General features: G+C 60.6%; 231 protein-coding genes, 3 tRNA genes and 2 pseudogenes (2 of these 236 only partly in view). 81 read left to right on the top strand and 155 right to left on the bottom strand.

Features of this window, described 5'->3' with window-relative positions; all coding sequences use genetic code 11:
* On the bottom strand, positions 1–691 hold the 5' portion of the coding sequence (locus tag ABID12_RS06020) for a glutathione S-transferase N-terminal domain-containing protein (protein ID WP_354433487.1). 8 nt of this gene lie to the left of the window's left edge; 691 of the gene's 699 nt are visible here — the first part of the coding sequence; the start codon lies at positions 689–691; its stop codon lies beyond the left edge, outside the window.
* 129 nt (positions 692–820) lie between these two features.
* Between ABID12_RS06020 and ABID12_RS06015 the strand changes: the two genes are divergently transcribed.
* Positions 821–2317: an AMP nucleosidase gene (locus ABID12_RS06015; RefSeq protein ID WP_319517156.1), complete on the top strand. Its 1497-nt coding sequence runs from the start codon at positions 821–823 to the stop codon at positions 2315–2317.
* A 5-nt stretch (positions 2318–2322) separates the two neighbouring features.
* Here the strand turns inward: ABID12_RS06015 and ABID12_RS06010 are convergent, their stop codons facing one another.
* Positions 2323–3228, bottom strand: a complete 906-nt coding sequence (locus ABID12_RS06010; RefSeq protein WP_354433486.1) for a diacylglycerol/lipid kinase family protein — start codon at positions 3226–3228, stop codon at positions 2323–2325.
* Between the two features lie 76 nt (positions 3229–3304).
* Positions 3305–3691 (bottom strand): winged helix-turn-helix transcriptional regulator, encoded by a 387-nt coding sequence (locus ABID12_RS06005; RefSeq protein ID WP_354433485.1) that lies wholly within the window; start codon positions 3689–3691, stop codon positions 3305–3307.
* A gap of 110 nt (positions 3692–3801) precedes the next feature.
* Between ABID12_RS06005 and ABID12_RS06000 the strand changes: the two genes are divergently transcribed.
* The gene (locus ABID12_RS06000; RefSeq protein WP_354433484.1) at positions 3802–4815 is read left to right on the top strand and encodes a zinc-binding alcohol dehydrogenase family protein; all 1014 of its coding nucleotides are present in this window, start codon (positions 3802–3804) and stop codon (positions 4813–4815) included.
* Positions 4816–4852: 37 nt separating this feature from the next.
* On the opposite strand, the gene ABID12_RS05995 is transcribed toward ABID12_RS06000, so the two are convergent.
* Positions 4853–6511 carry an electron transfer flavoprotein-ubiquinone oxidoreductase gene (locus ABID12_RS05995; protein ID WP_354433483.1) on the bottom strand — a complete coding sequence of 553 codons (1659 nt, stop codon included), beginning with the start codon at positions 6509–6511 and terminating at the stop codon, positions 4853–4855.
* A gap of 269 nt (positions 6512–6780) precedes the next feature.
* Between ABID12_RS05995 and ABID12_RS05990 the strand changes: the two genes are divergently transcribed.
* From ABID12_RS05990 to ABID12_RS05980, 3 genes are all read left to right on the top strand, one after another.
* Positions 6781–7569: an SDR family oxidoreductase gene (locus ABID12_RS05990; RefSeq protein ID WP_106304970.1), complete on the top strand. Its 789-nt coding sequence runs from the start codon at positions 6781–6783 to the stop codon at positions 7567–7569.
* 50 nt (positions 7570–7619) lie between these two features.
* A complete protein-coding gene (locus ABID12_RS05985) occupies positions 7620–8471 on the top strand; it encodes a uracil-DNA glycosylase (protein WP_354433482.1) in 852 nt (283 codons plus the stop codon).
* A gap of 236 nt (positions 8472–8707) precedes the next feature.
* Positions 8708–8866, top strand: coding sequence for a hypothetical protein (locus tag ABID12_RS05980; protein ID WP_181190713.1), 159 nt, complete (start codon positions 8708–8710; stop codon positions 8864–8866).
* 122 nt (positions 8867–8988) lie between these two features.
* Here ABID12_RS05980 and ABID12_RS05975 read toward each other — a convergent pair whose 3' ends face one another.
* Positions 8989–10269, bottom strand: coding sequence for a PAS domain-containing protein (locus tag ABID12_RS05975; protein ID WP_354433481.1), 1281 nt, complete (start codon positions 10267–10269; stop codon positions 8989–8991).
* Between the two features lie 219 nt (positions 10270–10488).
* Positions 10489–11337: a hypothetical protein gene (locus ABID12_RS05970; RefSeq protein WP_354433480.1), complete on the bottom strand. Its 849-nt coding sequence runs from the start codon at positions 11335–11337 to the stop codon at positions 10489–10491.
* Between the two features lie 221 nt (positions 11338–11558).
* On the opposite strand from ABID12_RS05970, the gene ABID12_RS05965 reads away from it, so the two are divergent.
* A complete protein-coding gene (locus tag ABID12_RS05965) occupies positions 11559–12824 on the top strand; it encodes an MFS transporter (RefSeq protein WP_354433479.1) in 1266 nt (421 codons plus the stop codon).
* Positions 12825–13097: 273 nt separating this feature from the next.
* On the opposite strand, the gene ABID12_RS05960 is transcribed toward ABID12_RS05965, so the two are convergent.
* Positions 13098–14045: a DMT family transporter gene (locus ABID12_RS05960; protein WP_354433478.1), complete on the bottom strand. Its 948-nt coding sequence runs from the start codon at positions 14043–14045 to the stop codon at positions 13098–13100.
* Between the two features lie 189 nt (positions 14046–14234).
* On the opposite strand from ABID12_RS05960, the gene pepN reads away from it, so the two are divergent.
* Together pepN and ABID12_RS05950 are read left to right on the top strand one after the other, a co-directional pair.
* Positions 14235–16883 (top strand): aminopeptidase N, encoded by a 2649-nt coding sequence (gene pepN / locus ABID12_RS05955; RefSeq protein WP_354433477.1) that lies wholly within the window; start codon positions 14235–14237, stop codon positions 16881–16883.
* Between the two features lie 227 nt (positions 16884–17110).
* Positions 17111–18976 (top strand): hypothetical protein, encoded by a 1866-nt coding sequence (locus ABID12_RS05950; protein ID WP_354433476.1) that lies wholly within the window; start codon positions 17111–17113, stop codon positions 18974–18976.
* 15 nt (positions 18977–18991) lie between these two features.
* Here the strand turns inward: ABID12_RS05950 and ABID12_RS05945 are convergent, their stop codons facing one another.
* From ABID12_RS05945 to ABID12_RS05790, 32 genes and pseudogenes are all read right to left on the bottom strand, one after another.
* A complete protein-coding gene (locus tag ABID12_RS05945) occupies positions 18992–21967 on the bottom strand; it encodes a bifunctional [glutamine synthetase] adenylyltransferase/[glutamine synthetase]-adenylyl-L-tyrosine phosphorylase (protein ID WP_354433475.1) in 2976 nt (991 codons plus the stop codon).
* A 104-nt stretch (positions 21968–22071) separates the two neighbouring features.
* Positions 22072–23496, bottom strand: coding sequence for a sensor histidine kinase (locus tag ABID12_RS05940; RefSeq protein ID WP_354433474.1), 1425 nt, complete (start codon positions 23494–23496; stop codon positions 22072–22074).
* Between the two features lie 14 nt (positions 23497–23510).
* Complete coding sequence (locus tag ABID12_RS05935) at positions 23511–24200, bottom strand: response regulator transcription factor (protein ID WP_106304993.1); 690 nt, start codon at positions 24198–24200, stop codon at positions 23511–23513.
* Between the two features lie 134 nt (positions 24201–24334).
* Positions 24335–25870, bottom strand: coding sequence for a Do family serine endopeptidase (locus tag ABID12_RS05930; RefSeq protein WP_354433473.1), 1536 nt, complete (start codon positions 25868–25870; stop codon positions 24335–24337).
* 108 nt (positions 25871–25978) lie between these two features.
* Positions 25979–26443, bottom strand: coding sequence for a cytochrome c-type biogenesis protein (locus tag ABID12_RS05925; RefSeq protein ID WP_354433472.1), 465 nt, complete (start codon positions 26441–26443; stop codon positions 25979–25981).
* A complete protein-coding gene (locus ABID12_RS05920; RefSeq protein ID WP_354433471.1) occupies positions 26440–28428 on the bottom strand; it encodes a heme lyase CcmF/NrfE family subunit in 1989 nt (662 codons plus the stop codon). The genes ABID12_RS05925 and ABID12_RS05920 overlap by 4 nt, the downstream gene beginning before the upstream one ends.
* Entirely contained in the window at positions 28425–28874 is a 450-nt protein-coding gene (gene ccmE / locus ABID12_RS05915; RefSeq protein WP_106305005.1) for a cytochrome c maturation protein CcmE, read from the bottom strand. Before ccmE ends, ABID12_RS05920 begins: the two co-directional genes overlap by 4 nt.
* The gene (ccmI, locus tag ABID12_RS05910; RefSeq protein WP_354433470.1) at positions 28871–30007 is read right to left on the bottom strand and encodes a c-type cytochrome biogenesis protein CcmI; all 1137 of its coding nucleotides are present in this window, start codon (positions 30005–30007) and stop codon (positions 28871–28873) included. The genes ccmE and ccmI overlap by 4 nt, the downstream gene beginning before the upstream one ends.
* A 104-nt stretch (positions 30008–30111) precedes the next feature.
* Entirely contained in the window at positions 30112–30582 is a 471-nt protein-coding gene (locus tag ABID12_RS05905; protein WP_354433469.1) for an RT0821/Lpp0805 family surface protein, read from the bottom strand.
* A 108-nt stretch (positions 30583–30690) separates the two neighbouring features.
* Complete coding sequence (locus tag ABID12_RS05900) at positions 30691–32070, bottom strand: sensor histidine kinase (RefSeq protein WP_354433468.1); 1380 nt, start codon at positions 32068–32070, stop codon at positions 30691–30693.
* Positions 32067–32729 carry a response regulator transcription factor gene (locus ABID12_RS05895; RefSeq protein ID WP_106305253.1) on the bottom strand — a complete coding sequence of 221 codons (663 nt, stop codon included), beginning with the start codon at positions 32727–32729 and terminating at the stop codon, positions 32067–32069. The genes ABID12_RS05900 and ABID12_RS05895 overlap by 4 nt, the downstream gene beginning before the upstream one ends.
* Positions 32730–32791: 62 nt before the next feature.
* Entirely contained in the window at positions 32792–33064 is a 273-nt protein-coding gene (locus tag ABID12_RS05890) for a hypothetical protein (protein WP_227023625.1), read from the bottom strand.
* A gap of 116 nt (positions 33065–33180) precedes the next feature.
* Complete coding sequence (locus tag ABID12_RS05885; protein ID WP_106305020.1) at positions 33181–33390, bottom strand: hypothetical protein; 210 nt, start codon at positions 33388–33390, stop codon at positions 33181–33183.
* Positions 33391–33406: 16 nt separating this feature from the next.
* Positions 33407–37264: pseudogene (locus tag ABID12_RS05880) on the bottom strand (baseplate multidomain protein megatron).
* 97 nt (positions 37265–37361) lie between these two features.
* Positions 37362–37820: an NlpC/P60 family protein gene (locus tag ABID12_RS05875; RefSeq protein ID WP_354433467.1), complete on the bottom strand. Its 459-nt coding sequence runs from the start codon at positions 37818–37820 to the stop codon at positions 37362–37364.
* A complete protein-coding gene (locus tag ABID12_RS05870) occupies positions 37817–38707 on the bottom strand; it encodes a phage/gene transfer agent baseplate hub protein (protein WP_354433466.1) in 891 nt (296 codons plus the stop codon). Before ABID12_RS05870 ends, ABID12_RS05875 begins: the two co-directional genes overlap by 4 nt.
* Positions 38704–39345 carry a phage distal tail protein, Rcc01695 family gene (locus ABID12_RS05865; RefSeq protein WP_354433465.1) on the bottom strand — a complete coding sequence of 214 codons (642 nt, stop codon included), beginning with the start codon at positions 39343–39345 and terminating at the stop codon, positions 38704–38706. The genes ABID12_RS05870 and ABID12_RS05865 overlap by 4 nt, the downstream gene beginning before the upstream one ends.
* A 9-nt stretch (positions 39346–39354) precedes the next feature.
* Positions 39355–39936: a phage tail tape measure protein gene (locus ABID12_RS05860; protein ID WP_354433464.1), complete on the bottom strand. Its 582-nt coding sequence runs from the start codon at positions 39934–39936 to the stop codon at positions 39355–39357.
* Positions 39926–40114 (bottom strand): annotated as a pseudogene (locus tag ABID12_RS05855) (rcc01693 family protein); the annotation flags it as partial. The gene ABID12_RS05860 and the pseudogene ABID12_RS05855, both read right to left, overlap by 11 nt.
* Before the next feature lie 47 nt (positions 40115–40161).
* A complete protein-coding gene (locus tag ABID12_RS05850) occupies positions 40162–40542 on the bottom strand; it encodes a gene transfer agent family protein (RefSeq protein ID WP_354433463.1) in 381 nt (126 codons plus the stop codon).
* Positions 40539–40949 carry a phage major tail protein, TP901-1 family gene (locus ABID12_RS05845; RefSeq protein WP_354433462.1) on the bottom strand — a complete coding sequence of 137 codons (411 nt, stop codon included), beginning with the start codon at positions 40947–40949 and terminating at the stop codon, positions 40539–40541. The genes ABID12_RS05850 and ABID12_RS05845 overlap by 4 nt, the downstream gene beginning before the upstream one ends.
* 35 nt (positions 40950–40984) lie before the next feature.
* Positions 40985–41392: a DUF3168 domain-containing protein gene (locus tag ABID12_RS05840; RefSeq protein ID WP_354433461.1), complete on the bottom strand. Its 408-nt coding sequence runs from the start codon at positions 41390–41392 to the stop codon at positions 40985–40987.
* Positions 41389–41718, bottom strand: a complete 330-nt coding sequence (locus ABID12_RS05835; RefSeq protein WP_354433460.1) for a phage head closure protein — start codon at positions 41716–41718, stop codon at positions 41389–41391. Before ABID12_RS05835 ends, ABID12_RS05840 begins: the two co-directional genes overlap by 4 nt.
* Positions 41718–42284, bottom strand: a complete 567-nt coding sequence (locus tag ABID12_RS05830) for a head-tail connector protein (protein ID WP_354433459.1) — start codon at positions 42282–42284, stop codon at positions 41718–41720. The genes ABID12_RS05835 and ABID12_RS05830 overlap by 1 nt, the downstream gene beginning before the upstream one ends.
* Before the next feature lie 293 nt (positions 42285–42577).
* Positions 42578–43813 (bottom strand): phage major capsid protein, encoded by a 1236-nt coding sequence (locus ABID12_RS05825; protein ID WP_354433603.1) that lies wholly within the window; start codon positions 43811–43813, stop codon positions 42578–42580.
* 37 nt (positions 43814–43850) lie between these two features.
* A complete protein-coding gene (locus ABID12_RS05820) occupies positions 43851–44534 on the bottom strand; it encodes an HK97 family phage prohead protease (protein ID WP_106305056.1) in 684 nt (227 codons plus the stop codon).
* 35 nt (positions 44535–44569) lie between these two features.
* The gene (locus ABID12_RS05815; protein WP_106305061.1) at positions 44570–45727 is read right to left on the bottom strand and encodes a phage portal protein; all 1158 of its coding nucleotides are present in this window, start codon (positions 45725–45727) and stop codon (positions 44570–44572) included.
* Between the two features lie 80 nt (positions 45728–45807).
* Entirely contained in the window at positions 45808–46125 is a 318-nt protein-coding gene (locus tag ABID12_RS05810) for a Dabb family protein (protein WP_106305064.1), read from the bottom strand.
* Between the two features lie 84 nt (positions 46126–46209).
* A complete protein-coding gene (locus ABID12_RS05805) occupies positions 46210–47541 on the bottom strand; it encodes a DNA-packaging protein (protein ID WP_354433458.1) in 1332 nt (443 codons plus the stop codon).
* A complete protein-coding gene (locus ABID12_RS05800) occupies positions 47447–47947 on the bottom strand; it encodes a hypothetical protein (protein ID WP_354433457.1) in 501 nt (166 codons plus the stop codon). Before ABID12_RS05800 ends, ABID12_RS05805 begins: the two co-directional genes overlap by 95 nt.
* 198 nt (positions 47948–48145) lie before the next feature.
* Positions 48146–48490, bottom strand: coding sequence for a carboxymuconolactone decarboxylase family protein (locus ABID12_RS05795; protein WP_354433456.1), 345 nt, complete (start codon positions 48488–48490; stop codon positions 48146–48148).
* A gap of 109 nt (positions 48491–48599) precedes the next feature.
* Positions 48600–49079: a YcgN family cysteine cluster protein gene (locus ABID12_RS05790; protein WP_354433455.1), complete on the bottom strand. Its 480-nt coding sequence runs from the start codon at positions 49077–49079 to the stop codon at positions 48600–48602.
* Positions 49080–49314: 235 nt separating this feature from the next.
* On the opposite strand from ABID12_RS05790, the gene ABID12_RS05785 reads away from it, so the two are divergent.
* From ABID12_RS05785 to ABID12_RS05760, 6 genes are all read left to right on the top strand, one after another.
* Entirely contained in the window at positions 49315–50661 is a 1347-nt protein-coding gene (locus tag ABID12_RS05785) for a substrate-binding protein (protein ID WP_354433454.1), read from the top strand.
* Positions 50662–50739: 78 nt separating this feature from the next.
* On the top strand, positions 50740–51756 hold the full coding sequence (locus ABID12_RS05780) for a branched-chain amino acid ABC transporter permease (RefSeq protein ID WP_354433453.1): 1017 nt from the start codon (positions 50740–50742) through the stop codon (positions 51754–51756).
* A 4-nt stretch (positions 51757–51760) separates the two neighbouring features.
* A complete protein-coding gene (locus ABID12_RS05775) occupies positions 51761–52906 on the top strand; it encodes a branched-chain amino acid ABC transporter permease (protein WP_319517192.1) in 1146 nt (381 codons plus the stop codon).
* A gap of 4 nt (positions 52907–52910) precedes the next feature.
* Positions 52911–53678 (top strand): ABC transporter ATP-binding protein, encoded by a 768-nt coding sequence (locus tag ABID12_RS05770; RefSeq protein WP_354433452.1) that lies wholly within the window; start codon positions 52911–52913, stop codon positions 53676–53678.
* Between the two features lie 8 nt (positions 53679–53686).
* A complete protein-coding gene (locus ABID12_RS05765) occupies positions 53687–54445 on the top strand; it encodes an ABC transporter ATP-binding protein (protein WP_354433602.1) in 759 nt (252 codons plus the stop codon).
* A gap of 223 nt (positions 54446–54668) precedes the next feature.
* The gene (locus tag ABID12_RS05760; RefSeq protein ID WP_354433451.1) at positions 54669–55601 is read left to right on the top strand and encodes a hypothetical protein; all 933 of its coding nucleotides are present in this window, start codon (positions 54669–54671) and stop codon (positions 55599–55601) included.
* Between the two features lie 3 nt (positions 55602–55604).
* Here ABID12_RS05760 and ABID12_RS05755 read toward each other — a convergent pair whose 3' ends face one another.
* Positions 55605–55958, bottom strand: a complete 354-nt coding sequence (locus ABID12_RS05755) for a DUF1491 family protein (protein WP_354433450.1) — start codon at positions 55956–55958, stop codon at positions 55605–55607.
* A gap of 41 nt (positions 55959–55999) precedes the next feature.
* Entirely contained in the window at positions 56000–56917 is a 918-nt protein-coding gene (locus ABID12_RS05750; RefSeq protein ID WP_354433449.1) for a peptidoglycan-binding domain-containing protein, read from the bottom strand.
* Between the two features lie 392 nt (positions 56918–57309).
* Here ABID12_RS05750 and ABID12_RS05745 point away from each other — a divergent pair, with 392 nt between their 5' ends.
* Both ABID12_RS05745 and ABID12_RS05740 read left to right on the top strand, forming a co-directional pair.
* Positions 57310–57849 carry a DUF5330 domain-containing protein gene (locus ABID12_RS05745; protein ID WP_354433448.1) on the top strand — a complete coding sequence of 180 codons (540 nt, stop codon included), beginning with the start codon at positions 57310–57312 and terminating at the stop codon, positions 57847–57849.
* A 91-nt stretch (positions 57850–57940) separates the two neighbouring features.
* Positions 57941–58363, top strand: coding sequence for a SufE family protein (locus ABID12_RS05740; protein ID WP_354433447.1), 423 nt, complete (start codon positions 57941–57943; stop codon positions 58361–58363).
* Between the two features lie 3 nt (positions 58364–58366).
* On the opposite strand, the gene ABID12_RS05735 is transcribed toward ABID12_RS05740, so the two are convergent.
* From ABID12_RS05735 to ABID12_RS05690, 10 genes are all read right to left on the bottom strand, one after another.
* Entirely contained in the window at positions 58367–58855 is a 489-nt protein-coding gene (locus ABID12_RS05735; RefSeq protein ID WP_354433446.1) for a DUF6456 domain-containing protein, read from the bottom strand.
* A gap of 31 nt (positions 58856–58886) precedes the next feature.
* Positions 58887–59318: a helix-turn-helix domain-containing protein gene (locus ABID12_RS05730; protein ID WP_354433445.1), complete on the bottom strand. Its 432-nt coding sequence runs from the start codon at positions 59316–59318 to the stop codon at positions 58887–58889.
* A gap of 332 nt (positions 59319–59650) precedes the next feature.
* Positions 59651–60073, bottom strand: a complete 423-nt coding sequence (locus ABID12_RS05725) for a Ros/MucR family transcriptional regulator (RefSeq protein WP_106305261.1) — start codon at positions 60071–60073, stop codon at positions 59651–59653.
* Positions 60074–60458: 385 nt separating this feature from the next.
* On the bottom strand, positions 60459–60797 hold the full coding sequence (gene mnhG / locus ABID12_RS05720; protein WP_106305112.1) for a monovalent cation/H(+) antiporter subunit G: 339 nt from the start codon (positions 60795–60797) through the stop codon (positions 60459–60461).
* A gap of 6 nt (positions 60798–60803) precedes the next feature.
* Positions 60804–61193 carry a cation:proton antiporter gene (locus ABID12_RS05715; RefSeq protein ID WP_354433444.1) on the bottom strand — a complete coding sequence of 130 codons (390 nt, stop codon included), beginning with the start codon at positions 61191–61193 and terminating at the stop codon, positions 60804–60806.
* On the bottom strand, positions 61193–61666 hold the full coding sequence (locus ABID12_RS05710) for a Na+/H+ antiporter subunit E (protein ID WP_354433443.1): 474 nt from the start codon (positions 61664–61666) through the stop codon (positions 61193–61195). Before ABID12_RS05710 ends, ABID12_RS05715 begins: the two co-directional genes overlap by 1 nt.
* The gene (locus ABID12_RS05705; protein ID WP_354433442.1) at positions 61667–63223 is read right to left on the bottom strand and encodes a Na+/H+ antiporter subunit D; all 1557 of its coding nucleotides are present in this window, start codon (positions 63221–63223) and stop codon (positions 61667–61669) included.
* Positions 63224–63246: 23 nt separating this feature from the next.
* A complete protein-coding gene (locus tag ABID12_RS05700; protein ID WP_106305124.1) occupies positions 63247–63624 on the bottom strand; it encodes a Na+/H+ antiporter subunit C in 378 nt (125 codons plus the stop codon).
* Positions 63624–64043 carry a Na(+)/H(+) antiporter subunit B gene (locus ABID12_RS05695; RefSeq protein ID WP_354433441.1) on the bottom strand — a complete coding sequence of 140 codons (420 nt, stop codon included), beginning with the start codon at positions 64041–64043 and terminating at the stop codon, positions 63624–63626. Before ABID12_RS05695 ends, ABID12_RS05700 begins: the two co-directional genes overlap by 1 nt.
* Complete coding sequence (locus ABID12_RS05690) at positions 64040–66400, bottom strand: putative monovalent cation/H+ antiporter subunit A (protein ID WP_354433440.1); 2361 nt, start codon at positions 66398–66400, stop codon at positions 64040–64042. The genes ABID12_RS05695 and ABID12_RS05690 overlap by 4 nt, the downstream gene beginning before the upstream one ends.
* Before the next feature lie 257 nt (positions 66401–66657).
* Between ABID12_RS05690 and msrB the strand changes: the two genes are divergently transcribed.
* Complete coding sequence (gene msrB / locus ABID12_RS05685) at positions 66658–67071, top strand: peptide-methionine (R)-S-oxide reductase MsrB (protein WP_106305132.1); 414 nt, start codon at positions 66658–66660, stop codon at positions 67069–67071.
* A 452-nt stretch (positions 67072–67523) separates the two neighbouring features.
* Here the strand turns inward: msrB and ABID12_RS05680 are convergent, their stop codons facing one another.
* Positions 67524–68795, bottom strand: coding sequence for a hypothetical protein (locus ABID12_RS05680; RefSeq protein WP_354433439.1), 1272 nt, complete (start codon positions 68793–68795; stop codon positions 67524–67526).
* A gap of 10 nt (positions 68796–68805) precedes the next feature.
* Positions 68806–69177, bottom strand: a complete 372-nt coding sequence (locus ABID12_RS05675; RefSeq protein WP_106305138.1) for a response regulator — start codon at positions 69175–69177, stop codon at positions 68806–68808.
* Between the two features lie 121 nt (positions 69178–69298).
* On the opposite strand from ABID12_RS05675, the gene ABID12_RS05670 reads away from it, so the two are divergent.
* From ABID12_RS05670 to ABID12_RS05660, 3 genes are all read left to right on the top strand, one after another.
* Positions 69299–69598 carry a DUF3572 domain-containing protein gene (locus ABID12_RS05670; RefSeq protein WP_106305141.1) on the top strand — a complete coding sequence of 100 codons (300 nt, stop codon included), beginning with the start codon at positions 69299–69301 and terminating at the stop codon, positions 69596–69598.
* Positions 69595–70248: a hypothetical protein gene (locus ABID12_RS05665; protein ID WP_354433438.1), complete on the top strand. Its 654-nt coding sequence runs from the start codon at positions 69595–69597 to the stop codon at positions 70246–70248. Before ABID12_RS05670 ends, ABID12_RS05665 begins: the two co-directional genes overlap by 4 nt.
* Positions 70249–70332: 84 nt before the next feature.
* Complete coding sequence (locus ABID12_RS05660; RefSeq protein ID WP_354433437.1) at positions 70333–71643, top strand: DNA polymerase IV; 1311 nt, start codon at positions 70333–70335, stop codon at positions 71641–71643.
* Between the two features lie 5 nt (positions 71644–71648).
* Here the strand turns inward: ABID12_RS05660 and ABID12_RS05655 are convergent, their stop codons facing one another.
* The 5 genes from ABID12_RS05655 to ABID12_RS05635 all read right to left on the bottom strand — a co-directional run bounded on the left by ABID12_RS05655 (position 71649) and on the right by ABID12_RS05635 (position 75875).
* A complete protein-coding gene (locus ABID12_RS05655; protein ID WP_354433436.1) occupies positions 71649–72449 on the bottom strand; it encodes a M23 family metallopeptidase in 801 nt (266 codons plus the stop codon).
* Between the two features lie 396 nt (positions 72450–72845).
* Entirely contained in the window at positions 72846–74327 is a 1482-nt protein-coding gene (gene gatA, locus ABID12_RS05650) for an Asp-tRNA(Asn)/Glu-tRNA(Gln) amidotransferase subunit GatA (protein ID WP_319517208.1), read from the bottom strand.
* A gap of 20 nt (positions 74328–74347) precedes the next feature.
* Entirely contained in the window at positions 74348–74806 is a 459-nt protein-coding gene (locus tag ABID12_RS05645; RefSeq protein ID WP_106305153.1) for a GNAT family N-acetyltransferase, read from the bottom strand.
* Between the two features lie 3 nt (positions 74807–74809).
* Entirely contained in the window at positions 74810–75097 is a 288-nt protein-coding gene (gene gatC / locus ABID12_RS05640) for an Asp-tRNA(Asn)/Glu-tRNA(Gln) amidotransferase subunit GatC (RefSeq protein WP_319517209.1), read from the bottom strand.
* A 73-nt stretch (positions 75098–75170) separates the two neighbouring features.
* Entirely contained in the window at positions 75171–75875 is a 705-nt protein-coding gene (locus tag ABID12_RS05635) for a metal-dependent hydrolase (RefSeq protein WP_354433435.1), read from the bottom strand.
* A gap of 106 nt (positions 75876–75981) precedes the next feature.
* Between ABID12_RS05635 and ruvX the strand changes: the two genes are divergently transcribed.
* Positions 75982–76455, top strand: a complete 474-nt coding sequence (gene ruvX, locus ABID12_RS05630) for a Holliday junction resolvase RuvX (protein WP_354433434.1) — start codon at positions 75982–75984, stop codon at positions 76453–76455.
* 2 nt (positions 76456–76457) lie between these two features.
* Here the strand turns inward: ruvX and ABID12_RS05625 are convergent, their stop codons facing one another.
* Complete coding sequence (locus tag ABID12_RS05625; RefSeq protein ID WP_354433433.1) at positions 76458–76631, bottom strand: hypothetical protein; 174 nt, start codon at positions 76629–76631, stop codon at positions 76458–76460.
* Positions 76632–76740: 109 nt separating this feature from the next.
* Between ABID12_RS05625 and ABID12_RS05620 the strand changes: the two genes are divergently transcribed.
* Together ABID12_RS05620 and ABID12_RS05615 are read left to right on the top strand one after the other, a co-directional pair.
* The gene (locus ABID12_RS05620; protein WP_354433432.1) at positions 76741–77664 is read left to right on the top strand and encodes an AEC family transporter; all 924 of its coding nucleotides are present in this window, start codon (positions 76741–76743) and stop codon (positions 77662–77664) included.
* A gap of 269 nt (positions 77665–77933) precedes the next feature.
* Positions 77934–78305 carry a HEPN domain-containing protein gene (locus ABID12_RS05615; RefSeq protein WP_354433431.1) on the top strand — a complete coding sequence of 124 codons (372 nt, stop codon included), beginning with the start codon at positions 77934–77936 and terminating at the stop codon, positions 78303–78305.
* Positions 78306–78455: 150 nt separating this feature from the next.
* On the opposite strand, the gene tuf (ABID12_RS05610) is transcribed toward ABID12_RS05615, so the two are convergent.
* On the bottom strand, positions 78456–79631 hold the full coding sequence (gene tuf, locus ABID12_RS05610) for an elongation factor Tu (RefSeq protein ID WP_319517214.1): 1176 nt from the start codon (positions 79629–79631) through the stop codon (positions 78456–78458).
* Between the two features lie 29 nt (positions 79632–79660).
* Between tuf (ABID12_RS05610) and ABID12_RS05605 the strand changes: the two genes are divergently transcribed.
* Positions 79661–79879 (top strand): hypothetical protein, encoded by a 219-nt coding sequence (locus ABID12_RS05605; RefSeq protein WP_354433430.1) that lies wholly within the window; start codon positions 79661–79663, stop codon positions 79877–79879.
* Between the two features lie 12 nt (positions 79880–79891).
* On the opposite strand, the gene ABID12_RS05600 is transcribed toward ABID12_RS05605, so the two are convergent.
* The 3 genes from ABID12_RS05600 to ABID12_RS05590 all read right to left on the bottom strand — a co-directional run bounded on the left by ABID12_RS05600 (position 79892) and on the right by ABID12_RS05590 (position 81434).
* Entirely contained in the window at positions 79892–81052 is a 1161-nt protein-coding gene (locus ABID12_RS05600; protein ID WP_354433429.1) for a diguanylate cyclase, read from the bottom strand.
* A gap of 205 nt (positions 81053–81257) precedes the next feature.
* Positions 81258–81331 (bottom strand) — tRNA-Gly (locus ABID12_RS05595).
* A gap of 18 nt (positions 81332–81349) precedes the next feature.
* Positions 81350–81434: transfer RNA gene (locus ABID12_RS05590), tRNA-Tyr, on the bottom strand.
* A gap of 228 nt (positions 81435–81662) precedes the next feature.
* Between ABID12_RS05590 and ABID12_RS05585 the strand changes: the two genes are divergently transcribed.
* From ABID12_RS05585 to ABID12_RS05575, 3 genes are all read left to right on the top strand, one after another.
* A complete protein-coding gene (locus tag ABID12_RS05585; RefSeq protein ID WP_354433428.1) occupies positions 81663–82544 on the top strand; it encodes a TrmH family RNA methyltransferase in 882 nt (293 codons plus the stop codon).
* A gap of 74 nt (positions 82545–82618) precedes the next feature.
* Entirely contained in the window at positions 82619–83380 is a 762-nt protein-coding gene (locus ABID12_RS05580) for an HAD-IIB family hydrolase (RefSeq protein WP_354433427.1), read from the top strand.
* Between the two features lie 82 nt (positions 83381–83462).
* Complete coding sequence (locus ABID12_RS05575) at positions 83463–84683, top strand: glycosyltransferase family protein (protein ID WP_319517219.1); 1221 nt, start codon at positions 83463–83465, stop codon at positions 84681–84683.
* Positions 84684–84896: 213 nt separating this feature from the next.
* Here ABID12_RS05575 and ABID12_RS05570 read toward each other — a convergent pair.
* Positions 84897–84973, bottom strand: a tRNA-Arg gene (locus tag ABID12_RS05570).
* A 262-nt stretch (positions 84974–85235) separates the two neighbouring features.
* Positions 85236–86699 carry a sensor histidine kinase gene (locus tag ABID12_RS05565; RefSeq protein ID WP_354433426.1) on the bottom strand — a complete coding sequence of 488 codons (1464 nt, stop codon included), beginning with the start codon at positions 86697–86699 and terminating at the stop codon, positions 85236–85238.
* A 286-nt stretch (positions 86700–86985) separates the two neighbouring features.
* Here ABID12_RS05565 and rpmH point away from each other — a divergent pair, with 286 nt between their 5' ends.
* From rpmH to yihA, 4 genes are all read left to right on the top strand, one after another.
* Positions 86986–87126, top strand: a complete 141-nt coding sequence (rpmH, locus tag ABID12_RS05560; protein WP_106311648.1) for a 50S ribosomal protein L34 — start codon at positions 86986–86988, stop codon at positions 87124–87126.
* Between the two features lie 15 nt (positions 87127–87141).
* Positions 87142–87537 carry a ribonuclease P protein component gene (gene rnpA / locus ABID12_RS05555; protein ID WP_106311653.1) on the top strand — a complete coding sequence of 132 codons (396 nt, stop codon included), beginning with the start codon at positions 87142–87144 and terminating at the stop codon, positions 87535–87537.
* A gap of 1 nt (position 87538) precedes the next feature.
* Positions 87539–89344, top strand: coding sequence for a membrane protein insertase YidC (gene yidC, locus ABID12_RS05550; protein WP_354433425.1), 1806 nt, complete (start codon positions 87539–87541; stop codon positions 89342–89344).
* A gap of 338 nt (positions 89345–89682) precedes the next feature.
* A complete protein-coding gene (gene yihA, locus ABID12_RS05545) occupies positions 89683–90333 on the top strand; it encodes a ribosome biogenesis GTP-binding protein YihA/YsxC (RefSeq protein WP_354433424.1) in 651 nt (216 codons plus the stop codon).
* 105 nt (positions 90334–90438) lie between these two features.
* On the opposite strand, the gene ABID12_RS05540 is transcribed toward yihA, so the two are convergent.
* From ABID12_RS05540 to ABID12_RS05530, 3 genes are all read right to left on the bottom strand, one after another.
* Positions 90439–90996, bottom strand: a complete 558-nt coding sequence (locus tag ABID12_RS05540) for a fasciclin domain-containing protein (RefSeq protein ID WP_106311662.1) — start codon at positions 90994–90996, stop codon at positions 90439–90441.
* A gap of 132 nt (positions 90997–91128) precedes the next feature.
* Positions 91129–91842 (bottom strand): anti-sigma factor, encoded by a 714-nt coding sequence (locus tag ABID12_RS05535; protein WP_354433423.1) that lies wholly within the window; start codon positions 91840–91842, stop codon positions 91129–91131.
* Positions 91839–92378, bottom strand: a complete 540-nt coding sequence (locus ABID12_RS05530) for a sigma-70 family RNA polymerase sigma factor (protein WP_354433422.1) — start codon at positions 92376–92378, stop codon at positions 91839–91841. Before ABID12_RS05530 ends, ABID12_RS05535 begins: the two co-directional genes overlap by 4 nt.
* A 153-nt stretch (positions 92379–92531) precedes the next feature.
* Between ABID12_RS05530 and argB the strand changes: the two genes are divergently transcribed.
* The gene (argB, locus tag ABID12_RS05525) at positions 92532–93419 is read left to right on the top strand and encodes an acetylglutamate kinase (RefSeq protein WP_354433421.1); all 888 of its coding nucleotides are present in this window, start codon (positions 92532–92534) and stop codon (positions 93417–93419) included.
* 43 nt (positions 93420–93462) lie between these two features.
* Here argB and ABID12_RS05520 read toward each other — a convergent pair whose 3' ends face one another.
* The 3 genes from ABID12_RS05520 to ABID12_RS05510 all read right to left on the bottom strand — a co-directional run bounded on the left by ABID12_RS05520 (position 93463) and on the right by ABID12_RS05510 (position 97619).
* Positions 93463–94965: an MFS transporter gene (locus ABID12_RS05520; protein ID WP_354433420.1), complete on the bottom strand. Its 1503-nt coding sequence runs from the start codon at positions 94963–94965 to the stop codon at positions 93463–93465.
* Between the two features lie 78 nt (positions 94966–95043).
* Complete coding sequence (locus ABID12_RS05515) at positions 95044–96531, bottom strand: MFS transporter (RefSeq protein WP_354433419.1); 1488 nt, start codon at positions 96529–96531, stop codon at positions 95044–95046.
* Between the two features lie 173 nt (positions 96532–96704).
* Positions 96705–97619, bottom strand: coding sequence for an EamA family transporter (locus tag ABID12_RS05510; RefSeq protein WP_354433418.1), 915 nt, complete (start codon positions 97617–97619; stop codon positions 96705–96707).
* A gap of 261 nt (positions 97620–97880) precedes the next feature.
* Here ABID12_RS05510 and ABID12_RS05505 point away from each other — a divergent pair, with 261 nt between their 5' ends.
* The 6 genes from ABID12_RS05505 to ABID12_RS05480 all read left to right on the top strand — a co-directional run bounded on the left by ABID12_RS05505 (position 97881) and on the right by ABID12_RS05480 (position 102788).
* The gene (locus ABID12_RS05505; protein ID WP_354433417.1) at positions 97881–98618 is read left to right on the top strand and encodes a pyrimidine 5'-nucleotidase; all 738 of its coding nucleotides are present in this window, start codon (positions 97881–97883) and stop codon (positions 98616–98618) included.
* A gap of 90 nt (positions 98619–98708) precedes the next feature.
* On the top strand, positions 98709–99335 hold the full coding sequence (locus ABID12_RS05500) for an EF-hand domain-containing protein (RefSeq protein ID WP_354433416.1): 627 nt from the start codon (positions 98709–98711) through the stop codon (positions 99333–99335).
* Positions 99336–99544: 209 nt separating this feature from the next.
* Positions 99545–100396 carry a 2,3,4,5-tetrahydropyridine-2,6-dicarboxylate N-succinyltransferase gene (gene dapD, locus ABID12_RS05495; RefSeq protein WP_106311685.1) on the top strand — a complete coding sequence of 284 codons (852 nt, stop codon included), beginning with the start codon at positions 99545–99547 and terminating at the stop codon, positions 100394–100396.
* Between the two features lie 87 nt (positions 100397–100483).
* On the top strand, positions 100484–101680 hold the full coding sequence (gene dapE, locus ABID12_RS05490) for a succinyl-diaminopimelate desuccinylase (RefSeq protein ID WP_354433415.1): 1197 nt from the start codon (positions 100484–100486) through the stop codon (positions 101678–101680).
* A complete protein-coding gene (locus ABID12_RS05485; protein WP_354433414.1) occupies positions 101664–102248 on the top strand; it encodes a hypothetical protein in 585 nt (194 codons plus the stop codon). Before dapE ends, ABID12_RS05485 begins: the two co-directional genes overlap by 17 nt.
* A 72-nt stretch (positions 102249–102320) precedes the next feature.
* Entirely contained in the window at positions 102321–102788 is a 468-nt protein-coding gene (locus tag ABID12_RS05480) for a hypothetical protein (RefSeq protein WP_354433413.1), read from the top strand.
* A 50-nt stretch (positions 102789–102838) separates the two neighbouring features.
* On the opposite strand, the gene arsC is transcribed toward ABID12_RS05480, so the two are convergent.
* From arsC to def, 4 genes are all read right to left on the bottom strand, one after another.
* Entirely contained in the window at positions 102839–103258 is a 420-nt protein-coding gene (gene arsC / locus ABID12_RS05475; protein WP_354433412.1) for an arsenate reductase (glutaredoxin), read from the bottom strand.
* A gap of 81 nt (positions 103259–103339) precedes the next feature.
* Entirely contained in the window at positions 103340–104086 is a 747-nt protein-coding gene (gene truA / locus ABID12_RS05470) for a tRNA pseudouridine(38-40) synthase TruA (RefSeq protein WP_354433411.1), read from the bottom strand.
* Entirely contained in the window at positions 104086–105024 is a 939-nt protein-coding gene (gene fmt, locus ABID12_RS05465; RefSeq protein WP_354433410.1) for a methionyl-tRNA formyltransferase, read from the bottom strand. The genes truA and fmt overlap by 1 nt, the downstream gene beginning before the upstream one ends.
* 53 nt (positions 105025–105077) lie before the next feature.
* Positions 105078–105626 carry a peptide deformylase gene (gene def, locus ABID12_RS05460; RefSeq protein ID WP_354433409.1) on the bottom strand — a complete coding sequence of 183 codons (549 nt, stop codon included), beginning with the start codon at positions 105624–105626 and terminating at the stop codon, positions 105078–105080.
* Positions 105627–105784: 158 nt separating this feature from the next.
* On the opposite strand from def, the gene ABID12_RS05455 reads away from it, so the two are divergent.
* Together ABID12_RS05455 and ABID12_RS05450 are read left to right on the top strand one after the other, a co-directional pair.
* Positions 105785–106984, top strand: coding sequence for a DNA recombination protein RmuC (locus ABID12_RS05455; protein ID WP_354433408.1), 1200 nt, complete (start codon positions 105785–105787; stop codon positions 106982–106984).
* 97 nt (positions 106985–107081) lie between these two features.
* Complete coding sequence (locus tag ABID12_RS05450) at positions 107082–107981, top strand: ribokinase (RefSeq protein WP_354433407.1); 900 nt, start codon at positions 107082–107084, stop codon at positions 107979–107981.
* Between the two features lie 18 nt (positions 107982–107999).
* Here ABID12_RS05450 and ABID12_RS05445 read toward each other — a convergent pair whose 3' ends face one another.
* A complete protein-coding gene (locus tag ABID12_RS05445; protein ID WP_354433601.1) occupies positions 108000–108944 on the bottom strand; it encodes a nucleoside hydrolase in 945 nt (314 codons plus the stop codon).
* A 128-nt stretch (positions 108945–109072) separates the two neighbouring features.
* On the opposite strand from ABID12_RS05445, the gene ABID12_RS05440 reads away from it, so the two are divergent.
* Both ABID12_RS05440 and ABID12_RS05435 read left to right on the top strand, forming a co-directional pair.
* Entirely contained in the window at positions 109073–109477 is a 405-nt protein-coding gene (locus tag ABID12_RS05440) for an Hsp20 family protein (RefSeq protein ID WP_354433406.1), read from the top strand.
* A 90-nt stretch (positions 109478–109567) separates the two neighbouring features.
* On the top strand, positions 109568–109825 hold the full coding sequence (locus ABID12_RS05435; protein ID WP_106311713.1) for a BQ00720 family protein: 258 nt from the start codon (positions 109568–109570) through the stop codon (positions 109823–109825).
* Between the two features lie 21 nt (positions 109826–109846).
* Here the strand turns inward: ABID12_RS05435 and trmB are convergent, their stop codons facing one another.
* The 25 genes from trmB to sppA all read right to left on the bottom strand — a co-directional run bounded on the left by trmB (position 109847) and on the right by sppA (position 136461).
* Entirely contained in the window at positions 109847–110545 is a 699-nt protein-coding gene (gene trmB, locus ABID12_RS05430; RefSeq protein ID WP_354433405.1) for a tRNA (guanine(46)-N(7))-methyltransferase TrmB, read from the bottom strand.
* Positions 110546–110554: 9 nt separating this feature from the next.
* A complete protein-coding gene (gene metK, locus ABID12_RS05425) occupies positions 110555–111793 on the bottom strand; it encodes a methionine adenosyltransferase (protein WP_319517304.1) in 1239 nt (412 codons plus the stop codon).
* Between the two features lie 184 nt (positions 111794–111977).
* Positions 111978–112391, bottom strand: a complete 414-nt coding sequence (locus ABID12_RS05420) for a helix-turn-helix domain-containing protein (RefSeq protein ID WP_319517305.1) — start codon at positions 112389–112391, stop codon at positions 111978–111980.
* Positions 112392–112600: 209 nt separating this feature from the next.
* Positions 112601–114136 carry an apolipoprotein N-acyltransferase gene (lnt, locus tag ABID12_RS05415; protein WP_354433404.1) on the bottom strand — a complete coding sequence of 512 codons (1536 nt, stop codon included), beginning with the start codon at positions 114134–114136 and terminating at the stop codon, positions 112601–112603.
* 20 nt (positions 114137–114156) lie between these two features.
* Complete coding sequence (locus tag ABID12_RS05410) at positions 114157–115371, bottom strand: hemolysin family protein (RefSeq protein ID WP_106311758.1); 1215 nt, start codon at positions 115369–115371, stop codon at positions 114157–114159.
* A 13-nt stretch (positions 115372–115384) separates the two neighbouring features.
* Positions 115385–115891 carry an rRNA maturation RNase YbeY gene (ybeY, locus tag ABID12_RS05405; protein WP_354433403.1) on the bottom strand — a complete coding sequence of 169 codons (507 nt, stop codon included), beginning with the start codon at positions 115889–115891 and terminating at the stop codon, positions 115385–115387.
* A 2-nt stretch (positions 115892–115893) separates the two neighbouring features.
* Positions 115894–116925, bottom strand: coding sequence for a PhoH family protein (locus tag ABID12_RS05400; protein WP_106311764.1), 1032 nt, complete (start codon positions 116923–116925; stop codon positions 115894–115896).
* A gap of 248 nt (positions 116926–117173) precedes the next feature.
* Entirely contained in the window at positions 117174–118562 is a 1389-nt protein-coding gene (miaB, locus tag ABID12_RS05395) for a tRNA (N6-isopentenyl adenosine(37)-C2)-methylthiotransferase MiaB (RefSeq protein WP_354433402.1), read from the bottom strand.
* Positions 118563–118635: 73 nt separating this feature from the next.
* On the bottom strand, positions 118636–119421 hold the full coding sequence (gene olsA, locus ABID12_RS05390; protein WP_354433401.1) for a lyso-ornithine lipid O-acyltransferase: 786 nt from the start codon (positions 119419–119421) through the stop codon (positions 118636–118638).
* A gap of 40 nt (positions 119422–119461) precedes the next feature.
* Positions 119462–119890, bottom strand: coding sequence for a Fur family transcriptional regulator (locus tag ABID12_RS05385; protein ID WP_106311773.1), 429 nt, complete (start codon positions 119888–119890; stop codon positions 119462–119464).
* 56 nt (positions 119891–119946) lie between these two features.
* Positions 119947–120438 carry a GNAT family N-acetyltransferase gene (locus ABID12_RS05380; protein WP_319517310.1) on the bottom strand — a complete coding sequence of 164 codons (492 nt, stop codon included), beginning with the start codon at positions 120436–120438 and terminating at the stop codon, positions 119947–119949.
* A gap of 14 nt (positions 120439–120452) precedes the next feature.
* Entirely contained in the window at positions 120453–121106 is a 654-nt protein-coding gene (gene tsaB, locus ABID12_RS05375; protein ID WP_354433400.1) for a tRNA (adenosine(37)-N6)-threonylcarbamoyltransferase complex dimerization subunit type 1 TsaB, read from the bottom strand.
* Positions 121107–121150: 44 nt separating this feature from the next.
* A complete protein-coding gene (locus ABID12_RS05370; RefSeq protein ID WP_106311782.1) occupies positions 121151–121714 on the bottom strand; it encodes a NifU family protein in 564 nt (187 codons plus the stop codon).
* A 74-nt stretch (positions 121715–121788) separates the two neighbouring features.
* A complete protein-coding gene (locus ABID12_RS05365) occupies positions 121789–122280 on the bottom strand; it encodes a universal stress protein (RefSeq protein WP_106311840.1) in 492 nt (163 codons plus the stop codon).
* Between the two features lie 147 nt (positions 122281–122427).
* The gene (gene trpS, locus ABID12_RS05360; RefSeq protein ID WP_354433399.1) at positions 122428–123489 is read right to left on the bottom strand and encodes a tryptophan--tRNA ligase; all 1062 of its coding nucleotides are present in this window, start codon (positions 123487–123489) and stop codon (positions 122428–122430) included.
* A gap of 97 nt (positions 123490–123586) precedes the next feature.
* On the bottom strand, positions 123587–125155 hold the full coding sequence (gene murJ, locus ABID12_RS05355) for a murein biosynthesis integral membrane protein MurJ (protein WP_354433398.1): 1569 nt from the start codon (positions 125153–125155) through the stop codon (positions 123587–123589).
* On the bottom strand, positions 125152–128034 hold the full coding sequence (locus ABID12_RS05350; protein WP_354433397.1) for a [protein-PII] uridylyltransferase: 2883 nt from the start codon (positions 128032–128034) through the stop codon (positions 125152–125154). The genes murJ and ABID12_RS05350 overlap by 4 nt, the downstream gene beginning before the upstream one ends.
* A gap of 53 nt (positions 128035–128087) precedes the next feature.
* The gene (gene mutS / locus ABID12_RS05345) at positions 128088–130841 is read right to left on the bottom strand and encodes a DNA mismatch repair protein MutS (RefSeq protein ID WP_354433396.1); all 2754 of its coding nucleotides are present in this window, start codon (positions 130839–130841) and stop codon (positions 128088–128090) included.
* A gap of 198 nt (positions 130842–131039) precedes the next feature.
* The gene (gene olsB, locus ABID12_RS05340) at positions 131040–131915 is read right to left on the bottom strand and encodes a l-ornithine N(alpha)-acyltransferase (RefSeq protein ID WP_354433600.1); all 876 of its coding nucleotides are present in this window, start codon (positions 131913–131915) and stop codon (positions 131040–131042) included.
* A gap of 315 nt (positions 131916–132230) precedes the next feature.
* Positions 132231–132719: a signal peptidase II gene (gene lspA, locus ABID12_RS05335; protein WP_354433395.1), complete on the bottom strand. Its 489-nt coding sequence runs from the start codon at positions 132717–132719 to the stop codon at positions 132231–132233.
* The gene (locus ABID12_RS05330; protein ID WP_354433394.1) at positions 132716–133585 is read right to left on the bottom strand and encodes a TrmH family RNA methyltransferase; all 870 of its coding nucleotides are present in this window, start codon (positions 133583–133585) and stop codon (positions 132716–132718) included. The genes lspA and ABID12_RS05330 overlap by 4 nt, the downstream gene beginning before the upstream one ends.
* Positions 133582–134706, bottom strand: coding sequence for a class I SAM-dependent methyltransferase (locus tag ABID12_RS05325; RefSeq protein WP_354433393.1), 1125 nt, complete (start codon positions 134704–134706; stop codon positions 133582–133584). Before ABID12_RS05325 ends, ABID12_RS05330 begins: the two co-directional genes overlap by 4 nt.
* An 83-nt stretch (positions 134707–134789) precedes the next feature.
* On the bottom strand, positions 134790–135137 hold the full coding sequence (locus ABID12_RS05320; protein WP_106311803.1) for a LapA family protein: 348 nt from the start codon (positions 135135–135137) through the stop codon (positions 134790–134792).
* A gap of 48 nt (positions 135138–135185) precedes the next feature.
* Positions 135186–135482, bottom strand: coding sequence for an integration host factor subunit beta (locus tag ABID12_RS05315; RefSeq protein ID WP_106311807.1), 297 nt, complete (start codon positions 135480–135482; stop codon positions 135186–135188).
* A gap of 25 nt (positions 135483–135507) precedes the next feature.
* Positions 135508–136461, bottom strand: a complete 954-nt coding sequence (gene sppA, locus ABID12_RS05310; RefSeq protein WP_354433392.1) for a signal peptide peptidase SppA — start codon at positions 136459–136461, stop codon at positions 135508–135510.
* A 235-nt stretch (positions 136462–136696) separates the two neighbouring features.
* Here sppA and ABID12_RS05305 point away from each other — a divergent pair, with 235 nt between their 5' ends.
* The 6 genes from ABID12_RS05305 to ptsN all read left to right on the top strand — a co-directional run bounded on the left by ABID12_RS05305 (position 136697) and on the right by ptsN (position 141912).
* Complete coding sequence (locus ABID12_RS05305; protein ID WP_354433391.1) at positions 136697–137371, top strand: LPS export ABC transporter periplasmic protein LptC; 675 nt, start codon at positions 136697–136699, stop codon at positions 137369–137371.
* An 8-nt stretch (positions 137372–137379) separates the two neighbouring features.
* Positions 137380–137943, top strand: coding sequence for an LptA/OstA family protein (locus tag ABID12_RS05300; protein ID WP_181190869.1), 564 nt, complete (start codon positions 137380–137382; stop codon positions 137941–137943).
* Positions 137944–137949: 6 nt separating this feature from the next.
* Positions 137950–138777, top strand: a complete 828-nt coding sequence (lptB, locus tag ABID12_RS05295; protein WP_319517321.1) for an LPS export ABC transporter ATP-binding protein — start codon at positions 137950–137952, stop codon at positions 138775–138777.
* A 142-nt stretch (positions 138778–138919) separates the two neighbouring features.
* Complete coding sequence (gene rpoN / locus ABID12_RS05290) at positions 138920–140455, top strand: RNA polymerase factor sigma-54 (protein WP_354433390.1); 1536 nt, start codon at positions 138920–138922, stop codon at positions 140453–140455.
* 354 nt (positions 140456–140809) lie between these two features.
* Complete coding sequence (hpf, locus tag ABID12_RS05285) at positions 140810–141385, top strand: ribosome hibernation-promoting factor, HPF/YfiA family (protein ID WP_106311823.1); 576 nt, start codon at positions 140810–140812, stop codon at positions 141383–141385.
* A gap of 62 nt (positions 141386–141447) precedes the next feature.
* Positions 141448–141912 (top strand): PTS IIA-like nitrogen regulatory protein PtsN, encoded by a 465-nt coding sequence (ptsN, locus tag ABID12_RS05280; protein ID WP_106311826.1) that lies wholly within the window; start codon positions 141448–141450, stop codon positions 141910–141912.
* A gap of 85 nt (positions 141913–141997) precedes the next feature.
* Here ptsN and grpE read toward each other — a convergent pair whose 3' ends face one another.
* Together grpE and hrcA are read right to left on the bottom strand one after the other, a co-directional pair.
* The gene (gene grpE / locus ABID12_RS05275) at positions 141998–142627 is read right to left on the bottom strand and encodes a nucleotide exchange factor GrpE (RefSeq protein WP_354433389.1); all 630 of its coding nucleotides are present in this window, start codon (positions 142625–142627) and stop codon (positions 141998–142000) included.
* 103 nt (positions 142628–142730) lie between these two features.
* Entirely contained in the window at positions 142731–143819 is a 1089-nt protein-coding gene (gene hrcA / locus ABID12_RS05270; RefSeq protein WP_106312918.1) for a heat-inducible transcriptional repressor HrcA, read from the bottom strand.
* A 158-nt stretch (positions 143820–143977) separates the two neighbouring features.
* Between hrcA and rph the strand changes: the two genes are divergently transcribed.
* The 5 genes from rph to ABID12_RS05245 all read left to right on the top strand — a co-directional run bounded on the left by rph (position 143978) and on the right by ABID12_RS05245 (position 147408).
* On the top strand, positions 143978–144700 hold the full coding sequence (rph, locus tag ABID12_RS05265) for a ribonuclease PH (protein WP_319517324.1): 723 nt from the start codon (positions 143978–143980) through the stop codon (positions 144698–144700).
* 10 nt (positions 144701–144710) lie between these two features.
* On the top strand, positions 144711–145118 hold the full coding sequence (locus ABID12_RS05260) for a VOC family protein (RefSeq protein WP_354433388.1): 408 nt from the start codon (positions 144711–144713) through the stop codon (positions 145116–145118).
* A gap of 6 nt (positions 145119–145124) precedes the next feature.
* Positions 145125–145769, top strand: coding sequence for an RdgB/HAM1 family non-canonical purine NTP pyrophosphatase (gene rdgB, locus ABID12_RS05255; RefSeq protein WP_354433387.1), 645 nt, complete (start codon positions 145125–145127; stop codon positions 145767–145769).
* Positions 145770–145786: 17 nt separating this feature from the next.
* Positions 145787–146953: a radical SAM family heme chaperone HemW gene (hemW, locus tag ABID12_RS05250; protein WP_354433386.1), complete on the top strand. Its 1167-nt coding sequence runs from the start codon at positions 145787–145789 to the stop codon at positions 146951–146953.
* A gap of 107 nt (positions 146954–147060) precedes the next feature.
* Positions 147061–147408, top strand: a complete 348-nt coding sequence (locus ABID12_RS05245) for a hypothetical protein (protein WP_354433385.1) — start codon at positions 147061–147063, stop codon at positions 147406–147408.
* 12 nt (positions 147409–147420) lie between these two features.
* Here the strand turns inward: ABID12_RS05245 and mnmA are convergent, their stop codons facing one another.
* The 3 genes from mnmA to wrbA form a co-directional block, all read right to left on the bottom strand.
* The gene (gene mnmA, locus ABID12_RS05240) at positions 147421–148614 is read right to left on the bottom strand and encodes a tRNA 2-thiouridine(34) synthase MnmA (protein ID WP_354433384.1); all 1194 of its coding nucleotides are present in this window, start codon (positions 148612–148614) and stop codon (positions 147421–147423) included.
* Positions 148615–148724: 110 nt separating this feature from the next.
* Positions 148725–149591: an N-acetylmuramoyl-L-alanine amidase gene (locus ABID12_RS05235; RefSeq protein WP_354433383.1), complete on the bottom strand. Its 867-nt coding sequence runs from the start codon at positions 149589–149591 to the stop codon at positions 148725–148727.
* 141 nt (positions 149592–149732) lie between these two features.
* Positions 149733–150332 carry an NAD(P)H:quinone oxidoreductase gene (gene wrbA / locus ABID12_RS05230; protein WP_106312935.1) on the bottom strand — a complete coding sequence of 200 codons (600 nt, stop codon included), beginning with the start codon at positions 150330–150332 and terminating at the stop codon, positions 149733–149735.
* Positions 150333–150538: 206 nt separating this feature from the next.
* Here wrbA and ABID12_RS05225 point away from each other — a divergent pair, with 206 nt between their 5' ends.
* The 3 genes from ABID12_RS05225 to gpt all read left to right on the top strand — a co-directional run bounded on the left by ABID12_RS05225 (position 150539) and on the right by gpt (position 153013).
* Positions 150539–151297: a competence/damage-inducible protein A gene (locus ABID12_RS05225; RefSeq protein WP_354433382.1), complete on the top strand. Its 759-nt coding sequence runs from the start codon at positions 150539–150541 to the stop codon at positions 151295–151297.
* Between the two features lie 150 nt (positions 151298–151447).
* Positions 151448–152290: a universal stress protein gene (locus tag ABID12_RS05220; RefSeq protein ID WP_106312938.1), complete on the top strand. Its 843-nt coding sequence runs from the start codon at positions 151448–151450 to the stop codon at positions 152288–152290.
* 225 nt (positions 152291–152515) lie between these two features.
* Positions 152516–153013, top strand: coding sequence for a xanthine phosphoribosyltransferase (gpt, locus tag ABID12_RS05215; RefSeq protein WP_354433381.1), 498 nt, complete (start codon positions 152516–152518; stop codon positions 153011–153013).
* Positions 153014–153098: 85 nt separating this feature from the next.
* Here gpt and ABID12_RS05210 read toward each other — a convergent pair whose 3' ends face one another.
* The 4 genes from ABID12_RS05210 to ABID12_RS05195 form a co-directional block, all read right to left on the bottom strand.
* Positions 153099–153305 carry a hypothetical protein gene (locus ABID12_RS05210; protein ID WP_106312944.1) on the bottom strand — a complete coding sequence of 69 codons (207 nt, stop codon included), beginning with the start codon at positions 153303–153305 and terminating at the stop codon, positions 153099–153101.
* A 76-nt stretch (positions 153306–153381) separates the two neighbouring features.
* Positions 153382–154695 carry a replication-associated recombination protein A gene (locus ABID12_RS05205; RefSeq protein ID WP_354433380.1) on the bottom strand — a complete coding sequence of 438 codons (1314 nt, stop codon included), beginning with the start codon at positions 154693–154695 and terminating at the stop codon, positions 153382–153384.
* On the bottom strand, positions 154692–156098 hold the full coding sequence (locus ABID12_RS05200) for a Do family serine endopeptidase (RefSeq protein WP_354433379.1): 1407 nt from the start codon (positions 156096–156098) through the stop codon (positions 154692–154694). The genes ABID12_RS05205 and ABID12_RS05200 overlap by 4 nt, the downstream gene beginning before the upstream one ends.
* A gap of 192 nt (positions 156099–156290) precedes the next feature.
* Complete coding sequence (locus ABID12_RS05195; RefSeq protein WP_354433378.1) at positions 156291–157808, bottom strand: sulfatase; 1518 nt, start codon at positions 157806–157808, stop codon at positions 156291–156293.
* 185 nt (positions 157809–157993) lie between these two features.
* Between ABID12_RS05195 and ABID12_RS05190 the strand changes: the two genes are divergently transcribed.
* Entirely contained in the window at positions 157994–158368 is a 375-nt protein-coding gene (locus ABID12_RS05190) for a lysozyme inhibitor LprI family protein (RefSeq protein WP_354433377.1), read from the top strand.
* A 23-nt stretch (positions 158369–158391) separates the two neighbouring features.
* Entirely contained in the window at positions 158392–158760 is a 369-nt protein-coding gene (locus ABID12_RS05185; RefSeq protein WP_354433376.1) for a lysozyme inhibitor LprI family protein, read from the top strand.
* 265 nt (positions 158761–159025) lie between these two features.
* Here ABID12_RS05185 and ABID12_RS05180 read toward each other — a convergent pair whose 3' ends face one another.
* Entirely contained in the window at positions 159026–159844 is an 819-nt protein-coding gene (locus ABID12_RS05180; RefSeq protein WP_354433375.1) for an alpha/beta fold hydrolase, read from the bottom strand.
* An 83-nt stretch (positions 159845–159927) separates the two neighbouring features.
* On the opposite strand from ABID12_RS05180, the gene ABID12_RS05175 reads away from it, so the two are divergent.
* The gene (locus tag ABID12_RS05175; RefSeq protein WP_354433374.1) at positions 159928–160284 is read left to right on the top strand and encodes a MerR family transcriptional regulator; all 357 of its coding nucleotides are present in this window, start codon (positions 159928–159930) and stop codon (positions 160282–160284) included.
* A 332-nt stretch (positions 160285–160616) separates the two neighbouring features.
* Here the strand turns inward: ABID12_RS05175 and ilvD are convergent, their stop codons facing one another.
* Positions 160617–162452, bottom strand: coding sequence for a dihydroxy-acid dehydratase (gene ilvD, locus ABID12_RS05170; RefSeq protein WP_354433373.1), 1836 nt, complete (start codon positions 162450–162452; stop codon positions 160617–160619).
* Positions 162453–162765: 313 nt separating this feature from the next.
* Here ilvD and msrP point away from each other — a divergent pair, with 313 nt between their 5' ends.
* Together msrP and msrQ are read left to right on the top strand one after the other, a co-directional pair.
* Entirely contained in the window at positions 162766–163743 is a 978-nt protein-coding gene (gene msrP, locus ABID12_RS05165) for a protein-methionine-sulfoxide reductase catalytic subunit MsrP (protein WP_354433372.1), read from the top strand.
* 8 nt (positions 163744–163751) lie between these two features.
* Positions 163752–164405, top strand: coding sequence for a protein-methionine-sulfoxide reductase heme-binding subunit MsrQ (gene msrQ, locus ABID12_RS05160; protein ID WP_354433371.1), 654 nt, complete (start codon positions 163752–163754; stop codon positions 164403–164405).
* A gap of 69 nt (positions 164406–164474) precedes the next feature.
* Here msrQ and ABID12_RS05155 read toward each other — a convergent pair whose 3' ends face one another.
* Positions 164475–165047, bottom strand: a complete 573-nt coding sequence (locus tag ABID12_RS05155) for a DoxX family protein (RefSeq protein WP_354433370.1) — start codon at positions 165045–165047, stop codon at positions 164475–164477.
* A gap of 607 nt (positions 165048–165654) precedes the next feature.
* Between ABID12_RS05155 and ABID12_RS05150 the strand changes: the two genes are divergently transcribed.
* Positions 165655–166470, top strand: coding sequence for a DUF817 domain-containing protein (locus ABID12_RS05150; RefSeq protein ID WP_354433599.1), 816 nt, complete (start codon positions 165655–165657; stop codon positions 166468–166470).
* Between the two features lie 380 nt (positions 166471–166850).
* On the opposite strand, the gene rplQ is transcribed toward ABID12_RS05150, so the two are convergent.
* The 33 genes from rplQ to ABID12_RS04985 form a co-directional block, all read right to left on the bottom strand.
* Positions 166851–167279, bottom strand: a complete 429-nt coding sequence (gene rplQ / locus ABID12_RS05145; protein WP_354433369.1) for a 50S ribosomal protein L17 — start codon at positions 167277–167279, stop codon at positions 166851–166853.
* A gap of 45 nt (positions 167280–167324) precedes the next feature.
* A complete protein-coding gene (locus ABID12_RS05140) occupies positions 167325–168335 on the bottom strand; it encodes a DNA-directed RNA polymerase subunit alpha (RefSeq protein WP_106313080.1) in 1011 nt (336 codons plus the stop codon).
* A gap of 97 nt (positions 168336–168432) precedes the next feature.
* The gene (gene rpsK, locus ABID12_RS05135) at positions 168433–168822 is read right to left on the bottom strand and encodes a 30S ribosomal protein S11 (protein WP_106313077.1); all 390 of its coding nucleotides are present in this window, start codon (positions 168820–168822) and stop codon (positions 168433–168435) included.
* A gap of 142 nt (positions 168823–168964) precedes the next feature.
* Positions 168965–169333 (bottom strand): 30S ribosomal protein S13, encoded by a 369-nt coding sequence (gene rpsM / locus ABID12_RS05130; protein ID WP_106313074.1) that lies wholly within the window; start codon positions 169331–169333, stop codon positions 168965–168967.
* 308 nt (positions 169334–169641) lie between these two features.
* A complete protein-coding gene (locus tag ABID12_RS05125; RefSeq protein ID WP_354433368.1) occupies positions 169642–170292 on the bottom strand; it encodes an adenylate kinase in 651 nt (216 codons plus the stop codon).
* The gene (gene secY, locus ABID12_RS05120) at positions 170289–171626 is read right to left on the bottom strand and encodes a preprotein translocase subunit SecY (RefSeq protein ID WP_106313068.1); all 1338 of its coding nucleotides are present in this window, start codon (positions 171624–171626) and stop codon (positions 170289–170291) included. Before secY ends, ABID12_RS05125 begins: the two co-directional genes overlap by 4 nt.
* 222 nt (positions 171627–171848) lie before the next feature.
* Positions 171849–172325 carry a 50S ribosomal protein L15 gene (gene rplO, locus ABID12_RS05115; protein ID WP_106313065.1) on the bottom strand — a complete coding sequence of 159 codons (477 nt, stop codon included), beginning with the start codon at positions 172323–172325 and terminating at the stop codon, positions 171849–171851.
* Positions 172326–172339: 14 nt separating this feature from the next.
* Complete coding sequence (gene rpmD / locus ABID12_RS05110) at positions 172340–172540, bottom strand: 50S ribosomal protein L30 (RefSeq protein ID WP_106313062.1); 201 nt, start codon at positions 172538–172540, stop codon at positions 172340–172342.
* Positions 172541–172552: 12 nt separating this feature from the next.
* Positions 172553–173122: a 30S ribosomal protein S5 gene (rpsE, locus tag ABID12_RS05105; RefSeq protein WP_106313059.1), complete on the bottom strand. Its 570-nt coding sequence runs from the start codon at positions 173120–173122 to the stop codon at positions 172553–172555.
* Between the two features lie 171 nt (positions 173123–173293).
* Complete coding sequence (gene rplR, locus ABID12_RS05100) at positions 173294–173656, bottom strand: 50S ribosomal protein L18 (RefSeq protein WP_106313056.1); 363 nt, start codon at positions 173654–173656, stop codon at positions 173294–173296.
* Between the two features lie 12 nt (positions 173657–173668).
* Entirely contained in the window at positions 173669–174202 is a 534-nt protein-coding gene (gene rplF, locus ABID12_RS05095; protein WP_319517348.1) for a 50S ribosomal protein L6, read from the bottom strand.
* A gap of 43 nt (positions 174203–174245) precedes the next feature.
* Positions 174246–174644 (bottom strand): 30S ribosomal protein S8, encoded by a 399-nt coding sequence (rpsH, locus tag ABID12_RS05090; protein WP_354433367.1) that lies wholly within the window; start codon positions 174642–174644, stop codon positions 174246–174248.
* Between the two features lie 11 nt (positions 174645–174655).
* Positions 174656–174961 (bottom strand): 30S ribosomal protein S14, encoded by a 306-nt coding sequence (rpsN, locus tag ABID12_RS05085; RefSeq protein WP_024708096.1) that lies wholly within the window; start codon positions 174959–174961, stop codon positions 174656–174658.
* A 32-nt stretch (positions 174962–174993) separates the two neighbouring features.
* A complete protein-coding gene (rplE, locus tag ABID12_RS05080) occupies positions 174994–175551 on the bottom strand; it encodes a 50S ribosomal protein L5 (protein ID WP_354433366.1) in 558 nt (185 codons plus the stop codon).
* Positions 175544–175855, bottom strand: coding sequence for a 50S ribosomal protein L24 (gene rplX / locus ABID12_RS05075; RefSeq protein WP_106313044.1), 312 nt, complete (start codon positions 175853–175855; stop codon positions 175544–175546). The genes rplE and rplX overlap by 8 nt, the downstream gene beginning before the upstream one ends.
* Positions 175856–175868: 13 nt before the next feature.
* Entirely contained in the window at positions 175869–176237 is a 369-nt protein-coding gene (rplN, locus tag ABID12_RS05070) for a 50S ribosomal protein L14 (RefSeq protein WP_106313041.1), read from the bottom strand.
* Between the two features lie 366 nt (positions 176238–176603).
* Entirely contained in the window at positions 176604–176840 is a 237-nt protein-coding gene (rpsQ, locus tag ABID12_RS05065) for a 30S ribosomal protein S17 (protein WP_106313038.1), read from the bottom strand.
* Between the two features lie 21 nt (positions 176841–176861).
* Positions 176862–177062, bottom strand: a complete 201-nt coding sequence (gene rpmC, locus ABID12_RS05060; protein WP_024708101.1) for a 50S ribosomal protein L29 — start codon at positions 177060–177062, stop codon at positions 176862–176864.
* Positions 177063–177074: 12 nt separating this feature from the next.
* Positions 177075–177488 (bottom strand): 50S ribosomal protein L16, encoded by a 414-nt coding sequence (gene rplP / locus ABID12_RS05055; RefSeq protein WP_106313035.1) that lies wholly within the window; start codon positions 177486–177488, stop codon positions 177075–177077.
* Between the two features lie 36 nt (positions 177489–177524).
* A complete protein-coding gene (rpsC, locus tag ABID12_RS05050; RefSeq protein ID WP_319517349.1) occupies positions 177525–178238 on the bottom strand; it encodes a 30S ribosomal protein S3 in 714 nt (237 codons plus the stop codon).
* Positions 178238–178621, bottom strand: coding sequence for a 50S ribosomal protein L22 (gene rplV, locus ABID12_RS05045; RefSeq protein ID WP_106313030.1), 384 nt, complete (start codon positions 178619–178621; stop codon positions 178238–178240). Before rplV ends, rpsC begins: the two co-directional genes overlap by 1 nt.
* Positions 178622–178623: 2 nt before the next feature.
* Positions 178624–178902, bottom strand: a complete 279-nt coding sequence (gene rpsS / locus ABID12_RS05040) for a 30S ribosomal protein S19 (RefSeq protein WP_024708105.1) — start codon at positions 178900–178902, stop codon at positions 178624–178626.
* A 15-nt stretch (positions 178903–178917) separates the two neighbouring features.
* Positions 178918–179754 (bottom strand): 50S ribosomal protein L2, encoded by an 837-nt coding sequence (gene rplB, locus ABID12_RS05035; protein ID WP_319517350.1) that lies wholly within the window; start codon positions 179752–179754, stop codon positions 178918–178920.
* 41 nt (positions 179755–179795) lie between these two features.
* On the bottom strand, positions 179796–180089 hold the full coding sequence (locus ABID12_RS05030) for a 50S ribosomal protein L23 (RefSeq protein WP_106313024.1): 294 nt from the start codon (positions 180087–180089) through the stop codon (positions 179796–179798).
* Positions 180086–180706: a 50S ribosomal protein L4 gene (rplD, locus tag ABID12_RS05025; protein ID WP_106313021.1), complete on the bottom strand. Its 621-nt coding sequence runs from the start codon at positions 180704–180706 to the stop codon at positions 180086–180088. Before rplD ends, ABID12_RS05030 begins: the two co-directional genes overlap by 4 nt.
* A complete protein-coding gene (gene rplC, locus ABID12_RS05020) occupies positions 180706–181401 on the bottom strand; it encodes a 50S ribosomal protein L3 (protein WP_106313018.1) in 696 nt (231 codons plus the stop codon). The genes rplD and rplC overlap by 1 nt, the downstream gene beginning before the upstream one ends.
* A gap of 129 nt (positions 181402–181530) precedes the next feature.
* A complete protein-coding gene (gene rpsJ / locus ABID12_RS05015) occupies positions 181531–181839 on the bottom strand; it encodes a 30S ribosomal protein S10 (protein WP_018065614.1) in 309 nt (102 codons plus the stop codon).
* Between the two features lie 149 nt (positions 181840–181988).
* A complete protein-coding gene (gene tuf / locus ABID12_RS05010) occupies positions 181989–183164 on the bottom strand; it encodes an elongation factor Tu (RefSeq protein WP_354433365.1) in 1176 nt (391 codons plus the stop codon).
* 69 nt (positions 183165–183233) lie between these two features.
* A complete protein-coding gene (fusA, locus tag ABID12_RS05005; RefSeq protein WP_354433364.1) occupies positions 183234–185333 on the bottom strand; it encodes an elongation factor G in 2100 nt (699 codons plus the stop codon).
* Positions 185334–185360: 27 nt separating this feature from the next.
* A complete protein-coding gene (gene rpsG, locus ABID12_RS05000; protein WP_106310313.1) occupies positions 185361–185831 on the bottom strand; it encodes a 30S ribosomal protein S7 in 471 nt (156 codons plus the stop codon).
* Between the two features lie 74 nt (positions 185832–185905).
* Entirely contained in the window at positions 185906–186277 is a 372-nt protein-coding gene (gene rpsL / locus ABID12_RS04995; RefSeq protein WP_018065617.1) for a 30S ribosomal protein S12, read from the bottom strand.
* A 399-nt stretch (positions 186278–186676) separates the two neighbouring features.
* A complete protein-coding gene (locus tag ABID12_RS04990) occupies positions 186677–188302 on the bottom strand; it encodes an ABC-F family ATP-binding cassette domain-containing protein (RefSeq protein ID WP_354433363.1) in 1626 nt (541 codons plus the stop codon).
* Between the two features lie 159 nt (positions 188303–188461).
* On the bottom strand, positions 188462–189124 hold the full coding sequence (locus ABID12_RS04985; RefSeq protein ID WP_354433362.1) for a glycoside hydrolase domain-containing protein: 663 nt from the start codon (positions 189122–189124) through the stop codon (positions 188462–188464).
* Positions 189125–189326: 202 nt separating this feature from the next.
* Here ABID12_RS04985 and ABID12_RS04980 point away from each other — a divergent pair, with 202 nt between their 5' ends.
* The 12 genes from ABID12_RS04980 to ABID12_RS04925 all read left to right on the top strand — a co-directional run bounded on the left by ABID12_RS04980 (position 189327) and on the right by ABID12_RS04925 (position 209565).
* Positions 189327–189617 (top strand): transcriptional regulator, encoded by a 291-nt coding sequence (locus ABID12_RS04980; RefSeq protein ID WP_354433361.1) that lies wholly within the window; start codon positions 189327–189329, stop codon positions 189615–189617.
* Positions 189618–189815: 198 nt separating this feature from the next.
* Positions 189816–193145, top strand: a complete 3330-nt coding sequence (locus tag ABID12_RS04975) for a transglutaminase family protein (protein WP_354433360.1) — start codon at positions 189816–189818, stop codon at positions 193143–193145.
* A gap of 164 nt (positions 193146–193309) precedes the next feature.
* Complete coding sequence (locus ABID12_RS04970; RefSeq protein ID WP_354433598.1) at positions 193310–195706, top strand: circularly permuted type 2 ATP-grasp protein; 2397 nt, start codon at positions 193310–193312, stop codon at positions 195704–195706.
* 6 nt (positions 195707–195712) lie between these two features.
* A complete protein-coding gene (locus tag ABID12_RS04965; RefSeq protein ID WP_354433597.1) occupies positions 195713–196609 on the top strand; it encodes a transglutaminase family protein in 897 nt (298 codons plus the stop codon).
* Positions 196610–196945: 336 nt separating this feature from the next.
* A complete protein-coding gene (locus tag ABID12_RS04960) occupies positions 196946–199408 on the top strand; it encodes a glycogen/starch/alpha-glucan phosphorylase (RefSeq protein ID WP_354433359.1) in 2463 nt (820 codons plus the stop codon).
* Positions 199405–201618 carry a 1,4-alpha-glucan branching protein GlgB gene (gene glgB, locus ABID12_RS04955; protein ID WP_354433358.1) on the top strand — a complete coding sequence of 738 codons (2214 nt, stop codon included), beginning with the start codon at positions 199405–199407 and terminating at the stop codon, positions 201616–201618. Before ABID12_RS04960 ends, glgB begins: the two co-directional genes overlap by 4 nt.
* Before the next feature lie 13 nt (positions 201619–201631).
* On the top strand, positions 201632–202894 hold the full coding sequence (gene glgC / locus ABID12_RS04950; protein ID WP_106310289.1) for a glucose-1-phosphate adenylyltransferase: 1263 nt from the start codon (positions 201632–201634) through the stop codon (positions 202892–202894).
* A 3-nt stretch (positions 202895–202897) separates the two neighbouring features.
* The gene (gene glgA / locus ABID12_RS04945; RefSeq protein WP_354433357.1) at positions 202898–204349 is read left to right on the top strand and encodes a glycogen synthase GlgA; all 1452 of its coding nucleotides are present in this window, start codon (positions 202898–202900) and stop codon (positions 204347–204349) included.
* A complete protein-coding gene (locus tag ABID12_RS04940; RefSeq protein ID WP_354433356.1) occupies positions 204346–205974 on the top strand; it encodes an alpha-D-glucose phosphate-specific phosphoglucomutase in 1629 nt (542 codons plus the stop codon). The genes glgA and ABID12_RS04940 overlap by 4 nt, the downstream gene beginning before the upstream one ends.
* A gap of 8 nt (positions 205975–205982) precedes the next feature.
* The gene (glgX, locus tag ABID12_RS04935; RefSeq protein ID WP_354433355.1) at positions 205983–207959 is read left to right on the top strand and encodes a glycogen debranching protein GlgX; all 1977 of its coding nucleotides are present in this window, start codon (positions 205983–205985) and stop codon (positions 207957–207959) included.
* Between the two features lie 48 nt (positions 207960–208007).
* A complete protein-coding gene (locus ABID12_RS04930; RefSeq protein ID WP_354433354.1) occupies positions 208008–208496 on the top strand; it encodes a MaoC family dehydratase in 489 nt (162 codons plus the stop codon).
* A 4-nt stretch (positions 208497–208500) separates the two neighbouring features.
* The gene (locus ABID12_RS04925; RefSeq protein ID WP_354433353.1) at positions 208501–209565 is read left to right on the top strand and encodes a DUF2332 domain-containing protein; all 1065 of its coding nucleotides are present in this window, start codon (positions 208501–208503) and stop codon (positions 209563–209565) included.
* Here ABID12_RS04925 and ABID12_RS04920 read toward each other — a convergent pair.
* Genes ABID12_RS04920 through ABID12_RS04900 form a run of 5 tightly spaced genes read right to left on the bottom strand, consistent with a single transcriptional unit; the run spans position 209559 to position 215466 of the window.
* A complete protein-coding gene (locus ABID12_RS04920; RefSeq protein ID WP_354433352.1) occupies positions 209559–210113 on the bottom strand; it encodes a sarcosine oxidase subunit gamma in 555 nt (184 codons plus the stop codon). The genes ABID12_RS04925 and ABID12_RS04920 overlap by 7 nt on opposite strands.
* Positions 210106–213063: a sarcosine oxidase subunit alpha gene (locus tag ABID12_RS04915; protein ID WP_354433351.1), complete on the bottom strand. Its 2958-nt coding sequence runs from the start codon at positions 213061–213063 to the stop codon at positions 210106–210108. Before ABID12_RS04915 ends, ABID12_RS04920 begins: the two co-directional genes overlap by 8 nt.
* Entirely contained in the window at positions 213060–213362 is a 303-nt protein-coding gene (locus tag ABID12_RS04910; protein ID WP_106310266.1) for a sarcosine oxidase subunit delta, read from the bottom strand. The genes ABID12_RS04915 and ABID12_RS04910 overlap by 4 nt, the downstream gene beginning before the upstream one ends.
* Positions 213363–213365: 3 nt before the next feature.
* A complete protein-coding gene (locus ABID12_RS04905; protein ID WP_354433350.1) occupies positions 213366–214202 on the bottom strand; it encodes an alpha/beta fold hydrolase in 837 nt (278 codons plus the stop codon).
* Positions 214203–214212: 10 nt separating this feature from the next.
* On the bottom strand, positions 214213–215466 hold the full coding sequence (locus ABID12_RS04900; protein WP_319517365.1) for a sarcosine oxidase subunit beta family protein: 1254 nt from the start codon (positions 215464–215466) through the stop codon (positions 214213–214215).
* A gap of 364 nt (positions 215467–215830) precedes the next feature.
* Between ABID12_RS04900 and rpsU the strand changes: the two genes are divergently transcribed.
* Both rpsU and ABID12_RS04890 read left to right on the top strand, forming a co-directional pair.
* Positions 215831–216043, top strand: a complete 213-nt coding sequence (gene rpsU, locus ABID12_RS04895; RefSeq protein WP_024710130.1) for a 30S ribosomal protein S21 — start codon at positions 215831–215833, stop codon at positions 216041–216043.
* A 145-nt stretch (positions 216044–216188) separates the two neighbouring features.
* Positions 216189–217049, top strand: a complete 861-nt coding sequence (locus tag ABID12_RS04890) for a tetratricopeptide repeat protein (RefSeq protein ID WP_106310258.1) — start codon at positions 216189–216191, stop codon at positions 217047–217049.
* A 9-nt stretch (positions 217050–217058) separates the two neighbouring features.
* On the opposite strand, the gene tolA is transcribed toward ABID12_RS04890, so the two are convergent.
* Both tolA and ABID12_RS04880 read right to left on the bottom strand, forming a co-directional pair.
* Positions 217059–218531, bottom strand: a complete 1473-nt coding sequence (gene tolA, locus ABID12_RS04885; protein ID WP_354433349.1) for a cell envelope integrity protein TolA — start codon at positions 218529–218531, stop codon at positions 217059–217061.
* A 91-nt stretch (positions 218532–218622) separates the two neighbouring features.
* The gene (locus tag ABID12_RS04880) at positions 218623–219096 is read right to left on the bottom strand and encodes a hypothetical protein (RefSeq protein WP_319517367.1); all 474 of its coding nucleotides are present in this window, start codon (positions 219094–219096) and stop codon (positions 218623–218625) included.
* Positions 219097–219288: 192 nt separating this feature from the next.
* On the opposite strand from ABID12_RS04880, the gene hemP reads away from it, so the two are divergent.
* From hemP to ABID12_RS04855, 5 genes are read left to right on the top strand one after another with little or no spacing between them, the layout of a single operon-like run.
* Positions 219289–219462: a hemin uptake protein HemP gene (gene hemP / locus ABID12_RS04875; RefSeq protein WP_106310249.1), complete on the top strand. Its 174-nt coding sequence runs from the start codon at positions 219289–219291 to the stop codon at positions 219460–219462.
* A 14-nt stretch (positions 219463–219476) separates the two neighbouring features.
* Positions 219477–220541, top strand: a complete 1065-nt coding sequence (locus ABID12_RS04870; RefSeq protein WP_354433348.1) for a hemin-degrading factor — start codon at positions 219477–219479, stop codon at positions 220539–220541.
* Between the two features lie 8 nt (positions 220542–220549).
* On the top strand, positions 220550–221431 hold the full coding sequence (locus ABID12_RS04865; RefSeq protein ID WP_354433347.1) for a heme/hemin ABC transporter substrate-binding protein: 882 nt from the start codon (positions 220550–220552) through the stop codon (positions 221429–221431).
* A gap of 7 nt (positions 221432–221438) precedes the next feature.
* Positions 221439–222539 carry a FecCD family ABC transporter permease gene (locus ABID12_RS04860; protein ID WP_354433346.1) on the top strand — a complete coding sequence of 367 codons (1101 nt, stop codon included), beginning with the start codon at positions 221439–221441 and terminating at the stop codon, positions 222537–222539.
* Between the two features lie 10 nt (positions 222540–222549).
* Positions 222550–223338: a heme ABC transporter ATP-binding protein gene (locus ABID12_RS04855; protein ID WP_354433596.1), complete on the top strand. Its 789-nt coding sequence runs from the start codon at positions 222550–222552 to the stop codon at positions 223336–223338.
* A 30-nt stretch (positions 223339–223368) separates the two neighbouring features.
* Here the strand turns inward: ABID12_RS04855 and rsmD are convergent, their stop codons facing one another.
* Positions 223369–223926, bottom strand: a complete 558-nt coding sequence (rsmD, locus tag ABID12_RS04850) for a 16S rRNA (guanine(966)-N(2))-methyltransferase RsmD (protein WP_354433345.1) — start codon at positions 223924–223926, stop codon at positions 223369–223371.
* Positions 223907–224488, bottom strand: the 3' end of a protein-coding gene (locus ABID12_RS04845) for a pseudouridine synthase (protein ID WP_354433344.1). Its footprint extends 903 nt past the window's final position; 582 of the gene's 1485 nt are visible here — the last part of the coding sequence; its start codon lies off the right edge, out of view; the stop codon is at positions 223907–223909. The genes rsmD and ABID12_RS04845 overlap by 20 nt, the downstream gene beginning before the upstream one ends.

The following is a 224488-nucleotide window of genomic DNA, read 5'->3' as shown; positions in this document are numbered from 1 at the left end:
CCTTCTGGCCGAAAAGCACCGACTGGGCATCCTTGTCGGAGGCAAGGTTCATCTTCTCGCGCTCCTCCTGACCGACGGCAAGCCCGGCCTTGACCGCGGGGCGGGCCGTAACCGCCTCGAACCAGCGCTTCAGGTTCGGGAAATCGTCGAGGTTCTGCCCCTGCGCTTCGTATGACTTGACCCAGCCGACCGATGCCATGTCGGCGATCGAATAATCGCCGCCGAGATAGTCGACTTCGCCAAGCCGCTTGTCCATCACGCCGTAGAGCCGGTTGACTTCGTTGGTGTAGCGGTCGATGCCGTAGGCGATCTTTTCGGGTGCGTAATTGCGGAAGTGATGGGCCTGGCCCGCCATCGGCCCGAGACCGCCGACCTGCCAGAACAGCCATTCCTCCACGGCGATGCGCGCGCGCTCGGTCTCGGGGTAGAATTTTTTGAATTTGCGACCGAGATATTGAAGGATCGCGCCGGATTCGAACACCGAGACCGGTTCGCCGCCGGGGCCTTCGGGATCGATGATCGCCGGCATCCGGTTGTTGGGTGAAATCTTCAGAAACTCCGGCTTGAACTGGTCGCCCTTGCCGATATTCACATAATTGACGTTATAGGGAACGCCCGCCTCTTCCAGATAAATCGTGATCTTGTAGCCGTTGGGGGTCGGCCAGTAAAAAAGTTCGATCGGTGCGGTCATGAAAATTCATCCTCTTCGTGTCGCAAAACACTGTTGTGTTCGATATAGATCGAATCTCAGCGCAAAAAAGGCAGGCGCGAACCTGCCGTGCTGCGGTTTTGACCGTAACCTGTCTCAACGAGGGTCGCCATGCACGATAACGAATCTTTGACCGCAAACATCATTGCCCCCGACCCGGCGGAACCGCAGAGCTTCACCGATCCGAGCGCGGCCGTGAAAGCGCTTCAGGTGCTCTACAAGCGCAATACCCGCTTTATCATCGACGCCTTCATCGAACTTGCCGGCGGCGCGCCGATCAGGGGGCGTTACCGCGCCTGCTATCCGCAGGTCAGGATAGAGACCGGCAGTTACGGGTTGACCGATTCGCGCCTCTCCTTCGGCCATGTGGCAACGCCGGGCACATATGCCACGACCATCAGCCATCCGGTGTTGTTCGAGGATTATCTGATCGAACAGCTCGGCCTGCTGATCAAGAATCACGGCGTTCCGGTGGTGGTCGAAGAATCCGAGACCCCCATTCCGCTGCATTTCGCCTTCGGTGAAAACACCCATGTCGAGGCCGATCTGGCCGCCCTTGCCGATGTGCCGCTGCGCGACATCTTCGACACGCCCGACCTCAACACCACTGACGACCAGATTGCCAATGGCGAATACGAGCCGGAGCCGGGCAAGCCGCAGCCGCTGGCGCCGTTTACCGCCCAGCGCATCGATTATTCGCTGGCGCGCCTCAGCCATTATACGGCAACAAGCTCGGCGCATTTCCAGAACTTCGTGCTGTTTACCAACTACCAGTTCTATATCGATGAGTTCTGCGCCTATGCCCGCGAGGTCATGGCCAAGGGCGGCGAAGGCTACAGCGCGTTCGTGGAGCCGGGCAACAATATCACGCTTCCCGGCGAGGTGGAGCCGGAAGGCGGGCATACCGGCGTGCGCATGCCGCAAATGCCGGCCTACCACCTCAAGCGCGCCGACAATTCCGGCATCTCCATGGTCAATATCGGCGTCGGCCCTTCCAACGCCAAGACGATTACCGACCACATTGCCGTTCTGCGTCCTCATGCCTGGCTGATGCTCGGTCACTGCGCCGGCCTGCGCAACAGCCAGAAGCTCGGCGATTATGTGCTCGCCCATGCCTATGTGCGCGAGGATCATGTTCTCGACAATGACCTGCCGGTATGGGTCCCGATCCCGGCACTGGCGGAAGTGCAGCAGGCGCTCGAATCGGCCGTTGCCGAGGTGACCGGCCTTGAGGGTTACGAGTTGAAGCGGGTGATGCGCACCGGCACCGTGGCCACCATCGACAACCGCAACTGGGAGCTTTCCCACCAGAGCGGGCCGGTCAAGCGCCTGTCGCAGTCGCGGGCCATCGGGCTGGATATGGAATCGGCGACAATTGCCGCCAACGGCTTCCGCTTCCGGGTGCCCTACGGAACGCTGCTCTGCGTTTCCGACCGGCCGCTTCACGGCGAACTGAAGCTACCCGGCATGGCGACGGCCTTTTACACCACGCAGGTGCGCCAGCATCTCAGCATCGGCATCAAGGCAGTGCAGAAACTGGCCGCCATGCCCCCGGAAAGGCTGCATTCACGCAAGCTCAGAAGCTTTTACGAGACGGCCTTCCAGTAAGGCCGCTACTCCAGCCGGCTGTCGGCGGGGACAATCACGGGCAGCGAACGCGGGTGCTGCTCGAGAACGGCATGGCGCACTTCGTCGATGGGATCGCCATCGAAGGACTGGGCGATGTCCGCGGTGTGGAAATCCAGCGTCAGCTTTTCCGTCTCGATCACGCGAACGTTTTCATTGTTCTCGATCTGCCCGCCGAGATAGTCGAGCGCAAAGCCCAGAACCGAGTCGAATTCTCCGGCCTTCAGCAGATAAAGCACGAGCTTGCCGCCCTGCGGCCGGTCGGTGAACAGCGCCGGACTGCCATGGATCCGGTTGTTGGCAACGCCGACAAGCGCAAAAGCCCCCTCGCCGCTTGCTTCGGCGCATTCATAGCTGACGCTGATTTCCGGAATGGCGCGCAGCGTATCGATCCAGGCGCGCGTCGAGGCCGAAATCTTCCCGAGCCGTGAATCATATTCGAGCTTTTCGCGATTTCTGATCATGGTGGCGTGAAGGCCGGAGGAAAACTGGTGGATGAACGGCCGGCCGTTCATCGTCGGCACATCCACATGCGCCGGCTTGCCGCTGGCCAGCGCTCTCAGCGCGTCACCGATATCGACCGGCAGGCCGAGGCTGCGGGCAAACAGGTTCATGGTTCCCGCCGGCACCACGCCCAAAAGCTTGTCCGTGCCATACATGCAGCCGGCGGCAAGCGAGATCGACCCATCGCCTCCGCCGACGATGAGGCCGTCAAATCCCGCCGTATCGACGGTCTGCCGGATGGTTGCCGCGATCTCGCTGCCGCGCACGACCGCGCAGTCGAAATCATGCCCGGCATCGCGAAAGATGTTGGAGGCAAGACCCGAAAATGCGTCCATATCGGTCGTTTTGAATGTCCCGCCGTCGCGGTTGAAAATGCCTTTCAGGCGCATGCCTCGTCCTCAACAGATTGTCTGCAACAATGCTTCAGACAGGTAAGACGTTCCCCGCGACACGGAAAGTATTTCCCTAAAAATTATGCTCTTCAAGAGGCTCGACCGAGGTTTCGATCCTGTTGTCCCGGCAAACAACATGATCAAGCCCCCAGCTGTGCAAGGCCCGCACGACCGGCTCGAGCGTCTTTCCCAGTTCGGTCAGGTCATAATCGACATGCGGCGGCACGACGGGATAAACGGTGCGCGAAATCAGGCCGGAATCCTCCAGCTCGCGAAGCTGTTTGGTGAGCATGCGCGGCGTGACGTTGGGCATCAGACGCCGCATTTCATTGAAGCGTCGCGTGCCGCCCATGAGGTGAAACAGGATCACGCCTTTCCACTTGCCGTCGAGAAATCCAAGCGCGGCCTCGACCGGGCAGCCGGGAAAATTATCGGTCATTTTCTTTCGAGGCAGGGACATCGGGACAGTATCCTTTTTGATACTATATACATAATTTGTGCATTCTTGCAGAGGATGGATATTTATACAAATAGAGCGCATCGCCTTCAATCCGCAGAAAGGAAATGACGATGCGTGCAATAGGCTATGAATATCCCCTGCCGATCAGCGATCCGCAGGCGTTGATCGAAACCGATGTCGCTGATCCCGTTGCCGGCGATCATGATCTGATCGTTGAAATCAAGGCCATCTCCGTCAATCCGGTCGACGTGAAAATCCGTGCATCACGTCCCGCGCCTGAAGGCGGCCCTGCCGTCATCGGCTGGGATGCAGCGGGCATCGTGCGCGAAACCGGCAGGAAGGTCACGCTGTTCAACCCCGGCGACCGCGTCTTCTACGCCGGCGCCATCGACAGGCCCGGAACCAATGCACAATTTCATGCCGTCGACGAACGCATCGTCGGAAAGATGCCCGAGACCCTGTCTTTTGCCGAAGCCGCGGCCCTGCCGCTCACCGCGATAACAGCCTATGAGGCGCAGTTCGACCGTTTGCAGGTGGCAAATCCCGTCGCCGGAGCAGCAAACGCCATCCTCATTATCGGCGGCGCAGGCGGTGTCGCATCCATTGCGATCCAGCTCGCGCGGCAACTGACCGATCTTCAGGTGATCGCCACGGCATCACGCCCGGAGACGGAAGACTGGGTTCGCAGGATGGGCGCGCATCACGTCATCAACCATCGCAATCCTCTGTCCGAGGAAATCGCCGCACTGGGCACGGGCGCACCGGGTTTCGTGTTTTCGACCAATGGCAGCGATCACCATGCCGGAGAAATCGCAAAGCTGATTGCGCCACAGGGTCGGCTTGCGCTGATCGACGACCCGGCACAGTTCGATATCATGCCGTTCAAGCTCAAGGCCGTTTCGGCTCACTGGGAAACGATGTTCACCCGCTCCCTGTACGGGACGCCGGACATGATCGAACAGCACAGGCTGCTGAACGCGGTCGCAGATCTGGTCGATGACGGAAAGATCACCACGACCCTGAGCGAAAATCTGGGGCGAATGACGGCGGAGACGATGAAGAACGCCCACGCCCGGATAGAAAGCGGCAGCACGATCGGAAAGATCGTTCTCGATGGTTTCTGAGTGAAAAGCCGGCGGGCGCGATGCCCGCCGGGCCTCATCACATGTTCGGGTAAACCGGCCCTTCGCCACCCTGCGGCGGCACCCAGTTGATATTCTGGTTCGGGTCCTTGATGTCGCAGGTCTTGCAGTGGACGCAGTTCTGGGCGTTGATCACGAATTTCTCCGTGCCGTCCTCCTCGACCCATTCGTAAACACCGGCGGGACAGTAGCGGCCGGACGGGCCGGCATAGATCTCGTATTCGGACGATTTCTGCAGCGCCATGTCCTTGACCTTGAGGTGGACCGGCTGGTCTTCCTCGTGATTGGTGTTGGACAGGAACACGGAGGACAGACGGTCGAAGGTCAGGACACCGTCGGGCTTGGGATAATCGATCGGCTTGTGGTCGGCGGCCGGTTCCAGCGAAGCGGCATCGGTCTTGCCGTGTCTCAGCGTGCCGAAGAAGGAAAAGCCGAACAGCGTATTGGTCCACATATCGAGGCCGCCGAACGCAATACCGGCCAGAGTGCCGAGCTTCGACCACAGCGGTTTGACATTGCGGACCTTCCTGAGGTCGCGGCCGATGGCGCCGTTGCGCCATTCCGCTTCGATTTCGGCAATCTCGTCGTGCGCGCGGCCGGCGGCAAGCGCATCGGCCACCTTCTCTGCGGCCAGCATGCCGGAGAACACGGCGTTGTGCGACCCCTTGATGCGCGGAACATTGACGAGACCGGCCGAACAGCCGAGCAGCGCCCCACCGGGAAAGCAGAGTTTCGGGACGGACTGATAGCCGCCTTCCGAAATCGCCCGCGCGCCGTAAGAAACGCGCTTGGCGCCCTCAAAGGTCGGTGCGATTGCCGGATGGGTCTTGAAGCGCTGGAATTCCTCGAAGGGCGAAAGATAGGGGTTCCTGTAGTTCAGATGCAGCACGAAGCCGACCGCGACCTGATTGTCCTCCAGATGGTAGAGGAAGGAACCGCCGCCGGTTTTACCATCCAGCGGCCAGCCGAAGGAATGCTGGACGAGGCCCGGCTTGTGCTGCTCGGGACTGACTTCCCAGAGTTCCTTGAGGCCGATACCGAATTTCTGCGGCTCACGGCCCTCATCGAGACCGAATTTGGCGATCAGCTGCTTGGCGAGCGAACCGCGCACGCCCTCGCCGATCAGCACATATTTGCCGAGAAGCGCCATGCCGCGGGTATAATTGGGCCCGGGCGTGCCGTCGCGTTCGACCCCCATGTCGCCGGTGGCAACACCGATGACCGCGCCGGCATCATCGTAGAGCACCTCGGCGGCGGCAAAGCCGGGATAGATCTCGACACCCAGCGCCTCGGCCTTTTCGGCCAGCCAGCGACAGACATTGCCGAGCGAGACGACATAATTGCCGTGGTTGTTCATCAGCGGCGGCATGACGAAATTCGGCAGCGTGATCGAACCGGAAGCACCGAGAAGCAGGAAGCGGTCGCGTTTCACCTTGGTCTTGAAGGGGTGACCCTCTTCCTCCCGCCAGCCGGGCAGGAGAGCATCGATGCCGGACGGATCAACGACCGCACCGGAGAGAATATGGGCGCCAACCTCGGCCCCCTTCTCCAGGACGACGACACTCAAATCCTCGTTGAGCTGTTTCAGTCGAATAGCGGCGGCGAGGCCGGAGGGACCGGCACCGACAATCACCACATCGAATTCCATGCTTTCGCGTTCCGGCAGTTCTTCAGCCATGTTATTCCTTCCATTGCCGCATCGGCGTGATTTCGTCGGGTCCTACAACTCCACCTGTTATTCCTAGAGAGGTTGCGGTGAAATTAAAAGCGCCCCGACAGGGTCACGCAATAGGCGGGCCAGACCGAGTTTCCACAGGCAGTGCATGCGGCACGCCCGCGCAAGCGTCCGATAATGATTGATTGACGACATGGCTGGCGTCTATGGTGAAAGCCAAATTCTGCTGTTCATTTTTTTGAAATCGGCCGATTCAGGCCAAGGAGTTTTTCATGGATTTTGGTATTGCCGGCAAGAAAGCGATCGTGCTCGCCTCATCGCGCGGCCTCGGCGCAGGCATCGCCGAAGCGCTGGCAAAGGAAGGCGCGCATGTGCTTCTTTGCGGTCGCACCGAAGACCGGCTGGCCGCAAACTGCAAGGTGATCAACGACACGACACCCGGGAAAGCCGATTACACCATCGCCGATCTTGCCGCGGAGGACTTCGTTGAAAAACTGATCTCTGCTGCCGATGAAAAGCTTGGCGGCGTCGACATCCTGGTCAACAATTCCGGCGGCCCGACGCCCGGAACGGTCGCCGAAATGAGCCCTGAAAGACTCAATCGCTTTTTCCAGTCGATGGTCGCCCCGATCATCACGCTCACCAATGCGCTTGTGCCGAAGATGCAGGAAAAGGGTTGGGGCCGGATTGTAACCGTTGCCTCCGGCGGCGTGGTCGAGCCGATCCCGAACCTTGCGCTTTCCAACACGCTGCGCTCGGCGCTGGTGGGCTGGAACAAGACGCTTTCGAGTGAAGTGGCCGCCGACGGCATTACCGCAAACCTGCTTCTGCCCGGCCGCATTCACACCGACCGTATCGAGGAACTCGACCATGCCAATGCCGAACGCAGCGGAAAAAGCCTGACCGATGTGCGTCAGGCCTCGCTGGCGACGATCCCCGCCGGCCGGCTTGGGCGCGTGGAGGAATTCGCAAGCGTTGCCGCCTTCCTGTGCTCGCGGCAGGCAAGCTATCTGACGGGAAGCCTGATCCGCTGCGATGGCGGCGCAACCCACGCCATCTGATATCAACCTATTGCCGGGCGGCCGGGTGGTCGCCCCATGGAACCCATGAAATGATGTCCGCACGGGAACTGACAGCACACGAGGCAGCCGCCCTTCTGCATTTTTATGCCGATGCCGGGGTGGATGTGCTTGTCGAGGACGCGCCCGTCGACCTGACGGTGCGTACCGAAACCCGTGCGGCCGCCTCTCAATCCCCTCAGCCCCGACCGGCCGAGCCGCGGCAAAAGACGCCGGCGGCAGCATCCGCGGCCCCGCAGGCTGCGCCTGCACCGCGTCCGCCCGTCGGCACAACGACCATACCGGACGACAAGGCGGTTTCCGATGCGCAGTTTGCAGCTGAAAGCGCCCGGTCGCTTGGTGAACTCAAGACCGTGCTGGAAGGGTTTTCGGGGTGCAATCTCAAGCATAATGCCCGCTCGACGATCACGCTGGAGGCAATGCCGGACACCGGCATTCTGGCCGTATGCGGGTTTCCCACCGGTGACGATGACCGCAACGGTGCTCCGCTTGCCGGACGGGCCGGCGGCCTGTTCGAGCGGATGCTTGCCGCAATCGGCCTGACGCGGGAGACCGTTGCCGTTACCACTGCCCTGCCCTGGCGCACGCCCGGAGACCGCAGCCCGACCCATTCGGAAATGGATATCTGCCGGCCGTTTCTTGAACGCCAGATCGCGCTTGCCGAGCCGCGCATCCTTCTGGTTCTCGGCAATTTTGCCTGCCGGATGATGATCGACAGCAACAAAACGGTGTTCGACCTGCGCGGCAAATGGCATACGCGCGAGATCAACGGACACGCCGTCGAGGTTCTGGTGACCTTTTCCCCGACCGAGCTTCTCGCCGCCCCCGCCAACAAGAAACCGGCATGGCAGGACCTGCTCTCCTTCAAGGCGCGCCTCGGTTAGAGCTGCTCGCGTAATCGCCCGAAAGACCGGGCCGCATTGCCCGCCCCTGCGCGACAAACGCTGTTTGCCTGAGCGTAATTTACGCATCGTTTACGCCGGCATGCGCCAGGTGCATGGCTGCCCTACGGCAGGCCCCATTGCTGGGAACCGGCATTTCGGGGATAAAGGGTCATGTCTTGGGAGGATCCACAGGAACCAAGGCAATGAGACACTTACAGGATATGGACGCAACCCTTATGCAGAATACGCGCCTCTCTCTCGAACTCGGACGCTCGACCAATGGCTACCACGGTCAGCGGGGCATCGACCGCGCGATCGCCAAGGGCTTTGCCAAGGTCATCGGACATCACGATGCCAGCACGCGCCGTCCGGCAATGCGGGCGCTCGGCGCCTGATTTAAGCAGGCGGGAATGACGGCACAGCAGTAATGTTGTGCGTTAAATCTCGCCTGGATATTGCTGTTTTTGATCGGAAAGTCGGGATTTCTCCCGGCTTTTTCTGTTTTTACCGCTTGCTCTCAGTCATCCCAGCAAACTTCGGCTGTCGTTCCGCTTTCGACAGCAGTCCTGATCGTGAATTTCAGGCCGAGCTTTGAAGCCGCCTCCTGCGCACGCACGAGACATGTGTGCGAAATGCCCATGGTCAGTTCCGGCTGTTTGAAAACGGCCTCGAGTTCGCTCTCGCTCATTCCTCTGCCGATATCGGTAAACAACGCCCTGAAGCCGTTTTGCGAGGCCGGCTCGAGCCTGACCTCCGCATCACAATAGGGCGGAGACACGGCAACCAGCCGTTCGACCAGATCCGAAAACAGCGCCGTCAGCATTTCCTCGTCGACCGGCACCATCCTTTCGCCGTCGTCAATGGCGGTTGTCAGCGTGATGCTTTCGGCCACCGCTTCGTCGCGATGACGCTGCAGCGCCGTGCGAAGACACTTGCCGGGCGCAATCAACGGAACACCCGACTGTCGCTCCTGCCTGTCGCGCTCGCTCTCGAACTCGGCATAGATATCACGCCGCAACACCGCAGATGCCGGCGCCCCGGACGATTGCGCAGCCATTTCATCGCCATGCGCGTTAGCGCTGTCAGCCTCCTGCGGCTGGCGTTGCCCGGCAGTTTCCGAATTGCTTATCCGGTCGGCGTGCAAAGAGGCAGCATCGCCATGCGCATCCGCCTCTGCATGGGCGGAAGGCTTTGGCGAAACCGGATGTTCTGAAACAGGTTGCAGTCGCGCCGTTGCCGGGCGGGCGCGCGCGACAGACCAGGGCATAAGGCGTTGGGCAGGTTCCGCCCGGCCGGATCTGCCGGAGATACTGTTTGCCGTTTCTTCCGGCTGCGCGGCCACGGCGGGCGGGGCAGCGACCGGAGGCGAAGGCGCAAATTCCGTCTCATTGACCTTCGGCATCGCAGCCCCCCGGCGCGGCACGTCCCCCGTCCCGGCAGCAGGGGTGATGACGACGCAAACAGAATCGCGATGGCGCATGCGGGCAAGCGAAAGATTTGAACCGCCGCCCGGCCGGCCGGAAAAGAACGCCGAAACCTCTTCGAGGCGACTGCCCGGCTCGTCGGACAGCACCCGCACCATTGCCTTTTCGAGCTTGCTGCGGTCCTCCCCGGAAAACCAGGATACCAGCCTCGATCCGCAGAGATCGGCCTCGGCCGTTCCCAGAAGCGCCAGGGCAGCCTTGTTGGCAACCTCGATAACCCCTTCGGGATCGACCAGCAAAATGCATTCGGGTGCCCGATCAAGCGTCTGCACCACCGGTCTGTTGTCGGCCGTTCGTGGCAGTTCGGAATTCATCAATCGCATCCGTTTGTCTAGTCGGGCGCTTCACGCGCCGAAACCGGGTCAGCCAGGATCAACATATCGCGGCAACCGCTGAACATACGCAAAGATACCATGAGATCATGAGAGCCCCATGAGATAAATCGCATATTGGTCAATATTTTTGTCAAATGTAGGAACAAACGCACGCTGGCGGCATATTATGGAGGAGATCCGGCAAGCAATGACTAGCGCTCAACCTCTCCCCGCAGCGACGACATGCTCAAAGGCCGCATCCAGATGCTGCGCCTTGACGGCCTGCCAACGGCAATATTCATCGATGAAAGTATGATCGACCCACATCCCGGTTTCAAACGGCTTGCCTGTCCAGCCGATTGCACCGACCTCGAGGACCTTGCGCAATATGCGCTGCAGATGCGTACGTGAAATCAGGATACGTCCAGCCATCTCGCGTGCGTTGATTGCGGGGATCAGATAGCGGCCGTCACTGCACGCCTGACGCCCTGCCATGCTTACGATACTGTCCATCACCAATCCGCCCGAAATCGACTTCTGCAACAGCGCGACACGCGGCGGCGGCTCACGCCATGCCGCATCGTAAAGACAGCTCCAGGCAAGGCGGGACTGGATGGCAGGGATAGTTTCAGGCCGGGCAGCGAACGCGGACACCCGATCTGCGCCGTCAACCGCATCGAGCACCGAGAAATTTGCGCCCAGCCACTGCCCGATTGCACCGCAAACGATTTCCGAGGGCGCGAAATAACGCGGGCGCAGGCTTTTATGGGCCGGATCAGGCTGAAGAAAACCGTATTTGACGGATTCGTCGACATGATTTCGGATTGTGTTGGGGCTTGCGACCCTGAAGGGCTTCAGCACATCGATCAGGTTGTTGACGGTCAGATCGCCGTTTTCGCCCCAGTAGAGGGCAAGCGCCGATTGCGAAATCAGCCAGCGCCGGTGCGAAGCGAAATTGGCCCCCAGGCGCGGGTTTGCCTGATAGACACCATCCAGCCTGTCGCCATAGAGCGAAAGTGAAGCCAGAAATGAGGGATGGGTCGCGATCGTGTGTGCTGAAAGCGGCATTGTTCGGGTATGATGTCGGCGCTTATTGACCGGAAACAATATCGAATCCGGCTTTATTAGGGCCGGACCCTACTTGATCCGGTTTGGAAAATACAGATGCAAAAATCCCGTGCGAACGGTTGCAGGGGCGGCGTCAAAACTTTATAGGCGGAAAATTCGCCGCGCTGGTCGTGCTTCCGGCGGAAACCAGAGACGTTCCCGAACCGCAGCGAGCGAAAACCATGTTTGCCAGTCTTGTCTCTATCGCGTCCCTGATGCTCTCGACCGTCCTGATGATGATCGGTTACGGGCTGATGAATTACCTGATTCCGGTGCGCTCGGTCGCCGAAGGCTGGACTCCGTTTCTGATTTCAGTCATCGCCACCGGCTATACGGTCGGCTTTACGCTGTCGTGCATCATTTCGCCGAAACTGGTGCTGCGCGTCGGTCACGTCCGCGTGTTCAGCGCCTTGATCACCCTGCTGACAGCCTCGATCCTGATCAGCTCTCTCGTTGTCGACTGGCGGGCCTGGGTCGTCTTCAGGGCCATTTCCGGGTTTGCCGTGGCCGGCTGCTATCTGGTGATCGAAAGCTGGCTGAATGAGCGGGTGACCAACGAGACGCGCGGCTCGGTGTTTTCGATCTATATGATGATGACGCTGGCCGGTTCGATCGGCGGACAGTATCTGGTCCCGCTTGGCGACCCGCTGAACACCTCGCTGTTTATCGTCTGCGGCATTGTCTTTGCCATCGCCATTCTGCCGACCGCGCTGTCCACGGCACAGTCCCCCGCCCCGATCGCACAGGTCCAGCTCGGTCTCAGAAAGCTTTATCTGCGTTCTCCCGTCGCTTTCGTCGGCGCCATCCTGGCCGGCATACTGTCAGGCACGTGGTCCAGTCTCGGTGGCGTTTACACCACACAAAGCGGCTTTACGACCGGTCAGGGCGCCACGCTGCTCGCCTTTGTGCTGGCTGGTGGCGCGCTCGGGCAGATCCCGATCGGGCGCATTTCCGACCTGACCGACCGGCGCTATGTGATGATCGCCTGCGGCGCCATCGGCGTTATTGCGGCTATCGCGATGTTCTTCATGTCGCCGTCAACCCCGAAGCTGCTTTACGGCTCGGCCTTCATCGTCGGCTCCATGCTCTATCCCATCTACGCGCTCAATGTCGCATACGCCAACGACCGTGCAGACCCGAGCGAATACATCACCATCTCCAGTTCCCTGATGGTGCTCTACGGTTTCGGCACTGTCGCCGGCCCGCTGATCGGTGGTGGCGCGATGGAAGTGGCAGGCCCGCGCGGGCTGATGATCTATCTTGCGATCGGCTTTGCGTTTTACGCATCCTATGCCGGCTGGCGCGTCATGCGCGGTAATCCGTCGGTTTCGCCGGACGATCGTGCCGACTTCCATGCGATTGCCGTTCCCATGCGCGGTACCGACCCGGCCGGCAGCATCGCCGTTGACTACGAGGCGGAATACGACCCGGCCTCGCAGAACGAATAATACCAAGAGTCAATGATTAGGACCCATATGATGCGCGCTGGAATGGTCGTCCGAGTAGGAAAATACCGCAGAGCGATGCCGTAGCATCGCGCGAGGATTTTGACGCCCTCGGTGGCCATTCCAGCCGCACCCTACGGGCCGGGCGCTTTTGAAAGCCTGCGGCGTTGAAAATCCTCGCCGTAGCTATGGCTACGACTGCGGTTTTCGCCTAGCCGGCTTTCAAAATCGCTCCGGTCAGATGGGTCCTAATCATTGACTCTTGGTATGAGCATTTCAGTTCGGCGTCTGCGATGGTGAAACGCGCCGGATTTTCCGGCGTTCAAGGCCCAGCCTGTGCTCGCGAAAGATAATGAATATGCCGGCGCCGACGACAAAGACCGAGCCGGTCAGCGTATTCATCGTGGGAATTTCACCGAAGATGAAGAACGAAATTGCGATACCGAAAATGATCGAGCTGTAGTCGAAAGGCGCAATCGTGGACGCATCGGCAAAACGATATGATTCGGTCATCATGATCTGCCCCACGCCGCCGAAAAGGCCGGAGAGAATGAGCAGAACCATCGGCCAGACCGCAAGCGACGACCAGCCGAAGGGCAGCGTCGCCAGAGAAAGCAGAGCGGCGAAGCTGGAGAAATAGAGCACGATCGTCGGCCCTTTCTCGGTGATCAGCAGACGACGAACCTGGATCATCGCCAGCGCACCGAGGGTCGCACCGGCAAGCACAAGTGCTACGGCAAGCGCTTCCGTCGACCCCATCCCGCCTTCACGAAACAGGGTCAGCTTGGGCCAGGAGATGATCATGACGCCGAAAAGCCCGATGCCGACCGCCGACCAGCGATAGATACGCACCGCCTCTCCCAACAGCAGGGCGGCGAAAACAACGGACAATAGCGGCATCGCATAGCCCAGCGCGATCACCTCCGGCAGGGGCAGATGCATCAACCCGTAAAACCCCATCCCCATGGAGGTGATTCCAATCAGCGACCGCAGGAAATGTCCGACGGGACGCTGCGTCTTGTAGGCGCCCTTCAGTTCATGCCGCCAGGACAGGTAGACAATGATGGGTGCGATGCCGAAAAACGAACGGAAAAAGGTAACCTGACCCGGCGCAATCCCCTCTCCCGCAAGCTTGATACAGGTCTGCATGCAGAGAAAGGCAAGGATCGAGCACAGTTTGAGAACAATACCCCGCAAGGGGTTGGCATTGGCTTCGAAGGGCATGGAAGAATACGGTCTGACGTTTGGTTTGACGGCAAATGTGGCCGCAAGGGTGCCCCCTCCTTACGCCAATTGCCGCTTCGATGTACAGATTTCATGAAAATTCGGCGAAGCATTTGCAATTCTGCGGCTTCGGCGCTTTGTTGTGCAACAAACGGCACAGCCGCACAGAATTTTATAAAGAGGAAGCCCATGCGTACGGACACGAACCGGACCGTTTACCTGAAGGACTATCAGCCGACCGATTTCATCATCGAGTCGATCGATCTTGTTTTCGATCTCGGCGAGACGCTGACAACTGTGGGAAGCGAGATCCGCATGCACCGGCGGCCCGGGGCAGACCCGGCAGCGCCACTGGTCTTTGCCGGCGATGGCCTGGCCCTTTCCGGCCTTGCGCTCGACGGCAAGCCACTCCTGCCCGAACGCTATGACTGCGACGCCAGCACGCTGACGATCCGCGACCTTCCCGAAGACGGCTCGTTCACGCTGACGATCAAAACGCGGATCAACCCGTCCGCCAACAGTGAACTTCTGGGGCTCTACCGCACCAGCGGCATCTACTCGACCCAGTGCGAGGCCGAAGGCTTTCGCCGCATCACCTATTTTTATGACCGGCCCGATGTGCTTGCGGTCTATACCGTCACCATCATCGCCGACAAACAGTCCTGCCCGCTGCTGCTGTCCAACGGCAACCTCGTGGAGGAACAGGACCTCGGCGATGGCCGACACATGGCGAAATGGCACGACCCCTTCAAGAAGCCGTCCTATCTTTTCGCACTGGTCGCCGGCGATCTGACGATGATCGAGGACAGTTTCACGACCATGTCGGGCCGCCATGTTGCACTCAGGATCTATGTCGAGCACGGCAAGGCGGCGCGTGCGGGCTATGCCATGGATTCGCTCAAACGCGCCATGAAATGGGACGAGGAGCGCTTCGGACGGGAATATGATCTCGATATCTTCATGATCGTCGCCGTCTCCGACTTCAATATGGGCGCGATGGAGAACAAGGGCCTCAACATCTTTAACGACCGGCTGATCCTCGCCGATCCCGAAACGGCCACAGATGACGACTATGCGCGGATCGAAGCTGTGGTGGCGCATGAGTATTTTCACAACTGGACCGGCAACCGCATCACCTGCCGCGACTGGTTCCAGCTGAGCCTCAAGGAAGGGCTCACGGTTTATCGCGAACACGAGTTCTCCGCCGACCAGCGTTCGCGCCCGGTCGTGCGTGTCGATGAGGTCAAGTTCCTGCGCGCCCACCAGTTTCCCGAGGATGGCGGCCCGCTCGCCCATCCCGTGCGCCCGACGCAATATCTGGAAATCGACAATTTCTACACGACCACGGTCTATGAGAAGGGGTCCGAGGTTTCCCGGATGATCGCCACGCTTCTGGGGCCGGACGGGTTCCGCAAGGGGCTCGATCTGTTTTTCGAGCGCCATGACGGCGGCGCGGTCACGATCGAGGACTATCTGAAGTGCTTCGAGGATGCGACCGGCCACGACCTGACCCATTTTGCGCTCTGGTATCACCAGGCGGGCACACCGGTGATTTCGGTCGCAAGCTTCTATGACGAACGCAAGCAGCAGCTGAAACTGACGCTGAGCCAGACCACACCGCCGACACCGGACGAAAAGATCAAGAAACCACTGCATATTCCGCTGCGGGTCGGGCTGATCGGCCCGAACGGCGCCGACATGGCACCGACAGCGATTACCGGCGGGGAATCCCGCAAGGATGTGCTGGAACTGACAAAGGACGAACAGACCTTCGTATTCGAAGGGATCGGCGCGCGGCCCGCCGTCTCGGTCAACCGCGATTTTTCCGCGCCGGTAAAGATCCGTTTTGACCAGTCGCGCGAAGACCGTCTGCGTATTGCGGGCGCCGAACGCGATCTGGTGGCGCGCTGGGATACGGTCAATGCGCTGGCACTTGAAGTGCTGGTCAAGGCTGCGGAAGACGTCAAGGCCGGCAGGCCGGTCACGACCGATCCGGCGCTGAGCGACCTACTGGTGGCCACGGCGGAAGACACAGCACTTGAACCCGCCTTCCGGGCGCTGGCGCTGACGCTTCCCGGCGAACTCGATATCGGCCGGGAAATCGGAGCGGATATCGATCCGGATGCAATCCATCTGGCCCGCAATACGGTGATCGAAGCCATTGCCGAGGCGGGCGCCGACAGCTTTGCACAGCTGACCGGAGACATGGCCAATGGCGGCGCGTTCAGCCCTGATGCACAGAGCGCCGGACGCCGGGCGCTGCGCAATGCGGCACTCGTTCTGGCCGCCGCGGCTGAAAAGTCCCCTCGCCGCGCAAGCCAGGCCTATGAGAGCGCGGACAACATGACCGACATGCTGGCGGCGATGCGGGTGCTCGCCCACCAGTTTGCCGGTTCCGCCGAGGCGGAGAATGCCCTTGCCGATTTCAGGCGTCGCTTTGCGGGTGAACCGCTGGTGCTCGACAAATGGTTTTCCACGCTGGCGACTGTGCCCGGTGAAAACACGCTGGAACGGGTAACCAAGCTGATGGGCGATGAGGCTTTCGATGAAGGCAATCCCAACCGCGTGCGCGCACTGATCGGCGCATTCGCCTCGTCGAACCCGACCGGTTTCAATCGCCCTGACGGCGCGGGTTATGCGTTTTTCGCCGATTTCATTCTGACGTCCGACAAGCGCAACGCCACGCTCACGGCACGCCTTATGACGGCAATGCGTTCCTTTGAGGCGCTTGAACCGTCAAGGCGTGCACTTGCCCGCGAACAGATCGAACGCATTGCCGCGCATGACGATCTGTCTCGCAACCTGCGCGATATTGTCGATCGGATGTTGAAAAGCTGATTTGGCACTTGCCAAAAAGCGCAATCGGAGTCCTCGTTTCGGCCGCATGATGCCCCCACAGGTTGTCCAGACCTGGCATCAAGCGGCCGTCAACTCACAAAAAAACCTTATTTGATATATGGTTAACAAAAGCTTCCCTCTGGGTGCTGGACAAGCCGAATCACCTTTGATTCACTAGGGTAGATTCGCAAGGCGGTTTCGCGGATCACACGAGGGAACTTGAGCAAATGAAACGATCAGATCTGTGGGACGAGCCCGCAGTGAACGGGCGCTTGCGCGCCGGATTCACAGCGCGACAGGCCTCTTCAAACCAGGAACAATCGGGATTCCCGGCCCTTGGCGTGCTGGCGGCAGCCAACCGTCCGGCCATCGAACAGGCCCTCAAGAAGGCTATTCCCTTTCTGATCATCGCCTTTCTCATCTGTGTCGCCGCAGCGCGCGGTTTCTCGCTGATGGCAAGCCATGCCCGGATGGAAGATGCGGTGCGCCAGGCCACCGAACTGACCTCGGCCATGGCTCTGGCCGCGCTGGAAGATCAACCGGCACTGTTTGAACCGGTAAATGCCGCGGATGCCAATGACAGGTTGCAGGCGTTGACGGCGCTCACCACGGCCGCTCCGGATACCGACCTTCTGATGATCGACACGACGGGAACCGTGCTTGCCGCAACCGCAGCGCGTGCAGATCTTCTCGGACGCTCGCTCGCCTCGGTGTTTCCGGAACTGACATCGGCGCGGCATCCCCGCACCGCCGGACAGGTGGTTGAAACCCGGATCGACGGCGCGCCCTATCAGGTTTCCATGCATCTGGTCGGCAGCGGCGGCGGCATGGTGGTCGCCCTTCACGCCATGGAGCGCATGAATGCCTTCTGGCGTGCAGAGGTCAATCTCAATGTCACCCTGTTTGCGGCGATGGCACTTCTGCTGCTCGTCGTGGTCTATGCCTATTACACCCAGATCAGCCGTGCGGAAGCGACAACCGACCTCATGTCGACCGAACGCAGGGCCCATGATGTGATGCTGGCCAATGGCGAGGCGGGGCTGTGGTCGTTCACGCCGGCGAACCGCCGGGCGGTCCTCGACGGTTCGGCAAGTGCGGCGCTCGGTCTCGGCTCGAAAGCACGCGAACTTTCCTACCGCGATCTGCTCGGCCTCGTCCATCCGGACGACCGCTGCGGACTGTCCAGGAAACTTCACCCCTGCGATGACGGATTGATCGAAGCCGATCTCCGTATTCGGCAGAATGACGGTCACTACGTCCTGTTTGCAATCCGGGCCCATGCGGCAAAGAAAGCCGGCACGGTCACCGTATCGGGCGCTGCAATTCGTGTTGCCTCCGACCGGCATCGTGCGCTCGAGGCGGCAACCCGCCGCGCCGGCATGCTGGAAACGGCCTTCGATGCACTTCCCCAGCCGCTTGCACTGTGGCGCAAGGATGGAAGCCTCGATCTTGCAAACCATGCCTTCAAGGCGGCCTATGACCTTGATGGCGCCAATGCTCCGATCCGGCGCGACCTGCTCGACACCGAGGAGCACGACCGGCCCGTCGTCGTAAGGCGCGCCCACGGTGACAATATCGATGCAACCGAAATCAGGACGGCTCGTGGGGAATGGATGCAGCTTGCGGAACGCTGCTTCGCAAACGGATCGTCGCTGACGGTCGGCACTGACATTACCCGCTTCAAGGAAGAACAGGGCCGCCTTCAGGCGGAGCAGGAACGTCTGCGGGAAAAGGTCAGCGCCATGGCCAGCGCCCGCCGCAAGCTTGAACTGCGATGCGCCTCGCTGGAACGCGCGCAGGAAAGACAGGCCGACACCCCCGCCCTGACCACCGGAACCGAAACGGCAGCCACTCCGTGCGTTTCAGCAGAAATCCGCACATCGCTCACCGCGGTCCTCGGTTTTTCGGAACTGATGATTGCCGAAACGGAAAAGACCCGTTCACCGGACGGCAAGCTTTGCGAATATGCCCGCCACATTCACGACGGCGGCAAGGCGCTCCACGCATTGGTCGAGCGCCTCGAAAATAACGGCACGGAAAGTGTATCGGACAGCAGCCAGGACGGCCCGGTCGTGCGGCGCATCGTCGCCTGAGCATCTGCCAAACCGTTAACCAGCGGCCTCATCATCCTCGGCGGCCGGCAGCAATTTTGCGAAGATCGCCCGCACCTCGCCGGCCCGGTCGGCGATCAGCACTTCAAGTGCACTCATATCCGGGCAGTCGGCCAGCTTGCAGAGACGCTCGAGAAGACCGGAGGGCGCCGTGTCCGGCTCGAACCCCTCATTCAGGCATGTGCGGGTAAGCTGGGCGATATCGGTATAAAGGGCCAGTGCCCTGCGGACCGTTTCCAGATCACCGTCTTCCATGATTTCCGGGCCGAAGCGCGCCAGCACGTCATCCGTGGTCATCACCTCGCAGCCACCGATCTCGCCGCGCGGCACATGGCAGGCCAGATGGCAGTACTGTGCAATGAATTCGATATCGATCAGACCGCCCGGAATGAGTTTCAGATCCCACTGGCTTCTGGCCGGCTTGTCGCGTTCGATGCGCGCGCGCATATCGGCGATAGCGCCGGCAAGCGTGTTGCGGTCGCGCGGCATTCCCAGAACGGCATCGATCACGCTGCCGGTATCCGCCATCAGTGACGGGTCGCCGCACAGCGGATGGGCGCGTGAAAGCGCCATATGCTCCCAGGTCCAGGCCTCGTTCATCTGGTATTTTTCAAAAGCCGCCAGCCTCGTTGCAAGCGGCCCGGCCTTGCCGGAAGGCCGCAACCGCATGTCCACTTCATAAAGCACGCCTTCGGCCGTCGGCGCGCTGAGAGCCGCCACCAGGCGCTGTGTCACGCGCGCGAAATAGCGCGGCACATCAAGTTGCTTCGGCCCCGAGGACATGGAAAGCGGATCGTCGCAATCGTAAAGCACAATCACGTCCACATCCGATCCCGCCGTCAGTTCCGAGCTGCCGAGCTTGCCCATGGCCAGCACGCAGGTGCGCTGCCCCTCGACCGTGCCATGCGTCTCTTCCATCTGGGCGAGCACGCCCTGCAACGCCTCGTCGATGACAAGCGTCGCCAGCATGGTCAGCGCACGACCGGCGGCAAAGCCACTGATCGATCCGGTCACCAGCCGGATGCCGATCAGGAAACGCTGCTCGGCTGCAAATATCCTCAACCGGTCGAGCCGCTCCTCATAGATATCCGCTCCGGTCATGAAGGCTTCAAGCCGTTCAACCAGATATTCGCGTGTCGGGATTTCCGTCATCAGCGCCGGATCGAGCATGCCGTCGACGATATGGGCGCGTCGGGCAACGATTTCGGCAAGCCGGGGCGCGGCCGACATGATCTCGACAAACAGCAACAGAAGGTTCGGATTGTTCTTCAGCAGTGAAAACAGCTGGACGCCGGCCGGTAGACCGGACAGGAACCGATCGAACCGCAACAGCGCCTCATCGCCCCTGCGGCTTGTGCCGAAGGCTTTCAGAAGCTCGGGCATGATCTCGGTGAGTCGCTGGCGCGCATTGCCCGTCTGCGTGGCCCGGTAGCGGCCGTAATGCCATGTGCGGATGACACGGGAAATATCCTCCGGCCGTTCGAAACCGAGGTTCCTCAGGGTTTCCAGCGTGCCAGGATCGTCATCCTCACCGGTAAACACAAGATTGCCGGCCTCGCCGGAAAGCGTTGTCTCCCGCTCGAACAGCCGGGCATAGCGCCGCTCAACGGTTTTGAGGGCATCGAGAAGCGCTTCGGAAAAGGCATCGGTCGTTTCAAACCCGCTCATGCGGGCGATCCGCAGCAGACCGTCGTCATCTTCAGGCAGCACATGGCTTTGCTCGTCACGCACCATCTGGATGCGGTGTTCGACATTGCGCAGGAACCAGTAGGCCGTGGTCAGTTCATCGGTCGTCGCCTTGTCGATCCAGCGTGCTTCGCGCAGGGCTTCCAAGGCATCGACCGTCCTGCGGCATCTCAATTCGGGCATGCGCCCGCCGGCGATCAATTGCTGGGTCTGGACGAAAAACTCGATCTCGCGAATGCCACCGCGCCCGAGTTTGACGTTATGCCCATGAACGGCGACGAGACCAAACCCCTTGTGCGCATGAATCTGCCGTTTGATGGAGTGGATATCGGCAATCGCCGCATAGTCGAGATATTTGCGGAAAATGAATGGAATCATCTCGCCCAGAAAGGTCTCGCCGGCGGCAAGGTCGCCGGCAATCGGCCGCGCCTTGATATAGGCGGCACGTTCCCAGTTCTGGCCACGGCTTTCATAATAGAGAAGCGCAGCCTCCACAGGGATCGCCAGGGCCGTGGAACCGGGATCCGGCCGCAGCCGCATATCCGTACGGAACACATAGCCATCGCCGGTGCGCTCCTGCAGAATGCGGATGAGGCGACGCATCAGGCGGGGCAAAAGCGAGCGCGGGTCATCCCCTTCACTGAATATCCCGGCGTCAGGATCAAAAAAGACGACAATGTCGATATCGGAAGAGTAATTCAGCTCGCAAGCGCCCAGTTTCCCCATGCCCAGAACGACGATGCCTGATTGCGCGGAGGGGGCATCCGGATCCTTCAGCGTCAGCTTGTTTTCCCCGGCGGCTGAAACCAGCAGGTGGTCGACTGTCGCGGCGACGGCCGCGCTTGCAAAGTCACTCAGAAAGGCCGTCGTTTCTTCCGGCGAGATCATTCCGGCCAGATCGGCAAGCGCCGTCAAGAACGCAATGCGCCGCTTTGCAGTCCTGAGCCGCACCATGATGTCGCTGTCGCCGGTCTTTCCCTCCGGATCACGCCACGCGTCGCGCGCCTGTTGCGTGATGCGTTCAAGCTGTGGAATGAACGGCTCGTCGATGTGCTCAAGCAGTTCCGGATGCGCGCGAAAACTGTCAAACAGGAAGGGCGAAAGCGAAAAGGCGGTTGCGAGAAAAGCCGTCAGCCGGTCCTCCCCGTCAGCGAGAAATGCCGGGAGGTCATGCTTTTCCGCCGCAGCCGACAGCTCGCTGCGGGCAGCCATGAACAATTCGTCATTCAGCGGAAATACAGGCTTTCCTGAAAACTCACGCAGTGTCTTGTGTGCCCGTTCGCTCATGTTTTCCTCCGCCATGCTGTCTTGTCAGCTCTAGAGCCCTGAAAGGCTCTAACATCGTGTGCGGCAGGCTTAAAGCAAAAGAGCAACAGAAATGCCCGGCGGGCTCAACCGGAACCGTGTTGCGCCTCAATGAGCGGAAAGCTCAGCATGGCTGCAAGACCGGCATAGCCGTCGACCATATCCCTGGCCTCCCTGAGCGAGAAGACGCCGCCATGCAAGGCCGCAACCGCGTCAACGAGGGAAAGCCCGAGACCGGTTCCGGGTTTGGAGCGGCTTTCATCAAGCCGGAAGAAACGCTGTTTGACATCGTCCATACGCGAGGGCGGAATACCGGGTCCGTTATCGGCGACGGTGAACACAGCCCGGTCACCCTCACGCTTCAGCGACAGATGTATCGACTGACCGCTGCCCTCGGAATATTTGATGGCATTGTCGAGAAGATTGAAGATTGCCTGGCCGATCAGCTCACGATTGCCGCTGACCGACAGTTCCGGTTCGATGGCGCAATCAAGTGCGAGGCCGGCCTCCTCGGCAACAGGGCCGTAAAGCTCGGCACTGTCTTCGACAATCGCAGACAGGCTGACGGGAGACATTTCGGCAGCAACCGCCCCCGCCTCGACGCGGGAGATCATCAGCAGCGCATTGAAGGTGCGGATCAACTGGTCCGATTCGGCGATGATGCCCTCAAGCGCCGTACGACGTTCCTCGGGGTTTTCCGTTGCGGCGGCATCGGCGGCCTTGTTGCGCAGACGCGTCAGCGGTGTCTTGAGATCGTGGGCGATATTGTCGGAGACCTGACGCAGCCCCTCGTTCAACCGTACGATCCGGTCGAGCATCAGGTTGAGGGCATTCGACAACCGGTCGAATTCATCGCCGGAACCGGCAACGGGAAGGCGCTGGGAGAGATCGCCGGCCATGATCTTGCTGCTGGCGCTCGACATGCGATCCATGCGCTTGAGCGCATTGCGGCCGATTGCAAACCAGATCACCAGCGCGCCGACCCCCATGATGATCAGGGCCAGCAACAGGGCCTGCCGAATGATGATGTGAAGCCGCTCGGGATCGCCCAGATCACGTCCGATCAACAGCCGGATGCCGTTGTCGAGTTCGATGACATAGCCTGCGGCGAGGTTTTCATGGGCTCCGCTGTTGTTCTCGGCAAACCCCTCATAGCGGAAGGGCTGATCGATCCAGCCAAGCCTGCTCAGGACACCGGGCTGGAGCGAGGCGACATTGCTTGCCAGTATCTCGCCCTGCGGGCTGGCAATCACATAAAGATTGGCACCGGGCTGACGCGCGCGTCGCTCGATAATATTGAAAACCCGCCGAATGCCGCCTTTTTCGTAGGAAAGATCGAACTGGGAAACTTCATGTTGAAGCGATTCCCGCGTCTGGCGCAAGACGAGGTCTTCGGAGACGGCCGTGACATAGAAGACCATGACCGCGGCGCAGAGCCCGAACAGCAGGATATAGACGGCCGAGAGCCGGACTGCGGTCGATTTGAACAGAAGACGCAAACGCTCTTTCATCACGCCCAACAGTGCTACGCGTCGTATTTGATCATATAGCCGGAACCACGGATCGTCTTGAGCAGGGGCTTGTCGAAGTCCTTCTCGATCTTGGATCGCAGCCGCGACACGTGCACATCGATCACATTGGTCTGCGGATCGAAGTGATAGTCCCAGACGTTTTCCAGAAGCATCGTCCGGGTGACGACCTGCCCGGCATTCTTCATCAGATATTCGAGCAGCCGGTATTCGCGTGGCTGCAGCGTGATTTCGCGCCCGGCCCGGCGAACCTCGTGCGAAAGGCGGTCGAGTTCCAGATCGCCGACACGGTAGACGACCTCCTGCTCCGGCGCGCCCTTGCGCCGACCAAGCACTTCCACCCGCGCCAGAAGCTCGGAAAACGCATAGGGCTTGGGCAGATAATCATCACCGCCTGCCCGAAGACCGGTGACCCGGTCGTCGACCTGGCCCAGCGCCGACAAGATGAGAACGGGGGTGTGAACGCCGCGCGCCCGCAGCGCGGAAATGACCGACAGTCCGTCGCGCCGCGGCAGCATGCGGTCGACAACCAGCACGTCATACTCGTTTTCGCTCGCCATGAACAAACCGCTCTCGCCATCGCCCGCATGTTCGCAGGTGATGCCGGCCTCACGAAAGGCCTTGGTCAGGTAGGCAGCTGCCTCAAGATCGTCTTCAATAACCAGTACGCGCATGGCGGCGACCATATCGCCATTGTCATCCGCGTTACAAGCTGCCTCATGGGTTTCATCAAAAGACATCACAGCAACTCCACAAGGGGCTGAACAAAAAGGGCGCACAGGCTTTCCCGTGCGCCCTTCGTTCATTTCGTCAGAGCCGGTCAGCCGGCATCCTCGTTGTCACTGCCGGTCGGCAATGCGGTGAACATGCTGCCGTTTTCGGTTTCTACCTGGAACAGGGCCTGCTTGCGCCCATTGCTCGCGGCATCCTCGACCTGCTTGAGAATATCGCCGGCCGAAGCAACTTCCTTGTTGTTGACGCTCAGGATATTCTGTCCTTCGCTCAGCCCCTTGGCCGCAGCATCGGAATTCGGGTCAACGGCGGTAACCGTCACGCCCTTGCCGTCATCTGCCGGCCGGACCTCAAAGCCCATCTGGGTCATCAGCGAGCTTTCGGCAGGACCGCTCTGTCCTTCGGATGCGGCGAGCTGGTCTTCGGTTGGGAACTCACCGAGTTTGACGTCGATCATCTGGGAACTGCCATCCCGCCAGACGGAAAGCTCGACATCGTCACCCGGTTCCATCATGCCGATCATCCGCGAGAGCGAGCGGGCATCCTCAATGACATCACCGTTAACGGCGGTAATCACATCGCCCTGCTTCAGACCGGCTTTCGCGCCGGGGCTGTCGGAGGTCGGTTCGGAAATCAGCGCTCCTTCCGGCTTGGCGAGACCAATCGATTCGGCAATATCCTCCGTGACAGGCTGGATGCGCACACCGAGCCAGCCGCGTTCGACGGTGCCGTCGTCGATCAGATCGTTGACAACATCCTGCGCCAGATGCGCCGGGATGGCGAAGGCAATGCCGACATTGCCGCCCGACGGCGAGAAGATGGCGGTGTTGATACCGACAACCTCACCGTTGAGATCAAAGGTCGGACCGCCGGAATTGCCATGATTGACCGCTGCGTCAACCTGAATGTAGTCGTCATAGGGGCCGGAGGCGATATCGCGTCCAAGCGCAGAGACAATGCCCGAGGTGACCGTGCCGCCAAGGCCGAATGGATTGCCGACGGCAACCACCCAGTCACCGACCCGCAGGTTGGAATCATCGGCGAAATTCACATAGGTGAAGTCACGGTCGGCATCGACCTTGAGCACGGCGAGGTCGGTGCGGGGGTCGGTTCCGACGAGCTTGGCATCGTATTCGGTTCCGTCATCCATCAGTACCGAAAAGGCATCGCCTTCGCGGACAACATGGTTGTTGGTGACGAGGTAGCCATCCTCGGACACGAAGAAGCCCGACCCCTGGGCCACCGGACGCGGACCGCCATTGCGCGGCTGCGGCGGCTTTTGTGGCTCGATGGGCGCGCCGAAATCACGGAAGAAACGCTTGAGGGGGTGGTCGTCGGGAAGATTGTCGAAGCCGCGACCGCCGAAACCAAAGCCGAAACCATCATTCTGGGCGACCGGCTGAACATCGCTTTCAACGACAACGGAAACAACGGCGGGCGATACCGCTTCAACCACATCGGCAAAGCCCGGTACCTTCGGCGCATCGACATGAACCGCGTCGGCGTACGCTTCGGGAACTGTAAGGGGCGCACCCGCCGAAAACAGAACGGCGGCAACACCGGCAACCGCCGATGCTTTCAAAATCGGCTTGAACTTGTTGTGTCCGGAAGTCTGGTCGAACATCTGGTCTACCTTTTCCTTTAGTGACTGTTTTGAAGCTGTCTTCAAATCGGATAAAGGCACTATAAAGGTTACGACCTTACAGAAATCTGTCCACAAAATGACGGATTGTTAATTCTCGTCGCCATCAGCCAGCAGACGGTTCAGGCGGGCCTCTTCGTCCTTTGAAAGCGGGCGATCCGGCGCACGGCGGCTTGCCGAAAGCCGCCACAAAACCAGCCCTCCGAACACGATCAGAACACCCGGCGCGCCCCATAATAGCCACGTCTTGGGCGAAAGGCGCGGCTTCAGCAGCACGAATTCGCCATAGCGGGAAACGACATAATCGAGCACTTCTTCGTCGCTGTCGCCATCAACAAGACGGGCCCTCACGAGCAGCCTGAGGTCACGCGCCAGATCTGCATTCGAATCATCGATCGACTGGTTCTGACACACCATGCAGCGCAGTTGCGCGGAAATCGCACGCGCGCGGGCTTCCAGCGCCGGGTCGTCAAGCACCTCGTCGGGGGTCACCGCCCGGGCGGTTGCCAGCGGCAACAGCAGCAAAAGCGCGATCACAAAAACGCGGAACCTCATCCTGCCGCCCCTGCCTCAACTGCGCGGCGCTTGCGGCTGCGTTCCGGCGCTCCGACGCGAAGCCGGCGGTCCGTGAGCGAGACCACGCCGCCAAGCGCCATGGCGACACCGCCGAGCCAGATACACAGGATGAACGGTTTCCACCACACTCGCACCACCCAGGCGCCATCGGCACGCTCGTCGCCAAGCGAGACATAAAGCTGGCTGAGGCCAAATGTGGATATCCCGGCCTCCGTCGTCGGCATGTTGTTGGAAAGATAAACCCGTTTGGCCGAATAGCTGTTCCTGACCACACGGCCTTCGCGTGAGATCGTGAACATGCCCCGTTCATCGAGATAGTTCGGCCCTCTGACCGGCGTCGTGCCGTCGAAGGTCACCGTATAGCCACCGGCATCAACGGTGGTCCCGGGTGTCATTTCCAGAACCGCTTCGGTTTCATACAAAGACACGGCAACAATGCCCAGCACCGTCACGCCGAGGCCGAAATGGGCAAGCGCCGTACCGAAAGCGGAACGCGGCAGACCGACAAGCCTTGGCCAGACGCGCGACAGCGGCATCCGGCCGAACCCGGAGCGATAACAGAGATCGCTCACGGCGCCGAATATCAGGAAGAAGGCGATCGCCACGCCAAAGAGAGAAAGCACAGGCCCGCCGGAATGGAAATAGATGAAGCCGGCAGCCAGCACGAGCGCAAGAATGCCGGCAACCAGCAGGCGCTCGCTAGCAGCCTTCAGGTCACCCCGTTTCCAGGAAAGCATCGGACCAAAGGGAACAGCAAGCAGAAGCGGGATCATCAGGAACCCGAAAGTCATGTTGAAGAAGGGCGGACCGACGGAAATCTTGTCACCGGTCAGCGTTTCCAGCAGAAGCGGATAGAGGGTGCCGGTCAGAACCGTTCCCGCAGCAACCGTCAGGATCAGGTTGTTGAAGACCAGCGCGCCCTCCCGCGAGATCGGCGAAAACAGGCCGCCCGAGCGCAACAGCGGCGCCCGCCAGGCAAACAGCGCCAGCGACCCGCCGACGAAAAACGCCAGGATGGCGAGAATGAAAATCCCGCGCGTGGGGTCGGTCGCAAAGGCATGCACAGAGGTCAGAACGCCGGACCGGACCAGAAAGGTGCCGAGCAGAGACAGCGAAAATGTCAAGATCGACAGCAGCACCGTCCAGATCTTCAACGCTTCACGTTTCTCCATCACCAGTGCGGAATGCAGAAGGGCCGTGCCGGCAAGCCACGGCATGAACGAGGCGTTTTCAACCGGGTCCCAGAACCACCAGCCGCCCCAGCCAAGTTCGTAATAGGCCCAGTAGGAGCCCATCGCGATACCGGCTGTCAGAAACAGCCATGCCAGCAACGCCCACGGTCGCACCCAAAGCGCCCAAGCCGCGTCGATCCGCCCGCTGACAAGGGCAGCGACCGCAAAGGAAAAACAGACCGAAAAGCCGACATAGCCGAGATAGAGCAGAGGCGGGTGGATCGCGAGACCGAAATCCTGAAGAACCGGGTTGAGATCCTGACCCTCACCGGGCACCGGAAACAACCGCATGAACGGGTTCGACGTCGTGATAATGAACAGCAGAAAGGCCATCGCGATCAGCGCCTGGATCGAAAGCACATTGGCCCGAAGGTCATCGGGGAGGTTCCGGCTGAAGGCCGCTACGAGCGCGCTGAACAGTGTCAGGATCAGAAGCCAGAGCATCATCGATCCCTCGTGGTTCCCCCAGACACCGGAAAACTTGTAGACCAGCGGCATCAGCGAATGGGAGTTCTCCCAGACATTGCGGACCGAAAAATCGGAAACAAGATGGCTGCGGATCAGCACGCCGAAGGAGAGCGCCACCAGGGCAAAGAGCGTCAGCGTGCCACTGACGGCAACCGACATCAGCTGCGAGCTGTTTCGCCTGACGCCGATCATCGGTACGATGAAGGTCGCCAGCGCAACGGCAAGTGCCAGAACCAGTGCGAAAAGTCCAAGTTCGACCGTCACGGAGCGGCCTCCCCTTCGCCTTCCCACACGCCGTCTTCCTTCAGACGCTCGGCAACTTCTCTGGGCATGTAGTTCTCGTCATGCTTGGCAAGCACGGTATCGGCGTGAAAGGCACCGTCGCCATCAAACCGGCCCTCGGTCACCACACCCTGCCCTTCGCGGAACAGGTCCGGCAATATCCCGGCATAGCGCACCTCAACGGCACCGCCACCGTCAGTCACGGTGAAAAGAACATTTGAATTTTCGACGCGCTTGATCGAGCCCTCTTCGACAAGCCCGCCAAGCCGGATGCGCGTTCCTTCGCCGACCGGTTTTTCGGCAAGATCGGAAGGCATGTAGAAATAGGAAACGCTGCGCGAAAGCGCGAACAGCACCAGCAACACCGCTACCGCGATAAAACCGACACCGCCAGCTATGACCGCCAGCCTTTTCTTCTTTCGATTCAAGGCTCTACTCCCGAAACCTGCAACGAATCCCCAAAGGCCGTCAAACGTGCGGCCGCTTCGCTTCCCTCTCCATAGTAACCGATTGCTTCCTCAAGTGCCAAAGCCGCATTATCCTGCTGCCCAAGCACGGCATATGACCGTATCAGACGCATCCAGCCATCGATATCATCGGGGTTTTCATCCAGTCTCTGCTCAAGCCCCGAGACCATGCCGTCAATCATGTCTGCACGCGCCTGCCTGGAGAGCTCGGCGGCGGCGGCAACCGCCTCTTCATCCGGCCCGTTTGCAACAACGCCATTATCGGCAAGCTGCTGATTATTCTGCGCGATACGGCTGGCAACCATATCCCGCCAGGGAGAACTGGCCGGAAGCGCTGCCTGCAAACGTTCGAACCGTTCGACGGCCACGGCGAAATCGCCCGATTGTTCAGCCGCAAGCGCAATGAAATAGAGCGTCCGCAGCTCGTCCGGATCGATCGCCTCGGCCTGCCGGAACACGTCCAGCGCCTCATCGGTAACAACGCCCGCGTTCAGGGCAACGATTGCTTCACCAAGCCCGGCAAGGCGTTCGGCAGTGGGGCCGGAAACACGGATCGCATTGGCATAGGCGTCCTGCGCATCCTCAAAACGGTTTTCACGAAGATAAATCGGCGCGATCACATCCCATCCGCGCCCGTCGTCGGGATGTTCCGCCAGATGTTGTTCCACGCGCGCCACCAGAACGGCAAGGTCCGGCTCATCGGCGTTCATTCGGGCAGCCAGCGGCTGATCAGAAGCGCCGGGCGTTCCCACAAGCGGGTAAACAAGCCCCCCGCCAACCATCAAAACCACGATTGCGGCAATGGCGCCCCACCGCATAAAGGATTGATTGCCGCCGGGTACGCCAGCCTTGCCGCTGCTATCATCGACAGCGAGCAATCGTCTTCCGATCTCGGCCCGCGAGGCCTCATATTGCTGCTCGCTGAGCAGCCCGTCCTTACGTTCCCGCTCAATTTCCAGCAATTGATCGCGGTAGACGGCAGCCTGGCCGGCGGCGGCGTCATCCTCGGCCTGACCCGATTGCCGAAAAAGCGGAAGCGCAACCGCAACGGCTGCAACAAGGAGCATGACGAGGGCAACGGTGGCGAAAATCATAACACTACCTTCGTACGCCACCCTCGCAAAATAGCCAATAGATTAAAGGCTTATTGCTCCACTCTGCCACAAAAAGTCGCAGATGCGGATGCCTTGGAAACAGGCTAGTTCAATAATGTCCACAACCCATCCGGTTCACGACAGGCAGCGCCGCGCCCGACATATTCGCGACCCTGGACGGTCACTTTCTGCGTATATTGCCGGCAGTTCTGGTCGCCGACCTGATAGGGACTGGCGGCAGTCACGCTGCCCTGTGCGTCTCTGCCCTGCCAGGAAACAGTTTCACCTGCCGGCGCGGAGGCAAGCGCATACTGTTCCGCCTGAAGCGCTTTTGCATGATCGGCCGGCGAAAGCACAACGCCGGAACGATCCACCAGACCGCCATCAAACGAGGCAGCAGGAACGGATTGCGCGGGCGTAACCGTTTGAGCCGATCCGGTCGGTCGGACAGGCTGTGTTGTTGAACAACCCGCGATCACAGATGCAACGGCGACAAGCAGAAAAATTCGTTTCACGATGTTTTTGGTCCCCTGAACCTGAAAAAAGTCATCTCGGCACACGCTGCCCGATACCATGACGGTCCCGTGCAGAAAACATGAAATACAACCCGGTATCGTCTCGACGTAGAAACAGATTATGGCCAGAATTCGCCCGCAACCAACCGGATCGGTGTGTTCAACCGCCTATTTTCTGCACTTTGCCGGCAATACGATTCTTGCATGCAAACCGGCCCCTTCAAGGCCGGTCAGCTCAAACCGGCCTCCATAAGCCTGCACAATATCATCAACGATGGAAAGACCCAGCCCCGAGCCTGAACCACTTTCGTCAAGGCGCTGACCGCGTTTCATCGCGGTCTGGATTTCCTCCGGCGTAAGGCCGGGGCCATCGTCGACAACGGTAATCTCGGCCCAATCGCCGGCCTCTTCAAATGCTTCAAGTCGTTGTGCGCTGACCCGAACCTCGCTTTTTGCAAAACGCGCGGCATTTTCAAGCAAATTGCCGACGACCTCTTCAAGGTCCTGCTGCTCGGCCGCGAGCACAAGCCCTTTCGTACACGACAGCGAGAATTCCGTATCGGGGTTGAGACGGCGCATAACGCGAACCAGCCGTTCCAGAACCGGACCCACCTCACAGCGTGTCAGCACAGACTCGGTCTGTGCAGCGATCCTCGCCCGGTTGAGATAAGCCTGAACCTGCGCCTGCATCATGACCACCTGCGAGGCGATCAGCTTGCCACCCTGCCCCTCCATGCTTTGGGCTTCGTTCAACAGCACGGCGATCGGGGTTTTCAGCGAATGCGCCAGATTGCCGACCTGCATGCGGGCACGCTCGACAATGGCGCGATTATTGGCGAGAAGCGCATTGATTTCATCTGCAAGCGGCTGAATTTCAACGGCGAATTTCCCCTTCATCTCGCCTTCGCCGCGCTCGGAAATCTGGCTGAGCGCCGCCCGTGCGCTGTCGAGCGGACGCAACGCCCACAAGATGATCAGCCCGTTGAGCAGAACACTCGCGACACCGAACAGAGCAAGCGCAACATAAAGCCGGCGCGAAAACCAGCGGACATCGCTGTCGACCGCATTGCGGTTGCCCGAAACCCGAACCCGGGTTGCCCGGTCATTGTCGTCCATAACGACCACGGTTTCCATGACGGCCACGTCATTGCCCTGCTCATCGCGAACCATATAGGTGCGGCGGAAATCGCCATCATAGGGCACTTCGCTTTCCGGTCTTGTCGGCAGGTCCGTCTCCCCGAGAGAGGGAGAGCGCAACGGGTCCTTGGTATTGTCGTAAAGCGGATCGACAACCCAGTACCACCCGGTCTGCGGCCGTTTGTATTTCAGGTCGCCGAGCTGCGGCGTACCTTGAAGCTCTCCTTTTTCATCGATCGATACGGAATTGACAACATTGAACATTTCCGCCTGCAGAAGCTGACGGAAACCACGCTCGGCCGTGTTTCTGTATAGGGCTGAAATCACCACGGCGATCACCACAAGCGCCATGACAAACCAAACGGTCGTCAGCGCCAGAGAGCGCAGTGTGAGTGAATTCGCCCATTTCATTCAGGAACCTGCATCCGGTAACCGAGACCGCGGACAGTCTCGATCAATTCGGGCCCTACCTTTTTACGCAACCGTCCGACAAACACCTCGATCGTATTGGAATCACGATCGAAATCCTGATCGTACAGATGCTCCGTCAGTTCCGTACGCGACACGACCTCGCCCTGATGATGCATCAGATAGGACAGAAGCCTGTATTCATGCGAAGTCAGCCGCAACAACACGCCGTCAAGGGTGGCCTTCGAGGCCTTCACATCGAGTTCGATCGGCCCGCATGTGATCGTGCCTGTCGCATGCCCCGCAGCCCGGCGGATCAGCGCACGGATGCGCGCCATCACCTCCTCGATATGGAAAGGCTTGGTCACATAATCATCCGCGCCGGCATCGATCCCGGCAACCTTGTCGCTCCAGCGATCACGCGCGGTGAGGATCAGGACCGGCATCTTCCGCCCGGCGCTGCGCCATTTTTCCAGAATTGTCACGCCATCCATGGCCGGCAGCCCTATATCCAGGATCACCGCGTCATAGGGCTCCGTATCACCCAGAAAGTGCCCTTCGACGCCGTCATAGGCACAGTCTACCACATAGTCGGCGTCCCTGAGCATCTGGGCCAGCTGACGGTTGAGGTTTTCGTCATCTTCGATCAGAAGGATACGCATTTCGGTCAATTCACTGTTTTGCGGTCAGGATCGGCGGTACGGCACACGGGCCGCGGGTCGGATCAACGCGCCGGGACACGGCGGGTCACCTTGCGCGGCATATTGCCATTGCTTGCGGGTACGATAACCGTCACCAGACAGCCGTCCCCGTCCGGCGCGGGCACAGCTGACAACAATTCGCCCCCCGTGCTATTCACGACCGCTTTGGCCGCCGCCGCGCAGGAGGCCGCATCAGCAGGCCCAACCTGCCCTGCAAACAGCAGAACGCTTGCCAACACGATCTGTATTCCATGCGTCTTTCTGAACATCGCGCAGTTTTTCCCAAAGCAGTTCATTCAGCCACCACTCATAAGAATAGTTGGCTGAACTGCAAATGAATAGTCCCGTTCATCTTCACAAAACCGCTTGCCCGCCGGGTTTTCCAGCCCGGCGGGATATTTCGCAAACAGTACTATCGAACCAATGTATCCTTTGCCGAAATACGCCCGAACAGCGCAAGCAATCCACCGGACGCACCGGCAAAGGTCGTGATTGATGTGGCCAGATCGCTCTGCATGCCCTCATCCAGATAGATTCCCCCCATCTGGAAGAGCGGAGCGGCAACCGCAAGCAGTGCGCCCCATACGGTCTTGGAGAGATACCATTTTTTTGCGTAATCCATGCCATTTCCTTTCTGTTCAGCCTGGAAGTGAAATCTGCGCATTGAGTGCCGTTCCAAGCGGCACTTTCCGACCCATCTGGCGAAGACGAATCGAAATCAGCTCGGGCCGCGCCCCGAAATCGGCAATCTGGTCGACTTCCGGATAGAGCCATTCCGGCGATGTCGTATCGACACTGCGCACGCGCGTTTCGCCGTCGAATAGTTCCAGACGGTAGGCTTCCGTTTCCTCGTCGAGCGGGATTTCGGCAGCGCTCCAGTCATCGGCATCGATGCGGGAGCGTCGTATCCAGCGAAAGGCGACATCGCCCGAAGCCAGGCGCCAGCCCCTGAAGTGGACAGGCGAAAGCGGCGTTTCCGCGCGGATACCGCCGGCAAAGCTATAGGGCGCCTGCGGGGCGATCTGCCCGTGGGCCGTTTCGACGACATAGTTGCGCGCAAGGCCGACATGCTGAGCACGGATGCCAAGGGGAACAACCGAAGCGTTGAGCACGACGGCATCGGCCCCCGCAGATGCGCCGGCGGCCATCGCATCTTCCGTACCGTGCAATCCGCGCAGCAGGCCACCCACGCGCCAACGGCCGGGCGAAAGTTCCGCGGCATCGAGAAATCCGACGATTTCAAACACGCCGTTGTCGGCCCGGATGGCCAGCCGGTTCTCCCCGCTCAGCACCGCGGCTTTGGTTGCCGAGGCAAGACCGCCGAAATCCAGATCGATAACCAGTTCGCGGGTGAAATCGAAACGTCCGCTTATCCCCGGCATCAGTGGCGATACCAGCGTGGCAGTCGCCGCCGGCCTCTCTGCGACCGCGCCAGGCTGATAGCCCTCCGTGGTTGCCGACGATGCAATGAAGCACCGCCGCCAGGGTCTGGCAAAAACCGCAATCCGCGCGAAATCCTCCGAAGCGCCGGCCCTGTCGCGTGCTAGATCCAGAAACATGACACGCGGAGAGAAACCTTCGGAGGGCATGTTGTCCGGGCTATGCCATCGGTCTGTCACTCTTGCGACATTGCCTGCACCGGGCGAAAACGACCGTGCCTCAACCCTGATCGTGTCAGCAAGTTCAAGCCTGGTCACCATGAAACGTCCGGCGGGGCCATCCTTGAGATCAAAAACGTCGCCGATTTCCACACTGCGTTCCTGCGGCGACAGGTCCAGCTGAAGCGTGCGCACCGCGATCCGGCTTTCGCGCAACAGTGCCGACGCACGTTCGATCGCCGTCGCCTCGGACAGAACCGTCGGCAGCCCGTATCGCAACACCCGGTCATTTGCAGCAACAGCGCGGCTTGATCGTGCGCTTGCCTGCTCGTAACGGGTTGCCGGGTCCAGATAGGTCACGGTGGCTTCACCCGCCAGATCGCTGTCATGCAGGCGCGTTTCCCGCCACAGACCGGCCGCTTCATCGGGCTCTGCGAGGATTTCGATCTGCCGCGACGGCAGGCTTGCGCGCTGGCGCGAGCGAAACACCAGGCCGCCAGCGGTTTCAATGCAGTCGGCCAGATAGAGCGAAAGCAGCGGCTCGATCAGATCGCGCGCCGCATCGATATCGGCTTGCTGATATCCGACCAGATCGCCGCTCAGCAAACGGGTATCGCAGTCATGAAAGCCGTGATCGGCAAGCAGCGTGCGCACCGTGTCGGCAAGCGTCGTTGCCCCCAGCCTGCCGTTCAGCCAGTGCCCGGCCGTCCAGTTGTCACCATCGCTCCACAATTCGCTATTTTGCGGAAAGGCGGGATAAGGCCGGATATCCCAGCACCACAGAAAGATATGGTCGGGATCAACCATGCCCGCGGGGGCCTGTGCACCGGCCCACCAGTCAAGATGGGTTTCCAGAAAACGGCGCTGTTCGTCATCCGAACGTCTGCCTTTTGAAAAATACGGATAGGCGGACTCCGCCGATTTCGGATCGGCAAACACATTCGGCTGGCCGCTGCCCTTGTCGACGGCCGGGCAACCGAGTTCGGTAAACCAGATCGGCTTGGCCATCGGCGTCCAGGAAGACGGTGTTGTCGCCTCGCTGCCGCCGATCCGGTTGTAGTGCAGATTGGTCCACCAGCCTTCGAGGTCCTTGTAGCGATAGACCCATGGCTTGCCGACCAGCCCGTCGGTGATCGGGCTTCGGACACGCATCCGCCGGTCGGCGTCGCTGGCATAATACCAGTCAAAGCCCTCACCGGCCGCAATCTGGCCCTCCAGCCCGGTCGGATCGGTCGCAGTCCGGAAACCATCCGGGTTATCGGCGGCAAGATCGTCATCGCGCCAGTCGGAAAGCGGCATGTAATTGTCGATGCCGATGGCGGTGATATCCGGACTTGCCCAAAGCGCATCGAGATTGAAATAGACATCGCCGCTGCCATCGGCAGGGTGATAGCCGAAATATTCGCTCCAGTCGGCACCATAGGTCAGCGCCGTTTCCGGCCCCAGAATACCCCGCACATCAGCGGCAAGCTCAACCAGCCCTTCAACAAAAGGAAAGGCGTCGTTCTGGTCGCGAATCGCGGTCAGGCCGCGCAGTTCCGAGCCGATGATGAAACCATCGACACCACCGCTTGCTGCCGCCAGGTGTGCATAGTGCAAGATGAGGCGCCTGTAGCCGGCATCGGAACCGGCAAAGCTGACGCCATCGTCCCCCGGTGTAAAATCATGCGGCTCGGCCGTGCCCAGAAAGGCCTCGACATCGGCCCGCGCATCGGCCGTACGGTCCGTTGTCTCCGGTTGTCCGGCTGCGGGGTGACAGGTGATGCGTCAGCGCCAGGGATAGACCGCCTGTTGCGCGCCGCCGTAAGGGTCGGGCAGACCGTTTTCCTCGGGCACATCCATCATGATGAAAGGGTAGAGAAACACCTTCAGGCCCCGTGCCCTGAGATCGCCGATCGCCGCCATCAGCCCCGCATCGTTGGGCGTGCCGCCATAGGCCGGGCCACCCTCATGGGTGCTCACCACATAGGCCTCGTCGCGAACGATCCCCGAAACCCGCCAGGGCGTGCTTTCTGCAGCCCGATGCGGTGTTTCCACCCCTGGACGGATCTTGCACGCTCCGGCCCTCAGATCCGATCCGAACCAGGTAACCACCAGCGCGACGCGCTCCAGATTGGGGCAGAGCGCCATCAGTTCGTCAAAGGAGGCTTCCCAGTCCGTTGTCCGCACAAGCGTGTTGCGGTTCATAATCCGCTGCTGGCCGCTGCCGAGCGATTCCGTCACCGGAAACGGACAAAGTCCGTGCTCGGTCGCGCCCGGAATGATGGCAACGGCCTTCACCTGGTTTTCCAGCGCACCGGTGGGCCTCAGCACTTCGAACTGAAAAACCGGAATCCGGTTCCCGAACGTATCAAGCGGCAGACGTTCGAAGACGACATAGCTCAGCCCGCGATAGGCCGGCGCGTTGCCCGTTCCCTGCTTGGCCTCGATCAGAGGGTCCGGCAACTGATTGTCATCGCCGGCATAAAAGCGCATTTCGATCGTGGTAAGATCCAGCTCACGCCCGTCCGCCCAGACCCGCCGGATCGCGGCAACAGGTCCTTCGCAGATCCCGAAGGCGAAATTGCCAAAATAGAAAAAGCTTTCGACCGTCGGGCCGGCGGCTGCCTTGCCGCCGGTCCGTTCCTCGACCACTTCCTCCTCAAAGCGCGTCGCCCAGATCAGCGTGCCGCCGATCCGCGATGTGCCGTAGACGCGCGGTATCGCAGCGCCTTCCTCGGCTCCGCCCATACGGGCTGTTGGCAGGTGCCGCCCGCTGACCCTGCGCCCGCCGGGAAACAACGAATTGTCGACGGCAGCGCCAGCCAGTGCCCCCAGCGCCCGCCCGGCAACTGCGCCGAAGGGCCCGAAAACACTGCCGATCACGGCGCCTGCCGCCTGAAACACGATTGTCGCCATTGCCAGAACCTCGATCAGGAAACGGGCCGCGCCACGCCTGAGGCAGAGAGGGCCGGTCTCTTTTTGTGTATTTGAAGAATTGCGAACGCAGGCTGCGTCAGTCCGTGCCGGACCGCACGGGCGGAAAATCGGGAAACCGGTAGACACCGGCAATCCGTCGCCGCCATCCGGGAACGAGTGACGAGCGGATCACCCCCGCCTGCTCGTAGGCGTGGATGAACTGATCATCTGCGCTAAGTATCCCGGCATGTTTGGCGGCAAACTGCGCGCGCCAGCGAAACAGCAGGATATCCCCGGGGGCCATCTGTTCGAGAGCGATCGCCGTACCGCAATAACGGGCAGCGGCGTCCAGCAGCCGTTCCCGGCCGGTGCGTTCGGCCCAGTCGGCAGCATAAGGCGCGCCAATGCCGGGAACTTCACCGTAAAGCCCGCCCCACACACCCCGAATAAGCCCGAGACAATCGCTACCGACACCAATCTCCGAAGCCTGGTGGCGATAGGGTGTCCCGATCCACTTTTCGGCCTCGGCGACGGCGCGTGCCCCCATCGTCGTCATTTGAAGATCGGGCTTCCGTCATGCGTGCTTTCGCCATTCACATAGGAATAGCCGAAATCGGCACCGGGCATGTGCGGAAAGCCGCGAAAATTGAGATGATTGGCGAACTTGTTGCGGCAGGTGGAAAATGCCTTGTCGCACCCCGCCATTAGGCGCACTTGATCTCCGGCCTGGGGCATGCTCTCAAGGGGCAACCACAGATCAATGCGCATACCGCCGGATGAAAGCGCGTTGGTTTCGATGTCGAAACGATGCCCGGCAAGATTGCCGCTTTCAAAGCTCAACACACCGTGGGCGAAAAACCCTTCGGAAAAATCGCCGCCTGCCGTCACCAAAATCCGGGTATCGGTTTCAACCGCGGCAACCGTTCCGGTCGTGAAGAAGCCGGGGCTTTGCGGGTTGAAGCCACAGGCAGCATCCCCGAACACGGCATCGCAACGCCGGGTGAAGCTGCGCCCCTGCGGCTGTGACAACCGATGGGTAATCGCCCGCAATTCAGCACTGAAGCCACCGCCTTCGCGCGAAACTTCGCCGACCTCGTAGACCTGCATGATCTGGTGCTGATCGGGCGTTTGCCAGTTCACAAGAAAGACCTCCACGCGCGCACCGTCATAGTCGCCAGCCGCCAGTGCTTCTTCCGTAATGGCATCATTGGAAAAACCGCCGACGACCTCATTGGTGCTGGCCGAAAGGCCATCCTCGGCCTCGAAGCCGGAGGATGAAAAACCGCTTGCCGCCAGAAAATGCGTCCCGGCAAAAACGAGATCGCGATCATGTTCGGTAAAGCCGAGAACGGTTCCGTTTTTCAGCACAAGCCGCCAGCAGTGGCAGACAGTGGTCGCGTCCTGCACAAGGTGCGCCTGCAGCGCCGCATTCATTGCTCTCATGGCATGATCTCCACCAGCGGCACAGATGGCACACTGCCCGCATTGAAGGCTTTCATATTGATGTCGATGCGGTCGATATCGAAGCGGACCGGCACATCGAAAACATATCCGGCGAATATCTCCGCTCCATCTGCCGGCACCGCTCCGGCATCGAAGGTGACGATCCCGGTCGTCGCATCGACAGAAAAATCCGTCTCCGGGCTCTCGATCCCGTCGACCGAAACCCGCACGGTTTCGGCCACCGGTTTTTCGATCGTCCGCACAAACGCGGCCGCACTGTCGCCATAGGTCTTGATCAGCTGAAACGCGGTCGTGGCGCCATCCCCTTGCCCGATCCGTTGGTCCGAGGGACCGGGTTCGGCCAGCGGCCCGCAGGACTTGAAGTCCACCGGGTCGCGAAAGCGGAAACCGTAAAGCTGACCGTTCCGCGCTTCGAAAAATGCCGTCAGTTCATACAAATCCGCAATCGAACGAACCGCGGAACCGGCATCATAGGAGCGCCTGGAATTGCGCCAGCGCTGGTTTCTGTTTTCCCGCCCGTTGGAAAGGCTGACAATATCGGTGCGTCGCACCGGCCCGCCGCTGACGGCAAGCGACAGCCGCAACGGAAAGCGCACGTCGTGAAAGCTCGTGCTCATGGTGCCCCCTCAGATATTGCGCTGACCGGAGCGCACGGCTCTGGCCAGCATCGCCGAGATCTGCCCCTGGCTCTTCTGGAAGCTCGCGGCATCCTGCGCCGTCACGTTGAAGACGATCTGCGGCCCGCCGCCGCCTGAAGCGGCAACGCCAAGCGCACCGTCGGAACCGCGCTTCAGCGGCAGGATTGCCTCGCTACCAGCCTCCCCCATCAGCCCGAGCCCGCCGCTCATCGGAAAATAGGTCGGCCGCGAAACCACACCGCCTGAAGCAAATGGCGTGATCCGGCCCGGCACCCCGCCATTGGCATGGGCAAACACCTGAACCAGCCCTTCGGCAAGATTACCGATCTGGCCGGAAATCGCATTTTCGAGCGGCTTCAGCGCCGAGTTCAGCGCCAGTTCGGAAAGCCGCCGCCCGAGGTCCCCCAGCACGGTCTGCAACCCCTTGCCGGAGAGCGTCGCATCCTTCAGCGCGCCGGTGATCGCCCTCGAAAACCGGTCGGACTGGGCCTCAAGGTCGCCCAGAACGTCATAAAGCGCACTCGCACCGCTCACGGCATCGGCATAATTATCGCTTGTATCAGGTTCCATCACCGTTCCTCGCTTGGTCGGGGTAACGCATCATCAGGTCTTCAAGGTTCGCCCGTGTCGGATAGGGCGCGACCGGCGCAAAAGCCCCCGTCATCGCCGTAAATTCGACCGGTGAAAGCGCCCAGAAATCGTCAGGTTGCAGCCGCAGCAGGCAAAGCCCCGTATGAAGCACCGACCGCCAGGGGAACGGTTCGGCGCCGGGAGGTTCGGGCGCTGCCGCTGCGGCTAGGAAGGGTCCGGCGTGTTTCCGTCCGTTTGCGGACGAACAGCCTCTCCTCCCGAAAAGGTCACGGTCAGAAGTTCACCGGCGAGCTTCGCATAGGCCGCCACGCCACCTTCCATGCTCATCGCCGCCACCTCGTCGTCGTCGATCGCATTGCCGCCACCGCGCAGCCCTGCGCCAATGATGGCAATCAGGTCGTGCGCTTTCAGCCGTCCGGAGCCCAGCCGCTTGCCAAGATCACCGAGACCATCGGCCGAAAACGCCGTCTCAAGCTCTGCCAGCGCGCCCAGCGTGAGGCACAGAATACGGCGTTCGCCGTCAATCACCGCCTCCACCTCACCGCGATAGCGGTTGGCACGGCCATGTGCATCGCTGCGTCTCATGCTCCGCCTCCAAAGCTGATCGCCCCGCGCGATTCAAGAGCGACTTCGAACTGCAGCTCGCCATTGTGCTGGCCGGAATATTCGAGTGATGTGAACTGGAACGGACCGGCAAGCGTGCCAAATCCCGGGATCACGATCTCCGCACTCACAAGCGCACCGCCAAAAAAGGCCGCACGCACCGTTTCATCGGACGCCGCATCCTTGAAAATACCACTCGCCGTCAGCGAGGCCCGCTGAATGCCCGCGCCGCCGAGAAGCTCGCGCCAGCGTCCCGCACTTTCCGAATCGGTGATATCCACCGTCTCCGCATTAAACGCGAGCCGCTTCGACCTGGGGCCGGCGACCGTCTCATAGGCACTTCCATTATGCAGCTTCAGCAGCAGATCCTTGGCCTTCTGGGCTGTCATCACACTCTCCGTTCAGAATTGGAAAAAGGGCCGGCTCATGCGGGTTCGGTGACGGCGCGAAACCGTATTTCGGCGAGGAAATAGCCTGTCCGCGTCACCCGTCGCACCCGCGTGGAGCGGTGCAGCAGATTGATCAGCGCAAACCCGGAAAGGCTCAGATCGCGGTCATGAAGCAACGCCTTCACCCGCGCCTCGATTGTCTGCAACGTCTTGCGACCATGCGCCTCCGACCAGATTTCAATGGTCAGAAAATGCTCGCTTCCGCTCTCCGTGGACGTTGAATAGTCGCGGGTCTCGCACTCTCCAAAGACAATGGCCGGCAATCGCGGCCGGCTGAGCAACCGGTCGAAAATCGCATCGGCGCCGATCAGTGACGACAGCGTCGTGTCGGAATTCAGCGTCCTGTGGATTGCGCCGAGCAGCGCGTTTTCAGCAGAACTCATGTCGCCACCTCCTCGCAACGGCAGACCGTATATCGTCCGGTCTCATGCGGGTCGCGCCAGCCGGCCAGTCTGAAAACCCGGCTGCCGCGCTGAAATCGCATGCCGGGCACGAGGTCAGCGCGCGCCCTCAGCCAGATTTCGTGGGTCACCCGAAAGGTCTCGCCATTGGCCTCTTCGCTGAAGGCAATCGATACGGGTTCGATCCGTGCCCAGGCTTTTGCGAAGGCCACATAGGTGATTGTTGCACCGCCCTGCCCGTCAGAGGTGGCCTCAGGCGTCATCAAATCGAGACGCGCGGAAAATGCGCCGGGGTCGAGTGTCAGCATCAAAGCCTCCAGGCTTTCAGCGGCGCAATCAGCCGGTCATAACCATCCGGCGCACCGGCAGGCTGCTGCTCGGCGCTGACGACCCCGCGAAAGACAAACATGTGGGCGACGTGGCGCAGGATCGCCTGCCTGGCGACCTCCGGCACATCCGCCGCGGCTCCGAACCCGGCCGTAAAATCAACCTCGATCCCGTTCACGCCCGCACACCGTCCGGCAAGCGCCGGCAGATAGAACCGCGCCGGCCGCGCCCGGCCATCCAGCCGCGCACGATCAAGCGAAACAACGGACGGCGTACCGCCGCCATCGTAGACCGTGACGGCCTCGACCGATTGCACCGGTCCGCGCGCAAGCGACACCATCCCGCTTGACGGCCAGTCATCACGGCACAGCCGCCATTGCTGGGTCACCAGCGAAAGGCCGCTGATCGTCTCCAGATAGTCCCGTGCCGTGGTGATCAGATCGCCCAACAGTGAGTCCTCGTCACCATTGTCCAGTCGCAGAAAATCCCTGGCCTCGGAGACCGTCACCGGTTCTTCCGCTGCCGGCGTGATCAGGGCATAACTCATCGCAATCGTGTCCTTGTGCCATCAAAAAACCCCGGCAGAACCTGCCGGGGTGCAGTTTGTTGTCAAAGCCAGCGACGTGAATGTGCGGGTCGCACCCGGCTTTCCCAACGGGGTCATGCTCGGACTTGATCCGAGCATTCATTACGCTCAAGCCATTGAACATAAATTGTTTTCAGGCGCGCTTCATATCGCCATGGATCCTCCGGTCGAGCCGGAGGATGACGCCGAGGCGAGTGGCAGGTTTGTCAACAACCCTGCCCTTGGTAGAGGCTGCTTCGTTTCCGTTCCGCCGCTTACGCTTCGCCGAACTTCACCAGCTTGATCGCCTCGAAGTTCTGCACCCCGCCGCCGACGCGCTTGGTGGTGTAGAACAGCACGTAAGGTTTGGCCGAATAGGGATCGCGCAGCACCCGCACACCGGCGCGGTCGACAACCAGATAACCGGCGGCGAAATCACCAAAGGCGATCGACATGCTGTCGGTCCCGACATCCGGCATGTCCTCCGCTTCGGTCACCGGAAAGCCCATCAGCGAGGCCGGCTGGCCAAGACTTGCCGGCGGCTGCCAGAGGTAATTGCCGTCATCGTCCTTGAACTTGCGGATCGCCCCTTGCGTCTTCCGGTTCATCACGAAATTTGCGTTCTGGCGGTGCGCCGCCTTCAGCGCATAGATCGTCTCGATCAGCGTATCGGAAGGATCGGCCGCCTTGAAATCGCCGTCGACGCCGGTGGCGATATAGCCGATCATATCCCACTCCCAGGCACTGTCGGCCACGGTGGTGTAGCTCAGGAACCCCTTGGGCGTATTCACCGTGTTGCCGCCGACAAAGGCCGCACCTTCCTGCTCGGCAAAGGCGATGTCGATTTCCGAAGAGATCCAGCTTTCGACATCGACAGCCGCATCGTCGAGCAGCGAGGCGCTTGCCGCCGGCATGGCGTAGAGCTCCATCGTCGGGAAGGTCAGCTCGGAGATATCCGGCGTTGCCGTCTGGTCGCGGTCGGCAATCTCGCCGACCCAGCCGGCCGTGAAACCCGAGGCGATGAACGGCTTCTTCAGTACCGCGCCAGAAACCTGGCGCACCGTTGCCAGCCGGCGGATCGGCGAGACGGCAGAAAGCCTGCGGCCGATTTCCGTGTCGGTCTCATCCGGCACCAGATAACCGCCATCGCTTTCCGTGGTGGAAATCGCCTTGGCCTCAAGCGCACGCAATCCATGCTCGTCGCCACGGCGGATATAATTCTCGAACGCCGCCTTGTGTTCGCTCGCCGCAAGGCTTGTGCCGCGGCCAAGCGCCGGACGCGCCTTCTTCAGCTGGATTTCCTCAAGCTGGCGGGCCTGTGCATCCATGGCACGGTTGATGCGGTCGACCTTTTCGCGGGTCACCACATCCTCGCCCATCTTGCTCTCGATTTCGCCGAGCCGGCGGTCATTGGCATCCTTGAAGCTCTCGAAGCTCGACATGAACGCCTCGAACGCCTCCGAAATGCTCGCGGGCGCACTCTTGATCTCGGGCGCCGCTTTGATCTTCATATCTGTCACGATGAATTCCTCTCAGTGATTGAAAAGGTCAGGACGACATCAATCGGCGTGCACGGTTCAAAAGCCCGAGCAGCCGTTCGTCGTCGGTCTCGTCGCCGCCGGCCGCATCCCGCCCGCCGACCAGCGCGTCATAGCCGCCGGACAGAAGCCGGCGCGCCGCCTTTCGGCTCAGGCCGGCATCCCGCGTCAGCCATCGCTCGAATTCCCTGATGGTGGGAAATGCGTCACCGGCCTGCTTCACGCTGGCAATGCGTGCCGATGGCAGCATCGGAAAGGTGACGATTGAAATTTCCCAGAGATCCGCTTCCAGCACCCGGCGCACCCCGGTTTTCGCATCGGTCTTGGCGCGCACGGTCTGGAACCCGATGGAAAGTCCGTCGAGACCGCCGGATTTCATCAGCGCATGCACCTCGCGGGCCCGCGCCACATCGGCAGAGAGCACACCCTCGACATAAAGCCCGCGCCCGTCCTCGCGGATCTTGCGCCAGGCGCCGATCGGCTCGGACGGATCGTGCTGAAACAGCATCCGCACCCCTTCGGCCCCACGTTTTTGCAGCGAGCGCGAAAACGCGCCGCGCTCGATCATGTCCTTGCCGAGATCGATCTCGCCAAACAGGCTGGCATAGCCGGAAAACGAGCCGTCGCCGGCAAGGTCCGTCAGCGACAGATCGGCATATTTCAGTTCATCGGCCAGCATGGTTTTCCCGCCCATATCCGCTCCTGTTTCAGGATTTTTGTTGCTCATGCTCAGTACCCCACGGCCTCGCGCTTCTCTTCATCGGTGAGGAAAGCGGCCGCAGAGACGCGGGCCCACAGTGCATCGCGTTCGGCAGCAAGGGCCGGCACCTGATCGAGGTCGGGTTCAAGCTTCAGCCCCTCGCCGTAAACCGGCTCCAGCCAGGCCGTCAGCGAGGCGGCGGTGCGGGCAATCAGCGGCAGTACGGTCAGCCGGTAGAAGGCGCGGTTGGCCTCCTGATAGTTGGAATAGGTGTTGTCACCGGGAATGCCGAGCATCATCGGCGGCACGCCGATGGCAAGCGCGATATCACGGGCCGCCCCATTGCGCGCCTCGGTGAAATCCATATCGCGCGGCGTCAGCCCCATCGCCTTCCAGTCCAGCCCGCCCTCCAGAAGCAGCGGCCGCCCGGCCTTCACCGGGCCGCTATAGCCCTCTTCCAGCTCCTGCTTCAGCCGCTCATACTGTTCCTCGGTCAGGTTGCCGCCATCCTTCGGCTGATAGACCAGTGCGCCGGACGGGCGGGCCGAATTGTCGAGCAGCGCCTTGTTCCAGACCGATGCCGCATTGTGCAGGTCGAGCGCCCGCTGGGCGGCGGCCAGCGGTGAAAATCCCGTCTGGTCGTCGAGCGGATGAAACAGCCGCATATGAAGCAGGCTCAAGCCATCCCCTTCGGCGGCAAACCGGCTTACATGATTGCCGGTGCGATATTCATAAGCCTCCGGCCAGCCGTCACGCCCCTCGATGACGCGGATACGGTCGGGCCGCAGAAGATGCAATTCGCGCAAATCCTCGCCCAGAACGATCGGCTCGACATAGGCATTGCCCGAAAGCAGCAACGCCCCGAACAGGGCTTCGAGAAAATCCGCCCCGCACATGCGCCGGTTCGGCCGTTTCAAAAGCGAAAGCAGCGGGTGGTCGGCGACAAGCGTGCCGTTTTCGAACAATTGCCAGGGCATGTTGCCTGCCGCCTCGGCGATCAGCCTGACAGCCCGATGGGCGACCGGGTTTTTCATGAACCCCTCGCGGGCAAGGGCGGTGTAAGAGCGGCCGGACCAGCGCGCCTCACCGCTCAGCGCCAGCGCGGAAACCATTGTCGCCGCCTTTTTATCGGACACGCGGGCAGCGTCGGCCGGGCGCCTGCCCGGCAGATGAAAGGGCATTTTCATGCCTCACCCCTTTTTCCTTGGCTTGAAACAAAAAAGCCCCGGCGAACCGGGGCTTTGTCAGTCAAATTTCACTTGGAACTTCAGTCCCTGTAGCGCGAGTGCCGCACCGCAACCGAAGAGTCAAAATCGGCGGCAATCCGCATTTCGCGGAGTGGCCGAACCAGAGAGGTCGACTTCTCATAAAGCGGGTGGGCACGATAGGCGGCAAGCGCCGCCTCGTCCTCAAACTCGCCATAGACGATGAAATCGACTTTCTCGTCATAAAGATCGCTGCGCGCGTTGCGGCCGATCTCCAGCACTGTTGCATGCGGGTTTTCCGTCAGGATCGAAAGACCGGCCTCGACCGCATCCGCGTCACCGCCTTCCGGCACCGAAAAGAAAACGATATGTCTGATCATGCGAAAACCTCATGCAATGCCGAAACGGCCGATAGCGGCAACCGGCTAGCATGCGGCATTGTGCGGTGCAAGCGTCAATAGCTTTCAAACGCCGCGCACCCGCGGCACGCCGTCACCCTCCAGGAGCAGAGCCGTCAGTGCCCAGACCAGCGCATCCAGCCGGTCCGGCGAGCGTCCGGCGGAAAGACCATCCGGCCCGAAATCGCACATCTGGTCGACGAGCCGGGCAAAATGCCCTGCATGGCGCACCCTGCCCTGTTCATAAAGCGCCGCCACCGGTTCGGCGCGCAGAAACTTGCCGCGTTTGGCCCTGACCGTCGAAACCGGCAGGCGTTCGTCAACGCTTTTGAGCATTGCAGTCACCATATCGCCGCCCTGATTGATCTCCGCCACCACCCGGTCGGCATCGAACCGGCGAAACGCCTCGACCACGGCCAGCGCCCATTGCGCCGGCGTCCCGCCCTCAACGGAACAGTCCGCCAGCACCAATGCGCCACCATTTTCCATGGCTCCGGCAACCACGATGCCGCAGACGGATCGGCGGCCGGAGCCGGAAGGCGGGTCGACCGCAACGACAATCCGCCCCGTCGCCATTGCATTGCGCGAAACGGCCGCCTCAAGTTCCATGCGCCGCCACAGCCCGTCCTCGCGATCCTCGATCAGCTCGCCGTCCAGTTCCTGGCGGCCAAGCCGCGTGCCGCCATAGCGGCTTGCAAGCGCCTTGATGAACCCTGGCGCCAGATTGGCGCGGTTATCCGCCGTCGCAATCCGCGTCAGCGCCGTATCGTTCTCCGCCATCAGCTTTTTCAGTAGCGGCACGGCACGCGGCGTTGTCGTCACCATCTGGCGCGGCGTCGCGCCAAGCCGCAGCCCGAACTGCAACATATCCCAGCATTCCTGGCCGTAACGCCACTTCGCCAGCTCATCGCACCAGGCAAAATGAAACTGCGGCCCGCGCAGCGCCTCCGGGTCCTCGGAGGAAAACAGATAGGCCATGGCGCCATTCGGCCAAACCAGCCTGCGCCGCGTGATTTCGAAAACCGGTTTCATCCGCCGCGCCACCCGACAGATGCCGGACACGCCGTCAATCATCACCTCGCGGGCATCGCCCAGCGTTTCGGCCACCAGCGCCATGCGCAGATCGCTTTTCGGCCCTCCGGCAAGCGCCAGCCCATGCACCCATTCCGCCCCGGCGCGGGTCTTGCCGGAACCGCGCCCGCCCATCAAAAGCCACGTCCGCCAGTGCCCTTCCGGCGGCAATTGTTCCGGCCGCGCCAGAAACGACCAGTCGCGCGCCAGTTCGCGGACAAAGGCATAAGGATCATGCGCTGCCCGGTCCGGCCTGCTCGGCGATCCGCTTTTGCGCCAGTTCCTCGGCCCGCTTTTCGATGAGGTCGAGGAAGTGGGCTTTGGCATCGTCATAATCCCTGAGGTTGAGATCGCGCTCTTCCGCATTGCGGCGGTTTTCGGCAAGCCGGCGCTGCAATTCGTCGGCCTTTTCCAGCGTGCGGATGATCAGCGCCACCGCGTCGGCCGCGGCCTTCACCTCGCCGCGCACATCCGTCGCATCACCGTCGTCGGCGCGGCTCTTCTTCACCGCCGCCATCCGCAGCTTGCGGAAAAAGGCGAACTGCGCCCGCATCTCGGCCGTCAGATCGTTCAACAAAAGCCTGAGCGCGTCATCGGCATCGCCACTGCGCGCCTTCGGCTCGATCACATGATAGGCCGCATCCACGCGCCGCCCGGCGAGATCGCCGTCATAGCGCGGGCTGCGTGGCCACAGCCCGAACAGCGAAATATCGCATGTCTCATGGTCAACCACGAAACCTCCTTCCGGCGCTCCGGCAGCCGTTCGGCAACAAAAAAGCCCGGTTGGAAAACCGGGCTGAAAAATCGGATGATGAGCCTGAAACCGGGTTTGGTGTCGTCTCCGACCCTCACAGATTTCCGACTGTAGACAAAACCTATCAGACGACCGTAACGCCGTCAAGGATTATTTTCCTATTATGAGATTTTTTTCTTATTTTGCCGAGAACTGGTCAAAGGCTTCCATCGCGTGCGCGGAATACATCAGCGACGGTCCGCCGCCCATATAGACCGCAACCCCCAGCACTTCCTCATATTCCGCCCGGGTCACGCCAAGCTTGACCAGCGCCTTGGCATGAAAGGCGATGCAGGGCTCGCAGCGCAGCGCCACCGCCATGCCAAGTGCGATATATTCCTTGGTCTTGGCATCAAGCGCATTCGCCTTGCAGGCAGCGCCCGCCATTGCCGAAAACCCGCTCATCGTTTCGGTTATGTCCTTGCGAAGCACGGCGGTCTGCTTCGAAACATCGACGGTCATCTGAATGTAGTCGGTAGCCATGGGAGGATTCCTTTATATTCATACTTACGAGGATGAATACATAAAACCCGTCCGTAGCCCTGCCTTGCGCTGGATCAAGCGCGCAGGGACAAACCGGAATTGGAGCTGATCAGCCGGTTTTCTCGCCCGTCAGCACCGGCCATTCGATGATGTAGTCCTCATAATCCTCCACCGGCACCTCCATCTCGCTGACCGTCCGGTCGCGCGCGGAAATGCCCGCCTGATGCACGGTTTCGCGATCGCCGGAAACGAGATAGTGCCACCAGTAAAGGTCATGGCCTTCATGCACGAGCCGATAGGCGCAGGTCGGCGGCAGCCAGGGGATTTCCTCAACGCCCGCAAGGTCGAGCTGAATACATTCCGGCACCGTTTTCCAGCGCTCCGGATAGTCCGAACACTGGCAGCTGTGGCCGTCGAGCAGGCGACAGGCAACGGAGGTATAGGCTATCTCGCCGGTTTCCCAGTCCTCCAGCTTGTTGAGACAGCACAGCCCGCAACCGTCGCACAGGCTCTCCCATTCGCGGTTGTTCATCTGATCGAGCCGCTTTGTCCGCCAGAACGGTTGCTGTTCCTGTGCCTTGTCGATCATATCCGGATCACCTTCATGTTGAAGGCCGCTATATGCGACGGCCTGTCCCGCGGTTCAACCCGCCATCGGCGCATATGCCGAAGGTAAGCCGGCGCTGCCTTCGACCAAGGTCTTATCACTTTCGCTCAATTGCGACAATTTGACCGCTTGTTACTGTCTTCCATGCGCTTTGGAGGAAAGCGCCGCTGCACCCTGAGGAGCGTGCAGTCATCTCTGACGACTTGGGAGGAGTCCGATGTCAAAATTTATCATCAACCGACGCAGCCTGCTGCGCGCGGGTGCGGCTGCCGGTGTGACGCTGGCCGCACCGATGCATTTCATGCGCGGAGCCTATGCGCAGGATATGTCGTGCAACATGCCGACCGGCAGCACCGTCACCCTCGGGTTCAACGTGCCGCAGACCGGACCTTACGCCGATGAGGGGGCGGATGAAATGAAGGCGCTGCAGCTTGCCGCCAAGCATCTGAACGGAGAAGGCGACGGCGGCATGCTGGCCACCTTCTCCTCCAAGGCGCTGAAGGGCAACGGCATTCTCGGCAAGAAGGTCAACTACGTCACCGGCGACACACAGACCAAATCCGATGCCGCCCGTGACAGCGCCAAGCGCATGATCGAGAAGGAAGGCGCGGTGATGATCACCGGCGGTTCATCCTCGGGCGTGGCTGTCGCCGTCCAGAGCCTTTGCCAGGACATGGGCGTGATCTTCATGGCCGGCCTCACCCACTCCAACGACACCACCGGCAAGGACAAGCGCCGCTACGGTTTCCGCCACTTCTTCAACGCCTATCAGTCGGGTGAGGCGCTCGCGCCCGTACTCCAGCAGGAATACGGTTCCGACCGCCGCGCCTATCACCTGACGGCCGACTACACCTGGGGCTGGACCCAGGAGGAATCGATCAAGAACGCAACGGAAGGTCTCGGCTGGGAAACTGTCCAGACCGTCAAGACGCCGGTCGGCGCCGGCGATTTCTCGCAGTACATCACCCCGGTGCTGAATTCCGGCGCAGATGTGCTGATCCTCAACCATTACGGCGGCGACATGGTCAATTCCCTGACCCAGGCCGTACAGTTCGGTCTGAAGGACAAGCAGGTCAACGGCAAGAATTTCGAGATCGTCGTGCCGCTGTTCTCCCGCCTGATGGCGCAGGGCGCAGGCGCGGCCGCTGAAAACATTCTCGGCTCGGCCAACTGGAACTGGTCGCTCGATGATGACGGCAGCCAGGCTTTCGTCAAATCCTTCGGCGCGGAATACGGCTTCCCGCCGTCCCAGGCCGCCCACACCTGCTATGTCCAGGCCCTGCTTTATGCCGATGCGGTGGAACGCGCCGGCACCTTCTTCGCACCGGAAGTCATCAAGGCGCTGGAAGGTTTCGAGTTCGACGGTATGGGCAACGGCCCGACCCTTTACCGCGCCGCCGATCACCAGTGCATGAAGGATGTGCTGGTGGTGCGCGGCAATCCCGATCCGCAGAGCGAGTTCGACCTTCTGGAAGTCGTCAAGGTCGTGCCGCGTGCCGATGTCGACTACGACCCGTCGATCTTCGGCGGCGAGCTCGGCCCGGATACGGCAAAGACCTGCTGATCTGAAACGATCGCTTGCATTTTCGGCCGGGCGTAACAACAGCGCCCGGCCCTTCCGGCAACAGTGGAAACGCGGTCAATGGACGCCATCATCATTCAGTTTCTGAACGGCCTCGACAAGGGCGCAGCCTATTCGCTGATCGCCCTTGGCCTGACGCTGGTCTTCGGCACCCTCGGCGTGGTCAATTTCGCCCATGGCGCGCTGTTCATGCTCGGTGCGTTTTGCGCCGTCACCTTCAATGCCCTTCTGACATGGCCGGTCCAGCCGCCCAAGGCGGAAGGCGCGCTGTTTGCGCCGCGCCCCGTGCCCTACATGGAATACGCCTTCGGTGATTTCGGCGCCGCCATGATCAACTGGTCGGTTCCGCTCTCGATCCTGCTGGCAATTCCGGTCATGCTTTTGATCGGGCTTGTCATGGAACGCGGGCTGATCCGCTTTTTCTACAAACGCCCCCATGCCGACCAGATTCTGGTGACCTTCGGTCTCGCCATCGTGCTGCAGGAGATCATCAAGAAGATCTACGGCGCCAATCCCGTGCCGCAGGCCGCCCCCGACGCCTTTGCCGGCACCGCCAATATCGCCGCATGGTTCGGCATGGCCGATGCCTTTATCGTCTATCCCTGGTGGCGGCTGATCTACTTCCTGTTTGCAGCACTGGTCATCGGCGCGGTCTTCGCCTTCCTGCAATTCACCACCTACGGCATGGTGGTGCGCGCCGGCATGCGCGACCGCGAAACCGTCGGCCTTCTCGGCATCGACATCGAGAAACGCTTCACCGTGGTCTTCGGCATCGCCGCCGTGGTCGCAGGGCTTGCGGGCGTGATGTACACGCCGATCCTGCCGCCGAATTATCATCTCGGCATGGACTTTCTGGTGCTGAGCTTCGTCGTCGTCGTTGTCGGCGGCATGGGCTCGCTGCCCGGCGCCATCGTTGCCGGCTTCACGCTTGGCATCCTGCAATCCTTCGCCTCGATGAACGAGGTGAAATCCATCATCCCCGGTATCGACCAGGTGATCATCTACCTCGTTGCCGTCATCATTCTCTTGACCATGCCGCGCGGGCTCATGGGCCGCCGTGGCGTGATGGAGGACTAACCGAATGTTTGCCAATCTTTCGCGCAACGACTGGCTGCTGTTCATCGTGTTTTCGGTGATCGTGCTTCTGGCGCCGATCCTGTTCATGCCGCTGGGGGCCGCCTATCCCGCATTGCTGCAGAAATTCGCGATCTTCGGGATTTTCGCCATCGGCTTCAACATCCTGTTCGGGCTGACGGGCTATCTTTCCTTCGGTCACGCCGCCTTTTTGGGCGTCGGCTCCTATGCCGCCGTCTGGTCGTTCAAGCTTTTCACCATGAACGCCATACCGGCGATCATCTTCGCCATGATCTGTTCGGGCCTGTTCGCAGCCCTTATCGGCTATGTCAGCCTGCGCCGCTCCGGCATCTATTTCTCGATCCTCACGCTCGCCTTCGCGCAGATGAGCTACAATCTCGCCTATTCGGTGCTGACCCCGATCACCAACGGCGAAACCGGCCTGCAATTGTCGCAAAACGACCCGCGCATCATCGACCATATGTTTCTGACGCCGGGCGAAGGCCTGCCCTCGCCCGATTTCTTCGGAATTGAGCTTCAGGGCTATGCCGGGTTTTACTTCTGCGCCATCGCCCTTCTGGTCTGCTTCTTCATCACGCTCAGGATCTTCCGCTCGCCTTTCGGCATGATGCTGAAGGCGGTGAAGTCCAACCAGAACCGGATGATGTATACCGGCTTCAACACCCGCCCCTATCTGCGCTCCGCCTTCATCATCTCCGGCATGTTCGCAGGTCTTGCCGGCGCGCTGATGGCCGTCACCGATCCGCTGGCCGGTGCTGAACGCATGCAGTGGACGGCCTCGGGCGAAGTGGTGCTGATGACCATTCTCGGCGGTGTCGGTACGCTGCTCGGCCCGGTCATCGGCGCCGTTGTAATCAAGTATTTCGAAAACATCTTTTCCTCGTTCAACGATGCCGCGCTGCACGGCGCGCTTTCGGCCCTGCCCGATGTGATCGAGACGCCGCTTGTCGGGCTGTTGTCGCTGTTCGTCGGCGATGGCTGGCACCTGACGCTTGGCCTGATCTTCATGGCGATCGTCATCTTCCTGCCCGGCGGCATCATGGAAGGCGCCAAACGCCTGCGTGTCCGCTTCTTCGGCGGTGGCGGCGGCCGCAAGGCGCAGTCGGCCGCCAAAATCCAGCCCGCGGAGTAGAACCATGGCAGACAACAATATCGTTTTGCACGTTGCCGATGTTCACAAGAGCTTCGGAGGCCTGCGCGCCCTCTCCGACGTTGACCTCGAGGTCGAAAGCGGCAAGGTCCACGCCATTATCGGGCCGAACGGCGCGGGCAAGTCGACCCTGCTCAATGTCTGCATCGGCCGTATCAAGCCAAGCCACGGCCATGTGATCTTCGACGGACAGACGCTCGACCGGCACGAACCGCACGAAATCAACCAGATGGGTGTATCGCGCGTGTTCCAGACCCCGGAAATCTTCCCGGACCTGACGTTAATCGAAAACGTCATGATCCCGGCTTTTGCCCGGCGCGACGGCGCCTTCCGGCTGAATGCCGTCAGGGCGCTTTCCGGCGAGAAGGAAATCCGCGACGAGGCGGAATTCATGCTCGAGGATATCGGCCTTTCCGCCCGCCGCCATCATGAGGCGGGATCGCTGTCGCGCGGCGACAAGCGGCGGCTGGAACTGGCCATGTGCCTGATCCAGAAACCGAAACTGCTGCTGCTCGACGAACCGACCGCCGGCATGGCGCGCCACGACACCAACATGACCATCGAACTGTTGCAGCGCATCAAGGCCCGCGGCATGACCAAGGTGATCATCGAACATGACATGCATGTCGTGTTTTCGCTTGCCGACAAGATCTCGGTTCTTGCCCAGGGCCGCATCATCGCCGAAGGTTCTCCCGACGAGGTCCGTGGCAATCCGAAGGTCCGGGAAGCCTATCTCGGGGAGGCTCACGAATGAACATGGCCATGGAAAAACGCAATTTCGCCGGGGAGCAGGTCAACGTGTCGGAAACAGTCAATGATGCCTTTCTGTCGGTGCGCGACATTCATGCCTGGTATGGCGAAAGCTATATCGTGCAGGGCATATCCTTCGACATCAGGAAGGGCGAGGTGCTTTCGCTTCTCGGTCGCAATGGCGCCGGCAAGACCACCACGCTTCGAACACTCGCCCGCCTCGACAGCCCGACCCTCAGCCAGGGCGAAATCTGGCTTGACGGCGAGCCGCTGCACAACAAGCGCGCCTTTCAGGCCGCACGTGCCGGTGTTCAGCTTGTGCCGGAAGACCGGCGGATCATCGGCGGGCTTTCGGTGGAGGAAAACCTCACTCTGGCCCAGGTCGCCGGCGACAAGGGCTGGTCGGTCGAGGAAATCTATGACCGCTTTCCCCGCCTTGCCGAACGCCGCAATCAGGAAGCCGTCACCCTTTCCGGCGGTGAACAGCAGATGCTAGCTGTCGCCCGCGCGCTGGCACGCAAGATCAAGATCCTGTTTCTGGACGAACCCTATGAAGGGCTCGCCCCGGTGATCGTTCAGGAAATCGAGAAGATCGTCGGCCAGATCCGCGATCTCGGCATCACCACCATCATCGTCGAACAGAACGCCGTTGCTGCCCTCCGACTGTCCGACCGCGCGGTGATCATGGATACCGGCGAAGTGGTCTTTTCCGGCAGCGCTCAGGATGTGCTCGACAATGCCGAACTGCGCGAGGAATATCTGGCGATCTGACCCCGACCGACCGGCGGCGAGAATCGCGTGCCGCCGGTCAATGCCGACAATCACCTATGGTTAACATCTTTCTAACGTTTTCCCCCTAACCTCTTGTCAGATTGAAGACATCTATGCGTCGGGCGGGAAAACGACTGCCGTTTTTTCGACATCCCGGTGTGGCAGAGAAGAATGACATCATCCGGCGGATAAGCTGCCGATGGTCTCGTCGGGGAGTACGGCCTTGGTCGATCGTTACCGGGAACTTGAAGGGCTGAAGAATACGCGTAAGCTCGATGTCGTGCTGATGGCAACGGTCTCGAGCTTCGGAGCGCTTGAAAAACCAAGTGCTGCCGAACGCCGCCGCTTTGTCGAACTGTTCCCCCCGGTCTATGAGGCATCGACGCCCGAAGCCCGGCGCCAGGCCGTTGCCGCCCTTTCCGGCCATCCCGATGTCCCGCAGGAGATCTGCCACTATATCGGCAGGCAGGAAATCGCCATATCGGCGCCTTTCCTCGCCCGCTCGCCGGCAATTTCCGACGAAACCCTGACAGTGCTGATCGAAACCATGAGCGAGGAGCACATCCGCGCCATCATCCACCGCGCCGACCTGTCACAAAAGGTCATTCAGGCGCTGATCGGCTGCCATCGCCCGCAGGATGACGAAGTCCCGGAAGGCAATTTCGATGTCCGCACCGGTTCGCGCGACGAAAGCGAGGTTTTGCGCCAGACGCTGAAGGCAATGGCGGCAAAAGCGGGCAGCGCGGCCGAAGACAGGCTTGGCCTTTCGACACTTTCGGAACTGCAGACCGCACTGCTGGTCCGCTTTGCCCGGTGCGGAGAAGGCACGCTGTTTCTCGAAACCTTCGCCCGCGCCCTTGGCGGCGACCGCGTGCTTGCCGCCGAAGTCCTGGCCGAGGCGAGCGGCCGGCGTCTCGGTGTCGCGCTCATCGCGCTCGGCATGACGAAGGATGACACGACCTACGTGCTCCCGCGCATCGCGCCCGACCTTGCCGGCGACAAACAGAATAATGAAGATGCGGCGGAAAAACTCGTCGACGGCCTGCAGCCGACCGCCTGTATCGAGGAATTGCTGGCATGGCAGAACAGGCGCGCCGAAGAGGAAAAAGCAGCCAGCGAAAACGCCCCGCGGCGTCAGACCCGCCGCTCTGCCTGACATTCAGCAAGGCTCATCGTCCTCACCGGCAACGGCGAACAGCCCCTCCACCGTTTCGGTCTCCAGCACCACGACCCAGAGATCGCTGTCAAACCGGACTTCCTTTTCCAGCTTGCCTTCCACCTCTTCAGGCGCGGCCCGATCCAGCCGTTTTTCGAAAAGCCGGTCTTCGTCGCTTTCTGCGGTAAAAAACTGCGGCGCAGGCATGAACAGGCATTCGCGGCCATCCCGCATCACCTGCCGGATCGCGATCGCGCCGGCATCGGCCGCGCCCTTGCGCTCCACAACGGCAAAATCGCCGCTGGAAAACACCCGGCGCACCAGTGCCGATACAAAGATATCCGATTTAAGGCGCATGGCCCGGTATCCTGTTCAAGGGGAAGTCGGTCAACCAGCAGTCAGAGCGCGCCGATTTCCGCAAGCTTGTCACGCACGGCCACGCTCGGTTCGCCGGTTTCCGGTAGACGATAGTGCTTCTGGAACTGCAGGATTGCTGCACGGGTGTTGACACCGGCCACGCCGTCAACCGTGACGTCGTCATAGGCGATATTCACCAGACCACGCTGGATTTCCACCACCATCGGATCGGCCACAGACGCCGAGGCCGAAATGCTGCCCGTCGTATTGTCAGATTGCGCACCGGCCGCCACCTCCGCCCGCCGCGTCGGCACCGGCGGCAAGCTGGCATCGCTGCTTTTCAGGAGGGCCAGCAGGCCTTCATCGGCAACACCGGTCTCGGCAATCCCCTGATCGGTCTGAAAGGCACGCACAGCCGCTTCCGTCAGCGGCCCCGTGACACCGTCGGGCTTGCCCTCGTAATAGCCGGCCGCGGCAAGACGTTCCTGAACCTGACGGATAATGGCATGATCATCGACGGCAACCGTCTCGCGCGGCTTGGGTGCGGCCACCGAAGGTGCCGGTTTGGGAGGCGCTTGCTCGACCGATTGCAGGATCGCCATCAGATCGTCACCGCCTTCGGAACGGTCAAGTGCGGCAACCTCGACCGCGCGGTCGTCATCGCCGTTTTCCAGCTCGATCCGGAAGGTTTCGAAATTTTCTTCACGCGCCATCCGTCGTCCGGGAACGGCATAGGGGTCGGTCGGTTGCCGGGTTTTCATCAGCGGTTCGGGATGCGGCCCCGGCTGGTACCAGAGCGCATTGGCGGAAACGAAGCTCAGAACGACGCCAAAGGCCAGCGGTCCGCCGACCCAGGACGGGTGGCGGGCGACAAATCCCCCGATTGCAACACAACCACGCCTCAGGATGGACGGCGTCTTCTTGCCGCGTCTGCTCTGCTTTTTCCTTGCCTTTGCCATTCATCTTCACTCTTCATATCGCGTCCTGGCGTCAGCCGCGGCCAACGTCGCCCCCTGTCGGATCGGCGCCAAGTTAGCCGGTTCGGCTTAACGAAGGGTAATGGAAGGCAAGGCCTGCGACCAGACAACAAAAACGGATCGGCACGGCAAAAACATGCAACATAGTTAATGCTTTGTCACAGCATGCAACCTTTCCGTTCTATAAAACCCTCCATAACATCTTGTATTTCATCATCTTTCCTTCAAACCAGAACAGAAACACAAGCCCGTTCATTGTACGACTGCAGTTATGGCCGGACCTTTTAGCGGCTCATTTACCCTCCTATAATAGAGTGTGAACGCGTGGCCGCCCGGACATGCACTACCGAAACCGACAGACGGGCAAAGAAACAATGAGATTTCTGCTGAAATCGGCATTCATGATTTTTCTGCTGCTGCTGATCGTGCCGTTCTTCGCGCCCGTTCTGCTGGGCAGCAATTCAGGACGCCATCAGTCTACCCTGCCGAGTAGCAGCGATATCGGCGGGGCCGTGTCTGCCGCCCGCGGCACGATCGATTACATGAGTGGCATGTGCGATGAGCGGCCGGACGTCTGCGATGATGGCGCAGGTCTCCTCGGCTTCCTCGGCAACAGGGCCCGCCAGGGGGCGGAAATCGTCTATCTCTATCTCGATGCGCATTTTTCCGACACGGCAGAGGAAAAGCCCGAAGCCCCCGCCCCGGCCGCCAGCAAAACCGCCCGGCCCGCCGATGTCGCACCAGCCGGCACCACAGTCTCCGGCCGCATGGCAGAAAAGCCTTCCGCGCAGACGGACCTTATCCGCACAGGCGCGATCGCCCCAGAAGACCGGCCGCCGTCAGTCGCTAGCGAACCGCTGCGGATTTCCGGCCTGCCGGAAAACGTGCCGCTGCCCACGCCGCGCCCGCGCTGACAACATCTTCCCCGGGCAAACACCGGCGCTGCCGTTTCAATCAGGACCGCATCGGACTATATGAAGCGCAGCGACAGAAAAGAGGCGCCTCATGAATGAGAAACTCGACCAGATCATCGACGATTTTTCCTTTCTGGAAGACTGGGAAGACCGCTATCGATACGTGATCGAACTCGGCAAGGAACTGCCGGACCTGCCCGATGCTGAAAAGAACGAGGCAAACCGCGTGCATGGATGCGCCAGCCAGGTCTGGCTCGTCAGCGAGAAGGAAGCGGGAGACGATCCGGTGATGCGGTTTCGCGGCGATTCGGACGCCTTCATCGTCCGCGGCCTCGTCTCGATCGTTCTGACCGTTTACTCCGGCCGGAAAGCCTCGGAGATTGCCGCCACGGATGCCATCGAAACCTTCCGCCGCATCGGCCTTGTCGACCACCTCTCCGCCCAGCGCACCAACGGTCTCAATGCCATGGTGACGAAAATCCGGCAGACAGCCGCCGGAGCACTGGCGGCCTGAGGCTTACTCATCGGCAAACATGGCCGAAATATCGGGACGATACCCCTCCTCGCCCCAGTGGTGGGACACCCGGCGATGGCGCGGTGCATAGTGGCGCGCGAGCGCCATCAGGGCGGTGCGCACCATCAGCTTTGCCGAACGCACCGGCCATTGCCGCTCCCGCTCCATCTGCTCCAGCCCTTTCTCGAAACACACGAAATCGAGAATAACATCGGCCAATTCGGGGCCGACAGCCTTCAGCGCTCCGGCGACATGGCGCCGCGCATCCATTGCACTGTCGGAAAATACCGCACCGTCCTGCCGCAACCCGGGGCCCCGGCTTTCAAGGCGCGGCTGCAGCGAGGCCGTTATCCTTGGCTGCATCTGCGCCCGCATGAAATCAGACAGCAAGCGCTCCCCGGCGTCATGCGCAGCAGGCGGCAGAAAGGGAGAACCATCGCGCGCCTTCAGGCGGGCCAGGGTCTCAAGCGGGGTCTTCTCACCTGTGCGCAATATTTTTGCAGCTCCTCGTCCTCTATCCCTCTCAGCCATTTTCCCGCACCTCGACCATGACAACGGAATAGGCGAGCCGCTCGACCGACGCCACGAATTCATCGAATTCCCGATTGTCGCGCCGATCCTCGATCACACGGCAGGAATAGGCAACGGTCGTGCGGTCACGCCCGAATGCCGCGCCGATCTCGCTCAACGACAGCTGCAGCGAGACGTGGCAGACATACATTGCGATTTGCCGGAAATGGGAGACCGAGCGACGGCGCTCGGCTCTCAGCGTTACCCGATCTCCGGCAACCTGCGCCATTTCCCTGGTGATCAGCAGGACAATACGGCATGCCTTGCGAATGTCGGCCATCTGACCGGCGCGTTCCAGAGACCATGTGGTGGCGCGCGGGGCCTGATGGACGAAGGACTGATGAAAATGCGCTGTCCCTGTGGGCGCTGCTTTATGCTCGTTCATGTCATCTCCCGGCTTGAATAGGATTTTATTCTCACACTTAGCGAGATAGTGGGGACAGAAAGCGGCACCTCTAGATAGCCTATGGTTGTTTTTATTGATTTATCCCGAATTATTTTAGGATTATTTTCCTACTTCTTTCAACCACGTCCATTTACGTGTAAATTTGTAAATACACACTTAATAGGAGTATTAAATCACATGAACGTTTGACGCGCGCCAGCGCTGACAACGACGCGGCGACAGTTTGGCAAGGTTGCCTGACAGCGCTTTCAACAAAAAAAATGCCAGTCCGCTTTCGCGGCTGGCATTATGCAAGGAGTGGTGGGAGAGGCTCAGCCCTTGCGGCGCTGACCGAGTCCCATTTCCTTGGCGAGGCGCGAACGGGCTTCAGCATAGGAAGGCGCCACCATAGGATAGTCGACAGGCAGATCCCATTTTTCGCGGTAGGCATCGGGCGTCAGCTCGTGATGGGTCATCAGATGACGCTTCAGCGATTTGAAGTTACCGCCGCATTCCAGGCAGACCAGATGGTCGCCGCTGATCGATTTGCGAACCGAGACAGCCGGTTTCTGTTTTTCCGCAGCCTGAACATTCGCCTGCGGACGCGCCGTATTGTTCAATGCGGCATGCACTTCCTGAATCAGGCTCGGCAAATCCGTGGGCTGAACAACATGGTTGCTGACATAGGCCGCAACAATATCGGCGGTCAGCTCAACAAGATTCTGGGTCTCTTGGTCGACCACAGCTTCTGTCATCATTCACTCCTATTCTCTTCTTTTTTGTCTTTCGTATGAGCGCCTGCCACAAACCGATGCCGAATTCCACGTAAACTGCCCCGACCGGAACAAAGACCGGACCCGAAAGCACAGAAACGGAACTGGATGCACGTTTGGCCAGTGGGAAACGATCAAACAGACAAGAAAGATCGAAACCCGCATCAACGCAGAGACAGATATTATTTTCTATTCGGGCAAGAGCTTGTCGCCCATGCTCCCGGAAGCAAATACCATTCTAAACAAAAATGTAAAGTTACAATCAGATAAATTGTATCTTTTTGTTTCAAAAAAAAGGTGAGAGCGATGAACTATCGCATCCCACCCTGCCTTATACTTCAACTTCTTTTCGGACAAGTTAGGAAAACTATCCCTCTTCGTAACTCTGAAGTTCATCCTGCACGGTTTTCTCGTGGAGAGGGTAACCGACCTGATGCGAGGCCCGCGCCAGAAGATGTGCCGAAATCGGCGCCGTCAGCACGAAAAATGCGATACCCGCAAACGCCCGCACAAAGGTCGCGACATCGCCGGAGTGCACGCCGATGGCCAGAAAAATCAAGCCAGCCCCCACCGTGCCCGTCTTCGAGGCAGCATGCATGCGCGTGTAAAGATCGGGCAAGCGCACGATCCCGATAGCCGCGGTCAACGCGAAGATGGAACCGCCGAGCATCAGCACGGAAACGAAAACGGCAATAACATAATCCATCGCGGACTACTCCTTCTTCGCGGCGTCGGCAGAGACCACCGGCACGTCTTCACCAGCGCTTCCCGAGTCATAAGCCATCGGATGCGGCCGGACCTGAAATCCGGTTTCCGTCTCGTCGCGCATGGCACTGGAACGGATGAAACGGGCGAAGGCCACGGTTGCCAGAAAGCCGACAAGACCGAGTGCAATGGCAATATCGACATAAAGCGTGAACCCGGTGCGGATCGCGATCATCACGATAAAGCCCATGGCAACGGCCACCAGCATGTCGAGCGCCAGAACCCGGTCCGGCAGTGTCGGTCCCCTGACCACCCGGAAGGCGGTGAGAACAAGCGCCAGCGACAGGATCGCAATCGCGATGTCGGCGGCAGTTCCTACGATCATATCAGGCGTCATCAGGCAAAGGCCTCCCTGATCTTTCTCTCGAATCCGTTGGCAATGTCGCGGCGAATACCGTCGGGATCGGAACAGTCGATGGCATGGATAAAGAGATATTTCTTGTCGTCGGAGACATCCACAGTCAGCGTACCGGGGGTCAGGGTGATCATATTGGCCAGCAGAACGATTTCAAAATCCCTTTCAAGTGACAGTTCGAAGCGGAAGATACCCGGCTTCAACTCCATACGCGGCGAGCAGACCAGTTTGGCGACCGACCAGGCCGACGCCATAAGATCGTAAAGAAAGGCCAGTATCAGCGCCGTGATGCGCCGGGCTCTGGAAAAATACCCGGCCCCGCCAACCTGATGGCGAACCAGCGCCAACGATATCGCACCGATCACGAATCCGAACACCAGATTGTGCAGCGATGCACTGCCGGTAACCGCGACCCAGACGATCGCAAGAACAAGGTTCAGGAGCAGCATTGTCATCTAGTACCCTCCCCCGGGAAAGACCGACATGAAATAGGCGTCAGGCGAGATAATGCCGTTAACGGCCTGTGTGGCAATCGCCAGAAGCGGCTCGGGATAGACACCGAAGACCACCACCAGCGCCATCAGCGCAATCACCGGCAGGCTCTGTGTCAGCGGCAGGGCCACCTTGGCGGCAGGCGGTTCTGTTGCCGGACGCCAATAGACCAGAAGGAAAATGCGTCCCAGCGCAATCGTGGTGCAAAACCCGGCAAACAGAATGGCGGCCGCCAGCCACCACTGGCCGGCATCAAGCGTTGCCCGCACCAGGATCGCCTTCGGCCAGAAACCGGAAAACGGCGGAAGCCCGGCAGCGGCGAAGAAGGCCGCAAGGCTCAGACCCGCAAAAGCCGGATTGCTGCGGTAAAGCCCGCCGATTTCAACCAGCGAGAAACCGCCGGCCAGTTTCCCGGCAAGGCCGACGACAAAATAGAGCGCCGTCATCAGGATCATCGAATGAAGCGCATAGACCAGCGCCCCCTCCAGACCGGAGACCCCGCCCACGGCAACACCGGCAAACACATTGCCGATGCCGACGATTACGATGTAACCGACAGTGCGGCGGATATCATGCTGGGCAATGGCACCGAGCCCGGCCAGCACCATGGTGAGGAAGGCGCTGATGCCGACGAGTGCGCCCAGATTGGCAAGATCGGCCGGCAGGATCATCACCATGACCCTGAGCAGCGCATAGACGCCAACCTTGGTCAAAAGCCCACCGAACAGGCCGGAAACCACGGTTCTAGGCGTATGATAGGACGCCGGAAGCCAGAAATTGACCGGAAACGCTGCCGCTTTCATCCCGAAGGCGAGCACGAACAGCGCGCCGATGGTGGCCGTCGGCAGTGCGGGCGCGGCACGCGCCTTCAGCGCGATATCGGCCATGTTGAGCGTGCCGAACACGCCGTAGAGATAGGCAACGGCAATCAGAAACAGCGTCGTGCCGATCAGGTTCAGCACCGCATATTTCATCGCGCCGTCAAGCTGCTCATGGGTGGAGCCAAGAATGAGCAGGCCGAAGGAGGAAATCAGCAGCACCTCGAACCAGACATAGAGGTTGAAGATGTCGCCGGTCAGAAACGCGCCGGAAACACCGGCCATCAACAGCATCAAAAACGGATAGAAACCATATCGCCGCCCGCTGTTGCGAATGTCGCCGACCGCGAAGATCGCACCGGCAAGGCCCGCGATCGCGGCGGCAAGTGCAAACAGCCCGCCCAGCAGGTCGGCCGAAAAGGCAATGCCGAAGGGCGGCAGCCAGCGGCCGGCCACCATGGTGATCGGACCATCGGTTGAAACGGCATAAACCAGCAGGCTGTCGATCACGACGAGCAGGGCAAGGGCGGGAATGGCAATCACCGGATGCCAGACGGTGTGCTTGCGGATCAGCATCAGCACCGCACCAACCGTGATGCAGAGCGCAACCGGCAGGATGGGCAGCCAATCCGTCAGCGTTGACGGTTCCATTGTCAGCGCAAGCGACAGATCGATATTGTGGGCGGAGGACGAAGCGGCCATGGGAGGAGTCTTTTTATCCTTGTTCAGTAGCCAAGCGGCGGCATGGGCTGATCCTTGGGCTCCGCGGCCCGCATATCGTCGGTATCATCGGTGTCGAGATCCTGATACGCGCGGTAGGTCAAAACCAGAAGGAAGGCGAAGAACGAAAACGAAATCACGATCGCCGTCAGGATCAGCGCCTGCGGCAATGGGTTGGCCGTGCCGGCGGGCAGCGTTTCCAGGGTCTCGGGGATGATCGGCGGCACGAAGCCGGTAATCCGGCCTGCGGTGAAGATCAGAAGATTGACGGCGTTGCCGAGAATGGCGATGCCAAGCATGATGCGCACGCTGTGGCGCGACAGCATCAGGTAGATCGCCGCGGTAAAGAACAGGCCGACAAGGCAGGACAGCACGAATTCCATCAGACATGGTCCTTTTCTTCAAGCGCCAGAAAGATGGAGGAGATCGAGCCGAAGACGACCAGATAAACCCCGATATCAAAGGTCGTGACGGTGGAGATCGGCACCTCGACGCCGAAGATCACCGGATAGATCCAGTGCGCTGTCATGAACGGCACATGGGCAAAGATCGAGATGAAACCGGAAAGCGACGACAGCAGCAGGCCCGCACCGGCAATCGACATCGGATGGAAGAAGATCGCGCGGCGCACCGCCGAAACCCCCGAGGCAATCCCGAAGATCGCAATCGCCGAGGCCGCGATCAGCCCGCCGATGAACCCACCGCCGGGCGCGTTATGTCCACGCAACAGCACGAAGATCGAAAACAGCATCATCAGGGCCGAGAGAAACGGCGCAGCCGTCCGGAAGATCAGCGTGTTCATTGTGCCTGCTCCTCTTTTGCCGCGGGCGTTGCCTTCGGTTTTGCCGCACGCAGGCGGATCAGCGCCAGAATGGCCAGACCCGTGATCATGACCACGGCGATTTCTCCCAGCGTATCCGTTCCGCGGAAGTCGACAATGATGACATTGACGACGTTGTGCCCGTGGGCAATGGCTTTCGAATAGGTGTTGAAGAAGACCGTCAGCGCGTCATCGAACGGCACCTGGGTGGCGCGCATCAACAGCAGCGCGAAACCGAGGCCGCACAGAACGGCAATGGAACCGTCGAAAAGCTTCTGGCCAATCGCACGATGGTCGGACGGCACAAGGTTCAGCCGCGTCATGACCAGGGTGAGGATGACGACGGAAAGCGTTTCGACCATGAACTGGGTAAACGACAGATCCGGCGCTCCGAGCAGCAGGAACAGAACTGCCACGCAGAACCCCTGAATGCCCAGCGTCACGATTGCCGTCAGGCGGTTATGCGCGGTGATCACCGCCGCAAGCCCGACGACGGCAAGGCCCAGAATAACCCAGTGCCCGAGACGGAAACTGTCGGGAAAGCCCGGCCATTGCGGCAGTTCGCCGAAGGAAACGAGCGACACCAGAAGAACGGCCGCAATCACGCAGAATGTCGCCGTGATGTAGAATTCGAGGCGGCCGGGCTGAATGGTCTGGGTAACCCGGAACGAAAAACGGACAATGCCGCGCATGAAACTGTCGAACCAGGAATCGGGACCGGGGCCGAGCCGGGCAAGAAGACCGGCCATTGCCGCACGTCCTCTGGCAAGTTGCCAGTAGACGACGAGCGCCAGCGCCACGGTGAGCACGGAAAGCGCCAGCGGCACCCCGATATGCGGGATCAGCGACAGGTGGATCTCCACCGCCTCGCCGGCAACCGCGCTTGCCATCGGACCGGAAATATGGGTGTTGAAATAATGCGAGAACAAGGCGGCAAGCAACGCCGTCGCCCCGAGCGCGACGGGACCGAGCCACATCAGCACCGGCCCCTCATGCGCATGTTTCGGTGTTTCGGTCTTGGCGCCGATGAACGGTTTCAGCCCGACGCCGAAGCCGATGGCAAACATCAGCGCATTGCCGAAAATCGCAATCAGCAGAATGATCGTGGCAAACAGGCTGCCGGCGGCAAGCGCCTCGTAAATCCCTTCCTTGGCAAGGAAACCGACGAAGGGCGGCAGCCCGCCCATGGAGATCGCGCCGGCAAGACCCGCCGCAAACGTGATCGGCATGACCTTTGCCAGCCCGCCGAGTTTTGTCAGGTCGCGCGTTCCGGTCTCGTGGTCGATCAGGCCGGCCACCATGAACAGCCCGCCCTTGAACAGCGAATGGGCAATCAGATAGAGCACCGCGCCCTCGGCGGCATGGGGAATATCCATACCGGTCATCATCACCATCAGACCGAGCGAGGAGACGGTGGTATAGGCCAGCATCAGTTTCAGATCGGTCTGGCGGATCGCCAGCAGCGTGCCGACGATCAGGGTCGCGGCACCGAAAACCGGCAGCACAGTCGTCCATGCAACGGTATCGCCCATGACCGGGTTGAGCCGCATCAGCAGGTAAACCCCGGCCTTCACCATGGTGGCCGAATGCAGATAGGCCGAAACCGGCGTCGGCGCTTCCATGGCGTTGGGAAGCCAGAAATGAAACGGAAACTGCGCGGATTTGGTAAAGGCCCCGCCCAGCACCAGAATGAAGGCTGCAAGATAAAGCGGACTTTCGCGCAGCACATTGCCGGACTGCAACAGTTCGGAAAGCGAAGCGACCCCGGTGATATGCTGGATCAGCAGCACACCCGCCAAAAGCAACAGCCCGCCGCCGCCGGTCACCACCAGCGCCTGCAGTGCCGCGCGGCGCGAGGCTTCCTTCTCGTTGTCGAAGCCGATCAGCAGGAACGAGGTGATCGAGGTCAGCTCCCAGAAGACGAACAGCATCAGCAGCCCGTCCGACACCACCACGCCCAGCATCGCGCCCATGAACATGAACATGAAGGACACAAACCGCGCCTGCTGCGGATGCCCTTTCATGTAGCCGCCGGAATACAGCACGATCATGGTGCCGATACCGGTAATCAGGATCGCGAATGTCAGGGAAAGGCCGTCAAGCAGGAAGGAAAAGCGCAAGCCCAGGCTCGGTATCCAGTCATAACCACCGGTCAGCACCGCACCATCGGCAACCTGCGGAATGAGGCGAATGAACTGCACCAGCGAAAACAACGGCACAAGTGCCAGAAGCCACGGCGCATTCGAATGGAATATCCGGTAGAGTATCGGAGAAAAGACCGCGCCCAGAAAAGGCAAGCACAAGGCCAAAAATACAAGAGCCGTTTCACTGGCGGTCATGGCATCCCCAAAAACTAACAATACACAACGCCGACGCCGTACAGGCCGGACGAAAGGCGCATCAAAGATACGTGTTACGGCAAGAAAAGCACCGGCTCAAGGGTTGCCGACGCTTTTCACACCTTCGAAATGACGTTTCGCACAATTCAACACTTTGGCATCGTCCGGCGCGACAAACCATTGCTTTTCTTCATGTCGCAACCCAACTTGAACTGCAGGCAATTCCATTAAACGGCAAAAGAAAGCGGAGTGCGACATTGACCCAGAGCAATAAACAGAAAAAAACGCTGACAGATTCACAATGGCGCGATGAACTGACGCCCGAACAGTACCATATCTTGCGCGAGCACGGTACAGAGCGGCCGTTTACCGGCCCCTTCTGGAACAGTTTCGAATCGGGAACCTATTTTTGCGCGGGGTGCGAAACGGCGCTGTTTCGCTCCGACACCAAGTTCGATGCCGGCTGCGGCTGGCCGAGTTTCTTCGAGCCGGTCGAACCCGGCGTGGTCACCGAACTGCGTGACGACAGCCACGGCATGGTGCGCACCGAAATCCGCTGCGCAAACTGCGGCGGCCATCTCGGCCATGTCTTCCCCGACGGCCCGCCGCCCACAGGCCTGCGCTACTGCATGAACGGACACGCCATGCACTTCGTCGTGGATGAAGTATAACATGAAAAAAACGGCGCCGGCGCGGATCATCAGGGTCCGTGGCGCCGGCGCCGGACGGATACGCTGCAACTGACGGCAGAAACGCGAAAGGGAAGAGCGGTCGGCTGAACGGTCGGGGCACGAGGAACTCCGGCAACGATCAGCCGACCGACCCCACGATTTCAGGAGATGCGGCGGACCTGAGCATCATGGGGCAACCGTCAAAGGCTGCGTTAGCAACCTTGAACACTCCCAAATATTAATCAACCGATTTCTGCTTATCAACCGAAATTCTGTCCATTTTATGGTTAACGGACAAGCATTTACTGGCTTTCCTTGCCGCCAGACCAAAACCGTCCAAGCCGGCTTCAGCCCCGATATCGCCGCTCATTTCAGCCTGTAAAAGCGTCTTCCGCGCCCCTGCCGGCAACAAGAATAGACGGCAATGCGACTTGCCGATCCTTGCCCCGAATTCAGTTTACTTCCGTCAGCGCGGTGCGAATGGCAAGCTCCGCCATATCGGCTGCAGGCTGAAGCGCATCGCGGGCGCCCTCCCCCGTCAATGCGGCCAGGTTGGCATCAAGCCTCTGGCGCAGCGTTGCGATGGCCTGTTCAGCGTCATCGCGGTGACGATCGGGATAGAGAATGGCAAACAGCCCGTCTTCCACCCGACTGGCGGCATCACGACCGCTCAGGTGATAGCGGATCAGCGCGGCCACCGCGTCGGCGCGTGTGCCTGCGGGGTCTTCCGGCACCCTGACAACGCCCATATAGAGCGGTTCTCCAACCGAAGAGGCCTCACGTTTCAGCGCGTTCAGGGTCGTTGCAAAACGTTCCGGGGCCAGCAGTCCGGTATCGCTTTCGGTCGTTTCGGGCGCCTCGGAATAATCGCTGACCACTGCGCCCAGCGCTTCCACATAGCGCTTGCGGCGCAGATGCAGCAGCGCCCGCAACACCAGTTCCCCGGTTTCGCCCGGCCATGTCATGCAATCATCCGCACTGCGCGCCGCCTCTCCCGAAATATCGGGCAGCGCGCCGGGCTCGCACAGCGCAAACAGCGGCACGAACCGCATGCCGGGCACGCAGCGCAATTGTCCGCAGATCCGCAACGCATCGGAAAGTACGGCCCCGCCATGCACCAGCACGAGGTCGAAATGCTGGCTGGACGCAAGATAGAGCGCTTCGCGCAGATCGCCGGTCGCCACGGTCGTCGTCAGCGACAGCATGCTTTTCAGCAGGTCCTGACGCATCGAAGCGTCTTCGGCGACAACCAGAACCCGCACGGTTTCATCCGGCACGGCTGCCGCGCGCGGCGCTGAAAAGGCGTGCTCGAATGCCCCCGCCTCCCCCTGCAGTGCATGGAAACGCAAGAGCGCCGAAATCCTGGCGGCGGCGGTGGCAAGGTTATGCTCAAGACCGATCACATCATCGGCGCCGGCGCGCAAGGCCGCAAGCCGCAGGGTCGCATCCGCCCGCTCCGGCGTCACGATGGCAACGGGCGCGCTGACCCCCGAATCACTCTCTTTCAAAATGCCGCAGCAGGCCAGTGCCGGGCCCGGCGCATCGTCGTCGACGGCAACCAGAATCAGGCTTGCGGCATCGACGGCGGCCATCGTTGTGTCGCTGTCGGAGAAATCGGCCTGGAAGAACCCCACGGACCAGCCGCTCAGCATTGCCGACAGCGTCTGGGCAACAGCCCCCTCGCCGCCGATCAGGACAATGCTTTCATGCGTTGCGGTATTCAAATTCGCCCCCTCAGGCATCACCCAGATAGGCCTTCACGGTCTTGATGAAATTCGGCACGGAAACCGGTTTCGAGAGATATGCGTCGCAGCCTGCCTCGCGGATGCGCTGCTCATCGCCACGCATGGCAAACGCCGTGACCGCAACGACGGGGATTTTTGCAAGTTCACTGTCTGCTTTCAGCGCCCGGGCGATTTCGAGACCTGACTGTTCCGGCAATTGAATATCCATCAGTATAAGACCGGGCCTGAAGATACGGGCAAGTTCATACGCATCCGCCCCGGTCCGGCTTTCCACCACTTCATAGCCCTGCGCTTCAACGAGATCACGAAAAAGCTTCATATTCAAATCATTGTCTTCGACGATCAGAACCTGCTTGGCCATTCGCGCTATCCCCTTGCACCGGCTTGCAACGCGCCGGCAAGGCGTTAGAATCGCCCTGGTGCCACTATCAGCGCATCAAAAGCCGAGTTTAGGGCGATTTGGTTAAGAAACGGAAATCCGCTTGAAACAATTTCAAAAAGAATCGGAAAATACAGCGCCGGACAACGAACTCGCCATCGCTATTCTGGTCTGGCTTTCCGGCAATCCCGACATGCTGAACCGGTTTTGTGCGCTGTCGGGCGTCGAAGTCGGACAATTGCGCGCGCTCACCGAAGATCCGGGCTTCGAACGGGCCATGATCGGCTTCATCGCCGGGCACGAGCCAACCCTGATGGCCTTCTGCAATGACAACGACATCGCGCCTGAAACGGTGTCGCGCGCCTGGCAGAAGCTCGAATACGGCAATGGCTTCGAACCATGACCTGCCTTGCAGTCGAAACCGGCGAAGACCTCGAGATCGGGGCGCGGCCGCTCCTCGTCGTCGATGTGGATGAAGTGGTGCTGCAGTTCGTCGCACCCTTCAAGGCTTTCCTGAGAGCCAACGGCCATGCACTCAACCTGGAGACCTTCAGCCTCAACGGCAATGTGATTTCGCTTGCCGACGGGCGACGGGTGGAAAATGCCAGGGTCGCATCGCTGCTTTCCGCCTTCTACGACCAGCAGGAGGACTGGCAGAAGCCGTTTGCCGCAGCACGCGAAACACTCGAAGACCTGACAGACATTGCCGATGTCCTGCTTTTGACGGCAATGCCGCCCACCCATCTGGAAAAGCGCCGGCGACTGCTTTCCCGATTCGGATTCGCATTCCCGCTGATTGCCTCGGAAAAACCCAAGGGCGAAGTCCTGCGGACACTCTGCAAGACCCATCCGCCGCAACTGATCTTCGTGGACGACATGCTGTATAATTGCCGCTCGGTGAGCGAATGCCTGCCGGACGCGCTGACGATCAACCTGTTGATCAACGACGATTACCGTGCGCTGGCGCCGAAAACCATGCCGCCCTCCGTGGTCGCAACGGGCTGGGACCATGCCGCGGCGATTATCCGCCGTCATGTTGCAGACAACGGTTGATAGCATGCAATCCGTGCTTGCCCTCTCCGTCCGGCGGCACTAATTTCAGCATGTTCAACCTTTGTTCCGATCGCCATGGCCCAGATGACTTCTCAGGCAAACGGATTGTGCCGCGACTGCATCGCTCCGGCCTCGGGCAGCGCACGACGCTGCGCGCGCTGCGGCAGCCCGCGCCTGTTGCGCCATGAAGAGCTTTTCACGCTTTCGGTCGCCCATATCGACTGCGACGCGTTTTATGCCTCAATCGAAAAACGTGACGATCCTTCGCTCGCCGACAAGCCGGTGATCATTGGCGGCGGCAAGCGCGGCGTTGTCTCCACGGCCTGCTATATTGCCCGCATCCGCGGCGTGAAATCGGCGATGCCGATGTTCAAGGCGCTGGAAGCCTGCCCCGAAGCCGTCGTCATCCCCCCGAACATGGAAAAATACTCAGCCGTCGGCCGTCAGTTGCGGCAGATGATGCATGACCTGACACCGCTCGTGGAACCGCTTTCGATCGATGAAGCCTTCCTCGACCTATCCGGCACCGAGCGCCTGCACAAGGCAACGCCCGCCGAAACGCTTGCCCGCTTTGCCATCCGCGTCGAAAACGAACTCGGCATCACGATTTCCATCGGGCTTTCCTATTGCAAGCTCCTCGCCAAGATCGCCTCGGATTTCCGGAAACCGCGCGGCTTTTCCGTCATCGGTGAAAAAGAGGCCATGTCGTTTCTGGCCGACAAGCCCGTGGGCATGATCTGGGGCGTGGGCAAGGCTTTCACCGAAACGCTGAAGCGCGACGGCCTGACCACGATCGGCCAGTTCCAGCAGATGGAGAAGAACGAACTGCTGCGCCGCTACGGCACGATCGGCCAGCGCCTCTATCATCTGGCACGCGGCGAGGACACGCGCAGCGTGACGCCGGAACGGGCTGCCAAGAGCGTTTCCAACGAAACCACCTTCTTCACCGATATCAGCGATTTCGAAACGCTTGCCAGGCATCTCAGGCGCCTGAGCGAAAAGACCGCGCGCCGCGCCAAGGCGGCGGGCCATGCCGGGCATACGGTGACGCTGAAGCTGAAGACCGCCGACTTCAAGACCCGCACCCGTAGCCGCCACCTGGAAGCCCCGACCCAGCTTGCCGACCGGATCTTCGCGACCGGGCTGTCACTGCTTCAAAACGAGGCCGATGGCACCAGATTCCGCCTGATCGGCATTGGCATTGGCGAACTCTGTGACCCGGCCATTGCCGACCCGCCCGACCTCGTCGACCCGAAGGCGGCCCGCCGCGCGGCAGCCGAAACGGCGATGGACGCGCTGCGCGAAAAATACGGCCTTTCCGCCGTCGAGACCGGCTACACATTCCGCCCCGACGAGAAAAAACGAAAGGCAGGCAAGACCGACGGTGAGGCCTGATCCCCTCAGACGCCTGCCCCGGCATTCGCCTTTTTGCTGTCGGCGGCGACCGCCTTTTCAAATTTCGCCAGCGCCGTGCCGGAAAGTCGCCCTTCGCGGATGAAATGGACCTGCATAGGATTGACCTTGCGCCCGTTGACGGACACCGCATAGTGCAGGTGCGGGCCGGTCACCAGACCGCTCTTGCCGACATAGCCGATCACCTGACCCTGATGAACCCGCGTACCGACCTTGATGCCGTCGGCAAACCGGCTTTGGTGGCTGTAGGCGCTCTCATAGCCATGACCGTGATCGATGACGGTCATCTGCCCGTCGCCGCCATGTTTGCCTACAAATTTCACCACGCCGTCAGCCGCGGCATAGATCGGCGTGCCGACGGGCGCGGCCCAGTCGACACCGGCATGCATGCGCGAATAACCGAGCACGGGATGGCGTCTGTTGCCGAAGCCGGAGGTGCGCCGGCCGTCGGGCACGGGGTTGCGCAGAAGATACTGCCCGAGCCGATAGCCCTTGGCATCGAAATAGGCGCTGCGGCCGGTTTCGGGATCGCGATACCGGTAAACATCGACCTTGTTGTTACCAAGCTTCACGACCATGTCGAAAGCGCGGGATGCCAGGTTGGGCGTCTCTTCCGAAGCATAGGACAGCTTCATCCGGTCATCGGGACCGGAGGCCTTGGCCGTTTCGCCCTCGGGCGGGCTGACGAAGTGGTCGATCGCGGCATCTTCACTGTTTGCCGCAAGCATGGAAGTGCAGCCCGACAGCGCGACACAGGCCGCCAGACACGTCACAATAAGCGTTTTCACGTTCAGCCTTTCAAATCAATTGAACGGCGCGCTTGAACGTGGATAGTGTGACGGAATTGGCACCGGAACTGGGCGTTTTTGCAGCGCAGGCGCTAATCCGGCCTTCACTGCAAATGCCAAGTCTCAGGATTGGTAAAAAAGGTCGGAGCGAAAGCCCGGCCCCAGTTTATTGACAAAGGTACCCACCGGCACTTCCGTCATGCCGGCCTTGAGCCGGCATCCAGGGCCAAATATAGAAGACTATCAAAGCTAAACCCTTTGCATATAAGGAGTTCCACCGCCCTGGACCCCGGATCAAGTCCGGGGTGACGGACAGAGGTTAGGAGAGCTCCGAGTGTCTGCAACAAGGTTTTGTCAGCAGTCTGGGGCCGGAGCGAAAGCCCGGCCCTTGCTGGCTCACCACCATTTTTCAGGCGTGAAGCGACCGGCCGCCTGTTCCATTACCGCAGCGGTGCGGAACAGGGTTTCCTCGTCGAACGGCTTGCCGATCAGTTGCAGGCCGAGCGGCAGACCGTTTGCATCGAGCCCGGCGGGAACCGAAATGCCCGGAAGCCCGGCCATGTTCACCGTCACCGTGAAGATATCGTTCAGATACATCTTCACCGGATCGTTGGCGAGGTCCTGATCGGCAACGCCAAAGGCCGCCGACGGTGTTGCCGGCGTGAGGATCGTGTCGACCCCCTGCGCAAACACGTTTTCGAAGTCCCGCTTGATCAGCGTGCGCACCTTCTGGGCCTTCAGGTAATAGGCATCGTAATAGCCGGCAGACAGCACATAGGTGCCGATCATGATGCGGCGCTGCACCTCGTTGCCAAAACCTTCAGCGCGGGTGTTTTCATACATCTCGGCAATATCCTTGCCGGGCACGCGCAGGCCGTATTTCACGCCGTCATAGCGGGCAAGGTTGGAAGACGCCTCCGCCGGCGCCACGATGTAATAGGCGGGCAGCGCGTATTTGGTATGTGGCAGCGAAATATCGACGATTTCCGCGCCGGCATCCTTCAGCCAGGCAATGCCCTGGCTCCAGAGCTTTTCGATATCCTCCGGCATGCCCTCGACGCGGTATTCCTTCGGAATGCCGATCTTCATGCCCTTGACCGACTGGCCTATGGCGGCCTCGTAATCCGGCACGGGCAGATCGACCGAAGTCGTATCCTTGTCGTCGACGCTGGCCATGGATTTCAGCAGGATCGCCGCATCGCGCACATCGCGCGCAATCGGCCCCGCCTGATCGAGCGAGGAGGCAAAGGCGACCACGCCCCAGCGCGAGCAGCGACCATAGGTGGGCTTGATGCCAACCGTGCCGGTGAAGGCTGCCGGCTGGCGGATCGACCCGCCGGTGTCGGTTGCCGTGGCGCCGGCGCACAGATTGGCCGCAACGGCCGCCGCCGAACCGCCGGAAGAACCGCCCGGCACCAGATCGCGATTGGAGCCATTGGCTTTCCACGGGTTGATCACCGGACCGTAATAGGAGGTCTCGTTGGAGGACCCCATGGCGAATTCGTCCATGTTCAGCTTGCCGAGCATGACCGCGCCGTCATCCCAGAGGTTCTGGGTGACGGTCGATTCATATTTCGGCTTGAAACCGTCCAGAATATGCGAAGCCGCCTGGGTGTGGACATCGCGCGTGCCGAACAGATCCTTGATGCCGAGCGGAATCCCCTCAAGCGCACCGCCGGAGCCTTGCGACAGCTTCAGGTCGGAGGCCTTTGCCATCGCCAGCGCCTTTTCGTGGGTGACGGCGACATAGGCATTGAAGGTGCCGTTAAAGTCGTCGATCGCCTTCAGATAGGACGCCGTCAGTTCGGTCGCGGTGATCTCCTTCGCCTGAAGCTTGTTACGGGCCTCGGCGATGGTCAGGGCGGTCAGTTCGGTCATCTGCTTCACTTTATGTGTTGTTATAGCGCCTTGCGAAAGAAGACGGACTGCTTCGACGGTTTGTGGTTGAGAAACGTTTCAGTGCGTTCGAAGCCCGCATGTTCGCAAAATGCGATCGATTCCTTCAACTCGGCATCCGTCACGATGTAGAGTTCCTTGAAGCCTTCGCTCTTGGCCAGCGAACTGATGTGGCGCAATATCGCACGGCCAATGCCATGCTTGCGGAAGGCCGGCTCGGTGAACAGACGCTTGGCTTCGGCCACGCTGCCGGTGTGGCGCACCAGCGCGCCCGTAGCGACCGGCTTTCCATCCACACGGGCAACGAAGCTCGTCGCGCCCACGGCGCTGACATCGACGGTCAGCTGGTAGTCGATCATATCGGAAGACGACATGCGCGTCAGCGATGTCTTCAATTCGGTGAAGAGCGCCTTCAGGTCGTCCTGCTGGGGGCTCTCGATATCGATTTTCGGCTGTACCATCCCTCACTCCACAACTTTTGGCACCAGAAAGAAATTCCGCTCGGTTTCCGGCGCGTTGGCAACGATATCGTCAGCCTTGTCGCCGTCCGTCACTGTATCATACCGCTTTTTCATCTCCATCGGCATGACCGAGGTCATGGGTTCGACACCGCTTACATCAACCTCGCCCAGCTGTTCGACAAAGCCCAGAATGGCGTTCAGTTCGCCGGTCATGCGCTCTGCCGATTCGTCATCGACGGCGATGCGGGCCAGCCTGGCAACGCGTTTGACGGTCGCGGTGTCTACGGACATGAAAGTTCTCCGGTTTCAACATTTCACCCCACGCTATAAAGGGCGTCGCCGCCCTTCGCAACGGGGCATTTGATCAGATCTCGACCGTTTCGCCCGGTTTCGGCGTCAGCACTTCCGTCGGGCCGCCGCCCATGCCGGTTACAAAGGCCTCCGGGGTCTGGTCGATGATCGGAAATGTACCATAATGGATCGGGATCACGGTGTCGAAATTGAAATAGCGCTGGCAGGCAAGGGCTGCGACCGCACCGCCCATGGTGAAACGGTCGCCGATCGGCACAAGACCGATCGCCGGCGTGTGCAGTTCGTTGATCAGCGCCATATCGGCAAAAATGTCGGTATCGCCCATGTGATAGAGCGTCGGTTCGTCATCGATGTGCAGCATCAGCCCGTTCGGATTGCCGAGCGCATGCGAGACGCCGTCTTCGGTGATGAAGGCGGAGGAATGAAGCGCATTGGTAAAGGTGACGGTAAACGTGCCGAAATCGACCGTTCCGCCGGTGTTGCCGGGCTGCAGGTTCTCGATCCCCTTCGACCCGAGCCATGCGGCAAGATCGGCATTGGCGAGAACGGTAGCGCCGGTTTCCTTGGCAATCGGAATGGTGTCGCCCAGATGGTCGCCGTGACCGTGTGTGAGGAGAATGTGGGTAACGCCTTCCGTCACGGTTTGTCTGTCCAACCCCTCGAAAGAGGGATTGCCGGAAAGGAAGGGGTCGATCAGGATGGTCGCACCGGCGATCTCGAGCCGGAATGCGGAATGTCCGAGCCAGGTCAGCTTCATTTTGCATTTCTCCCTTCAAAGCGGTAGTTGATCACGATTGCATGAAACGTAATGCGCTCGCACGCCATTTTCCATCGGTAAGCGGCAAAAGCATGGGAAAAGCCAGATGACGGTGCTGACAATCGAGGAACTTGCCGAACACCTGCCGCCGCACGCCGCCATTGCCGGCATCGATCTCGGCACCAAGACCATCGGCCTTGCACTTTCGGACCTGTCGCGCCGTTTCGCCACGCCGCGCCCGGTGCTCAAACGCGTCAAGTTCATGAAAGATGCAGAGGCGCTGCTGGCCTTTGCCGAAAAGGAAAAGGTCGCCGCTTTCGTGATCGGCCTGCCGGTCAACATGGATGGCTCTTCCGGGCCGCGCGTCCAGTCGACGCGCGCCTTCGTGCGCAATATGGAGGCGATCACGCCCCTTCCCTTCACCTTCTGGGACGAGCGGCTTTCAACGGTTGCGGCCGAGCGGGCGCTGCTGGAAATGGATGTGTCGCGGCAAAAACGCGCCGGACGGATCGATTCGGCCGCAGCATCCTTCATCCTGCAAGGCGCTCTGGACCGGCTTTCGGGGCTTTCGCGGAACTGAACCTACTGTTCGCATCCGGTTGCCGGATCGCGCAGCATGCGTCTGGGGTCGAACAGGTAATCGACGAAAACGAAGGCAAGCAGAATGGCGCCGCTGACGACAAGCTCAACCGGCAGCGCTGCCAGCAGAACGCCCATCACACCGATCTGAAATTGCCGCGTACGCCGATCCAGCATTGCTTTTCCGCCCCTCCTCCTGTCTTCTCTGACAGTAAATCGTATCGGCTGGCAAGCGGCTTTCCTGCCGACGGTTAACCGGCGGGCAATAAAAACACGGAATGCATGTATGCTGATCATCTTCGAAAGCGTTCTGCCGATCTTTCTGACCGTCGCACTCGGCGCAGGCCTGAAGCGGCTGCCGATCTTCGACCAGGCGTTCTGGGCCGGCCTGAACCAGCTCGGTTATTACGTTCTTTTCCCCGCTCTGCTGTTCACCACACTGGCCCGCGCGGATTTTTCGAGCATTGCCGCCGGCGATATCGCCTGGGTCACGCTTTCGGGCGTGTTGATCCTTTCACTGCTGTCCATTTTGCTCTGGCCCTTGTTGAAACCGACGGGCATCAAGACGTCCGCTTTCACGTCGGTGTTTCAGACCGCGACGCGATGGAACGGCTTCGTGGCGCTGGCCATTGCCGACAAATTTGCCGGCCTTGAGGGCATGGCGGTAATTTCGCTGATGATGACGGTCACGATCATTCCACTCAATTTCATCAATGTCTTCGTGCTTGTCTGGTTTTCGCCCGAAAACCGCAATATCGGCATGATGACCCGCAAGATCGTCACCAATCCGCTGATTGCCTCGGCCTTTGTCGGCATTGCCTTCAACCTGTTGGCGCTGCCGGTCTACCAGCCGGTCTATGATGCACTGAACCTCGTGGCCCGCGCTGCGCTCGGCATGGGCCTCGTGCTGGTCGGCGCGGGGCTTGTGCTGTCCGACGCGCTGAAACCGAAGCCGATCGTGCTGCTGCCATCGCTGCTGAAACTCGGCCTGTTTCCGCTGATGATCTATACGCTTGCTTCATTTGTCGGTATTTCCGGCATGCCGCTGACGATCATGGTGCTCGGCGCCGGCGTCCCCACCGCCATGAACGGCTATGTCCTCGCCCGCCAGCTTGGCGGCGATGCACGGCTTTATTCGGCCGTCGTCACGGTGCAGACAGTGCTGTCGTTCTTTACGCTGCCGCTGGCGCTGCTGCTGGTGGGCGGGTAGCTCGGCAAATTTTCTGTGTTAGACTAGCTGTTTTGCACCTTCGCCCTTGAGAAATGAATAGCCCAATGGTCAAGCCTCCACATGAGACACCGCTAGATCGAAAGAGGCGTGCGCCGTTTCACTTTTACGCCAAAGCTGAGAATGCCCATTTTTCCGCCTACGTACTGAGTAAGGTGGACACGCATTTTATGGATCTTTGTGCATCGGAAATCCGGTATTCGGGCGGTCCTTCAGTCGCTCTGTCAGAGAGTTTTTTTAGGGAGGCCTCATTGGCCATCGAATTAGTGTTAAAGGCGATTCTGTGCGTCGAGAAAAAAGCTAAACCGCCCATGTCGCATGATGTCTATGATCTTTGGCATCGAACTGGACTTCCGAAGCCCAACCAAGATGATTTGCACCGACTGGCTTGGATGACGGAAATTCTTTATTGGTCTGGCCGCTACGCCGCCCCCACTAAAGATGAACCATTCTACAAACACAAAGCCCTGAAGGAAAAGCATCAGCGTCGCGAAACTCTCGGTCGCCTAAATATCTTCGTTCCTACACAGCTAGGCTGGAACGAATTCAATAGCCTGTTTGAAAAGGCATCTGATTACTTTTGGGACCTCGAGCCTCAAAACCCTGAAAATTACGTATTTTGATTTAGATAATAATAGACAGGGTGCTGCCCAGGCTTTTAGCGAAATTGGACGATAGCTACTCGGGCATATAGAAACCAAAATCTGCTCTTAACAAAAAAGCCCCGCCGGATCGCTCCGACGGGGCTTTTGAATCTCTTTGTCGCGCGTCGATTACTCGACGATAGCGGCCACGATTCCGGCGCCGACGGTGCGGCCGCCTTCGCGGATAGCGAAACGCAGCTTTTCTTCCATCGCGATCGGAACGATCAGCTCGACGTCAACCGTGACATTGTCGCCCGGCATAACCATTTCCGTGCCTTCCGGCAGCGTGACAACACCGGTCACGTCCGTCGTACGGAAGTAGAACTGCGGACGGTAGTTCGTGAAGAACGGCGTGTGACGGCCACCTTCATCCTTCGTCAGGATGTAGGCTTCTGCCTTGAACTTCGTGTGCGGCGTAACCGAGCCGGGCTTGCAGAGAATCTGGCCGCGCTCAACCTGGTCGCGCTGAACACCACGGATCAGTGCGCCGATGTTGTCGCCGGCTTCGCCCTGGTCGAGCAGCTTGCGGAACATTTCAACGCCGGTAACCGTCGTCTTCTGCGTGTCCTTGATGCCGACGATCTCGACTTCTTCGCCAACCTTGATGATGCCGCGCTCAACACGACCGGTCACAACCGTACCACGGCCGGAGATCGAGAAAACGTCTTCGATCGGCATCAGGAACGGCTGGTCAACCGGACGCTCGGGCGTCGGGACGTAGTCGTCAACAGCAGCCATCAGGGCGCGGATTGCATCTTCGCCGATAGCCTTGTCGCCATCTTCCAGAGCAACCAGAGCCGAACCCTTGATGATCGGGATTTCGTCGCCGGGGAACTCGTAGCTATCCAGCAGCTCACGAACTTCCATTTCAACGAGCTCGAGAAGCTCTTCGTCGTCGACCTGGTCAACCTTGTTGAGGAAGACAACGATGGCCGGAACGCCAACCTGACGGGCAAGCAGGATGTGCTCGCGGGTCTGCGGCATCGGGCCGTCGGCAGCCGAGCACACCAGGATCGCGCCGTCCATCTGGGCAGCACCGGTGATCATGTTCTTCACATAGTCGGCGTGGCCGGGGCAGTCGACGTGCGCGTAGTGACGCTTTTCCGTCTCATACTCGACGTGTGCCGTCGAGATGGTGATGCCGCGTGCCTTTTCTTCCGGCGCCGCGTCAATCTGGTCATACGCACGGAAGTCACCGAAGAACTTCGTGATCGCAGCCGTCAGTGTCGTCTTGCCGTGGTCAACGTGACCAATCGTGCCGATGTTGACGTGCGGTTTGCTCCGCTCAAACTTTGCCTTTGCCATGAAAATGCTTCCTGTAACTGGTAACACGGATGACCCGGCGAACCGGTTTAGTGCCGCCGTTTAAGGCTTTCGCCGCCAATAAGCAAGACCAAATTCAATACTTCGACACGCAGGACCACAGCAGAGCCCGAAAGCCGACACGTTTCACCGGGCCGGTTGCGCGTGTGAATGCCGGCTTTGTGAAAAAACAGCGCCGCGTCAACGCGTTGGATGCAGCCGACAGCGGCAGGCGGCGGCCCATGCCGTGAGCCCGGCAACCATCAGCACCCGGCAAGAATCGATGTCTCGCGCACGACAGTGGACGGCGCGCCCTCGGCCACAACCCGGTTGCGACCGAGCCGCTTTGCTCCGTAAAGTGCGTTATCTGCCATGCGATAAAGCGCCTCATATCCCTCCTGCGAGCGTGCGGTCGCCACGCCGATGCTGCAGGTTGCCTCGAAATCCATCCCGGCATCCGAAAACCAGCGCTGGCTCAGGTGATTGCGGATACGTTCCGCCATCACGCAGGCCCCCTGGCGGTCAAGCCCGACGGAAAAGATGGCAAACTCGTCGCCGCCGATGCGCCCGATCACATCGGTCGCGCGCGTCTCGCGCCGCAGGATTTCCCCGAAGGCCCTCAGCACCATGTCTCCGGCGGGATGGCCCAGCGTGTCATTGGTGACCTTGAAATTGTCGAGGTCGAGCAGCGTCATCGCGACGAGGGTTGCCGAACGATCGGTATAAAAGCCGCCGACAGCCCGGTCGAAGCCCTCGCGGTTCAGCACACCGGTCAGCTTGTCGCGGTCGCGCAGGGTGTTCAGCCGGTCGAGCGATTCCACAAAATGCGAAGCCAGCACCTCCAGCGCCAGAACCATCGCCAGCAACAGGATGTAGACCTGCATGAACTGCCAGAAAATCGAATTCGGATCGACGATGTCGACGGAATAGAAAATACCGATTGACCGGACGGAATGGGCCAGACCAAGCGCAACGATGGTCCAGAAAATCAGCTTGTCATGGATAGTGTCGTCCCTGCGGATCCAGAAACGCAGCATGGTGACGAACATGATCAGGAAGAGCGCGACATTGATCGCCAGAGTGCGCTCGAATGTCGAACCGAAGAACAGGAAGTAGCAATAGATCGCGAATGTGATCAGGAAAACGGCCATGTTGACCGCGATGCCGAAACTTTTACCCCGGCGCTGCAGCAAGGCCTCCGCAAGACCGATCTGCGTGGCAATGAAAAGCCCGTTGGCGACCGGCAGGATGAAGGCATCGGGCAAAAGCCCCCGCAACATCATGGCGCAAAAGCCAACAGCCAGCATTCCATAGGAACCGGCCAGAAGAATAAGATACAGGCGGCGCACGCCGGTAAACCAGGCAACAATGAAACTTCCGGCCAGAATCAGCAGCCCGCCCGGAACTATGAGCGCTTGCATCATCATAACGTAACTGTTGCCGACGCCAAAAGCGTGCCCCCGCCCCTACCCGTTGATACAGATTATCGTCCCGTGACGGGAAACCGGCGCCTCCATGCCCCAAAGCGCCGTTTTGCATTCAGTCAATAGACGCGCATGATAGCGGCATCACGGGAATTTACAATATCCCTGCAACCACGTCGGATAGAGAATCAATCACGGTAAAATCTGGAGCGGGTAGCGGGAATCGAACCCGCATATTCAGCTTGGAAGGCTGCTGCTCTACCATTGAGCTATACCCGCCCAAATGTCAGACGCCGGTGGTGGAGGAGGTTGGATTCGAACCAACGTAGACTAAGTCAACGGATTTACAGTCCGTCCGTTTTAACCACTCACGCACTCCTCCAGTACCAGCCTGGACGGCAGTCATGCCTCAGATCGTCTGGCCGTTCGCGATTGCGTTGGGCGATGTCGATCTGCGCCGCGTATATGACCGCCTCGCCCCGCTCTGTCAACACGGGACGCCAGAAAAAAATGACAGAAAAATCACAGCCGCTTTCCACACACACAGCTTTCGGCTTTCTTCAGCTTCAACGGCCTAGCTTGAGGCCGGCTGCGGCTTTATAAGGGGCGCATGAGCAAAAAAGATGACCAGAACGGCTCCCCCAGGGACGCCCACTACGCCAAGCTGAGACGCGCGCACCGCGATGCCAGGCGTTTCCGCGAGGGACAACCGGAAAAAACCGGCAGGCGCGGCCCGAAAAAGGCGCCCGGCCCCCTGCCCGTCAGCGACGATGAGGTGCTGCTGTACGGACTGCATACGGTACGCGCGGCAATCGAAAATCCGGAGCGCAAACGGCTCTCCCTGAAGGTGACCCAGAATGCGCTCGCCCGGCTGACGGACGGCCTCGAACTGCCGAAACACCTGGCCGTCGATATCGTGCGTCCGCGTGAAATCGACGATATTCTGGGCGAAGACGCCATTCATCAGGGCGTGATGCTGAAAACCCGGGCACTGCCGGTGCGCAAACTGGATGCATTGCATGACAGCCCGCTCCTTCTGGTGCTCGATCAGGTGACCGACCCGCACAATGTCGGGGCAATTCTGCGCTCCGCCGTCGCCTTTTCCGCCGGCGCCGTGATCACCACCATGCGCCACAGCCCGGCCGAATCAGGTGTTTTGGCCAAATCCGCTTCCGGGGCGCTCGAACATATTCCCTATATCCAGATCACCAATCTCGCCAAGGCGCTGGAAGAACTACATGCCATGGGGTTCACATCGGTCGGTCTTGATTCGGAAGGCCCCGCCCCCCTGGAAGAAACGATGAACGGCAACAGGATCGCCCTTGTGCTTGGCGCCGAAGGCAAGGGGCTGCGCCAGAAAACCCGCGAGACCGTGACGGCGCTGGCCCGTCTCGATATGCCGGGGCCGATCAAGTCGCTCAACGTCTCCAATGCCTCGGCGATCTCGCTTTATGCCGCCCGTCAGTTTCTGGCAAAATCCGGCGGAGCCTGAACATCCCGGCCGGCAACAAACCGGCACGGCAGGCGTTTAGCGATGTGAAGCTTCAAGATTCGAAAGGCCCGCCCATGAAAATCGTCTTCACCGATCTCGACGGCACGCTCCTCGACCACGAGACCTATTCGCTCGAGCCGGCACGGCCCGCGCTCGAAGCGCTCAAGGCGCGTGGTATCCCGATAGTGCTGGCGAGCAGCAAGACGGAGGCGGAGATGCGGCCGATTGCCGCGGACATCGGCATAAACGACCCGATGATCGTGGAAAACGGCGCGGGGATTGTTGGCCTTTCGGAGGATAACGCCGAAGATACCTATGAGCGACTGCGCGCCACGCTGGCAGCGATGCCGCCGGACTTAAGAGCAAAATTCGAAGGGTTCGGCGACTGGAGCGACGACGTGGTTGCCGAAAAGACCGGCATGCGGATTGAAGCCGCGCGGCTTGCCCGGCAGCGGCGCTTTTCCGAACCGGGCCTTTGGTCCGGCAGTGAGGCGGAGCGTGAAGCATTCCGCGCCCATCTGCGGGATAACGGCTTTCAGGCAGTCCAGGGCGGACGGTTTTTCACGCTGATGCCGCAAACCTCCAAGGCGGATGCGATGAAGCGTGTCGCCGCGTTTTTCCGGCAAAAGACCGGCGGCCCAATCTTCACCATCGCGCTTGGGGACGCCCCCAATGACGCGGCCATGCTTCAAGCCGCCGACAAGGGTTTTATCATCGCCAATCCCGCCCACGCCCCGCTTGAAGAAAGCCAGCGTGAGCGCGAGGGCCACATCATCCGATCCGAGAAGCCGGGGCCATCCGGCTGGAACGACATGATATTGCAATTATTGGCATAATATAGTTGGTAGGTAAGGCCCTTCCCCTTTCGGCCACCCGTCTTCGGGCCTTGCCGCAACAAAAAGACCAGGAGCGCCTGCAATGGCTGATTTTCATCAAAATGGCGTTGTCGCAACGCTTCACAATCTGCGCGAGCGCTCGCTGCATCGGGTCGAACGCGAGCTCACCAGCTTTTCCGCGACCCGGCCGATCACGCTGATCCTGCCATCGCTGTTTTCCGAGCTCGAGGCCGAAGCGCTGGACAATATCGTCAATCATCTGACGGAAGTGCCCTATATCTCGAACATCATCATCGGCCTCGATCAGGCTGACGAGGAACAGTATCGTTACGCGCTGAAATATTTCAGCCGCCTGCCGCAGCAGCATGCGGTTCTGTGGAATGACGGCCCGCGCATGAAAGCCGTTCACAACCGCCTTGGCGATGCCGCGCTTGCGCCGGAGGAACCCGGCAAGGGCCGCAATGTCTGGTATTGCATCGGCTATGTGCTCGGCGCGCGCAATTCATCCGTGGTTGCCCTTCACGACTGTGATATCGTCACCTATTCGCGCGAAATGCTGGCCCGCCTTGTCTATCCGGTCACCAACCCGGCCTTCCCTTACGTGTTTTCCAAGGGCTATTACCCGCGCATTGCCGACGGCTCGCTCAATGGCCGCGTCACCCGGCTTCTGGTCACGCCGCTGCTGCTCAGCCTTGAAAAGACCATTGGCCACCAGCCCTATATCGATTATCTGAAAGCCTTCCGCTATCCGCTTGCCGGCGAATTCGCGATGCGCACCCATATCCTGCCCGATATCCGCATTCCGTGGGACTGGGGTCTGGAAATCGGCGTGCTTTCGGAGCTGTGGCGCAATTATTCCAACACCGCCATCTGCCAAGTCGACATTGCCGATGCCTATGACCACAAGCATCAGCCGCTTTCGCCGGAAGACGCCCAGAAGGGCCTGTCGCGCATGTCAACGGATATCTGCAAGGCCGTGTTCCGCAAGCTTGCCACCGATGGCGTGACCTTCTCGCAGGAAACGCTCAGAACGGTGAAGGCCGCCTATTTCCGCAACGCGCTCGATCTCGTCGAGGTCTATCACAACGATGCGCGCATGAACGGTCTTTCCACCGACCGCCACAAGGAGGAACAGGCTGTCGAACTGTTTGCCTCGAACCTCATCGAGGCCGGCAATTCCTTCCTGGAGACCCCTGACGCCACGCCGTTGATGCCGCGCTGGAACCGCGTCCTGAGCGCCCTGCCCGACATTCTCGACGAAATGCAGGCCGCCGTCGCCGCCGACATGGCGGAATACGGCTAAGACCAAGCACCCGCGATTCCCCTCCTGTGATCGGGGCGCTTCGAGGGTTGGCGTAAGTTTGAGAAACGACGACTGCGACAAGCCGGGCCGGAAACGGGCCGGCTTTTCTGTTGCCGTGCAGACGTCATTCGGCACAAGCCGGACAACGGGACACGCGAGCAACCCGGCACAAAACCAAGCGCAGAAATCTTATAAATTCAGGAGAGGTTCAAATGGCGCGCTCGGGAAGATTCGAACTCCCGACCCCCAGATTCGTAGTCTGGTGCTCTATCCAGCTGAGCTACGAGCGCTTGCCTTTTTGCGAAGCACCGCAGTTGTCTGCGGCGTGCGAGAGGGCTTCTAGAGCCTTGCGATTTGGAATGCAAGCGGATTTCGGAAAAAACCTGTCATTTTTCTGAAACACCCCGGATTTTGCGCTCTGCCGGCGGTGTGGATAACATCGGCTGAAGCGTGATCGTGGATCATTTAGCGATAGATTTCATGGCGGTAGCGCAAGGACCGTAGATCGTGGATGAGTGCGCGCGGCGGCGCTTTCGCAGTGGTGCGGGCGTCTCAGGCGCCGGTCTTGGTCTCGCCGCGCCAGCTTTCGAACGCAACCGGCCGGTCGGGCACTTCGATGCGGAACAGCGTGCCCTGCCCGGCCTTTTCCACAAGCGCAATCGTGCCGCCATGGGCCAGCACCAGTTCGCGGGCGATTGCCAGGCCAAGACCCGTTCCGCCGCTGCGCACGCCGCCCCTGAAAGCGGCGAACAGGTTTTCACGCGCCTTTTGCGGCATGCCGGGACCGGTATCGTCGACCGAAAGCGAAACCACGCTGCCGTGGCGCTGTGCGGAAACGATCAGACAGTTGAGCGAATCGCGCCGCTCGCCGGCCTGCTGGGTCAGCGCCTGGACACTGTTGCGGCACAGGTTGAAGACCACGCGGAAGAACTGTTCGGGATCGGCATCGACCCTCAGGTCTTCGGGAACGCGGTTGATCCATTCGATGGGCACATCCGCCGACAGATCCAGATAATCATGCACATCGTTGATCAGCTCACACAGACTGACCATCTGGCGCTTGGGCTCGGCCTCGGAGACCTGACCATAGCTCAGCACCGAGCGCGAATAGGCCGCCGCGCGGTCGATGGCGCGCAACAGCTTCGGCGCCACCCGGCCGACCACCGGATCGTCGATGCCGGCGATCCTGTCGGACATCAGCTGCGCTGAAGCCAGGATGTTGCGCATGTCGTGGTTGATCTTGGAAACCGCCAGCCCAAGCTCGGCAAGACGTTTCTGCTGGCGCAGCGTTCGCTGCAGCTCGGCCTGCATGGTGGCGAGATGACGGCCGGCAATGCCAAGTTCGTCCGTGGTTGCGGCAGGGTGGAAGACGTTCTCCGGCAGATCGGGTTTTTCCGAAAAGGCCTGCATATTTGCAATCTGGCGCCGCAACGGCCGCACCAGCATCGAATTCAGCCGGAAAAAGATCAGCATCGCCGTAAACGTCGAAAGCAGAATGCTCAGCAGGAAAATGTTGCGGGCATAGCCCCACAGCGCCTGATGCAGTTCATCATCGGAAATGACAAGTTCGATGATCGCGTCGCTGTCGCCGATATAGCCGAAGACACGGATCGCCCGGCCACCGCCGAACAGAAGCTCGTCAAAGGCGTCAACGACCGCTTCCACCGGGCCGACATCCGTCAGATCGTAGGTATTGCTGATTTCCGGCGGCATGTCGGCAATGGCGAGGAGCTGGGAGGTTCCGTCCTTCCTCAGCACGATCGCCTTGGTGCCGGTCGCCATCAGCGTGTCGTCCTGCAGCGCGCGCGGCAGAACCTGAGGCTGCAGGCCATCGATCACGGTCGCCGCCGCTGCAGCCGTGCTCAGCCGGTCGTCGAGCCACCTGAGCCGCATGCTGGCCAGCGAGGGGACGAAGAACACCACCTCGGCAAACATGATAATCGCCACGGTCAGCGCCAGAATCCGCCCGGAAAGGCCCGAAAGAAAACCGGGCACGGCAACCTTGCCGGCAGACATATTCTGCCCATCCCGGGGTTTTCCCCACCGCATCGCTTGCCTCCGAATTCAAGATGTCGAACGATCATAGACCAATCGTTCACAAGACAAAACCGCCATGTTTGAGGCACTTGCAAACGCATGCGCCCGGCATGATTGACAATTTGCGGCGCTTTCCCTTATAAGCCGCGCAGTTTCCGTGCCCTTTCCTGCTGAAAGGCAGGATCAATGCCGGTAACATCATCCACACGCTTAAACTGCTTCGGCAGTCCATCAAGAAGGGCCGCACACCGCGGTATTTAAACAAATGTCTACCAAGCGTACCTATCAGCCTTCCAAGCTTGTTCGCAAACGCCGTCACGGCTTCCGCTCCCGCATGGCCACGAAGGGCGGCCGCAAGGTTCTTGCAGCCCGCCGCGCCCGCGGTCGCAAGCGTCTTTCGGCTTAAGGGCTTTCAGCCCTGATGTCCGGGCCGGAAGAACAAACCGAAACGGTTGTCGGGCGGCTGAAGACCCGCCCGCAATTTCTGGCCGTTCAAAAGGGCGAACGGCGGAAGGGCCCGCTGTTTCTGCTGGAAGTACTTGACCGGCGCGATCCCTCCTCAGGGCCCCGCGTCGGTTTTACTGTGACCAAAAGGCAGGGAAACGCCGTCGAGCGCAACAGGATGCGCCGCCGGCTGAAAGAGGCTGTGCGTCTCAAGGGCGCATTTGCAATGCAACCCGGTTGCGATTATGTCGTTGTGGGCCGTCGGGAGGTGCTTGGCGCCTCCTTTGCCGCGCTCGCAGATGAGCTGGAATCACGGATTTCAAAATCGCCTCGAACCGGACGGAGCCGGAAGGCGTCCGCACCAGGAAGATAAGATGGAAAATAACCGCAATTCTATCATTGCGATCGCGCTCACGGTCCTGGTCGTTCTGGCCTGGCAATTCCTGTATATGGGCCCGCGCCTGGAAGAGCAGCGCGCCGCACAGGAGCAGGCAGCGCAGCAGCAGGCGGCACAGGAACAGACCGCCACGACCAACGATAATGCCGCTTCCAGCGCTTCGAGCGGAACGGCAAATTCCGCCAGTGGCGACGCCGTATTCTCCCAGGCAGGCGCCCAGCAGGAAACCGCGCCGCGGGTCAAGATCGACACGCCTGCGCTTGCCGGCTCGATCAACCTTGCCGGAGCCCGCATCGACGATATCAAGCTGAAGGACTACCACGTCACCGTGGACCCCACGAGCCCGATCGTCACGCTGTTCAGCCCGGCCAACAACGAGAACGGCTATTTCGCCGAACTCGGCTTCGTCCAGGGCGAAAATTCCGGCACGGTTCCCGGACCGCAGACCGTGTGGACGCTTGAAAAAGGCGACACGCTGACGCCCACGACCCCGGTTACGCTGTCCTACACCAATGATTCCGGCCTGACCTTCCACCGCACCATTTCCATCGATGACGACTACATGATCACGATGGACGACACGGTGACCAACAGTTCCGACAAGCAGGTGACCGTCAATCCTTACGGCCGCCTCACCCGCTTCAGCCTGCCGGACGAGCCGTCCGCCTGGGTTCTGCATGAAGGCTTTCTCGGCGTGATGACGCCCGATGGCGGCATCACCGAAGATACCTACAAGAATGTTGCCGACGAAAACGAGACCTACGCGAATTCGAACGGCGGCTGGTTCGGCGTGACCGACAAGTACTGGGGTGCTGCGATCATTCCGCAGTCCACCATGAACTACGACGTCCGCTTCTCGCACTTCAATGACGGCCGGGAGCGTTATCAGGCGGATTACTCCGACAATCAGCCGCTGACGATTGCCGCCGGGCAGTCCGCCGAGCTGCAGACCAAGGTGTTTGCCGGCGCCAAGGTCACCAATATCCTGACCCAGTATCAGGATCAGTACAACATTCCGCTGTTCGACCGCATGATCGACTGGGGCTGGCTGTGGTTCCTCACCAAGCCGCTGTTCCAGCTGATGGACTTCATCTACCACCATGTCGGCAATTTCGGCGTCGCCATCCTGATCACCACGGTCATCATCAAGCTTCTGTTCTTCCCGCTCGCCTCCAAGCAGTATGCCTCCATGGCCAACATGAAGCGCATGCAGCCGAAGATGACCGAGCTGAAGGAACAGTATGGCGACGACCGCATGGGCCTGCAGAAGGCGATGATGGAGCTTTACAAGAAGGAGAAGATCAATCCGGTGGCCGGCTGTTGGCCGGTGCTGTTGCAGATCCCCATCTTCTTCTCGCTCTACAAGGTTCTCTACGTCACCATCGAAATGCGCCACGCGCCGTTCTTCGGATGGATTCAGGACCTTTCGGCGCCTGACCCGACCAGCCTTTTCAACCTGTTCGGCCTCTTGCCGTGGTCGCCGCCGGCCATGCTGATGATCGGCGCATGGCCGCTGATCATGGGCTTCACCATGTGGCTGCAGATGCGCATGAACCCGACGCCGCCGGACAAGACGCAGGCAATGATCTTCAACTGGATGCCGGTGGTCTTCACCTACATGCTGGCGCAGTTCCCGGCCGGTCTGGTGATCTACTATGCATGGAACAACTCGCTCTCGATCCTGCAGCAGTCGATCATCATGAAGCGCCACGGCGTCAAGATCGAGCTGTTCGACAATCTGAAGGGCACGTTCCGCCGCAAGAAACCGGCCCCTTCGGAATAACGCGGAGCCTCGACCGGCAATCGCCTTCTGGCGATTGCCGAAACGGGCAGTTGGCGCATGCCGGTTGCCCGCAACGTCTCCTCCTCTCCCCGCGTCATCCTCGGGCTTGACCCGAGGATCCAGTCACGGCTGCAGCAGGAAGAACAATTATGCTTTCGGTGCACGGCACAAAACCGGCATTCGGCATTGCCGTGTGACGCGATACATGGATCCTCGGGTCAAGCCCGAGGATGACACCGGAAAGCGAAGCATACCTCTTGAAGGGCCTTTTTGGCGGGCCAAGCGATAACAAGGCGTCGGCATTTTGTCCGACTTTCCTTCATGCTAGAGAAACGGACATGACCCAGCCCATCGATCAAGACGCCGCCCTGTTCGCCCGCCCGTGGATCTTCATTCGCGGCGTACCGTCGATGAAGTTTCTGCCGCCGGAAGGTCCGCCGGAGGTTGCTTTCGCCGGCCGCTCCAATGTCGGCAAATCGTCGCTGATCAATGCGCTCCTGACCCAGAAGGGACTGGCGCGGACCTCCAACACGCCCGGCCGCACCCAGGAACTCAATTATTTCGTCCCCGATGGCTATTCCGGCCAGGGTGAGGACCTGCCGCCGATGGCACTCGTTGACATGCCGGGCTATGGCTATGCCCAGGCCCCGAAGCAGCAGGTCGACCAGTGGACCAAGCTCGTCTTCGACTATCTGCGCGGCCGCGCCACGCTGAAACGCGTCTATGTGCTGATCGATGCCCGCCACGGTATCAAGAAGAATGACGAGGACGTGCTCGACCTGCTCGACAAGGCCGCCGTCTCCTATCAGATCGTGCTGACCAAAACCGACAAGATCAAGCCGCCGGCGGTCGAGAAGCTGCTGGCCGCCACTGCGGAAAAGCTCCGCAAACGCCCGGCCGCCTTCCCCGGCATTATCGCAACCTCGTCGGAAAAAAATGCCGGCCTCGATCTGCTCAGACAGGCAATCCAGGAAACCGTCGCGGGCTGAACGCAAAAAAAGGAACCGCCCGGAGGGAGGCGGTTCCAGTGAGCAATCAGGGGATCGCTCGTCTGCCGGGTTTTGCTGCTCCCGGCAAAGCAGAGAAGCTGACGATCAGCTTGCGGGCAGAAGCACGGTGTCGATAACGTGGATCACGCCGTTCGACTGTTCGACATCGGCAATCGTCACTTCTGCGGTACGGCCGTTTTCGTCGGTCAGCGTAATCACGCCGTCCATTTCGGTCGCGCTCAGCGTGCAGCCACCAACCGTCGGCACATCATGTGCGCCACCATCATCGGCAATCATCTTCTGAATGGCCGAGGCCATGGCATCGGCGGAAACGACATGGCAGGTCAGCACCTTGGCAAGTGCTTCCTTGTTTTCCGGCATCAGCAGTTCGTCAACCGTGCCCTCCGGCAGATCGGCGAAGGCGGCATTGGTCGGGGCAAAGACGGTGAACGGGCCCTCGCCCTGCAGCGTTTCGACAAGGCCGGCAGCCTTGACCGCAGCCACCAGCGTGGTGTGATCCTTAGAATTCATCGCATTTTCGACGATGTTCTTGTCGGGATACATCGCCGCACCGCCGACCATCGGATTGGCGGCAAGGGCTGCAACGGCGGAGCCGGTAATAACAGCGGTAGCGATGGCGGTGCGCTTGAAGGTCTTCAGCATGATAGTCTCCTCTTGATGTTTCACCTTACCCGACACCCTCCTGGTGCCGGGGATGAAACAACTGACGGAGACGATCCGAAAAGAGTTTCAGATTATTTGTGATTTTCTCTCAAGCAATTGAATTTCATAAATTTAAATCGACTTCAACTCACCGACCGCAATCACCGGCCCGGTCGCCGACCCCGTCGGCGAACCGCCATAGGGTTCGATACTGATTGCGAAGAAGGCACCTGCGCCGATCCGTTCGCTGATGTCGCGCGGCACGGTCAGCTCGCCCTCTCCCGTCTGCGGCAGAACACCGAGCGAGACGGCCGGGTCGTCACCCTCGATCAGCCAGAGTTCAAGCGATTTCTCATCCGGCGCGCCGGCAGCCACCGGCGTCAGGGAGACCTGACCGCTGCGGGCATTGTAACGGGCGACGAGGTTGACCGCATTGTCCTGGCCGCTCAGTTCGGCAAGCAGTGTCGTCTGCGGTGTCGCCATATGTTGATTGTAGACAGTGAAAGCCACTGCCGCGATGACGGCAACCGCGGCAACGCCGCGCCAGAGAGCTGCCGAACCCCACAACCGTGCGGCAAGCGATGGCCGCGCGTCTTTCGTCTCGGAAAAGAGCTTTTGTTCGATCGCTGTGAAAACCGCAGGCGGCGGTGTCTCGACACCATAGGCCTCATCAAGCGGCTCCAGCTTGCGCTGCCAGTCGCGCACCAGGGCGGCAAAGGCGGCGTCATGCGCAATCCGCGCCTCGGCATCACGCCGCTTAGCATCCGAAAGCGCGCCGATCACATATTCGCCGGCGAGCATCTCGTCTTCGGATTCACCGCCTTCCTGTGGCGTCGGCCTTTTCATGCTTCCAGACACTCTTTCAGTTTCAGAAGGCTGCGACGCAGCCAGGTACGCATCGTATTCAGCGGCACATTATTCCGTTCCGCCAGTTCATTATAGCTCAATCCGCGCACATAGGCCTCCCTGACGGCAGACGCCCATTCCGGTTTCAGCTGTTGCATACAGCTGTCGATCCGGCGCCCCTCGCCTGCAAGATGCGCATGCTCTTCGGGGCTGTCGTCCTCATCGGCAAGGTCATGCACAGTCTCGATATCCCGCGCTGCCGGCTTTTTCTGCCGCAGACGATCAATCGCGTGGTTTCGCGCTACCGTCGCCAGCCAGCCTTCCGACGAGCGGCCATCGCCCGCAAACATGCCGGCACGCTGCCATATCCGCACGAAAATATCCTGAAGCGCATCTTCCGCTTCACCGCGGTCGCCAAGAATACGAAGACAGATCGCAAAAAGTTTCGGACTTGCTTTCTGATAAAGCCGGTCGAAGGAGTGCCGGTCCTTAAGGGCAATGCGCCCAAGCAGTGCGCCAAGTTCATCGTCTGCCATGAATGCGCGGTTCCCCTTCCCGTTGCTCCATTTGTTATAGGGCGCCGCGGTCTTCCGGCAAGGTGGTTCCGCGCAATACTTCCACCGGCAATATTCACTAAGGCGCGCGGATGCGCTAAAAGGCCGCGAGGACCAAAGCACCCGGGGTAATTCATGTCATTGTCGGAAAGCGAAGTTCAGGCACGTCTGCTGGTGCAGGCGTTGCCTTATATGCAGAAATACGAGAACAAGACCATCGTCGTGAAATATGGCGGCCACGCCATGGGCGATTCCGAACTCGGCCAGGCCTTCGCCAGCGACATCGCGCTTTTGAAGCAGTCGGGCGTGAACCCGATCGTGGTCCATGGCGGCGGCCCGCAGATCGGCAGCATGCTGAAGCGGATGGGGATCGAATCCAAGTTCGAAGGCGGACTTCGGGTGACCGACGAGGCGACCGTCGAGATCGTCGAAATGGTGCTTGCCGGTTCGATCAACAAGGAAATCGTCGCGCTGATCAACCAGGCCGGCGAATGGGCGATCGGCCTATGCGGCAAGGACGGCAATATGGTTTTCGCCGAAAAGGCGAAGAAGACCGTCATCGACCCTGATTCCAATATCGAGCGGATTCTCGACCTCGGCTTCGTCGGCGAAGTCGTGACCGTCGATACCACGCTGCTCGACCTTCTCGCCAAGTCGGAGATGGTGCCGGTAATCGCGCCGGTCGCGCCGGGCAAGGACGGTCATACCTACAATATCAATGCCGATACCTTTGCCGGTGCCATTGCCGGCGCCCTACGTGCGACGCGCCTTCTGTTTTTGACGGATGTGCCCGGCGTGCTCGACAAAAACGGCGAACTGATCAAGGAACTGTCCGTCGCCGAGGCTCGCAATCTCATTCTCGACGGCACGATTTCCGGCGGCATGATCCCGAAGGTCGAGACCTGCATCGAAGCGATCGAGGCCGGCGTCGAAGGCGTGGTCATCCTCAACGGCAAGGTCAAGCATTCGGTCCTGCTGGAAATCCTGACCAAGGGCGGCGCCGGCACGCTGCTCGTCCCGTAAACCGCCGAAACCGGCCATCATCCGTCAAGCGCCCCGCCGCCGTTCAGGCGATGTGCGGGGCGTTTTCCTTTGTTGCTGCCGGCTGAGCGGGCCTGCGGTCCGAAGACAGAAGCAGGGTCAGCACGATCACCACCGCATAGGCGGCAAGGTTGTAGATCAGCGACAGGGCAAAGGCACTCACATAGGCGGCATGTCTTGCCGCACCCGACTGCATCATCTCACCGAGGCGGGCAAAGAAGATGCCGCTGATGATCGCGATGCCGAAGGCGCCGCCAAGCTGCTGGACGGCCTGCAGCGCGCCGGAGGCTGACCCCGCCTCCTCCTGGGGAACACCCGCCAGCACCAGCTGAAAGATTGATGCGATTGAGACACCGAGGCCAAGCCCGGCGATAATCAGCGGCATGAACAGAGCCCAGCGCGACACCGCGTCGCCTATGCTCAGCACATAAAGCCTGAGCCAGAACATGCCGACGCCAAGCAATACAATGCCGAGAATGACCCGCACTTTCAGAAAATGGTGACCGAGCCGCCCGCTGATCAGCGAGGCGGCAAACACGCCGACGGAAAACGGGATCGTCGTCAGCCCGGATTTCAGCGGCGCAAAGCCGAATCCGACCTGCAGGAAAATCGCCAGACAGAGAAAGAAACCCGGGATCGTGGAAAAGAAGAACAGCGCCATCGAGCCGCCGACCATGAAGTTGCGGGTCTTCATCAGCCCGAAGGACAGAAGCTGCGGCCTGTTGCGGGCGTTCTGACGGCTCTCCCAGAACACGAAGGCAGTAAGCACCGGCACCGCCGCAGCCATCATCACAAAACACCACAGCGGCCAATCGAAGGTGCGGCCTTCAACCAGCGGAAAGATCAGCAGGAACATGGCCACCGCGATCAGCAGAATACCGGCATAGTCATTGCGGGTATCGCTGCGGCGCGGCGTGGACGGCACCAGTTTCGCACCGGCGATCACGGCAAACAGGCCGATCGGCAGATTGATCAGAAAGATCGCCCGCCAGCCAAGGCCAAACAGGCTGTGCTCGACCAGAAAACCGCCGATGATCGGACCACTGACGGTCGCGATCCCCGCCATCATGCCGAAATAGCTGAAGGCCCGGGCGCGTTCATGCGGCGAAAACATCACCGTGGCCAGCGCCAGCACCTGCGGTGTCATCATCGCCGCAGAAAAACCCTGAAACAGGCGGGCGAAGATCAGCAGCAGCGTGGTATGCGACAGGCCGCAAAGTGCGGAACCGAGCGTAAAGCAGCCGACACCGATAACGAACATGGTCTTTTTGCCGACAAGATCACCGAGCCGCCCGAAGGGCAGCAGCGCCAGTGCGAACATCAGAACATAGCCGGCAACGATCCATTCGATGGCCGAATTCGAGGCATTCAGGCCTTCCTGGATCGATGGCAATGCCACATTGACGATGGTCACATCCAGCATGTTCATGAACACCGCCGAAAGCAAAACGGCAAACGCCGTCCAGCGGCCTGGATGTTGCTCGGTGTCTGCGCCTGCCGGTGCGGTTTCCGGTGAACTGGAAGCCAATAGGGTCTCCGATTGCGTGTTGAATGCGGTCACGAGTTGGGCAAGGTGCGCCCAAAAGTCAACGGCACCCGCTATCTTCTACAAACCGGGCATCATGCCGCCGGTGTCTGCCTTCACGCCGGATGCCCTGAGCGCAGGCGCGGGCATGAAGATTGCCGCGACAAAAACCGTGGCCATGGCCAGGATCATATAGCCGATGCTGGCGGAAAATCCTGCGACATAGGCATTCGCCGTTTCAGCTCCGGCCTGTTGCCGTTGCGCGATCATAGAGAAGAACAGTGCACTGGCAATGGCAATCCCGAGAGCGCTGCCGGCCTGTTGAATAGCCTGCAATGCGCCGGAGGCCGACCCGGCATCGCGTGCCGGCACATCAGACAGGATGATCTGGAACAGCGGTGAAGCCGTCATGCCCAGAGAGAAGCCACAGATGAACAGCGGCGGCGCGAAGTCGATGATCGCCAGGTTCCGGTCAGCGTGTTGAACGACAATGAAGAGCGCCAGATAACCGACAGCCATGACCGCCGATGCGGCAAGGATACGGCCCTTGAGAAACCGGTCGGAAAGGCGGCTGTTGGTAAAAGCCGACAGGAACGCGCCGAGCGGAAACGGAATGGTGCTCAACCCCGCCTCAAGCGGCGTGAAGCCAAATCCCTGCTGGAGAAAAATCGCAAAGGTCATGAACAGGCCGGCCGGCGTCGAATAAAACATCAGCGCGATGAGACCGCCGAGCGCATAGGCATGATTGCGCATCAGCGAGACCGGAAGCAGTTGCGACAGGCCGTTATTGTCGCGCCGGCGCTCGAAAAAGTAAAACGCGGCAAACACCGGGAAAGCCGCCGCGATCATTACAAAACACCACAACGGCCAACCGAACCGGCGCGCTTCAACCAGCGGAAAGATCAGCAGCACGAAGGCGGACGCGATGATGATGACGCCCGTTGTGTCCAGCACCGGCCGCTCGCTCGCCGCAATATCGGGAATCAGAATGCGGCCGGCCATCACGGCGGCAATCCCGACGGGGACGTTGATATAAAAGATCGAACGCCATTCAAGCCCGAACAGATCGACGGCAATCAACCAGCCGCCGATCAGCGGGCCGGAGACAATGGCGATGCCGCTGGCGATCCCGAACAGGGAAAATGCGCTGGATCGTTCCTTCGAGGCAAACATGTCCTGGACCAGCGCAAGAACCTGCGGCGCCATGATTGCAGCGCCAAGCCCCTGACAAAGCCGCGCGACCACCAGTGCCCCGATGTTTGGCGCGGCACCGGAACAGGCAGACGCCAGGGTGAAGAAACCGACGCCGATAAGGAACATCCGTTTCTTGCCGATGATGTCGCCAAGCCGCCCGCAGGGCATCAGCGCCAGCGCGAAGACCATGACATAGCCGGCCACGATCCACTCCAGTGAGGAACTGTGTGCATTCAGATCCCGGCCAATGACGGGAAGCGCAACGTTGACGATGGTGGCATCGAGCAGGTTCATGAAGGATGCGGCAATCAGCACCGACATCGCCAACCAGCGCCCCGGCCAGGCTGCCGCCCCCACTTCAGAAGCTTCCGTCATTCATGTCCCCGCTGCCACCGCCTGTTGCTGTCTTCTCAACCATCAATTGCCGCTGGCGGCATGCAAGTCAATCGCAACCAGAGCGTTTCAGCGTGAATTGGAAGGGTTCTGCCGCAAGGAATTTGTGCCGCCCTTTCGGGGTGGCGTAAACCGGCCATTCACCCTGAAGCGTTCTAGGCGAGCAGAAGCGTGAGCACGCCGAGAACGACAAGCGTGCAGCCTATAGCCTCCGCGCCGGTCATCTTTTCCTTGAACACCAGCACAGATGTTGCAAAGGAAAACAGCATTTCCACCTGCGCCACCGCCTTGACGATCGCCGCCTGCTGCAGCGTCATCGCCACAAACCAGCCGAAGGACGCCGTGGCGCCGACGAAACCGACGGCAAGCGCCGGGCGCCAGGCTTTGGCCACCTTGACCAGTTCGCCACGATCGAAGGCGAGCATCCAGACCAGCATCGCCAGCGTCTGGATGGCGATGACCACCACCAGCGTGAAGGAAGCCTGCATGATGGCATCCGGTTGCGGCAGGCTTGCCGCCAGCGACAGCGAGGCCGCGCGATAGGCCACCGCCGAAAGCCCGAACAACGTGCCCGATGCAATGCCGATCAGCGCAGTGCGGGTCAAAAGCCCGCGCATGAGACCGCCAACCCCGACATCATTGCGCGACAGCGAAATCAGCATGACACCGGCAATCGAGATCAGGATGGCGGCAATGGCGGCAAACGAGATGGTAGCACCGAAGAAAATAAAGGCGAGGATGGCGGCCTGTGCCGGTTCGGTGCGCGAATAGGCGGTTCCGACCACGAAATTGCGGAACGAAAACAGATAGACCAGCAGGAAGGTCGCGCCGATCTGCCCGGCAGCGCCGATCACCGCCCAGAACAGGAAAGCGTTGTTGACCGACGGCACCGGCCGGCCGAGACCGAAGATCAGAATTGCGAAATAAAGCGCGGCGAACGGCAGGCCGAAGCCGAAACGGGTAAAGGTTGCGCCGAGCGTGGCCATACGCCCTTTCAGATATTTCTGAAGCGTCGAGCGCATGTTCTGCAGAAAGGCTGCGGCAAAGGTGATGCCGATCCAGAGTTCCATGGAATAAGACCTTGCGTGGTGAAGACGGAGGGTGGGGCTCAGTTCACGCCAGAGGCGCGCCGCCCGCAGACTGTCTTGCAAAAGGTCGCGAAAAACCGGACCGGCAGGCGCTTTCTGTCCTGCAGGATGATCGCGCCGCGATGGCAGGGTCTGATCGCTCCGGTATTCATGGCTCATGCCTACCACAGTCTTCCCCGCCCCGGAAGCAGGGCCTGACGGAAAGCAGTTTCCTTCGCGCGTCGGCTCTGCCATAAGCAGATCATGACCAAGCCGAAATCACACCCCGAAGCGTCCGATTTCACCACGATCCGTGACTGGGTCTTCGATCTCGACAACACGCTTTATCCGCACCAGGTCGATCTGTTTTCGCAGGTCGACCGCAACATGACGGCCTATGTGGCCGAACTGCTGTCTCTGCCGGAGCAGGATGCACGCAGGGTGCAGAAAGATTATTACCGTGACCATGGCACGACCTTGCAGGGGCTGATGATCAACCATGACATCGACCCCAATGATTTTCTCGAAAAGGCCCATGCGATCGATTACTCCGTGCTGGAGCCGAACCCGGTTCTGGGGGCGGCGATCAAGGCTTTGCCGGGACGCAAGTTCATTTTCACCAATGGTTCCGTGGCGCACGCGCAAAAGACCGCCGAAGCGCTCGGCATTCTTGACCATTTCGACGATATTTTCGATATCGTTGCGGCCGGGTTCACGCCCAAGCCGGAGGCCGATGCCTATGCCCGTTTTCTGGACCGCTCCGGCGTCGACACCGGCCATGCCGCCATGTTCGAAGACCTGCCCCGCAATCTGCATCAGCCGAAGGCGCTCGGCATGAAAACCGTGCTGATCGTACCGCCCAATCTGGAATACGGCCTTGCCCAGACTTTCGAACGGCTCGATGACCAGACCGGCCACATCGACTATGTTACGGAAGATCTGACCGGGTTTGTCCGCACGGTGCTTGGCTATTTTGATGAACCGAAAATGAATTACCGATAATTCAGGTACCTTTCGGATAATTAAGTCGGCTTTACTGTTCCCTTCGCTTACCCTCATGGCTGTCATCACGGCAGAACGAGGATTTGGGCCATGACCGGGAAATATCTGACACTGACGGCAATCGCCGCAACATGCGCGCTTGGCGCAACCGCAACGCCAGGCATCGCACGGGATATGCGCGGACCCGCACCGGCAGAGCGCGGCTTCATCTATCTTCTGAAGAATGCCGACACCAACAAGGACGGAAAGATCACCGAGGAAGAAGCCATCGCCTTTCAGGGCGGCCGCTTCGCGGAAATCGACGTCAACGAAGACGGCGTGATCACACCCGGCGAATTTTCCGACTACCGCAAGGCCAGGATCGCAGAGTTCCGCAAGAACAATCCCCGCCCCGAGCGCTCGGTCGACAAGGCCGGGATCGCCGAAAACAGCGGCGACAGTGACCGGGACCGCAACGGCTGGAAGCCGCACATGGCGATGCGTGACGGCGGACATCACCGGATGGGCCCCGGCGCGGGTCATCACCGCAATTGGCAGGGGCACCATCGCGGCAATATCGAGCGGATTTTCTTTATCCGTGCCGACAGTGACCGCAGCGGGCAGGTTTCCGAGCAGGAATTTTCCGATACGGCCGCCAGAATGTTTTCCCGCATGGACCGCAACGGCGATATGGTGATCACCGTTGATGACCTGCCTGATCGCCCGATGCGCTGGTAAACCTTAAACAGCATTTCCAGACCGTCTCCATCGGTCGCGTCCGATGCGCTTCATCGGCATGCCCCCGCCTTTTGGCGGGGGCATTTGCGTTTGTGCGGCACGGCGGCAGAGATTGACGCACTGGCGCACCTCGCCTAGAGCATGTTGGAAGGTTTGAGACCTCCGGATTCTTCCGCGCCTGTTCAGCGCGACTTTCAAAGGACGACAGAATGACCGACCACGCATCGCTTGAAAAAACCATCGAAACCGCATTCGAAAACCGCGCCGAGATCTCCGTATCGACCAAAGGCGAAGTCCGCGAGGCGGTGGAAGATGCGCTGAACCTGCTGGACAGCGGCGCAGCACGGGTGGCCGAGCGCCAGGAACACGGCCCCTGGAAGGTCAATCAGTGGCTGAAAAAGGCGGTCCTTCTTTCCTTCCGCCTCAATGACATGAGCGTCGTCAAGGGCGGCCCCGACAATGCAACCTGGTGGGACAAGGTGCCCTCCAAGTTCGAAGGCTGGGGCGACAACCAGTTCCGCGATGCCGGTTTCCGCGCCGTGCCCAACGCCGTTGTGCGTCGCTCTGCCTATATCGCCCCCGGCGTCGTTCTGATGCCCTCCTTCGTCAATCTCGGCGCCTATGTCGATGAAGGCACCATGGTCGATACATGGGCAACCGTCGGGTCCTGCGCCCAGATCGGCAAGAACGTCCATCTGTCCGGCGGCGTCGGCATCGGCGGCGTGCTGGAGCCGATGCAGGCCGGCCCGACCATCATCGAGGATAATTGCTTCATCGGTGCGCGTTCGGAAGTCGTGGAAGGCTGCATCGTGCGCGAAGGCTCGGTGCTCGGCATGGGCGTCTTCATCGGCAAGTCCACCAAGATCGTCGACCGCGCAACCGGTGAAATCAGCTTCGGCGAGGTTCCGCCCTATTCGGTTGTCGTTGCCGGCACGCTGCCTGCCGCCAAGCCGATGGGCAACGGCGCTCCCGGACCGGGCCTCTACTGCGCCGTCATCGTCAAGCGCGTCGATGCGCAGACCCGTTCCAAGACCGGTATCAACGAGCTTCTGCGCGACTGATCCTGAAAAAAAGCGGCCCCTGCCGGATGGTTTTCCGGCAGGGGCCCGATCGCCAGCAACAGCAGAAAAGCGTCCGGATATCTTCATATGACCGTCACCGATCCCGTCCGCGTCCTCGAAACGCTTGTCCGCTGCCCTTCTGTCACGCCAGAAGAAGGCGGGGCGCTTTCCGCCCTTGAGGCAATGCTGAAACCGCTCGGTTTCTCGGTCGAGCGGATGGTTGGGCGCGAACCCGGCACGCCGGATGTGGAGAACCTTTATGCCCGCCGCGGCTCGGATGGCCCGCACCTGATGTTTGCCGGACACACCGATGTGGTGCCGCCCGGCAACGAAGCCTCCTGGCGCCACCCGCCATTTGCCGCCGAAATCGAGGATGGTCTTCTGTTCGGCCGCGGCACCGTCGACATGAAGGGCGGGATCGCCTGCTTCATTGCCGCCGTCGCCAGGCTTGTCGAAAAAGGCCATGCCCTGCCCGGCTCGATATCGCTGCTGATCACCGGCGACGAGGAAGGCCCCGGCATCAACGGCACGGAAAAACTGCTCGCATGGGCCAGGGAACGCGGCGAACACTGGGACGCTTCGCTCGTCGGCGAGCCGACCAACCCGGATGCGCTCGGCGACATGATCAAGGTCGGCCGCCGGGGATCGCTGACAGGCAGGCTGACGGTGACGGGAACGCAGGGCCATGTGGCCTATCCCCACCTTGCCGACAACCCCCTGCGGGCGATGACGGCGATGCTTGATGCGCTAATGGGCAAGCCGCTCGATGACGGCACCGATCTTTTCCCGCCGTCCAACCTGGAAGTGACCTCGGTTGATACCGGCAACACCGCCACCAATGTCATTCCCGAATCGGTATCCGCCACCTTCAATATCCGCTTCAACGATATCTGGAGCGCGCAAACGCTGAAGGCCGAGCTCAACGCCCGGCTGAAACGCGCCGCCGCTGACGACACGCTTCGCCCCGGACGCGATGCGGCACGGTTCAATGTCGAATGGCTGGGCCGGGCAAGCCCGGTGTTCCTGACCCGCGACCAGCGCCTGTCGGGCAGTCTTGCCGCCGCCGTCGAGGCCGTAACCGGCAAGGTCCCTGCCCTTTCCACCACCGGCGGCACCTCCGATGCGCGCTTCATCAAGGATTACTGCCCGGTTGTCGAATTCGGCCTTGTCGGCCAGACCATGCACAAGGTTGACGAACATGTGCCGGTGGCCGATCTTGAGACGCTGACCGAAATCTATGGCCATTTCATCGAAAGGTGGTTTGCCCTTGCCGACGCCCGGTGAAATCCTGTTCTACATGCGGGGCCTCTGGCTTCTGATCAAGGCCAATCCGGCCCACACACGCTATCTTGATTTTACCGAACGCGGTCTGGCGCGTTCGTTCTGGGCGCTTGCCTATTCCTTTCCCTTCATGGTCGCCAGCGAACTTGTCAGCCTTTCAAGGCTGATGCCGCAAACGGTAACCGTCAGCGCAGAGACGGTTTTCAGAAGTGCGCTGGTCCAGGGGCTGGGCTGGATGGGGCCGATTGTCGTGCTGGGTGTCGTCTGCATGGTCTCGGGCATGCCGCGCTCGTTTCTGAAGATCGTGGTCACCACCAACTGGATTTCCCTGCCGATCAATATTTTCGCGGCTCTGGCAATCTTTCTGATCGCCACCGGCCTTCAGCCGCTGGCCAGCATATTGCTGCTGCTCTTCCAGGCTGTCGTGCTGGCCGCATTCCTGCTCGAAATCCGGATCGTCTACCTGCTGATGAACGACAAGGCGCTGCCGACAGCGACCGCCATCATCGCCTCGGCGATCACAGCGCTTTTGATTACCGACCTTGGCACACGCTATATCGTGGGCGGGTGACCGGCGCTTCGGCTTGACAGCACTGCCTGCTGCCGCAATCGTAATGCGACGTTTTATTGGGGGTGTGAGGGTATGAAAACGAGATCGTTTCTTTCTATTGCCATGCTTGCAGCGCTGACCGGTTGCCAGACCGGGCCGATCGATGTGCTCTACAAGGAAGGCAGCACCCGCGCCGAACGTCAGGAAGCCTATGACCAGTGCTTCATTCAGGCGTTGAAGGAAGTGCCGCAAAACATGGTGACCGAGGTTTCCGGCGGCTACAGCGTTCCCGGCTTCATTGACTGCAATACCGATGGCGACAGGACCTATTGCGGTGAGGTCGGCGGCTATACCACCCCCGTCACCAGTTACAGCTACGACACCAATGAGCGGCTTCGAAATCGCTTCATCAATCGCTGCCTTGTCGACAAGGGGTTTACCACCATCGAGCGGCCGATCTGCGAGACACGTGAGGAACGCACCGCATATGCGCTGCTGCCCGAACAGCCCAACGCTGCCCGCATTGCCTGCGTCGCGGGACAGAGTTTCGAACCGAACTGAGTTGAAAAGCACATCGGCGGCGACGGGCATGCTGCCCTCGCCGCCGGAATTCACTCGGACTTGCCCTTTGCTGGAACCACGACCTCGCCATCTTCCTTCGAAAACGCGCCGATATCCGGGTTTTCCAGAATATCCAGCACGGTTTCGGACGGACGGCAAAGCTTTGTGCCCTTGGCGGTCACGACAATCGGCCGGTTGATCAGGATCGGATGGTCCATCATCGCATCAATCAGCGCATCGTCGGACAGCGCCGGGTCGTCCAGTCCCAGTTCGTCATAAGGCGTGCCCTTGCGGCGCAGGAGATCCCGCACGGGAATGCCCATTTCCGCAATCAGCGCCACAAGGCGATCACGCGTTGGCGGTGTTTTCAGATATTCGATGATTTCGGGCTCCACGCCGGACTGACGGATCATCGCCAGAACATTGCGCGAGGTGCCGCATTTCGGGTTGTGATAGATCGTCACCGGCATGGCGGACTCCAACATATCCATAAATCTGGAATTATTGATACGTAAAATCCGTGTCGGATGCAAGTCGCTAGGCACCGGCAATCACGGATAGTCTACCCGCAGAAAATAAAGCCCCTCGGGCGGGGCCACGGTTCCGCAGGCGCTGCGATCGCGGGCCTGAAGCGCGGCAGCAACATCGTCGGCGCTCATCTTGCCCTCGCCAGCCAGTTTCAGCGTACCGGCAAAGGAGCGGATCTGGTTGTGCAGAAAGCTCTGCGCCGAGGCCCGGATTTCGATCACCTCGCCGGTGCGGGTCACATCGAGCCAGTCCAGCGTGCGCACCGGCGAATTCGCCTGGCATTGCGCCGAGCGGAAGGTGGTAAAGTCGTGACGGCCGACAAGCCTTTGTGCGGCGGCGTGCATGGCCTCGTGGTCAAGCGGGCGCGGCACCCACCAGGCGCGCATGTGATCGACCGCCAGATGGGCCCTGCGATTGATGATGCGATAGAGATAATGGCGCTTGAGGGCGGAAAACCGCGCGTCGAAATCATCGTCGACCGGCACCACCTCCGTTACGGCAATGCTGTCTCTGGCAATACGCAGATGGGCGTTGATTGCATTGAGCAGGGTGAACGCACTCCATTCGCGGCCCAGATCGAAATGGGTGACCTGGCCGAGCGCATGAACGCCGGAATCGGTGCGCCCCGCGCCGCGGATCGTCACCTCTTCGCCGGAAAAGCCCTTCACCGCCTCCTCCAGCGCACTTTGCACGGACCGCCCCGTCGCCTGCCGCTGCCAGCCGACATAGGGCGTGCCATCATATTCGACCGTGAGACGGTAGCGCGGCATCAGGACAGGACCGTGCCGGGAGCAAGCGGATTGCCGCGCAGAAAATCCTCAGCCGGAAGCACCTTGCCGCCGGCCTTTTGAAGCCGTGTCAGGCAGACGGCGCCTGTGCCGCAGGCGATGGTGAGCGGCGTTCCGTCAACAACCGTTCCCGCCGGGCCACTGCCCTCACCAATCCGGCTTTCATGGACTTTTACGCGCTCGGCGCGCCGCTCTGTCGGCATCTCGGTCCAGGCGCCGGGAAAAGGAGCAAGGCCGCGAATGTGATTGTGCACCACCTCTGCCGGCTGTGTGAAATCGATCCGGGTTTCGCCCTTGTCGATCTTCTTCGCATAGGTCACGCCATCTTGGGCCTGCGGGGTCAGCGGCAGGTCGTCGTTTTCCAGCTTTGCCATGGCTTTGGCCATCAGCTTCGCGCCCTTCAGCATCAGTTGATCATGGAGGTCTCCGGCGGTCATGTTCGCGCCGATGACGACTTTTTCGGTAAGCGCGACGGGGCCGGTATCAAGACCCTTGTCCATACGCATGACCATCATGCCGGTCTCGCTGTCACCGGCCATGATGGCGCGCTGGATCGGGGCCGCGCCGCGCCAGCGCGGCAGCAGCGAGGCATGGCCGTTATAGGCGCCGAGACGGGTTCCCGAGAGGATCGCTTCCGGCAGGATCAGACCGTAGGCGACCACCACCGCAACATCGGCATCAAGCGCGCGGAATGCCGCGCGATCTTCGTCCTGTTTGAAGTTGACGGGCGTGCGCACTTCAAGGCCAAGCAGTTCGGCGGCCTGATGAACCGGCGACTTGACCTCGGAAAGGCCGCGCCGGCCGGCAGCGCGCGGCGGCTGGGTGTAGACGCAGGCGATTTCATGTCCCGCCTCGCACAGCGCCCGCAAGGTCGGAACGGCAAAATCGGGCGTTCCCATGAAAACGATCCTGAGCGCCATTGTCCGTCCTTTCGCGATGTTCACAGTTCTGTTGGCAAGCTGCCGGCCGCAGCCTACAGCTTTTGCTGCCGCGCCGCCTTGGCAAACCGCTTGATCACCCGGTCGCGCTTCAGTTTCGAGAGATAGTCGATGAACAGGGCGCCATCCAGATGGTCGATCTCGTGTTGCAGGCAGGTCGCAAGCAGGCCATCGGCCTCGATTTCCTGCTGCTTGCCGTCCAGATCGGTATAGCCCACCCGCACGCTTGCGGGACGCTCGACCTCGGCAAAGAATTCGGGGATCGACAGGCACCCCTCCTCGTAAACCGAGCGTTCGTCGGAAGAGGAAAGAATGGTCGGATTGATCACAACAAGAGGATTTTTTTCCATCTCCTGTTCCGGGGCGTTTCCATCTTCATCTTCGCCCTTGCTGGTGACATCGACCACCAGCATGCGCCGGGGCACGCCGACCTGTATCGCGGCCAGCCCGATACCGGGCGCCTCGTACATGGTTTCCAGCATGTCGCCGGCAAGTTTCTTCAGGTCGTCGTCTACACGCTCGACCGGTTCGGAGACCTTGCGAAGCAGCGGGTCCGGCAGAATTATCAAAGGCATCGTCGTCATGCGTTTCCCTTAGCGCAAGTTTGGCAAAGAAGAAACGGTTTCGTTTCGCCCAAAGCCACCGTTCATTGCGATCCACGCCATTATCAGATACGTTCACGTTTTGATCTTTTCAAGACGTCGATTTATGCTAGTCTCCCCGGACGGAAGGAACAGCGAGGATGGAACGACTGGCACATGAAATCGCGACAGCCGGGCCCGGCATGATTGGCCTCGGTGTCGTCCTCCTGCTGGCACTCCTCGCCGCCATCGTCATTGCGGCGTTCAGGCGGGGTACGGGCCGGCGCGCGGACACACTTGAACGCGAGTTGCAGAATCTGGTCCGCGCCCAGACGGAGATGCAGGGCCGGATGGCGACCATGGCCGAGCTTTTCGGTAACCGGCAGGCGGAGCTCGATGCCTCGCTCGGCACCCGTCTCGATGGCCTGTCCCGGCGAATCGGCTCCACCCTGCATCAGCAGCACCAGACCACGCACGAAAATCTGCGCCGTCTGCAGGAGCGGCTTGCGGTGATCGATGCAGCCCAAAACAATATCCAGTCGCTCGCCAGGGACGTCGTCGGCCTGCAAGCGATCCTGTCGAACAAGCAGACCCGCGGCGCTTTCGGACAGGGACGCATGGAGACAATCATCGCCGATGCCCTGCCGGCAGGCACATTCCGGTTTCAGGCCACGCTTTCAAACGGAACACGGCCGGATTGCGTGGTCGACATGCCCAATGGCGCGCCGCCGCTGGTGATCGACGCCAAGTTTCCGCTGGAGGCCTGGAACGCGTTGCGCGATGCGCAGGACGATGACGCGAAACGCGCCGCCAGCCAGCGCTTCCGCCGCGACCTCGACACCCATATTCGCGATATTTCCGGCAAATACCTGCTGCCCGGCGAGACACAGGATACCGCCTTCCTGTTCGTGCCGTCGGAATCGATCTTCGCCGATATCCACGAACACTTCGAGGCAAGCGTTCAGCGCGCCCATGCAGCCCGCGTGGTGATCGTTTCGCCGACACTGCTGCTATTGTCCATCCAGGTGGTGCAGGCGGTCATGAAGGACCAGCGCATGCGCGAACAGGCCCATCTGATTCAGGGCGAGGTCGCCCATCTGATCGGCGATCTCGGCCGGCTGAACGAGCGCGTGGAAAAGCTCAACAGCCATTTCTCGCAGGCCCGGCAGGATGTCGAACAGATCCGGGTCTCGACCGGAAAAATTGCCCGGCGCGGCGAACGGATCGGTGCGCTTGAATTCGAAACCCGGGCAGACCCGGCAGCAGATAGGAATGACAATCCGTCTACCCCCGACGAGGCAGATGATCCGGCCACGTCCGGCGTCGGGCGCATGAAACTGCGCGTCGTCGACGAGGACTGATTGTCATTGCCGCAACTTGGCAATAAAACCGCAGAAAACGGCGTTTGGCGAAGGGATTGCTTTCGCCACTATCAACACGATGCGAGGAGACATTGCCATGATCACGGTTTTCGGGTCCATCAACATGGATCTCATCAGCACCACCGAGCGCCTGCCGGAACCGGGGGAAACCGTGGCCGGGCTTTCGTTTTCCACCGCTCCCGGCGGCAAGGGCGCAAACCAGACGCTGGCCGCCCGCCGCGCCGGCTCGCATGTGGCGATGGTGGGCGCGGTCGGCAGCGATGAATTCGCCACACCGGCAACCGCACTTCTGGCCGATGCCGGCGTCGACCTGTCGGCGCTCAAGATCTCCGACGGAGCAACCGGCACGGCGACGATCCTTGTCGGGGGCGACGGCGAGAACGTCATCGTGCTCAATGCCGCGGCCAACTTCACGCTGAACGAAGATGACGCCCGGGCGGCCGTGGATCGCATGTCGGCGGACGATATTCTGATGCTGCAGCTTGAAATTCCGGCGCCGGCCATCCGCGCTGCACTGGAAGCCGCCCGCAAGAAGGGCGTGACGTCCGTTCTCAACACCGCGCCGCTGACACCGCAGGCCGCCGAACTTGCCGCGCTGGCGGATATCGTCATTGCCAATGAAACCGAGTTCGAGCGCCTCGTCGGTGCGGAAGAGCTCGGCAGCGAAGGCCGGATCGCGATGCTGAAGACCCATCACGACCGCACGGGCCAGACCATGGTGATCACCCTTGGCGGCGACGGCGTCATCGCCATGCATGAAGGCGCTTTCTTCAAGATCGATGCGCTGAAAATCGACCCCGTCGACACAGTCGGCGCGGGCGATACGTTTTGCGGCTATCTTGCCAGCGGCCTGGAACAGGGGCTTTCGTTCGAGGCTGCGGCCCACCGCGCTTCGGTCGCCGGCGCCCTGGCCTGCCTCAAACCCGGTGCCCAGCCCTCGATCCCGACCGCTGACGAAGTCGCCAAACGGCTGTAACAGCGGGCACCCGCCAGATCAGAGACGGGCCAGCCGCTCCGTCAGCAACGCGAAAAACCCGGTCGCATCGGCCTTGCCAATCACCAGCGCATTCGGCTTGCGATCGGTTACATGCCACCAGTCGACGACGGTTTCGCCGAGCGTGAGCTCCGAAACCGTCTCGATCTCGACATTGCAGTGACGCCCGGAAAACAGCTCCGGTTTCAGCAGATAGGCCGTTACCGACGGGTCATGCAGCGGCCCGCCGTCCGAGCCGTATTTTTCCAGGTCGAAGCGCTCGTAAAAGCGCAGCATTGCGGCCATGGCCTGCGCCGCCGGCCGGCCGATCGCATCGATCTTGTCGACACGTTCCTTCAGGCAGAGCAATTGATGGGTCACATCAAGCGGCATCATCACGATCGGAATACCGGAGGCGAATACGGCTTTGGCGGCCTCCGGATCGACATAGATGTTGAACTCGGCCGACGGCGAAATATTGCCGCCCTCGAAATAACCACCGCCCATCATCACGATTTCCTGCACCCGGCCGATGATTTCCGGCGCCTTTTCGAAGGCCGTCGCAATATTGGTCAGCGGACCGAGCGTGCAAAGCGTGACGGTATTTTCCGGCTCGCTCTTCAGGGTTTCGATGATGAAATCAACGGCGTGCATCGCCTGCAGCGGCATTGTCGGCTCGTCGAGCTCCGGACCGTCAAGACCGGTCTTGCCATGCACATGCTCGGCGGTGACCAGCGGTCGGCGCAGCGGGCGGTCGCAGCCGGCAAAAACCTTCATATCCGGCCGCCCTGACAATTCGCACACGATGCGGGCATTGCGCTCGGTCAGCGCCAGCGGCACATTGCCGGCAACAGCCGTGATACCGAGGACATTGAGCTCCTCTGGACTGGCCAGCGCCAGCATGATCGCCGCAGCGTCGTCCTGCCCGGGATCGGTGTCGATGATGATTTTTCGTGCGCTCATGATGTCCGTCTCTGCCCTGGTGAAATACCAATTGGTGAATGGCGACTGGTCCTGCACTTGTCAAGCCGATGCGGTCTTGCGACGCTTGTGCCGATGCCCCATATCGCAAGAACAAGGACCGGAGCAGCCCAATGCCGAGAATCGACCTGCGTATCAATCCGACAATGCTGGAAAACCGTGCGCAGGACGCTGCACTCAAGGGCGCATCCGGCTACCCGCCGTTTGATGTCGAATGGTTTCCGAATGAACCGGCCGGCATTTTCCTGAGGATCACGCTCGCCGTTGCCGGTTTCGATGAAAGCGAACTCGATGCCGTTGCACAGGACAATATTCTCGTGGTCAGCGGCAATCGCGAAGAACGGGAAGACGGCGAATACCTGTTTCGCGGCATTGCCGGGCGTCAATTCCGCCGGCAGTTCGCACTGGCGGACGGGATGGAGGTTGTCGGCGCGAAACTCGATCGCGGCCTTCTCGCAATCGACATCGCCAGACGGCCGCAAGAGGTACGAAAAATTAAGATTTCGGTTTCACAATAGCCTTTGAAACATGCAGGCAGGTCGTTGGGAAAACGATATTTTCAGCGCCTGTGCCGACATCACAGCGAAAAGACAAAGGCGCCCGTTCCCATGAAATTTCCGTCCGCGGCAACCGCTTTCGAAACCGATCAGCTCGCCGCCTTCGGCGCAGGCCACCTTGGCTATTTCCGCGCATTTGACCGGGAAGAAGCGCTTCGCCAGTTTCCCGATGCGGAAAGGCTGAAATCGGCAGAAAAGCTCTGGGCGCTGTTTCGGGCAGACGGAACGCTGCTGCTGTTGACCGAAAACCGTACCAGCATTTTCTTCAAGGCCATGGAAGAAGACCTGAAGACCGTGACACTACACTGACGCAGGCGGCAAAACGCCGGATCAAACTTTCACGAATGTCAGATAGGCGCTCGAGCGCCCTTCCCGACGCGCCTTGGCTTCGTAGCGCGTTCCAGGCCAGTTTTCATAAGGCCTGAGCCAGTCTTCCGACGACCGCGCCTGCCAGTCAAAGCCGCCATGATCACGGCAGTGCAGCAGCGTCCAGTTGATGTAGGAATCAATGTCGGAGGCAAAGCAGAACCGTCCGCCGGGCTTCAGCACACGATAAAACCGGTCGAGATTGACGCTGGACACGAAACGGCGCTTCCAATGGCGGCGCTTCGGCCACGGATCGGGATAAAGCAGATCGATATGATCGAGTGAGGCATCCGGCAGCCAATCGAGAACGGTAACGGCGTCGTCGTCGTAAAGTCTCAGGTTCGGCGGTTCGCTTCCCTCCACCTGCCCCAGCAGCTTTGCCATCGAATTCACGAAGGGCTCGATGCCGATGAACCCGATCTCCGGGTTTTCGCGAACCCGATGCAGAAGGTGTTCGCCACCGCCAAAACCGATCTCGAGACGCACCGTGCCGACATCTGCGGCAAAGAGCGATCGCGGGTCCTGCGGCGCCGTCCCGTGCGGGTCGAGCGCCAGTGCCGGCAGCACTTCCGCGAGATTACGGGCCTGCCTGTCGCGCAGGGGTTTTCCCTTGCGACGTCCGAAAAAAGCCTTGCCGGCCTGATGTTGGCTGTTATCGCTCACGGCAGCAGATCAGTTCTTCAACGCCTGTTTCAGCGGCCGCACCAGATCGAGCCGCTCCCAGGAAAACGAGCCGTCACGCCCCGCCTTGCGGCCGAAATGGCCATAGGCCGAGGTCTTGGCGTAGATCGGCTTGTTGAGGTTCAGGTGGCGGCGAATGCCAGACGGGGACAGATCCATGGTCGCACGGATCGCCCTTTCGACATCCTCCTCCTTCACCTTTCCGGTGCCATGCAGATCGACATAGATCGACAATGGCTGCGAAACGCCGATGGCATAGGCCAGCTGGATCGTGCATTTCTCGGCAAGATTGGCCGCCACCACGTTCTTGGCAAGGTAGCGCGCCGCATAGGCTGCGGAGCGATCCACCTTGGTCGTGTCCTTGCCGGAGAACGCGCCGCCGCCATGAGGGGCCGCACCGCCATAGGTATCGACGATAATCTTGCGGCCGGTCAGACCGGCATCGCCATCCGGGCCGCCGATGACGAACTTGCCGGTGGGGTTGATGTACCAGACGCACTCATCGGCGATCGGCAGTTCGCCAAGCGCTTCGCGGATATAGGGTTCGACGACACTGCGGACCTTGTGGGAATCCCAGCTTTCATCGACATGCTGTGTCGACAGCACAAGCGATGTCACCTCGGCTGCCTTGCCGTTGTGGTAGCGCACTGTCACCTGGCTCTTGGCATCCGGGCCGAGAAGCGCGACGTCGCCCTCGCCCGCCTTGCGGGCTTCCGAAAGCCTCTGGAGAATGCGATGGGCGTAATAGATCGGCGCCGGCATCAGTTCCGGCGTTTCGCGGCAGGCAAAACCGAACATGATGCCCTGGTCGCCCGCGCCTTCGTCGCCCTGCTTGTCGGCGGAACTGTCAACGCCCTGGGCGATATGCGCCGACTGCGCATGCAGAAGAACGTCGATGCGCACGGTCTTCCAGTGAAAACCATCCTGCTCATAGCCGATATTGCGGATCGCGCGGCGCGCGGCGGACTTGAAACGCGAGGGATTGACGATCTCGTTGCCGTGCTTGTCGAGTTTCATCAGGCTCGGCGGCAACCGCACCTCACCGGCAATCACGACCCGGTTGGTTGTGGCAAGCGTCTCGCAGGCCACCCGTACAGACCACGGGTCGACACCGGTCTTGACCGCTTCGCGGTAAATCAGATCCACGATTTCATCGGAAATCCGGTCGCAGACCTTGTCAGGGTGTCCTTCGGAAACGGATTCGCTGGTGAAGAAATAATTGGTGCGCATCGGGATTCCCCACATAGAAATTAGCCCGAATTTGTTAGACGCTTAACCGCAAAATGACAAGCGCACAACAATATAAATATATCTTTATATCGCTAAAAAATTCCCGGAATCGCGCGCAAAACAACACCCGAAAGGCAGCCGCAGCAACCTTCCGAGCTGTTTTTGTTTCAGACGCTTCGAAGCCTCAGTCCGCTTCGGCCGCCAGTGACTTGACCAGGTCCACCAGCTTGCGACGTACTTTCGCGTCTCCGATCTTCACAAATGCGCGGTTGAGCTGCAGCCCCTCCGAGGACGACAGGAAGTCGACCACATAGCTGGAACTCGACGCTTCGGCCATCCCCGATGCATTCGCCCCCTGATCACCGGGCACATCTTCGAAGAAGAAGGACACCGGAACATTCAGGATTGTCGAAATGTTCTGAAGACGGCTGGCACCGACGCGATTGGTGCCCTTTTCGTATTTCTGGATTTGCTGGAATGTAATTCCGAGGCTTTCACCAAGCTTTTCCTGGCTCATGCCCAACATGGTACGGCGCAACCTGATCCGACTCCCGACATGAATGTCGATGGGGTTCGGCTTTTTTTTGTTTTCTGTCATTTCTCATCCTACTTTTAGCAGCTTTACAACTGACTTCCGAGCCTGACTCGGACAGAGCATCTGCAACCATCAGAGTTGGGCGATAAAAAGCCCTAGTTGAAAGCCAAGCGCTTTCACTATGCAATTTTGGGGTATTGTGGTCAATTACGCGTAAAATATAAAACCATGGGATGAATAAACACCACCTAATGGAATAGAGCTTATACACTTTAGGGTAGTTTTTTGTCGTCTATCTCCGGGGGTACAATCCAAGGTAACGCAACCGGTACGTCCATTACCCCGGGTTCGTCGAAAGGAAGCCGCTGGATAATTTTTCCGCGCGAATCAATGACAGCGGTAACACCGTTTTCCCCGACCCGAATCAGGCTTTTCCCGGTTTCCACCGCCCTGATCCGTGCCTGGGCAAAGTGTTGGTATGGCCCCGGCGTGCGGCCGAACCATGCGTCATAGGTAAGGTTGAGCAGGGCCGATGTCTGAGCGGTCTGGCCGGTTGTCAGACGCGGAAAACTGGCCTCGTAACAGACCAGCGGAAACAGGCTCAGCCCGTCGGGCAAAACCAGCATCTGGCGGTTTTCGGCGGGCACATAGCTGCCGGGCAGCCTTGTAAGCGCCTCAAGGCCGATTGACCTGAAGAAGTCGGAGAATGGCAGATACTCGCCGAAGGGAACCAGATGCGTCTTACCGGCGATGGAAACGGTCTGCCCATTGTCATCGAGAACATAGATCGCATTGTAGAATTCGGGCCAGCCGTCGGGCTTGCGCCCGGCAAGGCGGGCCGCCCCGAGAACAAGCGCCTGGCCGGGTTTCAGCATTTCACCGATGGCGGTGCGAATATCAGGCCGTGTCTCCAACAGGTACGGCAGGGTACTTTCCGGCCAGACAATCACATCCGGCTGCGGCGCTCCCGGCTCACCTGCTTCAGAGGAAAGCGCCAAGAGCCTGGCAAATATCTCTGCCCGCCCCTCTTCGCTCAGCCATGCCTCATCACCGACAGCCGGTTGCACAAGGCGAAAATTGACGGTTTTCTCCGCGACTGGCTCGGCTGTATCGAGGCGATACCAGCCATAGCCGAAATCGATCATCACAAGCAGCACGGCAAGCGATAACCCGGCCAGACGTCCGCGCCGGTCGGCAAGAAGGGCCGGCGCGGCAAAGATGAACACGGCAAAACCGCCCATCACGTAAAGCCCCGTCAGGCGGACCGACTGCATGAAGACCGGGCTCGGCATCGCGGTATAGGCAATGGCGTTCCACGGAAACCCGCTCGCCACGTGGCCACGCAGCCACTCAACCGCAATCATCGCAACGGCAAGGGCGACAAGCCGCAGCGGCCCCCTTGCCCAAAACAGCGCCGCCAGCGCCCCGGCCAGCCCGTAAAAAACGGCCAGCACAGCCGGAAAGGCGACAACAGCCAGAGGAAGCGCCCAGGCATAAAGACCGGCATCCTTCAACAGGGCGACACCGAGCCACCACAAACCGAAGACGAAATAGCCGAAGCCGAACCACCAGCCGCAGGCAAAACCCGAAAGCAGACGTTGACGCAACGTTGCGGCTCCGGCCAGCGCCCCGTCCATCATCCACACCAGAACAGGTATGGCGACAAACATGACTGGCATCACACCGAACGGCGCCAGCGCAAAGGTCGCCACCGCCCCGCAGACGAAAAGGACGATCCGGCCTTGCCAGGGACCCAGTTTCTGAAGATAGCCGGAAAGCCGCGTCAGCGGATTTCCACTATTCGTCAATGGCACATTCCGCCCGATGCTCACCCCTCCGAGCGCTCGTCGATCACGGTATCGTCGGCCGGCAGCGCATCAACGGGCTCAGCCTCGCGCGGTTCATCCTGGCCGGGTGTCCCGGTGCGCACCGCTGCCGCCGAACGGCGGCGGGCGGGACCACGCTTGCGCAGCACCCTGACACGGCGGATACGGCGCGGGTCGGCATCGAGAATATGCACCTCGAACCCCGGCAACGCCTGTATCACCTCGCCGCGCGCCGGTATCCGGCCAATGGCGGAGAAGATCAGGCCGCCAAGCGTATCCACATCGTCTCCATGTTCGCCGATCTCGAAATCGGGGCCGATGGCTTCCGCGATATCCTCAAGCTCGACGCGGGCATCGGCCAGGAACACGTCCTCGGAGACGCGGGTAAACATCGCCTCCTCGCTGTCATGCTCGTCGTCGATCTCGCCGATCACCATCTCCACGATATCCTCGTGGGAAACGAGGCCGTCCGTGCCGCCATATTCATCGATCACGAGCGCCATCTGGGTGCGGCCGGCCTGCATGCGCTGCAACAGGTCGGAGGCCAGCATCGACGGCGGCACGAACAGCACCGGCCGGATGATGCCGGCTTCGGCGACCGTCTTGTCGAGATTGACCTTGCCGAGATCGAGCGGGTTCTGCTGCGGTTTCGCGTGGCGCTCGGTCGGTTTGACCTCCGCGTTTCTGGCCGAAGCAGATTTGGCCGCATCCCGCGCATTTGCCGGCCGCGCACGCCGGCGGCCGCGTGCCTGCTTGGACAGATAGGCGAGCAGATCGCGGATATGCACCATGCCGCGCGGATCATCCAGCGTTTCGCAGAAGACCGGCATGCGCGAATGGCCGCAGTTTTCGAAAATCAGCAATAGATCGCCAATCGTGGTTCCCTGCTCGACCGCATCGATATCGGCGCGGGGCACCATGGTGTCCTCGACCCGCACCTCGCGGAAGCGGAGAATATTGTTGAGCATCGCCCGTTCTTCGGGCGAGAAATCATTGTCGCCTGCGCTCTCGGTCGAAAGCGCATCTTCCAGATCCTCGCGCAGGCGCGAAGAGCCGTTTCCGTTGCGCTTGAAGCGCAACAAAAGGCCCCGCAGCGGCGAGCCGACATGTTTTTGAGGATTTTTGTCCGAGACCGGACTGTTGGGCTCGTCGAGTGTGGAGCCGTCTTCGGCATCCTGACCGCTGTCTGCTAGCGGCACTGTCTGTTGCTGGTTCATCGTTCCTTAGGCGTTAGAGAGGGTCACTGCCCTGATAAGGATCAGATAGGTCAAGTGTGGCAAGAATGCGAGTCTCCAGCCCCTCCATAACCTCCGCTTCGTCGTTTTCGATATGATCATAACCCAAAAGATGCAGGAATCCATGCACCAGAAGATGGGTCAGATGATCGTCAAAGCTCTTTTCGAGCGCCTCGGCCTCGCGCGCAACCGTTTCAAAGGCAATCACAATATCGCCGAGCATCGGCCCCGGCATTTCGCCGGGAGCGACCGGAAAGGCCGGAAAGGAGAGCACATTGGTGGCGCTGTCCCTGTCCCGCCATTCGGCATTGATGTCGCGAATGGTCGCATCATCGGCAAACACTAGCGACAGCTCCGACACGGGCTGAGGAAAGGGCTGCCCTTCAACCTCTGCCAGATAATCGCCTGCTGCACTTATCACACGTGCAACAAAAGCCTCAAGCGCTTCCTCATTGGGCCAGCCATCGGCTTCCCGGCTGACCTGATAGTCGAATTCACGCATCGTCAGTCGTCATCGCCGCCGGTGGATGGCACCAGACGCCCCTCATAGGCCGCAACGATGCGGGCAACGAGCGGATGGCGGACAACATCCTTGTCGGTGAACCTGTTGGTCGAAACCCCTTCAACGCCGTCAAGCACGGAAAGCGCTTCGACAAGGCCGGACTTGACGCCGCGCGGCAGGTCGACCTGGCTCGGATCGCCGGTCACGACCATGCGCGAATTCTCGCCAAGACGGGTCAGGAACATCTTCATCTGCATCGATGTGGTATTCTGCGCCTCGTCCAGAATAACCGCCGCATTGGTCAGCGTGCGCCCGCGCATGAAGGCAAGCGGGGCAATCTCGATCACGCCTGCCGTCATCGCGCGCTCCACCCGTTCGCCGGGGATCATGTCGTAAAGCGCGTCATAAAGCGGCCTCAGATAGGGATCGACCTTTTCCTTCATGTCGCCCGGCAGAAAGCCGAGCCGCTCGCCCGCTTCCACGGCGGGGCGCGACAGGATGATCTTTTCAATGGCACCGCGTTCCAGAAGCTGGGCGGCATAGGCAACGGCCAGATAGGTCTTGCCGGTTCCCGCCGGACCGACGCCGAAGACCAGCTCATTGCGCTCCATCGCGCGGATATAGGCATCCTGCGCCGGGGTGCGCGCGGCAATCGACTTCTTGCGCGTCGAAATCTGCGACATGGAAAGCCGGGCCTTGCGCTCCAGCGTCGGCAGGGTCAGCTGATCGTCGGCAGCCTGTGCCATGCGGATCGCTCCCTCGACATCGGATTTTTCCAATTGAACGCCTTTCTGCAGCTGCTCATAAAGATAATCAAGCGCCCGCCTTGCCTGATGCGTGGCAAGCGTCGAGCCGGAAAGCGCCACCGCATTTCCGCGCGGCACAGCCGTCACGGAAAGCTGTTTTTCCAGCAATTTCAGATGTTCGTCGAACTGGCCGAACAATTCGCTGGCATGGCGGTTGTTCTCGAAGGTCAGGACAAAATGGCTGGCCTCGTCGGCAGGCCCTGACTGGATTTCATGCTTTGCAACCATTTCAGTAGCGTTCAAGCGGTCCGGCTCCTTGTCAAAAGCAAATAACGCCACCTGTCAGCGCGAGCCTGACATGCGCAGCGTCCTTGTTGCGATACATAGGAAATCGTTCGGTCAACGACAGAGGTAAAGCGGCAGAAATGTGAGTCTTTATTCGCCAATCTCTCTTCATGGAGAAAGGCTAAACGCGAATCTGCACTTTGTGAAGCACATTTCAGACACGGCCCAAGATTTCACCGCCCTGTCACAGATCAACCGAGGCGGACCGCCGCCAGACTGTTGGCGCTGGCATCCGTCACTTTGACGCGCACCATATCGCCGACGGCAGCATCACCGGCATCGATCACCACCGATTGCAGCCACGGCGAACGGCCGACCAGCTGTCCGGGATTGCGGCCGGGTTTCTCGAGCAGAATATCCATCTCCATGCCGATCCGCGACTGTGCGAATTCAAGCTGCTGGCGGGACAGCAGCGCCTGAAGCCGCTGCAGTCGTTCGGATTTTTCAGCTTCCGGCACCTGACCGCCAAGCTTGGCGCCGGGCGTGCCCGGACGGGGCGAATATTTGAACGAAAACGCCTGCGCGTAACGCACCTTTTCAACGAGATCGAGCGTCGCCTGAAAATCCTCTTCCGTCTCGCCGGGAAAACCGACGATGAAATCGCCCGACAGGGCGATATCCGGCCGGGCCGCACGAATGCGCTCGATCAGCGCAAGATATTCCTCAGCCGTATGACGGCGGTTCATCACTTTCAGGATACGGTCGGAACCGGCCTGAACCGGCAGATGCAGATAGGGCATCAGTTCCGGCAGCTCCCGGTGGGCGGCCATCAGTTGCTCGTCCATGTCGCGCGGATGGCTGGTGGTGTAGCGCAACCGGTCGATACCATCGACAGCGGCAAGGTCGAACAGAAGCGCGCCAAGCCCCCATTCCGCGCCATCCGGCCCCTCGCCATGCCAGGCGTTGACGTTCTGGCCGAGCAGTGTGATTTCGCGCACGCCGTTTTCGGCAAGCCGCCTGGCCTCATCGACGATCTGCTTGCGCGAGCGGGAAATTTCCGCGCCGCGGGTATAGGGCACCACGCAGAAGGTGCAGAACTTGTCGCAGCCTTCCTGCACCGTCAGAAATGCCGAAACATTCTTCGGGCGGGAGCCGCGTTCCTTCTTCGGCAGGTAGTCGAACTTGTCCTCGACCGCGTATTCGGTATCGACCACACGCTCGCCGGACTTGGCGCGGCGCAACGCATCGGGAAGCCGGTGATAGGTCTGGGGGCCGATAACCACATTGACATCCGGCGCACGGCGCAGGATTTCCTCGCCCTCTGCCTGGGCGACACAGCCGGCAACGCCGATCAGCGTTTCCCGCCCTTCCCGCTCACGCGAAATCTTCAGTTCGCGATAGCGCCCGAGCGCGGAATAGACCTTTTCCGCCGCCTTTTCACGGATGTGACAGGTATTGAGCAGGATCAGATCGGCATCCTCGATCACCTCGGTCGGCTGATAGCCGTCGGCGGCCAGCGCCTCGCCCATGCGCTCGCTGTCATAGACATTCATCTGACAGCCATAGGTCTTGATGAACACCTTGCGCTGATTAGTTGCAGGCGCGTCCTGCCGGGTCAATGTCGTCGTTTCCTGTGTCATGGCGGGCCTTTTAACGTGGTTTCGCCTTGGAGAAAATGAAAAAATGCGTGAGAGGCAAGGCCGCGATATGCCTTCAGCGTCCGCTCAGCCGTTCGGCAAGAAGCGTGCGCATGCGCTCTTCAACCTCGGCTGCGGCCTGCTTGCGCTTTGTCCCCGCCTCGAAAGTCACGCTCTCGCCGAAACAGACATCGACATCGAGCGCCCGCGCCCTGATGACCCCGGCAAGCGACGGCAGCATTTCGACATCGCCCGGCCAGGATACGACAGAACGCTTGAAACGGCCCATCGGCATGCCCTGAATACCGGTATAGGCCACGGCAACCGGCTGGACGTGGACCGTGCCGTCGGGCGAGAACGGAACCGCGCTCGAAGCCGCGCCGAACAGCGAATATTTCAGCGGCAGCAGACGATTGCCGTCGGATGTCGTGCCTTCGGGAAACAGGATGATGATTTCGCCGGCAGCCAGCCGTTCGGCAATCGAGTTGATCTGACGGCCGGTTCCGCGTTTGTCGGCGCGTTCGATGAACACCGAATTCTGCAGCCGCGCAAAAAGGCCGAAGATCGGCCAGGAGCGCACTTCCGACTTGGCGATGAAGGCGACATCGGCAACCCGCCCGAGCACGATGATATCGAGCCAGCTGGTGTGGTTCGCCGACAGCATCAGCGGCCGCTGAGTCTCGATTTCGCCATGGACGTGAATGCGGATCCCCAGCACGAAACAGGCAACCATATGCCAGTAACGCGGCATTTTGCGCGCAAGCCTCCACCCGCGCCAAAGGGCCAGGCTCTGCAGGGGCGAGAGAATCACCGTGGCGAAGAACAGCGCAAGCGCGACATAGGCATAACGCAGCCAGATCATCGCCTAAACAACCTCCGGCTCACCGGATGCGTCCCGGCAATCACTCGCTGCGGCCCTTGATCGGAACGCCGTAGAGTTCCAGCCGATGATCCACGAGCTTGAGGCCGTATTCACGCGCGATGCGCTCCTGCAAGGCCTCGATTTCCGGCGACTGGAACTCGATCACCACGCCGCTTTTCAGGTCGATAAGGTGGTCATGATGTTCTTCCGGCACGGTCTCATAGCGCGAACGGCCATCGCGAAAATCATGGCGCGCGATGATCCCGGCATCCTCGAACAGCTTCAGCGTGCGGTAGACGGTCGAAATCGAAATCCGCGAATCAATGCCGGCGGCGCGGTTATAGAGTTCCTCAACATCGGGATGGTCCTGCGCCTGCTGCAGAACGCGCGCGACAATACGGCGCTGTTCGGTCATGCGCATGCCGCGTTCGGCACAGATTTCCTCAAGTGTTCTCGGCAGATCCGTCATTTACCCTACCGGCCGGGCGCACCGGCAACCTCCAGAATACCGTCTTCGACTTCGGGTTATCCGAGATCGCGCCGCAAGACAAGCGCGGTCGAACGGGTTCCGTCATCATGTGCATAATAGGCCTTGCGGCGGCCCACTTCAAAGAAACCGAGCTTGCGATAAAGACCGAGTGCGGCGTCGTTCTGGCTATCGACCTCCAGCAGCATATAGGCCGCACCGCGCGTGCGGGCCTCCTGCATGGTCGCCACCATCAGCCGCCAGCCCACGCCATTGCGGACATAATCCGGTCCGACACAAAGGGTGAGAATTTCCGATTCCTCGCCAACACTGCGCGCCAGAACGAAGCCGGACGCCGGCGGGTTGATCACCCTGTTCATATGCCGGGCAATGTGGCCGAAAACCGGTTTCTGTCCCAGCAGCCTGCGCAGCTCGCCGGCGCTCCAGGCATGGCTAAACCGCCTGCGGTGAATATCGGCGGCCAGACCCAGATGCTCGTCAGCCAACGGGAACAGGTCGATTTCCGGCGGTCGTTTCAAAAACGGAAGCATGGCAAATCCGGTCGTCAGCGACGGGCAACGGCAAAGCCGGTCTGAGGCTTGGCATCGGGCGCGCGCAGATAAAGCGGGCTTACCGGCGCGCCAGGCAAGGCTTCAACACCAAGCCGTGCGATCGATTCAATATCAGCCTGCACCACATCGGCACCGGTCTCAAGCCCTGCGGCCACAGCGCCGCTGCCGAAAGCGACGGCCTGATAATCGCGCATCAGGCCGTCAAGTGCCTCATAGGCATAGGCGGCGGGCGCGGTCAGCGCCGTGCCGTCAGCGGCAAAAACCTGGGCATAGGCCTCGCCGCGGCGGGCATCGATCGTGGCCAGCACGGCATGGCCGCCGGCAAAGGCTTGCGCCTGAAAGGCAATCGAGGCCAGAGCGGACACGCCGACGCATTCGGCCTTTGTAGCCAGCGCGAAGGCGCGCGCGGCCGAAACGCCGACCCGGATGCCCGTAAACGAGCCCGGGCCGATATTGACCGCCACCCGGTCAAATCCCGCAGGCGCGCGTCCGGCGTCCTGCAGCGTCGTATCGATCACCGCCATCAGCCGTTCGGCATGGCCCTTGCCGATCGTCTCGACGTTGCGCGACAGCTCCACGCCGCTTTCGGAATCGAAAAGGCAAGCAGCGCAATCCGCCTGAGCCGTATCGAGCGCCAGTATCAGCATTCCGGACCTTTCAGAACCGCCTTGGAACCGTCATCAAGCCTTTGTCAGACGGCTTCGACATGCTCCACTTCGGGCACGAAGTGATGCAGCAGGTTCTGGACGCCATGTTTCAGCGTCGCCGTCGAGGACGGGCAACCCGAGCAAGCGCCACGCATGTTGAGAAACACCGTTCCCTCGCGGTAGCCGCGGAAGGTGATATCGCCACCGTCCTGCGCGACGGCCGGACGCACGCGGGTCTCCAGCAGTTCCTTGATCGTGGCAACGAGGGTTTCGTCGCCATCATCGAAGAATTCCTCGCCGTCATCGTCTTCCACCTGCGGCGCATTGCCGGCCATGACCGGCGCACCGGACATGAAATGCTCCATGATGGCGCCGAGAATGGCGGGTTTGAGATGCTGCCATTCGGCATCGCCCTTGGTGACGGCGACAAAATCATAGCCGAACATCACGCCTTCCACGCCAGGCACAGCAAAAAGCCGGGTCGCGAGCGGCGAGACAATCGCATCATCGGCGGAGCGGAAATCCGCATTGCCGCTTTCCATCACCACCTTGCCGGGCAGGAATTTCAGGGTCGCCGGGTTCGGCGTGGTTTCGGTCTGGATGAACATTCTCATCTCCAAATCTTGTCGTATCGGGCGCTTTGCCCTTTATATCGGCGCTTTGACGCTCAACCGCAAGGGCGTCAGCACAACGCGTCGATATCGGCATCGTCCAGCCCGTCGGGCAGAACGGTCACGGGAATGGTGAAGGCCTTGCCACGGCCTGCAAGCAGCGAGACCAGCGGCCCCGGCCCGTCCTTGGCCGCGCCGGCGGCCAGAACCAGGATGGCTATATCGCGATCATCCTCGACGACGGCGTTGATTTCGTCGGAACGATCACCCTCTCGGATGACGATTTCCGGCTCGACGCCGATGGACTCGCGCGCGGCCTCGGCCGCCTTGTTGACGATCGCCTCGGCCTCTTCGCGGGCTTCGGCGCGCATGAATTCCTGCACGCCGATCCACTGCTGGACATCATGTTCGGGTATCACATAGCAGAGCACCAGCCCGCCATTGGAATTCTTGGCGCGCCGCCCGGCATAACGCACCGCGCGGCTGCATTCCGGCGTATCGTCGACAATGGCCATGAATTTTCGGCGATGTCCGGCTTCGCCGGAAAGTCGTTTGGAAACCATGTTTTCGAAACTCCAATTATCCGGCACGGTACCGCTCAAAAAGCCCGGCGCCCAAACGCCGGACCGGGCACGATACACCGTTGCGGCGAACGCCCCTGCAAGCAGTCCGAACACAGCATCATAACACAGATGACGCAAAAACAAGCGTCAGAGAAGACCGACGATCTCGTGAACATCCTTCATCGTCTTTTCGGCGATGGCCCCTGCCCGTTCCGATCCGTCCTTCAGGACGGCATCGATATGGGCCGGTTCTGCGATCAGACGGCGCATCTCGGCACTGATCGGAGAGAGCACGGAAACGGCAAGTTCGGCCAGCGCCGGCTTGAACTGCGAGAACTGCTGACCGCCGTATTCGGCAAGGACATCGGCCTTTGTCCGGTCGGAAAGGGCTGCGAAGATACCGACGAGATTATCGGCCTCGGGACGGCCCTTCAGACCATCGACTTCGCTCGGCAGCGCGTCCGGGTCGGTCTTGGCCTTGCGGATCTTGCGGGCGACGGTTTCGGCGTCATCGGTGAAGTTGATGCGCGACAGGTCCGACGGATCGGACTTCGACATCTTCTTCGAGCCATCCTTGAGGCTCATGACACGCGGCGCCGGCCCCTCGATCAGCGGCTCGACCATCGGGAAATAGGCATGCACCGGCTGATCGCCCACGGTGATGTCAACACCCTTGCCGATCTCCTTGATCTTCTTTGCAAAATCGAGATTGAACTTCATCGCGATATCGCGGGTCAGTTCAAGATGCTGCTTCTGGTCGTCGCCAACCGGCACATGGGTGGCGCGATAGACCAGAATGTCGGCCGCCATCAGGCTCGGATAGGCCAGCAGGCCGAGCGAGGCGTTTTCGCGGTCCTTGCCGGCCTTGTCCTTGAACTGGGTCATCCGGTTCATCCAGCCGATCCGGGCCACACAATTGAAAATCCAGGCTAGTTCGGCATGCTGCGGCACGGCGGACTGGTTGAAGACGATATGCTTTTCCGGATCGATACCGGCGGCAAGATAAGCCGCCGTGATCGCGCGCGTCTGGCCTTTCAGGTCGTCATGGACGAGCTGCGCGGTGATCGAATGCATGTCGACAACGCAGTAGATGCAGTCCATCTGGTCCTGCAGCGCAACGAATTTGCGCAAGGCGCCGAGATAATTGCCAAGATGGAGATTACCGGTCGGCTGTACGCCGGAGAAGATTTGCGGCTTGAATTCACTCATGTCATGGTCTCTTTCGGGCGGTTGGAAGGCCCGGTCTGTTGAATATCGACAGCGCTTATGCACCGCCGGCAGCGGCAGGTCAAACGGCGAAGCCGGCCTAGCCCTTGCCGCGCCGCTTCACCAGACGGCCGAGCAGAGCCCGGTTGACACCGCCGGTTGCCAGAACGAGGCCGAAATAAACCACGGCAGCAAGCCCCAGCAGGATCAGGAGGCCGCCGAGCTGCTGCAGGAAGGCTGCTTCCGGCGCAAACCAGCCGGACATCCGCCCCGCCGCCAGCCGCACCGCCACCGCCATGACGACAGCGCTTGCGATGATCAGCGGTCCACGGCGCATCAGCAGCTTGTCGAAGCGCAATTGCCCGGTGATGATCAGGGTTGCGGCCAGCAGCAGAACATTGGTCCAACCCGAGACCACTTCCGCCAGCGCAATGCCCCGTTCGGCAAGAACCGGAAACAGCGATATCGCCAGCGCCGAGTTGATCACCACGGCCACCAGCGTAAAGCGCATCGGCAGCTTGGTATTCTCGCGCGCATAAAACGCCGGTTGCAGCGCCTTGGTCAGCGCAAAGGCCGGAAGGCCGAAGGCGTAGACCGTCATGATGGCGGCCACCAGCGCCGTCGTCTCCGGCCCGAAGGCGCCGCGTTCATAAAGCACGCGGGTAATTTCCGGCGAAATCACCATCAGCCCAAAGGCGGCCGGCACCGTCAGAAACAGCACGAATTCGATGGTGCGGTTCTGGATATGCGAGGCTTCGGAACTGTCACCGGCTTTCAAAGCGCGGGACAATTCCGGCAACAGCACGACGCCGCCGGCAACGCCAACGACGCCGAGCGGCAACTGGTAAAGCCGGTCGGCATATTGCAGCGCCGAGATCGCGCCATCCTTGCCGGAAGCCACCGCCTGGCCGATGATCTGGTTGATCTGGATGACACCGCCGGTGACGGCAGCTGGCACGGCCAGCGCCACCAGACGCCGGATCTTCGGGGTGATCTTCGGCAGGCGGAAGGTCAGCCGCATGCCGGCGCGTCGCACATCGAAATAGACAACACCGAGCTGGATGATACCTGCGGCAAGAACGCCCCATGAAAGGTTGCGCGCCATATGCTCGGGATCGGCATTCACCGAAATGCCATAGGCCAGCACGCCGATCAGCACGAAATTGAGAAACACCGGTGCTATGGCGGCGGCGAAATAGCGGTGCAGCGAATTCAGCATCCCGCTCATCATCGCCATCAGCGACATGCAGATCAGATAGGGAAACATGACCGAGGCAAGCCGCACGGTCATCTCGAATTTTTCCACGTCGTCGGCAAAGCCCGGCGCAATGATGAAGCGCACGAGAAGCGGCATCGCCAGTTCCATCACCACGGTGATGACGAACAGAAAGGAAAACAGAACGCCGAACACCTGTTCGGAAAAACGCTTGGCGCCGTCAACGCCGTTTTCCTCGATCTCCCTGGAAAACAGCGGCACGAAGGCGGCATTGAAAGCCCCTTCGGCAAACAGCCGGCGAAACAGGTTTGGAAAGCGGAAGGCGGCGTAAAAAACGTCCGCCATCGCGCCATTGCCGAGGGCTGCCGCCATCATCGTCTCGCGGGCGAAGCCCAGCAGCCTGCTTGCGAATGTCGCGCCGCCGACGGTGGCGAACTTGCCGACGAGGCTCATGCCTTGTTTCCGCCCCTGTCGCTTTCGGAGCCTGCCTCGGCCGGCAGCAGCATACCCTGCGGCATGCCCTTGCGATAAGCATCACCCTTGTCGTCCAGCACCGCCTTCATCCTTTCAACGATTGCCGCCCGACGGTTTTCATTGGTAATCTTGGCGCCGACAAGGTCGGTTATATAAAAACTGTCGATCACCTTTTCGCCGAACGTGGTAATTCGCGCCGTCTGGATATCCAGCGACAATTCGGAAAGCGTCTGGGTGACATCGGCCAGAAGCCCGGTCCGGTCCAGGCACTCGATCTCGATCACCGTGAAGATGTTCGAAAGCTTGTTGGAGACCGAAACGTGGGTGGGCACCGAAAACGGCCGCACCGTCCGGCGTTCGCGGCTGCGCGCGGCAATCAGGTCGTTGAGATGTTTGCGCCCCGTAAGCACATCCTCGATCAGCTTGCCGATGGTGTTGGCGCGACGTAATTCGTCGGCGTCATCGTCAAAGGCGCGGTTGAGCAGGATGGTGTCGAGCGCGCGGCCATCCGTGGTGGTGAAGATCTGCGCATCGGCAATATTGGCGCCGGTTGCCGCACAGGCGCCGGCGATAATCGACAGCAGGCGCGGATGGTCGGGCGCCAGAAGCGTGATCTCGGTGATATCGTGGAAGGTGTTGGTGCGCACCATGGTCGCAAACAGCTTGCGGTCCTTGTCCGCCTCGCGGATGAAGCGGGCGTGACGCACCTGATCTTCAAGCGGCACCGAAAGCATGTAGTTCTGGTAGTGCAGATTGGCGTATTTGTGCCGCTCATTGTCGCCCATGCCGACCAGCGCATCATCCAGCTGTTCGATTGCGTGCTGGGTGCGGGCCTTGCGCGAAACGGCCGAAAACCCGCCGGAGAGCAGGATTTCGGTTTCGTAATACAGCGTGCGCAGAAGCTGGCCCTTCCAGCCATTCCAGACATCGGGCCCGACAGCGCGGATATCGCAAACCGTCAAGATCAGCAACATGTTGAGCCGGTCGAGCGACTGCACCTTGTCGGCAAAATCAACCACCGTCTTGCGGTCGTTGAGGTCGCGGGTCTGCGAGGTCATCGACATCAGCAGATGATATTCGATCAGCCAGGAGACAAGCTCGGTCTGCTTGACCGTCAGGCCGAGCCGCGGGCAGATCTTGCGCGCAAGCCGGGCGCCCGCAATCGAGTGGTCCTCCTTGCGGCCCTTGGCGATATCGTGCAGCAGCACGGCAACATAAAGCACCGTACGCTCTTCGACCGAAGAAATCAGTCGCGCCGCCAGCGGATGCATTTCGCTTTCGCCGCCGGCATTGTCGAGTTCGGAAAGCACGTCCACGGATCGGATCAGATGCTCATCCACGGTGAAGTGGTGATACATGTTGAACTGCATCATCGAGACGATGCGGCCGAATTCCGGCAGAAAGCGGCCGAGCACGCCGGCCTCGTTCATGCGGCGCAGATAAAGCGCGGGATTGTTGCGCGAGGTCAGGATCGACAGGAACAGCCGGTTGGCCTCGTCGTTTTCGCGCAGATCCGCATTGATCAGCGACAGCGAGCGCGTCACCACCTTCAGTGCGTCGGGATGGAACTCGAGATCATTGATCACGGCGACATAGAAGAAACGGATGATCGCCACCGGGTCCTTCTTGAACACATCCGGTTCGGCAAGGGCAATGCGGCCGCTGTCGGAGACGAATTCGAGGGAGCCCGGGATCTTGCGCTGGCGCTTCGTGAATTTCGACAACACGGCCTGGCCGAGCGTGGGGGCGGCCTTGGCCTGCTGCTCCTCCAGATCGGAGCAGAAAATCCGCGTCAGATCGCCGACATCCTTGGCCACCAGAAAATAGTGCTTCATGAACCGTTCGACAGCCGAAAGGCCGGGCCGGTCCTGATAACCCAGCGCCTCGGCGATCTCGCGCTGGATATCGAAGGACAGCCGTTCCTCCGCCTTGCCGGTGATGAAATGCAGGTGGCAGCGCACCGCCCAGAGAAAGTCTTCCGCGCGCAAAAACAGCTTCAGTTCCTGACGCGACAGCACGCCCAGATCGACAAGCTGGGCGGTATCACGCACGCGGTAGAAATATTTGGCGATCCAGAACAGCGTATTGAGGTCGCGAAGACCGCCCTTGCCTTCCTTGACATTGGGCACGACAAGATAGCGCGTATCGAAGGATTTCTGGTGCCGCTGGTCGCGCTCGGCCAGTTTGGCGGCAATGAATTCCGGCGCGCTGCTCGCCACGATCTCGTCATCGAAGCGATGCGCAAGCGTATCGGAAAGCTCTTTCCGGCCGGCGATGTAGCGCATTTCCAGAATCGATGTGCGGATCGTCATGTCGGACTTGGAAAGCTTGATGCACTCGGCCACGCTGCGGGTGGCATGGCCAACCTTCAGCCCCATATCCCACAGCATATAGAGCACATATTCGATCGATTTCAGCGTCTCCTCGCGGTCGGCGCCGTTGATCAGGAACAGAAGATCGATATCCGAACCGGGCGCCAGCGTGCCGCGCCCGTAACCGCCGACAGCGGTGATGGTGAATTCGTTTCTGGTTTCGGGATAGATCGACTGGGTGACCAGCGTATCCAGCGCAATCAGGATCTGGTCCTGCAGCCAGGAAATCCGGCGGGCGCATTCCAGGCCGCCACCGTTTTCCTTCAGAATTTCGTAGGCGCGCTCGCGCCCCTGGGCGTTCACCTGTTTCAGGTGCGCCAGCACGTCCCGGCGCAGCGCATCGGGACTGCCGGCATGCTTCTTGGCGATCGCGCGCAATGCCGTCTTGAGCTTGGAGGGCTCAAGCACATCGGTCATCGCGTAAGGATCGGTTTGCGCCTTGCGGGCATTGCTCTTGACTGTCTGCGCGCTTGCGGATTTCTGCATCGACCTGCCTTTTCCCTGCGGTTCTTTCGCCGCCGGTGGTGTCTTAAAGCAAATCAGTCCTCAATGGAAATATCATCCTGCATTTTCCGCTTCAGGGCATAAAGCGCGTCCAGCGCCTCGCGCGGGGTCATGTCGTCAGGCTTCAGATCATTCAGCATGGTCTCGACCTGAGAGGTATGCGGCTCGGGCTCCGGCGCACGCATCGACGCCTGAAACAGCGGCAGATCATCGATCAGGCTTGATGCCGGGTTCTTGCGGTCAGCGTCTTCCAGCCGGGCCAGAACGTTTTTCGCCCGTTTGACGACGGCAGACGGAAGGCCGGCAAGGCGGGCAACCTGAATGCCGTAGGACCGGTCGGCGGCCCCCGGCCCCACCTCATGCAGGAACACGACCTCGCCCTTCCATTCCTTCACCCGCATGGTGGCGTTGACGAGACGCGGCAGCTTCTCCGAAAGCGCCGTCAGCTCGTGAAAATGGGTGGCGAACAGCCCACGGCAGCAATTGACATCGTGCAGATGCTCGACCGCCGCCCAGGCAATCGACAGGCCGTCGAAAGTTGCCGTGCCCCGGCCGATTTCATCGAGGATCACCAGCGAGCGCGGCCCCGCCTGATTGAGGATGGCCGCGGTTTCCACCATCTCGACCATGAAGGTCGAACGGCCGCGCGCCAGGTCATCCGAAGCGCCAACGCGCGAAAACAGCCGGTCGACAATGCCGATATGGGCCTTGGTCGCCGGCACATAGGCGCCGGTCTGGGCGAGGATCGCGATCAGTGCGTTCTGACGCAGGAAGGTCGATTTACCGCCCATATTCGGCCCGGTCAGAAGCCAGAGCCGGCCCTTGTCGCCGCTTTCGGGCGACAGCGTGCAGTCATTGGCCACAAACGGCCCCGCCGATTGCCGCGCCAGCGCCTGCTCGACCACCGGATGGCGTCCGCCCTCGATCTCGAAGGCCGTGGTATCGTCGACGGCCGGCCGGCAATAGGCCTCGGCCTCGGCAAGCAGGGCAAATCCGGCGGAAACATCGAGCACGGACAGCGCCAGCGCACCGTCCTTCAGCTGTTCCGCGCTGGCGACGACGGCCTGCCTCAGCGTCTCGAAGGTTGCAAGCTCGATTGTGAGCGCCTCGCCGGCGGCATTGGCGATCCGGCTTTCCAGATCGGCAAGTTCGGCCGTGGTAAACCGCATCGCATTCGCCATGGTCTGGCGGTGGATGAATTTCGCCTTGGCCTCGTCGCCCTCCGTCAGTGCCTTCGAATTTCCGCTGGTCACCTCGATGAAATAGCCAAGCATGTTGTTGTGCTTGATCTTCAGCGCCTTGACGCCGGTCTCCTCGGCGTATTGCGCCTGAAGGCCGGCAATCACCCGCCGCGAGGTGTCGCGCAGTCCGCGCGCATCATCAAGGCGCTCGTCGGCCCCTTCGCGCACGAAACCGCCATCGCGCTTCAACAGCGGCAGTTCGTCGGCAAGCGTGGCGGCAAGTTGCGCTTCCAGATCTTCCGGCAGTGCGGCAAGGGCCTCAAGTGCGGCGGCCAGTTCCTCCGGCAGCGATGCGGGCTTCAGGATATCCGCGATCGCACGCGCCGCCTCAAGCCCCTTCAGGATCGAGCCGAGGTCACGCGGACCGCCCCGGTCGAGCGCCAGACGCGACAGCGCGCGCGGCATATCCGGCAATTGCTTCAGGTGATCGCGAAGAGCGGCGGAAAGGCTGACCTCGCCGAGGAAAAACGCCACCGAATCAAGCCGCCGGTGGACCTGTTCGGGCGCGGTGAGCGGCGACATCAACCGCTCGCACAACAGCCGTGCGCCGCCGCTGGTCACCGTCCTGTCGACGGCCTTCAGCAGCGAGCCGTCGCGGCCGCCATTCATGGTGCGAATCAGTTCCAGATTGGTGCGGGTCGCCGGATCGATGAACATCGAGCCCGATCCGCCGTCCTGCTCGGGAATGCCAAGTGCGGGGCGTTCGTTGATCTGGGTTTTCTCGACATAGGCAACGGCAGCGGCAGCGGCTGAAAGCTCGGGCCGCGAGAAACGCCCGAAGCCATCCAGCGTTGCCACTTCGAAAAACCGCGACAGCCGGTCCTTGGCCGTGGCGCTGTCAAACAGAACCGACGGCTGCGGGGCGACTGCACGGCCGAGAAGATCAAACACCGGCCGCAGTTTTTCATCGGCAAAAAGCGCATCGGAGACGATCAGTTCGCGCGGCTCGACCCGCATGATATCGGCGGCGAGCCGGTTTTCCGATGTCGCGCACAGCCGGAAGACACCGGTGGAAATATCGATCCAGGCCAGCCCGTAGGCCGTCTCGCCCTCGCCCTTGACCCGCGACAGCGCCATCAGGAAATTGCTTTCGCCGGGCGCCAGCAGTTTTTCCTCCGTCAGCGTTCCCGCCGTCACAAGACGGGTGACATCGCGCCGGACCACGGATTTCCCACCGCGTTTCTTTGCCTCCGCCGGGTCTTCCGTCTGCTCGCAGACGGCAACGCGAAAACCGAGCGCGATCAGCTTTTGCAGGTAATCATCGGCGGCATGAACCGGCACGCCGCACATCGGAATGTCGCGGCCGAGATGCTGGCCGCGCTTGGTGAGCGTGATCGAAAGCGCACGGGCCGCCTCCACGGCATCGTCGAAAAACAGCTCGTAGAAATCGCCCATACGGTAAAACAGCAGGAGATCAGGGTTTGCCGCCTTGATCTCGATATACTGCTCCATCATCGGCGTTGCCGATGCTCGGCTTTCCTCGGAAATAAGCTCTTCGGTCTTGATGCGGTTATTGTCTGCCACGGTCACTTGCTTGCATATGTTCATGGGGGTTCGCTGCGCCGGAAGCGCCATAGCGGCCATGCTTCCAACACCTCGATTGTCTTTTCATGTGTCACGAAATCGAAGCTGCCGGAAGAGCGCGGCAAGAGAAAGCTGGGCAAAACGTTTGAAGCGCCGCAGTGCCGCGCAAAATTTCACGACCGCACCCCGGCAGCGCCCCTTGCAACAGCGTTTGCCGGCGCTTCAGCTTGCGAAACGCCCGGCGTCGGCACCGTAATAATTGATATAACGGTCGGAAATCGAGGCGATCGGCAGCACCACGAGAACATCTGTGGTGTTGAAGGCATGGTCGACCACCGCACCCTCACCGACCATCGCGCCGAGGCGCAGATAGCCCTTGATCAGCGGCGGCAGGCCCGTCAGCGCCCGGCGACCGGATACGTCTTCCGCGCTCATCAGGTTCATGTCGACGGCAAGTTCGGCGCGGGCCTTCACCGCCCATTCGCCGGTGGCGCGGGCATTGTGATAGAGAAACGAGAGCGCCATGGCATGTTCGGCAGGGTCCGTGCCGTGGAACGATGCGCAGCCAAACATCGCACCGATATTATGCTTCAGCGCATAGGCCCAGTTGCCCTGCCAGAGCAGTTCAACGGTGCGCTTGCTGCGATAATCCGGCAGCACGCAGGAACGGCCGAGTTCCATGAAACGCACATCGGGATGGCGAGCGACGAGCTTGTCGGTCTGATACTCCGAATCGGAATAAAACCCGCCATGCTCCATGGCCACCTCATGACGCAGCAGCCGATAGGTTGCCACGATCTGATCCTCGACATCGCCATCCAGCTTGGTATCGAGCACCAGAAGGTGGTCGCAGATTTTATCCCACTGGTCGAAATCACGCTTGGCCCGCATCGCGTCAGCGGGAAGCCGAGCCTGCATTTCGTCGACAAACACGCGGTAGCGAACCGCCTGCGCGGCTTCGATTTCGCCCGGCGTGCGTGCAATACGGGTTTCCAGTGAGCCGATGCGGCCGAGGATACCTTCCTCCAGCAACGACTTGCTGACCGCCGGCGCGGCGCCGGCGCGTTCGGCAGCCTGAAGAAGGTCGAGCGCTTCCATGGTCATAGCGTGTTCCGGATCGTTCATCTTGGATGTCATAAACCATCTCACTGCGACACGTTCGTGACAGTCGCATCTCGCCGTTATGGAGGTCAAATTGTCCGAAAGAGGCTGTTCAATGTCATCACTGCGCCTCCTTGCATATACCGTTCTGGCATCTCCCTGTGGCCAAAAGACTAGTACATGGCAAGGGCGAGGTCCAGAATCTTTTGTCGCCCCGTCAACACGAAAACGATCCCGCAAGACACAAACGATGTCCGGCAATCTGTTGAAGAAAAAGTATTTTCCGGAGCACTTCGAACGAAGGCGAACACATCAACCCTCGCCGCGCCCCGCTCCCTTGAACAGGAATTCCTGGGCAAAGATCAGCACCGCGCCGACGGTGATGTAGCTGTCGGCAAGGTTGAAGATCGGGAAGGTCCAGCCGCCGACATGAAAGCGGATATAATCGACCACATGACCGTAAATGAAATGGTCGAGAATATTGCCGAGCGCGCCGGCAACCACCAGCGCAAAGCCCAAAAGCGCCCATGTCTGCCCCGGCGCGGTCTTACGCCAGAGATAGATCACGACCGCGACGATCACCAGCCGCAGCCCGACCAGCGCCCAGCCATTGGTATCCGACAGAAGCGAGAAGGCGATGCCGGGATTATAGGTCTTGAAAAGCCCCAGGAACGGCAGGACCGGGATCATCCGGTGAAACGGCAGATAGACCTCGACCGCATATTTGATCACCGCATCGACCAGCAGCGCAATGACCACAAAGGCTGCGGCGGGAACGGGACGCGAAAGCGGCGCGGTCATTGGCCGGCCTCCGGCGGATCGAGCGAGAGGAGATGGCGGCGCGCCTCGTAGAGCATCACCCCGGTTGCAACGGCAAGATTAAGCGAATCAGCCCTGCCCTGCTGGGGAATACGGGCAAGGCGTCCGGCGCCGTCAGCCAGTTCGGCCGGCAGGCCCTGCTGCTCGTTGCCCATCAAAAGCACCACCGGCTTTTTGCTGTAGTCGATGGTGCGGTAATCGACCGAGCCGGCCAGATGGGTGGCAACAATCTCGGCGCCGCTGTTTTTCGCCCAGTCCAGGAATGCGCGCGGTTCGGCGCGGGAAACCGGCAGTGCGAACACCGAGCCCATGGTCGCCCGCACGGTCTCGATCGAAAACGGATCGGTGGTCTCGCCAACCAGGATCACGCCTGCGGCACCGGCGGCATCGGCGGTGCGGATGATGGTGCCGAGATTGCCCGGATCACGAACCCGGTCGAGCGCAACATAGGTTTCGTTTTCTTTCGGGCGGATATCGCCAAGCGGCCGGTAGTGGCTTTCGAACACGCCGACGACCATCTGCGGATTGTCGCGCCGGGTGATCGCCGAAAGCACCTTTTCGGAGACCTCCAGCACCAGGCCGCCGGAGGCGACGGTCTTGGCGGCAACCTTTTCCACCGGCGCCTTGCCCTTTGCGGCCTTGGCATAAATCAGCGTGCGGATCGACCAGTTCAGCTCCAGCGCATCGATCACCAGCTTGAGGCCCTCGGCCATGAAGGTGCCGGTTTCCTCCCGGTGCTTTTTTTGCGAAAGCGCGCGGATATCCTTGATGATCGGGTTGGAAAGGGATGTGACCTCTTTCACCGTTCCCACGCGCGGCGCGCGTCTGTCATCTTTTTCGAAGCTCATTGAGGCAACCACCGCGCATAAAGGGATGTTGAAAGGGCACGACCGGGTTCATTGCCCGAAAGTCCGCCCTCGCGAATAACCAGCTCACCCGATTCGACCACGCCGCCAAAGCCGCGCATCGTCTCCATCATCAGTTCATGAACGGAATAGAAGCTGGCGCGGATCGAATAGGCCGTCAGCACGAAGCCGAGCGCATCCGGTTTAAGGATTGCCCGGCAAAGGTCCAGCATTTTCGGCAGATGTTCGAACAGCTGCCAGACCTCGCCATTGGGCCCGCGTCCGAATTTCGGCGGGTCGGTGAGAATGATGTCGTACTGGTTGCCGCGCCGCTGTTCGCGCTCGATGAACTTCATCGCGTCATCGCATATCCAGCGGATCGGCCGGTCATCGAGGCCGGACAGCGCCTGGTTCTCGCGCGCCCAGCCGATGGCCTTCTTCGAGGCATCCACATGGGTCACCTCTGCGCCCGCAGCTGCGGCAACCAGCGAGGCAACGCCGGTATAACCGAAAAGATTGAGCACTTTCGGTGCTCCCGCCGCGCGGCCGGACGCGTTTTCCAGCGCATCGCGCATCCACTGCCAGTGCGCCACCTGTTCGGGAAACACCCCGACATGGCGAAACGACGTGAAGCGTCCGAGAAAATCGATATCCATGATCCGCAGCGGCCAGGTCTCGCCAAGCGCGGCCTTGGGAAAACGCCAGCGCCCCATGCCATCCTCATCCGTGTCTCCGGTGAAGATCGCATCGGCATTGGCCCATGTCTTCTCATCGAGCAGCGGCGGCCACAGCGCCTGCGCTTCCGGACGGACAATGCGGTAGTCGCCATATTGTTCGAGTTTCAGGCCGTGACCGCTGTCGATCAGGTGGAACCCGTCGGCACAGACTGATTGCAGAATGCTCGGCACGCGCTCTGCCGGCCGGTCGCCATCGCGCAGCGCAATCCATTGCGGCTCCGGCTGGCGGCTGCGGCGCTCATTCTGCTTATCGGCGGCCGGCGGGGATTTGCGCCGCTCGTCGGCCCGCGCTGCTGCGTGCCCGCCCTTGCGCGGCCGGTCAGGCTTTGCCTGCGGCTTCCCACCTGCCTTGTGGCGGCGTGTCTTGTCCTGTCTGGAAGGCGTCATAAAAGGCCATCATCCCGCAGTGTTCGAAAGCTGCGGTTTATCAGCCCTGTCGTAAAAATGGCAAGCCTCGTCAGCACGCCATGTCAGGAAGACGGCAGCTGGTCGAGCGGCTTTCCGGCCGAAACCTCGGTGGAGCGCGCCTTCTGCTTGTCGGCTTCCGCGCGCCACAGCGCCGCCTCGCGCTTGCTGGTTCTTGCCGTCTTGCGATACTTGCGCTGGGAGATCCAGGCAAAAAGCGCCCCGAGCAGAATGCCGAGAATGAAGGCGATGAAGATGTAGACGAAGAACGGCGCCGAGACGGAAAGCACCGTATCGGCTGCATTAAACGGGTTGAGCGCCATCGTGACCGACTGCCGGTTGGCAACCGACAGGAGAACAAGCACCACCCCGATGGGCAGCAGAATGACGAGATTGACAAGCTTTGACATCATGCGCCTCGAACCCGTTTTTCACTTTTCTAGCGGTCAGGCCCGCTCCCGCTAGCCATCGTCTTTCTGGTCGGGATTGAGACGCTCGCGCAATTCCTTGCCGGTCTTGAAGAACGGCACCCATTTTTCTTCCACGAAAACGGTATCGCCCGTGCGCGGGTTCCGTCCCGAACGCGACGGCCGGTTCTTGACCGAAAATGCGCCGAAACCGCGCAATTCGACCCGGTTGCCGGCAGCCAGGGCATCCGCGATCTCGTCAAGAATTGCATTCACGATATTTTCGACATCGCGGTGATAGAGATGCGGGTTACGCGCCGCAACAATCTGTACCAATTCCGACTTGATCACACCTAGCCCCTCAACTCTCTGATTTTCATTGCCAATCAGTCTGCCCGACAGACACGAGTCCGTCAACAAGTCCGCTCTGGTGAAAGGCACCTTCGCTGACAAACCAACCCATACCAACTGATTCGAGCAGTTTGGCCCCCATTTTTGCTAAACCGAACCCGAAACTATCCCTGTTTACGTTATCCCAGGACTTGATTTCAAGGGAGTCCGAAATGCCGTTGTCGGCAAGATAGGCCGAAATTGCATCGCGTCCGCCGATTTCATCGACAAGACCCGCCGCAACCGCCTGCCGTCCGGTGAGGATCCGTCCATCCGCAAGCGCCAGCGCATCGTTCCGCGGCATGTCCCGGCGCTCGGCAACAAGGTCGACAAACCAGTCATAGCTGTCCATCACCATCGAACGCACCATGGCCTGGGCATCCGGGCTGGCATTGTCGAATGGCGACGGTTCCGCCTTCAGCGGCGCTGATTTGATCGAGTCGACCGAAATGCCGATCTTGTCGAGAAGCTCCTTGGCCTGCGGATACATGAAAATCACGCCGATTGAACCGGTAATCGAGGTATCGCCGGCAAAGATGCGGTCACCGGCAAGCGCGATCATATAACCGGCCGAGGCCGCCTGGGTGCGGATTTCGCTGACAACCGGCTTTTTCTCGCCCACCTCGCGCAAGGCCTTGTAGAGCGCCTCGCCGCCAAACGTCGTGCCGCCGCCGGTCGAAAGCGAGACGATCAACGCCTTGGCCGCCGGATCGTCACCGATTTCGCGGATCGTCTCGAGCATGACGGGATCATCGCCGATCACGCCGGAAATGGTAAGCTGGGCGATATGCGGCCGGGACAGCATCGCGCTGCCCTGCGTCCCGCCATAGGTCCTGAAGACGGCAACGATCAGCAAAACGGCCACCACCAGTGCCGCCGCACGCCACCAGCCGACACGCCTGCGCAGGCGTCTGCGTTCGAGGATATCCGACAGATTCATCAATGACCTCACAGGTTTTTGAACGACGATCGCCGTCGACAAGGTTGGCGAATGTGCGTTCCGCCCACATCTGGTGTCAATCGTAAACGACTTTATTTTCCAAGGCCAAACTTGTTATCGCCGCCAAAACATACTACCTCTCCCCTCTGACAGGCAACGGCTCTGCACTCATGCAGGCATGGTTCGATGTCCGCAAAAGCCGACTGCGACACAGGCTTTTTTGAAACGGTGCACTATGAGTATTTCAACCACGGCGCAGCCCGGCAACGGCCAGCCCGGTTCTTCGATTGAAGAAAGTTTCCGCAAGGCCAAGCGGCACTCCGGCCATGTGCGCCGGCTGAAGATCATTCTGCCGCTCGCCGCCGTGCTGATCACGATCGGTCTGGTTGCCGCGACCTTCCTGCGTTCCATCGTTCCCGAAAACATCTCGCTCGATGCCGCCTCGATCGAAAACGGGATGATCGTGATGACCAATCCCGGCATGTCAGGCCGCAATTCCGATGGCATCCGCTATTCGCTGAAGGCCGACCGCGCCCTGCTGCCAGCGACCAATCCCGATGACAGTAATGTGCTTCTTGAAAATGTCGTTGCCAGCGTTCCCGTCGATGACACGGTCACGGCCGTGGTCGATGCCACCCGCACGCTGTATGACCGTGTCACCGAAAAGCTGACCATCAACGAGCCTTTCACGATCACGCTTTCGAACGGCATGACGGCGGACTTTTCCTCGGCCGAAATCGACATCAAGGGCGGCACGCTGGCAAGTGACACGCCGATTACCGTAACAGCGCCCCAGGCTTCCGTGGTTGCCCAAAACGTAAATATCGTCAATAACGGTCAGAAAATTCGGTTCGGCGGCGGCGTTCATGTTACCTTGTCGCCCGCGGCATTGGCCCAGACCGGTAAATGAGGTTTCAGATGGATCTGAGCAAATTGACAATCTGTCCGCCCCGCCGGTCGACCAAGGCCATGCTCGCCTTGCTGTGCACGCTGGCACTGCCGGTGTCGGAAGGGTTCGCGCAATCGACCCAGACAAGCGGCTTTCAGCTCTCCGGCAGCGAACCGATCGACATCAACGCCGATGAATTCGAGGTCGACGATTCGACCAAGCTCATCACCTTTTCCGGCAATGTGGTCGCCGTGCAGGGCGCCAACCAGGTCAAGGCCGGCCAGATGACCGTGCGTTATGCCGGCGGTTCCACCGGGATTGCTGCCGGTCAGGGCGACATCGAGCGGATTGACCTGAGCAGAGCCGTCAGCCTCGAGACAGATACCCAGACGGCAACCGGCGACACGGGCTATTTCGACATGACCGCCCAGCAGTTCGTGCTTGAAGGCAAACAGGTGGTGCTGAAGGAAGGCGAGAATGTCTTTGTCGGCTGCAAGCTCACCGTCAACATGGCCACCAGCCGGGCCAAGCTGGACGCTTGTGGCGACCGGGTCCAGATCAGACTTAATCCGCAATCACGGCCGGGCAATTGATATCGCATGCCCAGAAAACCGACACAGAAAACACTTTCCACCGCAGATCGCCCTGCCGCCGCGGCAACCACATCGGGAAACGGTGAGGCTTCGCGCGAAAACGGCCGTTATGACGGCACGCTGATTGCACAGGGGCTGACCAAGACCTACCGAAGCCGACGCGTTGTCAATGGCGTCTCGCTTGTCGTCAGACGCGGCGAGGCCGTCGGCCTTCTCGGACCGAACGGTGCGGGCAAGACCACCTGTTTCTACATGATCACCGGGCTAGTGCCTGTCGATGAGGGCAATATCGTCCTGCACGGCCGCGACGTGACAGCGCTGCCGATGTACCGCCGGGCGCGCCTCGGTGTCGGCTACCTGCCGCAGGAAGCCTCGATTTTCCGCGGCCTCAGTGTTGAAAACAACATCAGGTCTGTTCTTGAGCTGACCCCGCTGAAGAAGCGGGAGCGGGAAGAAAAACTCGAACAGCTGATGGAAGAATTCGGCATTGCCAAACTGCGCAAGACATCGGCCGTGGCACTGTCGGGTGGTGAGCGCAGGCGCCTTGAAATTGCCCGCGCCCTTGCCACGGACCCCGATTTCATGCTGCTCGACGAACCGTTTGCCGGCGTCGACCCGATTTCCGTTGCCGATATCCAGAACCTGATCCGGCACCTGACACGCCGCGGCATCGGCGTGCTGATCACCGACCACAATGTTCGCGAAACGCTCGGCATGATCGATCGCGCCTATATCATTCATGCCGGTGAAGTGCTGACCCATGGCAAGGCCGACGAGATCGTGGCCAACAGCGATGTGCGCCGTTTCTACCTCGGAGACAATTTCAGTCTCTAGCAACCTTGCGCCGAAACCCGGATTCGGGCTTGATAAACAAGCAATTTTTGTGCCAATCTCCCCAAAAACGCGATAAAGAGTTCAGTACGCCAGCGGACGCTCTCGTTGCAGGCCGTTGCGATTTTGGGGTTTTGCTTTCGACATGGCACTAGGCGCCAATCTTTTTCTTCGTCAGAACCAGTCGCTGGTAATGACGCCGCAGTTGATGCAGTCGATCCAGTTGCTGCAAATGCCGCATGCGGAACTCAACCAGTTCATTGCCCAGGAGGTCGAGAAAAACCCGCTTCTTGAGGTTGCCGGCGACGAGGCCGCTTCCGACGACGGAGCAGACGCCCCGGAAACGCCGGACAGCGCCAACCAGGACATGTCCAGCGACTGGTTTACCGATGAACGGCAAAGCGACAGCGCCGCGCATCTTGGCGACAGCCTCGACAGCAATTTCGAAAGCGTCTATGGCGATGACAACGCACCGGCGCGCCCCGATGCGCCCGAACTGCTGAGCCAGTGGAAGTCGATGCCCGGCAGCGGCGGCGGGGACGACCATGTCGACCTCGATGAATTCGTGGCGGGCAAACCCTGCCTGCGCGACCATCTGACCACCCAGATCGCCCTGACCTTCAAACGCCCGGACGAACAGGCCATTGCCCGCCACCTTGTCGACTATCTGGACGAGGCCGGTTACTTCCGGGCCGATACCGCCGAAATTGCCGAACGGACCGGATTGACCACGGAGCGGCTGGATGCGGTTCTGGAAAGGCTCAAGACGCTTGATCCGCCGGGCATCTTCGCCCAGTCGCTTTCCGACTGCATGCGTCAGCAATTGCTCCAGACCGGCGATTTCACGCCCGCCATGGCTGTTCTGGTCGACCATCTCGAACTGGTGGCCCGCCGCGATTTCACCAGGCTCAAGAAGCTGTGCGGTGCGGATGAAGAAGAGCTCCTGAAGATGATGCAGAGCCTGCGCCGGCTGAACCCGAAGCCGGCCGGCGCCTTCAACAGCCACCCGCCCGAATCGGTTTTCCCCGATGTCATCGTTTCGGCCCGCAAGGACGGCGAATGGCAGGTGGAACTCAATCCCGACACCCTTCCCAGGGTTCTGGTCAACCGTTCCTACCTCACGCAGATCAAGGCGTCCCACGGCATGTCGGATGCCGATCAGACCTTTCTCAACACCTGCCTTCAGACGGCGAACTGGCTGACGCGCAGCCTCGACCAGCGCGCGCGCACCATCCTCAAGGTCGGAAGCGAGATCGTGCGCCAGCAGGATGCGTTCCTCAAACACGGCGTCGACCACTTGCGCCCGATGAACCTCAAGACCGTGGCCGACGCCATCAAGATGCACGAATCGACGGTCAGCCGCGTCACCTCGAACAAGTTCATCCTGACCCCGCGCGGCCTGTTCGAACTGCGCTATTTCTTCTCCGTCTCGATCGCCTCCGATCAGGGCGACGGCAGTGCGCTTTCGGCAGAATCGATCCGTCACAAGATCCGCCGGATGATCACCTCGGAGACACCGGAAAAGGTTCTTTCAGACGATGACATCGTTGCCGAACTGAAGCAGGAGGGAATCACGCTCGCCCGTCGTACCGTCGCCAAATACCGCGAAGCGATGAATATTCCCTCCTCGGTACAGCGCCGTCGCGAAAAACGGGCCCATGCAAAAGCCGTCGGCGCCTGAAGACAACCGGATTGCAGCGCCTTCAAAAGAGGTCGCCGGCATGATTGACTTCCTCCGGCATGAACGGTAGAGCATCCGCCGCAAGAGGGACGCCGCCTTTAGCGAACGAGACGAGACGCAGCTGCGTCAGGACAGGGTGCGCGGCGCACCGACCGCGCCCGGCGGAAAAATATGCAGAAGAATATTGCGGAAATCCCGCTGGCAAACGGCTGAAAAATGCCCACATGAGTTATGATGACGTTGTGTCATCGCAGTGCCGTACCGGACACCGGCAAACCCACTGCTGAAGTTCTTGGAGGAGAACGGAGTGTGGCTTAAACTGGTGGCCGCAAACGATAGAAGAAGGGAAGATCCATGAGTGTTCGCGTCTCGGGAAAACAAATGGAAGTCGGCGAGGCTTTCCGCGAAAAAATCGAAGATCAGATCGAGGAAGCGGTCACCAAATATTTTGACGGCGGCTATTCCGGCCAGGTCACCGTGGAGAAATCCGCAGGCGGTTTCGAGACCGACTGCAAAATTCATCTCGACAGTGGCGCCGTGCTCCACGCAGCCGGCAAGGCCCATGATCCGCAGGCCGCCTTCGATGCAGCATGCGAACGCATTGCCAAGCGCCTACGCCGCTACAAGCGCAAGCTGAAGGATCATCACCAGAGCAACGGTCAGGCCGATTTCGCCGAAGTTGCCTATTCGGTGATGGACATGCCGGACGAGGATGATACCGAAATTCCGGAAGATTACGCGCCGGCAATCATCGCGGAAGCGAAGACCGAAGTGCGCACGATGGCGGTTGCAACGGCCGTCATGGCACTCGACATGACCGACAAGCCGCTGATGCTGTTCCGCAACCCGGACAACAAGACGCTCAACATCGTCTACCGCCGCCCCGATGGCAATATCGGCTGGATCGATACGGCCAGCATTCAGGGCTGAACCCACTCCGGCGGGTGCCGTTCAGGCGCCCGCCCCCAAGCCGCAACCCAGGATACCAGGACATGGCCCTTGACGACCTGCTGAAACAGGAGGCGATCATCCCCGCCCTCAAGGCAAACTCCAAGAAGCAATTGCTGCAGGAGATGGCCGCCAGAGCGGAGACCGTGACGGGGGTGCCGGAGCGCGAAATCTTCGAAGTGGTGCTCCAGCGCGAGCGCCTCGGCTCCACCGGTGTCGGCAATGGCATTGCCATTCCGCATGGTAAACTCGCCAATCTCGATCACATCTGCGGGGTCTTTGCCCGTCTGCAGCACCCCGTCAATTTCGAGGCGCTCGACGATCAGCCCGTGGACCTGGCCTTTCTGCTGCTGGCGCCTGAAGGCGCAGGCGCCGACCATCTCAAGGCCCTGTCGCGCGTGGCGCGGCTGCTGCGCGACCAGGAGCTGGTCAAGAAGCTCAGAGCATCCGATACGGAAAGCGCGATCTACGCCTTCCTGAATTCCGATCCGGATTCGTCAGCGGCCTGACCCGCACCACCACAGACCGACCATCGAAAAAGGCGTTCCGCACCAGCGAAACGCCTTTAATTTTTTCCAAACGACGCTGCCGTGATTATTCTTCGGGCTTGCCTTCCGGAGCCGGCTGTGCGGGTTCGGCCTTCGGCCCACCCTTGGAAACACCGACCATGGCCGGGCGCAGCACCCGCTCACCGATCGTGTAACCGGACTGGACGACCTGCACCACGGTGTTGGCCGGAATTTCCGGGTTCGGCACTTCGAACATCGCCTGATGGAAGTGCGGATCGAATTTCTCGCCTTCCGGATCGATCTTGTTGACACCGTGACGCTCAAGCGCTGACAGCATGGAGCGTTCGGTCATCTCCACACCTTCGATAAAGCCCTTGATTTCCTCGGTGCGCTTGTCTTCCGGAATGGCATCCAGCGCGCGACGCAGATTATCGGAAACACCGAGCATGTCGCGTGCAAACGCGGTGACGGAATAGGCCTTGGCGTCCTTCACGTCACGGGCGGTGCGCCGGCGCAGGTTTTCCATTTCGGCGGCAAGCCGCAGCAACTGGTCGCGCTGCTTCTCGTTTTCCTCACGCAGGAGATCGATCGGATCGGGCTCGACGGCCTCGGCCTCCGCAGCCTCGGTTTCTTCAACCGGCGTTTCGGCTTTCAGGTCGACCACCGTTTCGTTGATTTCCTCGTCAGTGCCGTTCTTCTTGGTCTCGTCGGTCATGACGTCTCCGCAAGTTTCATTTTGTTCTTTGAATCTCTCGAGCCCCGATATCGAGGTTCACTCCCGAAAAATCAAGGCCTCTCCCGCTATTCACATATGTCTGTTACCGCGAGCGTGACAGACGCGACAGAAGATGCGCCGTATAATCCACCATCGGCACCACCCGGGCGTAGTTCAGACGGGTCGGTCCGATCACGCCGACAGCCCCGACAACCTGATTGTCGCTGTCGCGATAGGGCGCCACGACCAGCGAGGAGCCCGACAGCGAAAACAGCTTGTTTTCCGAACCGATGAAGATCCGCACGCCAGGGCCGCTTTCGGCAAGATTGATCAGTTCGATCAGGCTTTCCTTTTTCTCCAGATCGTCAAACAGCATGCGCAACCGATCGATATCGGCAATATCGGCCACGCCTTCGAGAAGATTGGCCCGGCCGCGCACGATCAGGCGCCCCGGCTGCCCCTCCTTCGAACTGCCGGACCAGACCGCAAGCCCGCGCCCGACAAGATCCTGCGAAAGCTGGTCGAGTTCATGGCGAACCTCATCCTTCAGCTTGCCCAGCACCGATTTCAGTTCCGGCAGGGTCTGACCGTTCAGATGGGCATTGAGAAAATTCGCCGCTGCCGTCAGCTGCGAAGACGTGGTGCCCGCCGGCAGATCGATGATCCGGTTTTCGACCTCGTTGTGTTCGCCGACCAGCACCGCAAGCGCCTTTGTCGGCTCAAGCCGGATGAACTCGACGTGCTTGAGCACGGTGTTGCTCTTCGACGTCATCACCAGCCCTGCCCCGCGCGACATGCCGGACAGCATCTGGCTTGCCTCGTTGAGGAAGGCGTCAGCCGGCTGGCCGCGATCGGCGGAACTCATCTGACGCTCGATTTCCGAGCGTTCGTTTTCGGCAAGATCGCCGATCTGCATATAGGCATCGACGAAGAAGCGAAGACCGCTTTCCGTCGGCAGACGTCCGGCGGAAACATGCGGGGCGTAGATCAGCCCCAGTTCCTCCAGGTCGCTCATCACATTGCGGACGGAAGCCGGCGACAGCGACATCGGCAACAGCCGCGAAAGGTTGCGCGAGCCCAGCGGCTCCCCGCTTTCCAGATAGCTTTCGACAATCCTACGGAACACTTCCCGCGAGCGATCGTCCAGCGCCATCGCCGAATTGTCTGCCGTTGGTCTTTGGTCTGATGTCATGCTTTGCTTTGCCGATCGTATGAAGCCTTCCCGCCTAATATAGTGTCACAGGGCGACGGCGCAATTCGGTTTTGTGACATCGGCGCCTGCCGTTTTTCTTTGCAAAAGCCGCCTCTTCCTTCTAGAACCCCCGCAATTGAAACCGGAAGGATCACACCATGCGGCCGTCAGGCAGACAACTCAATCAGATGCGCAATGTCTCCTTCGAGCGTGGCTTCTCCAAACACGCGGAAGGCTCCTGCTTCGTGAAATTCGGCGACACGCATGTGCTGTGCACCGCTTCGCTTGAAGAACGCGTCCCCCCGTGGCTGCGCCATGCGGGCAGAGGCTGGGTCACCGCCGAATACGGCATGCTGCCGCGCGCCACCGGCGAGCGCATGCGCCGTGAGGCTTCCGCCGGCAAGCAGGGCGGCCGCACCCAGGAAATCCAGCGCCTGATCGGCCGCTCGCTGCGCGCCGTTGTCGACCTCGAAGCCCTCGGTGAACGCCAGATCAGTGTCGACTGTGACGTGATCCAGGCCGATGGCGGCACCCGCACCGCCTCGATCACCGGTGCGTGGATTGCGCTCTACGACTGCCTGAAATGGATGGAAGCGCGCAGCATGGTCAAGGCTGACAAGGTGCTGAAGGACCACGTTGCGGCAATCTCCTGCGGCATCTTTGCAGACCAGCCGGTCATCGACCTCGACTATCTGGAAGATTCGTCCGCCGAGACCGACGCCAACTTCGTCATGACCGGCACCGGCGGTATTGTCGAAATTCAGGGCACCGCGGAAGGCAAGCCGTTTTCGCAGGACGAGTTCCTGACGCTGATGGGCCTTGCAAAGGACGGAATCGGCGAACTGGTCGAATTGCAGAAAAAGACCATCGCCGGCGCTTAAAGGACCCGCCATGCCGATTGCCGCCGTTCTGGAAACAGCCCTTTATGCCGCCGACCTTGATGCCGCAGAAGCATTTTACGGCGGCGTGCTCGGGCTGGAGAAGATCACCCGCGTCGGCAACCGGCATGTGTTCTTTCGCTGTGGGACCGGCGTGCTGCTGATCTTCAATCCGGATGAGACGGAAAAGCCCGCAAGCCCCGGCTCGCTTCCCGTGCCTGCCCATGGCGCACGTGGTCCGGGACACATCTGTTTCCGGCTGGAACACGACGACTTCGCCGCGATGATCGCGCGGCTTGAAACACACGATATTACCATCGAAAGCGATTTCTGCTGGCCCAACGGCGCCCGCTCTATCTATTTCCGCGATCCCGCCGGCAACAGCCTGGAATGCGCGGAAGCCAAGCTCTGGGGATTATAGGAAACCATGCGTAAACTCGACACCAAGACCATCGTTGTTGCCAGCCACAACCCCGGCAAGATTGCCGAAATCGCCGAACTGATCGGACCGCTCGGCGTTTCGGCCAAATCGGCCGCCGAACTGTCCTTCGATGTGCCGGAGGAAACCGGCACGACCTTTGTCGAAAACGCCACCATCAAGGCGCTGGCATCCGCCGAAAAATCCGGCCTGCCGTCGCTTGCCGATGATTCCGGCATTGTGGTTGACGCGCTCGACGGCGCGCCGGGCGTCTACACCGCCGACTGGGCGGAGACGGCGGACGGCAGCCGCGATTTCGCCATGGCGATGGAAAAGGTGGAAAAGGCGCTCGCCGAAAAGGGCGCGACCACGCCGGATACCCGCACCGCCCGTTTTGTCTGCGTGCTCTGCCTTGCCTGGCCCGACGGCCACACGGAGACGTTCCGCGGCGAAGTGGAAGGCAATCTCGTCTGGCCGCCGCGCGGCGACAAGGGCCATGGCTATGACCCGTTGTTCCAGCCCGCAGGCCATACCAAAACCTTCGGCGAGATGGATGCGGACGAAAAGGCTGTCGGCGGCCCGGCCGATGGCGGCGCGCTTTCACACCGCGCCCGCGCCTTCAGGCTCTTTACCGAAACAGGACTTGCGCTCTGACAACCGACCCGGCAGTGATGGCAGGCATCAATGGCGATGACGGCGAACCGGGGTTCGGCGTCTATCTGCACTGGCCGTTCTGTGCGGCCAAATGTCCCTATTGCGACTTCAATAGTCATGTCCGCCACCAGCCGGTCGATCAGGCGCGCTTCGTCGCGGGTTTCCTGAAGGAAATCGACCATATGCGGGCGCTGTCCGGCCCCCGCACGGTCACCAGCATTTTCATCGGCGGCGGCACGCCCTCGCTGATGGCGCCGGAAACGCTCGGCGCCATTCTCGATGGTGTGGCTAAAGCCTGGCATCTGCCTGACGGGATCGAGATAACCCTGGAGGCCAATCCGTCCAGCGTCGAGGCGGAGCGCTTTCGCGGTTATCGCGCAGCCGGCGTCAACCGCGTTTCGATGGGCGTGCAGGCGCTGAACGACCGCGAATTGCGCTTTCTCGGCCGGCTGCACAATGTCGAGCAGGCGCTCGGCGCAATCCGGCTGGCGCGCGACATCTTTCCGCGCATGTCCTTCGACCTGATCTACGCCCGCCCCGGCCAGCGCGCGGATGACTGGGAGCGCGAACTCAATCAGGCAATAGACCTGGCCGCCGATCATCTGTCGCTCTACCAGCTCACCATCGAGGAAGGGACGCGCTTTTTTGCCCTTCACCGCGCCGGGAAACTGGTCATCCCCGATGACGACCATGCCGCCCGTCTTTACGAAATCACCCAGGCGGTGACCGCCGCACGCGGGCTTCCGGCCTATGAGGTCTCGAACCACGCTCGCCCCGGTGCCGAAAGCCGGCATAACCTGACCTACTGGCGTTATGGCGACTATGCCGGGATCGGACCGGGTGCCCATGGCAGGCTGGAAACGACGGCCGGCCGGATGGCGACCGCCACCGAGAAGCACCCGGAAACCTGGCTTGAAATGACCGAGACAAACGGTCACGGCGTGATCGAGGAAAGCCCTCTCTCGCCGGAAGAACAGGCCGACGAACTGCTGCTGATGGGATTGAGGGTCCGCGAGGGCGTCGATATTGCCCGCTGGTCGGCGCTTGCCGGAAAACCGCTCGACAGCGAACGCGAGGCCTTCCTGATGCAGCTCGGCCTGATCGAGCGGATCGGCAACAGCCGGCTGCGCGCGACACCGGAAGGCATGTTGCTGCTGAACCGTATCGTGGCCGAACTTTCCTGACCTTTTGGTTGTAATGTGCTATAATACACTTGGAACCGCATCGCGCGTTGCGCGTTCAACAGTTTCAGACAGTACTAGCAGCATACCGAAAAGAAAGATCCCGTCAGATGGCAAGTTCGAGCTATACCCACCGAGTGATCCGCGACCGGCTGAGCGCCGCCATCTGCATCATTTTCGGCATCTATATGGGATATCTGGCCCATTCCGACGGCGTCGCCTTGGCGCCGTCGCTGTTTTACGGGCTGATCGCCTTCGTGCTGCTTGCCATGCTGCTGATGATCCTCAGGAATTTCATCTACGCCCTGATCCTGGCCGTCCTGATCGTCTGGCTTGCCGCCTATTTCGGCTTCGGATGGGCCGATCAGCTGATCGCCTATATGGAGCAGCTCGTCAGGCTCGGTTATCAGGAATCGCTGAAGCTGTTCATGTCGACAGAAGCGCCGATCGCCACCTGACAGGCTCGCCGCTCAGGCAGCAAGGCCCGTCAGAAGGGTCCTGAGCTGTTCTTCCGCGTCGGCGGAACGCTCCGAACGGTCGATGAAACCGCCACCGAAGACACGCGCGTCATTGCCCGGCGCGTCATAGAGCACGCAGGCCTGACCGCTGGCGATACCCGCCTCGCCTTCCAGCAGATCGACGTAGACGCCGTCCTTGTCGGCATGAAGCATGACCGGCAGCGGCGGGCGCGTGGAGCGCACCTTGGCAAAGCAGGAAAGCCCGCCTTCGGCCTCTTCCTTGATGGTCTGATCGCCCAGCCAGTTGACGTCACGCAGATAGATGCGGCGCGTTTCCAGCGCCTCGCGCGGGCCAACGATGACGCGGCGCGAACGGGCATCGAGATAGACCACATAAAGCGGCTCGCCGGTGGCAACGCCCAGCCCCTTGCGCTGACCGATGGTGTAGCGCACGATCCCTTCATGACGGCCGAGCACCCGGCCATCGAGATGCACGATCTCGCCGGAAAGCTCCGCATTCGGCTTCAGCTTGGCAATCACGTCGGAATATTTGCCGTGCGGCACGAAACAGATGTCCTGGCTGTCCGGCTTGTCGGCAACGATCAGCCCCATTTCCTCGGCCAGTCGCCGGGTGTCGGCCTTCGGCAGGCCGCCCAGCGGAAACCGCAGGAAATCGATCTGTTCCTGCGTGGTCGCAAACAGGAAATAGCTCTGGTCGCGCTCCGCATCCACCGGCCGGTAAAGCGCGCGGCGCATCGGATTGTTCGATGTCGGGTTCGGCTTGGAACGGATATAGTGCCCCGTCGCCAGCGCATCGGCACCGAGTTCCTTCGCCGTCGACAGAAGATCGGCGAACTTGACCGTCTGGTTGCAGGCCACACAGGGGATCGGCGTTTCACCGGCGATATAGCTTTCGGCAAACGGGTTGATCACCGTTTCGCGGAACCGCGCCTCGTAATCCAGCACATAATGGGGAATGCCGAGCCGTTCGGACACGCGGCGGGCGTCGTCGATATCCTGCCCCGCACAGCATGAGCCTGCGCGGTGCACGGCCGCACCGTGATCGTAAAGCTGAAGGGTGATGCCGAGGACATCATAGCCCTCGCGCTGCAAAAGCCCGGCCACGACCGAGCTGTCGACGCCGCCGGACATCGCGACGACAACGCGCGTGTCCTCCGGCTTCTTGTCAAAACCAAGTGAATTCATGATCCGCCAGTCCAGTTCAAGGTTGGATGTCAAACCGTTTATGTGCGCTGATATAGAGGCCCTGCCCGAAAGACGCAAGAAAAGCCTTCATCGCCCGTTTGCCACGGCGCTCAGGCCGCAATCACCGGGGCGATATAGGCCGCATGCACCCAGCCGGTCACGGCCCCTTCCCGGCCATCCGGGTTTTGCGGCGTCACGAAAGCCCAGTCACCGTCCCGGTTCATGATTTTCAGGCGCGTGCCCCGCAAAAGCGTTCCGGGCGGCACGACCTTTTCAAACTGCGTGCCCGGGCCGCCGCGCAGATTAAGGCGTCCGGCGGTCACCACCGCAAGCGGCTCCCGGTCGGCCGCCTCGCCGAGCGTCACGCGAAAGCGCTCCATCGGAAAGGCAGGCCCCGGATCGGTCTTCCAGCCGCGGGTGTCGATCTCCTCATGGCTGACAATCGCCCTGATCGGGTAATGGCCGACCAGCGCGTGAACCAGATCAAGCCCGGTCGCAAGCTGGGCTTCCGGGTAAAGCGGCCAGGCAAAATCCCCGGAGCCGACGCGTGCATGCGGCGCCATCTGATAGCCGCCCGCCTTTTTCAGCGCTCGCCCGGTAAACCTTTTGCCATAGGCATCGACAAAATCGCCAAGTCCGTTCGGCTTCAGCCAGCCCGCATTGACGAATTCGATACCGATGGAGTGGGCATTGATGCCCTCCAGCGTGCCGTAGCGCGAAGGTCCGGCATGCCATGCCGTGCGATTGAAAGGCGCGATCTGCCAGGCCGTTCCGTCGCGATCGATCACCACATGCGCGCTAGAACCGCGATTGGATGAGCCGCCGGCCGCCCCCATCAGCCAGTCGCGGCTTGCCGCGCCGTTCCAGCCGGTGGTGTAGTGCAAAACGATGATGACGGGCGGGTTTTGCCGCCGGGCGCCCAGATTGGACGACTGCCCGTACCAGATCCCCGGAATTTTGTGGTTTTCGATCCGCATGGCGCGATCCTTCCTGCAGGTTTGACAACTGCCGGAATCTTAAGCGCCGTGGCGGGAGCGGGATTTTGCGGGGAAAGCCGGGGAACGAAAACGCGCGGCCCCGTGGGAGCCGCGCGTGCATTCATTTCAAAGAGGATGCGATCAGGCGGAAACCTTGGCCGCGATCTTGGCAACATGTGCGCCCTGGAAGCGCGCGCCTTCGAGTTCGACTGCAGACGGCATGCGCGAACCGTCACCGTCGGTGATGGTGGAGGCGCCATAAGGCGTGCCGCCCTTGATCTCGTCAACACCCATCTGGCCGGCGAAGGCATAGGGCAGACCGACAACGACCATGCCGAAATGCAGAAGCGTCGGCACGAAGCCGAGAATGGTCGATTCCTGGCCGCCATGCTGTGTGGCCGACGATGTGAACACCGAGCCGACCTTGCCGACGAGCTTGCCGGCGGCCCAGAGCGCACCGGCCTGGTCTACGAAGTTGCGCATCTGCGAGGCCATGGTGCCGAAACGGGTGCCGGCGCCGAAGATCACGGCGTCATACTGGTCGAGCTCGTTCGGATCGGCGATCGGCGCTTCCTGGTCGAGCTTGAAGTGCGATGCCTTGGCAACGTCTTCGGGAACCAGTTCGGGAACGCGCTTGATGGTCACGTCTGCACCTTCGGACGCAGCGCCTTCGGCAACGGCCTTGGCCATGGCTTCGATGTGGCCATAGGCCGAATAGTAAAGAACGAGAACTTTAGCCATTTTGATGAGAACTCCACTTGGGTTGGCTCGAAAATCTGTACCCGAGATAGGGCGGGCAGGCATGCAGTGTCCAGACGTCATGCAATAGACGCACTGTTCACCCATCGGAGGGCGCTAAAAGCTTCGAAACCCGCACACTGCCACGGTCTTGAAGAAACACAAGGGAAGGTCCACAACAAGACGCAAACGCCTGCTGCAACAGAACCATGGATTCCACGACAATGAACGACAACGACAATCCGACCGCGGCCATGCTGGCCATCGGTGATGAACTCCTGTCCGGACGGACCAAGGACAAGAATATCGGCCATCTGGCAGACGCGATGACGCTTGCCGGCATCGGCTTGAAGGAGGTGCGGATCGTCGCCGATGACGAGGCCGCGATTGTCGATGCGGTCAATGCGTTGCGGTCCCGCTACACCTATGTTTTCACCTCCGGCGGCATCGGCGGCACGCATGACGACATCACCGCCGACTCGGTCTCCGCCGCCTTCGGCGTGCCCTGCATCTACAACGAAAAGGCCATGGCGCTGCTGACGGCGCACTACAAACGCCGCGGCATCGATTTCAACGAATCGCGCCAGCGCATGGCCCGCATGCCCGAAGGCGCAACGCTGATCGACAATCCGGTTTCCGCCGCGCCCGGCTTCAAAATCGGCAATGTTCATGTGATGGCCGGCGTGCCGAGCATTTTCGAGGCGATGCTCGCCAATGTGATCCCCACCTTGAAAGGGGGAACGCCGCTGATCTCGGAAACCATCGAATGCCCGTTCGGCGAGGGCGATATCGGCACCCGGCTCGCCGAAATCCAGAAGGCCCATCCGAAAACCTCCATTGGCTCCTATCCGCGCTTTTCCAGCGACGGTTTCCGCACGCAGTTGGTCATTCGCGCCAGGGCGGCAGCAGACGTCGCGGCGGCGGCGGCCGATATCCACGCCATGCTGGGCGCGATGACGGCGCACTGATTTCCGCCGCCGTTATCCGAAAGGTGTGTTTCGGCCCTTCGCATTTTCCGGCAATAGGAATAAACTGTCAGCGCAGCAACAGCCGGCACTGCCAATCGGTTGCCGGCGCTTTGTACGGGTGGGGAGCCAAGCCCGAGAGGAGTGTTTCAGATGACCTACAAGACCATACTCGCCGTCATGGAATCCCCGGCACAGGCCGGCGGTTTTCTGGACTACGCCGTTGAAATCGTCCGGTCTTTCGATGCTCACCTCATCGGCCTTCACGCCGAGACCGTCAATCCGACACCGATCATCGCGCCGATGGAGATACCGGACCCGGTTTCGATCCAGTCGCTTCAGGACATGGCCGAAAAGCGCAGCGCCGAACTCGGCGAGATTTTCCGCAAGCGGCTCATGCGCGAGGACCTGTCGCATGAATGGCGCAAGATCGTGTCGGCCGCCGGTTTTGCCGGTTCTTCGGTGATCGACAGCGCCCGCTCCTGCGATCTCATCATCGCGCCACAGGTAAGCCCGGACGCGCCCGGGGATGTCCGCTCCGATTTCGAGAGCTTCCTGTTCGAAAGCGGAAGGCCGGTTCTGCTTGTGCCGCATGTCGACAAGGTCGCCAAACCCTTCAGCCGGGTGATGGTGGCCTGGAACGGTTCGCGCGAGGCCGCCCGGGCCACGTTCGACGCCCTGCCGTTTCTGGAAAAGGCAGCCGAAGTCGAGATCTTTTCGGTCAACCCGCATGATGGCGAGGATCAGGAAAGCGGACTGTCGGGTGCGGAAATCGCGGCGACGCTTGCCCGCCACGGCGTCAATGTCACCGCCACCAGCGCCCATGCCGACAAGGCACAGGCAGCAACGATCATCGAAAACCGCCTGTCGGACAATTCCGTCGATCTTCTGGTCATGGGAGCCTATACCCATTCGCGGCTGTGGGAATTGCTGTTCGGCGGCGTGACCCGCACCCTGCTGGAATCGATGACGGCGGCAACCTTGATGTCGCGCTGACGGGACGCCGCACGGCAACGGATCATCTTTCCGGTGGCTGAGGCCCCGTGCGTCTTGCCTTTTACGGGTGAATACGGCTAATAGCGATGCCCAACGGCAGAATGTCTGCTGCCCAAGGGTTCAGCTGGCGCCAACGACAGCGCCCCGGAGCAGGACGGATGCCAAGACCGGACGGTTTGATCGCCCGGCCCCCTATTTCAGCGTCATCGTGCTCCGGAGCCTCACATGTCCCTTCCCGATAAAGCCTTTCCCGTTACCTGGGATCAGTTCCACCGCGATGCCCGCGCACTGGCATGGCGTCTGTCCGGCCTTGACCAGACGTTCCACGCTATCGTCTGCGTCACCCGCGGCGGGCTGGTGCCGGCAGCGGTGATCTCGCGCGAACTGGAAATCCGCCTGATCGAGACGGTCTGCATCGCCAGCTATCACGACTATACCAGCCAGGGCGAAACCAAGCTTCTCAAGGGCATTTCTGAGGAACTGACGAAGACCGGCGGCGAAGGCGTGCTGATCGTCGACGATCTGACGGACACCGGCAATACGGCCCGCGAGGTCCGCGACATGCTGCCGAAAGCGCATTTCGCCTGCATCTATGCCAAGCCCAAGGGCGTGCCGACCGTCGACACCTTCGTCACCGAAGTCAGCCAGGACACCTGGATCTATTTCCCCTGGGATATGGGCTTCACCTATCAGGAGCCGATCAAGAAGGGGCCGGCGCAGTAACAGGCCCTCTTCTCAATATTCTTAAACAACAAACGCCCGACCGGCTTCCCTTCCGGTCGGGCGTTTGCGTCGCGCGGCAGGGGTATCACCGCTTGCGGAGACGGGTGCGTGCGGCGGGCCTGAGATAGTGGGTCAGGACCGGACCGGCAATCCAGGCAATCAGCAGCATTGCCGGCAGCAGGAAAATACGTGCATCGTAAAGCGGCGGTACCACGAGTATCGTCGAGGCAACCGCGGCAAAGCCGACGGCGATGACAATATAGGCGAGAACGCGTGCGGGCAGATTATCCATAGCTGTTATCCCTTCGTGTTGCATGGTAAACGCAACATGAAGAAAAGGGTTCCCCGCCGACCCTGCCGAAAAGGCCTCAGGAGCCGTTGCGCTCGCGCCGCAACTTCTCCCACCACTGCAGACGCTTGTTGATTTCGCGCTCGAAACCGCGCTCTGGCGGGTGGTAGAATTTCTGCCGACCCATTTCCGTGGGAAAATAATCCTGCCCCGAAAAGGCATCCGGCTCGTCGTGGTCGTAACGGTAGCCGGCGTTATAGCCTTGCTCTTTCATCAGCTTTGTCGGCGCATTGAGAATATGTTTGGGCGGCATCAGCGAGCCGTGCTGTTTTGCCGCCGCCATCGCCGCATGAAAGGCCACTTCCACCGAGTTCGATTTCGGCGCCGTGGCGAGATAGACGCAGGCCTCCGCCAGCGCCAGTTCGCCTTCCGGCGAACCGAGATAGTCATAGGCGTCCTTGGCAGCAGACACGATCGGCAGCGCCTGCGGATCGGCAAGGCCGATATCCTCGCTCGCCATACGCACCAGCCGGCGGCCGATGTAAAGCGGGTCCTCGCCGGCATCAAGCATGCGGGCAAGGTAGTAGAGCGCGGCATCCGGGTCCGAACCGCGCACGGATTTGTGCAGGGCGGAGATCAGATTGTAGTGGCCGTCCTGCCCCTTGTCATAGATCGGCGCACGGCGCTGAACGATATTCATCAGGCTTTGCGGATCAAGCCGCTCATCGGCACGGGCTGAACGCCAGACCTCCTCGGCCAGCGTCAGGATCGCGCGGCCGTCGCCGTCTGCCATCATCACCAGCGTTTCACGCGCGGCATCATCCAGCGGCAGCGCCTTGCCCTCGGCCTCTTCCGCCCGTTTCATCAGTTCGGCCAGGCTTTCGGCGTCATGGGAGCGGAAGGTCAGCACCCGCGCGCGCGATAGAAGAGCTGCATTCAGCTCGAAGGAGGGGTTTTCGGTGGTCGCGCCAACGAGAATGATGGTGCCATCTTCCATCACCGGCAGGAAACTGTCCTGCTGGGCGCGGTTGAAGCGATGGATTTCGTCGACGAACAACAGCGTCTGGCGCCCGTTCATGCGGCGGGCCCGCGCCGTCTCGAACACCTTCTTCAGATCCGCCACGCCGGAAAAGATCGCCGAAATCTGTTCGAAGGCCAGATCCGCCTCGCCGGACAAAAGCCGCGCCACCGTGGTCTTGCCGGTGCCCGGCGGCCCCCAGAAGACCATCGAGCCGAGAGAGCCGGCGCCGATCATGCGCGTCAGCGCGCCATCGGGGCCGGTCAGATGCGGCTGCCCGGTGACCTCGGCAAGCGATTTCGGCCGCAAGCGGTCGGCAAGCGGCCGCTTGTTTTCGATATCTTCGGGGACGTGCGGGGCAAACAGGTCGGTCATCTGAAAATCTGGTTTATCATCCTGCCGCCGCGATTGATAGTGAGACGCCAGGCGCCGGGTTCCTGATCCGCCTCGGCTTCCAGCGTCTGGGTCGAATCGACTTCTTCGCCGTTCACAGCGACAATCACGTCGCCCTTTGCAAAGCCGATCCGCGCGGCTGGCGTGCCTTGTTCAACATTGCTCACAACCACTCCATCACTGATCCCGGAAAGGCGCAACTCCTCGGCCACACGTGGCGAGATGTTTTCCACTGTAACACCGGAAAACGGCGATGCGCCGCCGATGACACGGGTATCGCGCGGCGGGTCTTCCGGCGCAAGCGCAAGCGGCAGCGCTACATGGGTGACCGCGCCATTGCGCTCGACGGTCAGGTCGGCGGTATTGCCGATTCCGGCCACCGTCAGCCGGTAGAGCAGCGCATCGGGGTGTTCGACCGGGATATCATTGACGGCGGTGATCACCGAACCGGTCTCAAGCCCGATCTTTTCCGCCGGGCTTCCCGGACGGATCGCCGAAACGATGGCGCCGCGCGCCGCCTTCAGCCCAAGCGCCTCGGCGATATCGGAGGATACCGGCCCGAATGTGGCGCCGACATAGGGCCGCTGAAAGTGCGTCTCGCCGCTTTCGGCCGCGTCCAGAAACACCTTCACCATATTGGCGGGAATGGCAAAGCCGACGCCGTTCGATCCGCCGCCGGAAGAAAAGATCGCCGTATTGATACCGACCAGTTCTCCATTCATGTTCAACAGCGCGCCGCCGGAATTACCGGGGTTGATCGCCGCGTCCGTCTGCAGGAAGAAGCCGAATTCGCCATCATTGACCGCATTGCGCGCCCGGCCCGATATGATGCCGCTGGTCACCGTCTGGCCGACGGCAAACGGATTGCCGATGGCAAGCGAGAGATCGCCGACCTCGACCGTATCGGAATTGCCGATCGGCACGGTCGGAAAGTCTTCGTCAGCCTCGATCTTCAGCACGGCGAGATCGTAGCGGTCGTCCTTCAAAAGCACCTTGCAGGGAAATTCCCGCCCGTCGGAAAGCGCAACCCGCACATCATCCGCGCCGGCAATCACATGATTATTGGTGATCACCATGCCGTTTTCCGTGACGATCACGCCGGAGCCGAGCGATGTCTGGCGTTCAGAGCGTCCCGGCATCTGGTTGCCGAAAAACCGGCTGAAAAACGGATCGGAAAAAAGCGGCGACATCCGGCGCTGAACCATGCGCTCGGCATAGACATTGACGACAGCCGGTGCCGTCTGTTTCACCAGCGGGGCAAACGACAGCTGCACCTGCGCTTCGTTCGAAGGCACCGTCCTGGTGTCGGCAAAAGCCGGCTGCACCGAAAACGCCACGCCTGCCAAAAGCACCGCTGCGGATATGCGGGTAAAATGTGCGGTCATCTGTTACCTGTCTTCTCAAATGGATTTTGTATTCAGGAACCGGAAAGCCCGGAAAATGCAAGGGCTATCATCGCCCCATATGCGGTGAAAAATGGGCAACAGCATGAACAAGACGTAATGAAAGTAAACGCCGGCGGGTCTGCCGCCGGCGCAAAAGCGGGCCGGACAGGCCCACCCAGCAGGTTCGCGGAACTAACCCTGATCGTAATGCGGCAGCGGTGCGCCGCCCGCATCCTTCACCACAAGGTCGTAAAGGCGCTTGACCTCATCGGGGTTGTCGGCGGCAATGTCGTTCATCTGTTCCGGGTCGGCAACGATATCGTATAGCCTGGCCTCTGTGCCATCATTCTTGGCAATCAGCGTGAACTTGCGGTCGGACGCCCAGACGTAATCATTCATGCCCGAGGTGAAATGTTCGCGCGGATCCTCCGGCATCTCTCCGTCCAGCGTCGGCATCAGGTTCGTGCCGTCGAGTTCGGTTTTCGGCGTCACCCCGGCAAAAGCGAGGATCGTCGGCGCGATATCGTGGGTGGAGGCGAAATAGTCCATGGCCTCCCCTGCCCGCTTGCCGTCAGGATGGCGGATGAAGAACGGCGTATCGGTCATTTCCGGCCACAGCGCAAAGGACGGTTTTCCGAGCGCGCCATGCTCGCCAAGCGCCATGCCGTGGTCGCTGGTCATGATCACAAGCGTATTATCGAGGAGGCCGGTCTGCTCCGCCCGTTCGAGGAAATAGCCGATCCAGCGGTCGACCATGGTGATTTCGCCGGCATAGAGCGCACGCATCCGTTTCAGCTGCCGCTCGGTCAGATAATCGCTCTTGCCATAACGCGGGGAAACCGGCTCCGGCTCGTTCCAGTCCGGGTCGTCGTAATAATCGGCATAATGGCGGGGGGCATCCCACGGCTCATGCGGGTCGAAGGAATCGATTGCCAGAAAGAACGGTTCTTCCGGGGGCACATTCTCGACCATCCGCGATGCCGTGCGGAACACGCGGGCGGCAAGATAATCCTCCTCTCCGTCGCGGTCGACATTGTTGGCCAGATACTGCCTCAGCTCGTTGGCAAGCATCAGATTGTCGCCCTTCGACGTCAAGTCCTTGCCGCCTGCGGTCTGGTACATGTAGCGGTCGAGAAACCGGTCGTCGGCCATCCAGATGGGCATATAGTCGTCGCCCTCCTGCCCGCGTATCCACTGCATGACCTTGAAGCCGCGGGCAAAATTCATCGACGGCTTGAAGGTGTGCGGCACGTCGGAAACCAGCATGGTGGTGTAACCGGCCCCTGAAAGCTGTTCTGCCAGCGTCGGCTGGTCATCGGGAATATGCTGCCAGCCCCACACGCCCGATTTATTGCCGCTGCGTTTTTCCCAGTCGCGGAAGGGAAAGGTGCGCATGCCGCTGTGAATGGAGCGGCGGGCGGGCACTGTCGGCATGGCTTCGGGCACCGCACGGGTAAATCTCAGGCTCTGCGAGGCGAGATGATCGAGGCTTGGCGTGCGCATCCAGCTGTTGCCATAGGCGCCGATATGATCGCGGCGGGTGGTGTCGGTGACGATGAGAATGACATTCGGTTTATCCGACCGGGCGGCCGTTCTTGAAATATTGATTTTCTGCTGTGGTTCGGCAGCCATCGCGCTGCCCACGAATCCCAGGCCGACACCGGCGGCGGTACCGGTCAAAAGACCCCGGCGTGAAATCGAAAACGCCATAATGCTCTCCATTTTGGAAACGATAACACCCCGGATCACGCCCGGGATTTTTCCCAAACCGTTCATCCCGGGTTAAGTTCCGCGATAAGATGCTCTGTCGCGAAATGATCACAATGCCCGCCCGAATGTCATAAAAACACCGGGTATAAGGCGCATTGTCACCACAAACTGAAGGAGGAAATTTCATGACACGGACGATCCGCCGGATACCGGCGCTCACACTAGCCGCATCGCTTTTCGTCGTTTCGGGCATGGCCCTGACGGGCGCGCCGGCAAAAGCGGCAAGCTTCGACTGTTCCGCTTCCGGACTCACCGCGAATGAAAAAACCATCTGCGCCAACCTGACGCTCAACGACGACGACGTGAAGATGGCGACCATGTACACCATGCTCAAGGGCCTGTTTGCCATGGGCATGTCCGGCAATATGGCCGACAACCAGAAAGCCTGGCTGAAGGAGCGTGAAGCCTGCGGCACGGATGTTGCCTGCATCGAAAAGGCCTATGACACCCGCATCGACCAGTTGCAGAAGCTTTACGACGGCATCGACAAGCCGATCTGATCTTTCGAAAAAGGAGACCACCGATGGGTATCGTTCATAAAATGGCGAAAGCGGCCATTCCTGCGATTTTCGGGTTTTCATTTGCCGCACTCGCCGCCATCACCCCGATCGACGGCCATGGCAGCGCCAAAGCGGCCAGCTATGACTGCGCCAAAGGCAACCTGACGGGCACCGAAGTCACCATCTGCGATTCACCGCGCCTGAGCGCCATGGATACAAAAATGGTGAACCTCTATTACCACGAGCTGCGCGGCGCGCAGCCGGCCTTTGTCAGCGAACAGCACAAGGCGCAGGAGGCATGGCTGAAGGAACGCAATGCCTGCGGAACCGACAAGGCCTGCCTTACGGAAGCCTATTCGCGCCGCATCAACGCGCTTGAAAAGTTCGACTGAACGGCAAACGGCCGATCCGAAAGAAGGCGCGGGTCTGGCGATCCGCGCCTCGGCTTGTCGACAAAGCCTGTAAGCAATCACAGCTCTGCCTATCCCCCGCCGTCATACCGGCCTTGAGCCGGTATCCAGGGCCGCTTGTTGTGCGCTTCCAGAAGAGTCTTTGCGCGCAAGGACTTGCGCTTACTGGATACCGGCTCAAGGCCGGTATGACGAATGAGGGTGAAGCGAGCTTTATCAACAAACTGGAAGACGGATGTTCTTTCGGTCAGTCGTGAACCTGCGCCGTTGGTGCCGTGGACAGGCCGACAAGAAAATGCCTGATCGCCTCTGCTGTCAGATCCGGCCGTTCCATTGGCACAAGGTGGCCGGCCGGCAGTTCGACATAGGCGGCATCCCGGATCAACGCGGCAAGCGCACGCGCATGGGCGGGCGGCACCATGTGGTCATGTTTGTTGCCGACAACCAGCGTGCGGGCCGTGATCCGGTCGGCCGCGTCGGTGACGTCCAGCGCAAGATCAAGCGCCACCTGCCGGGCCATGCCCTGCCAATCCTGGGTTTCGACCATCGCCTTGACCGCCTGTTCGACAGCATCATCGCCCCAGCCGGAAAGCGCATCGGGGCTGAAACCGGTCAGCAGGATCAGCCGGGCCATAGCCGCGCGGTCAGTCGCAATCAGATCGCGCCAGAGTTTAAACTGCAGCTTCAGGCGCGGGTCGGGTCTCGAGAAGCCGGCAATCAGAACCAGATCGCCGACCCGCGCGGCATGATCCGCCGCAATCCGCGCCGCAATGGCGGCCCCGAGCGAAAATCCCACCAGCGAAAAGCGATCCGCGCCGGCATCGTCGGCCGCTGCCAGTACCTGACCGGCAAGATAGTCCACCGTCAGCCTCCGCCCGTCGTCTTTCGTTTGTCCCGAGCCTGAATAGTCAGGGCGGATGACCGTAAAGTCTTTCGAAAGCTCGGCGGCAACTGCGCTCCAATTGCCTTCACTATCGCCACCCGTGCCATGAACCAGCACCAGAGCCGGACCTCGCCCCTCCCTGCGATACCCGACGCTGGCGCCTTCGAATGTGGTGAAATGCATGATGCAACTCCTTTTTCCGTTGAGTTGCGTATCGGCATAAACCCTGACATAACTGTCAGGGTCAAGCGATATCGGAGATCAAAATGCAGATTGGCGAATTGTCCAGACGCACCGGCGTCTCCATCCGGATGCTGCGCTACTACGAAGCGGAGAAGCTGATCTCGCCCGCACGCCGCGCCTCCGGCTATCGCGATTACAGCACGGAGGATGAGCGGATCGTCCAGGCCGTCCGCACCCTCAGCGAGGCAGGACTGAAGCTGGACTTCATCCGCCGTTTCCTGCCCTGCCTGCGCAGCGAAGGCCCGATCCTGCACCCATGCCCGGAGCTGATGGCAGCGATGGAACGCGAAATGCAGGCGCTGGAAGAGCGCATCAACGGCTTCCGCCAGAGCCGCGACATGCTGGGCAGCTATTACGAAGAAATGCGCGCGCACGCCTGACGGTACTGCCGGTCTGCGGGGCCATCCACGTGTAAAAAAGTGCAGAGCTGAAAGCTCCGTGCTGCCCTACTCGGTGTCATCCTCGGGCTTGACCCGAGGATCCAGTCTCGTTTGTCGCAAACAATGAGCGGCGCCAGCTCCCAATATCATAACGACTGGGGCCAACTGCTCACGCTTGTCGTGCGGAGAGACGCATGGATCCTCGGGTCAAGCCCGAGGATGACGCCGGAGAGGACGAGAGGGAGAGGGCGGAAGGGAGAGCTTTACCGACACACAAAGGGCGCGGAGCCGAAGCCCCGCGCCCTTTGTCATCACAAAACCAATGCCACACCTTATTCAGGCAAAATCCGGACCGCGCCCTTGTCGGCGCTGGCGGCGAAGGCGGCGTAGGCTTTCAGCGCCGTGGTTACCTTGCGGCGGCGCGGGCCTTCGGGCTTCCAGCCCTTTTCATCCTGCGCGGTGCGGCGGGCTTCCAGTTCGGCCGGCGAAATGCGCAGGCTGATGGTGCGGCCGGGAATGTCGATATCGATCATGTCGCCGGGGCGCACCAGACCGATGGCGCCGCCATTGGCCGCTTCCGGGGAGACATGGCCGATGGACAGGCCCGACGTGCCGCCGGAAAAACGCCCGTCGGTGATCAGCGCACAATCCTTGCCGAGGCCCTTGGATTTCAGATAGCTGGTCGGATACAGCATCTCCTGCATGCCCGGCCCGCCCTTCGGCCCTTCGTAACGGATGACGACGACATCGCCGGCCTTGACCTCGTTGGACAAGATACCCTTCACCGCTGCATCCTGGCTTTCGTAGACGACCGCGGGGCCTGAGAATTTCAGGATGCTTTCGTCAACGCCGGCCGTCTTCACGATGCAGCCATTGAGCGCGATATTGCCCGTCAGCACGGCAAGCCCGCCATCCTTGGAGAAAGGATGCTCGGCATTGCGGATCGCGCCGGACACGCGGTCGAGATCGAGTTCGGACCAGCGGCGTTCCTGCGAGAACGCCTGCTGCGAGGGAACCCCGCCGGGAGCTGCCAGATAGAAATTGCGCACGCTTTCGGAATTGGTGCGCACGATATCCCACTGGTCGATGGCATCACCCAGCGTTGCGGCGTGAACCGTGGGGCTTTCACGCTTGATCAGCCCTGCCCTGTCCAGCTCGCCGAGAATGGCCATGATGCCGCCGGCGCGGTGAACGTCTTCCATGTGAACATCGTTCTTGGCGGGCGCGACCTTGCACAGGCACGGCACATGGCGCGACAGCCGGTCGATATCGTCCATGGTGAAGTCGAGTTCGGCCTCATGGGCGGCTGCGAGAATATGCAGCACCGTATTGGTCGACCCGCCCATGGCGATGTCGAGCGTCATCGCGTTTTCGAATGCGGCCTTGCTGGCGATATTGCGCGGCAGCGTGGTCTCGTCGTCCTGCTCGTAGCAACGGCGGGCGAGATCGACGATCTGGTGACCGGCCTCGACGAACAGGCGGCGACGGTCGGCATGGGTGGCGAGCGTCGAGCCGTTGCCCGGCAGCGAAAGACCGAGCGCTTCCGTCAGACAGTTCATCGAATTGGCAGTGAACATGCCGGAGCACGAACCGCAGGTCGGGCAGGCCGAGCGCTCGATCGACTGCACGTCGCTGTCGGAAATCCGGTCGTCGGCGGCAGCGACCATGGCGTCGACCAGATCGAGCGCCTGTTCCTTGCCGTTGAGCACCACCTTGCCGGCCTCCATCGGGCCGCCGGAAACGAAGATCGTCGGAATGTTGAGGCGCAGCGAGGCCATCAGCATGCCGGGGGTGATCTTGTCGCAGTTGGAAATGCACACCATCGCATCGGCGCAATGGGCGTTGACCATGTATTCGACGCTGTCGGCGATGATTTCGCGCGAGGGCAGCGAATAGAGCATGCCGTCATGGCCCATGGCGATGCCGTCATCGACGGCAATGGTGTTGAATTCCTTGGCAACGCCGCCGGCGCTTTCGATTTCGCGCGCGACAAGCTGGCCGAGGTCCTTCAAATGCACGTGACCGGGCACAAACTGGGTGAATGAATTGACCACGGCGATAATCGGCTTGCCGAAATCGCCTTCCTTCATGCCGGTTGCGCGCCACAGACCGCGCGCGCCGGCCATGTTACGTCCGTGTGTCGTCGTTCTGGAACGATAGGCTGGCATGGGGCTTCCTTTCTTAAAATCCGGGCGTCTGATGCCGGCCCGTTCAAGGGCCCTCCTCGTAAGCACCGCTCGCATTTTTCGCGTTTATGCGCCTCGTTTGGCGTTTGGTAACGTAATTTGAGAGGCCTGTCACTATCGCTTGGCGGGAAAACGGTACTCTCCGGTACGGTTCATTTCCCCTGCTTCTTCGGCTTTCTCACAACGCGAACACGAAAACGTGGTTCCGATGTTTATTGTGATCGGGCAAACTATAGGCAATCTTCATGCGTAGTTGTTCATAGCAGAATTCACAAGCCGTGAAGGAGGCATGCTGATGTCCGCCTACAAACCGCCGCACATTCCGGCTTCGGAAATTACGCCGGAGCATCTCTATATCAACCGGCGCACCCTGCTTGCCGGTCTGGCCGCAGGCGCAACCTTTGCCGCCGCGCCGGGCGCCTTTGCCGCGCCCCCGAAGCTGGCGCAGGGCGAGAGCCTGAAAACCGTTCCCGGCCCCTTTCCCAAACCGAAGCGCGCCGAGACCAGTTTCGAGGATATTACCCACTATAACAATTTCTACGAATTCGGCATCGGCAAGGCCGATCCGTTCAGAAATTCGGAGGATTTCAAGCCCTATCCCTGGACATTCGAAATCGGCGGCATGGTGCAAAAGCCGCAGACGGTGGATATCGAAACCCTGCTGACGAAATTCCCGCTGGAGGACCGCGTCTACCGGATGCGCTGTGTCGAAGCCTGGTCGATGGTCATTCCATGGGTCGGCATTCCGCTGAAATCCATCATCGATATGGCCGAGCCGACGGGTTCGGCGAAATATGTCGCCTTCGAGGGCGTGGTGCGGCCGAAGGAAATGCCCGGCCAGAGCGGTTTCGGCCAGCCCATGCCGTGGCCCTATGTCGAAGGTCTGCGGCTGGACGAGGCCAACCACCCGCTGACCATCATTGCCGTCGGGCTTTACGGCAAGACGCTGCTCAACCAGTCCGGCGCGCCGATGCGTCTTGTCGTGCCGTGGAAATACGGTTTCAAGGGCATCAAGTCGATCACAAAGATCACGCTGACCGACACCCAGCCGCCCAACAGCTGGAACCTGCTGGCCCCGCATGAATATGGTTTTTACGCCAATGTGAACCCCAACGTGCCGCATCCGCGCTGGAGCCAGGCGAGCGAACGCGTCATCGGCGAAGGTGGCGGCCTTTTCGGCGGCGGCAAGCGCATCGATACGCAGATGTTCAATGGCTATGGCGATGAGGTTGCAAGCCTTTACGCCGGCATGGACCTGAAGAAAAACTACTGAGCCCGGCGATGAAAGCAACAAAACCGAAAAAGCGCAAAGGCCAGAGCCTGAAGCGCTCCGCCCCCGTCTGGGCGCTCTACGCGGTCGGCCTTCTGCCAGCGATCTGGTATTTCTGGCTTGGCGCCACCAACCGGCTCGGGGTCGATTCGGTCAAGACGTTTGAACACCTGCTTGGCATTTGGGCGCTGCGGTTCATCCTGCTCACCCTCTGCGTCACGCCGCTGAAGGACCTTGCCGGCATCAACCTGCTGCGCTTTCGCCGCGCGCTGGGCCTGCTCGGCTTTTATTACGTCTCGTTCCATTTCCTGGTCTATCTGGTGCTCGACCAGCAGATGAACCTCGCCGTGGTCGTTCAGGACGTCATCAAGCGCCCGTTCATCACCTTCGGCATGCTGGCGCTAATCCTGCTCGTGCCGCTGGCACTGACCTCCAGCAATTACGCGATCCGCAAGCTGAAGCAGAACTGGATCCGCCTGCACAAGCTCGTCTATGTGATCGCGGCGCTGGGCACGCTTCACTTTGCCATGAGCCGCAAGGTCATCGGCCCGGAAATCATGTTTTATATCGCCGCGGTGGTTCTGCTTCTGGGCTACCGGGTCGTACGGCCCTGGCTGATGGAGCGCAGACGCGCACGCAAAAAAGCCGCCCGTATGGCGGCCTGACGGATATCCCTGAAGCCAACGGGCCGGTGCAAAATGCCCGGCCCGTTCGCGCTGTTCTGCAGATGGCAGTCAGAAAATCTTCTTCATCATATTGTCGAGTGCGAAATAGCGGCCGCCGAATGCCGCAAAGAGGAACGCACCGCCAGCCCAGAACCACGAATCCTGTTCCGCCTTTCCCTGCGCCAGTTCAAGGAAGGCATGGCCGCCATCGGCAAGCCGGCGCTGTGCGGCGCTGGTGAAAAACTCCGCATGTGTTGTCAAAGCCTCAATACCCGCCGGGGTCAGAAAGGCATGGCCATAGGGATGGGTGTAGTGGAACACGATCGTGATCGCCAGCATGACCGCATTCGCCAGCGCGGCGGCACGGGTGAAAAGGCCCAGCACGATCAATATGCCGCCGAAGAACTGGATGGCGGCAAGTGTCGGCGACCAGAGCCAGCCAGGGTAGAAATGCAGGTTTTCGACAAACCCCACCTGCCCCATCGGATGGGTGATCTTCGGCCAGCCCTCGATGGCGAGAAGACCGCCAATGGCAACACGGAAAGCAACCCAGGCCAGCGGCTGGGCAACCCGGTCATAAAAACCGGCAAGAAACGGAAAGTAAAGCCGCGCCGGTTCGTTTTTAAAAGTGATATCGCTCATTTTTCAGTCCCCATAAAGCAGGTGTTCGATGCCCACAAGATAGGCAGAACGCGCCCGGAAAAGTTGACCGGGATCAAATTCCGGACGGGGAAAACCTGAACAGTCCGTTCACCTTTTGAAGGCTTGACTTACGAAGTGAAAGGACTGCGAAGCGCGCCCAAACCGGTATCCGTTTTTCGCCCGACGCTCTATGCCGCATGGAGGTCGGCGCTACACTCTCATGTGTCACCCTCGGGCTCGACCCGAGGATCCAATCACAGTTGCGGCAATAAAATGATTGAGCTTTATGTGGTTCAGATCATCAAACCGGCAACCAGCATCACGTGTTGGGGAAGGACATGGATCCTCGTGTCGAGCACGAGGATGACGCAAGTGGGAAGCTTATGGCCATAAGAAAGGCCGGAACGCTGACCGCAATACTCTTGGAGCGGTCTCACTAGTGGCGGCACAGCAAGACAAACCTCGCGAATACCGGCGGCCTGTGTTAAGCGCCATGCTTTCGCCGCATAGCCCCCGCTAGCTTCATCGCGGGCAACAGCACCAGCATCAGGGACCTGACTTGCGCACAATTTCACTGCCGCTCATCGGCTCGCTCGACACATGGCTCATGGATATCGCGCCGGCGCCGGGACTCAGGGGCATCCGCCGCTTCTGTGTCGAGTTCCTGTTCTTCGGCCTCAAGGAGGCACGTGCGTGCCTGTTTGCCGGACTGTTCTTCGTCTCGATCTTCATCGTGCCGCGCGAAGGGATCATGGGCCTGCCGCGCTATGATGTCCTGCTGGTCATCGCGCTTGCGATACAGTTCGCCATGATCCGGCTCGGGCTGGAGACATGGGACGAATTCAGGGCAATCTGCCTGTTTCATGTCGTCGGCTTTGCGCTGGAAGTGTTCAAGACATCGGGCGCCATCCAGTCATGGTCCTATCCCGATTTCGCCTATACCAAGCTTTTCGGCGTGCCGATGTTTTCCGGCTTCATGTATGCCGCCGTCGGCAGCTATATCATTCAGGCCTGGCGCATCCTTCAGGTGCGCATCCTGCACCACCCGCCCTACTGGATGGCCGCGCTGGTGGCGCTTCTGATCTACGCCAACTTCTTTACTCACCATTTCATCGGCGATTACCGCTGGTATATCGCAGCCCTTGCCATCGGCCTTTATGCCCGGGCCACCGTGATCTTCCGCCCCTATGATCGCGACCGAAAGATGCCGATGCTGCTCGCCTTCATCCTGATCGGCTTCTTCATCTGGCTTGCGGAAAACATCTCCACCTTCTTCGCTATCTGGCAGTATCCCGACCAGATCGGCGCATGGTCGACCGTTCACCTCGGCAAATGGAGCTCATGGACGCTGCTGGTGATCATGACGTTTACCATCGTCGTCTCGCTGAAGCATGTGCGGGAGACGGTTCATATTCCGCGGTGAGAAGGTTTAGGGTTCGCATTCACGCCTCTCTCAGGCGTCATCCTCGTGCCTGACACGAGGATCCACGTACCACTTCACCTCTGACGTTGACTTGCCGGTATGATCCGCTGAGCCATGAACTCAGTCGCCTTTGTCGCCGCAACTGTGACTGGATCCTCGTGTCAAGCACGAGGATGACACAAGCCGTTGAGGTTGCGATCAACAGAGAGGCTGGAATACTGGCCGGATCACCAGACCAGCCACGGGTGGTCAAGCCAAAGCATGACACGACAGCGACGGAACAAGCCCGGCATGACGGCAATGGCGGGTTGAAGCATTCAACAGAAAAGCCAGAGGCTTTCGCCCCCGGCTCTTCAAAGTCTCAAAACTGAAAGCGCGTCTTACGCGGCTTCCATTTCCGAATCGGCTTCGGCTTCGACGCGGGCCTTGTCGGCTGCGCCCTTGGCGTTCACGTCGCGGTCAACGAATTCGATGACGGCGAGCGGGGCATTGTCGCCGTAGCGGAAGCCGGCCTTCATGATGCGGGTGTAGCCGCCGTTACGCTCGGCGTAACGGGAAGCCAGAACGTCGAACAGCTTCTTGACGGCTTCGACATCCTTGACCTGCGCGATCGCCTGACGGCGGGCATGCAGATCGCCGCGCTTGCCGAGCGTGATCAGCTTTTCAACGATCGGACGGATTTCCTTGGCCTTGGGCAGCGTCGTGACAATCTGCTCATGTACGATGAGCGAGACGGCCATGTTGGCAAACATCGCCTTGCGATGGCTTGCCGTTCTGTTCAGCTTGCGGCCTGCATTCTTATGGCGCATTGCTATTCTCCTTCACTTGCAGGCGGTCAGCCCGCAGTATGACGTTTAATACTGATCCTCGTAACGCTTTGCGAGGTCTTCGATATTTTCCGGCGGCCAGGCCGGCACTTCCATGCCCAGATGCAGGCCCATGGAGGCCAGCACTTCCTTGATCTCGTTCAGGGACTTCCGACCGAAATTCGGCGTACGCAGCATTTCGGCTTCGGTCTTCTGGATGAGATCGCCGATGTAGACGATGTTGTCGTTCTTCAGGCAGTTGGCCGAACGGACCGAAAGTTCCAGCTCGTCGACCTTCTTCAGAAGAGCCGGGTTGAAGGCGAGTTCGGTGACATCGTCCTCTTCCTGATCCTTCTGCGGTTCTTCGAAGTTGACGAAGACCGAAAGCTGGTCCTGGAGAATGCGGGCTGCAAAGGCAACCGCGTCTTCACCGGAGACCGAACCGTCCGTCTCGATCGTCATCAGCAGCTTGTCATAGTCGAGAACCTGTCCCTCACGGGTATTCTCGACCTTGTAGGAAACCTTGCGGATCGGCGAATAGAGGCTGTCGACCGGAATGAGACCGATCGGCGCATCTTCCGCGCGGTTACGTTCTGCAGGCACATAGCCCTTGCCGTTGTTGACGGTGAATTCCATGCGGATTTCAGCGCCTTCATCGAGCGTGCAGAGAACGAGGCCGGGGTTGAGGATCTCGATATCGCCAACAGTCTGGATATCGCCTGCGGTGACAACGCCGGGGCCCTGTTTGCGCACAACCATGCGCTTGGCCTCGTCGCCTTCCATGCGGATGGCGATTTCCTTGATGTTCAGGACGATATCGGTGACGTCCTCGCGAACGCCCGGGATCGACGAGAATTCATGCAGAACACCGTCGATCTGAACCGCAGTCACGGCAGCGCCGCGCAGCGACGACAGAAGAACACGACGAAGCGCATTGCCGAGCGTCAGGCCAAAACCGCGTTCCAGCGGCTCGGCGACGAGCGTCACCTTCTTCGTACCGCTCGAGGTGAATTCCACCTTGTTCGGCTTGATCAGTTCCTGCCAGTTTTTCTGTATCATATTTCTACCTTTCGTTCGCCGCACTATCCAATCGTGACGGCCGACCTTCGTAGAACCGGCATCCCATAAGGAAAGACCGGAGCAAATTGACAGTTAATCAGACGCGGCGCTTCTTGCGCGGACGGCAACCATTGTGCGGGATCGGCGTGACATCGCGAATGGAAGTGATGACGAAACCGGCTGCCTGCAGGGCACGCAGAGCCGACTCACGACCCGAACCGGGACCGCAGACTTCCACTTCAAGCGACTTCATGCCGTGTTCCTGAGCCTTCTTGGCGCAGTCTTCAGCAGCAATCTGGGCAGCAAACGGGGTCGACTTGCGCGAACCCTTGAAGCCCTGAGCGCCAGCGGACGACCAGGCAATTGCATTACCCTGTGCATCCGTGATGGTGATCATCGTGTTGTTGAACGACGAGTTGACGTGGGCAACGCCCGACGAAATATTCTTGCGCTCGCGACGGCGAACGCGGGTGGCTTCCTTGGCCATGATCTTCCTTCCGTTGATCTCTTCACCGCCGTAATCCCAGCGGCTCCACCGACGAGGTTCGGGCTTTTGCCGTCACCTGGTCATTCACGCAGAAAGCCGGCGTCAAACCGCCGGCTTCATCCGGATTAATGAAATCCGAAAATTACTTCTTCTTGCCTGCAATCGCCTTTGCCGGGCCCTTGCGGGTACGGGCATTGGTGTGCGTGCGCTGGCCGTGGACCGGAAGGCCACGACGATGACGCAGGCCGCGGTAGCAGCCAAGGTCCATCAGACGCTTGATGTTCATCGAGTTCTCGCGACGCAGATCACCTTCGACCATGTAGTCACGGTCGATCTGTTCACGGATCGACAGAACTTCCGCATCCGTCAGCTCATGCACCCGGCGCTCTGCCGGAATGTTAGCTGCAGCGCAGATGTCCTGTGCAAATTTCGGTCCAATCCCGTGAATATACTGCAGCGCGATAACAACGCGCTTGGCAGTCGGGATGTTGACGCCAGCAATACGAGCCACGCCGATTCTCCTTAGCATTATCTATTGGGCAGCTAGCGGAAACTGCCGGTTTCTTTCGACGGGGCTGCCCGCCTTAAATAGCTCTGACGCAACAAATTTCCGTAGAAAACCCCGTCCTGATCGAAATAAAAAGGACTTCAACGGTTTTGCCCAGTGTTGCGAGTTGGAGCGCTCATAGCGGAAACAGCGCCTCAATGCAACCATTTCCTTTACTTTTGTAACGCCCGAAGCCCCAGGGGACAGCCGGACGCACATAATTCGTTCTTCTCAGGCAACACCTGTCTCAGACACGGTGTCGCACAACAGAATCACACGCCTGCCAGAACCTTCTCGATGCTGGCGGTTACGGCGTCCATATCGGCCATGCCGTCAACCGATGTCAGCTTGTCCTTGGCGTAGTAATAGCCGATCAGCGGCGCTGTTTCCTTGTAATAGGCCTGCAGGCGCTTTTCGACGGTCTCGCGGTCATCGTCGGGCCGGCGCTTGAATTCCGTCGAGCCGCACTTGTCGCAGACACCGTCTACAGCGGGCTTGTGGAATTCGTCGTGATAACCCGTGCCGCACTTGGCGCAGCTGTAACGACCGGCAATGCGTTCCGTCAGCGTCTCGTCATCCACCTGGATTTCGATCACGGCATCAAGGTCGAGGCCCTTGGCTTCCAGCATCTTGCCGGTGGCATCGGCCTGAACCAGCGTGCGCGGGAAACCGTCGAGGATGAAACCATCCTTGCAGTCGGGCTGATCGATTCGCTCCGAAACGATGGCGATGACGATATCGTCGGACACCAGCCCCCCGGCATCCATCACGGCCTTGGCCTTCTTGCCGACCTCAGTCTGAGCGGCGACGGCTGCACGCAGCATGTCTCCGGTCGAAAGCTGCGGAATGCCATGATTGGCGACTATACGCTGCGCCTGCGTGCCCTTGCCGGCGCCGGGCGGTCCCAGAAGTATCAGTCTCATCGTCCCCTCTTTCCTCCCCGCAATTTCGATTTCTTGATCAGCCCTTCATACTGCTGGGCGATCAGATGTCCCTGTATCTGCGATACGGTATCCAGCGTGACGCTGACGATGATGAGCAGCGAGGTGCCGCCCAGCGCCAGGGAAACGCCCGTGCGCGCCACCAGGATTTCCGGCAGGATGCACACGAACACCAGATAGATCGCACCGACCACGGTAATGCGAGTCAGAACATAGTCTATATACTCGGCCGTGCGTTCACCGGGACGGATGCCCGGAATATAGCCGCCATGACGCTTCAGATTGTCCGCAGTTTCCTTCGGGTTGAAGACGATGGCGGTGTAGAAAAATGCGAAGAACGCGATCAGCGCACCATAGGCGACCATATAGAGCGCCTGCCCGTGACCGAGCGCGGTGATGATGCTGGTCGCCCAGCCCGGCAGTTCGCTCGAGGAGAAGCCGGCCAGCGTTGCCGGCAGCAGCAGCAGCGAGGAGGCAAAGATCGCCGGAATAACACCCGAGGTGTTGAGCTTCAGCGGAAGGTGCGAGGTATCGCCCTGGAACATCCGGTTGCCGACCTGGCGCTTCGGATACTGGATCAGCAGGCGGCGCTGGGCGCGCTCGACAAACACGATCAGCGCGAACACGGCAATGACCACGACCAGAATACCGACGGCGACAAAGGCCGAAATCGAGCCGACGCGCGACAGTTCCAGCATGTTGCCGACAGCAGCGGGAAGACCGGCGACAATGCCCGAAAAGATGATCAGCGAAATACCGTTGCCGATGCCACGCGAGGTGATCTGCTCGCCGAGCCACATCAGGAACATGGTGCCGCCGACCAGCGTGACAACCGTGGACAGAATGAAGAACCAGCCGGGATTGTTGACCAGATTGTTACCGGACTGCAGACCGATCGCGATGCCGTAGGCCTGGGCCGTGGCCAGCACCACCGTACCGTAACGGGTGTACTGGTTGATGATCTTGCGTCCCTGCTCGCCTTCCTTCTTCAGCGCTTCAAGCGACGGCACCACCGCCGTCATGAGCTGCACGATAATGGAAGCCGAGATATAGGGCATGATTCCCAGGGCAAAGATCGCCATGCGCTGCACGGCGCCGCCGGAAAACATGTTGAACATGCCGAGGATGCCCTCGGACTGACCCTGAAAAGCCTGCGCATAGGCATCGAGGTTGATGCCGGGAAGCGGAATATGCGTGCCGAGCCGGTAGACCAGAAGCGCCAGCAGGGTAAACCAGATGCGCTTCTTCAGATCCGTCGCTTTCGCGAAGGTCGAGAAATTGAGGTTGGATGCAAGTTGTTCCGCTGCAGAAGCCATGCGTATCTCCGCGTCGCCGCACGGCCGCGCGCAGCGCCCGATGCGATTAAGTGCCAAATCGCCCGGGCCGTCATGCAGCCCTCAACGGGCGCTCACCGGCCTTCGCGATAAACCACCCGCTGGACACGAACGATCGAGGCCGGCCGGTGGTCGAGGCACATATGGAAGAAAAAACGCCCGGTGTGAAGCACTCCGGGCGATCATTTTTCAAATCGGCGCTATTTACTCAGCGTTCTTGGCGCCGGCCAGCACGGTTATGGAACCGCCGGCCTTTTCGATCTTCTCGATCGCCGTCTTGGATGCGCCTGCAACCTCAAGCGTGAGCTTCGCCTTCAGCTCGCCGTCGGAGAGGACGCGTACACCGTCCTTCACGCGGCGAATCACACCGGCTTCCTTCAGCGCTTCGGCAGTCACCGTCTTCTTGGCATCGAGCTTCTTGGCATCGACGGCAGCCTGCAGGCGGCCCAGCGATACTTCGGTGAAGTTCTTGGCGAAGATGTTGGTGAAACCACGCTTCGGCAGACGGCGATAGATCGGCATCTGACCGCCTTCGAAACCGTTGATGGCAACGCCCGAACGCGACTTCTGACCCTTGACGCCACGGCCGCCGGTCTTGCCGGAGCCCGAGCCAATGCCACGGCCGACGCGCTTCTTCGAATGCGTTGCGCCTTCGCGGTCCTTGATTTCATTGAGTTTCATAATCTACTCCCGTCTCACTTCTCGTCGACGACGCGCACGAGATGGGCGACCTTGTTGATCATGCCGCGAACAGCCGGGGTATCTTCCAGCGTGCGTACACGATGCATCTTGTTGAGACCGAGACCGATCAGCGTCTGGCGCTGCACGGCGGGACGGCGGATCGGGCTGCCGATCTGCTCAACGGTGACAGTCTTCTTGGTGCTAGCTTTGGCCATGTTTGCCTCCCCTTACTCGTCGACAACAGCGCCGGCGGCCTGGCGGCGAGCCTGGAGCGTAGCGTACTTAAGGCCACGCTGTGCTGCGATGTCCTTGGGATGCATCTGGCTCTTGAGAGCGTCGAACGTGGCGCGAACCATGTTGTAGGGGTTGGACGAACCGGTTGACTTGGCAACCACGTCGGCAACGCCCAGCGTTTCGAAAACGGCACGCATCGGACCACCGGCAATGATACCGGTACCGGCCTTGGCGGTGCGCAGCAGAACCTTGCCCGCGCCGTGACGGCCCTTGACGTCATGATGCAGCGTACGACCGTCGCGCAGCGGCACGAAAATCATCTCGCGCTTGGCAGCTTCCGTCGCCTTGCGGATGGCTTCCGGTACTTCGCGCGCCTTGCCGTGACCGAAGCCAACGCGGCCCTTGCCGTCACCAACGACGACGAGTGCTGCAAAGCCCATGCGGCGACCGCCCTTGACGGTCTTGGCGACGCGGTTGATGGCAACGAGCTTGTCAACGAATTCGCTGTCGCGCTCATCCCTGTTGTGGCGATCGTCGCGCGATCCCCGTCTGTCCTGTGCCATTGTCCTGTTCCTTTTTCTTTTCCGGGTGCAATCGGCATATGCGAAAGCCGCTTCTGTCATTGCTGACAGGGTGGCGGCCGGTGAATGACCGAAGGCGACTTGCTTCGAAAGGAACAGTATCGCCTTGGCCGGATTTCATGGGCGCCCTCACCTGGAGGGCGCACCGCTTCATCAGAAGCTCAGACCACCTTCGCGGGCGCCGTCGGCAAGAGCCTTGACGCGACCGTGGAAGATGAAGGCGCCGCGATCGAACACGACTTCCTTGACGCCGGCCTTGGTGGCGCGCTCTGCGATGAGCTTGCCAACGGCTTCGGCCGCCGCGCGGTCAGCGCCGGTCTTCAGCGAAGACTTCAGCGAGCCATCGAGCGACGAAGCGGCTGCCAGCGTGCGGCCTGCCGTGTCATCAATGACCTGAGCGTAGATGTTCTTCGAAGAACGATGGACCGACAGACGCGGACGGCCATTGGCCACCTTCTTGAGCTGACGGCGCACGCGGCTGGCGCGGCGTGCAATGGTTTCTTTCCTGCTAGCCATAACGCGTGTTCCTTACTTCTTCTTGCCTTCCTTGCGGACGATGCGCTCTTCCGCGTATTTCACGCCCTTGCCCTTGTAGGGTTCGGGACCGCGATATTCACGAATGTTCGCAGCGACCTGGCCGACAACCTGCTTGTCGATGCCGGCAACGGTGATTTCCGTCGGCTTCGGGCAGGTGATCGTGATGCCTTCCGGCGGCTGATACACAACTTCGTGGGAAAAACCGAGCGACAGCTGCAGGTTCTTGCCCTGCATGGCCGCGCGGTAACCAACGCCGTTGATTTCGAGCTTGCGCTCGTAGCCTTGGGTGACACCATTGATGATGTTTTCAACCATGGTCCGGGACATGCCCCACTTGGAGCGGGCGTCCTTGGACTGGTTGATCGGGGCAACAACGATCGCGTTGTCCTCGAGCTTGACGCTCACTTCGTCATTGGCGACGAAGGAGAGTTCGCCCTTGGGGCCCTTGGCTGTGACTTTCTGGCCTTCTACGGTCGCAGTTACACCAGCCGGAACCTGAACGGGCCTTTTACCGATACGAGACATTTTATCTACCTGTCTGTTTCGTTAGGAGGATCTGCAAAAAGCCTTAGAAGACCGAGCAGAGAACCTCACCACCAACATTCTGTTCGCGTGCCTGGTGATCAGCCATCACACCCTTGGGGGTGGACAGGATCGTGATACCCAGACCATTTGCGACCTGCGGAATGGACCTGACCGAGACATAAACCCGGCGGCCCGGCTTGGAAACGCGGGCGATCTCGCGGATCACCGATGCGTTTTCATAATACTTCAGCTCGATTTCGATTTCGGACTTGCCGTTTTCGAATTCGGTCTGGGTGTAACCGCGGATGTAGCCTTCCGACTGCAGCACGTCCAGAACGTGAGCGCGCAGCTTGGATGCCGGCGTGGTCACGGAGGACTTGCGGCGCGAAGCACCGTTGCGGATACGGGTGAGCATATCGCCCAGGGGATCAGACATTGCCATTGGACGCCTCCTTACCAGCTCGACTTGACGACACCCGGCACCTTGCCGGTGTTGCCGAGATCACGAAGTGCGATACGGGACATGCCCAGCTTGCGGTAATACGCACGCGGACGACCGGATACTTCGCAGCGGTTGCGGATACGCGTCTTGGAGCCATCGCGGGGCATTTCCGCCAGCTTCAGGGAAGCGCGGAACCGCTCTTCGATCGGCAGTTCCTGGTTCTTGATGATCGCTTTCAGCGCGGCACGCTTCTCGGCGTCCCGGGCGACCGTCTTGCGGCGGCGCTTGTTCTTTTCGACTGCGCTTACTTTCGCCATGTCGTTTTCCTTTTCTACGCTCGTCGTTACGGTTATTTGCGGAACGGGAAGTTGAACGCTGTCAGGAGCGCCCGTGCTTCGTCGTCCGTGTTCGCCGTCGTGCAAACGATGATATCCATGCCCCACATCTGATCGACCTTGTCGTATTCGATCTCCGGGAACACGATGTGCTCCTTGATGCCCATGGCGAAGTTGCCACGGCCGTCAAAGCTCTTCGGATTAAGGCCGCGGAAGTCGCGAACGCGCGGAAGCGCGATGTTGATGAGGCGGTCAACGAATTCATACATGCGGTTGTCGCGCAGCGTCACCTTGGCGCCGATCGGCATGCCTTCGCGGACCTTGAAGCCGGCGATGGAATTGCGTGCATGCGTGATGATCGCCTTCTGGCCGGCAATCGCCGAAAGATCGGCTGCTGCATTGGTCGGCTTCTTGCTGTCACCAACGGCTTCGCCCACACCCATGTTGATCACGACCTTGTCCAGGCGCGGGATCATCATTTCGTTGGCATAGGAGAAGGATTCCTGCATCTGCGCGCGAATGGACTGGTTGAATACCGTCTTCAGACGCGGCTCATACTTTGCTTCAGCCATCGATCACTTCTCCCGAACGCTTTGCATAGCGGACCTTGGTCTCGCCTTCGACCTTGAAGCCGACGCGGGTCGGCTTGCCGTCCTTGGGATCGGCAACGGCGAGGTTCGACAGGTGAACCGGTGCTTCCTTGGTGATGATGCCGGCCTCGGCGGTCTGCGACTGCTTCTGATGGCGACGCACGACATTGATGCCCGAAACCACGGCACGGTCTTCCTTCGGGAAAACCTTAACGACTTCACCGGTACGACCTTTGTCCTTACCGGCGATGACGACGACCTTGTCGCCTTTTTTGATTCTCTGCATGTTCCGCGCTCCCTTACAGAACTTCCGGAGCCAGGGAGATAATCTTCATATGGCTCTTGCCACGCAGCTCGCGCGGAACCGGCCCGAAGATACGCGTACCAATCGGCTCTTTGTTGTTGTTGATCAGAACGGCGGCATTGCCGTCGAAGCGGATGACGGAGCCGTCAGCGCGGCGGATGTCCTTTGCCGTGCGAACGACAACGGCCTTCATCACATCGCCCTTCTTGACGCGCCCGCGCGGAACAGCCTCTTTCACCGATACGACGATGATGTCGCCGATCGAGGCATATTTGCGCTTTGAGCCGCCCAGAACCTTGATGCACATGACACGACGTGCGCCGGAATTATCCGCCACGTCGAGGTTTGTTTGCATCTGAATCATATCAGGTCGCCTTCTTGTTGTTACCGGCCCGGTTGGGCACCTCTGCCCCCTAGACCAGCTTAATCGACACGTATCGAGGCGCCCGCCCTGTCCTTGACCAGACCCGACGGTCGCCTGAATTTCCTGTCCAGCACTTTCAGGCCGGCGCCGTCCGGAAAGGATTTTTTCCGGGACAATCGCGCCGTGTGCAAGAGCCAGAGCGTCTTGTTGTAGCGTCTTTCGGGGCGAAAACACCCTTTTGAAGGGGAAAGCCCTTACGGAAAAGGCCGCCCGTTGCCGGACGCCCCCGCATCTCAATGCCGTGCTACATACAGATATTTCGCCAAAGCGCAAGGGGCCCGGCGAAATAGCTGCTCAATTTTGATGTCAAGCCTGGGCGGAAACGACCGTCCAGCGCTTGTCCTTGGAAACCGGAGCGCATTCTTCGATGAATACGGTATCTCCGACCTTGTACTGGTTTTCGGCGTCATGCGCCTTGTACTTCTTCGAGCGGCGAACAGTCTTCTGCATCAGCGGGTGGGCGAAACGACGCTCAACCCGGACTACGACCGTTTTATCGTTCTTGTCGCTTACGACAACGCCTTGCAGGATGCGTTTAGGCATTTTCTTGTCGGTCCTTTAATCTCAAGCCTTGGCGGCTGCTGCCTTCTGGGCAGCAATGGTCTTCACACGCGCGATGTCGCGGCGCACTTCCTTGATGCGCGCCGTTTTTTCCAGCTGTCCGGTTGCCTTCTGGAAGCGCAGGTTGAACTGCTCCTTCTTCAGCTTGGCAAGCTCGTCCTTGAGCTGGTCTTCGGTCATGGCGTGTACGTCAGAAGTTTTCATCAGTACCACTCCTTATTCTGCGATACGCTGGATAAAGCGCGTCTTGACCGAAAGCTTGGCCGCGCCGAGGCGCAGGGCTTCACGAGCAATCTCTTCGCTCACACCATCGATTTCGAACATGATCCGGCCAGGCTTGACCCGGGCCGCCCAGTAATCGACACCGCCCTTACCTTTACCCATACGCACTTCGGTCGGCTTGGAGGTGACCGGCGTATCGGGGAAGATCCGGATCCACACACGACCGGCACGCTTCATGTGACGGGTAATCGCGCGGCGGGCCGCCTCGATCTCACGTGCATTGACGCGGTTGGGTTCCTGCGCCTTCAGCCCATATTCACCGAAAGCCAGATCGCTGCCGCCCTTGGCAACGCCATGGATGCGCCCCTTGAACTGCTTGCGGTACTTTGTACGCTTTGGCTGCAACATTTTCTTCTATCTCCGAACTTCGCGGACAGCGCCAGATCAGGCGTGTTCGCGGCGGCGATTGTTGCCGCTGTTACCCTTGTTGTCGCCCTCGGTCGCGCGACGCTCGGAGGCCATCGGATCGTGCTCAAGGATTTCGCCCTTGAAGACCCAGACCTTGATGCCGCAGATGCCGTATGCGGTTTCAGCTTCAGCCGTGCCGTAGTCGATATCGGCGCGCAGCGTGTGAAGCGGAACCCGGCCTTCGCGATACCATTCGGTACGTGCGATTTCAGCGCCGCCAAGACGGCCCGAGCAGACGATACGAATACCTTCAGCGCCGAGACGCATGGCCGACTGAACCGAGCGCTTCATGGCGCGGCGGAAGGCGATGCGGCGTTCGAGCTGCTGAGCGATCGACTGTGCGACCAGCGTGGCGTCGGTTTCCGGCTTGCGCACTTCAACGATGTTGAGGTGCATTTCCGAGTCGGTCATCGTCGACAGCTGACGGCGCAGCTTTTCGATGTCAGCGCCCTTCTTGCCGATGATGAGCCCCGGACGGGCCGAATGGATCGTGACGCGGCACTTCTTGTGCGGACGCTCGATGACGACCTTGGAAACACCCGCCTGCTTCAGTTCCTTCTGGATGTAGCTGCGGATCTTCAGGTCTTCATGAAGCAGCTTGCCGTATTCGTGATTGTCAGCGAACCAACGGCTGTCCCAGGTGCGGTTAATGCCGAGGCGGAAACCGATCGGATTGATTTTCTGACCCATTATGCGGCCTCCTCTTCGACTTCACGGACGACAATCGTCAGATGCGAAAACGGCTTCAGGATGCGCGAAGCGCGACCGCGGCCACGAACCATGAAGCGCTTGGCGACAATCGACTTGCCGACATAGGCCTCGGCGACGATCAGCGAATCGACGTCGAGATCATGGTTGTTTTCAGCATTGGCGATGGCCGATTCCAGCGTCTTGCGCACGGTCTCGGAAATCCGCTTCTGCGAGAATTCGAGATCGGCCAGCGCCCGGTCAACCTTCTTGCCGCGAATCATGGCGGCGACGAGGTTGAGCTTCTGCGGGCTGACGCGGATCGTGCGCGTAACAGCCTGCGCCTCGTTTTCCTTGAGCCGGCGTGCGGCTTTTGCCTTGCCCATTATTACTTCCTCTTCGCCTTCTTGTCGGCGCCGTGACCGTAATAGGTACGGGTCGGTGCAAATTCACCGAACTTGTGGCCGACCATCTCTTCCGACACGGAGACCGGAATGTGCTTGGAACCATTGTAGACGCCGAAGGTCAGGCCAACGAACTGCGGCATGATCGTGGAGCGACGGCTCCAGATCTTGATCACTTCGTGGCGACCGCCTTCACGCACCTTCTCAGCCTTCTTGAGAAGATAGCCGTCAACAAACGGTCCCTTCCATACTGAACGAGCCATTTCAGACTACCTCTCTTATTTCTTCTTCTGGTGACGCGAGCGCATGATGAACCGGTCAGTCGACTTGTTCTTGCGCGTGCGCTTGCCCTTGGTGGGCTTGCCCCAGGGCGAGACCGGATGACGGCCACCGGATGTACGGCCTTCACCACCACCGTGCGGGTGGTCGATCGGGTTCATGACAACGCCGCGAACATGCGGACGCTTGCCCCGCCAGCGCGAACGACCGGCCTTGCCGTCATTCGTGTTGGAATGGTCGGGGTTCGATACAGCGCCGATGGTCGCAAGGCAAGAGCCAGAAACGAGACGCTGTTCACCGGAGTTCAGGCGAAGGATCGCCATGCCCTGGTCACGACCGACGAGCTGCACATAGGTGCCAGCCGAACGGGCGATCTGACCGCCCTTGCCCGGCTTCATCTCGACGTTGTGCACGATCGAGCCGACCGGCATGTACTGAAGCGGCATGGTGTTGCCCGGCTTCACGTCGATTGCCTTGTCGGAGGCCATGACCTTGTCGCCGACAGCAAGCCGCTGCGGCGCCAGGATGTAGGCCAGTTCGCCGTCGGAATAGTTGACGAGCGCGATAAAGGCCGAACGGTTCGGGTCGTATTCCAGACGCTCGACCGTACCCTCGACATTAAGCTTACGACGCTTGAAGTCGATCATGCGGTAGGTCCGCTTGTGACCGCCACCCTGGAAGCGTGCAGTCACACGACCGTAGTTGTTGCGGCCGCCCTTGGAAGACAGCCCCTGGGTCAAGGCCTTGACAGGCTTGCCCTTGTAAAGCTCCGAACGCTCGACGATCACCAGTTGGCGCTGGCTCGGCGTTGTCGGATTGAATGTTTTCAATGCCATTTTCTCATTCCCTATTGGGTTTTTACCCTACCGGGCCTGTTTCAAACGCCGGTCGTCACGTCTACGGACTGACCTTCAGCCAGCGTGACGATCGCCTTCTTGACGTCCTTCTGCTTGCCGGAGAAGTTCCGGAAGCGCTTGATCTTGCCCTTGCGCACCAGCGTGTTCACGGCCTTGACCTTGACGCCGAAGAGTTCTTCGACGGCGGCCTTGATCTCAGGCTTGCTTGCGCCCTTGGCAACGTTGAAGACAACCTGGTTGTTATCCGAAACCAGCGTCGACTTTTCAGTGATGACCGGCGAAACGATCACGTCGTAATGGCGGATATCGCTCATTTGAACCGCTCCTCCAGAGCTTCGACTGCGGACTTGGAAAGCACCAGCTTTCCGCGGCGCAGAATGTCGTAAACATTGATGCCCTGAACCGGCAGAACATCGATATTCGGAATGTTGCGGGCAGCAAGCTTGAAGTTGCCGTCGACTTCCGAACCGCCGATGATCAGAGCGCTATCCAGGCCGAGGCCGGCGAACTGTGCAACCAGCGCCTTGGTCTTGGCCTCCTTGGCAACGAGATCGTCAACGATGATCAGCTCTTCAGCCTTCACCTTGGACGACAGCGCATGCTTGAGCGCCAGAGCGCGCAGCTTCTTCGGCAGGTCATGGCCGTGATCGCGAACGACCGGACCATGAGCACGACCACCGCCGCGGAACTGCGGCGCACGCTTGGCGTGGTGGCGGGCGTTACCCGTGCCCTTCTGCTTGTACATCTTGGCACCCGTGAGGGCGACTTCCGAACGGCTCTTGGTCTTGTGGCTGCCCTGACGCTTTGCAGCGAGCTGATAGCGGACCATGCGAGCGAGGATGTCTTCGCGCGGCTCCAGGCCGAAGATCTCGTCCTTCAGGCTGAGCTTGCCGGCATCCTTGCCTTCAAGTGTTTTTACAGTGAGATCCATTATTCGGCTCCATTGGCTTCAGCCGCACGCAGGCCAGCCGGCCGCGGCGCATTTTCAGGAACACCGGACTTCACAGCATCGCGAACCGTAATCCACGCGCCCTTGGAACCGGGGACGGCACCCTTGACGAGGATCAGACCGCGCTCTTCATCGGTGCGGACAATTTCAAGGTTCTGGGTGGTAACACGGGTCTGGCCCATGTGACCGGCCATCTTCTTGCCCTTCCAGACCTTGCCCGGATCCTGGTTGGAACCGGTCGAACCATGCGAACGGTGGGAGATCGAAACACCGTGGGTGGCGCGAAGGCCGCCGAAGTTGTGGCGCTTCATCGCACCGGCAAAACCCTTACCGATGGTGGTGCCGGTAACGTCGACAAGCTGCCCCGAAACGAAGTGGCTGGCCGTCAGTTCGGCGCCAACATCGAGCAGGTTGTCTTCGGAAACGCGGAATTCGACCAGCTTGGCCTTCGGCTCAACCGAACCGGCGGCGAAATGGCCGCGCAGAGCCTTCGACGTATTCTTGACCTTCGAACGACCTGCACCGAGCTGAACTGCCGTATAGCCGTTTTTTTCTTTTGTGCGCGTTGCGACGACCTGGCAGCCGTCCATTCGCAAAACTGTTACCGGGATATGCTCTCCTGCGTCATTGAAGACGCGGGTCATTCCCACCTTTTGTGCTATCACACCTGAACGCATCGGTTCGTTCCTTTTAGAGTTCCGGCCAAGCCCTTACGGCCCTGGCGTGTCTCTGTTTGGGACGTCATGCACATCGCCCTGGAGCGCGTACAGCGATTGGTCCCGTTTAATTATCCCTACCCTGAAAGATCAGAGCTTGATTTCTACGTCGACGCCGGCAGCCAGATCGAGCTTCATCAGAGCATCGACCGTCTGGGGGGTCGGATCGACAATGTCGAGCAGGCGCTTGTGGGTGCGCATTTCAAACTGCTCGCGGCTCTTCTTGTCGATATGCGGGCCACGGTTGACCGTGAACTTCTCGATCCGGGTCGGCAGCGGAACCGGACCGCGTACATTGGCACCGGTGCGCTTGGCCGTGGAAACGATCTCACGCGTGGAGGCATCAAGGATCCGGTGATCAAACGCCTTCAGGCGGATGCGGATATTCTGGCCGTTCATGCGACTCGTCCTTGTCTTCTTCTTCTTCCCGCCTTTTCGTCATCGATCAGGCGCATTCATTGAACTTCGACCGCACACTTCAATCTTCAAAAGTAGGGACAGGTTTTGCCCCGTCCCTACCTCAATCAAAAGTGCCTGTCGCGCGTCGATTACTCGACGATAGCGGCCACGATGCCGGCGCCGACGGTGCGGCCGCCTTCGCGGATAGCGAAACGCAGCTTTTCTTCCATCGCGATCGGAACGATCAGCTCGACGTCAACCGTAACATTGTCGCCCGGCATGACCATTTCCGTGCCTTCCGGCAGCGTGACAACACCGGTCACGTCCGTCGTACGGAAGTAGAACTGCGGACGGTAGTTCGTGAAGAACGGCGTGTGACGGCCACCTTCATCCTTCGTCAGGATGTAGGCTTCTGCCTTGAACTTCGTGTGCGGCGTAACCGAGCCGGGCTTGCAGAGAATCTGGCCACGCTCAACCTGGTCGCGCTGAACACCACGGATCAGTGCGCCGATGTTGTCGCCGGCTTCGCCCTGGTCGAGCAGCTTGCGGAACATTTCAACGCCGGTAACCGTCGTCTTCTGCGTGTCCTTGATGCCGACGATCTCGACTTCCTCGCCAACCTTGACGATGCCGCGCTCAACACGACCGGTCACAACCGTACCACGGCCGGAGATCGAGAAAACGTCTTCGATCGGCATCAGGAACGGCTGGTCAACCGGACGCTCGGGCGTCGGGACGTAGTCGTCAACAGCAGCCATCAGCGAACGGATCGCGTCTTCGCCGATAGCCTTGTCGCCATCTTCCAGAGCAACCAGAGCCGAACCCTTGATGATCGGGATTTCGTCGCCGGGGAACTCGTAGCTATCCAGCAGCTCGCGAACTTCCATTTCAACGAGCTCGAGAAGCTCTTCGTCGTCGACCTGGTCAACCTTGTTGAGGAAGACAACGATGGCCGGAACGCCAACCTGACGGGCAAGCAGGATGTGCTCGCGGGTCTGCGGCATCGGGCCGTCGGCGGCCGAGCACACCAGGATCGCGCCGTCCATCTGGGCAGCACCGGTGATCATGTTCTTCACATAGTCGGCGTGGCCGGGGCAGTCGACGTGCGCGTAGTGGCGCTTTTCCGTCTCATACTCGACGTGTGCCGTCGAGATGGTGATGCCGCGGGCGCGTTCTTCCGGCGCTGCGTCGATCTGGTCATACGCCTTGAAGTCACCAAAGAACTTCGTGATCGCAGCCGTCAGTGTCGTCTTGCCGTGGTCAACGTGACCAATCGTGCCGATGTTGACGTGCGGTTTGCTCCGCTCAAACTTTGCCTTTGCCATTTTAGGCTCCTATTTTTTTCAGACCCCGCGACGGGGTTATCTCATTTATGCGTTACGGGTGTATCCCGGTTACTTCGAACCGGAATACTTCGCCTGAATTTCCTGTGCGACATTCGACGGCACGGGTGCGTTGTGATCAAAGACCATCGAATACTGGGCACGGCCCTGCGACATCGAGCGCAGCGTATCGACGTATTTGAACATGTTGGCCAGCGGCACCTGAGCGTCGATAACCGTCGCATTGCCGCGCGGCTCCTGGCCCTGGATCTGGCCACGGCGGGAGTTCAGATCGCCGATGACGTCGCCAACATAATCTTCCGGCGTCACAACCTCGACCTTCATGACCGGTTCGAGGAGCTGGGCACCGGCCTTGCGGGCAGCTTCACGGAAGCAGGCGCGCGAGGCGATTTCAAAGGCGAGAACCGAGGAGTCGACATCGTGGTAGGCACCGTCGATGAGGGTGGCCTTGATGCCGAGCATCGGGAAGCCGGCCAGCGGACCGGACGACAGAACGCTTTCGATACCCTTCTGAACACCGGGAATGTATTCCTTCGGAACAGAACCGCCGACGATCTTGGATTCGAAGACGAAATCTTCGCCATCCGGGTTGGGTTCGAAGATGATCTTGACCCGGGCGAACTGACCCGAACCACCCGACTGCTTCTTGTGGGTGTAATCTTCTTCGTGTGCCTGGGTGATGGTTTCGCGGTAGGCAACCTGCGGCGCACCGACGTTGGCCTCAACCTTGAACTCACGCTTCATGCGGTCGACGAGAATGTCGAGGTGAAGCTCACCCATGCCGGCGATGATCGTCTGGCCGCTTTCCTCATCGGAGAAAACGCGGAAGGACGGGTCTTCGGCAGCAAGACGGTTGAGAGCAATACCCATCTTTTCCTGGTCGGCCTTGGTCTTCGGCTCGATGGCGATCCGGATAACCGGCTCGGGGAATTCCATCCGTTCAAGAATAACAGGCTTCAGCGGATCGCAGAGCGTGTCACCCGTGGTGGTTTCCTTCAGGCCGGCCAGTGCAACGATGTCACCGGCGTAAGCAACCTCGATGTCCGAACGCGAGTTCGAGTGCATCTGAAGCATACGACCGACGCGTTCGCGCTTTTCCTTGACCGTGTTCATCACCGACGAACCCTTTTCGATCGTGCCCGAATAGACACGGCAGAACGTCAGCGAACCGACGAAGGGGTCGTTCATGATCTTGAACGCCAGCATGGAAAGCGGCTCGTTGTCATCGGCATGACGCGCGATGTCGGCCTCGGTCTTGACGTCGATACCCTTGATGGATTCGATGTCGATCGGCGACGGCAGGAAGTCTACAACAGCGTCGAGCAGCGGCTGAACGCCCTTGTTCTTAAAGGCCGAACCGCACAGCATCGGGTAGAACTGAACGCCGATGGTACCCTTGCGGATAAGCTCGCGGATCTTGTCGTTGGAGGGCATTTCGCCTTCCAGATAGGCTTCCATCGCAGCTTCATCGACTTCGACGATCGTTTCGATCATCGTTTCGCGCCACTCTTCGGCCTTTTCCTTCATGTCGGCAGGAATATCGGTGATATCCCACTGAGCGCCGAGGTGCTCACCGTCCCAGACAAGCGCCTTCATCTCGATCAGGTCGATCACGCCGGCAAAGTCGTTTTCAGCGCCGATCGGCAGCTGGATGACAACCGGGATCGCACCGAGACGGGACTTGACCATTTCAACCGAGCGATAGAAGTCGGCGCCGATCTTGTCCATCTTGTTGCAGAAGATCATCCGCGGAACGTTGTACTTGTCAGCCTGACGCCAGACGGTTTCCGTCTGCGGCTCAACGCCTGCATTGGCGTCGAGAAGGGCAACAGCACCGTCGAGCACGCGGAGCGAACGCTCAACTTCGATGGTGAAGTCAACGTGTCCGGGGGTGTCGATGATGTTGAAGCGACGCTTCTTGCCGTCACGGCCCTCCCAGAAGGTCGTGGTCGCAGCGGACGTGATCGTGATACCACGTTCCTGCTCCTGCTCCATCCAGTCCATCGTGGCTGCGCCGTCGTGAACTTCACCGATCTTGTGCGATTTGCCGGTGTAGAAGAGGATGCGCTCGGTCGTCGTGGTCTTGCCAGCGTCGATGTGCGCCATGATACCGAAATTACGGTAATCTTCGATTTTATATTCGCGAGCCATGATGTTAGGCCTTCCCTCGTATCTGTATTACCAGCGGTAATGGGAGAATGCGCGGTTGGCGTCGGCCATCTTGTGCGTGTCTTCACGCTTCTTGACAGCAGAACCGCGGTTGCTCGCAGCGTCCATGAGCTCGCCGGACAGGCGCTCGATCATGGTGGTTTCGTTACGCTTGCGGGCAGCAGCGATCAACCAGCGGATCGCGAGAGCCTGACGGCGCTCGGGACGGACGTCGACCGGAACCTGGTAGGTTGCACCACCAACACGGCGGGAACGAACCTCAACATGCGGCGCAACGTTTTCGAGCGCCTGATGAAAGACCTCGATCGGGTCCTGCTTCATCTTGCCCTCGACCGCGTCGAGCGCACCATAGACGATCGATTCGGCGACCGACTTCTTGCCATGAAGCATGATGGCATTCATGAACTTGCTGATCACCAGATCACCGAACTTGGGATCCGGATTGATCTCACGCTTTTCTGCACTATGGCGTCGTGACATACTTTTGTCTCTCAACAGTTGCGGCACTTAAAACGCGGAGAACCTCGCGCAGCGCCAGAAAAATGAAAACCGAATTACTTCGGACGCTTCGCACCGTACTTCGAACGACGCTGCTTACGATTCTTGACGCCCTGGGTATCCAGAACACCACGGATGATGTGGTAACGAACACCCGGCAAGTCCTTCACGCGGCCGCCGCGGATCATGACGACGGAGTGCTCCTGAAGGTTATGACCTTCACCCGGAATGTAGCCGATGACTTCAAAGCCATTGGTCAGACGAATCTTGGCAACCTTACGCAGAGCCGAGTTCGGCTTCTTCGGCGTCGTGGTGTAGACGCGGGTGCAAACGCCGCGCTTCTGCGGGTTCTGTTCCAGCGCGGGAACCTTGTTCCGCTTGACCTGAGGCTGGCGCGGCTTGCGGATCAGTTGGTTTACGGTAGGCATATACCCATCCCTTTAGAATTTCGTGTCTCGTCGCCCTTATGGGGCATTTCAATTCAATGCCGTCACCGGCGAACAAAAGCACATTCAGCGCCTATATGCGCACAAGCACGGCCCGACCCGCCTTCCCGGCAGATGGACCTTAAAGCAGAGGACACAGGCGCCTTGCCGCGTCATGCGTGCAGCATTTGATCTTCAACGTGCTGTATGAGAACCTAGTCTGAGGTGAACTCCGGGACATTAGGCTTCCCGAACGGCCATGCCTCACATGGGTTCTGTTGGCGCCGACATACTCATTTCGGTTAACGCCGTCAAGTCCACAGCCCCGAAATTGTTGAATCTCGGGGCTTGCCGGCATGGCTTTTCGGCCGGACCCGCCGCTTCAGGCAATTTTGACGCATTTCAAGCCGGGTCAGACGCAATATTATGTCGTCCGACCGTGCCGCCGCCGAAAAGCACGATCTGTGTATTAATACCGATTCTCCCCAGAAACACCGGATCGTGGCTGATGACAAGCAGCGCGCCGTCATAGGCATTGAGTCCCGCCTCCAGCGTCGCCAGGCTTTCCAGATCGAGATTGTTGGTCGGCTCGTCGAGGACAAGAAGCTGCGCCGGGCGGCTGCCGCCGATGGCAGCGGCAAGGCCGGCCCTCAGCAATTCGCCGCCGCTCAGATCCGCGACCCGCTTCAGCGCGTCATCGGCGCGGAAGCGAAACCGCGCCAGCGCCGCCCTGCAGGCATTCTCGTCATCATCCGGGTTGATGCGTCTGAAATTGTCGCGAACGCTTTCCGCGCCATCAAGAAGCGAGACCGTCTGGTCGAGCAACGCAAACGGCACCGCGATCTCCGCCGTTCCGGCAATCGGCTCAAGCCGGCCTGTCAGGGTGCACACAAGCGTCGATTTGCCGGCGCCATTCCTCCCTTCAATCGCCACGCGCTCGGGCCCGATCATTTCGAAGGAAAGATCGCGGAAGAGCGGCGCGTCGACATCATAGCCGCCGGCAAGGCGGTCGGCTCTGAGCACCCGGCGCCCGGCAGCGCAGCCCGAGGGCGGCAGCGTGATCGAAAACGGCGCGATCACCTCAAGATGCGACCGTGCCTCTGCCAACGCCTCGGTCGCCTTTTCGGCCTCCCGGTCTTTCAGCGCCTTTTGCCGGGCTTCTGTCGCCTCGGCCTGAGACTTCATGCCATCGAGCACCATTTTCGGCATATCGCGGCGCTTGCGCACTTTGCGACCCTTGGCATCGGAGCGGGCCTTGCGCTCGGCCCGCTGGCGCGCGGCAGCGGAAGCCTGCCGCACCTCCCGCTCCGCTTCGCCGAGGCGCTTTTCGCGATTTGCCAGCTCAGCCGCCTTTTCCCGTTCATAGAAGCTGAAATTGCCGCCATAGCGCGTCATGCCCAGACTGGTGAGCTCGACGATTTCCGTCATCGCCTCCAGCAACTCCCGGTCATGGCTGACGACGAGCGCGCCGCCACGCCAGCAGTGGAGGAAATCCAGGAGATAGCTACGCCCGGCGGCATCGAGATTATTGGTCGGCTCGTCGAGCAGGATAAAGTCCGGCGCATCATAAATGAGAGCCGCAAGCCGCGCGCGTGTCAGTTCGCCGCCGGAAAGCAGCGAAAGCGGGGTCGTCAGCGGATAGGCGATATCAAACCGGGATAAAGCCGTGGCAGCCTTTTCTTCGGCGAGCCAGTCGATCCGGTCCATGGTCTCGACGCTTGCCCTGCCCTGGCTTGCCGCCTCGATCATCTCCAGCATGGCGCGGATCGCGAAGCAGTCGGCAAGCGTCTCTCCCGCTTTCGGGGAAACCGTCTGATCGAAGAGCGCCAGCCGGCCAGCAACCGAAACCGCTCCGGAGGTCGGCGTGATCCGGCCGGCGATCAGCTTCAGCAGCGTCGTCTTGCCGACGCCATTGCGCCCGACAAGCCCGGTCAGCCCCGGTCCGAAGACAGCATCGATATTGTCGAAAATGAAGTGCCCGTCAGCGGTGGTGAAGGACAGGCCGGAAAGTGTGATGGTGGCGTGCATAAAAAGAGTTCTCCCGTAAAGCCAGTGCGTTTGCTGTCTTCAGGTGAGAAATCATTTTGCGATACACTCCGGTTGGTTTGCTTTCCGAACATGAGAGATAACGCCAGCGCCGGGCTTTTTCAAGGCAAGGCGTGACGCGAAAAAGCGCGTTATCCGGCATCACGCCAGCAAGGGTTCGCCGTGCGATGCGCCGCCAAGCGTGAACTGACCGAAATTCGGAAAGGACGATGAAGCGCTGTTTCCGTCATGCGGCAGCGGGTCGCTGATATTCATTTCGCTCTGGAACAGCGCCCAGCGATCCGTTGAAAGCACCTGCTGTGTACCGGACCATCCTGTGGAGCCGGCAAGCCAGATCAGTTCGGCATGGCCGGCATCCTGCATCGCCGTGCAGACCGTACCCGAACCATAGACCCCGACCCGGAACAGCCCCTTGAGCGCAGCGGCGACGGCGGCGAAATAGGGCGCGATCCGGTTGAGATCGCTCTGCTGATAATAGTCATAATCCACGGAGAAATAGATCGCCGAGCCATGAGGCTGGCCAAGTGTTTTTGCCAGCGCCAGCGCCTGGGCGGCATCGCTCTTTCCCGCAGTGGCATCGAGATCGCCGATCTGTCCGCCAGCGCCGCCATCCTGCTCGAAGATCACCGCGAGCGAAAGTCCGGCCGCATCAAGCGCCGCGGCTTCGCTGCCGCCAAGCTGCTTTTCAGGCAGGCTTTCGGAATTTTCATGATTATAGTAACGGATGACGGTCTCGACACCGCCGCTTTTCAGCTGAGAGATATATGAAGTCGTATCCCAAGGTGTATCAATGATCTTGTGCATGGGTCACCGTCCCTACCGGACTCATAAACGCAACTTATAATATACTAAATAACGACAATCGCAACCAAAGTTAAAACCCAACAGTTGCATCGCAACACAGTCCTGGCGCAGGCTGTCGGCCTGAAGAGCGCTCTTTCCCTGCAGAACGGCTTGTCGGCGCGGCCGCTATATGAGAGGGACGGAACAAACGAAAGGATCAGTCATGATTGCCATTCCCGGCTATACCAGCGACGGCGAGCGCATGGTCTTCATCATCACCGGCAAGGTTTATCACGAATGGAACGGCGATGCCGAGGTTCACGTGATCATCGCCGCCCCCGACGAGGACACCGCCGTGCGCAACACGCTGAACGCGCTGGCCAATGAAGGCTATTCGGAAGCCGACCTCGACCAGATCGGCATGATCACCGAAATCCCCGACGAAGAACCGCATGCCTCGGCCTACCAGACGGCACTGGAAGGCGAAGTCGCGATCATCAAGCTCGGCGGATAGACTGACCGCCTCCAGACGGCTTCCGGAAACGCTGCATGCTGCCGGTATCGCATCCGTCCTGAATTTCACGCCAGGCGCGTGATCTTGCTTGCTTTATCGCCAAGCTTTGCCCAAACTTCCCTGCAAAAGAACAGGGGAACATGAAAGGACGTTTTCGGCGCAGGCGGGAAATGTCTTTCACGGCCGGCAAGGACGCAGATGTCAATCAAAGCAGCGATTTATCACCTTACCCATTATAAATACGACAATCCCGTCAATCTCGGACCGCAGATCATCAGGCTGAAGCCGGCGGCTCATTCCAAGACAAAAGTCATCTCGCATTCGCTGAAGGTCACGCCGGAGAACCACTTCGTCAATCTTCAGCAGGACCCCTACGGCAATTACCAGGCCCGTTTCGTGTTTCCCGAGCCGGTCACCGAGTTCAAGATCGAGGTCGATCTGGTCGCCGACATGACGGTCTACAATCCCTTCGACTTCTTCGTCGAGGAGCAGGCGACCAAATATCCGTTCGACTATGACGAGGCGATCCGCGAGGATCTGTCGATCTATCTGAAGCCGGAACCGATGGGCCCGCGGCTGAAGGCGTTCATGGACAAGCTCGACCTTTCGCCCGGCCAGGGCACGGTCGACATGATTGTCGGCATCAATGCCCGCCTGCAGCATGACGTCAATTACATCATCCGCATGGAGCCGGGCGTGCAGACGCCGGAGGAAACGCTGGAGCGCGCTTCCGGCTCGTGTCGCGACAGCGCCTGGCTGCTGGTGCAGGTGCTGCGCAATATGGGTCTTGCCGCCCGGTTCGTCTCCGGCTATCTGATCCAGCTTGAGCCGGACCTGAAGGCGCTCGACGGCCCGTCGGGCACCGATCACGATTTCACCGACCTCCACGCCTGGACGGAAGTTTTCCTGCCGGGCGCGGGCTGGATCGGCCTTGACCCCACCTCCGGCCTGCTGACCGGCGAAAGCCACATTCCGCTGGCGGCAACCCCGCATTACCGCAATGCCGCGCCGATCACCGGCGGTTATTCCGGCAAGGCGGAAACCAGCTTCGATTTCGACATGTCGATCACCCGCGTGGCCGAACACCCGCGCATCACCAAGCCGTTTTCCGACGAAAGCTGGGAGGCCCTCAATACGCTCGGCGACAAGGTCGACAGGCTGATCGAGGAAACCGACATGCGGCTGACCATGGGCGGCGAGCCGACCTTCGTTTCCATCGACGATTTCGAGGCCGACGAATGGAACACCGGCGCTGTCGGCCCCACCAAGCGCGGCCTTGCCGATAACCTGATCCGCCGTCTGCGCGAACGCTTCGCGCCGGGCGGCTTCCTGCATTACGGCCAGGGCAAGTGGTATCCGGGCGAAAGCCTGCCGCGATGGACGTTTTCACTCTACTGGCGCAAGGATGAACTGCCGGTCTGGAACAATCAGGACCTGATCGCCGAGGAACATACCGACACATCCGCCGATGAAAACGATGCCGGCGCGCTGATGCAGGCGATTGCCGCGGAGCTGGATATCGATCCCGATCACGTCGCGCCCGCCTTTGAAGACCCCGCCGAATGGCTGCTCCGCGAGGGCAACCTGCCCGAAAATGTCGACCCGTCGAACCCGAAGCTGAAAAACGCCGAGGACCGCGCCCGCATCACCCGCGTGTTCGAACGCGGCCTGACGAAACCGGCCGGCTATATTCTCCCGGTTCAGGCCTGGCAGGGCCGGGCATCGGGCGTCAGATGGGTATCGGAGAAATGGAAAACCCGGCGCGGCCGCATCTTCCTCATTCCCGGCGACAGCCCCGTTGGTTTCCGCCTGCCGCTCGATTCACTCGCCTGGATACCGGAATCGCAATATCCCTTCATCAATCCGCGCGATCCGTCGGTCAGACGCGATCCCCTGCCCGATTACCGGATCGACGAGGGACGCCCGCTGCCGGAAACCCAGTTCACGCCGTTTGAGGAAAACCCGCAGACACCGCAGCGCATGCCCGGGCCGGCCATTGGCGGCGCCGTGCGCACCGCGCTTTCGGTGGAGCCCCGCGACGGACGGCTTTGCGTCTTCATGCCGCCGCTCGAAACGCTGGAGGAATATCTCGACCTGATCGCCTCCACCGAGCGCGCTGCGGAAAAACTGGGGCTTCCGGTTCATATCGAAGGCTACGCACCGCCGGACGACGAGCGGCTGAATGTTATTCGGGTCGCGCCCGATCCCGGCGTCATTGAGGTCAATGTCCACCCCGCCTCCAACTGGCGGGAATGCGTGGAAACCACCACCACGCTTTACGAAGAGGCCCGCCAGACCCGGCTCGGCGCAGACAAGTTCCTGATCGATGGTCGCCATACCGGCACCGGCGGCGGCAATCATGTGGTGGTCGGCGGCGCCAACCCCGGCAACAGCCCGTTCCTGCGGCGGCCGGACCTTTTGAAAAGCGTGGTGCTCCACTGGCAGCGCCACCCCTCGCTGTCCTATCTGTTTTCCGGCCTGTTCATCGGCCCGACCAGCCAGGCGCCGCGCATCGATGAAGCACGCCATGACGGGCTCTACGAGCTGGAAACGGCGATTTCGCAGATCCCGCATCCGCAATCGGGCTTTGCCCCGCCGCTGCCCTGGGTCACCGACCGGCTGTTCCGCAATCTGCTGATCGATGTCACCGGCAACACCCACCGGGCCGAAATCTGCATCGACAAGCTGTTTTCGCCCGACGGGCCGACCGGCCGGCTCGGCCTTGTCGAATTCCGCGGCTTCGAAATGCCGCCGAACGCCCGCATGAGCCTTGCCCAGCAATTGCTGGTGCGTGCGCTTCTGGCGCGGTTCTGGAAAAACCCGGTCGAGGGCAAGTTCATCCGCTGGGGCACGGCGCTGGCCGACCGGTTCATGCTGCCGCATTATGTCTGGCAGGATTTTATGGGCGTGCTGCAGGACCTGAAGGAAAACGGGCTGGAATTCCGGCCGGAATGGTTCGAAGCGCAGTTGCAGTTCCGCTTCCCCTTCTTCGGCGAGGTCGAATATGAAGGCAACCGGCTGGAATTGCGTCAGGCGCTCGAACCCTGGCATGTGATGGGCGAACACGGCGCCATCGGCGGCACGGTGCGCTATGTCGATTCCTCCGTCGAGCGGCTTCAAGTGCTTCTGGAAAGCAATGCGCCGGAGCGCTATATCGTCACCTGCAACGGCCGCAAGGTGCCGCTCAAGCCGACGGAAAAATCCGGCATCTCGGTCGCCGGCGTGCGCTTCAAGGCGTGGCAGCCGGCAGCCGGCCTGCATCCGCTGCTACCGGTCAATTCGCCCCTGACATTTGACATTTACGACACATGGTCTGCAAGATCGGTGGGCGGCTGCATCTACCATGTTGCGCATCCCGGCGGGCGGAATTATGAAACCTTCCCGGTCAACAGCAATGAGGCGGAAGCACGACGTCTGGCGCGATTCGAGCCGTCAGGGCACACCGCCGGGCACTATGCCGCCTTTGATGACGCGCCGAATGCGGAATTTCCGCTGACGCTCGACCTGAGGCGGCCGGCCGGGCTTTAGAATTTCGGCGGCGGGCGGCAAGAAAAACCGCCCGCATCCACTAGAACGACGACTGAGAGGGGACACCTGCCCGCATTTCGTGTGAACAGGCTCTCTTGTGATGCGGGCGGCAGGAAGCGCTGCAGATGGCAGAACCGAAGGCGGACACTTCCGCCGAAAAGCATATGGCTGACGAGGACCACGAGGCGGAACCCGCCATCGCCTGGAATGCCCGGGACTATGTGCCCCTGTCCGACGTGCCCGACGAGATGGTCGACGCCGAGGGCAAGGTGCGGCCTGTGTGGCAGCCCTTCGTCAATGCGCTTTCGGGCATGACTGCCGGCGAACTGTCCGAACGCTTTGCCCGCGCCGACCGCTATCTGCGCGACGCCGGCGTGTTCTACCGCGCCTATGACGGACAGGATGACACCCGCGCCTGGCCGTTCTCCCATATCCCGGTGATCATCGACGACAATGAATGGCAGGAGCTTGCCGACGGCCTGAAGCAGCGCGCCGACCTGCTCGAGGCGATGATGGCGGATTTCTACGGTGAAAACCGGCTCGTTTCCGAAGGCTTCATCCCGCCCGCCCTTGTTGCCTCCAACAGCGAGTTTCTGCGCCCGCTTGTCGGCATCGATCCGCCCGGCGGCCATTATCTCCACTTCGTCTCCTTCGAAGTCGGGCGCGGGCCGGACGGCAAATGGTGGGTTCTGGCAGACCGTGCCCAGGCCCCTTCCGGCGCAGGGTTTGCGCTGGAAAACCGGGTTGCCGCCTCGCGCGCCTTTTCCGGCATTTACGGCGACATGCATGTGCGCCGCGTTGCGACCTTCTTCGGCGCGTTCCGCGATGCGCTGCAGGGCGACCCCGCCGGCAATGAGGGCCGTATCGGCGTGCTGACGCCGGGGCCGGCCAACGAGACCTATTACGAACACGCCTATATCGCCCGCTATCTCGGCATCTCGCTTCTGGAAGGCGAGGACCTGATCGTGGTCAACGACCGGGTGATGGTGCGCACGGTGGCCGGTCCCATGCCCGTCAGCGTGCTGTGGCGGCGTCTGGACGCCAGCTTTACCGATCCGCTGGAGCTCAACCAGAATTCGCGCATCGGCACGCCGGGTCTCGTCGGCGCCATTCGCGCGGGCAACCTCACCATGGTCAACGCGCTCGGCTCCGGCATGGTGGAGACCCGCGCTTTTCTGGCCTTCCTGCCAGCGCTTTCCCGCCATCTCCTGAATGAGGATCTGAAGATCCCGTCAATTGCCACATGGTGGTGCGGACAGGAAAACGAACGCCATCATGTGGCCGAAAACCTCGACCAGATGCTGATCGGCCCGGCCTATTCGCGCATGCCGTTCTTCGACGATTCCGGGCAGTCCTTTACCGGTGAGCGGCTGCGTGAACGCAGACCCGGCGCGGTTGCCCGCTGGCTTGACAAGCGCGGTCCCTGGCTTGTGGGACAGGAAGCCGTCAAGCTTTCCACCGCACCCGCCTTTGTCGACGGCAAGCTGACGCCGCATCCCTTCTCGTTGCGCGTTTTCGCCGCGCGCACCCGCGATGGCTGGAAGCTGATGCCGGGCGGTTTCGCGCGCATCGGCTCTTCGGACGATGTTGCGGCCATCGCCATGCAATCCGGCGGGCGGGCGGCCGATGTCTGGGTTGTCAGCCAGACGCCTGTGGGCAAGCCGACGCTTTTGACGCGCGAAAGCCGCGTCCCGCGCAACAAGCCGTCGAACCTGCCCAGCCGGGCGGCCGACAACCTGTTCTGGCTTGGCCGCTATATCGAGCGCGCGGAAGGCAATCTGCGCATCCTGCGCGCCTGGCACGGGCGCTTTGCCGAGGTGGACGATCGCGGACAGGCGCTGCTGACGCGGGTGGAAGCCTATCTCGACCAGATCGGGCTCGATCTTTCCGAAGCCGCCCTGCCCCCGAGCCTGCTGCGCGATATCGACAGCGCCGTCTATTCCGCCGGCAATATCCGCGACCGCTTCTCACCCGATGGCTGGCTGGCGCTGAACGATCTTTCCAAGACGGCACGGCGTTTCGTCGACCGTGTCAATCCGGGTGATGATGCGGCCCATGCCGTGACCGTGCTGTTGCGCAAGCTGGCGGGCTTTGCCGGTCTGGTGCACGAAAACATGTACCGCTCCACCGGCTGGCGGTTCCTGTCCATCGGCCGCTATCTGGAACGCGGCCTGCACATGACCCGGCTTTTGGGCGAGCTTGCGGGTGAGGATGCCCCCGACGGCGCGCTCGATATGCTGCTCGAGATCAGCGACAATGTGATGACTCACCGCCGTCACTACAATGTCTATACCGACCCGCTGACGATCACCGACCTTCTGGCGCTCGATCCGCAGAACCCGCGTTCGGTGCTGTTCCAGCTCGACCAGATTCTGGCAGAGGTCAAGAAACTGCCCGACCAGGCATACCCTGCCTCCATGTCGCCGCTGCATCGTGAAACCATGCGGGTACAGTCCGGCCTTGCGGTGATGACCGCCGATTCCGTTTCCAGCGATTACTACGCAGCGCTGGAGCGCGATTTCGAAACGCTGTCCGACTGTCTGGCGCAAAGTTATCTGTGAGGGATGATGCTCTACGACCTCTCCCTCAAGATGGAATATCACTATGACACGCCGGCCTCCTATGCGCGTCATATCAGCCGCGTCATGCCGCTTTCGATCGGCGGACGCCAGCGGCTGATCGCCGGCCATGTCAAGTTTGATCCTGGGCCTGACGAGGAACGCGGTTTCACCGATTTCTTCGGTCACCCCGCAATCGCCACGCTGGTCAACCCGCCGCATCAGCGCTTTGCGATCATGATGAAGGCCCGCGTCAATGTCGAAACGCCGCGCACCATGCTCGGCTTCGCGACCACGCTTTCCGAACTGAAACGCGAATATGGCGGTGTGCTCGATCTGGACCGCGATTCACCGCACCACTTCCTCGGCCCGAGCCCGCGCATCCCGCCCGACCGCATCATCGGCGCCTATGGCCGTGAGATGGCTTCGCCCGACGACAGCGTCTACGCTATCGCAAAGGCCGTTTGCACCCGGATTTTCGAGGATTTCGCCTATGACGGCGAAGCGACAACCGTCGACAGCACGCCCGCGGAAGCCTTCGCAATGCGCCGTGGCGTTTGCCAGGATTTTTCCCATGTCATGATTTCGGCGCTCCGGATGATCGGCATTCCGGCCGGTTATGTCAGCGGGTATCTGCGCACCATCCCCCCGCCGGGCAAGCCGCGTCTTGAAGGCGCCGACGCCATGCACGCCTGGGTGCGTGTCTGGTGTGGCCGCGCCACCGGCTGGGTGGAATTCGATCCGACCAACAACATGGAAGCCGGCGCCGATCATATCGTCGTCGGTTACGGGCGCGATTATGCCGATGTCGCCCCGGTTTTAGGCGTGATGAAAACCTATGGCGAACATCAGGCAACCCAGGCCGTCGACGTGATCCCGGTTCAGGGAACCCCGGCCGTATCCTGATATCACCGTCGACTGCTGCCCCGGGGGCTTTCGCCCCTGCGGCAGACAGCAAGCGCACCCGGCCGATTTGCGGCTGCGGCAGGAGCGCGTGCCCTGCCCCCGTCCCGCCTCATCCGCATTGCCATTTTCCTGCCCGTTTGTCGGCGTTCTGACTGAATGCGGCCGAAGCCTCGGCGAGAAATTCGCGCGCCGGCGCATCGGTTTGTTGCAAGTGCGTCATATCAGTGCATAAATTACGAGAAAGAATAAGAGTATACCGGTCACTCCTTTTCGGGGAGATCGTTTTCAGGCGCCGCATATTTCAAGATTTCCAGCCATTATTTGACGGAAAAACCAATGAGCAAATTGACCAATCCCGATCTGCCCCTGCCGACGCCCCGCTCCCTCGACGTCGATGGACTGGCTGCCGATATTCTCGAAAAGCTGACATATCAGGTCGGAAAGGACACCATTGTCGCCAAGCCGCATGACTGGCTGCGCGCCGTCATTCTGGCGATCCGCGACCGGATCACCGACAAATGGATGGAATCGACCCGCAAGACCTATGAAGCAGGCTCGAAACGGGTCTACTACCTCTCGCTGGAATTCCTGATCGGCCGGCTGCTGCGCGATGCAATCTCCAACCTCGAAATGATCGAAGCCATCAATCAGGCGCTCGCCAAATTCGATGTCGATCTGGCTGAACTTGCAGGCCTCGAGCCCGATGCCGCCCTCGGCAATGGCGGACTTGGACGGCTGGCAGCCTGTTTCATGGAATCGATGGCAACCGTCGACGTGCCGGCCTATGGCTACGGCATTCGTTACGTGAACGGCCTGTTCCGTCAGGAAATCGCCGATGGCTGGCAGGTCGAGCTGCCGGAAAACTGGCTGGCGCACGGCAACCCCTGGGAATTTCATCGCCGCGAAAGCACCTATGAAATTAATTTCGGCGGCAAGGTCGACATTATCGAGGAAGTCGGCAAGGAGCCGCGCTATGTCTGGAAACCGGCCGAACGCATGATCGCCGAGGCCTACGACACCCCGGTCGTCGGCTGGCGCGCCAAGCGCGTCAACACGCTCAGACTGTGGTCGGCCGATCCGATCGACCCGATCCTGCTCGACAAGTTCAATGCCGGCGACCATATCGGCGCGCTTCAGGAAAGCACCAAGGCCGAGACGCTGACCCGCGTTCTCTACCCGGCCGATGCCAACCCGGCCGGTCAGGAACTGCGCCTCAGACAGGAATATTTCTTCTCCTCGGCCTCTCTGCAGGACATTCTGCGCCGGCATATGCAGCAGTTCGACGATATCCGGCTTTTGCCGGAAAAGGCCGCCATCCACCTCAACGATACCCATCCGGCCATCGCCATCGTCGAGATGATGCGCCTTCTGGTCGACATCTACAATGTCGAGTTCGATGAAGCGTGGGAGCTGACCACCGGCACATTTGCCTATACCAACCACACGCTTCTGCCCGAGGCGCTGGAAACCTGGCCCGTGCCGCTGTTCGAGCGCCTGTTCCCGCGCCACATGCAGCTGATCTACGCCATCAATGCCAAGATCCTGCTGAAGGCCCGCAAGGAAGCCGATGCCAGTGACGACGCCATCCGCCAGATTTCGCTGATTGACGAGGGCGGCGAGCGGCGCGTGCGCATGGGCAATATCGCCTTCCTCGGCTCGCACTCGATCAACGGCGTGTCGGCGCTTCACACCGAACTGATGAAGGAAACGGTGTTCTACAACCTCCACCGCCTTCATCCCGACCGGATCAACAACAAGACCAACGGCATTACCCCGCGCCGCTGGCTGAAGGAATGCAACCCCGGACTGACCGGCATTATCCGCGAAGCCATCGGCGACGAATTCCTCGATGACGCGGAAAAACTGCAGGCGCTCAACGATCTGGCCGAAGATTCCGCCTTTCAGGAGAAGTTCCTCGCCGTCAAGCGGGAGAACAAGGTGCGGCTTGCCAACCTCATCGGCGAGCGGATGGGCACCCGCATCGATCCGTCGGCGATGTTCGACATCCAGATCAAGCGCATCCATGAATACAAGCGCCAGCTTCTCAATATCATCGAGGCGGTGGCGCTTTACGACCAGATCCGTTCCCACCCGGAAATGGACTGGGTGCCGCGCGTCAAACTGTTCGCCGGCAAGGCGGCGCCGAGCTATCACAATGCCAAGCTGATCATCAAACTCGCCAATGATGTCGCCCGCGTCATCAACAATGACCCGGCGGTGCGCGGCCTTTTGAAGATCGTGTTCATTCCCAACTACAACGTCTCGCTGGCCGAGGTGATGATCCCGGCGGCCGACCTCTCGGAGCAGATCTCCACGGCCGGCATGGAGGCGTCGGGCACCGGCAACATGAAATTCGCCATCAACGGCGCGCTGACCATCGGCACGCTCGATGGCGCCAATGTCGAGATGCGCGACTGGGTCGGCGCCGAGAACATGGTAATTTTCGGCATGACGGCCGAAGATGTTGATCAGGCCCGGGCGCAGGGACACAATCCCCGCGAGATCATCGAGGGATCGAAGGAGCTTTCCCAGGCGCTTTCCGCCATTTCGTCGGGCGTGTTCTCGCATGACGATCCCGGCCGCTATGTCGATCTCATCGGCGGGCTTTATGACCACGACTGGTTCATGGTCGCCGCCGATTTCGATGCCTATGCCGCCGCCCAGCGCGAAGTGGATGCGATCTGGAACGATCCGACCGCGTGGAACGTTAAGGCGATAAGGAATACTGCCCGTATGGGGTGGTTCTCGTCCGACAGGACGATCAGGGAGTATGCACACGACATCTGGAGTGCTTTATGAAAAAGCCGGAATCAGACGATCCGGAACAGGCGCGGGGCATTGCCCCGTCGCGGGAGGAAATTGACAGTATTCTGAATGCAACGCACGGAGATGCCTTCTCCGTGCTGGGTATCCAGGACATCGGCGGAAAGCACGTTGCCCGGTGCTTTCTGCCCGGGGCGGAAACCGTTACGGTCTTCGACCTCGAAGGCAAGCCGCTCGGAAAGCTGGAATGTCTCGATGAAGCCGGGTTCTTCGCCGGCAGCATCGATGTGACCGGCTTTGTGCCTGTCCGCTATCATGCAACCCGCGGCGCAGCCGAATGGACGGTCACCGATCCCTACAGTTTCTGGCCGGTTCTGGGGCCGATGGACGATTACTACGTCCGCGAAGGCTCGCATTTGAGGCTTTTCGACAAGCTCGGCGGCCATCAGATAACCCATCAGGGTGTGAAGGGGTTTCATTTCGCGGTCTGGGCGCCGAATGCCCGCCGGGTCTCGGTTGTCGGGTCCTTCAACGGCTGGGATGGTCGCCGCCACATGATGCGCTTTCGCCGCGATTCCGGCGTCTGGGAAATCTTTGCCCCCGATGTCGAGCCGGGCCAGCCCTACAAATTCGAAATCATCGGCGCCGATGGCAATCTCCTGCCGCTGAAGGCCGATCCGTTTGCCCGCCGCAGCGAGCTTCGCCCGCAAACCGCCTCGCTGACGGCAAGCGAGCTCGAACAGGAATGGGATGACGACGCCCACCGCGAACACTGGGCAAGCACCGACAGGCGACGCGAACCGATATCAATCTACGAGGTGCATGCCGGTTCCTGGCAGCGCCATGACGACGGCTCCTTCCTCTCCTGGGACGAACTGGCCGACCGCCTGATCCCCTACTGCTCGGACATGGGCTTCACCCATATCGAGTTCCTGCCGGTCTCAGAATATCCCTACGACCCGTCCTGGGGCTACCAGACGACCGGCCTTTACGCGCCGACCGCGCGGTTTGGCGAACCCGAAGGCTTCGCCCGCTTCGTCAACGGCTGCCACAAGGTCGGCATCGGCGTCATTCTCGACTGGGTGCCGGCGCATTTTCCGACCGACGAGCACGGCCTCAGGCAGTTCGATGGCACCGCCCTTTACGAACACGCCGATCCGCGCCAGGGGTTTCACCCGGACTGGAACACCGCGATCTACAATTTCGGCCGTACCGAGGTCGCATCCTACCTTCTGAACAACGCGCTCTACTGGGGCGAGAAGTTCCATGTCGATGGGCTTCGTGTCGATGCCGTTGCCTCGATGCTGTATCTCGACTATTCGCGCAAACACGGCGAATGGGTGCCGAACGAATATGGCGGCAATGAAAATCTCGGCGCCGTGCGGTTCATTCAGGACACCAACAAGGCGGTCTACGGCAATCATCCCGAAATGATGACGATTGCCGAGGAATCGACCGCATGGCCCAAGGTCTCGCAGCCGGTGCACGAGGGCGGCCTCGGTTTCGGCTTCAAGTGGAACATGGGCTTCATGCACGACACGCTCAGCTATTTCGCGCGTGAGCCGATCTACCGCAAGCACCACCATCAGGAAATCACCTTCGGCCTGCTCTACGCCTTTGCCGAAAACTACGTGCTGCCGCTCTCCCATGACGAGGTCGTGCATGGCAAGGGCTCGCTGATTGCCAAGATGGCCGGTGACGACTGGCAGAAGTTCGCCAATCTGCGCGCCTATTACGCGTTCATGTGGGGGTATCCCGGCAAGAAGCTCCTGTTCATGGGCCAGGAATTCGCCCAGTGGAGCGAATGGAGCGAGGCACGCGGGCTCGACTGGAACCTGCTCAGCTACCCGACCCACGAGGGCATGCGCCGGCTGGTGCGCGACCTGAACTTCACCTACCGCGCCAAACCGGCGCTGCATGCCCGCGATTGCGAACCGGAAGGTTTCGAGTGGGCCATTGTCGACGATCAGGACAACTCGGTCTTCGCCTGGCAACGCAAGGCGCCGGGGGAAAAACCGGTCATCGTGATCTGCAATTTCACGCCGATCCCGCGCGAGGATTATCATGTCCCGCTGCCGAAGGCCGGTGTCTGGCGGGAAATCCTGAATACCGACGCCGAAATCTACGGCGGCAGCGGCAAGGGCAATGGCGGGCGTGTGCGTGCCGAAGTTCACGGCCATGGCGGGATCTCCGCCACGCTGCTTTTACCACCACTTGCAACCATTATGCTGGAACCGGAAGACTGAGAGGGAGGGAAGGATGAATTCGCGGATTGGACACCCCCTTGCGCGTGATGCCATGGCCTATGTGCTGGCCGGCGGACGCGGAAGCCGACTGAAGGAGCTGACGGATACGCGCGCCAAGCCCGCGGTCTATTTCGGCGGCAAGACACGCATTATCGATTTCGCGCTGTCCAATGCACTCAATTCCGGTATCCGGCGCATCGGCGTTGCCACGCAGTACAAGGCGCATTCGCTGATCCGTCACCTGCATCAGGGCTGGAACTTCTTCCGGCCCGAGCGAAACGAAAGTTTCGACGTGCTGCCCGCCTCCCAGCGCGTTTCGGAAACGCAGTGGTATGAAGGCACCGCCGACGCGGTTTACCAGAACATCGACATCATCGATTCCTATGGCCCGGAATACATGATCATCCTGGCCGGCGATCACATCTACAAGATGGACTACGAGGCGATGCTCCAGCAGCACGTCAACGAGGGCGCGGATATCACCATCGGCTGCCTCGAAGTGCCCGTGGAAGAGGCCAAGGGCTTCGGCGTGATGCATGTGGATGCCACCGACCGGATCGTCGATTTCGTCGAAAAACCGGCCAATCCGCCGGGCATTCCGGGAAATGAAACCATGGCGCTTGCCTCGATGGGCATCTACGTCTTCAACACCAAATTCCTGTTCGAATGCCTCTACCGCGATGCCGCCGATCCGACCTCCAGCCGTGATTTCGGCAAGGATATTGTTCCCTACATCGTCAAGAACGGCAAGGCGCTGGCCCATCGCTTTTCCAAGAGCTGCGTACGCTCAAGCTACGAAAAGGAAGCCTACTGGCGCGATGTCGGCACGATCGATGCCTACTGGCAGGCCAATATCGACCTCACCGCCGTGGTTCCCGAACTCGACATCTACGACAAGTCCTGGCCTGTCTGGTCCTATTCGGAAGTGACGCCGCCGGCGAAATTCGTTCATGACGATGAAAACCGCCGCGGTTCGGCGATCTCCTCGGTGGTTTCGGGCGACTGCATCATTTCCGGTTCGCAGCTTTACAAGAGCCTGCTGTTTACCGGCGTGCGCGCCAATTCCTATTCCCGCCTCGAAGGCGCCGTCATTCTGCCCCATGTCCATATCGGCCGTCACGCACGGCTGAAAAACGTGGTCATCGATCACGGCGTTCACATCCCCGAAGGCCTTGTCGTCGGCGAGGAACCCGAAATCGATGCCCGTCGTTTCCGCCGTTCGGACAACGGCATCTGCCTGATTACACAGTCGATGATCGACAAACTGGATATCTGATACATGAAAGTCCTCTCCGTTACGTCGGAAATCTACCCCCTGATCAAGACGGGAGGTCTTGCCGATGTCGCAGGCGCGCTGCCGCTTGCCCTTGCCGGCCTCGGCATTGAAACCCGCACCATGATTCCGGGCTATCCGGCCGTCATGAAGGCCATTGGCGATCAGGCCGAAAAGGTTCATGATTTCGGCGACCTTTTCGGTGAACGCGCCACGCTCCTTGCAGCCGAATATCAGGGGCTCGACCTGCTGGTCCTCGATATTCCGGCACTTTTCGGCCGTCTCGGCAATCCCTACAATGCTGCCACCGGCGAAGGCTATTCCGACAACTGGCGGCGCTTCGGCGCGCTTTCGAAAGCAGCAGCGGAAGTCGCTGCCGGGGTGATGCCGGGATGGGAGCCCGACCTTGTCCACTGCCACGACTGGCAGGCGGCGATGACGCCGGTCTATATGCGCTATTCCGAAGTTCCGGAAAAACCGTCGATCCTGACCATCCACAATATCGCGTTCCAGGGCAATTTCGGCCCGGATATCTTTCCCTGGCTCGGCCTGCCGGCCCATGCCATGTCGGTCGACGGCGTCGAATATTACGGCAATGTCGGCTTTCTGAAAGGCGGGCTGCAGACGGCCTGGGCGGTGACCACCGTCAGCCCGACCTATGCCCGTGAGATACAGACCCCGCAATACGGCATGGGCCTTGAAGGCCTGATCTCCGCGCGCGCGCATACGGTGCACGGCATCGTCAACGGCATTGATACCGATGTCTGGAACCCGACGACCGACCAGACGCTTGTCAGCCGCTACACGCCGAGCAGGCTCAGGCTGCGGCAGCCCAATCGGCAGGTGCTCAGCGAACGCTTCGGACTGGATGATGATGATTCCCCGATCTTCTGCGTGGTCTCGCGCCTGACCTGGCAGAAGGGCATGGACCTTCTGGCCGAAGCCATCGGCCCGCTTGTGGCCATGGGCGGCAAGCTTGCGGTGCTGGGCACCGGCGAACATCAGCTGGAAGAAACCTTCCGCAACGCGGTCAGGCTCTATCCCGGCCGTGTGGGCACCATTATCGGCTATGACGAAACCCTGTCGCATATCCAGCAGGCCGGCGCCGATGTCATCGTCATTCCCTCCCGTTTCGAGCCCTGCGGCCTGACCCAGCTTTACGGCCTGCGCTATGGCTGCGTGCCGCTGGTTGCCCGCACCGGCGGACTGGCCGATACGGTGATCGACGCCAATCCCGCCGCGCTCGATGTGAAGGTTGCCACCGGCATCCAGTTTTCGCCGGTCGAGACGTGGTCGCTCATCCATGCGCTGCGCCGCACCATCAACCTGTTCGAGGACAAGAAAACCTGGATGCATATGCAAAAACAGGGCATGAAAAGCGATGTGTCCTGGAAATCCAGCGCAAAACTCTATGTTGATCTTTATTCCAGTCTTAAAATGATGGCTCCCAAATCATGACCAAAACGATTTCCACCAAACCGTTTGACGGCCAGAAGCCCGGAACCTCCGGCCTGCGCAAGAAAGTGCCGGTATTCAGCCAGCCGCATTATGCCGAAAACTTCATCCAGTCGGTGTTCGACAGCCTTGAGGATTACAAGGGCAAGACGCTGGTGATCGGCGGTGACGGCCGTTACCTCAACCGCGAAGTGATCCAGACGGCAATCAAGATGGCGGCCGCCAACGGTTTCGGCAAGGTGATGGTCGGCCAGGGCGGCATTCTCTCGACGCCTGCCGCCTCCAACATGATCCGCAAATACCAGGCCTTCGGCGGCATCATCCTGTCGGCCAGCCACAATCCGGGCGGCCCGGACGAGGATTTCGGGATCAAGTACAACACCGCCAATGGCGGCCCCGCGCCCGAGCGCATCACCGATGCGATCTATGAGCGCACCAAGCTGATCGACCGCTACCGCATTTCCGAAGCCGACGACGTGCCGCTCGATGAAATCGGCAGCTATCATGTCGATGACATGGAGGTCGAGGTTTTCGACCCGGTCACCGATTATGCGGCCCTGATGGAAGAGCTTTTCGATTTCGAGGCGATCCGCTCCACTATTGCCGGCGGCTTTCGCATCGCCTTTGATGCCATGAGCGCGGTAACGGGCCCCTATGCCCGGGAGATCCTTGAAAACCGGCTCGGCGCGCCTGAAGGTTCGGTGCGCAATTTTGTGCCGCTTGAGGATTTCGGCGGACATCATCCCGACCCGAACCTCGTCCATGCCAAGGCGCTCTATGACGAAGTGATGAGCGAAGACGGCCCCGATTTCGGGGCGGCGTCGGATGGCGATGGCGACCGCAACATGGTTGTCGGCAAGGGCATTTTCATCACCCCGTCCGACAGTCTTGCGATCCTGGCGGCGAATGCGCATCTGGCGCCTGCCTACAAGGTTGGCCTTGCCGGAATTGCGCGCTCGATGCCAACCAGCCAGGCCGCTGACCGGGTTGCCGAAAAGCTCGGCATCGGCGCCTATGAAACGCCGACCGGCTGGAAGTTCTTCGGCAATCTGCTCGATGCCGGCAAGGCGACGCTTTGCGGCGAGGAAAGTTTTGGCACCGGCTCGAACCATGTACGTGAAAAAGACGGGTTGTGGGCCGTTCTGCTGTGGCTCAACATTCTGGCCGTGCGCGGCGAAAGCGCGTTCGACATCGTCAAGAAGCACTGGGCCGAATACGGCCGCAACTATTATTCCCGCCACGATTACGAGGGCATCGAAACCGATGCGGCCAACGGCCTGATGGGTGCGCTGCGCGACAAGCTTTCCACCCTGCCCGGCACCACGTTCGGCGATCTGACCGTGAAGGAGGCCGACGACTTTGCCTATCACGACCCGGTCGATGGCTCCGTCAGCAAGAACCAGGGCGTGCGCATCATGTTCGAAACCGGTTCGCGCGTGGTCTTCCGGCTTTCGGGCACCGGCACCTCGGGCGCCACGCTGCGCGTCTATCTGGAACATTTCGAGCCGGACCCGGCCCGCCACGAGGACGATACACAGGAGACGCTTGCCACGCTGATCGCCTATGCCGAGCATATCGCCGGCATCAGGGAACGCACCGGCCGCGATGCTCCGACCGTGATCACCTGAGCCCGGCAATGAGCGATGCGATTGCAAAACCCGGCGTCAGGGTCCTCGACCGGGGCGTCGAGTTTTCCGTCTATTCGGAAAACGCCACGGGCATGGAGCTTTGCCTGTTTGACGTGGATGGGCGGGAAACCGCGCATCTGCCGATGTCGCACGAGCGCGGCAACCTGTTTCGCCTGCTCGTTGATGCGGCAAAGCCCGGCCAGCGCTATGGCTACCGCGCCTTCGGGCGCTGGGACCCGATGAACGGCCACTGGTTCGATTCTGCCAAACTGCTGGTCGACCCCTATGCGCGGCAGATCGACAGCCCGTACAGTTTCGATCCGCAGCTTGCAGAGTATGGCTTCGACACCGCAGCACTTGTACCGAAAAGCGTGGTGGTTGCGGATGTCGGCGACGAGCCTTCGCATGTGGACCTGCCGGCAGGCGGTTTCATCTACGAGGCAGGCGTCAAATCGCTGACCCGGCTTAACCGGCATATTCCCGAGCACATTCGCGGCACCGTCGCAGCCCTTGGCCACCCTGCCCTGATCCAGCATCTGCAGAAGATCGGTGCGGATGCGATCGAGCTGATGCCGGTCACCGCCTGGATCGACGAGCGCCATCTTCACCAGCTTGGGCTGACCAATGCCTGGGGGTACAATCCGGTTACCTTCATGGCCCCGGATCCGCGCCTGTGCCCGGGCGGCATCGGGGAACTGCGCAGCGTGGTCGAAGCCCTGCATGACGCAGGCATAGCCGTGATCCTCGATCTCGTTTTCAATCACACCGGCGAAAGCGACCAGTTCGGCGGTTCGCTGAGTTTTCGCGGGCTCGACAATTCAACCTACTACCGGCTGGCCAACGATGATGCGTCGGTGTTCATCAACGACACCGGCTGCGGCAATACGGTGGCCTGCGACCACCCGATGGTGCGCCAGTATATTGTCGACAGCCTTCGGTTCTTCGTCACCCAGGCCGGCGTTGACGGTTTCCGCTTCGATCTGGCGCCGATCCTCGGACGCACGCGCGCGGGCTTCGATACCCACGCCGAAACGCTGAAAGCGATCCTGACCGACCCGGTGCTGAAGGATCGCACCATGATCGCCGAACCATGGGACATCGGCCCCGGCGGCTATCAGCTCGGCCAATTCCCGCCTCCCTTTCTGGAATGGAACGACCGCGCACGCGACGATCTGCGCCGGTTCTGGCGCGGCGACGATTACATGACCGGCCGGCTGGCCGATGCGCTCTCCGGCTCATCGCATATCTTTTCCGTAGGCGAGCAGCATGTAACCCGTTCGGTCAATTTCATCGCCGCCCATGACGGCTTTCCGCTTCATGACGTGACCGCCTATGTGCACAAACACAACGGCCCCAACGGCGAGAACAACCGGGACGGTCACGAGGAAAACTATTCCTGGAACAACGGGGTTGAAGGCGAGACCGACAATCGGGTTGTGCTTGAGCGGCGGCGGCAGGATATCAGGGCGCTTCTCGCCACGCTGTTTGCCAGCCGCGGCGCCATCATGCTGAAAGCCGGCGATGAAGGCGGCATCACCCAGTACGGCAACAACAATGCCTATTGTCAGGATAACGAGACGACCTGGATCGATTGGGATGCCATGGATGAGGCGCTGATCGCCTATACGGGCGAACTTTCGGCGCTGCGCCGGCAGTTTTCGGTGTTTTCCGAAACCACCTTCTTCACCGAAGACGACGTTTCCTGGCTGCGGCCCGATGGCAGTGTCATGACTGTCGAGGACTGGGAAGCGCCCGGTTGCGACTGCCTGAGCATCGTATTTTCCACCGTTGAGCGGGAAAGCGGCGACCCGACCCGGCTTGCCGTCCTGATGAACCGCGGCCAGTCCGAAACCGTATTCCGGCTGCCGGAACGTGACGATCACGGCTGGCACAGCCTGACGGGCGAAAGCCGTGGGACGGTTGAGATCGCGCTTGCGCCGCGGTCAGTATCGTTTTATGCGGAGAAACTCTCCACCGGCGGATAATCGCCCGACCGACAACAACCGAAACACGCGCGCACCTGAAAGAAGACCATGGTCAAAGACATTTCGCTTGCTGAAGTGAAGGATTATATCGGCCATGAAGTCGGTGTATCACGCTGGTTCACGGTCGATCAGTCGATGATCGATACATTTGCCGACGCCACGCTCGACCACCAGTTCATCCATACCGATCCCGAACGCGCGCGCGACGAAACCCCTTTCGGCGGCACGATCGCGCATGGTTTCCTGACGCTGTCATTGCTGTCGGCCATGAACTTCGACTGCGCACCGAGAGTGCGCGAGCAGACCATGGGGATCAATTTCGGTTTCGACAAGGTGCGCTTCATGGCGCCGGTGAAATGCGGCAAGCGTGTCCGTGGCCATTTCACCCTGAAGGAAGCCCGCTTCCGCGGCGCTGAACTTCTGGCGATCAACTACGCCGTCAGCATCGAAATCGAGGACGAGCGCAAGCCGGCACTGACGGCGGAATGGATTACCCTTATTCAGTTCGATGCCGCCGATCGGCCGGAAATGGCGTAAAATCATGGTGGCGGATGCGGCGATCAGAACGGCATTCGAGCGGCAGGCCGATGCCTGTGAAACGCTCGGCTCCCCCTTCAACGCCCGCCTTTGCCGCCTGGCTGCCGACCGCCTTGACGGGACGGCAGAAATTGCCGCCCTCGTGTCCGGCTGGCCGCCCGAACGCGCTGTCGCCGATGCGCTGGCGCTCAGATTTTGCGCCGCACTGCACGCTTTGAAACGACAGGGCTATCGCCCGCTTGTCGACTGCTATCCACCGCACCGGGTTTCCGACGATACGCTGTGGCAAGGCGCTGAACAGGCCATGGCGGAAAAGGCGGACTTCATCGCCGCCCGCATGCAATCGGCGCCGCAGACCAATGAAGTGCGCCGGTCGGCAGCCCTGTTTCCCGCCTTTGCGCTGATTGCCGAACGGTTCGGCGGCATGCCGCTCGTGCTGTCCGAAATCGGAGCTTCCGCCGGGTTGAACCTGATGTGGGACTGCTACGGATACCGCTTCGACAACGCTCTCTATCAGCCACACAACGGCGACGCCCCCTTCGTCATCGCGCCCGACTGGAAGGGCCCCCTGCCGCCGCAGGCTGAAATCGCCGTCAGCGAAAGAGCGGGCTGCGATCTCAACCCGCTGGAAGCGGACAGTGCCTATGATTGCGAGCGCCTGCTGTCCTATGTCTGGCCGGATCAGGCCGACCGGCTGGAGCGCACAGAAAAAGCGCTCGCCCTTGCCCGGCAAAACAGGTTGCATATCGACCGGGCGGATGCCGTCGACTGGCTGGCGCACCGACTTGCAGCCCGGCATGACGGCAAGGTGCACGTCATCTACCACACGATTGCCTGGCAATATCTGCCGAACGACGCGCAGAAACAGGGATTACAGCTGATTGCCGAAGCCGGCGCACGCGCCGACCGGCAGGCCCCGCTTTGCCATCTTGCGATGGAAGCCGATGACGCGGGGCCGGGCGCCGGGCTTTCACTCACCATCTGGCCGACGGGCGAAACCCACAGTGTCGGCCGGGCCGATTTTCACGGCCGCTGGGTTGACTGGCGCGGGCTGCCCTCCGTTCAGTAAGCGGCGTCCCTTCCCCCCTGATCAAGAAGGCCGAACACATACGGCGCAAACGAACGCCAGCATTCGAGCCGGAATGCCGTTTCCGCTTGCCGGAACAGCACGATTTCCGCCTTGCCCAGAACGGTGCGCGCAACCTTGCCGACCGGAAATTTATCCAGCCTCAGGTCCATCGGGCAGGCCGCGTTCAAAACCTCGGCCGCTCCCGGCCCGTCGACCATGACGGCGATGTTGCGATGGGAGACGTCAACGGCGGAATGCAGCACCTCGACGCCGCGAAGACGTTGCATCAGGTCCCCGTCGTTTTCATCGATAACCAGCCATTCATCCGGCCCGAGCCAGAAGGCGTAACGCCCGTTATCGCCGGACGCCGTCAGCGGGGCAACCGGCAGATCGAGTTCCAGCGCAGCGCCAAGCGCCTGCAGCGCATCTTCGCCGGCGCGCAGCGAAAGCCGGCTCGCGGGAGCCGCAACCGTCAGCCGGGCCAGCCCCGAACCGCCATAAACGCCTTCAAGCGGCAGGGTGCGTTCGGCAACGAATTCCTCAGCCATGGATGCGGGCTCCTTCCTTGTCATAGAAAACCGTGTCGACCACCTCGACGGCAATCGTGCGGTCGGGCATCGGCACGTAAAGCGTTTCGCCCTTCAGCTTGTGGCCATTCTTGACCACCGCCATGGCAATGCCGCTCTGCAGCGCTTCCGACCAATAGGCGGACGTCACATGGCCGAGCATCGGCACCGGCTTTTCCGCATTGGGGTCGGCAACGATCTGCGCGCCTTCTTCCAGCACCATGCGGGAATTGTTCTTGACCATCAGGCCGACAAGCTCCTTGCGGTCTTCGGCCACAAGATCGGGACGCTTCAGCCCGCGAATGCCGACGAAATCGGTCTTTTTCTTCGAAACCGCCCAGCCCATGCCGGCGTCGAACGGGGTTACCGTGCCATCGGTATCCTGCCCGACGACGATATAGCCCTTTTCGGCACGCAACACATGCATGGTCTCGGTGCCATAGGCGCAGGCCCCGAAGCTTTCGGCACGCTCGAAAATCGCCTTCCACACGGAAAGCCCGTAATCGGCAGGCACGTTGATTTCAAAGCCCAGTTCGCCGGTAAACGACACCCGGAAAAGCCGTGCGGGAACACCGCAGACGGTGCATTCGGCAAGGCTCATATGCGGGAAGGCTTCCGCTGAAATATCCACGCCCTCGACAAAGGGCTCGATGATCTCACGCGCCTTCGGCCCCTGAACGGCAATCACCGCCCATTGCTCGGTTGCCGATGTCAGCCACACTTTCAGATGCGGAAATTCGGTCTGAAGGTAGTCTTCCATCAGGTTGAGCACACGCGGCGCCCCGCCCGTCGTCGTCGTCACGTGGAAGCGATCATGGGCCAGCCGGCCGACCACGCCGTCATCATAGATGTAGCCATCCTCGCGCAGCATCAGGCCGTAGCGGCATTTGCCGGGCTTCAGCGTCGACCATGCATTGGAATACATCAGGTTCATGAAGGCTTCGGCATCCGGGCCGACGACTTCGATCTTGCCAAGTGTGGAGGCATCGAAGACACCGGCGCTCTCGCGCACCGTGCGGCATTCGCGGTTGACGGCATCATGCTTGGTTTCACCGGCGCGCGGGAAATACCAGGCCCGCTTCCAGTTGCCGACGTCCTCGAAGGCAGCGCCCTGCTCCTCAGCCCAGCCGCCAATCGGCGTCTTGCGGGCCGGATCGAACAGCGGCCCGCGCGAATGGCCGATCAGCGTGCCGAAGGTGACCGGCGTGAACGGCTGGCGGAACGTGGTCAGCCCCACCTGCGGGATCGGCCGGTCCAGCATTTCGGCGGCAATCGCCAGACCGTGCATGTTGGAAAGCTTGCCCTGGTCGGAGGCCATGCCATTGGTGGTGAAGCGCTTGATGTGCTCGATCGAGGCCATGCCCTCATGCACGGCCTGACGGATATCCTTGGCGCAGACATCGTGCTGGTAGTCGATGAAGGCGCGGGCATGACTGTCGGCGGTCTCGTCTTCGCCCAGCATGCCCCCGGTCCACTGATGGGCATTTTCGCCTGCGATATCGACAGTCCCGCCACCGGCCGCTGCCGCCTCGCCGATTGCCGCGTGGATGGCATCCGTGCCGTTGCAGGCGCCGACGCAGATGGTGTTCTGCGCATAGGTGCCGGGCACGAAACGCTGCTCCTCGGCGTCAAACACCAGCTTGCCGCGCGACTGTGAGAACAGGTGGACCGACGGGGTCCAGCCGGCCGAGGTGATCAGCGCGTCGATATCGAAGCTGCGGGTCTTGCCGCTTTCCTTGTCCTTCACCTTCATCGAGGATACCCGAAGGCGCCCCTTGGTGCCGACAACCGCATGATTGGCGAGCACCATGATGCCGAGCGCCCTCGCCGCCTCGGCAAGCCCGGAACCGGCCTGCCTGCGGCTGTCGATAATGGCGACCACATCGACACCGGCGTTCTTCAGATCGATTGCCGCCTCATAGGCCGAATCATGGGCGCAGCAGACGCCGACCTTGCGTCCGACGGCAACGCCGTAATGGTTCAGATAGGCGCGTGCGGCAGAGGCCAGCATGATGCCGGGACGGTCGTTTTGCGGAAACACCATCGGTCGCTCGATGGCGCCGGTGGCCACGATCACCTCGCCGGTGCGCACCTGCCAGAGCCGTTCGCGCGGGCCGTTCGCCTTGCCTGTCGGCAGATGATCGGTCAGCCGTTCGCAAAGCGCGAGGAAATTGTGATTGTAGTAGCCGAATGCCGTGGTCCGCGGCAGAAAGCGGACATTGTCCATGCCGCGAAGCTCTTCCACGGCAGCCAGCGCCCATTCATAGCCCGGTCTGCCATCCACCGTGGTGCCGGTTTCATACTGCAGCGCGCCGCCCGGCTCCGGCTTTTCATCGCAGAGGATGACATCCTTGCCGGCCCGCGCTGCAGAAAGTGCGGCCGTCAGTCCGGCAAGCCCGGCGCCGACCACCAGCACATCGCAATGGATGTAGCGGCAGGCATAGGTATCGGCGTCTTCCTCCGTGGGCGCAACGCCAAGGCCTGCGGCCCTGCGGATCAGCGGTTCATAGAGCCTGTGCCAGGCAATGCGCGGCCACATGAAGGTCTTGTAGTAAAAACCGGCGATGAAGAAGGGCGACAGGAAATCATTGACCGCGCCGGCATCGAAGGAGAGCGACGGCCAGCGGTTTTGCGACGACGCCGTCATGCCGTCGAACACTTCCTGCACCGGGCCGCGCACATTCGGCTGACGCCGCGCACTGTCGCGGGAAATATCGAACAGCGCATTCGGCTCTTCCGAGCCTGCCGTCAGAAACCCGCGCGGGCGGTGATATTTGTAGGACCGGCCGACCAGATGAATGCCATTGGCAAGCAGTGCGGAGGCCAGTGTATCGCCCTCCAGCGCGGAATAGCTCTTGCCGTCGAAGGTGAAGCGAATGGTCTTGGCGGGCGTGAGGCGCCCCTTGCCCTCGATACGCAATGCGCCGCTCATCGGCCTTCTCCCTCGAATTCGGCGCGGTCGGGCTTCGGCTCGCCGGCCTTGTAGGTTTTCAGGAACCGGTCGGAAACGGTATCGCGCACGGCATTGAAGAACCGGCCGCAGCCATGGGCATGGCGCCAGCGCTCGTAGTGGATACCCTTGGGATTGGTGCGCATGAAGAAATAGGCCGCAAAATCCTCATCGGAAATCTCGGCGATATTCTGCGGCCGGTCGATATGGGCTTCGCCGGCGGCCGAAAATTCCAGTTCGCTTCGCGCTTCGCCGCAATAGGGACAATGAATAAGCAGCATTTTCTAGTTCCCTTCCAGTTCGGGTAGGGTATCGGATAACGAGGTAATGAGGTCGAGCAGCAGGCGCGGTGTTTCCAGCTGCGGCATATGGCCGGCGCCTTCCAGCGGGTGAAGCTGAACGCCAATGGCGCCGGCAAGCTGATGGCCGCGCGCAATCGGTATCCACGGGTCTTTTTCGCCCCAGATGACGCTGACGGGACAGGCGATCGCGTTCAGCCTGTCGGCGAATTCATCGGTAAAGCGCTCGTCGGCTGCGGCAAACTGCTTGTAGAAACTGGCCTGCCCTTCCGGCGTCAGCCAGGGCGACACCAGTTCATGCAGCTCGTGCTCATCGATCTCGTTTACCAGCGCGCCGCGAATATAGGCGGCAACGATGGCCGCATGAATATGCGGCGGTAATGGCGTGAACGCATCGATATGGCGGCTGACATGATCGAAAAATTCCGATCCCCAGGGGCTGACCGCCACCACATTCATCAACACCAGATCATTATAGGCGACATCATGAAGAAGATGGGCGCGCAGCGAGACCGCCCCGCCGAAATCATGGGCAAAAACGCTCGGGGATTCGAGCCCCCAATATGTCAGCATCTCCTTGAAGATCAGCCCCTGAACATCCAGACCGGTCGCCTGCTCCGGGTCCTTCGCCGAGCGGCCGAACCCCGGCATGTCGTACCAGTAGACGGTATAGGCCCGCGACAGGGGCAGGATCATCCGGTGCCAGGAAAACGACGACCACGGCCAGCCATGGGCCAGCACCAGCGGCGGCCCCTCGCCGGCCGAGCCCCAGGCAACCGTGCCTGCGCTGGTCTCCGTCTTCTGGTTGACGTTCCAGAGCATCGCCGTCCCCTCAGTGCGCGACGGCAGCAGCGGCCGCCTCGTCGATCAGGCGTCCGGTGCGGTAACGGTCGAGCGTCAGGCCGGCCGCCAGCTTGTGCGGTTCGCCCTTTGCGATCAGATGCGCGAAGAGATGGGCCGAGCCCGGTGTTGCCTTGAAGCCGCCCGTGCCCCAGCCGCAATTGACGAAGAGGCCGGGAACCGGGGTCACGCTCTGGATCGGCGAGCGGTCGGGCGTGTTGTCGGTGATCCCGCCCCATTGGCGCATCATCTTCACCCGGCGGAAGATCGGGAACAGCTCGCAGATGGCGTCGAGCGTGTGGGTGATGATCTGCAAGCCCCCGGTCTGCGAATAGGAATTATACTGGTCGGTGCCAGCCCCGATGACCAGTTCGCCCTTGTCGGACTGCGAGATATAGGCATGCACCGTATTCGACATCACGACACAGGGGAAAATCGGCTTCAGCGGCTCGGAAACCAGCGCCTGCAGCGGCTGGCTTTCCAGCGGCAGATTGACATCGGCCATCGACATCACCACGGAATTGTGGCCCGAGGCCGAAACGCCGATCTTCTTGGCGCCGATGAAGCCTCTGGAGGTTTCGACGCCGGTTACCGCGCCATCGGGGCCGCGGCGAATGCCGGTAACCTCACAGTTTTGAATGATGTGGACACCGCGGTCGGAGGCCGCGCGTCCATACCCCCAGATCACCGCATCGTGGCGGGCCGTGCCGGCGCGGCGCTGAAGTGCTGCGCCATTGACGGGATAACGTGCCGTTGCCGCGATATCGAGCGGCGGACAATAGTCTTTCGCCGCTTCCGGCGTCAGCCATTCATTGTCGATGCCGTAAAGCCGGTTGGCATGAACGTGACGCTTGAAGGACTGGCGGTCATGTTCATTATGCGACAGCATCAGGACGCCGCGCGGCGAATACATCACATTGTAATTGAGATCGAGCGCCAGACCTTCCCAGAGTTTGAGGGAGTGCTCGTAGATGTCCATGCTCTCGTCATAGAGATAGTTGGAACGCACGATGGTGGTGTTGCGGCCGGTATTGCCGCCGCCGATCCAGCCCTTCTCGATCACCGCGATATTGGTGATGCCGTGTTCCTTGGCGAGATAATAGGCCGCACCCATGCCATGGCCGCCGCCGCCAATGATGATGACATCATATTCGGGCTTCGGCTCGGGCGAAGTCCAGTGCTTTTCCCAGCCCGAATGATGCCGCATGGCCTCGCGCGCCAGGGCGAAAACGGAATATTTGCGCATCTGAAAGCTCCCTCGGGCCGGGTTTGTTACCGATCATTACCCTATACCAATCGCAAATCAGTATATGACGCAACGTCCTTTTTGCGACGCTTTTGCCACCTCAGTTCGACATCTGTTTTTAACACCGCTGCGCGTGCGGCCGGTTTTGGCCCCGAACGCCTGATTTCCGGGGGCTGACGCGAATGCGGCATCAAATCGGGCGCAATTGCGCGGACCGCGCGGCAAAGGGCTGGACTTACCCGGCAAAGTCTGGTATCCGCGACGCCAAATATCGGGCAAATCCGATAATGACAGGAAACGATGCCTGAGTTGCAAGTATTTGTCAGGCTGAACAACACCAACGATCTTAAGGAACGGGATACACGTGCAAGTACTTGTCCGCGACAACAATGTTGACCAGGCTCTCCGCGCTCTGAAGAAGAAGATGCAGCGCGAAGGTATCTTCCGCGAAATGAAAATGCGCGATTTCTATGAGAAGCCCTCTCAGAAGCGCGCCCGCGAAAAGGCCGAAGCGATCCGCCGCGTTCGCAAGCTGGCCCGCAAGCGCGCCATCCGCGAAGGTCTGGTTTCGCGCTGATTGTCGTTTTTTCGGCACATTGAAGATGTTGATATGGCGGGAGCGTAGGCCCCCGCCTTTTTATTTGCTAGATATTTACCTTGCGCCGGTAAAAAAAGACCGCGCGCTCTCAAAACGCGCGCGACGAACGACACGAGGGACAAAAATGACAGAGACAACCGCTGGCACATTCATGACAGGCTCCGGCCGGGCGATACGGATCGCACTTCTGGCTGGCACTGTCGGCCTGCTCGCTGCCTGCCAGAGTTCCCAGATGATGAATCAGAATATCGTGTCGATCGATACGGCTCAGGGTTCTGAACAGAATATCGCCTCGCTCACCAATGTGATCGCCTCAAACCCCAATGACCCCGAGCCCTATAATGTGCGCGGCGCTGCCTACGGGCGTGCAGGCGACGACCGGCGCGCGATGGACGATTTCAACCAGGCAATTGCGCTCAATCCGAACTATTACCAGGCCTATGCCAACCGGGCGCTGATCGAACGCAGCCTCGGCCGCCGGATGGATGCCCTGAACGACTACAACAAGGCGCTCCAGATCAACGGGGATTACGACATCGCCTATATCGGGCGCGGAAACCTCTACCGGGAGGCCGGCCAGCAGAATGACGCCTTCAACGACTACAGCCGCGCCATTCAGCTCAACACCACCGACCCGCGCGCCTATCACAATCGCGGCCTGATCTACCAGCGCCGCGGCCAGCAGGAACAGGCGATCGCCGATTTTTCGAAAGCCATCTCGCTCGCTCCGAAAGCCGCCCAGCCCTATAACGGACGCGGCGTTTCCTATCTGGCGCTCAATGACGACCGCAATGCACGCTCGGATTTTGACAAGGCGCTGGCGCTTGACCAGCGCAATGCCGAAAGCTGGGCCAATCTCGGCCTGATCTTTGAGCGCGAAGGGAATTTCTCGGAAGCCGCCTCCTATTACCAGAAGGCGAAAGCGCTGAACCCGAACTACCAGCCGGCAATTCAGGGCCTGCAGCGCACGGTCGGCAATAGCTGATCAGACGCGTTACCGTCGAAGGTTAAGATTGATCGGCAGGCGGAAAGTATGGCTCGCACCGGCATAGCTTGCCGGGAACGCCCCGAACGGCCCCGCCGAACGGGCGCGTTGCAATACGATCGAATCGACACTGCCATTGCCTGAAGAACGCGCCATCGACACCGATGCAATATGGCCCGAGCGGTTCAGCGTGACATGAACGACCACGGTCGCGCGCAGCGGCCCTAAGCCGCGATAATGGCGATCGGACGCCACGGCCCGGCGCAGGCGCGCACCGACCTTGCCGGCATAATTCGCCATTGCAGCCGCCCCGTCGCCGGAAGAGCCGCGACGCGCTTCGGCGGCCTGCGAGCTGCCGGTTTCCGAATTGCCGCTGACAGAGCCCCGGCGCGCATCCTGCGCCGATTGACCGCCTGAACCGGCGCTTTGACGCTGCGCGGTCTGCCGCTGTCGGGTCTGCTGGCGCTGGCGCTCGGCCTGCGCCTGGCGTGTGGCAACCTGATCCTCCGGCAGCGGTTCACTTTCCCATGGCGAGCGCTGGGGAACGGGCGGCGCGATGTCATAGGCCAGTTCCGGATCGTCTTCCTGCGCCTTGATGGTCTCCGTCGGTGCTGCCTCGGCCACAAGCGGCGCGGTTTCCGCATCCGGCGGCGTTGCCTCGACGGTCTCCGGAGGCGCTACCGTTTCGGGAACGGTTGGTCTCGCCGGGGCTACGGCATCGGGCGCGGCGGCATCGGTCGGCGCGACAGCCAGCACATCCGGTTCGGGACTGGAAAGGGCGGCGACTGGCGCAGGTTCGGGTGATTCGGCGGGAACGGCCTCCGCGACCTCGGCCGGGGGAGCAACCGCCTCCTCGGGCACAGGCGTCGGTGCGGACAATGTCTCGACGGGCGGGGTCTGTTCCACCGGCGTTTCGGATGGCGGCGGTGGTTCGGCGGCCTCGGGCGCCAGGGTTTCCGCCTCCGGCGCAACCGCCTGCTCGACAGGGACGGGCTCGGCCTCGACTTCCGTCGGCTGAACCTCTTCGCTGCCGCTTGCCGCAGCATCGACATCGCCATTGCCCAGCATCACCACATTGACGACGGTGCTGCCCTCTTCTTCCGGCGCGTCGGGAAGAACCTCGGCCACATGCATTGCCATTGCAAAGGCGGTGACATGGACGAGCAGCGAAGCCAGCGCCGATAGCGGCAGGCGCGTACCGGCAGATGGTTTTTCGCCTGCGCCGCTGATGCGCGGCAGCGTCACGCTGCCCAGATCGACTTCTTCTTCCGGCAGCTCCGGCCCGTCATCCGCGGACGAAGCACCGGCATCATCCTTTTTGGCACCGGCGGCGGCCATCAGCTCGCTCACCACGGTATCGAGATCGGTTGGTCGTCGGCTGTCCGGCTCAACCTCCGGTGCACGCCCGGAGGCCGGAGAGGAAGATACAGGTTCCACCGGTTCGGCGTCACGGATGCCGCCCGGCAACCCCATCGCAAACATTGCCCTGTCATCCATCATCGGCAGAAACCAGCTTTGCTACAGCATGTCTTATTGGTCTTGGCGCGAACTGCGCGGTTTCTTGTCGCGCCGCTCAGCCGTCGAAAGGAATACCGGCCTTCGAATCGGTCTCAAGCTCGGCCATGCAATCCACACCGGCAGCATCACAAACCTTGATGTCGTTCAACAGCAGACCGCCCAGCGCATCGCAATCCTCACCCGGCAGCTCGAACTGACGCACCCGCATCTTGCCGGCCGGCAGCGTCAGGAAGTCGAGCATGGTCAACCGGTCAACCACGCCGTCAACATCAAACAGCGCCACTTCGGCCTGCAGGCTCTCGACCGTTTCCGACAGATTGTTTTCCACCAGGAATGTCAGCTTGCAGCCGTTTGCCGTGGTGTCGAGCGCGTTCAGCGAGATCGACAGACCCGCGGTCTCGGGCGCAGCCGGCGCATTCGCTTCATCGGCTGCTGCCGGCACATCCGTATCATCGGCTGCAGTCTCCTGCGCCAGAATCGGTTGGGACATGACAAAAAGCGCGGCAACGGCGCATGGAAGAATTTTCATTGCTCAAATCTCCGGCGGGTTCGGATCGAAATTGGCTGGTTGCACAAGGCTTATCCGGGTGACGTGTTTTCCTACCGCTCGCGTTGGAAAACGTCTATTGCGTGGATAGCCAAATATGACTTATAGAGTCAACTTATAAAAAACCGGATTCCCGAGTTCAAGTTTTAAACACGCACAGATATAACAATCAGGATGAACGATGAAAAGACGGCCGGAAAGGCCGACCCCCAGCCAGGCGGAAACGGCGCGCCGGTGCATGAAAGCGAATCGCTCTTCAAGGGTGGCAATGAAATCATCATTCGCCACAACGGAGCCGATTATCGCATGAAAATCACCCGCCAGGGCAAACTCATTTTGAACAAGTAGACGAGACGAGACCGATGAGCACGACCAAGACACCCGAGGAAATCCGCGCCTTCCGCCGTGACAATCCCAAAATGCGCGAGCGCGACATCGCCGCGACGCTCGGCATTTCCGAAGCCGCCCTCGTTGCCGCCGAAACCGGCCTGACGGCAACACGGATTTCGCCCGCCCCCGATGATCTTCTGGCCCATGCCGAAGGTTTCGGCGAAATCATGGCGCTGTCGCGCAATGAAAGCGCGGTGCATGAGAAGATCGGCGTTTTCGAAAACATCAAGAGCGGCAAGAAATCCGCAATCGTGCTCGGTGAAAACATCGATCTCAGGATCTTTCCGAGCCGCTGGACCCATGCTTTCGCCGTCACCAAGACGGATGCCGACGGCAATGAAAAGCTGAGCCTGCAATATTTCGATGCAAGCGGCACGGCGGTCTTCAAGGTGCACTGGCGTCCGAAATCGAATGTCGAGGCCTACCACCGCTTTGTCGAAACATTCAAACTGGATGACACCAGCCAGACTATCGAAACGCGCGAAATCACCGCCCATGACGCCGACCATGCCCGCGATCCGCAGGCGGTCGATGTCGAGCTTCTGCGCGACCGCTGGACGGCCCTGACCGACACCCACCAGTTCTTCGGCATGCTGAACGACCTCAAGGTCCATCGCCAGACGGCGATCTCGACGGTCGGCGACGATTATGCCTTCCGCCTGGCCGACGATGCGGCAGCCACCCTGCTCCACAAGGCCTCTGAAAATGCCGAACTGCCGATCATGGTGTTCGTCAACAATAACGGCATCGTCCAGATCCACTCCGGCCCGGTGAAAAAGATCGTCGAGATGGGACCGTGGATCAATGTCATGGATCCGACCTTCCATCTTCACCTGCGCCGCGACCAGATCGCCGAGACCTGGCTGGTGCGCAAGCCCACCAGCGACGGCCACGTGACGTCGGTCGAGGCCTTCAATGCAGCCGGAGAGATGATCATCCAGTTCTTCGGCAAGCGCCTGGAAGGCTATGCCGAACGTCCGGTCTGGCGCGAACTGGCCGAGAGCCTGCCGCGTCACAGCGAAACTGCCGCCGCCTAGGAGTTAACATGACGGTTCTCTCATCTGCGCTGAAGAATGCGCCTCTCATTGCAGGCATGCTGCTTGCCGGTATTACCGCGGCCAAGGCGGCCGAACCGCTCAAGGACCCATCCCGCCTCGTGACCATCGGCGGCTCCGTCACCGAAATCGTCTACGCGCTGGGCGCGGGCGACAGCGTGATCGGCCGCGACACGACCAGTATCTATCCGCCGGAAGCACTCGCCCTGCCCGATATCGGCTATATGCGCCAGCTCTCGCCGGAAGGCATTCTTTCCGTCGATCCGTCGGCAATCATCAGCATTGATGGCGCCGGTCCGCCGGAAACCCTCGACGTGATGAAAAACGCCGATGTCGATATGGCGATCGTGCCGGAAGATTACAGCCGCGACGGCATTCTCGAGAAGGTCTCGACGATCGGTACGCTTCTCGGCCGTGAGGATGAGGCAAAGCAGCTTGCCGATGACATTGCGGCCGAACTCGATCCGATTCTGGAAGAGAACGCCGCCCGCGCGCCCGAAGACAGAAAGAGCGCGATCTTCATTCTCAGCCTGCGCGGCGGCAAGGTCATGGGGTCCGGCACTGGTACGGCTGCCAACGGCGTGATCGAAGCAGCCGGTCTTGAAAACGCCCTCGCCGATTTCGCGGGCTACAAGGCACTTTCGGATGAAGCCGTGATCGAGGCGGCGCCCGATGTTATCCTGCTGATGGACGGTGCTGCCGGCAATCACGTTCCCAGCGACGAGGACGTCGCCGCCCAGCCGGCGCTTGCGCTGACACCGGCGGGCGAAGCCATGGAAATCCATCGGATCGACCCTGTGGGCATGATGAATTTCGGTCCCCGATTCGGTGAGAACCTGGCGACGCTGACGACCGAGATCTACGGAGAATGATGCAGGTATGGCGGTGATCGATACACTGTCTTCAGCAGGACGGCGGCTGAACTGGCGTGAACACGGCGACCGCTCCACGGTCGCCGTGTTCACCATTCTGGTGCTTGCCGTCGTCTCACTGCTGGCGGTTCTGATATCCGTGGCCAACGGCGCTTCGGATGCCTCCGTCTTCGATGTGGCGCGCGCACTGGTTACCGGCGATGCCGGTGGCGCACTGGCGGCACGCGACCGGATCATCATCTTCGATATCCGCCTGCCACGCGCCATCATGGGTTTTCTGGTGGGCGCATCGCTTGCCGTTTGCGGCGCGGCCATGCAGGGCCTGTTCCGCAATCCGCTGGCCGATCCCGGTCTTGTCGGCGTTTCCGCCGGTGCGGGCCTGGGTGCCGTGGTAATGATCGTTCTGGGTGGCACGGTTGCTGCGCCCATTACCAATCTGCTAGGCTTTTACGCCCTGCCTGCTGCAGCCTTTCTTGGCGGACTGGTCACAACGCTGACACTCTATCGCATCTCGACCCGCCACGGGCAAACCTCGGTCGCCACCATGTTGCTTGCCGGCATCGCGCTGGCAGCCCTCGCAGGGGCCGCCACCGGGTTTCTCGTCTATCTTGCCAATGACCAGCAATTGCGCGACCTGACCTTCTGGTCGATGGGGTCGCTTGCCGGCGCCACATGGACGAAAGTCTGGGCGATTGTCCCGATCATGGCGGCCGCCTTCGCCGTTCTGCCTTTCATGGCGCGCGGGCTGAATGCCATCACGCTTGGCGAGGCAACGGCCTATCATATCGGCATCCCTGTGCAGCGGCTGAAGAACATCACCATTGTCGCCGTCGCGGCCGCCACCGGTGCGGGCGTTGCCGTTTCCGGCGGCATCGGCTTTGTCGGCATTGTCGTGCCGCATCTTCTGCGCCTCGTCATCGGCCCGGATCATCGCTACCTGCTGCCGTCCTCGGCCCTTCTCGGCGGCGCGCTGCTGGTGCTGGCCGATCTGTTCGCCCGGACGGTCGTGGCGCCTGCCGAACTGCCGATCGGCATCATCACCGCAACTGCCGGCGGCCCGTTCTTCCTGTGGATCCTGCTGAAGAACCGCTCGCGGCTCAATCTGTGACACCATGACCATAATCTCGACCAACCGGATAACCGTGGCGCTTTCGGGTCGCCCGGTTCTGAAAGATGTTTCGCTTGAGGCTGAGGCCGGCGAACTGACAGCCATCTGCGGGCCGAACGGCTCCGGCAAGACGACAACGCTGAAGGCGATTGCAGGCGATCTGAAGCCCGACACCGGCAATGTCACCATCAATGGCAAGGACATTGCCGGACTGGCGCCCTGGCAGCTTGCACAGCTGCGCGGCGTGCTGCCGCAGGCCTCGAACCTCGCCTTTCCCTTCACGGTCACTGAAGTGCTGCGCATGGGTCTTTCCGGCCGCGCCCACCGGGATGGAGAGGCCGACCGGCGGACCATGGCAAAAGCGCTCAAGTCCGTCGATTTGGATGGCTTCGAAGGCCGTTTCTATCAGGAACTTTCCGGCGGCGAGCAGCAGCGCGTCCAACTGGCCCGGGTGCTGTGTCAGATCGAGGCGCCGCTTGCCCATGGATCACCACGCTGGCTGCTTCTGGATGAACCCGTGGCAAGTCTTGATATTCTCCACCAGCTTGCGATCATGCGACTGGCGCAGACGTTCTGCCGCAACGGAGGCGGCGTTGTCGCGGTGATGCACGACCTCAACCTGACGGCGCTTTTCGCCGACCGGATCGTGCTGATGAAGGATGGCGAGGTTGCCGCTGCGGGAACGCCGAAACAGGTTCTGACCAACGAAAACCTCTTTACCGTTTTCGGCGCGCGGCTTTCGGTCAATCAGACACCCACTGACGACACGACCTTCGTCCTGCCGCACAGCGCGCTTTGAATTTCCGGTCGGGCCGGTCGCTCTGTCGATCTACGGCCTGTAGCGGAAGAAGTGCATGCGCGTGTCGCCGAATTCCCGGTCTTCCAACAGCGCAAAACCGTCCGGAAGCTGCGGGGCGACATCCGCGGCTTCCTCCAGAATGACGAGCGCCTCCGGTTTCAGCCAGCCACCCTCGCCGGCCGCGGCAATCGCCTTTTCGCCAAGCCCCTTGCCATAAGGCGGATCGGCAAACAGAAGATCATACGGCTCAAGCCGCCCGGCACTGCCAAGCCTGGTCGCATCGCGACGCATGATACGGGTGCGCCCGGCAAGGCCCAGTGCCTCGATATTGGCCCAGAGTAGACCACGCCCTTCAATGCTGTTTTCAACGAAGAGTGCGGCACGCGCACCCCGCGACAGGGCCTCGAGCCCGACCGCGCCGGTGCCCGCAAAAAGCTCCAGCAGACGCGCACCCTCGACCGCATCGCGATAACCATGGGCGAGAATGTTGAACAGGCTCTCGCGGGACCGGTCCGTCGTCGGTCTTATGGCAGAGGTTTTGGGGGCGGAAAGCGCGCGTCCGCGAAATTCACCGCCGACGATCCGCATTGCCCCTCGGCCCCTTTCTGCCTGCACCGCCGCGCGGCCTGTCACCGCCGGACTTGCCGCCCGAAGGGCGATCCCCTGCGGGCCGGCCCTCAGAGCGCGAACGGTTGGCGCCGTCCGGCCGCTTCGGCCCGGAAAAACGCTTGCCCCCGCGCGCATCGGCACCAACATCGCCACGCGGCTTGCCGGCGCCTCTGGCCGATGCAGCACCGGGCTTGTCGCCAAAGGACTTGCCCTTGCCGCCGCCCGGGCCCTTTGCCGGGCCCTTGCCGCCTGCCGGCCGCGGCTTGCGCGGCGCATCGCCGTCCGTCTTGCGCCGTGCATCACGACGGGCATCGCGCCGTTCATCCTCGCGCGCCTTGTCCTCTGCCTTCTTCTTGGCCTTGGGGCCAAGCGGGCGTGCACCCGGCGCCATCCAGACATTGGCGGCCCGGCTTCGGGTTACGATATCCTTGAACGGCTTTTCGTCATCACCCTTGCGCTTGGTATCGAGACGGTCGCGACCGCGTTCGGCGCGCTCCCCCCGGTCCAGCTTTTCCTTGCGCGGGGCACGTTTCGGCGTTTC

Origin of the sequence: Martelella mangrovi (assembly GCF_040545495.1) — a bacterium.
GTDB classification, from domain to species: domain Bacteria; phylum Pseudomonadota; class Alphaproteobacteria; order Rhizobiales; family Rhizobiaceae; genus Martelella; species Martelella mangrovi.
Note: the sequence above shows the minus strand (reverse complement) of the source record. Positions and strands in the feature narration are given on the sequence as shown.

Bases quoted from the DNA above. Each gene is read 5' to 3' on its own strand.
- ABID12_RS06015 (WP_319517156.1), top strand. From the start codon at position 821: ATGCACGATAACGAATCTTTGACCGCAAACATCATTGCCCCCGACCCG.
- ABID12_RS06010 (WP_354433486.1), bottom strand. From the start codon at position 3,228: ATGCGCCTGAAAGGCATTTTCAACCGCGACGGCGGGACATTCAAAACG.
- ABID12_RS06005 (WP_354433485.1), bottom strand. From the start codon at position 3,691: ATGTCCCTGCCTCGAAAGAAAATGACCGATAATTTTCCCGGCTGCCCG.
- ABID12_RS06000 (WP_354433484.1), top strand. From the start codon at position 3,802: ATGCGTGCAATAGGCTATGAATATCCCCTGCCGATCAGCGATCCGCAG.
- ABID12_RS05995 (WP_354433483.1), bottom strand. From the start codon at position 6,511: ATGGCTGAAGAACTGCCGGAACGCGAAAGCATGGAATTCGATGTGGTG.
- ABID12_RS05990 (WP_106304970.1), top strand. From the start codon at position 6,781: ATGGATTTTGGTATTGCCGGCAAGAAAGCGATCGTGCTCGCCTCATCG.
- ABID12_RS05985 (WP_354433482.1), top strand. From the start codon at position 7,620: ATGATGTCCGCACGGGAACTGACAGCACACGAGGCAGCCGCCCTTCTG.
- ABID12_RS05980 (WP_181190713.1), top strand. From the start codon at position 8,708: ATGCAGAATACGCGCCTCTCTCTCGAACTCGGACGCTCGACCAATGGC.
- ABID12_RS05975 (WP_354433481.1), bottom strand. From the start codon at position 10,269: ATGAATTCCGAACTGCCACGAACGGCCGACAACAGACCGGTGGTGCAG.
- ABID12_RS05970 (WP_354433480.1), bottom strand. From the start codon at position 11,337: ATGCCGCTTTCAGCACACACGATCGCGACCCATCCCTCATTTCTGGCT.
- ABID12_RS05965 (WP_354433479.1), top strand. From the start codon at position 11,559: ATGTTTGCCAGTCTTGTCTCTATCGCGTCCCTGATGCTCTCGACCGTC.
- ABID12_RS05960 (WP_354433478.1), bottom strand. From the start codon at position 14,045: ATGCCCTTCGAAGCCAATGCCAACCCCTTGCGGGGTATTGTTCTCAAA.
- pepN (WP_354433477.1), top strand. From the start codon at position 14,235: ATGCGTACGGACACGAACCGGACCGTTTACCTGAAGGACTATCAGCCG.
- ABID12_RS05950 (WP_354433476.1), top strand. From the start codon at position 17,111: ATGAAACGATCAGATCTGTGGGACGAGCCCGCAGTGAACGGGCGCTTG.
- ABID12_RS05945 (WP_354433475.1), bottom strand. From the start codon at position 21,967: ATGAGCGAACGGGCACACAAGACACTGCGTGAGTTTTCAGGAAAGCCT.
- ABID12_RS05940 (WP_354433474.1), bottom strand. From the start codon at position 23,496: ATGAAAGAGCGTTTGCGTCTTCTGTTCAAATCGACCGCAGTCCGGCTC.
- ABID12_RS05935 (WP_106304993.1), bottom strand. From the start codon at position 24,200: ATGGTCGCCGCCATGCGCGTACTGGTTATTGAAGACGATCTTGAGGCA.
- ABID12_RS05930 (WP_354433473.1), bottom strand. From the start codon at position 25,870: ATGTTCGACCAGACTTCCGGACACAACAAGTTCAAGCCGATTTTGAAA.
- ABID12_RS05925 (WP_354433472.1), bottom strand. From the start codon at position 26,443: ATGAGGTTCCGCGTTTTTGTGATCGCGCTTTTGCTGCTGTTGCCGCTG.
- ccmI (WP_354433470.1), bottom strand. From the start codon at position 30,007: ATGATTTTCGCCACCGTTGCCCTCGTCATGCTCCTTGTTGCAGCCGTT.
- ABID12_RS05905 (WP_354433469.1), bottom strand. From the start codon at position 30,582: ATGGTATCGGGCAGCGTGTGCCGAGATGACTTTTTTCAGGTTCAGGGG.
- ABID12_RS05900 (WP_354433468.1), bottom strand. From the start codon at position 32,070: ATGAAATGGGCGAATTCACTCACACTGCGCTCTCTGGCGCTGACGACC.
- ABID12_RS05895 (WP_106305253.1), bottom strand. From the start codon at position 32,729: ATGCGTATCCTTCTGATCGAAGATGACGAAAACCTCAACCGTCAGCTG.
- ABID12_RS05890 (WP_227023625.1), bottom strand. From the start codon at position 33,064: ATGAACTGCTTTGGGAAAAACTGCGCGATGTTCAGAAAGACGCATGGA.
- ABID12_RS05885 (WP_106305020.1), bottom strand. From the start codon at position 33,390: ATGGATTACGCAAAAAAATGGTATCTCTCCAAGACCGTATGGGGCGCA.
- ABID12_RS05875 (WP_354433467.1), bottom strand. From the start codon at position 37,820: ATGACGACGATGGGGGCACGCGCCGTCGCCGAGGCCGAAAAGTGGATC.
- ABID12_RS05870 (WP_354433466.1), bottom strand. From the start codon at position 38,707: ATGAGAGCAATGAATGCGGCGCTGCAGGCGCACCTTGTGCAGGACGCG.
- ABID12_RS05865 (WP_354433465.1), bottom strand. From the start codon at position 39,345: ATGAGCACGAGCTTTCACGACGTGCGCTTTCCGTTGCGGCTGTCGCTT.
- ABID12_RS05860 (WP_354433464.1), bottom strand. From the start codon at position 39,936: ATGGAACCTGATACAAGCGATAATTATGCCGATGCCGTGAGCGGTGCG.
- ABID12_RS05850 (WP_354433463.1), bottom strand. From the start codon at position 40,542: ATGAGACGCAGCGATGCACATGGCCGTGCCAACCGCTATCGCGGTGAG.
- ABID12_RS05845 (WP_354433462.1), bottom strand. From the start codon at position 40,949: ATGACAGCCCAGAAGGCCAAGGATCTGCTGCTGAAGCTGCATAATGGA.
- ABID12_RS05840 (WP_354433461.1), bottom strand. From the start codon at position 41,392: ATGAGTTCTGCTGAAAACGCGCTGCTCGGCGCAATCCACAGGACGCTG.
- ABID12_RS05835 (WP_354433460.1), bottom strand. From the start codon at position 41,718: ATGCTGACACTCGACCCCGGCGCATTTTCCGCGCGTCTCGATTTGATG.
- ABID12_RS05830 (WP_354433459.1), bottom strand. From the start codon at position 42,284: ATGAGTTATGCCCTGATCACGCCGGCAGCGGAAGAACCGGTGACGGTC.
- ABID12_RS05825 (WP_354433603.1), bottom strand. From the start codon at position 43,813: ATGAAGATCAAAGCGGCGCCCGAGATCAAGAGTGCGCCCGCGAGCATT.
- ABID12_RS05820 (WP_106305056.1), bottom strand. From the start codon at position 44,534: ATGGGCGGGAAAACCATGCTGGCCGATGAACTGAAATATGCCGATCTG.
- ABID12_RS05815 (WP_106305061.1), bottom strand. From the start codon at position 45,727: ATGAAAATGCCCTTTCATCTGCCGGGCAGGCGCCCGGCCGACGCTGCC.
- ABID12_RS05810 (WP_106305064.1), bottom strand. From the start codon at position 46,125: ATGATCAGACATATCGTTTTCTTTTCGGTGCCGGAAGGCGGTGACGCG.
- ABID12_RS05805 (WP_354433458.1), bottom strand. From the start codon at position 47,541: ATGCCAAAGCCCACTTCCTCGACCTCATCGAAAAGCGGGCCGAGGAAC.
- ABID12_RS05795 (WP_354433456.1), bottom strand. From the start codon at position 48,490: ATGGCTACCGACTACATTCAGATGACCGTCGATGTTTCGAAGCAGACC.
- ABID12_RS05790 (WP_354433455.1), bottom strand. From the start codon at position 49,079: ATGATCGACAAGGCACAGGAACAGCAACCGTTCTGGCGGACAAAGCGG.
- ABID12_RS05785 (WP_354433454.1), top strand. From the start codon at position 49,315: ATGTCAAAATTTATCATCAACCGACGCAGCCTGCTGCGCGCGGGTGCG.
- ABID12_RS05780 (WP_354433453.1), top strand. From the start codon at position 50,740: ATGGACGCCATCATCATTCAGTTTCTGAACGGCCTCGACAAGGGCGCA.
- ABID12_RS05775 (WP_319517192.1), top strand. From the start codon at position 51,761: ATGTTTGCCAATCTTTCGCGCAACGACTGGCTGCTGTTCATCGTGTTT.
- ABID12_RS05770 (WP_354433452.1), top strand. From the start codon at position 52,911: ATGGCAGACAACAATATCGTTTTGCACGTTGCCGATGTTCACAAGAGC.
- ABID12_RS05765 (WP_354433602.1), top strand. From the start codon at position 53,687: ATGGAAAAACGCAATTTCGCCGGGGAGCAGGTCAACGTGTCGGAAACA.
- ABID12_RS05755 (WP_354433450.1), bottom strand. From the start codon at position 55,958: ATGCGCCTTAAATCGGATATCTTTGTATCGGCACTGGTGCGCCGGGTG.
- ABID12_RS05750 (WP_354433449.1), bottom strand. From the start codon at position 56,917: ATGGCAAAGGCAAGGAAAAAGCAGAGCAGACGCGGCAAGAAGACGCCG.
- ABID12_RS05745 (WP_354433448.1), top strand. From the start codon at position 57,310: ATGAGATTTCTGCTGAAATCGGCATTCATGATTTTTCTGCTGCTGCTG.
- ABID12_RS05740 (WP_354433447.1), top strand. From the start codon at position 57,941: ATGAATGAGAAACTCGACCAGATCATCGACGATTTTTCCTTTCTGGAA.
- ABID12_RS05730 (WP_354433445.1), bottom strand. From the start codon at position 59,318: ATGAACGAGCATAAAGCAGCGCCCACAGGGACAGCGCATTTTCATCAG.
- ABID12_RS05725 (WP_106305261.1), bottom strand. From the start codon at position 60,073: ATGACAGAAGCTGTGGTCGACCAAGAGACCCAGAATCTTGTTGAGCTG.
- mnhG (WP_106305112.1), bottom strand. From the start codon at position 60,797: ATGGATTATGTTATTGCCGTTTTCGTTTCCGTGCTGATGCTCGGCGGT.
- ABID12_RS05715 (WP_354433444.1), bottom strand. From the start codon at position 61,193: ATGACGCCTGATATGATCGTAGGAACTGCCGCCGACATCGCGATTGCG.
- ABID12_RS05710 (WP_354433443.1), bottom strand. From the start codon at position 61,666: ATGACAATGCTGCTCCTGAACCTTGTTCTTGCGATCGTCTGGGTCGCG.
- ABID12_RS05705 (WP_354433442.1), bottom strand. From the start codon at position 63,223: ATGGCCGCTTCGTCCTCCGCCCACAATATCGATCTGTCGCTTGCGCTG.
- ABID12_RS05700 (WP_106305124.1), bottom strand. From the start codon at position 63,624: ATGGAATTCGTGCTGTCCTGCCTTGTCGGCCTGTTCTTTACCGCGGCG.
- ABID12_RS05695 (WP_354433441.1), bottom strand. From the start codon at position 64,043: ATGAACACGCTGATCTTCCGGACGGCTGCGCCGTTTCTCTCGGCCCTG.
- ABID12_RS05690 (WP_354433440.1), bottom strand. From the start codon at position 66,400: ATGACCGCCAGTGAAACGGCTCTTGTATTTTTGGCCTTGTGCTTGCCT.
- ABID12_RS05675 (WP_106305138.1), bottom strand. From the start codon at position 69,177: ATGGCCAAGCAGGTTCTGATCGTCGAAGACAATGATTTGAATATGAAG.
- ABID12_RS05665 (WP_354433438.1), top strand. From the start codon at position 69,595: ATGACCTGCCTTGCAGTCGAAACCGGCGAAGACCTCGAGATCGGGGCG.
- ABID12_RS05660 (WP_354433437.1), top strand. From the start codon at position 70,333: ATGACTTCTCAGGCAAACGGATTGTGCCGCGACTGCATCGCTCCGGCC.
- gatA (WP_319517208.1), bottom strand. From the start codon at position 74,327: ATGACCGAACTGACCGCCCTGACCATCGCCGAGGCCCGTAACAAGCTT.
- ABID12_RS05645 (WP_106305153.1), bottom strand. From the start codon at position 74,806: ATGGTACAGCCGAAAATCGATATCGAGAGCCCCCAGCAGGACGACCTG.
- gatC (WP_319517209.1), bottom strand. From the start codon at position 75,097: ATGTCCGTAGACACCGCGACCGTCAAACGCGTTGCCAGGCTGGCCCGC.
- ABID12_RS05635 (WP_354433435.1), bottom strand. From the start codon at position 75,875: ATGAAGCTGACCTGGCTCGGACATTCCGCATTCCGGCTCGAGATCGCC.
- ruvX (WP_354433434.1), top strand. From the start codon at position 75,982: ATGACGGTGCTGACAATCGAGGAACTTGCCGAACACCTGCCGCCGCAC.
- ABID12_RS05625 (WP_354433433.1), bottom strand. From the start codon at position 76,631: ATGCTGGATCGGCGTACGCGGCAATTTCAGATCGGTGTGATGGGCGTT.
- ABID12_RS05620 (WP_354433432.1), top strand. From the start codon at position 76,741: ATGCTGATCATCTTCGAAAGCGTTCTGCCGATCTTTCTGACCGTCGCA.
- tuf (WP_319517214.1), bottom strand. From the start codon at position 79,631: ATGGCAAAGGCAAAGTTTGAGCGGAGCAAACCGCACGTCAACATCGGC.
- ABID12_RS05605 (WP_354433430.1), top strand. From the start codon at position 79,661: ATGACCCGGCGAACCGGTTTAGTGCCGCCGTTTAAGGCTTTCGCCGCC.
- ABID12_RS05600 (WP_354433429.1), bottom strand. From the start codon at position 81,052: ATGATGCAAGCGCTCATAGTTCCGGGCGGGCTGCTGATTCTGGCCGGA.
- ABID12_RS05585 (WP_354433428.1), top strand. From the start codon at position 81,663: ATGAGCAAAAAAGATGACCAGAACGGCTCCCCCAGGGACGCCCACTAC.
- ABID12_RS05580 (WP_354433427.1), top strand. From the start codon at position 82,619: ATGAAAATCGTCTTCACCGATCTCGACGGCACGCTCCTCGACCACGAG.
- ABID12_RS05575 (WP_319517219.1), top strand. From the start codon at position 83,463: ATGGCTGATTTTCATCAAAATGGCGTTGTCGCAACGCTTCACAATCTG.
- ABID12_RS05565 (WP_354433426.1), bottom strand. From the start codon at position 86,699: ATGTCTGCCGGCAAGGTTGCCGTGCCCGGTTTTCTTTCGGGCCTTTCC.
- rpmH (WP_106311648.1), top strand. From the start codon at position 86,986: ATGTCTACCAAGCGTACCTATCAGCCTTCCAAGCTTGTTCGCAAACGC.
- rnpA (WP_106311653.1), top strand. From the start codon at position 87,142: ATGTCCGGGCCGGAAGAACAAACCGAAACGGTTGTCGGGCGGCTGAAG.
- yidC (WP_354433425.1), top strand. From the start codon at position 87,539: ATGGAAAATAACCGCAATTCTATCATTGCGATCGCGCTCACGGTCCTG.
- yihA (WP_354433424.1), top strand. From the start codon at position 89,683: ATGACCCAGCCCATCGATCAAGACGCCGCCCTGTTCGCCCGCCCGTGG.
- ABID12_RS05540 (WP_106311662.1), bottom strand. From the start codon at position 90,996: ATGCTGAAGACCTTCAAGCGCACCGCCATCGCTACCGCTGTTATTACC.
- ABID12_RS05535 (WP_354433423.1), bottom strand. From the start codon at position 91,842: ATGAAAAGGCCGACGCCACAGGAAGGCGGTGAATCCGAAGACGAGATG.
- ABID12_RS05530 (WP_354433422.1), bottom strand. From the start codon at position 92,378: ATGGCAGACGATGAACTTGGCGCACTGCTTGGGCGCATTGCCCTTAAG.
- argB (WP_354433421.1), top strand. From the start codon at position 92,532: ATGTCATTGTCGGAAAGCGAAGTTCAGGCACGTCTGCTGGTGCAGGCG.
- ABID12_RS05515 (WP_354433419.1), bottom strand. From the start codon at position 96,531: ATGACGGAAGCTTCTGAAGTGGGGGCGGCAGCCTGGCCGGGGCGCTGG.
- ABID12_RS05510 (WP_354433418.1), bottom strand. From the start codon at position 97,619: ATGGAACTCTGGATCGGCATCACCTTTGCCGCAGCCTTTCTGCAGAAC.
- ABID12_RS05505 (WP_354433417.1), top strand. From the start codon at position 97,881: ATGACCAAGCCGAAATCACACCCCGAAGCGTCCGATTTCACCACGATC.
- ABID12_RS05500 (WP_354433416.1), top strand. From the start codon at position 98,709: ATGACCGGGAAATATCTGACACTGACGGCAATCGCCGCAACATGCGCG.
- dapD (WP_106311685.1), top strand. From the start codon at position 99,545: ATGACCGACCACGCATCGCTTGAAAAAACCATCGAAACCGCATTCGAA.
- dapE (WP_354433415.1), top strand. From the start codon at position 100,484: ATGACCGTCACCGATCCCGTCCGCGTCCTCGAAACGCTTGTCCGCTGC.
- ABID12_RS05480 (WP_354433413.1), top strand. From the start codon at position 102,321: ATGAAAACGAGATCGTTTCTTTCTATTGCCATGCTTGCAGCGCTGACC.
- arsC (WP_354433412.1), bottom strand. From the start codon at position 103,258: ATGCCGGTGACGATCTATCACAACCCGAAATGCGGCACCTCGCGCAAT.
- truA (WP_354433411.1), bottom strand. From the start codon at position 104,086: ATGCCGCGCTACCGTCTCACGGTCGAATATGATGGCACGCCCTATGTC.
- fmt (WP_354433410.1), bottom strand. From the start codon at position 105,024: ATGGCGCTCAGGATCGTTTTCATGGGAACGCCCGATTTTGCCGTTCCG.
- def (WP_354433409.1), bottom strand. From the start codon at position 105,626: ATGACGACGATGCCTTTGATAATTCTGCCGGACCCGCTGCTTCGCAAG.
- ABID12_RS05455 (WP_354433408.1), top strand. From the start codon at position 105,785: ATGGAACGACTGGCACATGAAATCGCGACAGCCGGGCCCGGCATGATT.
- ABID12_RS05450 (WP_354433407.1), top strand. From the start codon at position 107,082: ATGATCACGGTTTTCGGGTCCATCAACATGGATCTCATCAGCACCACC.
- ABID12_RS05440 (WP_354433406.1), top strand. From the start codon at position 109,073: ATGCCGAGAATCGACCTGCGTATCAATCCGACAATGCTGGAAAACCGT.
- ABID12_RS05435 (WP_106311713.1), top strand. From the start codon at position 109,568: ATGAAATTTCCGTCCGCGGCAACCGCTTTCGAAACCGATCAGCTCGCC.
- metK (WP_319517304.1), bottom strand. From the start codon at position 111,793: ATGCGCACCAATTATTTCTTCACCAGCGAATCCGTTTCCGAAGGACAC.
- ABID12_RS05420 (WP_319517305.1), bottom strand. From the start codon at position 112,391: ATGACAGAAAACAAAAAAAAGCCGAACCCCATCGACATTCATGTCGGG.
- ABID12_RS05410 (WP_106311758.1), bottom strand. From the start codon at position 115,371: ATGAACCAGCAACAGACAGTGCCGCTAGCAGACAGCGGTCAGGATGCC.
- ybeY (WP_354433403.1), bottom strand. From the start codon at position 115,891: ATGCGTGAATTCGACTATCAGGTCAGCCGGGAAGCCGATGGCTGGCCC.
- ABID12_RS05400 (WP_106311764.1), bottom strand. From the start codon at position 116,925: ATGGTTGCAAAGCATGAAATCCAGTCAGGGCCTGCCGACGAGGCCAGC.
- miaB (WP_354433402.1), bottom strand. From the start codon at position 118,562: ATGACACAGGAAACGACGACATTGACCCGGCAGGACGCGCCTGCAACT.
- olsA (WP_354433401.1), bottom strand. From the start codon at position 119,421: ATGATCTGGCTGCGTTATGCCTATGTCGCGCTTGCGCTGTTCTTCGCC.
- ABID12_RS05385 (WP_106311773.1), bottom strand. From the start codon at position 119,890: ATGACGGATCTGCCGAGAACACTTGAGGAAATCTGTGCCGAACGCGGC.
- ABID12_RS05380 (WP_319517310.1), bottom strand. From the start codon at position 120,438: ATGCTTCCGTTTTTGAAACGACCGCCGGAAATCGACCTGTTCCCGTTG.
- tsaB (WP_354433400.1), bottom strand. From the start codon at position 121,106: ATGCTGATACTGGCGCTCGATACGGCTCAGGCGGATTGCGCTGCTTGC.
- ABID12_RS05370 (WP_106311782.1), bottom strand. From the start codon at position 121,714: ATGTTCATCCAGACCGAAACCACGCCGAACCCGGCGACCCTGAAATTC.
- ABID12_RS05365 (WP_106311840.1), bottom strand. From the start codon at position 122,280: ATGGTTTCCAAACGACTTTCCGGCGAAGCCGGACATCGCCGAAAATTC.
- trpS (WP_354433399.1), bottom strand. From the start codon at position 123,489: ATGAGTGAATTCAAGCCGCAAATCTTCTCCGGCGTACAGCCGACCGGT.
- murJ (WP_354433398.1), bottom strand. From the start codon at position 125,155: ATGAGCCTCGTCGGCAAGTTCGCCACCGTCGGCGGCGCGACATTCGCA.
- ABID12_RS05350 (WP_354433397.1), bottom strand. From the start codon at position 128,034: ATGCAGAAATCCGCAAGCGCGCAGACAGTCAAGAGCAATGCCCGCAAG.
- mutS (WP_354433396.1), bottom strand. From the start codon at position 130,841: ATGAACATATGCAAGCAAGTGACCGTGGCAGACAATAACCGCATCAAG.
- olsB (WP_354433600.1), bottom strand. From the start codon at position 131,915: ATGGAAGCGCTCGACCTTCTTCAGGCTGCCGAACGCGCCGGCGCCGCG.
- lspA (WP_354433395.1), bottom strand. From the start codon at position 132,719: ATGACCGCGCCGCTTTCGCGTCCCGTTCCCGCCGCAGCCTTTGTGGTC.
- ABID12_RS05330 (WP_354433394.1), bottom strand. From the start codon at position 133,585: ATGAGCTTCGAAAAAGATGACAGACGCGCGCCGCGCGTGGGAACGGTG.
- ABID12_RS05325 (WP_354433393.1), bottom strand. From the start codon at position 134,706: ATGACGCCTTCCAGACAGGACAAGACACGCCGCCACAAGGCAGGTGGG.
- ABID12_RS05320 (WP_106311803.1), bottom strand. From the start codon at position 135,137: ATGATGTCAAAGCTTGTCAATCTCGTCATTCTGCTGCCCATCGGGGTG.
- sppA (WP_354433392.1), bottom strand. From the start codon at position 136,461: ATGAATCTGTCGGATATCCTCGAACGCAGACGCCTGCGCAGGCGTGTC.
- ABID12_RS05305 (WP_354433391.1), top strand. From the start codon at position 136,697: ATGAGTATTTCAACCACGGCGCAGCCCGGCAACGGCCAGCCCGGTTCT.
- ABID12_RS05300 (WP_181190869.1), top strand. From the start codon at position 137,380: ATGGATCTGAGCAAATTGACAATCTGTCCGCCCCGCCGGTCGACCAAG.
- lptB (WP_319517321.1), top strand. From the start codon at position 137,950: ATGCCCAGAAAACCGACACAGAAAACACTTTCCACCGCAGATCGCCCT.
- rpoN (WP_354433390.1), top strand. From the start codon at position 138,920: ATGGCACTAGGCGCCAATCTTTTTCTTCGTCAGAACCAGTCGCTGGTA.
- hpf (WP_106311823.1), top strand. From the start codon at position 140,810: ATGAGTGTTCGCGTCTCGGGAAAACAAATGGAAGTCGGCGAGGCTTTC.
- ptsN (WP_106311826.1), top strand. From the start codon at position 141,448: ATGGCCCTTGACGACCTGCTGAAACAGGAGGCGATCATCCCCGCCCTC.
- grpE (WP_354433389.1), bottom strand. From the start codon at position 142,627: ATGACCGACGAGACCAAGAAGAACGGCACTGACGAGGAAATCAACGAA.
- hrcA (WP_106312918.1), bottom strand. From the start codon at position 143,819: ATGACATCAGACCAAAGACCAACGGCAGACAATTCGGCGATGGCGCTG.
- rph (WP_319517324.1), top strand. From the start codon at position 143,978: ATGCGGCCGTCAGGCAGACAACTCAATCAGATGCGCAATGTCTCCTTC.
- ABID12_RS05260 (WP_354433388.1), top strand. From the start codon at position 144,711: ATGCCGATTGCCGCCGTTCTGGAAACAGCCCTTTATGCCGCCGACCTT.
- rdgB (WP_354433387.1), top strand. From the start codon at position 145,125: ATGCGTAAACTCGACACCAAGACCATCGTTGTTGCCAGCCACAACCCC.
- hemW (WP_354433386.1), top strand. From the start codon at position 145,787: ATGGCAGGCATCAATGGCGATGACGGCGAACCGGGGTTCGGCGTCTAT.
- ABID12_RS05245 (WP_354433385.1), top strand. From the start codon at position 147,061: ATGGCAAGTTCGAGCTATACCCACCGAGTGATCCGCGACCGGCTGAGC.
- mnmA (WP_354433384.1), bottom strand. From the start codon at position 148,614: ATGAATTCACTTGGTTTTGACAAGAAGCCGGAGGACACGCGCGTTGTC.
- ABID12_RS05235 (WP_354433383.1), bottom strand. From the start codon at position 149,591: ATGCGGATCGAAAACCACAAAATTCCGGGGATCTGGTACGGGCAGTCG.
- wrbA (WP_106312935.1), bottom strand. From the start codon at position 150,332: ATGGCTAAAGTTCTCGTTCTTTACTATTCGGCCTATGGCCACATCGAA.
- ABID12_RS05225 (WP_354433382.1), top strand. From the start codon at position 150,539: ATGGATTCCACGACAATGAACGACAACGACAATCCGACCGCGGCCATG.
- ABID12_RS05220 (WP_106312938.1), top strand. From the start codon at position 151,448: ATGACCTACAAGACCATACTCGCCGTCATGGAATCCCCGGCACAGGCC.
- gpt (WP_354433381.1), top strand. From the start codon at position 152,516: ATGTCCCTTCCCGATAAAGCCTTTCCCGTTACCTGGGATCAGTTCCAC.
- ABID12_RS05210 (WP_106312944.1), bottom strand. From the start codon at position 153,305: ATGGATAATCTGCCCGCACGCGTTCTCGCCTATATTGTCATCGCCGTC.
- ABID12_RS05205 (WP_354433380.1), bottom strand. From the start codon at position 154,695: ATGACCGACCTGTTTGCCCCGCACGTCCCCGAAGATATCGAAAACAAG.
- ABID12_RS05200 (WP_354433379.1), bottom strand. From the start codon at position 156,098: ATGACCGCACATTTTACCCGCATATCCGCAGCGGTGCTTTTGGCAGGC.
- ABID12_RS05195 (WP_354433378.1), bottom strand. From the start codon at position 157,808: ATGGCGTTTTCGATTTCACGCCGGGGTCTTTTGACCGGTACCGCCGCC.
- ABID12_RS05190 (WP_354433377.1), top strand. From the start codon at position 157,994: ATGACACGGACGATCCGCCGGATACCGGCGCTCACACTAGCCGCATCG.
- ABID12_RS05185 (WP_354433376.1), top strand. From the start codon at position 158,392: ATGGGTATCGTTCATAAAATGGCGAAAGCGGCCATTCCTGCGATTTTC.
- ABID12_RS05180 (WP_354433375.1), bottom strand. From the start codon at position 159,844: ATGCATTTCACCACATTCGAAGGCGCCAGCGTCGGGTATCGCAGGGAG.
- ABID12_RS05175 (WP_354433374.1), top strand. From the start codon at position 159,928: ATGCAGATTGGCGAATTGTCCAGACGCACCGGCGTCTCCATCCGGATG.
- ilvD (WP_354433373.1), bottom strand. From the start codon at position 162,452: ATGCCAGCCTATCGTTCCAGAACGACGACACACGGACGTAACATGGCC.
- msrP (WP_354433372.1), top strand. From the start codon at position 162,766: ATGTCCGCCTACAAACCGCCGCACATTCCGGCTTCGGAAATTACGCCG.
- msrQ (WP_354433371.1), top strand. From the start codon at position 163,752: ATGAAAGCAACAAAACCGAAAAAGCGCAAAGGCCAGAGCCTGAAGCGC.
- ABID12_RS05155 (WP_354433370.1), bottom strand. From the start codon at position 165,047: ATGAGCGATATCACTTTTAAAAACGAACCGGCGCGGCTTTACTTTCCG.
- ABID12_RS05150 (WP_354433599.1), top strand. From the start codon at position 165,655: ATGGATATCGCGCCGGCGCCGGGACTCAGGGGCATCCGCCGCTTCTGT.
- rplQ (WP_354433369.1), bottom strand. From the start codon at position 167,279: ATGCGCCATAAGAATGCAGGCCGCAAGCTGAACAGAACGGCAAGCCAT.
- ABID12_RS05140 (WP_106313080.1), bottom strand. From the start codon at position 168,335: ATGATACAGAAAAACTGGCAGGAACTGATCAAGCCGAACAAGGTGGAA.
- rpsK (WP_106313077.1), bottom strand. From the start codon at position 168,822: ATGGCCAAGGAAGCCACCCGCGTTCGCCGTCGCGAGCGCAAGAATATT.
- ABID12_RS05125 (WP_354433368.1), bottom strand. From the start codon at position 170,292: ATGAGACTGATACTTCTGGGACCGCCCGGCGCCGGCAAGGGCACGCAG.
- secY (WP_106313068.1), bottom strand. From the start codon at position 171,626: ATGGCTTCTGCAGCGGAACAACTTGCATCCAACCTCAATTTCTCGACC.
- rplO (WP_106313065.1), bottom strand. From the start codon at position 172,325: ATGAAACTCAATGAAATCAAGGACCGCGAAGGCGCAACGCATTCGAAG.
- rpmD (WP_106313062.1), bottom strand. From the start codon at position 172,540: ATGGCCAAAGCTAGCACCAAGAAGACTGTCACCGTTGAGCAGATCGGC.
- rpsE (WP_106313059.1), bottom strand. From the start codon at position 173,122: ATGGCACAGGACAGACGGGGATCGCGCGACGATCGCCACAACAGGGAT.
- rplR (WP_106313056.1), bottom strand. From the start codon at position 173,656: ATGGCTAGCAGGAAAGAAACCATTGCACGCCGCGCCAGCCGCGTGCGC.
- rplF (WP_319517348.1), bottom strand. From the start codon at position 174,202: ATGTCTCGTATCGGTAAAAGGCCCGTTCAGGTTCCGGCTGGTGTAACT.
- rpsH (WP_354433367.1), bottom strand. From the start codon at position 174,644: ATGGCAATGTCTGATCCCCTGGGCGATATGCTCACCCGTATCCGCAAC.
- rpsN (WP_024708096.1), bottom strand. From the start codon at position 174,961: ATGGCGAAAGTAAGCGCAGTCGAAAAGAACAAGCGCCGCCGCAAGACG.
- rplE (WP_354433366.1), bottom strand. From the start codon at position 175,551: ATGGCTGAAGCAAAGTATGAGCCGCGTCTGAAGACGGTATTCAACCAG.
- rplX (WP_106313044.1), bottom strand. From the start codon at position 175,855: ATGCAGAGAATCAAAAAAGGCGACAAGGTCGTCGTCATCGCCGGTAAG.
- rplN (WP_106313041.1), bottom strand. From the start codon at position 176,237: ATGATTCAGATGCAAACAAACCTCGACGTGGCGGATAATTCCGGCGCA.
- rpsQ (WP_106313038.1), bottom strand. From the start codon at position 176,840: ATGCCTAAACGCATCCTGCAAGGCGTTGTCGTAAGCGACAAGAACGAT.
- rpmC (WP_024708101.1), bottom strand. From the start codon at position 177,062: ATGAAAACTTCTGACGTACACGCCATGACCGAAGACCAGCTCAAGGAC.
- rplP (WP_106313035.1), bottom strand. From the start codon at position 177,488: ATGTTGCAGCCAAAGCGTACAAAGTACCGCAAGCAGTTCAAGGGGCGC.
- rpsC (WP_319517349.1), bottom strand. From the start codon at position 178,238: ATGGGTCAGAAAATCAATCCGATCGGTTTCCGCCTCGGCATTAACCGC.
- rplV (WP_106313030.1), bottom strand. From the start codon at position 178,621: ATGGGCAAGGCAAAAGCCGCACGCCGGCTCAAGGAAAACGAGGCGCAG.
- rpsS (WP_024708105.1), bottom strand. From the start codon at position 178,902: ATGGCTCGTTCAGTATGGAAGGGACCGTTTGTTGACGGCTATCTTCTC.
- rplB (WP_319517350.1), bottom strand. From the start codon at position 179,754: ATGGCATTGAAAACATTCAATCCGACAACGCCGAGCCAGCGCCAACTG.
- ABID12_RS05030 (WP_106313024.1), bottom strand. From the start codon at position 180,089: ATGAGCGATATCCGCCATTACGACGTGATCGTTTCGCCGGTCATCACT.
- rplD (WP_106313021.1), bottom strand. From the start codon at position 180,706: ATGGATCTCACTGTAAAAACACTTGAAGGCAAGGATGCCGGCAAGCTC.
- rplC (WP_106313018.1), bottom strand. From the start codon at position 181,401: ATGCGTTCAGGTGTGATAGCACAAAAGGTGGGAATGACCCGCGTCTTC.
- rpsJ (WP_018065614.1), bottom strand. From the start codon at position 181,839: ATGAACGGCCAGAATATCCGCATCCGCCTGAAGGCGTTTGATCACCGG.
- tuf (WP_354433365.1), bottom strand. From the start codon at position 183,164: ATGGCAAAGGCAAAGTTTGAGCGGAGCAAACCGCACGTCAACATCGGC.
- fusA (WP_354433364.1), bottom strand. From the start codon at position 185,333: ATGGCTCGCGAATATAAAATCGAAGATTACCGTAATTTCGGTATCATG.
- rpsG (WP_106310313.1), bottom strand. From the start codon at position 185,831: ATGTCACGACGCCATAGTGCAGAAAAGCGTGAGATCAATCCGGATCCC.
- rpsL (WP_018065617.1), bottom strand. From the start codon at position 186,277: ATGCCTACCGTAAACCAACTGATCCGCAAGCCGCGCCAGCCTCAGGTC.
- ABID12_RS04990 (WP_354433363.1), bottom strand. From the start codon at position 188,302: ATGCACGCCACCATCACACTTTCCGGCCTGTCCTTCACCACCGCTGAC.
- ABID12_RS04985 (WP_354433362.1), bottom strand. From the start codon at position 189,124: ATGCACAAGATCATTGATACACCTTGGGATACGACTTCATATATCTCT.
- ABID12_RS04980 (WP_354433361.1), top strand. From the start codon at position 189,327: ATGATTGCCATTCCCGGCTATACCAGCGACGGCGAGCGCATGGTCTTC.
- ABID12_RS04975 (WP_354433360.1), top strand. From the start codon at position 189,816: ATGTCAATCAAAGCAGCGATTTATCACCTTACCCATTATAAATACGAC.
- ABID12_RS04970 (WP_354433598.1), top strand. From the start codon at position 193,310: ATGGCTGACGAGGACCACGAGGCGGAACCCGCCATCGCCTGGAATGCC.
- ABID12_RS04965 (WP_354433597.1), top strand. From the start codon at position 195,713: ATGCTCTACGACCTCTCCCTCAAGATGGAATATCACTATGACACGCCG.
- ABID12_RS04960 (WP_354433359.1), top strand. From the start codon at position 196,946: ATGAGCAAATTGACCAATCCCGATCTGCCCCTGCCGACGCCCCGCTCC.
- glgB (WP_354433358.1), top strand. From the start codon at position 199,405: ATGAAAAAGCCGGAATCAGACGATCCGGAACAGGCGCGGGGCATTGCC.
- glgC (WP_106310289.1), top strand. From the start codon at position 201,632: ATGAATTCGCGGATTGGACACCCCCTTGCGCGTGATGCCATGGCCTAT.
- glgA (WP_354433357.1), top strand. From the start codon at position 202,898: ATGAAAGTCCTCTCCGTTACGTCGGAAATCTACCCCCTGATCAAGACG.
- ABID12_RS04940 (WP_354433356.1), top strand. From the start codon at position 204,346: ATGACCAAAACGATTTCCACCAAACCGTTTGACGGCCAGAAGCCCGGA.
- glgX (WP_354433355.1), top strand. From the start codon at position 205,983: ATGAGCGATGCGATTGCAAAACCCGGCGTCAGGGTCCTCGACCGGGGC.
- ABID12_RS04930 (WP_354433354.1), top strand. From the start codon at position 208,008: ATGGTCAAAGACATTTCGCTTGCTGAAGTGAAGGATTATATCGGCCAT.
- ABID12_RS04925 (WP_354433353.1), top strand. From the start codon at position 208,501: ATGGTGGCGGATGCGGCGATCAGAACGGCATTCGAGCGGCAGGCCGAT.
- ABID12_RS04920 (WP_354433352.1), bottom strand. From the start codon at position 210,113: ATGGCTGAGGAATTCGTTGCCGAACGCACCCTGCCGCTTGAAGGCGTT.
- ABID12_RS04915 (WP_354433351.1), bottom strand. From the start codon at position 213,063: ATGAGCGGCGCATTGCGTATCGAGGGCAAGGGGCGCCTCACGCCCGCC.
- ABID12_RS04910 (WP_106310266.1), bottom strand. From the start codon at position 213,362: ATGCTGCTTATTCATTGTCCCTATTGCGGCGAAGCGCGAAGCGAACTG.
- ABID12_RS04905 (WP_354433350.1), bottom strand. From the start codon at position 214,202: ATGCTCTGGAACGTCAACCAGAAGACGGAGACCAGCGCAGGCACGGTT.
- ABID12_RS04900 (WP_319517365.1), bottom strand. From the start codon at position 215,466: ATGCGCAAATATTCCGTTTTCGCCCTGGCGCGCGAGGCCATGCGGCAT.
- ABID12_RS04890 (WP_106310258.1), top strand. From the start codon at position 216,189: ATGACAGAGACAACCGCTGGCACATTCATGACAGGCTCCGGCCGGGCG.
- tolA (WP_354433349.1), bottom strand. From the start codon at position 218,531: ATGTTTGCGATGGGGTTGCCGGGCGGCATCCGTGACGCCGAACCGGTG.
- ABID12_RS04880 (WP_319517367.1), bottom strand. From the start codon at position 219,096: ATGAAAATTCTTCCATGCGCCGTTGCCGCGCTTTTTGTCATGTCCCAA.
- hemP (WP_106310249.1), top strand. From the start codon at position 219,289: ATGAACGATGAAAAGACGGCCGGAAAGGCCGACCCCCAGCCAGGCGGA.
- ABID12_RS04870 (WP_354433348.1), top strand. From the start codon at position 219,477: ATGAGCACGACCAAGACACCCGAGGAAATCCGCGCCTTCCGCCGTGAC.
- ABID12_RS04865 (WP_354433347.1), top strand. From the start codon at position 220,550: ATGACGGTTCTCTCATCTGCGCTGAAGAATGCGCCTCTCATTGCAGGC.
- ABID12_RS04860 (WP_354433346.1), top strand. From the start codon at position 221,439: ATGGCGGTGATCGATACACTGTCTTCAGCAGGACGGCGGCTGAACTGG.
- rsmD (WP_354433345.1), bottom strand. From the start codon at position 223,926: ATGCGGATCGTCGGCGGTGAATTTCGCGGACGCGCGCTTTCCGCCCCC.